This window comes from Actinomyces sp. HMSC065F12 (assembly GCF_001814535.1).
Classification (GTDB): domain Bacteria; phylum Actinomycetota; class Actinomycetes; order Actinomycetales; family Actinomycetaceae; genus Pauljensenia; species Pauljensenia radingae_A.
The window spans coordinates 67056-273083 of record NZ_KV817030.1; the positions used below are offsets into that span (position 1 = coordinate 67056).

The 206028-nt window shown below is 59.3% G+C and carries 181 protein-coding genes, 2 tRNA genes and 1 riboswitch (1 of these 184 cut by a window edge); of the genes, 81 read left to right on the forward strand and 102 right to left on the reverse strand.

The genetic code is table 11. The features are described from left to right. From pgl to tkt, 4 genes are all read right to left on the reverse strand, one after another. Positions 1-342, reverse strand: the 5' end (the start) of a protein-coding gene (gene pgl / locus HMPREF2975_RS08850; protein WP_070727158.1) for a 6-phosphogluconolactonase. Its footprint begins 408 nt before the window's first position; 342 of the gene's 750 nt are visible here — the first part of the coding sequence; the start codon lies at positions 340-342; the stop codon falls past the left edge of the window. After that, positions 339-1289, reverse strand: coding sequence for a glucose-6-phosphate dehydrogenase assembly protein OpcA (locus HMPREF2975_RS08855; protein ID WP_070727161.1), 951 nt, complete (start codon positions 1287-1289; stop codon positions 339-341). The genes pgl and HMPREF2975_RS08855 overlap by 4 nt, the downstream gene beginning before the upstream one ends. Beyond that, a complete protein-coding gene (zwf, locus tag HMPREF2975_RS08860) occupies positions 1286-2824 on the reverse strand; it encodes a glucose-6-phosphate dehydrogenase (RefSeq protein ID WP_082628513.1) in 1539 nt (512 codons plus the stop codon). Before zwf ends, HMPREF2975_RS08855 begins: the two co-directional genes overlap by 4 nt. Before the next feature lie 147 nt (positions 2825-2971). Beyond that, complete coding sequence (tkt, locus tag HMPREF2975_RS08865; protein WP_082628514.1) at positions 2972-5053, reverse strand: transketolase; 2082 nt, start codon at positions 5051-5053, stop codon at positions 2972-2974. A gap of 150 nt (positions 5054-5203) precedes the next feature. Between tkt and xerD the strand changes: the two genes are divergently transcribed. Genes xerD through cmk form a run of 7 tightly spaced genes read left to right on the forward strand, consistent with a single transcriptional unit; the run spans position 5204 to position 11079 of the window. Beyond that, the gene (gene xerD / locus HMPREF2975_RS08870; RefSeq protein ID WP_193600038.1) at positions 5204-6139 is read left to right on the forward strand and encodes a site-specific tyrosine recombinase XerD; all 936 of its coding nucleotides are present in this window, start codon (positions 5204-5206) and stop codon (positions 6137-6139) included. 27 nt (positions 6140-6166) lie between these two features. Then, a complete protein-coding gene (locus HMPREF2975_RS08875; protein WP_193600039.1) occupies positions 6167-7039 on the forward strand; it encodes a ParA family protein in 873 nt (290 codons plus the stop codon). After that, the gene (locus tag HMPREF2975_RS08880) at positions 7023-7844 is read left to right on the forward strand and encodes a segregation and condensation protein A (RefSeq protein WP_257525459.1); all 822 of its coding nucleotides are present in this window, start codon (positions 7023-7025) and stop codon (positions 7842-7844) included. The genes HMPREF2975_RS08875 and HMPREF2975_RS08880 overlap by 17 nt, the downstream gene beginning before the upstream one ends. After that, the gene (gene scpB / locus HMPREF2975_RS08885; protein WP_058236676.1) at positions 7841-8422 is read left to right on the forward strand and encodes an SMC-Scp complex subunit ScpB; all 582 of its coding nucleotides are present in this window, start codon (positions 7841-7843) and stop codon (positions 8420-8422) included. The genes HMPREF2975_RS08880 and scpB overlap by 4 nt, the downstream gene beginning before the upstream one ends. Next, positions 8419-9168, forward strand: coding sequence for a pseudouridine synthase (locus tag HMPREF2975_RS08890; protein WP_058236677.1), 750 nt, complete (start codon positions 8419-8421; stop codon positions 9166-9168). The genes scpB and HMPREF2975_RS08890 overlap by 4 nt, the downstream gene beginning before the upstream one ends. Continuing rightward, positions 9168-10310: a prephenate dehydrogenase gene (locus tag HMPREF2975_RS08895; RefSeq protein ID WP_058236678.1), complete on the forward strand. Its 1143-nt coding sequence runs from the start codon at positions 9168-9170 to the stop codon at positions 10308-10310. The genes HMPREF2975_RS08890 and HMPREF2975_RS08895 overlap by 1 nt, the downstream gene beginning before the upstream one ends. Before the next feature lie 10 nt (positions 10311-10320). Then, positions 10321-11079 (forward strand): (d)CMP kinase, encoded by a 759-nt coding sequence (gene cmk, locus HMPREF2975_RS08900; protein ID WP_058236679.1) that lies wholly within the window; start codon positions 10321-10323, stop codon positions 11077-11079. Here the strand turns inward: cmk and rarD are convergent. After that, positions 11031-12017 carry an EamA family transporter RarD gene (rarD, locus tag HMPREF2975_RS08905; protein ID WP_058236680.1) on the reverse strand — a complete coding sequence of 329 codons (987 nt, stop codon included), beginning with the start codon at positions 12015-12017 and terminating at the stop codon, positions 11031-11033. The genes cmk and rarD overlap by 49 nt on opposite strands. Positions 12018-12144: 127 nt before the next feature. Then, positions 12145-12753, reverse strand: a complete 609-nt coding sequence (locus HMPREF2975_RS08910; RefSeq protein WP_058236681.1) for a sugar O-acetyltransferase — start codon at positions 12751-12753, stop codon at positions 12145-12147. Positions 12754-12881: 128 nt separating this feature from the next. On the opposite strand from HMPREF2975_RS08910, the gene HMPREF2975_RS08915 reads away from it, so the two are divergent. Both HMPREF2975_RS08915 and HMPREF2975_RS12830 read left to right on the forward strand, forming a co-directional pair. Beyond that, a tRNA-Pro gene (locus HMPREF2975_RS08915) sits at positions 12882-12955 on the forward strand. Positions 12956-13086: 131 nt separating this feature from the next. Further along, positions 13087-13449, forward strand: a complete 363-nt coding sequence (locus tag HMPREF2975_RS12830; RefSeq protein ID WP_227469355.1) for an O-methyltransferase — start codon at positions 13087-13089, stop codon at positions 13447-13449. A 257-nt stretch (positions 13450-13706) separates the two neighbouring features. On the opposite strand, the gene HMPREF2975_RS08925 is transcribed toward HMPREF2975_RS12830, so the two are convergent. Beyond that, entirely contained in the window at positions 13707-14744 is a 1038-nt protein-coding gene (locus HMPREF2975_RS08925; protein WP_070727163.1) for a DUF2804 domain-containing protein, read from the reverse strand. Positions 14745-14909: 165 nt separating this feature from the next. Here HMPREF2975_RS08925 and HMPREF2975_RS08930 point away from each other — a divergent pair, with 165 nt between their 5' ends. Both HMPREF2975_RS08930 and HMPREF2975_RS08935 read left to right on the forward strand, forming a co-directional pair. Next, positions 14910-15533 carry a TetR/AcrR family transcriptional regulator gene (locus HMPREF2975_RS08930; RefSeq protein WP_227469356.1) on the forward strand — a complete coding sequence of 208 codons (624 nt, stop codon included), beginning with the start codon at positions 14910-14912 and terminating at the stop codon, positions 15531-15533. Further along, positions 15517-18813 (forward strand): ABC transporter ATP-binding protein/permease, encoded by a 3297-nt coding sequence (locus tag HMPREF2975_RS08935; RefSeq protein WP_070727168.1) that lies wholly within the window; start codon positions 15517-15519, stop codon positions 18811-18813. Before HMPREF2975_RS08930 ends, HMPREF2975_RS08935 begins: the two co-directional genes overlap by 17 nt. On the opposite strand, the gene HMPREF2975_RS08940 is transcribed toward HMPREF2975_RS08935, so the two are convergent. Genes HMPREF2975_RS08940 through HMPREF2975_RS08950 form a run of 3 tightly spaced genes read right to left on the reverse strand, consistent with a single transcriptional unit; the run spans position 18800 to position 21759 of the window. Continuing rightward, a complete protein-coding gene (locus HMPREF2975_RS08940; protein ID WP_070727171.1) occupies positions 18800-19720 on the reverse strand; it encodes a hypothetical protein in 921 nt (306 codons plus the stop codon). The genes HMPREF2975_RS08935 and HMPREF2975_RS08940 overlap by 14 nt on opposite strands. Before the next feature lie 11 nt (positions 19721-19731). Beyond that, the gene (locus HMPREF2975_RS08945) at positions 19732-20784 is read right to left on the reverse strand and encodes a D-2-hydroxyacid dehydrogenase (protein WP_070727381.1); all 1053 of its coding nucleotides are present in this window, start codon (positions 20782-20784) and stop codon (positions 19732-19734) included. A 15-nt stretch (positions 20785-20799) separates the two neighbouring features. Beyond that, positions 20800-21759, reverse strand: coding sequence for an acyl-CoA thioesterase (locus tag HMPREF2975_RS08950; RefSeq protein ID WP_070727172.1), 960 nt, complete (start codon positions 21757-21759; stop codon positions 20800-20802). A gap of 74 nt (positions 21760-21833) precedes the next feature. Here HMPREF2975_RS08950 and HMPREF2975_RS08955 point away from each other — a divergent pair, with 74 nt between their 5' ends. The 3 genes from HMPREF2975_RS08955 (at position 21834) to HMPREF2975_RS08965 (ending at position 24912) form a co-directional block, all read left to right on the forward strand. Continuing rightward, positions 21834-22127 (forward strand): PTS sugar transporter subunit IIB, encoded by a 294-nt coding sequence (locus HMPREF2975_RS08955; protein ID WP_083314502.1) that lies wholly within the window; start codon positions 21834-21836, stop codon positions 22125-22127. A 52-nt stretch (positions 22128-22179) separates the two neighbouring features. After that, positions 22180-24354, forward strand: a complete 2175-nt coding sequence (gene malQ / locus HMPREF2975_RS08960) for a 4-alpha-glucanotransferase (protein ID WP_070727174.1) — start codon at positions 22180-22182, stop codon at positions 24352-24354. Between the two features lie 114 nt (positions 24355-24468). Next, a complete protein-coding gene (locus tag HMPREF2975_RS08965) occupies positions 24469-24912 on the forward strand; it encodes a Dps family protein (RefSeq protein ID WP_058236689.1) in 444 nt (147 codons plus the stop codon). A 26-nt stretch (positions 24913-24938) separates the two neighbouring features. Here the strand turns inward: HMPREF2975_RS08965 and HMPREF2975_RS08970 are convergent, their stop codons facing one another. The 4 genes from HMPREF2975_RS08970 to HMPREF2975_RS08985 all read right to left on the reverse strand — a co-directional run bounded on the left by HMPREF2975_RS08970 (position 24939) and on the right by HMPREF2975_RS08985 (position 30538). After that, the gene (locus HMPREF2975_RS08970; protein ID WP_058236690.1) at positions 24939-25409 is read right to left on the reverse strand and encodes a PTS sugar transporter subunit IIA; all 471 of its coding nucleotides are present in this window, start codon (positions 25407-25409) and stop codon (positions 24939-24941) included. Next, positions 25406-25636, reverse strand: coding sequence for a PTS sugar transporter subunit IIB (locus HMPREF2975_RS08975; RefSeq protein ID WP_058236691.1), 231 nt, complete (start codon positions 25634-25636; stop codon positions 25406-25408). Before HMPREF2975_RS08975 ends, HMPREF2975_RS08970 begins: the two co-directional genes overlap by 4 nt. Positions 25637-25799: 163 nt before the next feature. Next, positions 25800-28382 (reverse strand): aminopeptidase N, encoded by a 2583-nt coding sequence (gene pepN / locus HMPREF2975_RS08980; RefSeq protein ID WP_070727176.1) that lies wholly within the window; start codon positions 28380-28382, stop codon positions 25800-25802. A 143-nt stretch (positions 28383-28525) separates the two neighbouring features. After that, complete coding sequence (locus tag HMPREF2975_RS08985) at positions 28526-30538, reverse strand: M13 family metallopeptidase (RefSeq protein WP_070727177.1); 2013 nt, start codon at positions 30536-30538, stop codon at positions 28526-28528. Between the two features lie 148 nt (positions 30539-30686). Here HMPREF2975_RS08985 and HMPREF2975_RS08990 point away from each other — a divergent pair, with 148 nt between their 5' ends. Genes HMPREF2975_RS08990 through HMPREF2975_RS09005 form a run of 4 tightly spaced genes read left to right on the forward strand, consistent with a single transcriptional unit; the run spans position 30687 to position 35229 of the window. After that, positions 30687-32009 carry a glycoside hydrolase family 125 protein gene (locus HMPREF2975_RS08990; protein ID WP_227469357.1) on the forward strand — a complete coding sequence of 441 codons (1323 nt, stop codon included), beginning with the start codon at positions 30687-30689 and terminating at the stop codon, positions 32007-32009. Next, a complete protein-coding gene (locus tag HMPREF2975_RS08995; RefSeq protein WP_082628517.1) occupies positions 32002-32967 on the forward strand; it encodes a carbohydrate ABC transporter permease in 966 nt (321 codons plus the stop codon). Before HMPREF2975_RS08990 ends, HMPREF2975_RS08995 begins: the two co-directional genes overlap by 8 nt. Next, the gene (locus tag HMPREF2975_RS09000; protein WP_083314503.1) at positions 32954-33871 is read left to right on the forward strand and encodes a carbohydrate ABC transporter permease; all 918 of its coding nucleotides are present in this window, start codon (positions 32954-32956) and stop codon (positions 33869-33871) included. Before HMPREF2975_RS08995 ends, HMPREF2975_RS09000 begins: the two co-directional genes overlap by 14 nt. Positions 33872-33906: 35 nt before the next feature. Further along, positions 33907-35229 (forward strand): ABC transporter substrate-binding protein, encoded by a 1323-nt coding sequence (locus HMPREF2975_RS09005; protein WP_083314504.1) that lies wholly within the window; start codon positions 33907-33909, stop codon positions 35227-35229. A 79-nt stretch (positions 35230-35308) separates the two neighbouring features. On the opposite strand, the gene HMPREF2975_RS09010 is transcribed toward HMPREF2975_RS09005, so the two are convergent. From HMPREF2975_RS09010 to HMPREF2975_RS09025, 4 genes are all read right to left on the reverse strand, one after another. Further along, entirely contained in the window at positions 35309-36394 is a 1086-nt protein-coding gene (locus HMPREF2975_RS09010) for a substrate-binding domain-containing protein (protein WP_083314505.1), read from the reverse strand. A gap of 83 nt (positions 36395-36477) precedes the next feature. After that, a complete protein-coding gene (locus HMPREF2975_RS09015) occupies positions 36478-38016 on the reverse strand; it encodes a glycoside hydrolase family 76 protein (protein WP_070727185.1) in 1539 nt (512 codons plus the stop codon). 121 nt (positions 38017-38137) lie between these two features. Further along, positions 38138-39235, reverse strand: a complete 1098-nt coding sequence (locus HMPREF2975_RS09020) for a GntR family transcriptional regulator (RefSeq protein WP_070727187.1) — start codon at positions 39233-39235, stop codon at positions 38138-38140. A gap of 80 nt (positions 39236-39315) precedes the next feature. Beyond that, positions 39316-39624 carry a hypothetical protein gene (locus HMPREF2975_RS09025; protein WP_141757399.1) on the reverse strand — a complete coding sequence of 103 codons (309 nt, stop codon included), beginning with the start codon at positions 39622-39624 and terminating at the stop codon, positions 39316-39318. 487 nt (positions 39625-40111) lie between these two features. Between HMPREF2975_RS09025 and HMPREF2975_RS09030 the strand changes: the two genes are divergently transcribed. The 12 genes from HMPREF2975_RS09030 to HMPREF2975_RS09085 all read left to right on the forward strand — a co-directional run bounded on the left by HMPREF2975_RS09030 (position 40112) and on the right by HMPREF2975_RS09085 (position 57060). Next, entirely contained in the window at positions 40112-40891 is a 780-nt protein-coding gene (locus tag HMPREF2975_RS09030; RefSeq protein WP_070727192.1) for an SDR family oxidoreductase, read from the forward strand. 289 nt (positions 40892-41180) lie between these two features. Beyond that, the gene (ileS, locus tag HMPREF2975_RS09035; protein ID WP_070727194.1) at positions 41181-44435 is read left to right on the forward strand and encodes an isoleucine--tRNA ligase; all 3255 of its coding nucleotides are present in this window, start codon (positions 41181-41183) and stop codon (positions 44433-44435) included. A gap of 16 nt (positions 44436-44451) precedes the next feature. Continuing rightward, complete coding sequence (locus HMPREF2975_RS09040) at positions 44452-46116, forward strand: glutamate ligase domain-containing protein (RefSeq protein ID WP_070727196.1); 1665 nt, start codon at positions 44452-44454, stop codon at positions 46114-46116. 86 nt (positions 46117-46202) lie between these two features. Further along, the gene (gene dhaK / locus HMPREF2975_RS09045; protein WP_070727389.1) at positions 46203-47195 is read left to right on the forward strand and encodes a dihydroxyacetone kinase subunit DhaK; all 993 of its coding nucleotides are present in this window, start codon (positions 46203-46205) and stop codon (positions 47193-47195) included. 14 nt (positions 47196-47209) lie between these two features. Next, positions 47210-47863: a dihydroxyacetone kinase subunit DhaL gene (gene dhaL, locus HMPREF2975_RS09050; RefSeq protein ID WP_070727197.1), complete on the forward strand. Its 654-nt coding sequence runs from the start codon at positions 47210-47212 to the stop codon at positions 47861-47863. Beyond that, on the forward strand, positions 47860-48570 hold the full coding sequence (gene dhaM / locus HMPREF2975_RS09055; RefSeq protein ID WP_070727199.1) for a dihydroxyacetone kinase phosphoryl donor subunit DhaM: 711 nt from the start codon (positions 47860-47862) through the stop codon (positions 48568-48570). Before dhaL ends, dhaM begins: the two co-directional genes overlap by 4 nt. Before the next feature lie 79 nt (positions 48571-48649). Beyond that, positions 48650-49117 carry a nucleoside-diphosphate kinase gene (gene ndk, locus HMPREF2975_RS09060; RefSeq protein WP_070727201.1) on the forward strand — a complete coding sequence of 156 codons (468 nt, stop codon included), beginning with the start codon at positions 48650-48652 and terminating at the stop codon, positions 49115-49117. Positions 49118-49143: 26 nt separating this feature from the next. Next, complete coding sequence (smc, locus tag HMPREF2975_RS09065) at positions 49144-52665, forward strand: chromosome segregation protein SMC (RefSeq protein WP_070727203.1); 3522 nt, start codon at positions 49144-49146, stop codon at positions 52663-52665. 76 nt (positions 52666-52741) lie between these two features. Next, positions 52742-53110: a hypothetical protein gene (locus HMPREF2975_RS09070; RefSeq protein ID WP_070727205.1), complete on the forward strand. Its 369-nt coding sequence runs from the start codon at positions 52742-52744 to the stop codon at positions 53108-53110. A gap of 18 nt (positions 53111-53128) precedes the next feature. Next, complete coding sequence (ftsY, locus tag HMPREF2975_RS09075) at positions 53129-54283, forward strand: signal recognition particle-docking protein FtsY (RefSeq protein ID WP_070727207.1); 1155 nt, start codon at positions 53129-53131, stop codon at positions 54281-54283. Between the two features lie 66 nt (positions 54284-54349). Then, complete coding sequence (gene ffh / locus HMPREF2975_RS09080) at positions 54350-55942, forward strand: signal recognition particle protein (protein ID WP_058236708.1); 1593 nt, start codon at positions 54350-54352, stop codon at positions 55940-55942. 8 nt (positions 55943-55950) lie between these two features. Then, positions 55951-57060, forward strand: coding sequence for an amidohydrolase family protein (locus HMPREF2975_RS09085; protein ID WP_070727209.1), 1110 nt, complete (start codon positions 55951-55953; stop codon positions 57058-57060). On the opposite strand, the gene HMPREF2975_RS09090 is transcribed toward HMPREF2975_RS09085, so the two are convergent. Then, on the reverse strand, positions 57016-58011 hold the full coding sequence (locus HMPREF2975_RS09090; RefSeq protein ID WP_141757400.1) for an inositol monophosphatase family protein: 996 nt from the start codon (positions 58009-58011) through the stop codon (positions 57016-57018). The genes HMPREF2975_RS09085 and HMPREF2975_RS09090 overlap by 45 nt on opposite strands. Positions 58012-58273: 262 nt before the next feature. On the opposite strand from HMPREF2975_RS09090, the gene rpsP reads away from it, so the two are divergent. From rpsP to HMPREF2975_RS09150, 12 genes are all read left to right on the forward strand, one after another. Next, a complete protein-coding gene (rpsP, locus tag HMPREF2975_RS09095) occupies positions 58274-58801 on the forward strand; it encodes a 30S ribosomal protein S16 (RefSeq protein WP_070727214.1) in 528 nt (175 codons plus the stop codon). Next, positions 58801-59040 carry an RNA-binding protein gene (locus tag HMPREF2975_RS09100; RefSeq protein WP_058236712.1) on the forward strand — a complete coding sequence of 80 codons (240 nt, stop codon included), beginning with the start codon at positions 58801-58803 and terminating at the stop codon, positions 59038-59040. Before rpsP ends, HMPREF2975_RS09100 begins: the two co-directional genes overlap by 1 nt. A gap of 79 nt (positions 59041-59119) precedes the next feature. Beyond that, positions 59120-59629 (forward strand): ribosome maturation factor RimM, encoded by a 510-nt coding sequence (rimM, locus tag HMPREF2975_RS09105; RefSeq protein ID WP_070727216.1) that lies wholly within the window; start codon positions 59120-59122, stop codon positions 59627-59629. A 4-nt stretch (positions 59630-59633) separates the two neighbouring features. Further along, on the forward strand, positions 59634-60998 hold the full coding sequence (gene trmD / locus HMPREF2975_RS09110) for a tRNA (guanosine(37)-N1)-methyltransferase TrmD (RefSeq protein WP_070727218.1): 1365 nt from the start codon (positions 59634-59636) through the stop codon (positions 60996-60998). Positions 60999-61169: 171 nt separating this feature from the next. After that, positions 61170-61523 carry a 50S ribosomal protein L19 gene (gene rplS / locus HMPREF2975_RS09115; RefSeq protein ID WP_058236715.1) on the forward strand — a complete coding sequence of 118 codons (354 nt, stop codon included), beginning with the start codon at positions 61170-61172 and terminating at the stop codon, positions 61521-61523. A gap of 64 nt (positions 61524-61587) precedes the next feature. Further along, positions 61588-62316, forward strand: coding sequence for a signal peptidase I (lepB, locus tag HMPREF2975_RS09120; RefSeq protein ID WP_227469358.1), 729 nt, complete (start codon positions 61588-61590; stop codon positions 62314-62316). Then, the gene (locus tag HMPREF2975_RS09125) at positions 62316-62999 is read left to right on the forward strand and encodes a ribonuclease HII (protein WP_058236716.1); all 684 of its coding nucleotides are present in this window, start codon (positions 62316-62318) and stop codon (positions 62997-62999) included. Before lepB ends, HMPREF2975_RS09125 begins: the two co-directional genes overlap by 1 nt. 7 nt (positions 63000-63006) lie before the next feature. After that, positions 63007-63309 carry a DUF2469 domain-containing protein gene (locus tag HMPREF2975_RS09130; protein WP_058236717.1) on the forward strand — a complete coding sequence of 101 codons (303 nt, stop codon included), beginning with the start codon at positions 63007-63009 and terminating at the stop codon, positions 63307-63309. 144 nt (positions 63310-63453) lie between these two features. Next, the gene (locus tag HMPREF2975_RS09135) at positions 63454-63894 is read left to right on the forward strand and encodes a YraN family protein (protein ID WP_070727221.1); all 441 of its coding nucleotides are present in this window, start codon (positions 63454-63456) and stop codon (positions 63892-63894) included. Beyond that, positions 63891-65468 carry a YifB family Mg chelatase-like AAA ATPase gene (locus HMPREF2975_RS09140; RefSeq protein ID WP_058236718.1) on the forward strand — a complete coding sequence of 526 codons (1578 nt, stop codon included), beginning with the start codon at positions 63891-63893 and terminating at the stop codon, positions 65466-65468. Before HMPREF2975_RS09135 ends, HMPREF2975_RS09140 begins: the two co-directional genes overlap by 4 nt. Then, positions 65443-66615: a DNA-processing protein DprA gene (gene dprA / locus HMPREF2975_RS09145; RefSeq protein WP_070727223.1), complete on the forward strand. Its 1173-nt coding sequence runs from the start codon at positions 65443-65445 to the stop codon at positions 66613-66615. The genes HMPREF2975_RS09140 and dprA overlap by 26 nt, the downstream gene beginning before the upstream one ends. 9 nt (positions 66616-66624) lie before the next feature. Further along, entirely contained in the window at positions 66625-67557 is a 933-nt protein-coding gene (locus tag HMPREF2975_RS09150) for a tyrosine recombinase XerC (protein WP_070727225.1), read from the forward strand. A 9-nt stretch (positions 67558-67566) separates the two neighbouring features. Here HMPREF2975_RS09150 and HMPREF2975_RS09155 read toward each other — a convergent pair whose 3' ends face one another. Continuing rightward, positions 67567-68073 carry a M23 family metallopeptidase gene (locus tag HMPREF2975_RS09155; RefSeq protein ID WP_070727394.1) on the reverse strand — a complete coding sequence of 169 codons (507 nt, stop codon included), beginning with the start codon at positions 68071-68073 and terminating at the stop codon, positions 67567-67569. Positions 68074-68445: 372 nt separating this feature from the next. Here HMPREF2975_RS09155 and rpsB point away from each other — a divergent pair, with 372 nt between their 5' ends. The 13 genes from rpsB (at position 68446) to HMPREF2975_RS09220 (ending at position 81141) form a co-directional block, all read left to right on the forward strand. Continuing rightward, on the forward strand, positions 68446-69351 hold the full coding sequence (rpsB, locus tag HMPREF2975_RS09160; RefSeq protein WP_070727227.1) for a 30S ribosomal protein S2: 906 nt from the start codon (positions 68446-68448) through the stop codon (positions 69349-69351). 45 nt (positions 69352-69396) lie between these two features. Further along, positions 69397-70227: a translation elongation factor Ts gene (tsf, locus tag HMPREF2975_RS09165; protein ID WP_070727228.1), complete on the forward strand. Its 831-nt coding sequence runs from the start codon at positions 69397-69399 to the stop codon at positions 70225-70227. 60 nt (positions 70228-70287) lie between these two features. Continuing rightward, positions 70288-71022: a UMP kinase gene (pyrH, locus tag HMPREF2975_RS09170; RefSeq protein WP_371935789.1), complete on the forward strand. Its 735-nt coding sequence runs from the start codon at positions 70288-70290 to the stop codon at positions 71020-71022. 2 nt (positions 71023-71024) lie between these two features. Then, positions 71025-71582 carry a ribosome recycling factor gene (gene frr, locus HMPREF2975_RS09175; RefSeq protein WP_058236723.1) on the forward strand — a complete coding sequence of 186 codons (558 nt, stop codon included), beginning with the start codon at positions 71025-71027 and terminating at the stop codon, positions 71580-71582. Continuing rightward, complete coding sequence (locus HMPREF2975_RS09180) at positions 71582-72484, forward strand: phosphatidate cytidylyltransferase (protein ID WP_070727230.1); 903 nt, start codon at positions 71582-71584, stop codon at positions 72482-72484. The genes frr and HMPREF2975_RS09180 overlap by 1 nt, the downstream gene beginning before the upstream one ends. Continuing rightward, positions 72481-73713 carry a dual-specificity RNA methyltransferase RlmN gene (rlmN, locus tag HMPREF2975_RS09185; protein WP_070727232.1) on the forward strand — a complete coding sequence of 411 codons (1233 nt, stop codon included), beginning with the start codon at positions 72481-72483 and terminating at the stop codon, positions 73711-73713. The genes HMPREF2975_RS09180 and rlmN overlap by 4 nt, the downstream gene beginning before the upstream one ends. Beyond that, entirely contained in the window at positions 73706-74257 is a 552-nt protein-coding gene (locus HMPREF2975_RS09190; protein WP_058236726.1) for a DivIVA domain-containing protein, read from the forward strand. The genes rlmN and HMPREF2975_RS09190 overlap by 8 nt, the downstream gene beginning before the upstream one ends. Continuing rightward, entirely contained in the window at positions 74257-75489 is a 1233-nt protein-coding gene (gene dxr, locus HMPREF2975_RS09195; protein ID WP_070727234.1) for a 1-deoxy-D-xylulose-5-phosphate reductoisomerase, read from the forward strand. Before HMPREF2975_RS09190 ends, dxr begins: the two co-directional genes overlap by 1 nt. Continuing rightward, positions 75489-76742, forward strand: coding sequence for a M50 family metallopeptidase (locus HMPREF2975_RS09200; protein ID WP_070727235.1), 1254 nt, complete (start codon positions 75489-75491; stop codon positions 76740-76742). The genes dxr and HMPREF2975_RS09200 overlap by 1 nt, the downstream gene beginning before the upstream one ends. Before the next feature lie 50 nt (positions 76743-76792). Continuing rightward, positions 76793-77956, forward strand: a complete 1164-nt coding sequence (ispG, locus tag HMPREF2975_RS09205; RefSeq protein WP_070727237.1) for a flavodoxin-dependent (E)-4-hydroxy-3-methylbut-2-enyl-diphosphate synthase — start codon at positions 76793-76795, stop codon at positions 77954-77956. Positions 77957-78033: 77 nt separating this feature from the next. After that, entirely contained in the window at positions 78034-78906 is an 873-nt protein-coding gene (locus HMPREF2975_RS09210) for a carbohydrate ABC transporter permease (protein WP_070727238.1), read from the forward strand. After that, positions 78893-79747 carry a carbohydrate ABC transporter permease gene (locus HMPREF2975_RS09215; RefSeq protein ID WP_070727240.1) on the forward strand — a complete coding sequence of 285 codons (855 nt, stop codon included), beginning with the start codon at positions 78893-78895 and terminating at the stop codon, positions 79745-79747. Before HMPREF2975_RS09210 ends, HMPREF2975_RS09215 begins: the two co-directional genes overlap by 14 nt. Positions 79748-79776: 29 nt before the next feature. Further along, positions 79777-81141, forward strand: a complete 1365-nt coding sequence (locus tag HMPREF2975_RS09220) for an ABC transporter substrate-binding protein (RefSeq protein WP_070727242.1) — start codon at positions 79777-79779, stop codon at positions 81139-81141. 39 nt (positions 81142-81180) lie between these two features. Here HMPREF2975_RS09220 and HMPREF2975_RS09225 read toward each other — a convergent pair whose 3' ends face one another. Continuing rightward, positions 81181-82251: an aldo/keto reductase gene (locus tag HMPREF2975_RS09225; RefSeq protein WP_070727244.1), complete on the reverse strand. Its 1071-nt coding sequence runs from the start codon at positions 82249-82251 to the stop codon at positions 81181-81183. A gap of 110 nt (positions 82252-82361) precedes the next feature. Between HMPREF2975_RS09225 and HMPREF2975_RS09230 the strand changes: the two genes are divergently transcribed. The 3 genes from HMPREF2975_RS09230 to HMPREF2975_RS09240 are packed head-to-tail and all read left to right on the forward strand — an operon-like array spanning position 82362 to position 85495. Continuing rightward, positions 82362-84137, forward strand: coding sequence for a proline--tRNA ligase (locus HMPREF2975_RS09230; protein ID WP_371935765.1), 1776 nt, complete (start codon positions 82362-82364; stop codon positions 84135-84137). Beyond that, on the forward strand, positions 84137-84628 hold the full coding sequence (def, locus tag HMPREF2975_RS09235) for a peptide deformylase (RefSeq protein ID WP_070727246.1): 492 nt from the start codon (positions 84137-84139) through the stop codon (positions 84626-84628). Before HMPREF2975_RS09230 ends, def begins: the two co-directional genes overlap by 1 nt. Positions 84629-84631: 3 nt before the next feature. Then, positions 84632-85495 (forward strand): class I SAM-dependent methyltransferase, encoded by an 864-nt coding sequence (locus HMPREF2975_RS09240; RefSeq protein ID WP_070727248.1) that lies wholly within the window; start codon positions 84632-84634, stop codon positions 85493-85495. Here HMPREF2975_RS09240 and HMPREF2975_RS09245 read toward each other — a convergent pair. Next, positions 85482-86237 (reverse strand): DUF981 family protein, encoded by a 756-nt coding sequence (locus HMPREF2975_RS09245; protein WP_058236735.1) that lies wholly within the window; start codon positions 86235-86237, stop codon positions 85482-85484. The two genes, HMPREF2975_RS09240 and HMPREF2975_RS09245, sit on opposite strands and share 14 nt — an antisense overlap. A gap of 213 nt (positions 86238-86450) precedes the next feature. Between HMPREF2975_RS09245 and HMPREF2975_RS09250 the strand changes: the two genes are divergently transcribed. From HMPREF2975_RS09250 to aspA, 5 genes are all read left to right on the forward strand, one after another. Continuing rightward, the gene (locus tag HMPREF2975_RS09250; protein WP_058236736.1) at positions 86451-86951 is read left to right on the forward strand and encodes a DUF3145 domain-containing protein; all 501 of its coding nucleotides are present in this window, start codon (positions 86451-86453) and stop codon (positions 86949-86951) included. Between the two features lie 3 nt (positions 86952-86954). Continuing rightward, positions 86955-87272: an acyl carrier protein gene (locus tag HMPREF2975_RS09255; protein WP_058236737.1), complete on the forward strand. Its 318-nt coding sequence runs from the start codon at positions 86955-86957 to the stop codon at positions 87270-87272. A gap of 53 nt (positions 87273-87325) precedes the next feature. Beyond that, positions 87326-90040 carry a fumarate reductase/succinate dehydrogenase flavoprotein subunit gene (locus HMPREF2975_RS09260; protein ID WP_083314508.1) on the forward strand — a complete coding sequence of 905 codons (2715 nt, stop codon included), beginning with the start codon at positions 87326-87328 and terminating at the stop codon, positions 90038-90040. Further along, a complete protein-coding gene (locus HMPREF2975_RS09265; protein ID WP_070727251.1) occupies positions 90037-90792 on the forward strand; it encodes a succinate dehydrogenase/fumarate reductase iron-sulfur subunit in 756 nt (251 codons plus the stop codon). The genes HMPREF2975_RS09260 and HMPREF2975_RS09265 overlap by 4 nt, the downstream gene beginning before the upstream one ends. Before the next feature lie 62 nt (positions 90793-90854). Then, positions 90855-92312 (forward strand): aspartate ammonia-lyase, encoded by a 1458-nt coding sequence (gene aspA, locus HMPREF2975_RS09270; RefSeq protein ID WP_227469364.1) that lies wholly within the window; start codon positions 90855-90857, stop codon positions 92310-92312. A gap of 91 nt (positions 92313-92403) precedes the next feature. Here the strand turns inward: aspA and aceE are convergent, their stop codons facing one another. Then, complete coding sequence (gene aceE, locus HMPREF2975_RS09275) at positions 92404-95154, reverse strand: pyruvate dehydrogenase (acetyl-transferring), homodimeric type (protein ID WP_070727254.1); 2751 nt, start codon at positions 95152-95154, stop codon at positions 92404-92406. Between the two features lie 301 nt (positions 95155-95455). Here aceE and HMPREF2975_RS09280 point away from each other — a divergent pair, with 301 nt between their 5' ends. Continuing rightward, the gene (locus tag HMPREF2975_RS09280; protein ID WP_058236741.1) at positions 95456-95857 is read left to right on the forward strand and encodes a DUF3052 family protein; all 402 of its coding nucleotides are present in this window, start codon (positions 95456-95458) and stop codon (positions 95855-95857) included. Between the two features lie 81 nt (positions 95858-95938). Then, a tRNA-Val gene (locus HMPREF2975_RS09285) sits at positions 95939-96012 on the forward strand. A 3-nt stretch (positions 96013-96015) separates the two neighbouring features. Here the strand turns inward: HMPREF2975_RS09285 and HMPREF2975_RS09290 are convergent. From HMPREF2975_RS09290 to HMPREF2975_RS09300, 3 genes are all read right to left on the reverse strand, one after another. Then, positions 96016-96891 carry a Cof-type HAD-IIB family hydrolase gene (locus HMPREF2975_RS09290; protein WP_227469359.1) on the reverse strand — a complete coding sequence of 292 codons (876 nt, stop codon included), beginning with the start codon at positions 96889-96891 and terminating at the stop codon, positions 96016-96018. Between the two features lie 131 nt (positions 96892-97022). Further along, positions 97023-98483, reverse strand: coding sequence for a ribosome biogenesis GTPase Der (gene der, locus HMPREF2975_RS09295; RefSeq protein ID WP_413772599.1), 1461 nt, complete (start codon positions 98481-98483; stop codon positions 97023-97025). A gap of 5 nt (positions 98484-98488) precedes the next feature. Next, a complete protein-coding gene (locus HMPREF2975_RS09300) occupies positions 98489-100051 on the reverse strand; it encodes a UDP-N-acetylmuramoyl-L-alanyl-D-glutamate--2,6-diaminopimelate ligase (protein WP_070727257.1) in 1563 nt (520 codons plus the stop codon). Between the two features lie 66 nt (positions 100052-100117). On the opposite strand from HMPREF2975_RS09300, the gene pepN (HMPREF2975_RS09305) reads away from it, so the two are divergent. The 7 genes from pepN (HMPREF2975_RS09305) (at position 100118) to HMPREF2975_RS09335 (ending at position 106561) form a co-directional block, all read left to right on the forward strand. Further along, on the forward strand, positions 100118-102682 hold the full coding sequence (gene pepN, locus HMPREF2975_RS09305; protein ID WP_070727258.1) for an aminopeptidase N: 2565 nt from the start codon (positions 100118-100120) through the stop codon (positions 102680-102682). Beyond that, positions 102679-103491 (forward strand): DUF881 domain-containing protein, encoded by an 813-nt coding sequence (locus HMPREF2975_RS09310; protein ID WP_070727261.1) that lies wholly within the window; start codon positions 102679-102681, stop codon positions 103489-103491. The genes pepN (HMPREF2975_RS09305) and HMPREF2975_RS09310 overlap by 4 nt, the downstream gene beginning before the upstream one ends. Positions 103492-103493: 2 nt before the next feature. Continuing rightward, entirely contained in the window at positions 103494-103826 is a 333-nt protein-coding gene (locus HMPREF2975_RS09315) for a small basic family protein (protein ID WP_058236748.1), read from the forward strand. 10 nt (positions 103827-103836) lie between these two features. Further along, the gene (locus tag HMPREF2975_RS09320) at positions 103837-104574 is read left to right on the forward strand and encodes a DUF881 domain-containing protein (RefSeq protein ID WP_070727264.1); all 738 of its coding nucleotides are present in this window, start codon (positions 103837-103839) and stop codon (positions 104572-104574) included. A 106-nt stretch (positions 104575-104680) separates the two neighbouring features. After that, positions 104681-105118 carry an FHA domain-containing protein gene (locus tag HMPREF2975_RS09325; RefSeq protein ID WP_058236910.1) on the forward strand — a complete coding sequence of 146 codons (438 nt, stop codon included), beginning with the start codon at positions 104681-104683 and terminating at the stop codon, positions 105116-105118. Further along, positions 105115-105882 (forward strand): transcriptional regulator FtsR, encoded by a 768-nt coding sequence (locus HMPREF2975_RS09330; protein WP_058236750.1) that lies wholly within the window; start codon positions 105115-105117, stop codon positions 105880-105882. The genes HMPREF2975_RS09325 and HMPREF2975_RS09330 overlap by 4 nt, the downstream gene beginning before the upstream one ends. 154 nt (positions 105883-106036) lie before the next feature. Next, a complete protein-coding gene (locus HMPREF2975_RS09335) occupies positions 106037-106561 on the forward strand; it encodes a MerR family transcriptional regulator (protein ID WP_058236911.1) in 525 nt (174 codons plus the stop codon). Positions 106562-106563: 2 nt separating this feature from the next. On the opposite strand, the gene HMPREF2975_RS09340 is transcribed toward HMPREF2975_RS09335, so the two are convergent. From HMPREF2975_RS09340 to HMPREF2975_RS09355, 4 genes are read right to left on the reverse strand one after another with little or no spacing between them, the layout of a single operon-like run. Beyond that, positions 106564-109065 (reverse strand): YhgE/Pip domain-containing protein, encoded by a 2502-nt coding sequence (locus HMPREF2975_RS09340; protein ID WP_070727267.1) that lies wholly within the window; start codon positions 109063-109065, stop codon positions 106564-106566. After that, positions 109066-111732, reverse strand: coding sequence for an MMPL family transporter (locus tag HMPREF2975_RS09345; RefSeq protein WP_070727269.1), 2667 nt, complete (start codon positions 111730-111732; stop codon positions 109066-109068). It lies immediately after the preceding gene. A gap of 36 nt (positions 111733-111768) precedes the next feature. After that, entirely contained in the window at positions 111769-113289 is a 1521-nt protein-coding gene (locus HMPREF2975_RS09350; RefSeq protein ID WP_070727271.1) for an Hsp70 family protein, read from the reverse strand. Between the two features lie 5 nt (positions 113290-113294). Beyond that, positions 113295-114413 carry a hypothetical protein gene (locus tag HMPREF2975_RS09355; RefSeq protein WP_058236754.1) on the reverse strand — a complete coding sequence of 373 codons (1119 nt, stop codon included), beginning with the start codon at positions 114411-114413 and terminating at the stop codon, positions 113295-113297. A gap of 137 nt (positions 114414-114550) precedes the next feature. Here HMPREF2975_RS09355 and HMPREF2975_RS09360 point away from each other — a divergent pair, with 137 nt between their 5' ends. Next, the gene (locus HMPREF2975_RS09360; RefSeq protein ID WP_058236755.1) at positions 114551-114916 is read left to right on the forward strand and encodes an RNA polymerase-binding protein RbpA; all 366 of its coding nucleotides are present in this window, start codon (positions 114551-114553) and stop codon (positions 114914-114916) included. Here HMPREF2975_RS09360 and lnt read toward each other — a convergent pair. The 28 genes from lnt to HMPREF2975_RS09500 form a co-directional block, all read right to left on the reverse strand. Next, complete coding sequence (lnt, locus tag HMPREF2975_RS09365) at positions 114913-116484, reverse strand: apolipoprotein N-acyltransferase (protein ID WP_058236756.1); 1572 nt, start codon at positions 116482-116484, stop codon at positions 114913-114915. The genes HMPREF2975_RS09360 and lnt overlap by 4 nt on opposite strands. Then, positions 116469-119225 carry a DEAD/DEAH box helicase gene (locus HMPREF2975_RS09370; RefSeq protein ID WP_070727274.1) on the reverse strand — a complete coding sequence of 919 codons (2757 nt, stop codon included), beginning with the start codon at positions 119223-119225 and terminating at the stop codon, positions 116469-116471. Before HMPREF2975_RS09370 ends, lnt begins: the two co-directional genes overlap by 16 nt. Before the next feature lie 14 nt (positions 119226-119239). After that, the gene (locus HMPREF2975_RS09375) at positions 119240-120157 is read right to left on the reverse strand and encodes a helix-turn-helix transcriptional regulator (RefSeq protein ID WP_070727276.1); all 918 of its coding nucleotides are present in this window, start codon (positions 120155-120157) and stop codon (positions 119240-119242) included. Then, a complete protein-coding gene (locus HMPREF2975_RS09380; protein WP_070727279.1) occupies positions 120150-121094 on the reverse strand; it encodes a helix-turn-helix transcriptional regulator in 945 nt (314 codons plus the stop codon). Before HMPREF2975_RS09380 ends, HMPREF2975_RS09375 begins: the two co-directional genes overlap by 8 nt. A 222-nt stretch (positions 121095-121316) precedes the next feature. After that, positions 121317-122162 carry an ATP phosphoribosyltransferase gene (gene hisG / locus HMPREF2975_RS09385; RefSeq protein ID WP_058236760.1) on the reverse strand — a complete coding sequence of 282 codons (846 nt, stop codon included), beginning with the start codon at positions 122160-122162 and terminating at the stop codon, positions 121317-121319. Between the two features lie 32 nt (positions 122163-122194). Next, positions 122195-122458, reverse strand: coding sequence for a phosphoribosyl-ATP diphosphatase (locus HMPREF2975_RS09390; protein ID WP_058236761.1), 264 nt, complete (start codon positions 122456-122458; stop codon positions 122195-122197). A gap of 21 nt (positions 122459-122479) precedes the next feature. Continuing rightward, entirely contained in the window at positions 122480-123523 is a 1044-nt protein-coding gene (locus HMPREF2975_RS09395) for an ABC transporter substrate-binding protein (protein WP_083314517.1), read from the reverse strand. Positions 123524-123545: 22 nt separating this feature from the next. Then, positions 123546-124280: an ABC transporter permease gene (locus tag HMPREF2975_RS09400; protein WP_070727406.1), complete on the reverse strand. Its 735-nt coding sequence runs from the start codon at positions 124278-124280 to the stop codon at positions 123546-123548. A gap of 125 nt (positions 124281-124405) precedes the next feature. Further along, positions 124406-124532: riboswitch (FMN riboswitch) on the reverse strand. Positions 124533-124579: 47 nt separating this feature from the next. Continuing rightward, the gene (gene rpe, locus HMPREF2975_RS09405; RefSeq protein WP_058236763.1) at positions 124580-125242 is read right to left on the reverse strand and encodes a ribulose-phosphate 3-epimerase; all 663 of its coding nucleotides are present in this window, start codon (positions 125240-125242) and stop codon (positions 124580-124582) included. Positions 125243-125246: 4 nt separating this feature from the next. Then, positions 125247-126692: a transcription antitermination factor NusB gene (locus HMPREF2975_RS09410; RefSeq protein WP_070727283.1), complete on the reverse strand. Its 1446-nt coding sequence runs from the start codon at positions 126690-126692 to the stop codon at positions 125247-125249. A 1-nt stretch (position 126693) separates the two neighbouring features. Next, on the reverse strand, positions 126694-127638 hold the full coding sequence (gene fmt, locus HMPREF2975_RS09415; protein ID WP_070727285.1) for a methionyl-tRNA formyltransferase: 945 nt from the start codon (positions 127636-127638) through the stop codon (positions 126694-126696). Between the two features lie 9 nt (positions 127639-127647). Continuing rightward, positions 127648-129243 (reverse strand): GTPase family protein, encoded by a 1596-nt coding sequence (locus tag HMPREF2975_RS09420; protein ID WP_070727287.1) that lies wholly within the window; start codon positions 129241-129243, stop codon positions 127648-127650. Further along, complete coding sequence (locus tag HMPREF2975_RS09425; RefSeq protein WP_070727289.1) at positions 129243-130937, reverse strand: dynamin family protein; 1695 nt, start codon at positions 130935-130937, stop codon at positions 129243-129245. Before HMPREF2975_RS09425 ends, HMPREF2975_RS09420 begins: the two co-directional genes overlap by 1 nt. Positions 130938-130944: 7 nt before the next feature. Then, on the reverse strand, positions 130945-132291 hold the full coding sequence (gene hisS / locus HMPREF2975_RS09430; protein ID WP_070727291.1) for a histidine--tRNA ligase: 1347 nt from the start codon (positions 132289-132291) through the stop codon (positions 130945-130947). Positions 132292-132323: 32 nt separating this feature from the next. Further along, the gene (locus HMPREF2975_RS09435) at positions 132324-133043 is read right to left on the reverse strand and encodes an MBL fold metallo-hydrolase (protein ID WP_058236769.1); all 720 of its coding nucleotides are present in this window, start codon (positions 133041-133043) and stop codon (positions 132324-132326) included. Positions 133044-133046: 3 nt separating this feature from the next. Beyond that, positions 133047-134378 (reverse strand): DUF349 domain-containing protein, encoded by a 1332-nt coding sequence (locus tag HMPREF2975_RS09440; RefSeq protein ID WP_083314510.1) that lies wholly within the window; start codon positions 134376-134378, stop codon positions 133047-133049. 83 nt (positions 134379-134461) lie between these two features. Next, positions 134462-136795 (reverse strand): RelA/SpoT family protein, encoded by a 2334-nt coding sequence (locus tag HMPREF2975_RS09445; protein ID WP_307876260.1) that lies wholly within the window; start codon positions 136793-136795, stop codon positions 134462-134464. Between the two features lie 73 nt (positions 136796-136868). Beyond that, positions 136869-137414 carry an adenine phosphoribosyltransferase gene (locus tag HMPREF2975_RS09450; protein ID WP_070727295.1) on the reverse strand — a complete coding sequence of 182 codons (546 nt, stop codon included), beginning with the start codon at positions 137412-137414 and terminating at the stop codon, positions 136869-136871. Further along, positions 137411-138517 carry a protein translocase subunit SecF gene (gene secF, locus HMPREF2975_RS09455; RefSeq protein WP_070727297.1) on the reverse strand — a complete coding sequence of 369 codons (1107 nt, stop codon included), beginning with the start codon at positions 138515-138517 and terminating at the stop codon, positions 137411-137413. The genes HMPREF2975_RS09450 and secF overlap by 4 nt, the downstream gene beginning before the upstream one ends. Then, positions 138514-140355 (reverse strand): protein translocase subunit SecD, encoded by a 1842-nt coding sequence (gene secD / locus HMPREF2975_RS09460; protein WP_070727299.1) that lies wholly within the window; start codon positions 140353-140355, stop codon positions 138514-138516. The genes secF and secD overlap by 4 nt, the downstream gene beginning before the upstream one ends. Positions 140356-140401: 46 nt before the next feature. Then, positions 140402-140860 (reverse strand): preprotein translocase subunit YajC, encoded by a 459-nt coding sequence (locus HMPREF2975_RS09465; protein WP_070727300.1) that lies wholly within the window; start codon positions 140858-140860, stop codon positions 140402-140404. 152 nt (positions 140861-141012) lie between these two features. Next, a complete protein-coding gene (gene ruvB, locus HMPREF2975_RS09470; RefSeq protein ID WP_058236775.1) occupies positions 141013-142041 on the reverse strand; it encodes a Holliday junction branch migration DNA helicase RuvB in 1029 nt (342 codons plus the stop codon). A 1-nt stretch (position 142042) separates the two neighbouring features. After that, positions 142043-142636, reverse strand: a complete 594-nt coding sequence (gene ruvA, locus HMPREF2975_RS09475) for a Holliday junction branch migration protein RuvA (RefSeq protein ID WP_058236776.1) — start codon at positions 142634-142636, stop codon at positions 142043-142045. A gap of 35 nt (positions 142637-142671) precedes the next feature. Continuing rightward, positions 142672-143301 (reverse strand): crossover junction endodeoxyribonuclease RuvC, encoded by a 630-nt coding sequence (gene ruvC, locus HMPREF2975_RS09480; protein ID WP_058236777.1) that lies wholly within the window; start codon positions 143299-143301, stop codon positions 142672-142674. After that, positions 143292-143885 carry a pyridoxal 5'-phosphate synthase glutaminase subunit PdxT gene (pdxT, locus tag HMPREF2975_RS09485; protein ID WP_058236913.1) on the reverse strand — a complete coding sequence of 198 codons (594 nt, stop codon included), beginning with the start codon at positions 143883-143885 and terminating at the stop codon, positions 143292-143294. The genes ruvC and pdxT overlap by 10 nt, the downstream gene beginning before the upstream one ends. 7 nt (positions 143886-143892) lie before the next feature. Continuing rightward, a complete protein-coding gene (gene pdxS, locus HMPREF2975_RS09490; RefSeq protein WP_058236778.1) occupies positions 143893-144816 on the reverse strand; it encodes a pyridoxal 5'-phosphate synthase lyase subunit PdxS in 924 nt (307 codons plus the stop codon). Next, a complete protein-coding gene (locus HMPREF2975_RS09495; RefSeq protein WP_070727302.1) occupies positions 144813-145577 on the reverse strand; it encodes a YebC/PmpR family DNA-binding transcriptional regulator in 765 nt (254 codons plus the stop codon). Before HMPREF2975_RS09495 ends, pdxS begins: the two co-directional genes overlap by 4 nt. Positions 145578-145690: 113 nt before the next feature. Then, the gene (locus HMPREF2975_RS09500; protein WP_070727411.1) at positions 145691-146185 is read right to left on the reverse strand and encodes a SixA phosphatase family protein; all 495 of its coding nucleotides are present in this window, start codon (positions 146183-146185) and stop codon (positions 145691-145693) included. A 35-nt stretch (positions 146186-146220) separates the two neighbouring features. Between HMPREF2975_RS09500 and HMPREF2975_RS09505 the strand changes: the two genes are divergently transcribed. After that, positions 146221-146436: a hypothetical protein gene (locus HMPREF2975_RS09505; protein WP_070727304.1), complete on the forward strand. Its 216-nt coding sequence runs from the start codon at positions 146221-146223 to the stop codon at positions 146434-146436. A gap of 26 nt (positions 146437-146462) precedes the next feature. On the opposite strand, the gene HMPREF2975_RS09510 is transcribed toward HMPREF2975_RS09505, so the two are convergent. The 28 genes from HMPREF2975_RS09510 to HMPREF2975_RS09645 form a co-directional block, all read right to left on the reverse strand. Next, complete coding sequence (locus HMPREF2975_RS09510) at positions 146463-148073, reverse strand: ABC-F family ATP-binding cassette domain-containing protein (RefSeq protein ID WP_058236782.1); 1611 nt, start codon at positions 148071-148073, stop codon at positions 146463-146465. Positions 148074-148092: 19 nt separating this feature from the next. After that, the gene (locus HMPREF2975_RS09515) at positions 148093-150090 is read right to left on the reverse strand and encodes a primosomal protein N' family DNA-binding protein (protein WP_058236783.1); all 1998 of its coding nucleotides are present in this window, start codon (positions 150088-150090) and stop codon (positions 148093-148095) included. Between the two features lie 6 nt (positions 150091-150096). Further along, the gene (locus tag HMPREF2975_RS09520; protein ID WP_058236784.1) at positions 150097-150714 is read right to left on the reverse strand and encodes a vitamin K epoxide reductase family protein; all 618 of its coding nucleotides are present in this window, start codon (positions 150712-150714) and stop codon (positions 150097-150099) included. A 4-nt stretch (positions 150715-150718) separates the two neighbouring features. After that, complete coding sequence (gene metK, locus HMPREF2975_RS09525; RefSeq protein ID WP_058236785.1) at positions 150719-151921, reverse strand: methionine adenosyltransferase; 1203 nt, start codon at positions 151919-151921, stop codon at positions 150719-150721. Beyond that, positions 151918-153138: a bifunctional phosphopantothenoylcysteine decarboxylase/phosphopantothenate--cysteine ligase CoaBC gene (gene coaBC, locus HMPREF2975_RS09530; RefSeq protein WP_070727307.1), complete on the reverse strand. Its 1221-nt coding sequence runs from the start codon at positions 153136-153138 to the stop codon at positions 151918-151920. Before coaBC ends, metK begins: the two co-directional genes overlap by 4 nt. Positions 153139-153140: 2 nt before the next feature. After that, complete coding sequence (rpoZ, locus tag HMPREF2975_RS09535; RefSeq protein ID WP_058236787.1) at positions 153141-153407, reverse strand: DNA-directed RNA polymerase subunit omega; 267 nt, start codon at positions 153405-153407, stop codon at positions 153141-153143. Between the two features lie 43 nt (positions 153408-153450). Further along, positions 153451-154023, reverse strand: coding sequence for a guanylate kinase (gmk, locus tag HMPREF2975_RS09540; protein ID WP_082628524.1), 573 nt, complete (start codon positions 154021-154023; stop codon positions 153451-153453). Positions 154024-154032: 9 nt separating this feature from the next. Then, a complete protein-coding gene (gene mihF / locus HMPREF2975_RS09545) occupies positions 154033-154344 on the reverse strand; it encodes an integration host factor, actinobacterial type (RefSeq protein WP_058236788.1) in 312 nt (103 codons plus the stop codon). Positions 154345-154445: 101 nt separating this feature from the next. Then, positions 154446-155294 carry an orotidine-5'-phosphate decarboxylase gene (pyrF, locus tag HMPREF2975_RS09550; protein WP_070727309.1) on the reverse strand — a complete coding sequence of 283 codons (849 nt, stop codon included), beginning with the start codon at positions 155292-155294 and terminating at the stop codon, positions 154446-154448. Further along, entirely contained in the window at positions 155291-158605 is a 3315-nt protein-coding gene (gene carB, locus HMPREF2975_RS09555) for a carbamoyl-phosphate synthase large subunit (protein WP_070727312.1), read from the reverse strand. Before carB ends, pyrF begins: the two co-directional genes overlap by 4 nt. After that, entirely contained in the window at positions 158589-159791 is a 1203-nt protein-coding gene (gene carA / locus HMPREF2975_RS09560) for a glutamine-hydrolyzing carbamoyl-phosphate synthase small subunit (protein WP_070727314.1), read from the reverse strand. The genes carB and carA overlap by 17 nt, the downstream gene beginning before the upstream one ends. Beyond that, positions 159788-161110 carry a dihydroorotase gene (locus tag HMPREF2975_RS09565; RefSeq protein WP_070727318.1) on the reverse strand — a complete coding sequence of 441 codons (1323 nt, stop codon included), beginning with the start codon at positions 161108-161110 and terminating at the stop codon, positions 159788-159790. The genes carA and HMPREF2975_RS09565 overlap by 4 nt, the downstream gene beginning before the upstream one ends. Next, positions 161103-162095 carry an aspartate carbamoyltransferase catalytic subunit gene (locus tag HMPREF2975_RS09570; RefSeq protein WP_058236793.1) on the reverse strand — a complete coding sequence of 331 codons (993 nt, stop codon included), beginning with the start codon at positions 162093-162095 and terminating at the stop codon, positions 161103-161105. Before HMPREF2975_RS09570 ends, HMPREF2975_RS09565 begins: the two co-directional genes overlap by 8 nt. Beyond that, the gene (gene pyrR / locus HMPREF2975_RS09575) at positions 162095-162667 is read right to left on the reverse strand and encodes a bifunctional pyr operon transcriptional regulator/uracil phosphoribosyltransferase PyrR (protein ID WP_070727319.1); all 573 of its coding nucleotides are present in this window, start codon (positions 162665-162667) and stop codon (positions 162095-162097) included. Before pyrR ends, HMPREF2975_RS09570 begins: the two co-directional genes overlap by 1 nt. Positions 162668-162820: 153 nt before the next feature. Further along, the gene (gene nusB, locus HMPREF2975_RS09580; RefSeq protein WP_070727321.1) at positions 162821-163444 is read right to left on the reverse strand and encodes a transcription antitermination factor NusB; all 624 of its coding nucleotides are present in this window, start codon (positions 163442-163444) and stop codon (positions 162821-162823) included. A gap of 2 nt (positions 163445-163446) precedes the next feature. Beyond that, entirely contained in the window at positions 163447-164010 is a 564-nt protein-coding gene (gene efp, locus HMPREF2975_RS09585) for an elongation factor P (protein ID WP_058236796.1), read from the reverse strand. Between the two features lie 42 nt (positions 164011-164052). Beyond that, positions 164053-164586 carry a shikimate kinase gene (locus tag HMPREF2975_RS09590; protein ID WP_058236797.1) on the reverse strand — a complete coding sequence of 178 codons (534 nt, stop codon included), beginning with the start codon at positions 164584-164586 and terminating at the stop codon, positions 164053-164055. Next, the gene (gene aroB, locus HMPREF2975_RS09595) at positions 164576-166174 is read right to left on the reverse strand and encodes a 3-dehydroquinate synthase (RefSeq protein WP_070727322.1); all 1599 of its coding nucleotides are present in this window, start codon (positions 166172-166174) and stop codon (positions 164576-164578) included. Before aroB ends, HMPREF2975_RS09590 begins: the two co-directional genes overlap by 11 nt. Continuing rightward, positions 166171-167382 carry a chorismate synthase gene (gene aroC / locus HMPREF2975_RS09600; RefSeq protein ID WP_070727324.1) on the reverse strand — a complete coding sequence of 404 codons (1212 nt, stop codon included), beginning with the start codon at positions 167380-167382 and terminating at the stop codon, positions 166171-166173. The genes aroB and aroC overlap by 4 nt, the downstream gene beginning before the upstream one ends. 57 nt (positions 167383-167439) lie before the next feature. Next, positions 167440-168135, reverse strand: a complete 696-nt coding sequence (locus HMPREF2975_RS09605) for a prepilin peptidase (RefSeq protein WP_157843506.1) — start codon at positions 168133-168135, stop codon at positions 167440-167442. Positions 168136-168137: 2 nt separating this feature from the next. After that, positions 168138-169022: a shikimate dehydrogenase gene (locus tag HMPREF2975_RS09610; RefSeq protein ID WP_058236801.1), complete on the reverse strand. Its 885-nt coding sequence runs from the start codon at positions 169020-169022 to the stop codon at positions 168138-168140. Further along, a complete protein-coding gene (gene mltG, locus HMPREF2975_RS09615; RefSeq protein WP_227469360.1) occupies positions 168988-170136 on the reverse strand; it encodes an endolytic transglycosylase MltG in 1149 nt (382 codons plus the stop codon). The genes HMPREF2975_RS09610 and mltG overlap by 35 nt, the downstream gene beginning before the upstream one ends. 136 nt (positions 170137-170272) lie before the next feature. Beyond that, positions 170273-170770 (reverse strand): Holliday junction resolvase RuvX, encoded by a 498-nt coding sequence (ruvX, locus tag HMPREF2975_RS09620; protein WP_058236802.1) that lies wholly within the window; start codon positions 170768-170770, stop codon positions 170273-170275. 24 nt (positions 170771-170794) lie between these two features. After that, positions 170795-173485 (reverse strand): alanine--tRNA ligase, encoded by a 2691-nt coding sequence (alaS, locus tag HMPREF2975_RS09625; RefSeq protein WP_070727327.1) that lies wholly within the window; start codon positions 173483-173485, stop codon positions 170795-170797. A gap of 124 nt (positions 173486-173609) precedes the next feature. Continuing rightward, positions 173610-174233 carry a 30S ribosomal protein S4 gene (gene rpsD / locus HMPREF2975_RS09630; RefSeq protein WP_058236804.1) on the reverse strand — a complete coding sequence of 208 codons (624 nt, stop codon included), beginning with the start codon at positions 174231-174233 and terminating at the stop codon, positions 173610-173612. Between the two features lie 112 nt (positions 174234-174345). Beyond that, a complete protein-coding gene (locus tag HMPREF2975_RS09635) occupies positions 174346-175686 on the reverse strand; it encodes a replication-associated recombination protein A (RefSeq protein WP_070727330.1) in 1341 nt (446 codons plus the stop codon). 11 nt (positions 175687-175697) lie between these two features. After that, a complete protein-coding gene (locus tag HMPREF2975_RS09640) occupies positions 175698-177143 on the reverse strand; it encodes a L,D-transpeptidase family protein (RefSeq protein WP_070727333.1) in 1446 nt (481 codons plus the stop codon). 140 nt (positions 177144-177283) lie between these two features. After that, on the reverse strand, positions 177284-177901 hold the full coding sequence (locus HMPREF2975_RS09645; protein WP_058236807.1) for an L-threonylcarbamoyladenylate synthase: 618 nt from the start codon (positions 177899-177901) through the stop codon (positions 177284-177286). Positions 177902-178054: 153 nt separating this feature from the next. Here HMPREF2975_RS09645 and HMPREF2975_RS09650 point away from each other — a divergent pair, with 153 nt between their 5' ends. Continuing rightward, complete coding sequence (locus HMPREF2975_RS09650) at positions 178055-179698, forward strand: DUF4091 domain-containing protein (RefSeq protein WP_070727337.1); 1644 nt, start codon at positions 178055-178057, stop codon at positions 179696-179698. 60 nt (positions 179699-179758) lie between these two features. On the opposite strand, the gene aspS is transcribed toward HMPREF2975_RS09650, so the two are convergent. Continuing rightward, complete coding sequence (aspS, locus tag HMPREF2975_RS09655) at positions 179759-181615, reverse strand: aspartate--tRNA ligase (protein WP_070727417.1); 1857 nt, start codon at positions 181613-181615, stop codon at positions 179759-179761. Positions 181616-181704: 89 nt separating this feature from the next. On the opposite strand from aspS, the gene HMPREF2975_RS09660 reads away from it, so the two are divergent. The 6 genes from HMPREF2975_RS09660 to HMPREF2975_RS09685 all read left to right on the forward strand — a co-directional run bounded on the left by HMPREF2975_RS09660 (position 181705) and on the right by HMPREF2975_RS09685 (position 190288). Further along, positions 181705-183096: an MFS transporter gene (locus HMPREF2975_RS09660; protein ID WP_083314513.1), complete on the forward strand. Its 1392-nt coding sequence runs from the start codon at positions 181705-181707 to the stop codon at positions 183094-183096. 228 nt (positions 183097-183324) lie between these two features. Further along, complete coding sequence (locus HMPREF2975_RS09665) at positions 183325-185337, forward strand: DEAD/DEAH box helicase (RefSeq protein WP_083314514.1); 2013 nt, start codon at positions 183325-183327, stop codon at positions 185335-185337. A 33-nt stretch (positions 185338-185370) separates the two neighbouring features. Beyond that, entirely contained in the window at positions 185371-186072 is a 702-nt protein-coding gene (locus HMPREF2975_RS09670) for a queuosine precursor transporter (protein ID WP_058236811.1), read from the forward strand. Beyond that, entirely contained in the window at positions 186065-187411 is a 1347-nt protein-coding gene (gene tgt / locus HMPREF2975_RS09675) for a tRNA guanosine(34) transglycosylase Tgt (RefSeq protein WP_070727340.1), read from the forward strand. Before HMPREF2975_RS09670 ends, tgt begins: the two co-directional genes overlap by 8 nt. A 16-nt stretch (positions 187412-187427) precedes the next feature. Then, on the forward strand, positions 187428-188315 hold the full coding sequence (locus HMPREF2975_RS09680; protein ID WP_058236813.1) for a KPN_02809 family neutral zinc metallopeptidase: 888 nt from the start codon (positions 187428-187430) through the stop codon (positions 188313-188315). 74 nt (positions 188316-188389) lie between these two features. Continuing rightward, positions 188390-190288, forward strand: coding sequence for an AMP-binding protein (locus tag HMPREF2975_RS09685; protein ID WP_083314515.1), 1899 nt, complete (start codon positions 188390-188392; stop codon positions 190286-190288). An 18-nt stretch (positions 190289-190306) separates the two neighbouring features. Here HMPREF2975_RS09685 and HMPREF2975_RS09690 read toward each other — a convergent pair whose 3' ends face one another. The 15 genes from HMPREF2975_RS09690 to HMPREF2975_RS09760 form a co-directional block, all read right to left on the reverse strand. Further along, complete coding sequence (locus HMPREF2975_RS09690; protein ID WP_227469361.1) at positions 190307-190750, reverse strand: metal-sulfur cluster assembly factor; 444 nt, start codon at positions 190748-190750, stop codon at positions 190307-190309. Continuing rightward, positions 190743-191213: a Fe-S cluster assembly sulfur transfer protein SufU gene (sufU, locus tag HMPREF2975_RS09695; RefSeq protein WP_070727343.1), complete on the reverse strand. Its 471-nt coding sequence runs from the start codon at positions 191211-191213 to the stop codon at positions 190743-190745. The genes HMPREF2975_RS09690 and sufU overlap by 8 nt, the downstream gene beginning before the upstream one ends. After that, a complete protein-coding gene (locus tag HMPREF2975_RS09700) occupies positions 191213-192493 on the reverse strand; it encodes an aminotransferase class V-fold PLP-dependent enzyme (protein ID WP_070727345.1) in 1281 nt (426 codons plus the stop codon). The genes sufU and HMPREF2975_RS09700 overlap by 1 nt, the downstream gene beginning before the upstream one ends. Before the next feature lie 16 nt (positions 192494-192509). After that, positions 192510-193259, reverse strand: a complete 750-nt coding sequence (gene sufC / locus HMPREF2975_RS09705; RefSeq protein WP_070727349.1) for a Fe-S cluster assembly ATPase SufC — start codon at positions 193257-193259, stop codon at positions 192510-192512. A 32-nt stretch (positions 193260-193291) separates the two neighbouring features. Further along, entirely contained in the window at positions 193292-194443 is a 1152-nt protein-coding gene (sufD, locus tag HMPREF2975_RS09710) for a Fe-S cluster assembly protein SufD (RefSeq protein ID WP_070727351.1), read from the reverse strand. Between the two features lies 1 nt (position 194444). After that, positions 194445-195893, reverse strand: a complete 1449-nt coding sequence (gene sufB, locus HMPREF2975_RS09715; RefSeq protein WP_070727353.1) for a Fe-S cluster assembly protein SufB — start codon at positions 195891-195893, stop codon at positions 194445-194447. Positions 195894-195963: 70 nt separating this feature from the next. Then, on the reverse strand, positions 195964-196659 hold the full coding sequence (locus tag HMPREF2975_RS09720) for a helix-turn-helix transcriptional regulator (RefSeq protein ID WP_070727355.1): 696 nt from the start codon (positions 196657-196659) through the stop codon (positions 195964-195966). Positions 196660-196785: 126 nt separating this feature from the next. Next, complete coding sequence (locus tag HMPREF2975_RS09725; protein WP_058236918.1) at positions 196786-197415, reverse strand: NUDIX domain-containing protein; 630 nt, start codon at positions 197413-197415, stop codon at positions 196786-196788. 28 nt (positions 197416-197443) lie between these two features. Further along, positions 197444-198448 (reverse strand): copper transporter, encoded by a 1005-nt coding sequence (locus HMPREF2975_RS09730; RefSeq protein ID WP_070727358.1) that lies wholly within the window; start codon positions 198446-198448, stop codon positions 197444-197446. 11 nt (positions 198449-198459) lie between these two features. Further along, complete coding sequence (gene steA, locus HMPREF2975_RS09735; protein WP_070727361.1) at positions 198460-199620, reverse strand: putative cytokinetic ring protein SteA; 1161 nt, start codon at positions 199618-199620, stop codon at positions 198460-198462. Positions 199621-199633: 13 nt separating this feature from the next. Beyond that, the gene (gene recN / locus HMPREF2975_RS09740) at positions 199634-201310 is read right to left on the reverse strand and encodes a DNA repair protein RecN (protein WP_058236822.1); all 1677 of its coding nucleotides are present in this window, start codon (positions 201308-201310) and stop codon (positions 199634-199636) included. 39 nt (positions 201311-201349) lie between these two features. After that, complete coding sequence (locus tag HMPREF2975_RS09745; protein ID WP_058236919.1) at positions 201350-202189, reverse strand: NAD kinase; 840 nt, start codon at positions 202187-202189, stop codon at positions 201350-201352. Further along, on the reverse strand, positions 202189-203025 hold the full coding sequence (locus HMPREF2975_RS09750; protein ID WP_070727363.1) for a TlyA family RNA methyltransferase: 837 nt from the start codon (positions 203023-203025) through the stop codon (positions 202189-202191). Before HMPREF2975_RS09750 ends, HMPREF2975_RS09745 begins: the two co-directional genes overlap by 1 nt. Position 203026: 1 nt before the next feature. Then, positions 203027-203212 (reverse strand): hypothetical protein, encoded by a 186-nt coding sequence (locus HMPREF2975_RS09755; RefSeq protein WP_070727364.1) that lies wholly within the window; start codon positions 203210-203212, stop codon positions 203027-203029. Further along, positions 203205-205829, reverse strand: coding sequence for an HAD-IIA family hydrolase (locus HMPREF2975_RS09760; RefSeq protein ID WP_070727367.1), 2625 nt, complete (start codon positions 205827-205829; stop codon positions 203205-203207). Before HMPREF2975_RS09760 ends, HMPREF2975_RS09755 begins: the two co-directional genes overlap by 8 nt. Between the last annotated feature and the right edge of the window lie 199 nt (positions 205830-206028).

Consider the following 206028-nt stretch of genomic DNA (forward strand, 5'->3'; position numbering starts at 1 on the left):
CATGGGGCGCAGCTGAATGCCGGGCAGTTGCGCGAACAGCGCGGATACGGCCTGCTGGTCATTACGCTCGGAGTGGGTGGCCTGAACGAAGCGTTCATCGACCCACCACACTCGAATATGCGACCAGTCGGCATCGAGGTCGTCCTCGTCAGCGATGATCGAAGCGAGATCGGCGAGAACGTCGTGCACGACGCCGCCTGCGATAGCCCACTGGAAGGGACGGTCAGCGCTGTGTTCACGCGCGTCCTGCACGAGGATTGGCAACAATTCGCGCGCAACAGCGCTGGCCAGATTCTTACGGTCAGAAGCGGTGACGATACGGGGCAGGGGAGAAGAAGTCATGACTGGCCTTTGCACTCGCGATGCACATCGTGCAGGAAATTGCCGATCACGTGCTGATACATGAGGTCAGGATCCAAGCGTCTGAGTTCTTCCATCACGCAGTCCTGAATACTGCGCCGCGGAAGATTAACCGCAACAGGATCAAGACCCGAACGCTTGACATGCGCGACAGACGAGCCGGCAGGGCGCGTTAACGAGGCTTCCTCGGCATCATCAAACGTGAAGTGCACACCCGTAATGGTTTGAGCTGTCGGATCGGTGTCGACGCGCGAGGGAATACCCATCACATCGGCAAGCCACGCTGCCACTAAATACGACGAAGGATGAGTGTGGTGGCCGCGAACGGTCACAGCAGTGGGTACCGACTTGAACCCTTCGACCATTGTGGCGATCAGTGCGCGCCACAACGTGACGCCAGACCACGCCAAGTCAGTGTCCCCCGGGGTGTACACCTCGGACAGGCGCAACAGTGTATCGATGGGCGTATCGGTCTCCCGTGAATCCGAAATGCGACGCACGGCCAGTCGCCCCAGCGGATGCTCGGCAGGATTTTCAGGCGGTATGCTGGGCCAGAACGTCACCACCGGCGTATCGGCCAGTAACAGCGGCATAACCAGGGTATCCAGATCCTGACCAGCGTCGCCGCGAGGCTCCAGGACGATGACTTCAGACGGCCCCTCGTCCTTGCCCATGCGAATCTGTGCATTGACCCGCGGGGAGCTGGAGCGTTCTGCCTGCACCGGCTCCACCACCACGATGACGCGGCAGGGATGCTCGTGAGAAGCAGCTTGCGAAATTTCAATCGCATGGTCGACGTCGATCAGGTCGTCCACCACGACGATCAGCGTTAACACACGGCCCAGCGCCGAAGCCCCCTGTTCCTGGCGAATCTGCAGAAGCTGTGAGGCGATATCGAGGGCAGATGTGTCTTTGAGGGTGATAATCACGGCAACCTCCAAGCGCGGCCGGAGCGGGCGAGCATCTGGTGAGCTGATTCAGGTCCCCATGTTCCGGGACGATACTGGTCGGGAAGGCCCTGTTGCGTCCAGAAATCCAGCACCGGATCGAGGATTCTCCACGAGGCCTCAACCTCATCCTGATCGGGGAACAGTGGCGCGGAACCGACCAGCGCATCAAGAATCAGGCGCTCGTAGGCTTCTGGGGAATCTTCAGTGAACGCGTGACCGTAGCCAAAATCCATCGTCACGTCACGCACCTGCATTTCTGTTGCGGGGACCTTCGCACCGAAACGAATCGTCATTCCCTCATCGGGCTGGATACGGATGACGAGGACATTGTGCCCGGTTTCTCCCATCTCAAAGTGCTGGAACGGGACGTGCGAGGCACGTTTGAAGACAACTGCAATCTCCGTGACGCGTTTGCCCAGGCGCTTGCCCGTTCGCAGATAGAACGGAACACCGGCCCACCGGCGCGTATCCACGTGCAATGTCAATGCGGCATATGTTTCGGTGTGCGAATCGGCGGGAATATTGTCCTCTTCGAGATATCCCTTAACATATTGGCCGGCTTGCCAGCCGGATTGATATTGACCGCGCGCTGTTGAGGTCGCCAGATCCTCGGGAAGACGAATAGCGGACAGGACCTTCTGCTTTTCAGCCCTGAGCGCCTCAGGCGACAAGTTGATGGGCTCCTCCATCGCGGTGAGCGCCACGAGCTGAAGCAGATGGTTCTGGATGACGTCCCGCGCCGCGCCGATACCGTCGTAATAGCCGGCACGAGTACCGATGCCGATATCCTCCGCCATCGTGATCTGCACGTGATCCACATAGTGCGCATTCCACAGCGGTTCGAACATCGTGTTGGCGAAACGCATCGCCAGAATATTCTGAACGGTTTCCTTGCCCAGGTAGTGGTCGATACGGAACACGTCCTGCTCATCGAAGACGCGCGAGACTGCGTCCGACAGTTCGCGGGCAGATTCGAGGTCGTGACCGAATGGCTTTTCGATGATCACCCGGCGCCACTCACTATCCTGACGCTCGTTCAGACCAGTGTTCGCTAGGTGCTGACAGACAACCGGGAACCACTTGGGGGGAATGGACAAGTAGAAGGCGTGATTACCGCCGGTGCCGCGGGATTCATCAAGTTCACGCACCGTCCGCGCCAACTCCTCGTATGCGTCAGTGTCGTCGAATGAGCCGGACACGAAGCGCAAGCCGGATGCAAAATGCTTCCACGTTCCCTCGTCGAACCCTGTTCGAGAGTGCTGCTCAATGGAGGTGCGCACGAAATCTTCAAAATCTTCACGATCCCACTCACGTCTGCCGAATCCGGTCAGCGCGAACGCAGGGTTGAGGAGGCCGCGGTGTGCCAGGTCGTAGATAGCGGGCAGCAACTTCGTGCGCGCCAGATCGCCGGTAATGCCGAAAACGACCAGGCCGCAAGGAGGCGCAATTCGGGGCAGCCTCCGATCCATGGAGCTTCGTATCTGCATCGTCGCGTCATCCGATGAAGGGTCCATGCACACTCCTCAATCGATCATGTGTCAGGTCACCATCGTATCGAGATCGCCGTGATTCAGCTTGTCATGCTCACGACATGATCGACGCGGGGCTTCGGCCATGTGCCGTCACCCCGCGCCGATACCTCATGTCAGCAAAAAGCAGTCTTACTTCGCTGCAGCATCCAGTGATTCGTGAGCAGCGCTCACCACTGCCTCAGCTGTGAAGCCGAACTCCTCGAACAGGCGGGCGCCATCAGCTGACTCACCGAAGTGCTCGATGCACACGGCTCGGCCTGCGTCGCCGATCCAGCGGTGCCACGGCATCGCAATGCCAGCCTCGACGGAGACGCGGGCACGCACACTGCTGGGCAGGACCGATTCCTTGTAATCCTCGTCCTGCTCGTCGAACCATTCCATGCAGGGAACCGACACGACGCGCACGCTGCGACCTTCTTCGCGCAACGTGGCAGCAGCGTCAAGGGCGATTGACACCTCAGAACCCGATGCCAGGAGGATGACATCCGGATCGCCGTCACAGCTCAGCACATAGGCGCCGCGATCCAGGCCCTCCGCAGCGGCCAGGCCGGCCTCGTCGCCGCGGGCAGGGTTTGGCAGACCCTGACGCGACAAGATCAGCGCGGCGGGGTGCTGACGTTCCAGGATCGACTTCCATGCCTGAGCCGTTTCTGCAGCATCCGCCGGGCGTACAACCGCGAGGTTCGGGATCGCGCGGCAGGCTGCCAGATGCTCGATGGGCTGGTGCGTCGGGCCGTCTTCGCCCACACCGATCGAATCGTGGGTCCACACGTAGGTCACGGGCAGATCCATGATGGACGCCAGGCGCACCGCACCGCGCATGAAATCCGAAAAGACGAAGAATGTCGCACCGTACACGCGGGTGAGGTGATCGGCGGCAATACCGTTCATCACGGCACCCATGCCGAACTCGCGTACACCGAAGTGCAGGTTACGGCCAAACGGGTTGCCCGGGAACTTCTCAGAGGAGCGATCCTCGGGAAGGAATGACGGGTAGCCGTCCATGTAGGTGTTGTTCGATCCTGCCAGATCAGCGGAACCGCCCCACAGTTCAGGCAAAACGTCCTTGATGGCATTGAGTACCTGACCGGAGGCTGCGCGGGTGGCCAGTGCTTTGCCTTCTTCGAACACGGGCAGGGCTGATTCCCACCCATCCGGAAGGCCGCCCGCCAAAACACGGTCCAGCATCGCTGCGCGTTCAGGCTGGGCCTCACGCCACGCGTTGAAACGCTCATCCCACTGCTCACGTGCCTCACGTGCGCGCTTCGCGGTGGCTTCCCGCACTGCCTTGACGGCTTCTTCATCGGCGGCAAACATCGCCTCTGGATCAAAGCCGAGCGCTTCCTTCAGGCCGCGCAGCGCTTCATCCCCCAGCTTGGATCCGTGGATCCCGCCGGTGTTCTGCTTCTTCGGAGTCGGCCAGCCGATGATGGTCCGCAGCGCAATGATGGAGGGACGGTCGGTGACCTTCTCAGCTTCATTCAGTGCATGATCCAGGGCCTGGATGTCCTCGACGTAGGAGCCGTCATCCTTGAGCCAGTCAACGCGCTGGACATGCCAGCCGTAGGATTCGTAGCGCGCCAGAACGTCCTCGTTAAACGCGATATTTGTGTCGTCTTCAATCGAGATGTGGTTGTCATCGTAAATAACCGTCAGGTTGCCCAGGCGCTGCGTTCCGGCCAGTGAGGCAGCCTCAGACTGGACGCCTTCCTGCATGCAACCGTCACCGGCAATGACGTACACGTTGTGATCGAAGACGGATTCACCCATCGGTGTTTCCGGATCATACAGGCCGTGGCTGCGGCGAGCCGACATGGCGAAACCGACGGCCGCACCGATGCCGGTACCCAGCGGTCCAGTGGTCACTTCCACGCCCTTGGTGTGCTTGAATTCGGGGTGACCGGGCGTCTTTGACTTGAACGTGCGCAGTGACTTCAGATCCTCCAGTTCCAAGTCCATGCCAGCCAGATACAGCTGCACATACTGTGTCAGCGATGAATGGCCTGCTGACAGGACGAAACGGTCGCGGCCCAGCCAATGCTGGTCAGTTGGGTCAAACTTCATATGGTGCTGGTAGAGCAGATATGCGGCAGGTGCCAGCGAAATAGCGGTGCCTGGGTGGCCATTGCCCACTTTCTCCACGGCATCGGCTGCTAGCACGCGGGCAGTCGCAACTGCTCGATCATCGATTGAGTCCCACTTCAATGTCACAACATCCTCCAGAATTTCTGCGCCCCAACGTTGAGCGACGCAGGTCAGAACAATACTGATATTGGCTGCAGGATTAGTCTACGTGAATACTGCGACCCCTGACGAGGACTTTCAGCCGCGCACCTGGGCCTGATCGTCTAGCATTCACACGTGGACGCTTTGGACAGTATTGCCGAGGATTGGCTGAGCTACCTGCAGGTGGAAAAAGGCGCATCGGTGCACACGGTGACGAATTATCGCCGGGACATCGAGGGCTATATTCGGGCCTTGCACCAGCGTGGGGTCACGGATCTGAAGGCGGTCACCCCCGACAACGTCGCAGATTATCTGTCCGCCCTGTCCCATCCTCACGGTAAAACGGCACCGAAGGCTCCCTCGTCAATTGCGCGCGCACTGGCAGCGATTCGAGGGTTTCATCGTTTCGCGATCCGTGAAAAATACGGTGCGGTCGACCCGACGCAGGATGTGCACTCACCGCAAATGGGGGAGCGCCTGCCCAAAGCCCTCAGTATTGACGAGGTGACACGCCTGCTGGATATGGCGGCGCGCGACGACTCGGCGCGCGGCATTCGAGACCATGCGCTGCTCGAAGTCCTCTACGCCACCGGGGCACGCGTGTCAGAGGCTTTGGCAATGGCTGTCGATGACATCGACCTGGATGAGGAACTACCGGTCGTGCGTCTGTTCGGCAAGGGACGCAAGGAACGCCTGGTACCGGTGGGACACGCTGCACGTCAGGCAGTGGGCAATTATCTGGTGCGTGCTCGCCCGGAGCTTGCCTCCCGAGGACGAGGCGATTCGCATTTGTTCCTGAATTTACGAGGGCGACCCATGTCGCGCCAATCGGCGTGGGAATCGATTCAACGGGTAGCCTGTGAGGCCGGCCTGGAATCGAAAGTATCGCCCCACACTCTGCGTCATTCCTTTGCCACGCATCTGCTGGAGGGTGGAGCGAGCGTGCGTGACGTGCAGGAACTGCTCGGACATGCCAGCGTTCAGACCACGCAGATCTATACCCGGTTGACGGCGACGACGCTGCGTGAAGTGTACCGATCCGCTCATCCACGTGCCCAGCTGCGCAACTGACGCGGCACAATGAACTAGGCTAAGAGCGTGACTCATGATGATCAACCTGCATTGGTAACGGATTTGGGTGGCACCACCAACGAGGAAGAAGATTTCCCTGTTCCTGAGCCGCTCAAAGGGCACGGCCCTGCACGCATTATTGCCATGTGCAACCAGAAGGGCGGCGTCGGCAAGACCACGACGACCATCAACCTGGGTGCCGCGCTTGCTGAATACGGCAGGCGTGTGCTGATCGTCGACTTTGATCCGCAAGGTGCCGCATCGGTGGGTCTGGGCATCAATGCCCTGGAACTGGACCAGACGATTTACACGCTGCTGATGGCGTCCAAACCGGATGCACATACGGCGATCGTGCCCACGGCGGTGGACAATCTTGACGTCCTGCCGGCGAATATCGACCTGTCTGCTGCGGAAGTCCAACTGGTCAACGAAGTGGCGCGCGAATCCGCTCTTGCACGTGTGCTGCGTTCGGTGGCTGATGAATACGACGTCATCCTCATTGACTGCCAGCCGTCACTGGGCCTGCTGACCGTGAACGCGTTGAGCGCTTCCCACGGCGTGATCGTGCCGGTAGAGGCTGAGTTTTTTGCCCTGCGAGGTGTGGCGCTACTGGTCGAGACCATTGAGACGGTGCGTGACCGGATCAACCCGCGGCTGAACATTGACGGAATCGTGGCCACGATGGTCGATACCCGCACGCTGCACACGCGTGAGGTTCTGGAGCGGCTCAGTGAAGCATTCGGTGACCTGGTGTTTTCGACCAGGATCCGTCGCACGGTGAAATTCCCTGACGCGTCGGTGGCGACTGAACCGATCACCACGTATGCACCAACGCATCCTGGAGCGCAAGCGTACCGCCGCCTGGCTCGAGAAGTGGTTGCTCGTGGTGGCGTCGCCTGAGATCATTGACGAAGGGACCATCGATCAATTTCGAGTCACACTGGACGTATTCGAAGGTCCCTTTGATCTGCTGCTGCAGCTGATTTCACGCAAGCGCCTCGACATTACCGAGGTCGCCTTGGCAGAAGTGACCGACGAGTTCATCGCTCACATGAGCGCATTCCCGGACCTGTCACGCACCACGGAATTCCTCGTCGTGGCGGCCACGCTGCTTAACATGAAGGCGGCACACCTTCTCCCGCGTGACGTCGATGAAACAGATGTCGACCTGGAAGATCTGGAAGCACGCGACCTGCTGTTTTCGCGCCTGCTGCAATACCGGGCATTCAAAATGGCCGCCGGTAGCATCGCTTCACGACTGGGAAATTTCGACGGGTCATACGCCCGGGACGTCGCACTGGAACCGCATTTCGCTGCACTGCTGCCTGAACTGGTGTGGACCATTAGTGCCGAAGATCTTGCGCGCCTAGCGGCCGATGCGCTCAGCAACCGCCCACCTGCTGTGCAGATCGCCCACCTGCACGACCCGGTGATCCCGGTCGCCACGCAGGTTCCGATCCTCATGAATAAACTGCGCGCCCAGCCGGTGATGACGTTCCACGCGCTCATCGCAGATGCTGAGAGCACAGCTGTCGTGGTGTCGCGGTTTCTGGCGGTCCTGGAACTTTTCCGCCGCACTATTATTGAGTTTGATCAGGCCGAAGCACTGGGCGAACTGACGGTGAAATGGAACGGAACCACATTGGACGAGGTGCCGATCGATGACTACGAGGGGGAGACGCCCTCGTCAATGGAGGAACAATGAGTGAGCCGTCCGACGCGCTGTACTGCGCACTGGAAGCGATCTTGATGGTCGCCGACGCACCCGTCAGTGCCGCTCAACTCGCTGATGCGTTAGACACTGATGAAGATGATGTGACCACCGCGCTGGAACACCTCGCCCACGAGTATGCGGGCCGAATCCCCGGCACGAGGGCGCGTGGATTCGAACTGCGCCACGCCGCTGGAGGGTGGCGCATCTATTCCTCATCTCAGTGGGCATCCATGGTGGGCCGCTTCATCGTCGGCTCCGAATCATCCAAACTCAGTCAGGCCGCATTGGAAACACTGGCGGTGGTGGCATACCGCCAGCCGGTGACGCGGGCGCGAATCTCACACATTCGAGGCGTGAATGTTGACTCGGTTGTGCGTACGCTGGTGGCACGCGGGTTGATTGAAGAAGTGGGGCTGGCGCCGTCAGGTGCCCGAATGTACGGGACAACTGACATGTTCCTGGAGCGCATGGGGATGAACTCTCTGGACGAGCTGGTGCCCTTGGCACCCTACCTGCCCGAAAGCGACGAGCTTGACGAATTGGCTCATGACATGGAGGAGACACTGTGAGAAACGATCCACACGTACAAGGTGGAATTCGGCTGCAAAAGGTCTTGTCTCAAGCAGGAATCGCCTCGCGGCGCGCTGCCGAAGAGCTGATCCGCGAGGGACGCGTGAGCGTGGACGGCCATGTAGTAACTGCGATGGGCACTCGTGTCGACCCCGGCCATCAGGTCATCCACGTAGACGGCGATCTGGTGATCACAGACGAGTCGAAACACATCGTCATGGCGCTGAACAAGCCGGTCGGCATGGTCTCAACGATGGATGACCCTGAGGGGCGTCCCTGTCTGACCGACATCATTGGAGACTACCCGGAGCGCCTCTATCACGTCGGACGCCTGGACATTGATACGTCAGGACTGTTGCTGTTGACCAATGACGGTGAGTTGGCCAACCGTTTGACACATCCGAGCTATGAGGTGCCCAAGACATACGTGGCGCGCGTCCACGGTGAGGTCAAGCCTCAGGTGCGCAAGCAGCTGCTCAAAGGAATTGAACTCGAAGACGGTCCGATTGCCGTTGACGGTTTCAGGGTTGTTGAAACCTTCGGCGACATCACGGCTGTTGAGATCCGCGTGCACGAGGGGCGCAACCGTCTGGTGCGTCGACTCATGGATGCGGTCGGCTTCCCAGTGCGCGAACTGGTACGCACCGAGTTCGGCCCTATTCGCCTCGAGCGCCTGCAACCAGGCACGACGCGCCGCGTGAAGGGGAACATGCTCGTCGGCCTGTACTCCTGCGTAGGCCTGTAATGGCAGGCGCAGTCGGGACGCATGGCCCAGTTCTGATTATTGGATCTGGTCTGTTGGGCGCCTCCCTCGGCCTCGCGTTGAGCAGGGGAGGGATCGACGTATTTCTCAGCGATGCATCTCCCACCTCTGAGCAGCTTGCCGTTGACATGGGAGCGGGCCGAGCCCTGCAGACGGTGAGGACCGCCGAGCCGCGCCTTGTCGTCGTTGCCACCCCACCTGACGTGGCAGGGGAGTGCGTGGTGCGCGCTTTGCAGGACTACCCTGAAGCCGTTGTCACGGACGTGGCGTCCGTTAAGAGCGCCGTGCAGCAGGAGGTCCTGGAGCTGGCCACATCCACAGGTGATGCCACGTTGGCAGCGCGATACGTTGGTTCGCACCCGATGGCAGGTCGTGAACGCTCCGGCGCGGGGGCGGCAGATCCCGACCTGTTTATCGGCAGGCCCTGGGTGGTGGTCGCGCACGAGGCCTCATCGAACAAGGCGATCGTCGCGGTCCGCACGTTGGCGACAGATGTTGGGGCGGTTGTTGTGCAGCTGGATGCTTCCACCCATGATCATGCAGTTGCTCTGGTGTCTCATGTGCCGCAATTGGTGTCCTCGCTGCTTGCCGCGCGCTTGGCGGACGCGCCCAGTGAAGCATTGTCCCTGGCTGGCCAGGGATTGCGTGATACGACCAGGATTGCAGCGTCGGACCCTCGGTTGTGGACCGTCATCCTGGCTGGCAACGCTGGTCCAATCACGCAGGTTTTGGATGCACTCAGTGACGATTTAAACGCCCTTCGCGAGCATCTGCATCGCGCCGCCCAAGGCGGTCCGCTGACGGGTGGATCGGTCGGTGCGGTAAACCGCGTCATGGAAGCAGGCAACCGTGGAGTCGAACGTATTCCGGGCAAGCACGGTGGCGTTCCTGTCCATTTCGCCGAGGTTGAGGTTCTGGTGCCAGATGAGCCTGGCGAGCTTGGGCACCTGTTTACGGAACTGGGGTCGATCGGCGTGAACATTGAAGACTTCACGGTTGACCATGCTGCCCGCCAGCGGGTTGGTGTGGCTCGCATCATGGTGGATCCGACGCGTGCGCGTGAGGCGGAGGTCGAGTTGGTTAAACGCGGATGGCGCATTATTGCGCATGCGAGTACAGAGTAGGAGCAGTGTGATGGGCGACCAGGACGCACCAGTTGTTACAGATTTCGATGCAGCGTTGCGTGAGGGAATTGAACGTGTCGGCGTCACGGTTGCCATCGACGGCAGCGCAGGGTCTGGAAAATCAACTGTCTCCAGACGCGTGGCGTCGCGCGTGGGCATCGGATACCTCGACACGGGTGCGATGTATCGTGCGCTCACGTGGTTCGCCCTGGAATCTGGGGTGGACCTGGCTGACCGTCACGCAGTCACGGCTGCAGCAGACCAAATGCCGCTTCGTATGGACTCTGATCCACACGATCCCCACTTCTTCATGGGGGAACGGGAGATTACCCTCGATATCCGCACGCCCCGGATCTCTGGCGTGGTGTCCCAGGTGGCAACCAATATGGAAGTGCGTCACTGGATGGCGCGTGAGCAGCGCCGCCGCATGATGGAAGCACGCGCAAACGGTCACGGTATGGTCGCTGAGGGCCGTGACATCACAACGGTGGTGTGCCCGGATGCCGATGTCAGGGTGCTGCTGAGTGCCGACCCCGAAGCACGGCTGCGCAGGCGGACACTGGAACTGTATGGTCGTGTGGATGCGGAGGCTTTGGAAGCAACGCGTGCACAGGTCCAGGGGCGCGACGCCGCGGATTCAACAGTGTCGGAGTTCATGACACCGGCGGCCGGTGTGACGCCGATCGACACCTCTGATCTGACAATTGATCAAGTGGTCGATCAGTTGGTTGAGTTGATCGACCGGGATGTGCGATCGCGCCTGAAGTGACGGGAACGCGGCGACTTTCTGCGGCGACGTTTGATCCATGGACGAGCTGGGAAGGCACGCCAGCGTTCACGGTGCACAATTGCCAACAGGCCGTCCACACCCAACAGGCCAACAGCGGTGTAGATTCCGATATACAAGATGATTTCGCCAGGACTGATGCGCTCTCCAGCTGCCATAGCGAGCAGGGAGACCAGGACGGGTTCGACGTAGGTCATCAACCCGAACACACTGTACGGCAGCATCCGCGCAGACAATGCGTACACGATCATGGCGACCACTGAGACAGCGCCGATCAGCAGAATGATCCAGATCAGTCGGGGATTTTCTCGTGGGACATTGACGCCACCGCGCGCCAGTGCGAACCATAGTGCCAGTGGAGAGGCGAGGATCATTTCCCACGTGAGCGCGGAGACACCCTCGGTATGGAAATACTTATGAACCATGAAGTACAGGGGGTATCCCAGAGCGACGATGAGAGCGACCCACCCGAGCTGCCCTGTCGAGACGACCTGATAGATGACGGCGCATCCGGCCAGTACAGCCGCAAGAGCCGAGAGGGGACTCATGCGTTCCTTGTACACGAAACGCCCCGCCAACACCATAACAACCGGCATGAGGAAGTATCCCAGTGCCAGTTCAAGCGTCCTGCCCATTTGTGGTGCCCACCCAAAAAGCAGCATTTGCACTGCCAGCATGGGCGCGCAAAAGGCGTAGCTGAGCAGTCGAGATGGGTTCTCCCGTACGATCTGTATCTCACGCACGAGGGAGCGTCCGCGACCGCTCACGATGAAAGTGAGGATGATTCCGGGTACCGTCAGCATGATGCGCCAGCCCCACAACTGTGTGCCGCTCAATGGCGGCGTAAATTTGGCGACATACGTGAAAGCGGCGAACGTGACGGATGCCAATAAGGACACACCGATGCCAACCTTATTCATGCCAGTGGACTCCTCAAACCAAGACGCGCGACCATTCCCGCTATGGAGTCTAGGGACAACAGCGGCGAATTGGCAGGGCACGCGTCGACATGTGATGTACAGATCGTTTGTGCTGGAAATATGGGGTCTATTCCAGGCGGGTATCCTCCGGATCGAGGTGTTTCACTACGCGTGCAGGTGTCCCCACTGCGACGACATTCGCCGGCAGATCTCGCGTCACAACCGAACCGGCACCAACAACTGTGTTATCGCCAATTGTCACTCCTGGACACACGATGACACCGCCTCCGAGCCAAACATTGTCGCCCAGTCGGATGGAGCGCGCGGCCTCTAGTTTGTCGCGCCGAGGAATGGGTGCCAGTGGGTGAATGGGCGTCAGGAGTTGAACGTTCGGGCCAATTTGACAGTCATCACCGATGTAGATGGCGGCAACGTCGAGGGCAACCAGATTCATATTGATGAATGTGCGGTCACCGACATGCAGGTTCTCACCATAGTCGACGCTCAGAGGCGGCTTAATGTAGGAACCTGCGCCAAACGAGCCGAGTAATTCGCACAAAATCTCACGTGCCTGTGCGTTACCCGCAATGATCGCGAGGCGATACTGCTCAGATAGCTCAATGGCTTTCTGGGCGATTCGAGCGTTCTCCGGATCGTCGCCAATATAGAAGTCTTCATCAAGCATACGTTGGCGGTTCGTACGCGAATCGTTGGCAAAGTAATCTGGCGATGACATGAGTGGAGCCTATCGAACGGTGCGGGGCTGAACAAGACACCGCGCGATGTGATCGGCATCAAGTCGGTCAACTTGGAAAGGACTGCTTTCGTGAGCTAAAGTAGTCAGGTCGCCGTGACGGCGAACTTCGGGCTGTGGCGCAGCTTGGTAGCGCACTTGACTGGGGGTCAAGGGGTCGTGGGTTCAAATCCCGCCAGCCCGACGGTTTTTCCCGGAAATTGCAGGTTTCCGGGTTTTTTCTTGTCGTGGATTGTGCTCATACATGCGTCAATGGGCTCCGAGCCACTAACGTGGAATAAGAGCCGCGAGCTTGACGTACGAGGAAGTGGCAGCGTGAAGGACTGTCGCAGAGCATTACTGGAACGCCTATGGGAAGAAGGACGTCAGTTTGACGCCCAACAAGAAAACCGGCTCGACCGACGCCGTAACCTTGAGCCTGCCAGTGCCGAACTGCTCAACATCATCGTTCAAACTGTGGCACCGGCATCCGTAGTCGAGATCGGAACCTCCAACGGATTCTCAGCGATGTGGATAGCGGAAGCACTCGAATCCAGTGGCGGCACCCTGCTCACTGTGGACAATGACGCCGGCCGTGCGGTAGAGGTAGCCGCAAACCTTGACGAAGCCGGCCCTGTCGCACCTAGTCGACCAACGCGTTGCAAATGCAGCAGATGTTCTTGCACAACTGCGCGATGAATCGTGCGGGCTGATCTTTCTGGATGCTGAACGCTCTGCAGACGTCGATTACTGGCCCTATCTGGACAGGGTCCTGATGCCGTGAGGACTGCTCGTAGTGGACAACTGTCTGTCTCACACCGATGAGGTCGCGGAGTTTCGAGACCTGGTCGGCACATGCCTGCACTACCGACAGGTACTGGTACCTATTGGTGCGCGAATGCTTTTGATCAGTAAGGATCGGTGAACTGACCGACTGGCCTAGATCGACGAATGAGTCAGTAGCGGTTGTGGACGTCCTCGGCAAAACACACGATATCGCGCAGTTCGAGGTCTGTGCCGTCGTCGAGTACGACGTGTCCGCTCATGCGTCCGAAAACCTGGTGCTGCTCGGTGGCGACAGGGCCAACCGACATGCTCGCGCTGCGATCGATGATCGGCTCAAAGACTGTTTCGAAGCGGTGGTCGCTAGACGTGAATTGCCACGGATCGGTGTAGGAATGAGGTATCTGGAATAACACGTCATCAAGTTTGTGCGCGACGCCATCATAAAATATGACGTTTTCGCTGGCGGCCGAGGTATCGCCGAAACCATAACCGATGTTGAATCCGAAGGGAACGCCGTCGATGCGTGCATTCCCTGAACCCCAGTACCAGCGATTGTCGTAGGTCCACACCCCGCGCCCCCAGTCAAGGGTGCAAAAATCCGTCGCCGCATCGAAGTCGACGCGGCGCGAACCCCATGTTGCGCTTCCACGAACCGGCATACAGTTGACCTTCTGGTTGTAGTAGAAGGCACGGGGATCTTCAGCCCAGGGCGTGGCAATCACCAGTGAATCCATGCCCAGTTGCTCCATGGTCAGCACGCACTTGAAGTCCTCACTCTCGCTGAAGTTCTTCATGTGGCAGCGAATCTTTCGACCTGTAGAAGTCGTCTCGAAGCGTATCCGGACGCGAGAATTGACAAACTGGCTTACCCCTGCAGTGGAGGAGCGGGGAAGTTTGAGCCGTCCCATGGGCAGAGGTATCAGAACGGTTTCAGTGTGTTCACTTGGAGCAGTCAGATCCACCCACGACACCGACACCATACCGAAGTAGCCGCCGTCGCACACAGTGAAGGCAAGGGCGGTGGTATCTGTGAGCGCAATGTAGTAGTCCCATTCCTTGATGCGCCACCGGGGAGCAGTGATTGCCTGCCGGTCGTAGTCCAGCAGAGGGGAGCGTGCCCAGCCAGGTTCCCTCAACGTTCCGCCAGGCACAAGCAGCGGTCCTGGAGCGGTGATTTCATGATTGCGTGTATCGACAGGGGGAGTCATTCGTTCAGTCTATGCAGTGCGCGTCGCGCGTGCGGATAAACGAGCCTGCAAGGAGAGGCTGCCCACATCCGGAACGCTCACAATGCGTGAAGCGCGCGGCACTCATAACATGAACCTAGATTCACGTTCACCGAAATGATCACGACATGGGAGAGAAATGACACCATGCACACGGCAGCGTTAACTATTGACGAGGGCGGCCCGACCCGTTCGGATGCGCGCCTGAATCTGCAGCGCATCTTGTCAACGGCCGGTGAACAGATCAAGAAACACGGTCCAGGTGTTTCCATGAAACAGATCGCGAGGGAAGCCGGAGTGGCAGTTGGAACGCTTTACCGGCATTTCCCGACAAAAGAGGCGCTTGTCCGCGCCGTTGCAGTGCAGGCTCTGACCCATCTATGTGATCTCTTCACTGAGACTGCCAAGCGTGTCGCAGATGGTCAGGTCCGTGGGGGAGACGCCCTGTCCCATCTGCTCTCTGTGATTGTGACTGAGGCGGCCGGCAACGGCGCCAACCGGCAGGCAGTTGCCGAATATCTCCAATCTTTTTCAGATCTACGCGATCGGGAAATCGCCCACACACGTGAAAGAATTGTTCACAACCTCACTGAAATCATTGACGCCGGGCGCCGCGACCACTCGCTGCGTACCGACTTCATGGTCAAGGATTTCGGCATCCTGCTGTGCAGCGCCCCCATCGCTTTCGACCACTCCATCCGCTCGCGCTGGCTCGAATTGGTCAGCACCGGCCTGATGCCCCAGGAGGCAGACAATGCTTCAGCTCAATAACGTCACCAAGTCCTACACGACAGGCGACTTGACGCAACAGGCGCTCGACGATGTCTCAATTGAGTTCCGCGACAACGAATTTGTCGCGATCCTGGGTCCGTCGGGTTCAGGCAAGACGACGCTACTCAACATTGTCGGCGGCCTGGATCATTACGACAGTGGCTCCATCATCGTCGACGACGTTGACACTTCCACCTATTCCGACCACGACTGGGACACGTACCGCAATAACCGGATCGGCTTCGTTTTTCAAAGCTACAACCTCATCACACACCAGAGCGTGCTCGCTAACGTGGAGTTGGCGTTGACCCTGTCCGGTGTCTCCCGTTCCGATCGGCGTCAACGCGCTTTGGCAGCGCTTCGCGATGTCGGCCTCGAGGAGCACGCCCACAAACGCCCCAACCAGCTGTCAGGCGGCCAGATGCAGCGCGTGGCCATCGCCCGTGCATTGGTCAACGACCCGGAGATTGTTCTGGCTGACGAGCCGACAGGCGCCCTGGACTCGGTGACGAGCGAACAGATCATGCATCTGCTCACCGGCATTGCACAAGACCGCCTGGTGATTATGGTGACGCACAATCCCGACCTTGCTGACCGATACGCAACCCGCATCGTGACACTCAAGGACGGCACAGTATCGGACGACTCCAACCCGATTGAGGAGCATACTCGCAGTCAGATCACTCAAAGTAGCGAGAATGCGAAGACCTCGATGGGGTTCCTCACCGCTCTGGGACTGTCCTTCAACAACTTGATGACCAAGAAGGGCCGTACCCTGATGACATCCTTCGCCGGCAGTATCGGCATCATTGGGATTGCATTGATTTTGGCTCTTGCCAACGGCGTGAACAGTTATATCAAGAACGTCGAGGAAGACACGCTCTCCGTCTATCCTCTCCAGATCTTCAACCAGGGACTGAACATGTCGTCCATGCTCGAGGCGTCCGCGGAAATGTCAGAAAAATCAGACAGCGCGGACAGTGTGCAGAGTGGACACGTGGGCGAAATGCCGATGGTGACCAACATGTTCAAAACGGTTGACTCAAATGATCTGACCACGCTCAAGAGATACCTGGATTCCGATCCAGACAACCTCGATCAGTACGCCCGCTCCATCGAGTATCGCTACAACGTCAGGCCTCAGATTTTTGCGGACGATATGGAATCGGGGCCACGCCAGGTCAACCCGGACACAACTTTCGCTTCCCTCGGCATCGGCGCAGGCACCACCTCGAATGCCTTCATGAACCAGGCGATGAACACTGACGTATTCAACGAACTGGGCGACGACCTCTCCCTCATCGAGCAACAGTACGACATGGTTGCCGGTCACTGGCCAACGGAATCGAACGAGGCGCTGGCCGTCCTCACTCCCTCAGGAAAGATGAGCGACTTCGCGCTGTACGCGCTCGGACTGCGCGATCCGGAAGAACTCAAGACAATGGTGGCACAATTCGTCAACCAGGAAGACATTGATGCCCCTGATGACTCAATCGACGTCAGCTACGACGACATCATGGGTGTCGCGTTCAAGGTTGTGAATGCTGCCGACTACTACGTCTATGACGAGACGCACAAGGTGTGGACCGATAAGCGCAAGGATCAGGATTTTGTGTCCGGTCTGGTCGACAAGGGGAAGGATCTGCGAGTTGTCGGCATCGTGCAGCCCGCTGAATCAGTCACGGCCACAGCCCTGCAACCCGGCATCTACTACACGTCGAGCCTGGTCAGGGACCTGATGGACGAGGCGGCCGGCTCCGACGTGGTCGCCGCACAACTGGACCAGCAGTCAGTCAATATTCTCACGGGGCGTACCTTTGCCGATGAACAGAACAATCCGCGCAACAGCGGGGTGGATTTCAAGTCATTGATCAGCGTGGACCAGGACGCCCTGGCCGAGGCGTTCACATTTGACGAATCGCAGCTGGCAATCGATCCGTCGGCACTGAACCTGAACCTGAATATGCCGGGACTGACTATTGACCCGTCGATGCTGCCGACTCTCAGTATCGAGGACATGCTCGGATCAGTGGACATGAGCTCACTGATGGACGGTATTGACATTGAGCGCGCGATGGCCAGCGTGGACTGGCAGAACCTGGGCATGGATGCGGCTAGTGCGATCGAGCCTGAACGCTTGAACTCACTGGTCGAGCAGGTGATGACAGGCTACTTCCAGTACTGCATGGTGCATGGGCTCGACGCCAGCGACGTGGCAACGAACTTCGCCGTCTTCCTCGACTCGGAGGAGGGAAAGGCATTGCTCGCCCAGAACGAGGACAACCTGAACGGAACACAGGCCGATCTGAGCGGCGTGGCGGACTTGGCCATTGGGCAGATCAGCGAGTCGATCGGGCAACAGATGGACGAACAGATGGCAGCTCAAGGCCCGGCTCTCGCTGAGCAGATGAATGCCGCCATGAGTGCCTACATGAACGACGCCATGACGGCTGTGTCGGACCAGATTTCAGCGCAGGTGGGCTCCATCCTCGAGAATTCAATTGGCACTGCCATCTCCAACCAGATGAGCCAGCTCAGTCAGAACATGTCGGCAGCGATGGGAATTGACGAGGACGCTCTAGCTCGCGCCTTTAACTTCACCATGGATGAGAAGGAACTGAGCGAGCTGATCGCTCAAATGATGATGACCGAGCCAACCTCATACGACGCGAATCTGTCGAAGATGGGGTATGCCGATCCGGCCAGTCCCTCACGTATCGACATTTTCCCGGCGGATTTTGAATCCAAGGGTGAAATCATCACCATTCTGGATAGCTACAACGAGCAGCAACGAGCCGACGGGCATGAGGAAAAGGTCATCCACTACAGTGACCTGGTTGGCACGCTTATGTCATCGGTGACCACCATCATCAACGTGGTGAGTTACGTGCTGATCGCATTTGTGGCGATTTCACTGATTGTCTCGTCCATCATGATCGGCGTGATCACCTATATTTCGGTGCTCGAACGCAAGAAAGAGATCGGCATTCTGCGCGCCATCGGCGCATCCAAGCGGGATATTCGTCGCGTATTCAATGCGGAAACCCTGATCGTGGGTCTGGTTGCGGGCCTGCTGGGTATCGGCATCTCCGCGCTGCTGACCATACCGGCCAACCTCATTGTGGGAGCGAACTTCGGGATCTATAATGTGGCGATCCTGCCGGTGGGTGCGGCAGCGATACTGGTGGCGATCTCCATGTTCCTGACCTTCATTGCAGGCTTGATCCCGTCCTCAGCAGCCTCACGTAAGGACCCGGTCGAAGCACTCAGGAGTGAATAGCGGTCAGGACTTCGATGCACTGATCGCACTGGTCAGGCGTCATCACCAGCGGTAGGCACAGCAGGTCGCTCGGCCACTCCAGCCGGCTGCTGGCGGGGCGATCCCAATGAATTGGTCCGACAATGCCGCGCGAATACAGTGCGTCGGCCGCCTTGTCGGCGTGATTGGTGCGCACAACGAGGGGAGCGCACACGCCCTCGTTGACTACTGTGCACCCCGGTGGCAGACCCACTTCCACTCGTGTGCGCGTGCGGCGCACATCTGCACGGAGCCCGGCCATATCGACCGCTTCCAGCGCCGTCATAGCGTCCTGAGACGGCGACACCGGCGTCCACAGCTCATCTGCCAGATCCTCAACGGCTTCAAACGTTGCAACCGACGGAGTGGAAAGAAACTGTTGGCGAGCTCGCGTCAGCGCATTGTCAGCCTCGCTTCGTCGAGAGGGCTGGTCGACCTTGCCATCGACCCACGCGATCTCCGGAATCGACAGGAGCTTGCGGGCAGAAACAACCTCCATGTCAGCGGCGCACACCGAATCGCACAGCACACTGTGGGTTCTGTCTGCAACAACTCGGACACCGCGCCCGCGTGTTTCACCGAGTACATCGCTGAGCGCGCGCGAGGGCTGACAGCCGAAAGTCTCGCAGTAGAACACCACTGTTTCGTCAGCTGAGCACCTGGCAAGGGCTCGTTCAAGGTCTGCGGGATCCATCATCACCGGATCGCACGCCACCTGTTCGATGCGCATGCCTTCCAATTGCCACGGCACGATCATCGTCAGGCAGGCATAGGTCGGAACAATGACAGTACGGCGCCCCTCGCGCACCATCTGGCGTGCTATCAAAGCGATGGCCTGACGGCCCAGAGCCGTGAAAGTCCGGGGCCTACGTGGTGGAGCGGCGTGCATGGGTCGAGGTGCTAGTAAAACTCGATGGTGTTGACAACGTTGCGGAGCGGACGACCATCCAGGAAGCGCACCGCATTGTCCATGAAGAGTTCAACGATACGCTCTCCTTCATGCGCTGAGAGCGCAGCCGTGTGAGGACTGATCAGGACACGGGGATGATCCCACAGGGCAGAGTCATCCTGAAGAGGTTCGGTCTCCGTTACGTCAAGTGCAGCAAAAGCTACGCGCTGCCCATCCAGGGCATCGACGAGGGCGCCCTCGTCAATCACCGTTCCTCGACCCACATTGACCAGGATCATCCCCGGTTTCATTGACGCGAACGCGGCGGCATCAATCATATGGCGGGTGGCTGATGTGCCAGGCAGAGTGATCACCAGGCCATCGCACTGACCCAGAGCATCGTGCAGGTCATCCATCGCGATGAGCCGATCCACACCCTCGACCGGTGTGCCCGAACGCGAGGTTGCCCATACGGTTGCACCGAAAGCGTGAAGGCGGTTCGCGACGACGCGCCCGATGCCACCAGTGCCCATGATCAGAACGGTCATTTCAGATAAGTGGCGCATCGGGTAGCGGTCAGGCCAGTGGTGCGCGCGTTGATCAGAGTGCAGTCGGGGCAGATCTTTCGCGCCGGCGAGCAGGCCAAACAGTGCGAACTCAGCGAGCGTCGTGCCGTGCACACCTGCGCTGGTGGTGAAGGTGACGCGCTGGAGGTCATCTTCAGACAGGCCGGCAGCCTTGACTTGTGCGCCGCCTCCGGCTGCCATTGTGTGCACCCATCGAAGTTTCGGGTTGTGCTCGACAACCTCGCGCAGCAGGCGAGCGGAGGAATCAGGAATACCCAGAAGAATGTCAGCGTGGGTGAGCATCTGGACGTACTCGGCGTGCTCCTGGTCGGTGCGGGTGACGCTCGAGTCACCACCCCAGTCACCGACCCAGCGCTGAGGCAGCAGCAAATGGGGGCGGTAATCCACCAGCAAGCGCGGATCGCACTGCATGAGTGGTTCAACCAGGTCAGAGGGCAGCGGCGTGGCGACCGCAATGGTCAGGGCAGAGATGCTCATATTGGACTCCATTTCTTAAGCAGGTGCGACCGTGGCCGTGTCGCCATCCATGAACTCCCATCGGCCCGAGCCATGCACACCGCCACTTGGCACACGCATCATGCCCTGCTGATTGGCATCGGCAACGAGCCTGCCATCGGAGGAGAAAATCTGCATATGGGTCAGGACTCTGCCGCTGTTGACATTGGTGCACGTGCCGTCAAAAAGCAGCCAGTCGTTGATGTCAACATCGTGATGGAACCACATGGCGTGGTCCAGGGAAGCTGCCGACAGACCTGGAGTCATCCAGCACAATGAGGTGGCGCGCATGGCTGGTTCTAACATGACTTGGTCGACGACGTATGCCAGAAGCGCGCGGTGAATGAGCTGACTGACCTGGGAGGGGATCGGAGAGCGCGGACGCATCCAAAGCTGCTGGCGATTCGTGGGGTGAGGGTCGGGTTTGACATACAAACTGTCCTGGACATGACGAACATCGAATGCAGCAGTCTTGCCGAGGAATCGGCCCACCGGGTGATTCATCATGCGGAAGAGCTCCAATGCTGAGTCGCAGGAGTCGGGGCCGGGCACATCAGGCGCTTCAATGTCGTATGTCAGACCGGATTCAGGGCCCTGGAAGGATGCGGCGAGTGTGAGAATTTCGCGTTCAGACTGCCTGCATGTCACGGAACGCGACGAAAAGGAACGGCCATTGCGCAGACGGTTGACGTGCAGTGTAAACGGAGCTTCCGGGTCACCGCCGCGCAGAAAGTAGGCATGGAAGGAATGGGGAAGCCGATCGTCCTGGTCAATGGTGGCCATTGACGCCAGCAACGACTGTGCGATGACTTGTCCTCCGTATACGCGCCTCACCTGCGGCAGGGAGTGAGCAGTGAAGGTGTCCTCGTGCTCGGCATCTTCAGTCAATCGCAGAATACGCAGGACAGATGCCACGGGCTCATCGGTGGTCAACGGTACGTCGATCGGTGTCGTCATAATTCTATTGTCCGTTCATGCGGCGTTTTGTGCACAGCAGGTGCGCATCGTGGGCAATCTTCTACGATGGACACATGGTGCACAAAAATCGTCAGGCAGGCGTGGATCGCGAATGGACAGCTGAGACATCCTTGCCGCAACGATGCCGGGAAATACTTCAGGGGCTGGGCGGATGCGACAACGTTGTCGATCTTGAACCGTGCGCATTGAGAATCCGCGTGCAGGTCCGCGACCAAGATAGCATCGATGAACACCTACTGAGACAACCGCCGGTTATCGCGGTGGTGCGCTCAGGCGATGTCGTGCAGCTGGTCACTGGAATAGATGCGGAACGTGTGATGGGCGAACTGCGTCAACTGTGTTCATGACGTGTACGATCGGTAGCAGTACCGCTGTGGATGAGATGAGTCGGAGACCTTCATGGATCTAGCTGCACCAGCACACACCGAGATTGACCTGTTGCGCTCGGTGGCCGAAGCCAATGGAGTGGCGACGCACTTTTGGGATTGGTATGGCAACCTTGTTGACGTCGAAGCCGCATCTTTGCTGAAGGTTCTCCACGCACTGGGATTGCCTCTCGATGAGGATTCCACTGTCCATGACCTTCAACGCGCCATTGAATTCACCGAGGATCAACAATGGTCCACGACCCTGCCTGACTGCACCGTTGTGCGCGAGCATTGCGCCCGCGACGTACCCGTCCACGTGCCGCACGGCCGCAGGGTGACAGTCAGCTACGAACTCGAAAGTGGCGAGGGGGGACAGTGCCCCCAGCTCGACCGATGGGTGCCGCCACGTCAGATTGGCGATCAGCTAGTGGGACGTGCAACGTTCGAAATCCCAGCCTCACTGCCATTGGGATGGCACCGCCTTGTCGCAACCGTTGAGGGCGGAACAGTGTTTTCCGCGCCGCTGATCGTCGTTCCCGACCGAATCGATCCACCTGCGCTGACGCAGTCCGATCAGCAGTGGGGCACCTCCGCGCAGTTTTATTCGGTACGTTCTGCCTCCTCGTGGGGTATCGGCGACACCGCGGATCTGCAGGACATCGTGTCGGTCAGTGCTGCGCGCGGTGCGCAGTTTGTGCTGATTAACCCCGTTCACGCGTGTGCGCCCATCTCGCCATTGGAGAACTCGCCCTACCTGCCGGTGACACGCAGGTGGGTGAACCCGCTGTACATTCATCCTGAATCGCTGCCGGAATATGCGCAGTTGTCTGAACGGGACCGCAGCCGAGTTGATGCTCTGCGCGAGGAGTCTTGGGGCGCATCACGCACGGATCTGATTGACCGTGACACTTCCTGGCGGGCGAAGGTTCAGGCACTCGCAATCCTCCATGCGCAACCCATGCGCCCATCGCGCCGCGCACAGTTCCTCCGTTTCACGAACGAAGGAGGCGATGCGCTGGCGGACTTTTCCTTGTGGTGCGCGCTCATCGAAGCGTCCGGGTCGTCTGTGGCAGGCAATCTGGAACGCGACGATCAGCCCTTGATTCCTGAAATGCTCACTGATACTGATCAGATTGAACGCGCACGAGTTGAACTGGCCGATCGCATCGACTTTTATTCATGGTGTCAGTGGGTCGCCCTCGAACAGTTGCGAGATACGCAGGCCCTGGCCACAGAACTGGGCATGAGCATCGGCATTATGGCTGACCTGGCCGTTGGCGTTCACCCGAAAGGCTCCGACGTGTGGGCCACGCCCACGTTGTTTGCACCGGGAATGACGGTGGGAGCACCCCCGGATATGTATTCTCAGCAAGGCCAGAACTGGTCGCAGCCTCCGTGGTCACCACGTGAACTGGCGCGGTGCGGGTACCGGCCTCTGCGCGACATGATTCGAACCGTGCTGTCCCACGCCGGAGCAGTGCGCATTGACCACATCATGGGATTGTTCAGACTGTGGTGGATTCCCGAGGGAGAACCAGCGTCGCATGGAACATACGTGTCCTGCGACCATGAAGCGATGGTTGGTGTGCTGTTGCTTGAAGCCCAGCGCGCCGGAGCAGTGCTGATCGGTGAGGACCTTGGCACGGTTGAACCGTGGGTGCGCGGCTACCTCAATGATCGAGGAATCCTGGGAACATCGGTGCTGTGGTTCGAAAAGGAGGACTCTGGCTGGCCGCTGCATGCGGATCAATACCGGCGCGACGTTCTTGCGACAGTGAACACTCATGATCTGCCACCCACTTCGGGATACCTTGACGGCGTGCAGACCACGCTGCGTGACCAGTTGGGCTTACTGGTCGATCCTGTTGATGTGGTGCGCGCGGGGGAGGAAATCGAGCGCGAACGCATGCTGGTGCGTCTGCGCGAATACGGATTGCTGGACTCGCCAGAGCCCAGCAAGGAAGAAATCGTGACAGCTTTGCATCGCTTCATTACGATGACACCTTCGCGTCTGGTGGGTGTGGCATTGGTGGACGCTGTGGGAGATATCCGCCCTCAGAATCTACCGGGCACCAATACGGAATACCCGAACTGGTGTGTCCCGCTGTGCGATGGTTCGGGCAGGGAAGTCAGTACTGAGCGCCTGGCATCCGACCATCACATGACTGAACTGTTCGATGTGGTCAACGAGGCGTTGCCCAAGTAGGAGCGTTCGCGTTCGTACCGTCTTTGTCTGGCAGCGAACGTGGCAGCGGAAGTCTTTCAAATGAGGGTGCGCCCTTGTATGTTAGAAGAATCACTGAGTAGAAAGGACTCCAAAATGGCAGAACAACTCGTGATCGATGCGCTCCAGCGCGCACTGGTGGACCTGACCGACCTGTCATTGCAGGCAAAGCAGTACCACTGGAATATTCAAGGCGATCGTTTCCGCGCTCTTCACCTGGCGCTCGATGAGATCGTCGATCAGGTACGTGAAGACCTCGACGAGGTTGCCGAACGTATTTCGACCCTGGGTGGTACTCCCGATGGCCGCGCCGCCACGGTTGCCAGGGACTCCGGAATCGGTGACGTGGCTGAAGGCACCATTTCGGTTGCCGACGCCTACAAGCAGATGGAAAGCAAGCTGATGGCTGCATCCGAGCGCATCAAGTCGGATCTTGAAAAGGTCGATGATGCCGATTCACTCAGTGGCGACATCCTGGTCGGTGCTGCACGCGGACTCGAAAAGCAGGCGTGGTTCCTGCGCGCCGCGATCGAGAAGTAACGTAACAGGCGCTCATCACCGCACGTTCAGGCGGGGAGAATTTCAAACAGGAAATCTCCCGCTTGGACGTGCGTTCCATATTCAGCGTGTGACCCGATCATCGCGTCCGAACTGTCCATGACAATGACGGGGGTGGTCAGGTCGAAACCACCGTCGACAAGATGCGCGGGCCTCCATGAAACAACTGGCTGAGCGGTCTCTACAGTGCTGTGGTCACCCTCGACGACCATGAATGACGAGGTGTCGGCCTTGACGGTATCGAGCCCCACGTGAACCAGAACAGCGGGGCCGTCGGCTGACCGGACGACAAATGCGTGGGGGAGAGCCTTAATGATTGTTCCCGCGATCGGACTGACCACGTCTGAGTGCCCATGCGCGGTCAAGGTATCGGGAATAATTGCCAGACCTGAGCCGACGATTTTCTCTGCGAAGACGGGGTCATTCACGTCAGATAAGGGAATCACTTGCCCAGCAAGTGGAGCAAGTACACGGGTCACTTGAGTTTCTCAATCTCCTCAACGATGCTGTCAGCCTGCGGCCCCATGACAACCTGGATGGACGTTCCCACCGACACGACACCAAAGGCGCCCGCATTCTTCAGGGCATCCTCATCCACGAGTTCTTCGTCACCAACCGAAACACGGATGCGGGTAATGCAGGCTTCGAGATCCTTGATATTGTCCCAACCGCCTAATGCTCCCAGTATTTGTTCTGCCTGGCCCATGGGGAACTCCTCTGAACGTCCTGTGTACTGATGCCCTTACTCGAAGATTAACACGCACCAGCTGTTTACGGCCGGGCAACTGGCCGCTATGCAGACAAAATGTCGGTAGGGCTCATGATGGAGCCCTACCGACACTCGGTCGTTCAATCCGGAAGAGGAAGGGTTAAATGTCCGCTTTCTGTGCCGCCATCATGCGCTCAACAACCGCGACGCGTTCACGAATAATACGCGTGAGTGCGGCAGAGACATCAGGATGATCGTTCATCCACTGGCGACCGCGTTCAGCCAAGTCGAGCCCATCAACGTAGCCTGCCAAGGCGGTCGGGAACATCAATGTGACGATGTCTTCGGCCATGTGGAAGGTGAACTCTGACCAGACCTTTTCGATCGAGGCGAAATAATCGTCGACAAAGGCGGTGTAAGTATCCGGTGCAGTGTGTGCCTGAGCCCAGAAACCGGAGACCATTGCCCAGCGCGTATCGTTCGCGATTGACACGTTGTGCATGACTTCGTCCCATACGCGAGCCTTCACTTGCGGATCTGCAACCGCCGCGCGAGCCTGAGCTGCGCGCTGCCGGCCTGTCATCGTGTCATCCGCCTGCTCACGTTCGGCAATATCTGCCTCTGATGCGTGGCCAGCTCGGACCTGAGCGATAAGCAAATCCCACATCACATCGACATCGAGATCAAGGCCAGACAAGGTCTGCTCGCCTGTGTACAGAGCCTTGACAGCACCCACCTGATCGTCGGTCACTGCGTGGCGGGCCGCCGCCTGGATCAGGATCTGCTGCTGGTCACTGCCGGACGCTGCCGAACGGGCCTGCAGGAGCAGGCGGCTGCCGACCATCGCCTGCGCGTCGGCACGATCAGCAGGAGCAACATAGCTCGACACTGCGGTGGCAATGTGTGCCAACGTCAGACGGAGCATCGACATATTGTCCTCAACGGGCAGTGCAGCAAGCGCCAGGTCGATGAAAGCGCGCGCAGGCATCTTGGCATCGCGCGTCATATCCCATGCAGAAGCCAGGATCACATTGCGCAGCAGAGAATCAGCGCAGCGCGTGATATTTTCGGTGGCGAACGCAAGGGAACGATCATCGAGGCGGATCTTCGCATAAGCCAGATCGCCATCATTAATAACAATGAGGTCGGGGCGAGGCTGGCCGACGACACTGCTGACCTCGGTCAGCTCACCGTCGACATCGAGCTCCTCGTGGAAAACCTGCTCAACAGGTGTCGTTCGGTTCGAGCCGGAATCATCCTGTGCGGCAGAACGCGAATAGCCTGCCACTGCCAGGCGGTGAGGACGCAGCGAGGAACCCGGCGTGAACGGCTCTTGGCGGATTGCCAGTCGGGTCATGCGGTCCTCGTCATCTGTTTCGACGACCGTGCTCAACGTGGTGATGCCCGCTTCTTCGAGCCATACGCGGGACCAATGGTCAAGGTCGCGTCCGGATGCTGCTTCGAGTTCGCCCAAAAGGTCATCCAGCGTTGCATTGTCGTAGGAGTGCTTGGTCAAATACTCGTGCAGCCCGGCGAAGAACTCGTCACGGCCGACGTAGGAGACTAGCTGACGAAGAACGGATGCACCCTTGGCGTAAGTGATGCCATCGAAGTTCACTTCCACGTCAGCAAGGTCACGAATCTCAGCCTTGATCGGGTGGGTCGTGGGCATCTGGTCTTGACGCATACCCCAGTCTTTACGGGACATAAAGCCGGTCCAGGCGTCGGTGTATTCGGTTCCTTCTGCCAGGCAGTAGTGAGACATGAACTCAGCGAAAGACTCGTTGAGCCACAGGTCATTCCACCACTTCATGGTGACCAGATCACCGAACCACATATGAGCCAGTTCGTGCAGGATCGTATTGGCACGCTTCTCCAGGTCATCGTGGGTGGGGCGTGCACGGAAGATGTACTGATCGCGGAAGGTAATGCATCCGGCATTTTCCATCGCGCCTGCATTGTATTCGGGAACGAAAATCTGGTCGTACTTGGTGAAGGGGTAGGGGATACCGTAGTTGGCTTCATAGAATGCAAAGCCCTTGCGGGTGACGTCGATGACGCGGTCGGCGTCCAGGAATTCGCGCAACGAGGCGCGGCACCACACACCGAGCGGAATCTCGCGCCCATCACTGCTGGTCAGTGAATCAGTGACACCCTCGTACGGTCCGGCAATGATCGCCGTGATGTAGGTGGAAATACGCTGAGTTTCCTCAAAGTGATAGGTCCATTTTCCATCGCGTTCTTCCGGTGAGGGTGTGACGGAGTTGGAGAACACCTTCCACCCTTGCGGAACTGTCACGGTGAAGGTAAATGTTGCCTTGAGATCGGGCTGCTCGAAGGTTGCGAAAACTCGTCGGGCATCGGGAACTTCAAACTGCGAGTAGCAGTACGCCTTGTTATCAGCGGGGTCAACAAAGCGGTGCAGTCCCTCGCCGGTGTGCATGTACTGGCAGTCCGCGTCGACGATGAGCGTATTGGACTGAGCCAGTTCCTGCAGGTCGATGCGGTTGTCCTGATGTGCTCCGACTGACACGTCGCGTCCATTCAGCGTGATGGAATGGACATTGTTGGAGACCAGATCAACGAACGTTGAGGCGCCTTCAGTGGCATCAAAGGTCAAGGTGGTGCGGGAGCGGAAGTCAGTGTCACCGCACGTCAAATCCAGTTCAACGTCATAGTGGTGAACTGAGATTATGCGTGCCCGCTCAGCCGCTTCATCACGCGTGAGGTTAAGACCCGGCATTGAGTAGCCTTTCTCATGTAACTCAGGGATAGCGCAACAAGCGCATATGACACTTCTTAGTCTTTCACTAATTGGACCCAAACGCCTAAGTGAGAGGCCACAAATGGCGTCGAATGCGTAAGAGGTTACATTTCAGGGGGCTGCTACGACCAGATTTCCACCCTCTGACTCGGATCTAACCACATGCCGTCCGACTCCGTGACATCGAATGTTGTCGCAAATTCCGGAAAATTGCGAAGCACCTGGTTGCATCGAAATTCTGCCGGCGAATGAGGGTCAATAACGAGCATCTGCTGGGCGAACTCGTCGCGCGACTTGGATCGCCAGATTCGAGCCCATGAGTAGAAGAATCGCTGCGGCCCGGTCAAGCCGTCGATTACGGGCGCATCGTGAGGGCGATCGATGCCCTGGTCGCGAAGCGAAGCACACCACGCCCTCCACGCGATTGCCAGACCACCCAGATCTCCGATATTTTCACCGATGGTTAAGGCGCCGTTGACGTGTACCTCGGCGGGAGCTGCTTCTAGCTGACGGGGGACAAGAGCCTCGTATTGTTCGATGAGGTGGTGCGTGCGCGATTCAAATTCGTTGCGATCTTCATCAGTCCACCAGTTACGCAGTGCGCCGTCTGCGTCGTAGCGCGATCCCTGGTCATCGAAACCATGTCCGATTTCGTGGCCAATGACGGCACCGATTGCACCGAAGTTCACTGCGGCATCAGCATCTGGATCAAAGAAGGGAGGCTGCAGGATAGCGGCGGGGAATACGATCTCGTTGAGTGACGGGTTGTAGTAGGCGTTCACCGTTTGAGGCGTCATAAACCATTCGTCGCGGTCCACCGGCCGTGACAGCTTGGCCCATTCATAGTCCAGTTCATATGCGTTTGCCTTGCGCACGTTGTCCACCAGTGACGCATTCTCATCAAGATCGAGACCTGAATAGTCACGCCATGTGTCGGGGTAGGCAATCTTGGGATTGAAGGTATCGAGCTTTGCCAGCGCCTTGGTGCGCGTCTCCTCGCTCATCCAGCTCAGTGTGGAAATAGACGTACGATAGGCCTCCAACAGGCGTTGGACGAGTGCTTCCATCTGTTCCTTATAGTCAGCGGGGAAGTGTCGCTGAATATACAGGCGTCCCAGGGCGTCACCCAGTGTGCCCTCCACCAGGCCCAAACCGCGCTTCCATCGCTGTCGGAGTTCTTCGGTGCCGGCAAGCGTGCGTGAGTAGAAATCGAAATTGGCTTCAACGAACTCGTGTGACAGCAGTGAAGCGTGGGCGCTGATGATCTTGCGGCTCTGCCACAGTTTGAGCGTGCGAAGGTCCTCCGATGCCCACATCGACGCCGCGGTTGCCAGATAATCGGGCTGATTGACGTTCACATTCGCAATTGATTCGAGTTGAAGGCCAACCTGTTGTGCCCAGCTTCGCCAATCGAAACCGGGATTGTCGTCAATGAGCTCCGAGGTGGTGCGATGGTTGGTTGTCTTGTGAGGATCTCGGTTTGTGACGGAATCCCAGTGGTGTGCGGCTAAGCGTGTCTCCCAGTCCATGACGCGCTGAGCGCATGAAGCAGCGTCGCCCTCGTCGTCGCCAATGTGGGCGAGGGTAAACAGGCGCTCAATGTGAGAGCAGTAGGCCTGGCGGATTGGCTCGTACTGGTCTTCGCGATAGAAGGATTCGTCCGGAAGACCCAAACCGGCCTGCTGGAAGTACAGCATGTAGCGTGAGGTGTCATCGGTGTCGGTGTTGACGTAAGGCACAAAAAACGTGGAGATGCCTCCGCGCATGAGCTGGCCGGAGAGTGTGGCGAGCTCGTCGTGGGATGTCGTGGCGGCTACCGCCTCGAGCAGTGGAATGATGGGGGAGGCGCCCTGTTCCTCAATGCTGTCCTCATCCATGAATTGGCGGTACATGATGGCGATCTTGTGAGCTTCCGGATCGTCGATCTGTCCGGCCAGCGCATCCTCAACAATTGCGCGTCCACGTTTTTCCGACAGATCGCGCAGCGTGTAGAAGGCGCCATCGATGGGGCGGTCAGCTGGAATGTTGTGGTCCGCGAGCCAGGCTCCATTCACATGGCCGTAGAAGTCATCCTGCGGGCGAACGCTGGGATCGGTCAGGGACTGGTCGAGGACGTGTGCAAGAAGTTCAGTCATGTCTGACACTGTACGTGCCGACAGTGTGATGATCCAGTGGCAGAAGCGGCGGCGCCCATTAAATAAGTATATGCAATACATAACTTGTGTTCATAATGGTATTAGCTCTATACTGATTGATGTCATCACACAAGTGAGGGAGAGCATAGTGGCTCGAGCAGATTCGACGTGGATGGAACACATCATTGCCACCGTGAAGGAGCGCGTTGATGCGCGCGTTGGCGAGGTTTTTGAGGACTGTTTCGTCAACACCATCAGTTCGACAATTGAGCGTTACGACGACGGCAGCGCATTCGTTCTGACCGGTGACATTCCGGCGATGTGGTTGCGCGATTCCACATGGCAGATGATTCCGTACGTGCATTTCTCCGGTGATTACCCCGAGATTGCCGAGCTGATCGGTGGGGTGCTCCAACGTCAGTTGATGTATATCGATATGGATCCGTACGCAAACGCCTTCAATGCCGAGCCCAACGGCGCCGGCCACCATGACGATCTCACCGAGATGAGCCCGTGGATCTGGGAACGCAAGTACGAGGTTGACTCTTTGAGCGCTCCCTTGTTCCTGGCTGGTCATCTGTGGGACCGAACCCATGAGGACGCGCATCTGGGTGGCCTGGAGAAGGCTCTGGAAACAGTCGTCGATGTCTTTGCACGCGAACAACGTCACGAAACATCTGACTACCGTTTTGAACGCCCCGGCGCTCAGGTAGCGACCGAAACTCTGTCTCACGGTGGAAAAGGCGCTCCGGTGGGATACACCGGAATGACGTGGAGCGGATTCCGTCCCAGTGACGATGCGAACAGCTACGGATATAACGTTCCGGGCAATGCATTTGCTGTGGTTGTTCTGCGAACGGCGGCCAGGGTTCTTGAACAGATGAATGCTGCAACTGGCGCCACTTCAAGCCCGGTTATTTCTCGGGCTCGTGACCTTGCAGACCAGATCAGCGCCGGTATCTACGAGCACGGCGTCATTGATCATCCGCAGTGGGGGAAGGTATTTGCCTATGAAGTAGATGGTCTGGGACAGACTTTGACCATGGATGACGCCAACATGCCCAGCTTGTTGTCGCTTCCGTATATTGGCTTCCTCGAAGCGGATGATCCAATTTACCTCAACACTCGAGCCATGGTGCTCTCCGATACCAACCCGTTCTACTTCAACGGGTCGCGTGCGCAGGGAATTGGCAGCCCTCACACGCCGCACGAGTACATCTGGCCAATCGCATTGGCGGTGCAGGCACTGACAAGTACGTCAGCTCACGAAGTTGACCAGATAATCGACACTCTGATTCACACGACGGGCGGAACTGGCCTGATGCATGAATCTTTCCATAAGGATGACGATGCCCTGTTTACCCGTGAGTGGTTCTCGTGGGCAAACGCCATGTTCTGCGAGTTGGTTCTGGCCTACTGCTCGCTTACCCAGTCGAACGATATTTCGAGAAAGGAGGCAAGCAATGGATGAGGCTCAGACAACGCAGGCAACCGTTTCTGCCAAAGAAGACGCGCCGACGCGCAAGAAGAAGGACAGAGGAGCCAATCGCGATCTCAAAGCTGCTTTGGCGTTCATGGCTCCCGCAATCTGCGGTTTCAGCATTTTTGTTGTCTACCCGCTCATCAGCGCAGCCTATTTATCACTGACACGGTACAACGGAATCACCCCGCCGAAATTTGTGGGTCTGAAGAACTTTATCCGAATGTTCACCGCTGATCCGTCGTTCCTGAAGACGCTGTCGGCAACTGGATATCTGGTTCTTCTCTACGTACCCGCATCGATGGCACTCGGACTTGCGCTGGCTGTCTTTGTCAACGTCAGGCTCCCAGCCGTATCGGTGATCCGAACCATCTTGTACTTGCCGGCAGTTCTTCCCATCGTCGCCACGGTCACGCTGTGGAAATTCATCTTTGACCCGCAGGTCGGTCTGGCTAACCAGGTGCTGGGATTCTTTGGAATTCCACCAATTGCATGGCTGAGTAATGAGCACACAGCGATGCCGTCGATTGTGATCGTCATGCTGTGGGGGGTAGGGTCAACAATGATCATCCTGCTCGCAGCATTGCAGGCAGTGCCCAACGAAATCTACGAGGCAGCCAAAGTTGATGGTGCGGGACCATTCCGCATCTTCTTTTCGATCACTCTGCCGTCGATTGTCCCGATCCTGATTCTCCAGTTCGTCATGCAGATGAACGGTGCTATGCAGACCTTCGTTCAGCCGCAGATCCTCACCGGCGGTGGCCCCAGCTGGGCGACGAATACGCTCATGCTGTCGATCTACAACCACGGTTTCCCGCCGCTGGGACGAGTTCCGGAACTGGGATACGCGACCGCTCAGGTGTGGATTCTGTTCTTCCTGATCATTATCTGCCTGGCTTTCGCAGCTCGATTCACCAAAGCCTGGAGGTACGACGATGTCCAAGTCTGAGCTGGTTGAAGCACCTGAACTCGTGACAAGTGTGGCGAAGAAGCCTCGGCGCACACATTTGAAGAAGCGTCCAGGGCGTGCGGTGATGTGGTATGCATGCGCAATTGTCGCGTGCTCCACGATGCTGCTTCCGCTGTTGTGGATGATCACGATCTCGTTGAAGTCGAATTCCACCGTCTTCGAAGTTCCGCCCTCATTCCTCCCGGATGAATGGGTCTGGTCCAACTTCATCGAAGGCCCACGAATCATCAAGTTCCCACGCCTGTTCGTCAATACGCTGATCATTTCCCTGCTCAGCACCTTCGGCGGCGTTCTGACCTCGATGATGGCTGGCTACGCGCTGGCACGCCTGCGCTTCAAGGGCCGCAGAGTGTTCTTCTACATCTTTGTTGGTTCCATGCTGCTGCCCGGAATTGTTGGCATCATCCCCCTGTTCCAGCTGTTCAGGGATATCGGATGGTATGACACGTGGTTCCCGCTGATCGTACCTGCATTCCTGGGCGGTAACCCACTCTTCATCTTCCTGGCTCGTCAGTACTTCCTAGCGATTCCCATGCAGATTGATGAATCTGCAAAGGTCGATGGAGCAGGACACATTCGAATCTTCTTTTCGATCATGTTGCCCATGACGAAGCCGGCGTGGATCGCAATGGTCATCATGGCCTTCCAGGGAGCATGGAACGATTATCTCAATCCACTCATTTACCTGAACTCCACTGACAAGTGGACACTGGCGCTGGGCATGTCATCATTCGTGTCGGGTTTCGCAAGTGAAGCTCCGGACTGGTCGAAGTACATGGCAACCAACCTGTTGTACATGCTTCCACCTCTTCTGATCTTCCTCTTCGCTCAGCGTTACTTCATTGAAGGCTTGAGCGCCCTCGGAAACACATCTCAAAAGTAGAAGTCCAATCACAGGAAATATGAAAGGAGTCGACGATGACAATCCGACGCACAGGACGGAGGATGGCCGCTGTCGGCACAGCCATCGCTCTTCCACTCACCATGGTTGCCTGCAGCTCAGGAGGCAGTGAATCCGGCGAAAGCGGTGAACCGCCTGCATCAGCTGAAGGCACCGTCAACTACATGACGTGGGAATCCATCGAAACCAACAACTTGTTCGACAAGATCGTGGCAGAAAAGTGGGACAACCCGGACATCACAATCAACCGTGTTGACGCACCTTCCGGCGACTACTCGCAGAAACTTGGTTCACTGGCTCAGGCCCAGAAACTGCCCGATATCTTCTGGTGCGGTAACGATACTGAGCAGCAGTACACCCAGATGGGAATCCTGACAGACTGGACCGACAAGATTGCGTCCGACTTTAAGGAAGGTGAGCTGGGCTTCCTCGATACGTGGAAGACTCCCGAGAACGGTATTGGCGGCCTGCCCTCACTGATTAACGTCACAGGTATCTGGTACAACCAGACGCTGTTTGAAGAAAACAACGTTCCTCTGCCCACGCAGGACTGGACGTGGGATGACCTCTACTCAGCTGCCGCCGCTTTGAAGGGTGCCGGCGGGTCAACCTACCCGCTGCTCCTTGATGGCCTGACCAGCACGAGTGGCCCGGTCGCGATGGGACAGTACGCGATGTCAGCAGGTGGCCAACCGTTTGTTGACGATGTCAACAATCCGACGAAAGCCGTGGCCGATGACAAGTTCATGGAGGGCCTCGACAAGCTGGTGAAGGCCATTGGAGACGGCCTGGTGAATCCTCCGGACTTCAACCTGGACAACTCCACCTCACTGTTTGCTGCAGGCTCGCAGCCGATGATGTCGAGCGGCCAATGGTTGGCTCAGTCATTCGGTAACGATGCGAAGGGCTTTGAGTGGGGATGGGCGCCGCTACCCAGCCAGTCCACTCCTGCCACGTTCTACGATGCAATCGGCATGTGCACACCTCAGAGCACGGCCAACGCTGATGATACCTGGGAAGTTGCCAAGTTCCTCGAAACTGAAGTGATTCCGGAAGTTATGGCACAAACACCCGTTGCACCTCCGGCATACGAGCCCGGACGTCAGGGCTATCTGGATTCGATCAAGGATCTTGCCGGCTCGACGATCTCAGACACCCTGGAATACTCACTGGGCGTTGAGAACACCACAGGCGTTCGCCTGACAACCACGTGGGCATCGCAGGCTGGTGACCTGGCAGTACAGGTGTGGACACCGATCCTCAAGGGTGAAAAGCCAATTGAGGAAGTGTCCGAATACGTTGACGGCGTCAACCAGTTCATCGAAACTGGCGGTCAGTAAACGTCACAAGATAAGAGCCTCCGGAGTTCGCTCCGGAGGCTCTTTCTTTTTCTTTGTTTTGTGCGTGGCGCCGGTTCAATTAGATCGGACGAACAGAGTCGCCCGGTACGAGAGTGGTAGGGAGCACAATCTTGTCAGCAGTTGCCCCGCTATCGATTTGCTGCAACGTCACGTCCAGGGCGCGCGCCCCGATCTCTTCTTGCTGCTGAGCAATGTGTGTCAGCTGTAGCGTGGAGCCCAGAGTTTCGAAAGGCTGCTCGTCAAAGCACACGAGCGACAGGTCGCGGGGAATGGACTTGCCGAGGTTGGCTAACGCTTCTTCAAGGAGCACCGCGATAGCGAATTCACATGCAACCGCAGATGTGACTTCAGGGTGGTTGCGAAGGAACGACCCGATACGCTTGATATCGTCCTTCCGTGTTCCTGCGTTGCCTGGCGTCGTGGACGTGATCTGATCGCATGCGAGCGATTCATCCAAAGCGACATCGTTGATGGCATGGGCAGCCACCCACCCGCGGTGACGGTCGGCATTCGAGGTCAGTGACCTGCTGGCACCAAAGAGAGCTATGTGGCGGTGCCCGGCTTCAATCAGACATGTGGTGGCCTGGATGCCGGCATTCATGTGATCTGATGTGACTGCGGCTACAGGGATCGAGTCGTAGCGTCGGTCGATGATGGTCAGCGGATATTCGGCGCTGACAAGTTTGAGTACCGATGAATCAATCATCTGCGAGCTGGATGGCAGCAGGATCAGGCCACGGGCTCCTGTGCCCAGCGCGCGTTTAATCGCCTCGCGCTCTTTCTTGGTGTCGCCTCCGGTCCGCATCAACATGATGTGCGCACGGTCCTGAGCGCGGTCGAGGACACCCTCGACAATGCGGGTGCCGAACGCATCGTTGAAGCTGGTCATAATGAGAGCCACGACGGGATCTTTGGAGGCGGGTGAGACCTGCTGGGGTGACTGTGCGATGACCGTCGTGCCGACGCGTGGGCGCCGACGAACAAAGCCATCATCTCGAAGCATGCTCAGAGCGCGCCGAATCGTAATGGAGGAAACTTCGTACTTGTCGCGCAGCACCGATTCCCGTGGAAGCGTGGAACCTATGGGAATCTCTCCGCTCTCAATTGCGGCCCGTAGATCGTCATAGACGCGTTGATACAGCACTGCTGCGCGCTCCCTTCACGAAAGGTGACAGGCCAGTGACGTGCGAAGAACGCCGTCACCAGCCTGCCGTAATTTTGCGTTGACTAGCTCTTCTCGATCGTGATCGAGTCGATGTTGGCATAGTTCGTTGCAACGAGCCGATCAAACTTCAGCTCGACAGTATTTGTCCCGGGTACCAGCAGTACGGGGATCGAGACGGTCTGCCAGTCCTGCCATCCGTCGGTGGCAGGCATGTGTGCACTGACCGCGGGGAAACCGTTGACCAGAACAGCTCGTGCAGCATCGCCATTTCCTGCTGCATAGCGAATATTCAGGCGGTGCAGTCCGCCCCACTTCGACTGGAAGGCAACTGTGGCTGATGTGTCGACCGAGTTCCATCCGGCCAGGTAGGCGCGGCCTGTGTATTCACCATTGGCCTCAGTGTCGATGCCATCGTGGGCGCCGTTTTCAATTTCAACTGTGCCGACTTCAGGAAACGGAACGTGAGTGAAACCAGGTTGCGCTTGATGGACGATGGACACTGCAGATGCGGCGCTCACTGACGCGCGTGCTTCCGTGGTAAGCAGGGGAGCCTTGAAGGCCCAGTCTGTCCATCCGATCGAGTTCAGGCCAGTGTTTTGAGCCGCGGCCCTGGCGTTGACACTGAGGAAGTCCTCATAGGAGTCATCGCCGGTGACGTTGATGTAGTCCCGCAGGTGGCGGGTGAAAATCGCCTTGAACGCCTGGCCGTCGCCGCCCCGCTCGCCGGTGAAGATGCCGCCAATGGTCAGATTCTCGATTGCCCAGTCAAATGCTGCGCGAGCCTCGTTGAGGTATTTTTCATCATTGGTGATCTGGTACAGGCGGGTAGCCGCTCCAGCAAAAGCGCCGTTGTTGTAGGTGAAGTCCCAGGAGTTGACGACGCCGTCCTCTTTGATGTTGTCTTTCAGGTGTCCGCCGTTAAAGAAGATTTCTTCAAGGAAAGCGATCAGACGCTGTGCAGTGTCCTTGTACGCGCTGTCACCAGTGGCCATGTACAGTTCAGCTGCAATCCAGGCAGCAGTTCCATTGGTTGCAACGTTCTTCTCATTGCGGTAGGGGTTGCCGACATTGGTGTTCTTCCACCAGATGCCGCCTCCGAAATGGTCATCTTCGAACTGCGAGATGAAGTCGAAGATCGATACGGCTTCTGTCAGATATTTGTCATCACCGGTGAGTTTCCATGCGCGGAGGGCACCCTGTGCCCACCAGCCCATGTCGTCGTTGTAATCGTTGCGTGAAAAGTCAGGGTAGAAGGCTCGCCAGCCGTCAAAGACCTGATCAATCATCTGTCGCGACTGGTCATCGCCCACCCGCTCGTAACGATCCATCACGGTGTTCCACAGCTGAGCTTCCCACCAGTAATCGGTGTACAGACCGTTCCTGGGGCCGGCATGGTGTCCGGCGTGAACGTGGCGGTCTGAATAGGTATAGAAGTATTGGGCTTCTGGATCCCAGTATTTGTCGACAAAGGCGTTCCACATTTTCGTGGCCTTGTCGGGGATTGACGGCGCAGCCTGCGTAGGCGCACTCACGCAGAAAACGGCGAGAAGCGCTGCGATAATCGGTGCGGTCAGGAAGCGGGCGATCTTGCGTATTCTCATTGTTCATCCTCGAATCAATGCGTATTTGGAGATCATGATGATTGATCGAAATATGTACAATATACAGTGACACTGATCCTGCGGCATGTCAAGGGCGTCGGCAAAATTGCCGCGTTGAGAATTAGTCGTTCAAGTGAGCGACTGTCTCGCCTTCCACCAGCGTCAACGGTAAAGATATCTTCTCTGTGGATGCACCTTCGCGAATCTGCTGGATCGTCGTTTCAACAGCCAGTCGGCCCAGTTCCTCCTGCTCCTGCTTCATATGCGTGAAGTGTGACAGCGTGTGGTCGAAACCCGCTGGACGGTGATCAAAGCAGATAATGGACTTATCCTCGGGAATACGCAGACCCATGTCGTCGAGGGTGTCACGCAGGATAAGCGCAATATTGTATTCGCACGCGACGAACGCAGTGACTTCCGGGTGCTGCTCAATAAAGGCGCGCAGCTGGACCTGATCGTCTTCCACCGACACGTTCGTGCCCGGTGTGGTCGAACGAATCTCGTGATAGGACAGTGACTGATCCAAGCTGATATGGCGCAGTGCGTGTGCCTTAACCCAGCCGGAGTGGCGATCGGCATTGGATGTAACTGTTCGCGGCGCACCGATAATGGCAACATGGCGGTGACCTGCATCAAAGAGATACTCCGTTGCAGTAATAGCGCCTGCCTCGTGGTCCGAACTCACCGCAGCTACCGGAATCGTCTGGTAATGGCGGTCAAGGATCGTTAACGGGAAATGCTCTCCGATAAGCTTGAGGACAACCGGATTGATCATCTCGGAAATGAGCGGCATCAGGATAATGCCCTGCACGCCGGCCCGGATCACTGATTGAATCGCTTCGGTTTCGCGGCCAGCTTCGCCTCGCGTCAATTTGACGATCAGATTCGCGGTCCCAAAAGACGCCTCAAATGCTCCGGTCAGAATATGCGCACCGAACGCTTCGTCGAAATTCGTGACAATCAGGCCGATCAGCGGTTCTTTCTGCCCTTCGCGAGGACGGGTTGGAGTATTCGACACGACCGTGGTCCCGATGCGAGGCTGACGCGTGATGAAGCCGTCCTCGCGCAGCATGTCCAGTGCGCGGCGAATGGTGATGGAACTGACGGAATAGTGTTCGCGCAGCTGAGCCTCGCGGGGAAGGCGTGAGCCGATCTTCAGATCACCACGGACGATGCGGTTCCGAATGTCATCGTAGACCCGTTGATATAAAGCACTCACGGAGCGTCCTATCCCGTTGATTCTAAAAAGTATTCTTATTCAGTATAGCGAGCTACAGGAAGACCCTTTGAAGGTTGGCTCTATTCTAGCTCACTGCCGCTATGAACAGGCCAACTACGAGGCGCAACCAGCGGGACGCACAGGGCAAAGACCAGTGGCACGACCGCGCTGATCAATAGGGCAGCACGCAGTCCTGACCCGCCATCGTCAGGTAAAATCCGCGCGACCGGCTCGAAGAAACCGGACGAGGCTAATGTCCCTTTGGGCACACCGACACCTTGCTCGGCAAAGAAAGAAGACCACTGCACCATCGTCAGCTCAGCAGGTCCGCCTATCATCATCAACACCAATGCAATGAGGAAAACGGGCATCCCGAGTAGTGATTTCACGGGTGTGCGATCGTCGTCGGCCACAGTGGGCGGCAAGGGGACACGCAGAAAGAGCAGAAGATTCACGGCAGGAATGACCGCCCACAGCAGTGGCAGCAGTGACTACTACTGCGTGCCGATAAGCGAGATGAGAGCTGTCGTACGGATCGGACGCAACCTGGGGGAGTACCGCCAGTAGCACAAGGCCGACCGTAGCTGCCGCGTGGGCGCATACCTTAGGCGGCCTGTAGCCGACCTTGTCCACGATGAACATCGCGATGAAATCAATGAGCAATTGGATGCAGAAGTTAAACGATGACAGGATTCCCAGTTGTGCGACGGAAATATCGGGCTGCTCGTTGAAGATGACAAAGAGCAGGGGAGCCAGGTTGTTGATGACCTCCTAAACAACGTACCCCGTGTAACAGGCGCGCACAGTGGTCCGCTCACTGAATTGACGCGATGCCATCGGACCTCCTTCCGTGTCCGAAGAGACCATAATGGAGTTATGACAACTTCACCATCTGCAGGCCAGCCCACGCGACGCGCGATCGTGACGGGCGCATCCAGTGGCATCGGACAGGAAACAGTTCGCCAGCTTCGTGACCGTAACTGGGAGATCATTGCTGTTGCCAGACGCGGTGATCGTCTGAAAGATCTTGCACACGAATGCGGATGTATTCCCTTCGCTGCAGACCTGGTGGATGAAGGCCAGGTTGACGCTCTGGCCAGGTTCGCTGACGAGAAAGGTGCGGTGGATGCCCTCGTCAACTGTGCTGGAGGGGCCAGAGGGATTGAAACGATCGCTGACGCCGTTGTGGACAAGTGGCAGCACATGTTCGACATCAATGTGAAGACCACGCTGCAACTGACCCGGGCACTGCTGCCACAGATGCGTGAGCGCGGCGGTGACATCGTCTTCCTGACATCGACAGCCGCCCATGACACCTATCCCGGCGGGGGAGGATATGTGGCCGCCAAACACGCCGAACGTATCATTGCCAATACTCTGCGCATTGAATTAGTAGGCGAGCCGGTACGGATCATTGAGATCGCACCTGGCATGGTCAAAACGGAGGAATTCTCCCTGCGTCGCCTGGAGTCACAGGAAGCCGCCGATTCGGTGTACGAGGGGGTTGCGGAGCCACTGACAGCTGCTGACATTGCAGATGCGATTGTATGGACCCTGACCAGGCCCTCCCATGTCAACATCGATTCGATGATTATTCGTCCGCGCGCCCAAGCCAGCAACACGCTTGTCGCCCGTGAAACAGATGAGTCGAACTAGGGCAAACGCCACATGGACGCGCATGAGCCGTGGGTCTCAAGTCGGCTACTATTGACAGTGACGATGATCCGACCCGGAAGTTCCGGGATATCAGCGGGGAGTCTTCTGGAAGAACGAGGCTTCGGCCTTCAGTAGAACCGGACGGGTGGGCCCGACACAGCCCCAAACGAGTGGTCGCTCGGGGATCCTGATAACGGAGCGCGAGCGTCAAACGGGGTGGTACCGCGGAAGCTGGCGACGCCAGGATCCGTCCCTGTATTGCTACGCAGGAGACGAAACGAGGACCATCATGGCGCAGGGACATTACCCTCTGAACGGGAACACCCATCCAACCGGTAACCCCTCTTTCCCAGATATGGAAGAGGCGACTCTCAAGTACTGGGATGAGCACGATATTTTCGCCAAGTCCGTCAATGAGCGTGCTGCGGGCAATCGCGGCGACAATGAATTCGTCTTCTATGATGGTCCGCCCTTTGCCAACGGCCTGCCACACTACGGCCACCTGTTGACCGGCTACATCAAGGACATCGTCGGCCGCTACCAGACGATGCTGGGGCATCGAGTGGAGCGACGCTTCGGATGGGATACACACGGCCTGCCCGCCGAACTGGAAGCACAGCGCCTGCTCGGTATCGACGACGTCTCCGAAATCACCAAACCAGGCGGACTGGGCATCGAAAAGTTCAACGCTGAATGCCGATCCTCCGTCCTGCGCTACACGGATGAATGGCAGGACTACGTGACGCGCCAGGCACGCTGGGTCGACTTCGACGACGACTACAAGACTCTTGACATCACCTACATGGAATCGGTGCTGTGGGCGTTCAAGACGCTGTATGACAAGGGTCTGGCATATGAGGGATACCGCGTGCTGCCGTACTGCTGGCACGATCGCACCCCGCTGTCGAACCACGAACTGAAGATGGATGACGACGTCTATCAGGACCGCACCGACCAGTCAGTCACCGTCGGCTTACGCATGGAAAGCGGCGAGCTGGCCCTGATCTGGACAACAACCCCGTGGACACTGCCTTCCAATCTCGCCATCACTGTTGGGCCGGACATCGAATACGTTACGGTCGTTCCTCAGGAAGGCGAACTGGCGGGTGAACGCGTCATCATCGCGCATGACTTGCTGGCGTCCTACAGCAAGGAACTGGGCGAAGGTCCGACGATCGAAGCCACCTATCCTGGCTCTGAGCTGGTCGGACGGCGCTATGCACCGATTTTTGACTACTTCGATACCGATGAACGCCGCGCTGAAGGCCAGACGCCCGGACCGAACGCATGGACCATCATCGCTGGCGACTTCGTCACCACTGAGGACGGCACTGGCCTGGTGCACACAGCACCGGCATTTGGTGAAGACGACATGATCGCCTGTCAGGAAGTCGGCATCAGGCCTGTCGTCCCTGTCGATGAGGCAGGATGCTTCACCTCCGAGGTGCCCGACTACGAAGGCGTGCAGGTGTTCGACGCGAACAAACTCGTGCTGGCTCACCTGCGCGAACAATCAGGGCCCATCGCACGTCGCCCTGAAGAGGTGCGTGCGAAGATGGTGCGTCAATCCTCATTCACCCATTCCTACCCACACTGCTGGCGCTGCCGTAAACCGTTGATCTACAAGGCGGTCAGTTCATGGTTCGTCAAGGTCAGTGCTTTCCGTGACCGAATGGAGGAGCTCAACCAGCAGATCACATGGGTACCTGAGCACACCAAGGACGGGATCTTCGGAAACTGGCTGGCCGGCGCCCGCGACTGGTCCATTTCGCGTAACCGCTTCTGGGGTGCGCCGATCCCCGTGTGGGTCTCAGATAATCCGGAATACCCCCGCGTTGACGTCTACGGCTCGATTGCGGACCTCGAAGCTGATTTTGGGGTCGAGGTCACCGATCTGCACCGCCCATTCATCGACACGCTGACGCGACCAAACCCCGACGACCCGACCGGCACATCCACAATGCACCGCATCAGCGATGTGTTCGACTGCTGGTTCGAGTCGGGCTCCATGCCGTACGCCCAGGTGCACTACCCGTTTGAAAACCGCGACTGGTTCGAAAGCCACTACCCGGGCGACTTTATTGTCGAGTACATCGGGCAGACCCGCGGCTGGTTCTACACACTTCATGTTCTTGCCACCGCACTGTTTGACCGGCCCGCATTCACGCACTGCGTCTCCCACGGAATCGTGCTGGGCGACGATGGCCGTAAGATGAGCAAGTCCTTGCGCAACTTCCCAGACGTCAACCGCGTCTTCGATGAGTACGGGTCCGACGCGATGCGGTGGTTCCTCATGAGCTCACCGGTTGTGCGCGGCGGTAACCTCATTGTTCACGAGGGTGGCATCCGCGACACGGTGCGCCAGATCCTGCTTCCCCTGTGGAATGCCTACCACTTCCTCGCCCTGTACGCAGGTGCGTCCGATCATGGCAATGGATATGTGGCTGAGCCGCTGGCCTTGGACGATCCGAAAGTGCTTGACGGCCTCGACGTCATGGATCGCTACCTGCTTGCACGCACCCAGTCACTGGCTGACGCTGTTCGCACCGCTTTGGATTCGTACGATATCGGCACGGCGTGTTCACTGGTTCAGGATCATATGGATGTTCTGACGAACTGGTATGTGCGCACTCAGCGTCAGCGCTTCTGGGATGAAGATGCGCGCGCATGTGACACATTGTCATCAGCCCTGGTAACCCTGTGCGAGGTTACCGCCCCGTTGTTGCCCCTGCTGACCGAGGAAATCTGGCGGGCACTCACAGGTGGAGAATCGGTCCACTTGCAGGACTGGCCGACAATGCCCGAGGCAGTGCGCAACGACGAACTGGTCGCCGTGATGGATGCAGTGCGTCAGGCCGTATCAGGTGCTCACGCATTGCGCAAGACGCATAATCTGCGCGTGCGCCAGCCTCTGCGTCAGCTTTCCGTCGTCTCGGAGGCGGCGCCCTCCCTTGAACCCTTCGCTTCCCTCATCGCCAGTGAAGTGAACGTCAAGAACGTCACTTTAGTGGATCCGGATCACTCCGGTCTGAAAGTGACGACGCAACTGGCATTGAATCCTCGCGAATTCGCCCCCGAGGTCCGTAAGGTCACCTCCCAGCTTTTCGCAGCCCACAAGCAGGGGCAGTGGGAGCTGGACGAATCAGGTCAGACTGTGACGTTCCCCAACGTCGAGGTGGGCGGGCAGCCCGTTCAACTGGGCGAGGGACAGTTCTCTGTGTCGACTACCGTCGAAGCATCAGAAGGTGAGGTTGCATCCGTTCTGGCTGACGGCACAGTGGTCGTCCTCGACACGGACATCACCGCCGAACTTGCTGCCGAGGGATACGCGCGCGACGTCATCCGCATCGTACAGGACGAGCGCAAGCGAGAGGATCTGAATATTTCAGACCGCATCGACCTGGAGCTGACCGTGCCAGAGGAACACGTGGCGGATGCGGAAACGCATCGAGACATGATCGCGCACGAAACACTGTCGCTGTCCGTTTCCATCGTTCCAGGCGATACGCTGGCAGCGCACGTCAGCGTGCACGCAGATAACTGAAGGAGAACCCTGTTCCATGAGTGACCATCCCGCCTTCTTTAGCTCCGACGAGGAACCCAGCGGCATTCCTGCGGATTTGCTGCCCTACCTTGAGGCTGCAGATGAGCCATCTGAGGCAGACCGTCAGGCCGAACAGGCTCGTCAGGAAGCCGAAGAAGCGGCGGATCGGGCAGACCGGGAGCGAGCCGAGGCATTGCGTGCACTGGTAGAGAATTCGCTCCTGCTCGGACCCGATCCGTCGATCCTGGCTGAAATCGAATCAGATGAGGACGAGGACGGGACACCCTCGGACGAAGAAGATCACGAACGCATGCTCGACGACGCGCAGCAGGCTGCCCAGGAACGCGCGGAAGTGGCACGCATCTACGAATCAATTGTGGCGCGCGCCCCGGAACACAAAGTCCAACCCAGCCTGGAGCGCGTGCGGAGCGTGATGGATATTCTGGGCGATCCCCACACGTCTTACCCGAGCGTGCATATCACGGGCACGAACGGCAAAACGACAACTGCACGCATGATGGATGCCCTGCTGGGAGCGCTGGGCCTGCGCACGGGCCGTTTCACGTCGCCGCACCTGCTGGACGTTCGCGAACGCATCTGCCTGGACGGTGAGCCCATCTCGCACCGGGCCTTCATTGATGCCTACCACGATGTGCAGCCCTATATCGACATGGTTGACCACAGCTCGATCGAGCAGGGTGGCCCGACACTGTCGTTCTTCGAAGTTTTCACTGTCATGGCGTTGGCTGCATTCGCAGACTATCCGGTCGACGCGGCTGTGGTGGAAGTCGGTATGGGAGGCACGTGGGATTCCACCAACGTGGTGGACGGTCAGGTCGGTGTCATTATGCCGATCGACGTTGATCACCAAAAGTGGCTGGGCAACACGGTCACGGACATTGCCCATGAAAAGGCCGGCATCATCAAACCCGGCCAGATCACTGTTGTTGCCCACCAGCGTGACGAGGTGCTCGAGATTCTGCGCGAGCGCGCCGACCAGGTGGGTGCGCGCCTCCTGGCGGAGGGCACAGACTTTGAGGTCGTGGCCCGTGAAAGGGCAGTAGGCGGGCAGCTCATGTCACTGCGCACTCCGCATGCGATGTACACCGATATATTCCTTCCCCTTCATGGCGAACACCAGGCCCACAATGCTGCGGCCGCTTTGACAGGTGTGGAAGCGTTCATCGGTGAGCGCGCATTGGACGCGCAGGTGGTCGAGCAGGCATTCGGTGCAGTGACATCACCGGGCAGGCTGCAGGTCGTGCGACGCTCACCCATGATCATCGTGGATGGAGCCCACAACCCGGCAGGTGCGCGTACCGTTCGCGCCGCCATCGAGGATCTTGGTCTGGCTCACGTGGTTGGTGTCTTCGCCGCGATGTCGGATAAGGACGTGGACACAATGCTGGGCGAAGTTGAACCCGTGATGGACGAACTGATCGTCACTCAGATGGATTCTGTGCGGGCAATGGAACTGGACGACGTGCAGGCCATTGCTGAGGATGTCTTTGATGACACGAGGGTGAGCCGGATCCCTGACATCGCCGAAGCAGTAGCGGAAGCTGCCACCCGTGTGGAAACACGCGCCGAGCCGGGTGAAAATGTGGCCGTCATCGTGTTCGGTTCGATTGTACTGGCAGGGCAGGCCACACAGATCATCTCCCAGGCTAACGGCCGCTGACTTCCACGAATGTCGCCATTTCCGTGGTCAGAATCCTTGAAGGATGGCACCATGGATGTGAGACCGATTGGTTCAAGGAGGCACTGGTGAAAAAACTGGTCAACGACGTTCATCAAGTAGTTGAGCAGGCTCTGCAAGGCTTCGGTGGCGTGTACTCCGACCTTGTCACCGTCCATACGAATCCAGCCTATATCATTCGCGCACACGCAAAAGATCAGGGGAAGGTTGCCATCGTCTCCGGTGGTGGGTCGGGCCACGAACCATTGCATGCGGGATACGTTGGGAAAGGCATGCTGGATGCCGCTGTGCCCGGTGCCGTGTTCACGTCACCGACACCTGACCCGATCGCGCAGGCAGCACTGGCTGTCGAACGCGGGGCGGGCGTGCTGTTCATCGTCAAGAACTACACGGGCGATGTGCTCAACTTTGAAACCGCTGCCGAACTGGTGCAGATGGACGACATCGACGTTGCCACTGTTACCGTCAATGATGATGTCGCAGTGGAGGACTCGCTCTATACAGCCGGACGACGGGGCGTGGCAGGCACGGTTTTAGTGGAGAAAATCGCTGGCGCAGCAGCCGAACGCGGAGACGATCTGCATACTGTCACCCGCATCGCTCAGCACGTGATCGACAACGTCCGATCGATGGGATTGGCACTGGGGCCCTGCACCGTGCCACATGCAGGACGCCCGTCCTTTGAACTGGGTGACAACGAGATTGAACTGGGGATCGGAATCCACGGCGAACCCGGATATCGGCGCGGCCAGATGGAAACTGCGGACACGCTGACTGAAGAGCTCTACGAAAAGGTTCGCTTTGAATTGGCCCTCGAAGCAGACGAATCCGTGATCGCGCTGGTCAACGGCATGGGTGGAACCCCACTCAGTGAGCTGTACATTGTGTACCGTCACGTGGCCGAATTGCTGCAGCGTGACGGAATCAAGCTGGCACGCAGCCTGGTGGGTGACTACGTGACGTCACTGGAAATGCCGGGTGTTTCAGTTACCCTATTACGGGCGGACAACGACATCGTGGAGCTTTTCGATGCTCCCGTATGCACGCCGGCCTGGAAATGACATCAGGAGCATAGATGAGTGAGACGCTAAACGAGCAGTGGATCCGCGAATGGATGATGACTGCTGTGCACACGATCGCAGACAACAGAGAATATCTGATTGACCTGGATCGACACATCGGGGATGGCGACCACGGTGAGAATATGGATCGCGGTTTCAGTGCCGTTCGCGACGCGATGGAGTCCGATGACCATGCGCACGAAGCTGCAGCGGCCCTGCTCAAAACAGTTGCGAAGACCCTGATGTCCACGGTTGGCGGAGCTGCCGGCCCACTGTACGGCACAGCGTTCCTGCGCGCATCACAGGCACTGACAGGACAGGAAATCTCCACCCGGGACGTGGTGGCCATGTTCGACGCAGCATTGGAAGGCATCCAGGCCCGAGGCAAGGCAGAAGAAGGCGAAAAGACGATGGTCGATGCGTGGGCACCGGCCGCTCGCGCCGCTCATGAAGCTGCCAAAGCGGAGCGCCCGATCTGCGAGATTCTCGAGGCCGCCGCGCGCGCTGCCGAAGAAGGCGTTGAAGCCACGATCGACATGCAGGCCACGAAGGGGCGCGCATCATATCTGGGGCCGCGCTCAGCAGGCCACCGCGATCCTGGAGCCGCCTCCTCAGCGATGATTATCCGAGCTGCGGCTAAGGGCGCAAAGTCGGTGGATAACCGATGAGCTCAAAAGTCGCCCTCGTAATCGTGTCCCACAGTGACCTCCTGGCGAGGGGCGTGCGGGAAGTAGCAGAGCAGATGGCACCCGACGTGCACATCGAATGCGCGGGGGGAATGCAGGACGGCTCGCTGGGCACCTCCTACGACAAGGTTGCCTCTGCGATTACCCGCGCACTCGGAGCAATCGAGACCGGCCATGACGGTGCAGGCGTCGTGTGTCTGACCGACATGGGCTCAGCAGATCTGACCGTGGAATCCGTCCAGGAAATGGAAGACTTCGAGGCGTTGGAACACGCGCATGCTCCACTCGTTGAAGGCACCATTGCTGCTGCGATCAGTGCGCAATCAGGCAGTAGTCGCAGTGAGGTGCGCGCCGCAGCTGAACGGGCTGGCGCTCCTGACACGCCGCGTTCTGCCGCCTCCCCGGTGGGACGCGTCGTGATTCACGAAAACGAAGACACCGCTGACCACGTTGTGACGGCAACTGCGCGAGTGGCCGACCCGGTAGGGCTCCATGCGCGTCCGGCTGCATTGTTGGCTCGCTTAGCTGGCTCATTCGATGCAGAAGTATTCGTGAACGGAGCCGATGCAGGGTCAGCGTTGGAAGTGATGGCGCTGGGAGTGCGTCAGGGTGACATTGTGCAGCTGCGTGCCACAGGACCGCAGGCACAGGAAGCAATAGATGCACTGGTCGACAAGCTCGAAGAGTGACTGCATAATAATGTAGGTCTTTTGACCTAGTGGCCGAAAGGCTGCATGAAGTGCACGATCATCTACGAGGGGGAATGCTATGTCGGCACACGAACGTACAGACGGCTCCCATGAACGCACACTGGTGCTGGTCAAGCCTGATGGATACAGGCGAGGGTTGACAGGCGAAGTGCTGCGACGGATTGAATCAAAGGGATACAAGCTGGTTGGTCTGAAAGTTCAGCAAGCCTCTGAAGAATTGCTTCAGGAACATTACCATGAACACCGCCATCGCCATTTCTACCCTGCATTGATCGAATTCATGTCGTCTGGACCGCTCGTGGCTGCCGTTGTCGAAGGGACACGCGTTGTCGACGGAGTGCGCCGACTAATCGGCTCAACCGACCCGACTGACGCCGAGCCAGGAACAATTCGTGGCGACTTGGGCCGCGCGTGGGGACGCGCAACCGCGGAAAATATCGTGCACGGATCAGATTCGCCGCACTCTGCCCAACGCGAGATTGCCCTGTGGTTCCCGGAGCTTGCCGAAGATGCAATGCACGCTTAACTGCCTTTTTACGTATTCTTAAAGACGTGCACCTGAAAAATTTAACGTTACGAGGCTTTAAATCCTTTGCTTCGGCGACAACGCTGCGTCTAGAACCCGGCATCACGTGTGTAGTCGGCCCGAACGGGTCGGGCAAATCGAACGTCGTCGATGCTCTTGCCTGGGTCATGGGCGAACAAGGTGCCAAAACGTTGCGCGGTGGACAGATGGCGGACATCATCTTCGCCGGAACATCCTCGCGAGCACCGTTGGGGCGTGCTCAAGTTGATCTGACCATCGACAACACCGATCGGGCTCTGCCCATCGACTACTCAGAAGTGACGATCTCGCGCACATTGTTCCGCGGTGGGGGATCAGAATATGCCATCAACGGCACCCCAGCGCGCCTGCTCGATGTTCAGGAACTCCTGTCCGACACGGGTATGGGCAGACAGATGCATGTCATCGTGGGTCAGGGACAACTCGATCAGATCCTCTCGTCAACACCTGAGGAGCGTCGAGGTTTCATCGAAGAGGCCGCCGGTGTTCTCAAGCATCGCCGACGTAAGGAACGCGCCCTGCGCAAGCTTGAGCAAATGGATCAGAATCTGGTGAGGGTCCTCGACCTCACGCAGGAAATCCACCGCCAGCTTGGCCCACTGGCACGCCAGGCTGCAACGGCCCGCCGTGCACAATCGATACAGGCTCGTGTTCGTGACGCAAAGGCACGCCTGATTGCAGATGAGATCGTTGACCTGCGCGACCGCCTGAATGCGCACGACGAATCCGACCAGATGCGTACCCAGAAAACTCAGGAATTGCGTGTTCAAGCGCGCGAGCTGACAGAAAGTATTCAACTTTGTGAACAGCGCGAACGCGAAGCCGATCCGCGTTTGACTGAGGCGAATACCGGTTGGCGTGACCTTACTGCGATCGGGGAGTCCTTGCGCGCAACAGTTCTGATGACCCGCGACAAGATTGCCTCCCTCGAACGTCCACTTGATGCGCCCTCCGGTGACGATCCTGACGAACTGGACAGGCGTGCCGATGAGGCCAGTGCCGAGGACGCTGAGCTTCTGCGCACAGTAGAAGAGTGCCGACGGCGCCTGCAGGAGGCTATCAGTGCTCGTGAGGAGGCGGAGCAGCGTGATGAAGAAGCCCACGGGAGGCTGTCCGGCATCACGCGCCAGATAGCGGATCGACGTGAGAAGATCGCACGTCTGACAGGCGACGTCGAATCTGCGCGCTCACGCCTCGTAGCTGCCGAAGCTGAGGAAAATCGAGCAGAAGAACTGGTGCGCGCCGCGCGCAAACGTCAGGAGGAAGCCGAGAAAGCCCTCCAAAAGACGCCTGCTCCCGATGGCGAGGGTAGCGAAGACACTGCTGCGCGCAACCACTCGCAGGCTTCCGTCAAACGCGATGAAGCCCGAAGTCAGGTTGACGCTTTGGTGGCGCGTGAGCGGGAAGCACGCGCCGAGCGAGCCAGGTGGGAGTCGCGCCGTGACACGTTGGCTGAGCAGCTCGCACCCGACGACGCAACTTCGACATTGGCAGGCCGCTCCGGTGTCCTCGGAACGGTCCCTGAAGCCTTGACCATTGAGCCGGGCTGGGAAGATGCCATTGCCGCAGCACTGTTCCCGCTGGCTGATGCCGCGATCGTCGACGGAACGGCGAACGGAATAGATTGCCTGCGTCACGCCCGCGAACACCAACAAGGACAGATGCGCATGATGCGCGCCGGTGACGGCGACGGCAATAACGAGGTGGAACAGCAGCCACGTGGCCCCCTTCCGTCTGGAGCGCGCTGGGCGCTGGACGTCATCACCCACGCGCACTCGGTTTCGCGCAGCGTCACGAAGCTGCTCGAAAGCGTCGTCGTGTGCCGGGATCTCGACGAAGTGCAGGACCTGCTGGAGCATCCCGGCGTTCGAACAGTGGTTACGTCCAACGGTGATGTTGTCACGGGGGAGTCACTGATCGGATCTGGCCACTCCACTTCCTCGGTGTTGAGTGTGCGCGCTCAGTACGAACAGGCCGTTGAGGGAGCGCGCCACGCCCTCGATGACGAACAGAAGGCCTCTGAACAGCTGGTTCACGCAAATGAGGTACTCGATCAGGCGATCCGCGCTGCCAACGACGCGCTCAAAGCCTTGCGTGCCCAGGACTCGCAGCGCGCAAAGCTCGCTGAAGCATACGCGCGCGCCCAGTCGGCAGCCAAGGCTGCTCAGGCAGAGACACAAAGGTGCGAGGCGACCGCACGTAAAGTCGCCGAGCATGTTCAATGGGCACGCAGCCAGGTGGATACCGCCGACGAGCGGCTGAGCACCTCCAAAGACATGGAACCGGCTCCCGACGCTGAGCCAGCTCAACAGAGAGCAGGCGAAGCCGCGCGCATAGCCCGCGAAGCTCGCGAACATGAGACGGCCACGCGTCTGGAACTTCGCACCAATGAAGAACGGTCGAGACAAAGCGGAGGAAGGGCTCGAGCTCTCAGGCAGGCAGCAGCGCGCAGCCGTGAGGAGCGCAGCCGATACGCCCAACGTGAGGACCAGCGCCGGCGCAAGCTGCTCATTGCCCAACGCGTTGCCGAACAGGCTCAGTACGGCGTGGACGTTGCCGCTCGAATCGTTGAGCACTGGGAACACCTGCGCGCCGAAGCTGAATCACTGCGTCAGCAGTCAAGCCATGAGCGCATCGAATTGCGCGCCGCGCTCGATGCCGTCAATGCTGAAATTGCCGAGATCACCGGCCTGGCGCACCAGGACGAAATCGCACGTGCACAGACCATGATGCGCTTGGAACAGGCGACCGCCCGGTCGATGGAGGAACTCAGCCTGGAAGCTGACCAGCTCATCGAAGAATTCGGCCCCCATAACCTCGTGCCGGATTTTTCAGGCGAGGGCGACCCGACTGCCTTTTCGCGCCCCGAACAGGAAAAGGCACTGGCGGCTGCTGAACGTGACCTGGCAAAACTTGGCCGCGTGAACCCACTGGCACTGGAGGAACACGAAGCACTGTCCAAGCGCCACGAATTCCTGGTTTCCCAGGTCAATGATCTGAAATCGTCGAAAACCGATTTGCTGCATATCATTGACGACGTCGATCGCCTGGTCGAAGAAGCATTCACCACCGCGTTTAACGACACGCGCGAACAGTTTGCCCACACCTTCGAGGTCCTTTTCCCCAACGGCGAGGGCAACCTGACGCTGACGGATCCAGATTCGATGCTGACAACGGGCATCGAGATCGAAGCCAGGCCGGCGGGCAAGAAGGTCAAGCGCCTGTCACTGCTGTCCGGCGGAGAACGCTCCCTGGCAGCTCTGGCATTCCTCATCGCCATCTTCAAGGCGCGTCCCTCACCGTTCTATGTCATGGACGAGGTTGAGGCCGCCCTCGACGATGTGAACCTGACGCGATTGCTCGAAATCTTCCGGGAGCTGCAGGAAGAAAGCCAGCTGATTGTTATCACCCACCAGAAACGCACGATGGAAATCGCTGATGCGCTCTACGGCGTGACGATGCGTGACGGGGTCACAACCGTCGTCTCGCAGCGCCTGGCAGATGCTTAGGAGATCACAGATAACAAATTGAGCATGTGCGGCGTTTACTGTGGCTCTCGCTGGCGTTACACATGACAATGAAGACATGTTTGGTTCTCTTGTGGTCATCGTGCTGACAACGTTGGTTGTTGTGGCTCTGGCAGGAGGCGTCCTGGCAAGCCTGGCCTTGTCACGCCGAGGCGCCCAATCATGGCAGTCTCTTTGGAAAGACCAGTCGAAACGCTGGGCTGACCCGGCGCGAACAGATGAGGACGCGGATATCGATCCTCAGCTTGTCAGCCTGGACACGATGCTCCGGAGCAATGGGCGAGACGGCTCGGCGTATGTCGATGCGACCGACCTGCCTGGATATGAACGCCTCGAGGATGCAGCAGTACGTGTCGAAGAGGCGGCCACACGCATGGAGGCTGCATCGCGGCGCGGACGCGTGCGTAAAATGCAACTCACGCATTAAATAGGCCATGATAGGACTATGAACACTTTCACCGATTTTGTGACAAGTCCGATCGGTCTGGTATGCCTGTTGGTTCTCGTTGCCCTTGTGGGCGTGGGAATCTGGTGGGGCGTACGAGGACGACAGTCCAGCCCCGAACTTGAAGAACGCCGCACACCCACTATTGAGAGCGGTCAGACCACTGCGGCTCCTGACGTTGAGACGCAACCGCGTACCGAAACCCCTGAATCCGTTCCCTCCCGCATGCAGCGTCTGCGCGGACGCCTCGCGCAGTCTGGCACTATCGGACATGCGCTCCTTTCAGTTCTCTCGCGCGCGCAGCTCAACGCGGCAGACTGGGAAGAGATCGAAGATTCACTTCTGATGGCCGACCTGGGATTGCCGGCCACCGAAGAACTCATGGAGCGGCTGCGCACCCGCGTCAAGGTTGAGGGACATTCAGATGCCGAGTCAGCCCGCACGATTGTACGTGAAGAGCTTCTGGCACTGGTCGACCCGACTATGGATCGTTCCCTGCATTGCGAGCCGCACATTGATGAAAACGGCACCAAGGTCAGTGCGTCTGTGCTGGTGATCGGCGTCAATGGAACAGGTAAGACGACGACGATTGGCAAACTGGCCCGGTTGCTTGTCGCACAGGACAAGACAGTCCTGCTCGGTGCTGCTGATACATTCCGCGCCGCAGCGGCTGACCAGCTGGAGACGTGGGGCAACCGCGTGGGGGTTGACGTGGTCCGATCCGACCGTGAAGGCGCCGATCCCGCATCCGTCGCTTTTGATGCCGTACACCGCGGTGTCGACGACGGCGTTGACGTCGTGATTGTGGACACGGCGGGCCGACTGCAGAACAAGTCAGGTCTGATGGATGAGCTCGGGAAAGTCAAGCGCGTCATGGAACGTGTCAGTCCCGTTGACGAGGTCCTCCTGGTCCTCGATGCGACGACCGGCCAAAACGGTATGCGCCAGGCGGAAATTTTCGCAGAAGTGGCTGGAGTGACAGGAATCGTCCTGACGAAGCTGGATGGCACCGCAAAGGGCGGAATCGTGGTGTCGGTCCAAAGGGAACTCGGAGTTCCTGTCAAGCTGGTGGGGCTGGGAGAGGGCGTCGACGATCTGGCGCCCTTCGATGCCGAGTCATTCATTCAGGCAATTGTGGGACAGCCTGCCACGTAAGCACACGGCGCCGTGGGTGCGCTAGTGTAAGACCATTGCGTCCACATCGGAGAAGGAAGGGATCCAGTGTTCTCCAACCTGTCAGATCGTCTCACTGAGTCGTTCAAACAACTTCGCGGGCACGGTATTCTCAGCGAATCTGACGTTGATGAAACAGTCAGTCAGATCCGACGCGCCCTGATTGACGCTGACGTTGCCCTTCCTGTCGTCCGCGAATTTACCGCCGCGGTGCGTGAACGCGCTTACGGAGCGACCCGCTCACAGGGTCTGAACCCCAGTCAGCAGGTTGTGCGTATCGTGCGCGACCAGCTGGTCGAAACCCTCGGCGGCGAAACGCGTGAACTCCACTTCGCTGACCGGGGGCCGACCGTGTTCATGCTGGCCGGCCTTCAGGGTGCCGGTAAGACAACCCTTGCCGGCAAGCTCGGCAAGTGGCTGACGGAAGAAGGCAAGAAGGTCATGCTGATTGCATCGGACCTTCAGCGCCCAAATGCCGTCCAGCAGCTGCAAGTTCTGGGCGAGCGTGCCGGAGTCAAGGTGTGGGCACCGGAGCCGGGGAACGGAGTCGGTGATCCTGTCTACGTGGCGCGAACCGGCGTCAACTACGCCATCAACAATGGTTTCGACGTGGCAATCGTCGATACCGCTGGGCGCCTCGGTGTTGACCGGGAAATGATGGATCAGGCAATCGCGATTCGTGACGCCGTCAATCCGCACGAAATCATGTTCGTCCTGGACGCAATGGTTGGCCAGGATGCCGTGCAGACATCGACCGCGTTCAGGGATGGCGTCGGCTTTACCGGTGTCGTCTTGTCGAAACTTGACGGCGATGCCCGAGGCGGCGCTGCGCTGTCCGTACGCGGCGTGACCGGTGCGCCGATCCTCTTTGCCTCAACGGGCGAAGGTCTTGACGATTTTGAACGATTCCACGCAGACCGCATGGCCGGCCGAATTCTTGATATGGGTGACGTTCTGACCCTGATCGAGCAGGCCGAAAAGAAGATGGATCAGGAGGAAGCCGAGAAGGTCGCTGAGAAGGCCATGAGTGGCCAGCTCACCCTCGAAGACTTCCTCAACCAGCTCCAGCAGGTCCGCAAACTCGGATCCATGCGCAAGGTTCTGGGAATGATTCCGGGAATGGCGCAGATGAAGGACCAGCTCGCCAACTTCGATGAGTCAGAAGTCAACCGTGTCGAAGCAATCGTCCGTTCCATGACGCCCGCCGAACGCAACGACGTCAAGATTCTCAACGGATCGCGCCGTGCCCGTATTGCCCGCGGTTCAGGTACCACGGTGACGGAAGTCAACGCACTGGTCAAGCGCTTCGAAGCAGCCCGCGAGATGATGGGTCAAATGGGCGCTGCCGGCGGCTTCCCCGGAATGGGGAATATGCCGGGACATGGTGGCCGCGCCAAACAGCGTGAAGATGCACGCCGTGCCAAGGCTCAGCGTGCGCGCGTGAAGAAGAAGGCGCGTTCAGGAAACCCAGCCAAGCGTCGCCAGCAGGAACTCGAAGCAATGCTTCCAGCCAGTGAACGCAGGAACAATGCGTCCTCGTCGGGTAGCGCATTCGGCATTGGTCAGGGCCAGGGCGCTGCCCAACGCCCCTCTATGGACCAACTGCCCGAGGATATTCAGCGCATGCTGAACGGATTCTGACGGATATCATGCGCCTGACAGGAACAGCTCTGTGGCGTCCCTCCTCAGACGGGTCGCAGCCCGCCGCATGGACGCAAGGCTCCTGGTCGATTTGTGACGGCAGAATCTCCACGGCCGCACAGCCTCGGGCCGCGGATGAAGAGGAACTGACCGGGTGGATCATTCCCGGCCTCGTTGACGTGCATTGTCACATTGGCCTGGGTCCTCACGGTCCTGTCGATCAGGAAACACAGATTCGGCAGGCTCAAGCGGACCGCGACAGCGGAGTTCTGCTCATGCGTGACTGCGGCAGTCCTGTCGATACGTCGCATATTCAACACGATCCCACATTGCCGCACTTGATCCGCTGCGGCACACACCTGTCACGCCCTAAACGCTACATTCGTGGCATTTCGCGCGAACTGGCCACGCCCTCGCAACTGCCTGAAGCGGTCGCACAGGAAGCGGCCCGCTCGGATGGATGGGTCAAAATCGTGGGGGACTGGATCGACCGCAGTGAAGGATCAGAATCGGATCTGCGCCCCCTGTGGCCAGGTGAGGTCCTGCGTGACGCAGTTGCCGCCGCGCACGAATCTGGCGCGCGCCTGACCGTTCACACGTTTTCTCACGGAGCAATCGACGATCTGCTGGCAGCCGGCGTCGACGGAATCGAACACGGTTCCGGTATGGACGATGATCAGCTCAGTGAGGCCAGACGGCAAGGTGTTGTCATCACACCCACGCTCTGCCAAATCGAACTCTTCGAATCCTTCGCGCAGGCTGCCGACGGCAAGTTCGCGCGCTACGCGCAGACCATGCGCACGCTTTACGAGGGACGACACGACCATTATGAGCGCCTCTTCGATTCAGGAGTCCACCTGCTTCCCGGAACAGATGCCGGCGGCTACCAGGATCACGGATCCCTTCCAGCAGAACTTGCCCGATGGCACGCGGCAGGCTTGCCGCCAGCCAAGATTCTCGACATCGCGACCTGGCAGGCTCGCGACGCCCTCGGCTATCCCAGTCTGTATGATGGCGCGCCAGCTGACTGCGTGGTCTACGAGGCCGATCCTCGTGCAGACATTACCGAACTGTCACGACCGGTCGCCGTCATCTTGGGCGGGACGCGCGTCGCCTGAGCGCCGGCTGTCAGCCTGGTGAAGAAGCTCCTGGAGGACGGGGGCCTCCATCGAGCCGACCCACGCTGCCACGCCTGGACGCACTCCGTCGGGAAGATCAGTGCCCATCGGGGCATTCACGACGTTCCCGCCTGCCACTTTGACCATGTGGATACCGGCTGCCACATCCCACGGCTTCATCGTCCCGGCCAGCATTGCACCAGCCCTTCCAGACGCGACCATCGCCAGGTCGAGGGCTGCGGCACCTGGCCGACGAACAGCCTGATACGTTGACGCCAGGCGAGCGTATTCTTCAGCTGAACCGGCAGGATCGTCAATGAATGAATGCAGTGACGGGTGATATGACAGCACGACCGCGTCTCGCTCGCTCGTGGGACCCTGGGCGTGAATGTCGATGTCTTCCTCGTCAGTGCGCAGCCACGCATGAGTGAGATCAGCGAGGAACAGGTGATCCATGATCGGAGCATTGATTGCGCCAGCAACGACTGCGCCGTCCAGCTCAGCAGCGATTGACGTGTTGAAATAAGGCATTCCGGCTGCGAAATTCGCCGTCCCGTCGATGGGGTCGACGATCCACCTGACGCGCTCAGCCAGCGACGTACAGCGGCGCCTGGCACCCTGAACTAGGGGGGATGTGGGAAATTCGAAGTGCTCGGTGAACTCCTCGGTCGGCCCGTCGAATTTTCGGGGCAGGGTGCGTTCACCAGTTTCCTCACCCAGTACGCGTGAGCCCGGAACAAAATAGCCCAGGAGAACATGCAGCGCAGATTCCACGCGCTTGTCATGTACAGTGACCGGATCGTGGTGGTCAGCTTTGAAGTCAACGGATTCAACGTGGCTGACAGCGCGCCGCAGATAGCTGGCCACGGCGCGCGCTGCAGCCCCCGCCAGGATCGCCAGGTCGTGAGCAATGCGCTCATCATCATTCGTGACGTCACCATGTGTGCTCATAAGGCTATTGTGGTGTTTCGCCCACTGAATTTCCACTTCTCGTGAGCCCTCGTCGTGATCGATCACACGCCAGGAAACAGAGGATGAGAGGAACAAGATCTGGGAATTGAGACCGATGCGTGGCACAATGGAGTGCTGTACCCGGTCGAGGGTTGGTCCCTCTCACCACTCGAGACTGTGTCCAGGATCTATCGTGACATCGTGTTTCCCACCGATACCATGTGCGATCCAACCCGAGTTAGAAACAGGAGTGACCACACAAGTGGCAGTTCGTATTCGTTTGAAGCGCATTGGTAGGATCCATGCGCCCTTCTACCGCGTCGTTGTCGTTGACCAGCGTAAGAAGCGCGATGGTCAGGTCATTGAAGAGGTCGGCATCTATGATCCGACCCGCGACCCCTCCATCATTAAGATCGACTCCGAGCGCGCGCAGTACTGGCTTTCAGTGGGTGCGCAGCCCTCGAACACGGTGCGTAACCTGCTCGTGCTGACCGGTGACATTGCCAAGTTCAACGGCAAGAAGGACGCCGTCTCGCGCGTCAAGGTCGCTGAGACCGATCAGTCAGCAGAAGCCGAAAAGGCCATTAAGGCCGCTGAGGAAGATGCTGAAAAGCGTAAGGCCAAGGTTGCAGCTGAAAAGGAAAAGGCCGAGGCTGAAGCCAAGGCTCAGGCTGAGGCTGAAGCAGCCGAGGCAGCCGAAGCTGAAACCGACGCCCCAGCCGAAGAATCCGCAGAAGAACCGGCTGCCGAGGCAGCCGAGGCTCCAGCTGAGGAAAAGGACGCTGAGTAATGCTGGCCGATGCCTTGGAACACCTTGTCAGCGGAATTGTTGACAATCCTGACGATGTGCGTGTCACGCGGCGGTCGATCCGGCGCGGGCAGCTGCTGGAAGTTCGGGTTAACCCGGATGATCTGGGTCGCGTGATCGGCCGGTCGGGTCGCACCGCACGCGCACTGCGCGCCGTGATGAACGGCCTGTCGACTCGCGGCTCCGTCAGGGTTGACGTGATTGATACTGACCAGGAGTAACAGCGCCAAGGCTGTATATGGCATAGGTGTGGGGTCCGCTCATCATGAGCCGGACCCCACAACACCGTGAGGAGCAAAGATGCAGCTCAGAGCGGCAGTGGTGGGGACGGCCCACGGCCTGAAGGGCGAAGTGTACGTGACAGTCACGACGGACCGGCCCCAGGCGCTGGCTCCCGGCACCACTGTGCACACCTCTCACAGCGAATACAGCACTTTGACGATGCGATCTTTGCGTGCACACAAAGACCGCGTCCTGGCGGGCTTCGAAGAAATTTCCACCCGCGAACAGGCTGAGGACCTGCGCGGCACGGAATTAATGGTGGATGCCCTCGATGAGGATGACGCGTGGTATCCCCACCAGCTCACCGGACTGGAAGCCGTCACTTTGCTGGGCGAACACCTGGGAACAGTCACCGGTATGCAGCCCGGAGCTGCGCAGGATCTTATCATTGTCGATGCCGATGGCCGGGAAGTACTGGTGCCATTTGTCAGCGCCCTGGTACCGGAAGTCAACGTGGACGAGGGAACCATGACGATTGATCCGATTCCGGGTCTGTTCGACGATAACTACGACTTGGACGGAGAATAGCGGCGTGCGAATTGATCTGCTCACCATCTTCCCGCACTACTTTGACGTCCTGGACCTGTCCCTTCTGGGCAAGGCCCAGGACGCGGGTCTACTCGACATTCACACCCATGATCTGCGTCAATGGACAACGGATCGTCATCGCACTGTCGATGACGCGCCGTACGGCGGGGGAGCAGGAATGGTGATGCGGCCCGACGTGTGGGGCCGCGGCATCGACCAGGTTCTGAGTGTCGACCTGGCTGATTTCCACTCTGACTCCGCCCGAAGAGTCCTCGCGATTCCGACCCCGTCCGGCACGCCGCTGGATCAGCGCCGTGTGGAAAAACTAGCCGAAGTCGACCAGATCATCCTTGCCTGCGGACGATATGAAGGTATCGATCAACGCGTTGCCGACTTCTACCGCGAGCAGGAAGTGGAAGTCCTCGAATACTCCATCGGCGACTACATCCTCAATGGCGGCGAGGCCGCAGCACTCGTCCTGATCGAATCCGTGTCACGACTGCTCGAGGGTGTCCTCGGCAATCCTGAATCTCTTGACGAAGAATCCTATGGGCCCGATGGCCTGATCGAATATCCCGTGTATACCAGGCCCAGATCGTGGCGCGGCATTGACGTGCCCGACGTGCTCACCAGCGGCAACCACGCCGACATTGACCGGTGGCGCCGTGATCGATCACTGGTCAGAACTGCTCACCGTCGGCCCGACCTCATTGATCGGCTCGATGCACAATGCCTGTCAACCCGCGACAAGGAAGTGCTGGCCGGTGCCGGCACGATCATCACCCCCAGGCGACGCGATGTCATGATACGGCTGGCGCGTGAAGGGGAAGCAGAGGCTCTTTCTGAGCTTGCAGCCAACACGTTCCCACTGGCATGTCCGGACTACGTCAGTCAGGACGATATTGCAGCCTTCATTGAGGAAAGCCTGTCTCCCAGCGAATTTGAACGCATGCTCGCGTCCCCGTCCGTCTACCGGATCCTGGTCGCGCAGTTGCGCGGTGCTTCATCGGAGCTGATCGGCTACACCCTGACTATTCTGTCCGGGCCCGACGGAATGCCTACCCAGATGGTGCGGCCTGGGAAGCTTGAGCTAGGGGCGGCATATCTGTCCAAATGCTACGTGAGAGAATTCTGGCAGGGGTCAGGTGTGGCCGGAGCGATGATCGAGCGTGCGGTCGCAGATGTGGAAGCTCAGGGGCGCAACTCACAGATTGCCCTGGGAACCTCGATCGCCAATAAACGCGCTCAGACGTTCTACAAGCGTCATGGTTTCTCAGTGGCCGGCAGGCGCACGTTCATGGTGGGGGAGAAAGCCAATATCGATGACGTATTCGTGCGTAACATCACGCCGCGATCACGCCACGAATAGCTCACAGGACTTGGGAAGCACCCGATTCTTGTGGCACACTAGAACGTCAGATCAGCTGGGCGTAGCCTGCCGCGGGGGGAGCGCCAGAAAGCACGATCTGCTCAAGAATTGCGGACCAAGATCCGCCGTATAAACGGGACTGACCTGCGGCAGAAACGTTGAGGAGTAAAAATGCAGAAACTGGATGCTGTTGATGCACCGTCATTGCGCGATAACATTCCGGTTTTCCGTGCTGGAGACTCGGTGAAGGTTCACGTACGAGTCGTTGAAGGTAACCGTAGCCGTATTCAGGTCTTCCAGGGGATCGTTATTGCACGCCGTGGTCACGGCGTGTCCGAGACGTTCACCGTCCGAAAGATCTCATTCGGTGTCGGCGTTGAGCGTACCTTCCCGATCCACACGCCTACCATTGACCACATTGAGGTCACTTCCCGCGGTAATGTGCGCCGCGCGAAGCTGTACTACCTGCGTGATCGTCATGGCAAGGCGGCGCGTGTGCGCGAGCACCGCGAGTTCACTGAGTGAACGAGACTCACGAGCGCCCGGTACCTCCACGGTACCGGGCCTCAGTTTCAGAGGAAGTCGACGCGTGAACTACCAACCGATCCAGCACAGGAAGCGCTACCACGACTCCGACCAGGATGACTCTTTGCAGAAGAAGCCAAGCGGTTTCTCATGGTTGAAAGAGTGCGCCATCATCGTGGTGGGCGCACTCGTCCTGTCCACCGTCATTCGCGCTTTTATTTTCCAGATGTTCTGGATTCCCTCGCCCTCGATGCGTTCCACGCTCGTCGAAAATGACCGCATCGTCGTCTCACGAATTTCGACCTTCCGAGGCGATATCGAGCGCGGTGACGTGATCGTGTTCAACGATGCAAAGGGATGGCTTCCTCGCGCAGAATCAGAAGGTGCAGGGAGAATCCTGCGTTCGGTGGGAGAATTTATCGGCATCCTCCCAGCCAACGGCGAACAGACGCTGGTCAAGCGCGTCATCGGAGTAGGCGGAGACCGTGTCCAATGCTGCACCGCGAACGGCGCACTCACCGTCAATGGCCAGGAGATCACCGAACCGTACATTCCTGCAGGCGAACCAGCATCGCGTATGGAATTCGACGTCACCGTCCCCGAAGGATCAGTGTGGGTGATGGGGGACAATCGCCCGAATTCCGCTGACTCACGTTTCCATATGGACCCGCTCGAGAATGCATTCATTGACACTGACGAGATCGTCGGCCGCGCAACGATGGTGCTGTGGCCCCTCGGTCACTGGAGCTGGCTAGGCGATCGTGATGTTTTCTCAGCCGTGAAAGATTCGTGATGCGTCAGCTTCGCCGCTTTGCCACACGTGACGTCGAGTGCGAATTGCTGCAGTCATATCCCACCGTTTTAGGTGTGGACGAAGTGGGACGCGGCGCAATTGCTGGTCCCGTTGCCGTGGGAGTCGCCCTCGTGACTGAAAAATCGGGACCTGCTCCTGTTGGACTTGCAGACTCAAAGATGCTCTCTGCACGCGCTCGAGAAGAGCTCGTTGACCCTATTCACCAGTGGGTCGCCGCCTCGGCAGTCGGCATGGCCAGCCCCGCAGAAATTGACGAGGGTGGCATCATCGGCGCTCTAAGATTGGCAGCATCGCGGGCGATTGAAGCGGTGAGAGGGGATGGTGCCACTATCGGGGTGACTTTACTTGATGGTGTTCATAACTGGCTCGCTGCAGATCTTCTGGGTGTTTCTCCCGTCGGCACTGACGTTTCCATCATGACGCGCGTGCATGGAGATGCAGAATGTGCAGTCATTGCCGCTGCGTCCGTTCTGGCGAAGGTGGAGCGAGACAGATTGATGTGCTCGCTGGAGGATCCAGGATACGACTGGATTCACAATAAAGGGTACGCGTCGCGCACCCATATTGACGCCCTGAGCCGCATGGGTGCGTGTGACCAGCATCGGCGTTCGTGGAAACTTCCCGGCGTGGAGCCCAGCACGAATTTGACGAACAGGGCATGATGATACCGTGAGCGCAGATGATCTGGAAGGCTACGAGAATAGCCTCGAACTTGACCTGTTTCGTGAATACCGCGACGTGATCGGTCTGTTTTCGTACGTGGTGGAAACCGAGCGACGCTTCTATCTGTGCAACAAGGTTGATGTGCAGGCCCGACCGATGGGCGGCGACGTTTTCTTCGAGCTGACGTTGACTGATGCATGGGTGTGGGACATTTACCGCTCTTCTCGCTTCGTGAAGTCAGTGCGGGTCATTACGTATAAGGATGTCAACGTCGAAGAGCTGTCGAAGCCTGAGCTTGACATCCCATAGGCCCTGTAACCTGTTCAAATAGCTCTATCCACAGGATACTTCCCGGAAGAGATCCTTCCACAGATGCCGTGTGTACAGGCATCGCATCCACAGATACTGAAGCCGCGATAGCCACTGACTCGACCTCGTTGGCACGGTTGCACTATGACAGCAACCGACGAACGCATCGACTGGCGAGGCACACTGGGCCGCGCCGGAGAAGACTGCGCTTCCCGCGTCGTACAGGAGTGTGGATACGAGGTCCTCGCACGTAACTGGAGAAACGGGACTCGCGGCGAGATTGACCTCATTGCGCGTAGCAGCACAAGGATGACCACCTTTATTGAGGTGAAAACGCGTATTGGTGACAGGTTCGGCAGTGGCCTCGAAGCCGTGACACACGTTAAGTTCACGCGCATCGCGCAGGCAGCGGCCGCATGGTGCGCGGCCAACCGGCCGGAAGCGCCGATCAGATTTGATGTGGTCTCAATCGAGGTCAGCCCCAGCCAGGCAGCATGCTTGAGTCGCGCACTTGAGAGCGGCCACGGCGCTCAATGGCTGCGTCGCAATGCGGATATCACCTGGTGTCAGGGCATTCAGCTATGAGCGGGCAGACGGCCTCGATCCGCACGATTGCGTTGATCGGCATGGATGGTCACATAGTCAATGTGGAGACATCTGTCGCGAACGGTGTGGTCTCATTTACTCTGGTCGGTTTACCGGACGCGTCTTTGCGTGAATCCAAGGACCGTGTGCGCTCCGCACTCAGTGCCTGCGGGCTGGGCCTTCCCAACCAGCGCGTCACCGTCAACCTGTCACCGGCCGGCCTACCCAAGTCAGGATCAGGGTTTGATTTGGCGATCGCACTGTCTGTTCTGCTGGCCAGTGGACAGATCCCGCCCGACGCTGTGGTGGACACGCTTTTCTTGGGCGAACTGGGGCTGGATGGGTCGCTGCGGCCTCCGCCTGGCCTTCTCGCAGCTGTCATAGGTGCTGCACGAGGCGGTACCACGGATATCGTGGTCCCAGCAGCAAGTGTCGCTCAGGCGGCGCTGGTGCCGGGTGTATCCGTCCACGGCTACGAGCATCTGGCGGATTTAGTCGAATCTGTTGGCGGCATTGCCCAGCGCAGCGGAAGCGTAGGCTTCTCCCATCCTTCCGAGGGCGAGTGCGATCACTACAGTTCCAGCGCGCAGTGTCCGTCCTTACTTGATTTGAGCGATGTACGAGGCCAGTCTTATGCCCGGACAGGCCTTGAGATCGCCGCAGCAGGGGGACACCACATCATGCTGATAGGGGAGCCAGGAGCCGGAAAGACCATGCTTGCGCGCGCGTTGCCGACCATCCTGCCACCTTTGGATACTGACACATCACTCACGACGACCGCGCTGCATTGTCTGGCGCAGGCGTGGAGCGCAGAGCACGGACTGATCACTCAGCCTCCGATCGAAGCTCCACACCACTCGGCATCGATGCCGGCCCTCGTGGGTGGGGGACAATCAGTGGGGCGACCAGGCGCCATCTCCCTTGCACATGGGGGAGTGCTGTTTCTTGATGAAGCTGCTGAGTTTGCCCCCTCAGTGATGGATGCCTTACGTGAACCGTTGGAAAACGGTGTGATGACGATTCACCGCTCGCGCGCCACCGTCACGTTCCCGGCATCTTTTCAGCTCGTCTTGGCGACCAACCCGTGCCCCTGTGGTAACCGGAACTCCAAGCATGCTCGATGCACATGTACCTCCATGCAGCAGCGCCGCTACTTGTCGCGCCTGTCTGGACCGCTTCTTGATCGTGTCGACATTCAATTGAATGTGTCCAGACCTACCGCGGGAGACTTCGCGATGGATACGGGGGAGACTTCGGCATGCGTTCGCGAGCGTGTGGAGGAGGCCCGCCAGCGACAACGCCGCCGCTTCGAGGGGACACCCTGGAGACTCAACCGAGAAGTTCCTGGCTCCGTCCTGCGGCGGGATTTCATGCCCGACGAGGCAATCGCATGCGCAATGTCGCGCGCAGTGGATTGCGGCTCACTGTCAATGCGCGGCGCGGACAAAGTCCTGCGAGTGGCATGGACGATCGCTGATCTGGCAGGTCACAACCATCCCACCATGAATGACTTCACGATGGCGTATTCACTTCGAACAGGAGAAGATTATGACGATCCCCCTACTGCCCGATGAGCATCATATTGCTGCCTGGTGGTCCAGTGTGATCGAACCGGGTGACGTGTACGCCCATGCGTTTCGCCTCGCTCTGGACGATGATGAGGCGATCGCCTGGGTGTGTGCAGACACGCCGGGCAGCTTGCCACTTGCACTTGAGCGAACTGCGCAGGGAATTCCTCGGGATTGGGAGACTGTCTGGAAGCGTTGGCATCCACGAGCCGTGGTCGCCAACCCGGCCGGGGACCTTGAATGGATTGAACGCGTCGGTGGTCAGCTGCTGATTCCGAGCGATAGCAAATGGCCTGAGGCTTTGAACGACTTGGAACACGAGCGGCCGGTGTGCCTATGGGTGCGAGGCCACCTGCTCGATCGCCCTACCGTCGCCATTGTCGGATCACGAGCCTGCACCCGGGTTGGTGAGAAGATTGCTGCCGACATGGGATACGAGCTGGCGTCCAAAGGTATGTGCGTGGTGTCCGGAGGCGCGTTCGGCATTGACATCGCAGCACATAGGGGAGCACTCGCCTCGCCTCCGGGCCCCACTATTGCCGTGATGGCTGGCGGACTCGAACGACCGTATCCCGTAGCACACCGTCAACTTTTTGACGAGATAGTCAGCCATGAGGCGGGGGCGCTGATGAGTGAGGTACCGCCACGGTGGCGCCCTGCACGCTGGCGTTTTCTCACGCGTAACCGCGTTATCGCGGCGTTGGCACAAGCGACCATCGTCGTTGAAGCCGATCAGCGATCCGGGGCGCTGGCAACAGCGCGGCGCGCCATGGAGCTGGGACGGCACGTCGGAGCTGTTCCAGGCCCTGTTACATCAGCAATGTCACGAGGCTGCCATCGGTTGATTCGTGAGGGCGGCACGCTGATCCGCGACAGCGCAGATGTTATTGAGATGGTCAGCACCCTTGACCTGAACATCGGAAACACAGAACCGCTCTTCGACCAGCCTCAATCACCCGACCACGGCATCGACGCCCTGCCTTGCCACCAGCGCAGAGTGTGGGAAGCGCTGCCCAGGCGCGCCGCTTCCAGCGTGGATGCCATAACCGTCACGGCAGGGATGAGCATAGAGGATGTGATGAGCGCATTGGGCGCTCTCGAGCTTGCAGGGCTCGCAGCGCACACACACGGTCGGTGGAAGCGCACCGCGTAAAATAGGCGCGTGAGTGATGCTAGGACACAACCGGTACGGGAGCTCATCGACGTGTGGATTGATGAGCTCGCGCACTCGCGTGGCCTGTCAGCCAACACTGCGCGCGCCTATCGAACTGACCTGAATGAGTTTGCAGATTTTCTGGACCAGCGCATCGCAAACGGCACCACACTGGATCACGCAGTGACCACCAGCTCGATTCGTCAGTGGCTCGCCCACATGGCCAATGATGGGATGAGTCGGGCGACCCTGGCTCGGCGCATCGCCTCCATCCGCGGATTCACCAGCTGGGCGCACCATCACGGGCATCTGAGCGCAGACCCCGCCCTCCTCGTCACCGCACCTTCGCGTGACCAGCGCCTACCACATGTCCTCGACATTCAGGCGGCGCGCGCACTCATGGACTATGCACGTCAGGAAGCGCGCGACGGCGATCCGGTCCATATCCGTGACTGGGCAATGGTGGAAACGCTCTATTCAACCGGCATACGCGTCTCCGAGCTATGCGGTTTGGATCTGGGGTCCTTCGCATTCGACCGGCAATGCCTGAGAGTGCTCGGCAAGGGCGACAAGGAACGCGTTGTTCCCCTGGGCGATCCGGCAGCTCAGGCACTGCATATGTGGTTGGATCGTGGTCGCGTCGCCCTCGTCGATGCGCGCGTGACAACGAACGCCGCATTTTTGGGTGAGCACGGCAAACGTATCGACCCGCGTGTTGTTCGAGCTCGCCTGCATCGACTGGCAGCCAGGGCAGGTGTGCGGGACGTTGCGCCGCACGCGTTGCGCCACAGCGCCGCCACGCATCTTCTTGAAGGCGGCGCCGACCTGCGCGTTGTTCAGGAGATCCTGGGGCACTCATCATTGCAGACCACGCAGCGCTACACGCATGTCGATGCTGCGCGTCTGTCGGCGATCTACCGTCAGGCACATCCGCGTGCGTGACCCCTAGCGTCACTCCCACGGCTTCAAGACAATCGGTCCAACGAGGAATCTGAGCGGGTCATGGTAGGTCCGGGGGCCAGACTTCACGCCCCAATGCAAAGCGCCGGGGGAGTGGCCACTGGCAACATGGCCGATCACATCACCCTTGCGAACCTCATCGCCGGGCGTGACCGTGGCTTCAACCGGCTCGAACGTTGAACGCACCGATCCGTGCGACACAGAGACCACCGGCCGATCGACAATGACGCCTGCCACCACAACTGTGCCGTCCGCTGGCGCGTAAACCGGTGAGCCGACCAGCACATCCAGATCGACCCCTCGATGCCCCGGCAGCCAATTGTGCTCAAGGTCGTCGAAAGCGCGTGCGACCGGCACAGGATCTCCACTGGGCCATAACCACGGCTCGCGCGCATCGCGCAGTGGCTGCGCTGCACCCGCCCACGCGGCGACCGATACGGATAGCGCCCCTGCGAGCATGCATAGCACCCGACCCGCGCTTTGACCTCTTACTCTCATGCCGACACTGTCACCTACCTGTGCTTTGTACGCAATCGCTTGCCGCGCTCCTGTGGACACGTCGACGCGACGCATCTACCTGTGGACACGTTCTGAAACGGACGTTTAGGGACGGGCTTCACAGTTCCGGAAGGCGGAGATGCCCACCACGTGGACTACAATGTGGGGAGCGTCCGCATCAGCGGGCGACTTCGCGTGTCATTTCCGCACTCGAGTTTTCACACGAAAATTGACGAGGGCGGGGCACGGATGCCACGGTCCCTACGGGGCGGCATCCGGTCATGGCACCAGGATCGGCATAATGCCGATAACAACCGAGAACCGGTACGCATCTGCGTGCCCCGACCTGCGCATTGCGCAGAAAGGACGATCATGGCAGTCGTCACCATGCGCCAGCTGTTGGAATCTGGCGTTCACTTTGGCCATCAGACCCGTCGCTGGAACCCGAAGATGAAGCGCTTCATCCTCACGGAACGCAACGGCATCTACATCATTGACCTTCAGCAGACAATCGCTGACATCGACATTGCATACGACTTCGTGAAGGAAACCGTTGCTCATGGAGGCAACATTTTGTTCGTCGGCACGAAGAAGCAGGGCCAGGAAGCCATTGCAGAGCAGGCCTCACGTGTTGGCATGCCGTATGTCAACCACCGTTGGCTCGGCGGTATGCTGACCAACTTCTCCACCGTTTCCAAGCGACTGCAGCGTCTGAAGGAACTCGAGCAAATCGATTTCGAAGATGTCGCATCCTCCGGACACACCAAGCGCGAGCTGCTCATGATGAGCCGCGAAAAGGACAAGCTTGCCCGTACCCTTGGTGGTATCCGCGACATGTCCTCCCTGCCGTCAGCGCTGTGGATCGTTGATCCCACGAAGGAGCACCTAGCGGTGGCAGAGGCTCAGAAGCTCAACATCCCGATCGTTGCCATCCTCGACACCAACGCTGATCCTGACGAGGTCGACTACCGCATCCCCGGTAACGATGATGCGATCCGCGCCGTGTCCCTGCTGACCCGCGTAATTGCTGATGCAGCAGCCGAAGGCCTCCTCGCACGCAACTCGCGCCGCCAGAAGGATGCTGAAGCTGACGACAGCACCGAGGGCGAACAGTCCGAACCGCTGGCAGAATGGGAACGCGAGCTGCTTGAGGGCAACAAGCCTGCTGAAGAAGCAACCAAGGACAAGGCTGAAGAAAAGGCCGAAGAAAAGGCTGAAAAAGCCGCACCCGCGTCAGAAGAAGCATCCGAGAAAGAAACCTCAGCTGACGCTCAGTGAGAGCTTCAGCAAACCACTACACTTTTTGCGAAAGGACTGACAGCAATGGCGAATTTCACCGCTGCTGACGTCAAGGCTCTGCGTGAACAGACCGGCGCAGGCATGATGGACGTCAAGAAGGCACTGACCGAAGCTGACGGCGACCAGGCCAAAGCTCTTGAAATCATCCGACTCAAGGGCCTCAAGTCCCTGTCCAAGCGCGAAGACCGTGTTGCCTCGGCTGGACTGCTTGTCGGCACCGTTGTCGATGACAAGGCCGGCATCCTGGTTGAAGTCAACTCTGAGACCGACTTCGTTGCCAAGAACCAGAAGTTCATTGACTTCGCCCATTCGGTTCTCGAATCGGCAGTCAACTCCGGCGCAGCCACCCTCGAGGATCTTTTGGCAGCTTCCCATGAGGAAGGAACCGTGCAGGATGCGCTCAACACGATGGGCGCCGTGATCGGCGAAAAGCTTGAGATTCGCCGTATCGTCCGTCTCGAAGGCGAACTGGTCACCCTGTACCTGCACCAGACCAGCCCTGACCTACCTGCGCAGGTCGGCGTTCTCGTCTCCACTGACGAAGCTGGCCGCGAGATTGCACACGACGTTGCTATGCACATCGCTGCCTACCAGCCGATGTACCTTGACCGCGACCACGTTCCGGCCGATGTACTGGCACAGGAGCGCTCGACTCTCGAGAAGATCACGCTGCAGGAAGGCAAGCCTGAGAACATCGTTCCCAAGATCGTTGAAGGCCGCCTGAACGCATACTTCAAGGACAACTGCCTGGTCGACCAGGAGTACGCTCGTGACCCCTCCAAGACCGTTGGACAGGTTCTCAAGGAAGCCGGCGCAACTCTGACCGACTTCGTTCGTCTCCACGTCGGAGCCTAAACAGTAGCCATGATGGCCCCGCCCACACGGACGGGGCCATCATCACAATAAGGAGAGTGCATGGCGATGTCTCAGCGCCGAGTATTACTGAAACTGTCAGGAGAAGCATTCGGCGGTGGCAAAGTAGGTCTCGATCCTACCGTCGTCAGACAGATTGCCGAACAGGTCGCGCAGGCAGTTCACCAGGGCATCCAGGTCGCCATTGTGGTGGGCGGGGGCAACTTCTTCCGAGGTGCCGAATTGTCACGCTCTGGACTGGACCGTGCACGCGCCGACTATATGGGGATGCTCGGTACTGTCATGAATGCCCTGGCATTGCAGGACTTCATCGAACAGGCTGGCGTCCCCAGTCGTGTGCAGACCGCCATCTCCATGCAACAGGTCGCTGAGCCCTATATTCCGCTGCGCGCCATTCGTCACATGGAAAAGGGCCGCGTGGTCGTCTTCGGTGCTGGTGCCGGAATGCCGTACTTTTCGACCGACACTGTCTCCGCTCAGCGCGCACTGGAAACCCACTGCGACGAACTACTCGTCGCGAAGAATGGGGTCGACGGTGTTTACGATGACGACCCGCGTTCCAATCCGAATGCCCGTCGCTTCGATTTTCTGACATACTCGGATGCATTGGCTCGCGGCTTGAAAGTTGTAGATGCTGCCGCATTTGCTCTGAGTCGTGACAACGGACTGACCATGCGCGTGTTTGGAATGTCCGAACCAGGAAACATCACTAAGGCACTGATGGGCGAATCAATCGGTACGCTAGTGACTGCAACACCTTCAGATGACGAGGAGTAAACGTGATTGATGATGTTCTGCTCGAAGCAGAAGACAAAATGGACAGCGCCATCGAAGTGGCGAAGGAAGACTTCGGCAATATTCGCACTGGACGCGCCAACGTCGGCATGTTCCAGCAGATCATGGTGGACTATTACGGCGCACCCACACCGATGCAACAGCTGGCCTCGTTCCAGATTCCCGAGGCGCGCACCGTCCTGATCTCTCCTTACGATCGCAATTCGACCGCAGAGATCATGCGCGCTATCCGCGAATCTGACCTGGGTGTCAACCCCTCGGACGACGGCAACGTCATCCGTGTGGTGCTGCCATCGCTCACCGAGGAGCGTCGCCGCGACTATGTCAAGCAGGCCAAGACCAAGGCTGAAGAAGCTCGCGTGTCCGTGCGCGCCGTGCGACGCAAAGCCATGGATCAGCTCAACAAGATGAAGAAAGACGGAGACGCTGGGGAAGACGAGATCGAACGCGCGGAAAAGTCTTTGGAAAACACGACCCGCGAACACGTCAGCCAGATCGACGAGCTTCTCGAATCGAAGGAAAGCGAACTGCTGACGATCTGATGGCACACGCCTCGACACGCACCATCATCACACAGGTTTTTCGTCCAGGGCCCACCCAGGATCACAAACCTCTGTCAGTGTCCGGACGCGCCGGACGTAACCTTCCAGCTGCGATCGCGACGGCAATCGTCCTCATCACGATTGTCGGCGTAGCTGTCGCTATTGGCCGGTGGGCCGTCGCCGCAGTCGTATGCGTGATGTCCTTGGTCGCCATCTGGGAACTGGCCGCTGCTGTGCGCCGTGACGGCATTATCGTCCCGACTGCACCCCTTTATGTCGGTGCCGTTGCGATGATCGTCTGCGCCCGCCAGGGCGGGATTGGAGTAAGCGCCGGAATTCTGGCTCTCACTGTTGCCATCGCCAGCGCATGGCGTCTGCTCGACCCCGACGGTGACCGCCCGCACGGACGAGACCTCGTTTACACGGCTTTTATCGCCGTATACGTACCGTTCTTTGCCTCATTCGTTGCCACAATGATCTCGGGTCAGTCGTGGCGCTGGGTTCTGGTGATGTATCTGGCGGTGACCTGCTCAAACGATCTGGGCGGCTGGGCCTGCGGTGTTCTCGTCGGCCGTCACCCGATGGCTCCGCGCATCTCTCCGAAGAAGTCGTGGGAAGGTTTTATTGGTTCGGTGGCCATGTGTATGGCTGTGGCAGCGTGTTTCATTGTGCCTCTCGGCGGACGCTGGTGGTGGGGTCTGGTTGTGGGTCCGCTCATTGCCGTGGCTGCCACCGTGGGTGATCTGACCGAATCCATGCTCAAACGCGACGTGGGACTGAAGGATATGTCGGGTATCCTGCCAGGCCACGGCGGAATGATGGATCGCCTCGATTCAGTGCTGATGTGCGCCCCGGTCTTCACGTTCATTGTCAGCTATGCATTGCCGGGGACACTGCTATGAGCACCCGAGAAGTACGCCCCACCGATCAGGCACCGGAAGGCGCGACGCATCCTGATGCCAAGCCGGTCCTGTCTTTCACCGCGCGCCGTCGCGGCAAGGCGCCGCGTCACCTCGTTGACCTGGACCTTGCTGAACGTAAGGAAGCTGTGGCAGCGGTTGGTATTCCTGCGTTCAGAGCCGATCAGCTGTCGCGCCACTATTTTGAGCACATGCTCGGTGACACTGCGCAGATGACGGATCTTCCTGCATCACTGCGCCCGAAGCTGGGGGAGGAACTCTTCCCGAAGCTCCTGACGGAAGTCACCGCGCAGCACGCTGACAAGGGCCAGACGATTAAGACCCTGTGGGAGCTTTTCGACGGCGCCCGCGTCGAATCGGTTCTCATGCGCTACCCTCACCGCACGACGCTGTGCCTGTCTTCTCAGGCCGGCTGCGGGATGGCGTGCCCGTTCTGCGCGACCGGGCAGATGGGGCTGACACGCAACCTATCCACCGGTGAGATGGTCGAACAGGTGCGCGTCGCCCGCTTGGCATGTGCCCGAGGCGACATTGGTGATGGGCCGACACACCTGACTAACGTCGTTTTCATGGGGATGGGGGAGCCGCTTGCCAACTGGCGTCACCTGGTGGGCACGCTGCACCGACTCGTGCGCGATGTGCCTGAGGGATTCGGCATGTCCGCCCGTAACATCACCGTCTCAACTGTCGGCCTGGTTCCTGCGATCGACAAGCTGTCAGGCTTGGGAATCCCGGTGACACTGGCAGTGTCCCTGCATGCACCCGACGATGACCTGCGCGATGACCTCATTCCGATTAATTCACGCTGGAAGGTCGGTGAACTCCTGGATGCTGCGAGGCGGTATTTCATGGCGACCGGCAGGCGCGTGTCAATCGAATACGCGTTGATTCGCGATATGAACGATCAGCCGTGGCGCGCGCAGCTCCTCGCTGATGAGCTCAATAAACGAGGGCGCACGTGGGCCCATGTCAATCCCATTCCGCTTAACCCCACGCCAGGGTCCATCTGGACGGCATCGACACAATCCGCCCAAGATGAATTTGTTGACACGTTACGTCGTGCAGGGATTTCGACCACGATACGTGATACACGTGGATCCGACATTGATGGGGCGTGTGGTCAACTCGCAACCGCCGTTGAGAAGGTAAGCTCATCTCGTAAGAAGCGGCCCGTCCCGGTTCACATCGAACGCAGGAGTGAGAATGAGTGACTCTTTTCCGAAAGTGAGTGTCTTCAAGCGCGGCTACGACCCGAAGCTCGTTGACGAATTCTTCACCGAAGCGCGCAGTGCTTACGAGGGCGGTGTTCCTGCAGAACAATTCAGCGCCGAGCAAGTCCGCCAGGCGACCTTCCTGCTCAAACGCGGCGGATACGCGTGTGAAGCAGTGGATGCTGCGATGAGCCGTCTGGAAGATGCGTTCATTCAGCGTGACCGTGCCGACCATATTGCCGTCAACGGCGAATCCGCTTGGTATGAACGCGTGGCAGACCGTGCAACGACTCTGTACCCCCGCATGCTTCGCCCACGAGGGGAACGCTTCTCCCATCCTGCATCCGGCCGAGGCTACAACGCACAGGAAGTGGATGATCTTCTGGACCGCTTGGCTGACTACTTCGATGACCGCGGTGAAGTCACTGTCGAGGACGTACGCCTGGCAACGTTCCGTGATGCAAAAGGCACGAAGGCCTATTCTGAAGGGCCTGTGGATGCCTACCTGGGGCGCGCCGTTGAGATCCTCCTCGCTGTCAACTGATGCACACCGATCCTTTTGTGCGCGATGTCGTAATCCTCGGGTCCACCGGGTCGATCGGCACGCAGGCCCTTGATGTCATCGAACGCCACGAAGAGGCGTTCCGGGTGCGCGCGCTGGCAGCAGGTGGCAGCAACATTGACCTGTTCGCCCGTCAAATCAGGTATTTTCGCCCCGAACGCGTCGCCCTCGCCCAGCCCGTAGCACACCAGCTTGCCGCTGCCTTGGACGAGATGGGTACTGCGCGTCCAGACATTGCCGAGGGCGCCGACGCCGTCGCACAGCTTGCCGGAGCTTACCCGAAGGCCACAGTCCTCAACGGGATCACAGGCCAAGCCGGCCTGGAATCCACACTGGCCGCGCTGACCGCCGGATCCACGTTGGCACTGGCTAACAAAGAGTCCCTCGTTGTCGGTGGCTCCCTCGTCCGGAAAGCAATGCAGCGCCCCGGGCAGATCATTCCCGTCGACTCGGAGCATTGCGCGATCGCACAGGCCCTCAGCTCGGGGATCCATGAGAAGGGTCTGACGGCGCCGCGAGTGACCGGCCGAAGCGAAGTTGCCGAACTGGTGCTCACCGCCTCAGGAGGCCCATTCCGCGGGCGCACCCGCGGTGAACTGGCACACGTCACCGCGCAGCAGGCTCTGGCTCACCCGACGTGGGCAATGGGGCCGGTGGTAACGATTAACTCATCAACCTTGATGAACAAGGGGCTGGAGCTGATTGAGGCGCATCTGCTCTTCGATATAGCGCCTGAAAGCATTATTCCCGTCGTTCACCCACAGTCGATCGTGCACTCGATGGTGACGTGGCGTGATGGCGCCACCATTGCTCAGGCCAGTCCGCCTGATATGCGCCTGCCGATCGGCTGGGCACTGTCGTACCCGGAAAGGCTAGGCGACATCGCCCAGCCGCTGACGTGGTCAGCATCGCAGTCGTGGACCTTTGAACCCGTTGATTCTGATACGTTCCCCGCTCTTGACCTGGCTCGCCAGGCCGTGGCCGCTTCACCGACGCACCCGGCCGTATTAAACGCCGCCAATGAAGTCATGGTCGATGCATTCTTGCGCGGCCAGGTGCGGTGGCTCGACATTGTGAACACTGTTGGGGCTGTCCTTGACGCGCACGAGGGCGTCAGCGATCCAACACTGGATGATATCCATGAGGCCGAACGGTGGGCTGCTGACCGTGCCCGTGCCGTAGCGGGTCTGGGATCTGAACGAGGGGACCACTAGTGGCGGGAGCCGTTGGCATTATCGTCGTCATCATTGGGCTTCTGCTCTCGGTTGCCTTGCACGAGATCGGTCACATGGTGCCAGCCAGACGCTTTGGAGCTGCCGTCAGTGAGTATTCCGTTGGTTTCGGACCGGTAATCGCTCAACGCACCTGGCACGGTACGCGCTACGTGATTCGGTGGATTCTGCTGGGAGGCTACGTGCGCATCCTGGGCATGCTGCCTCCCGCGCGGCCTGGCACACGCACGCACCGCGGCTCGAAGCTTACTTTGGCCGAACAGGCACGTCGCCAGTCCGCCGAGGAAATGATTGACGAGGATGCAACCGGCATTCCGTTCTATCAGCTGTCTGTGCAGCAGAAGATCACTGTCATGATGGGCGGACCGGTTATGAACCTGCTGATCAGTGCTGTTCTGACGGCAGTGGCACTGATGGGAATTGGCATTCCGACCGCATCCCTGACACTGGCGGACGCGCCACAGACCATCACGATGCGCGACGGGGAAGAATTCCCCGGCCCTGCCTATCAGGCCGGCATCCGCGCAGGCGACACGGTGCGTTCCTGGGGTGACACGTCGGTTCACCAGTGGGATGATCTGGTCGGCGCGATCACGCACACAGGATCTGAACCCACCGCCGTGACAATTGAACGCGACGGCGTGGAGCAGACGATGACCGTGACGGCCCACCAGGTGTCTGATGGCTCGTATATCACCGGAATTGTTGCCGGGGTGGAGCGACGCTCAGCTCAGGTTTCAACCGTGGGCAGTGTGTGGGCACAGATGGGTATCGGCACAGCGGCAATTGTGGTCAAGCTCCCTGTGGCAGTGTGGAATGTCGTGGAGTCGCTTTTCACGGGCAAGGACCGTGGCGAGGACTCTGTCATGTCTGTTGTGGGGGTGGGTCGCGTCGCGGCTGAAGTCTCCTCCAGCGCAGCGCACGACGCACAATCAGGTGGAACGGATTTTGCCGGTGCTGCCGGAACGCTGCTGATGCTGCTTGCTTCACTGAATATGGCGTTGTTCGTGTTCAATCTGATTCCGCTGCTACCGCTGGACGGCGGCCACATCGCAGGCGCCCTGTTCGAGGGGACCCGTCGCATGTGGGCGCGCCTTCGCAATCGTCCAGATCCCGGACCGGTTGATACGGCGCGTATGTTGCCGGTGACCTACGCTGTGATGCTGATTCTGGTGGTTATGACGATTGTGCTGGTGATTGCCGACATTGTTGTCCCTGTCACGTTGCCCCTGTGAGATCGTCGTTAATCGCTGCCAACTGCCATGCTTCGGGAGATAATGAGCCCATGAGCCAGCCAATTGCATTGGGAATGCCCTCCACTGCGGATGTGGGATTTCCTCGGAAGAAGACTCGTCGCATCCACGTAGGGTCAGTCCCTGTGGGGGGCGGCGCGCCGATTTCTGTTCAGTCCATGACCACCACGAAGACGCATGACATCGGGGCGACACTTCAGCAGATCGCGGAGCTGACTGCAGCTGGGTGCGACATTGTGCGTGTGGCATGTCCGACTGATAAGGACGCTGCTGCACTCAAAGTAATCGCGCAGCAATCCACCATCCCTGTTATTGCGGACATCCATTTCCAGCCCAAGTACGTGTTCGCGGCGATCGAGGCGGGATGTGGGGCAGTACGTGTCAATCCAGGCAATATTCGTCGGTTCGACGATCAGATCGAGGCCATCACTCAGGCTGCTACAGAACACGGGACCTCGATCCGCATCGGTGTCAACGCCGGCTCGCTGGACAAACGTATGTATGAAAAGTTCGGCGGCCCAACCGCTGAAGCTTTGGCTGAATCAGCTGTCTGGGAAGCCTCGCTGTTTGAACAATACGACTTCCACGACTTCAAGATTTCTGTCAAGCACCACGATCCTGTCACGATGATCCGTGCCTATGAGCTCTTGTCCGAACGAGGGGACTGGCCGCTCCACTTGGGTGTCACGGAAGCTGGACCGGCCTTCCAGGGCACCATCAAGTCGGCTACCGCCTTTGGCGCCCTGTTGCGTGAGGGCATCGGTGACACGATCCGCGTGTCCTTGTCGGCACCGCCCGTCGAGGAAGTCAAGGTTGGCATTCAAATTCTGCAGTCAATGGGGCTGCGCGAGCGCACACTGGAAATCGTGTCATGCCCGTCATGCGGCCGCGCGCAGGTCGATGTGTATTCCCTGGCCAACAGTGTGACTGAGGGGCTGAAGGATTTGACGGTTCCCCTGCGCGTCGCCGTCATGGGATGCGTCGTGAACGGACCAGGTGAAGCACGCGAAGCCGACTTGGGTGTGGCATCCGGCAACGGGAAAGGCAAGATCTTCATCAAGGGTGAAGTGGTCGAAACAGTGCCGGAAGATCAGATTGTTGAAACACTGATTCGCCGCGCAAACCTGCTCGCCGAAGAAATGGGCCTTGAAGAAGGCGACGGTCACGTCGAGGTCATCCCTGCCGGAGCACGGTGATCACCGTGAGGTGCGCGTCGAGCGGGGATATTGTGTACCGTTGAAAGATAGCCTGAAAGTGCGGAAGGGAGCGGCTCGTGGGTAGTAATCGCCTGGGTCGAACCGTGACAGGTTATGCGCTCTTGGTGCCCAGTTTGATCGGTGTGCTCGTTTTCCTTCTGGCACCCATCGGCATTGTGATCTGGCTGAGCTTTCAGCGCTGGGATTTGATTGCACCGCGCCAATTCGTCGGATTCGACAACTGGGTATCTGTCCTTACCGGACCTGACCTGGTGAACTCCCTGATCGTCACTGCACTCCTGGTGCTGTTGGTAATTCCCATTCAGACACTCCTCGGCCTGCTGATGGCTGCTCTCATGGTGAAAGGACTACCAGGCTCGGGAGTGTTCCGCGTTATCTACGTCATCCCGTGGGTGTGTGCGCCACTGGCTCTGGGCATCGTGTGGAAGTGGATTTTTGCCCCCACCGGCGGTGCCCTGAACGCACTGATCGGCACCCGGGTCGAATGGCTGACCGATCCGACGTTAGCCCTGCCAGCAGTCGCATTCGTATCCATCTGGTCCCAGGTCGGCTACGTCGCCCTGTTTTTTATGGCCGGTCTGGCAGCGATACCAGAAGACTTCATTGAGGCAGCGCGCGTCGATGGAGCATCCGACACGCGCATCTTCTGGTCAATCAAGGTGCCCCTCATCCGCCCGACGATGTTCTTCGTACTGGTTACGTCCACCATTTCCGTCTTCCAAATGTTCGACCAGATTTTCGCGCTGACCGAGGGCGGCCCGGCCAAGCGGACAGAGGTACTGTCCTACCGGATCTACAACCTGGCGTTCACGAACTTTGATCTGGGCAGAGCGTCGGTGACGGCGTTGGTTCTCTTCGTCATCCTGGTGGCAATCACGCTGATTCAGAATCGCTACTTTTCCCGGAGGATGACCTATGAGTACTCCTAGGAAGCGTGGCGTTGCCGCGGTGTGGACGAACACCCTTGTCTACGCAATCTTGGTCATCGGTGCGCTTCTGGTTCTGGCACCGTTCGCGTTGTCTGTCATGACGTCGTTGAAGACACCAAGGCAGTTCGCTACCTCGTCGCCTCTTGAACCTCCCGCACCGCCGACTCTGGACAACTTCACGAACCTGTTTGCAGGTGGAACGAAGGTCGACTTCAGCCGCGCCTTCGGCGTGACGTTCGCCGTCGTGATAGTCGTCCTTGTGGGCCAACTTCTTTTTTCCATCATGGCCGCCTATGCTTTCGCGCGTATCAGTTTTCCTGGTCGTGACGCCGTCTTCTGGGTGTATCTGGCTACGCTCATGGTGCCGCAGGTCGTCACGATCGTTCCGCTGTATCTGATGATGGCGCAAAGCGGGCTGCGCAATACGTTCTGGGCATTGGTGCTGCCGTATGTCTTCGGCTCCCCGTATGCGATCTTTCTGCTTCGTGAGTATTTCCGCTCCATTCCTCAGGACCTGATCGACGCAGCGCGCCTCGATGGTGCTGGAACTATCCGAGTATTGACTCGGATTGTCGTGCCTATGTCCCGCCCGATTATCGCAACTCTTGCGTTGATCACGGTAGTGACGCACTGGAACAACTTCATGTGGCCGTTGATTGTGACAACCGGCCAGGACTGGGCAGTGATCACCGTGGCGACCTCGAGCCTGCAGTCCCAATACACCAATAACTGGACGCTGGTCATGGCTGCCACCACGATTGCAATGGCACCGTTGATCCTCATATTTGCGCTCTTCAATCGTCGTATTGTCGATTCCATTGCGATCACGAGCTTTAAGTAGACCCCACCACAACACGAAAGGATGAAGCGATGACACATCTGCGAAAGCCGCTTCTTGCAGGAATTCTGGGCATGGCATTGGCTCTGGCTGCCTGCAGCTCAGGAGGATCCGGTCAAAGCGGCGAAAGCGGGGGGACCGCTTCGAATTCAGGAGCTGCCACCACTGTGACCTTGAGGCTGTGGGACGAGGGGGCCGCCGGCGCCTACGAAGAATCACTCGCTGCATTTCACGAACAGAATCCTGACATAGCTGTGGAGATTTCCGTCGTCCCGTGGAGCGACTACTTCACCAAGTTGCGCACGGATATCGCTGCCGGCTCGATGGATGACCTGTTCTGGATTAACAACTCGTCCTACACGTCCTACGCCAAGAGCGGCAACATGGTCAATATCGACGAGGCATTGGGCGCCGAAGCGCGCGACCAGTGGGATGCCAATGTTGTCAAGGCCTTCACCCTCGATGACACATTGTGGGGCGTGCCGCAGCTGTCGGACGCTGGAATTGCGCTGTACTACAACAAGACTCTCCTCGATGAAGCTGGCGTGACACCGGACGACCTCGCCAATGCGAAATGGTCACCGCAGGGCGGCGACGACACGCTGATCAACCTGCTCAAGAAGCTCACGAAGGATGACAGCGGCAATACTGCTGATTCAACCGACTTCAACGCAGATTCGATCAGCCAGTACGGCTACAACGCGGCTCAGGATCTCCAGGCAATCATGCTGCCCTTTATTGGCTCCAACGGCGGCACGTTCCAGAACGGTGACCAATTCACCTTCTCTGACGCCAGGACCACACAGGCCATGCAGTACGTTGTCGACCTGATTACCAAGGAACACGTGGCTCCCTCGGCAGCCGATACGAACATGGACGGAGAATTCACTCGTAACCAATTCCTCCAGGGCAACATGGCGATCTTCCAGTCCGGCCTGTACAACTTGGCCACCATTGCGGAAAGTGCCGATTTTGAGTGGGGGACAGCGCTTCTGCCGGAGGGTCCCGCAGGCCGTGTCTCTGTCACCAACGGCATCGTCGTTGCGGGCAATGCGAAGAGTGAGAACCCCGAGGCTGTTGCCGAGGTTCTGGAGTGGCTCGGTTCCCAGGAAGGCAACGAATATATCGGAAAGAACGGCACGAATCTGCCTGCGGTCACAGCGGCGCAGCAGGTCTACTTCGATTTTTGGAAGGACAAGGGGATCGACATTCAACCGTTCTTCGACGTTGTCGCCGATGGTGCGCCCACCATTGATCCGCCTGTAGGCGACAACTTCACGGCCGCGTCAGCCGCGTACACCGAAGTCCTTAACGAGGTCTTTCAGGGACGCGTTCCCGTCGCTGAGGGTATGAAGACAGCGGACGAGAAGGCGAACGCCGCCATGAACGGCGAATAAGACGTCTACCGCTTGCGCGGCCGTGAGGCAGTCGGTGCCTCACGGCCGCGTTTCAGTTGCGCCCCACCATTGGTTGATGCCTGAATCCACCGCATGCACGTCGATGGCCTGCAGTTCCTCGTCGCTGAAGTCAGTGGCATCGAGTGCTCCGAGAGAATTCGACAATTGCTCCACGCTGGAAGCTCCGACCAATGCGGTGGTCACGGTGCGCGCTCCCTGATCTCGCAGCACCCACGCGATAGCCATTTGAGCCAGATCCTGTCCACGCTCATGAGCTATATCGTTGAGGGCGCGAATGTGATCGAGCGTCTCATCGGTGAAGAATTCGCGCGTAACTTTACCCACGCCGAGCCGTGAATTCTCAGGAATGCCGTCCAGGTACTTGTCGGTGAGCATTCCCTGCGCCAGAGGAGAAAACGCGATGACGCCCATCTTCTGTTCAGCGGCAGTATCCAGCAGCGAGGGCTCGCCTTCTTCAACCCATCTGTTCAGCATCGAATACGACGGCTGATGAATCACGAGGGGAACGCCGAGTTCACGCATGATCGACTGCGCCTGAATGGTTGCGTGCGCGCTGTAGGACGAAATCCCGACGTAGCGTGCTTTGCCCGATGCCACAGCATCACGCAGCGCCATCATCGATTCTTCCAAGCGCGTTTCGCCTTCAGGACGATGGTGGTAGAAGATGTCCACGTAATCGAGCCCCATACGGGTCAATGACTCATCCAGAGATGACAACAAGTAGTTGCGGGAGCCGCCCTGGCCATAGGGACCTTCCCACATCTCCCATCCCGCTTTCGTTGAAATGACGAGCTCGTGGCGATGTGCCCGCAAATCCTTCGCGAAGATCCTCCCGAAGTTCTCTTCCGTGCTCCCCGCTGGCGGACCGTAGTTATTGGCTATGTCGAAGTGGTAAATACCGTGATCGAATGCGAAGCGAATAATGTCACGCTGTGTCTGGAACGGGCGGTCATCACCGAAGTTGTGCCACAGTCCCAGTGCAATGCGAGGGAGCTGCAAACCTGAGTCCGCGCAACGCGCGGTCGGCATGGTCGAATAACGGTCCGTCGAAGGCAGCCAGGGAGTACCGGTTGGAAGAAAATTCATCATGGTTCTATTGTCTCGTGCTGCTGGTCGCCTCGCTTGGATTCCGACATCTCAGGGACAGGATCTGACAGGAAGCGCAGTGGTGAACTAATCTGGAAGACGTGCTGAAAACTATGTCATCTTTCTTTGTCCGCACGTTGCGTGAAGATCCCGCCGACGCGGAAGTCACCTCTCATAAGCTCCTGGTGCGCGCTGGTTACATTCGTCGTGCCGCACCCGGTATCTACACGTGGCTCCCGTTGGGCCTGCGAGTGGTGCGCAAGGTGGAGCAGGTTGTGCGTGAGGAAATGGACAGGATCGGTGCGCAGGAAGTGCTGTTCCCAGCTCTGCTTCCAGCCGACCCGTACAAGCAGTCCCACCGCTGGGAGGAATACGGCCCTACGCTCTTCAAGCTGCGTGACCGCAAAGAGGGGGACTATCTGCTTGCCCCCACTCATGAAGAGATGTTTACCCTGCTGGTCAAGGATATGTACTCCTCGTACAAAGATCTTCCCGTCACGCTGTACCAGATTCAGACCAAGTACCGTGACGAGGCTCGTCCTCGCGCCGGTCTGATCCGCGGACGCGAATTTATCATGAAAGATGCCTACTCTTTCGACCTTGACGATGACGGGCTGGATGCCTCCTACGACCTGGAACGTTCGGCATACGAAGCGATCTTCAAACGTCTGGACCTTGAATACGTCATCTGTTCGGCAATGTCCGGCGCAATGGGCGGATCACGCTCTGAAGAGTTCCTGCATCCGTGCACGATTGGCGAAGATACATTTGTTCGCTCTGCAGGTGGGTATGCGGCCAACGCGGAAGCTGTCAAGACACCGGCACCGGACCCGCTGCCAATCGAAGGTCAGCGCCAGGCAGTTGTCTATCCGACGCCGGATTCCACGACGATCGACGCACTCGTGACGTTCGCGAACGACGAGCATCCGCGTGAGGATCGCCCGTGGGAAGCATCCGACACATTGAAGAACGTGGTAGTGGCGTTGACGCATCCTGACGACACGCGTGAAGTCGTGGTGATTGGTGTGCCAGGTGACCGAGAAGTCGATATGAAGCGCCTAGAGGCCGCTGTTTCACCAGCGCGTGTTGAGATCGCGACCGGCGAGGATCTGGCGCAGCATCCGGAGCTGGTCGCCGGTTACATCGGCCCTGACGTCCTGGGCCCCAATGCGCGGGGCATTGAACACCCTGTGCGCTACCTGCTCGATCCGCGCATCGTGGATGGCACGTCGTGGATCACAGGCGCCAATGAGGTCGAACGGCACGTCTTTGGCCTTGTCAAGGGGCGTGACTTTACTGCAGATGGCTGGATCGAAGCGGCCGAGGTACGCGAGGGCGACCCCGCACCTGACGGCTCCGGTCCGTTGCACCTGGAACGCGGCATCGAAATCGGCCATATTTTCCAGTTGGGACGCAAGTACGCCGAGGCGTTGGGCCTGACCGTTCTGGATGAGAACGGCAAATCCCGCATCGTCACGATGGGCTCCTACGGTATCGGCGTGTCTCGCGTGATGGCGGCCTTGGCTGAATCGACCAGCGATGAGAAGGGCTTGTCATGGCCCGCACACATCGCACCCTTCGATGTTCATGTCCTCGCTACGGGTAAGGGCGAGGAGATCTTCACGACGGCGCGCGATTTGGCCACTCAGTTGGATGCTGCAGGTCTCGATGTGCTCTACGATGACCGTCCGAAGATGTCGGCAGGTGTCAAGTTTGCTGACAGTGAGTTGATCGGCATTCCGATCACCCTCGTCGTTGGGCGTGGCCTGACTGACGGTGTCGTGGAAATCCGTACGAGAGCGACAGGTGAGCGCCATGAAGTTCCCGTGGACGAAGCGCTCATGCGTGTCAGTGAACTTCATCAAGACCTAATGAATCAGGGGCAATAATGGCAATTCGTGACATTCGCATAATCGGAGATCCCATCCTGCGTACGCCGTGCGAGGAGATCACGACGATTGATGACCACGTGAAGATGCTGGTCGAAGATTTGCTTGAGGGCGTTGATATGGAGGGGCGTGCGGGTCTCGCGGCCAACCAGATCGGCGTTGGTCTGCGTGCGTTCTCGTGGAACATCGATGGGGAAGTGGGCTACATCCTGAACCCCCGGATCGTCGAGTTGTCCAAAGACGAATATCAGGATGGCGATGAGGGTTGTCTGTCAGTTCCTGACTTGTTCTTCCCAACTGAGCGTGCCTGGTATGCCCGTGCCGAGGGGATTGACCTGGATGGCAAGCCGGTTGTCGTCGAAGGCGAGGAGCTGATGGGTCGGTGTATTCAACACGAATGCGACCACCTGGACGGCAAGATTTACATTGATCGCCTTGACCGCAAGAACCGTAAGGAAGCGATGCGCGCGATCCGCAAGATGGGTCTGTAGCTGATGCGTGAGCACGGTGACGCACTCTGCCTCAATCACGCCTTCTGGCAGGAGCAGGCATCACGTCACGCTCAGTCACCGTTTTACGACGTAGACGCTCTGGTGAACGATCGCGCGAAGATTCCTGAGGCCATACGCTTGGATCGACCGTACCTGGAGGGCGCTGACATCGAGGGCGGCGACGTCATCCATCTTCAATGCCATATCGGCACCGACACTGTGGGACTGGCACGCTTGGGGGCGCACCGTCTGGTTGGCCTTGATTTTTCCGAAGAATCCCTGGAGATTGCACGCGGCATTGCCGACCGAGCAGGCCTCCACATCGACTACGTGTGCTCGGATGTTTTGTCTGCCTATGAGGCGGTAGAGGGACGCTTCGACATTGTGTACACCTCGGAGGGTGCCCTTGCGTGGGTGCCTGACATACGCCGGTGGGCTCATGTCGTCGCTTCCTTGCTGAAACCAGGCGGCACGCTGGTTGTACGTGACGTGCATCCTCTTGTGGGAACGTTGAAGGACCCGGTGCAATGTGACGCCCTCGAACTTCATTTCCCGTACTTTGAAACCCGTGAGGGAATCACATGGGACGACGACTCAAGCGAATCCGACTACGCAGGCTCTTCTGTGACCCCAGGCAAGAACGCGACGGTGGAGTGGAACCACTCACTTGGGCAGATTGTCAATGCGCTCAGTGACGAGGGCGTCTTTGTTAAACGCCTTGACGAGATTGATGAGTTATTCTTCCCGATGTCGCCCGATATGAAACGGTGCGGACCCAGCAGCTGGAAGCTACCGGAATCCGCACCGACATGTGCCCTTCCTCTGTCATTCAGAATCGTGGCAACTGCAGATCTCACATCGTGTTGACGATCAGACCGATGTGCGTGTAGAAGTTCAGGCATCCGAATAGGCCGATTGCAACGCCGCATGCCAGCCACAGCCACATGACAGCGTTGAGAATGCCGCCTCCACGCGATTCAGATGTGCCTTCTTTATCAGCGCGGAACACGCCGATTGGGAACAGGACGCAGCCCAAACCGATGACAAAGAAGAACAGTGACATGAAGATCGCTTCGAACCACGGCCACTGTGCAAACCAACCGGAAATGGGCTCCTGCGGGGGAGCGGTGAAGAGTCGGTACATCACGCCGGCGAAGGCGATGCCCCACAGTCCCAATCCCAGTCCGCCGGCGAAAATCGACAGCGGCTTTGCGGCGTGGAGCAGTTCGCTCAGAGCCTTCTGTGAACGGGCAATGTGGTCACGCTGCTTCCAGAGATAGAAGCACGCGAACAGCAAGAGTGATCCAAAGCCCAGGCAGGTTTCACCGAAGATCACATTGTCGTAGGCGAAACCGCCAGCGGCCAGCGGCCACGTCGTCGTCATGTGCAAGCCGGTGGTTGTCAAGATCAAGCCAAGAGCACCGAACGCCATGGCGTATCCGTCGACCCGCACGGCAGTCTTGCCGGAGTTCGAGCGAACTTCCCTGAAGAACATCGCAAGCCCGATGAGCGCTGCACCGGCTGCGACTGCCATTAACGTGTTGTAGGTCGGCATGCTCGGCCAATCGATCATGCCGGGGCTTTCAACACCTCTGAAAAAGTCGTCCATCTATTCTTTTCTTTCCTCGACCCATGTCTCCACACAAAATGGAGCCGCGCCGTCTGCGCAGTGGGGACACTACGATGCTAACAGGCTTTCACGGCGTGGCACTGGAATAGTCGGCGTAGACGCGTCATAATGGGTGTAACGCCACGAATCAGCGTGTCTGTTTCCGGTTGAGAACGTAGGGGAAGACGATTCTCACGCGAAATGGAGGTCACGATGAGTAGGTCTTACACCCGTGGTGTACTTTTCGTGCACTCAACTCCGCCAGCGCTGTGTCCACACATCGAGTGGGCCGTTGGAACAGCGCTCGGACAGGAAGTGCACCTGCAGTGGACTGATCAGGATGCTGCACCCGGGATGGTACGCTCCGAATTCTCATGGGTAGGCCAGACCGGGTCTGGCGCCCGACTCGCGTCGGCACTTCGCGGCTGGGAACACCTGCGTTACGAAGTCACCGAGGAAGCCACCGCGATCACTGACGGTGGCCGCTGGTCTCACACGCCGTCACTGGGCATCTTCCACGCCCAAATGGACACGGCAGGCAACGTTGTCGTGCCGGAAGGAAGGATTCGCGCAGCCCTCGACGAATCACATTCCCCGACAGAGATGATCGACAAACTCAATCTTGCGCTCGGACAGGCGTGGGATGATGAGCTCGAACCATTCCGCTATGCCGGTGCCGGAGCTCCGGTGCGCTGGCTCAACCGCGTGGGGTAAGACATGGGATCGATCGGCGACCAGCTTGGCATCGACTTGACCGAACTCCTCGACATGGACGAACCGCCTCAGAGCGATCAGGAGGACAACGATACGGTCGGTGAAGCCGTCATGAACGCACTGCTGGAAGAAACCTCCATCGAACCAGACCGGATGCGCGCAGACCTGACACTCGAAGGTGACCTCGACCTGGACACCCTCGGACGCTACTCTGTGATCAGCCAAATCGAGCACGAACTCGGCATCACCTTGATCGACCGGGACGTGGATGCACTCACAACGGTCGAGGACCTGCTCAACCTAGCTCGCTCGACGTCCTGAACCGCACACGAGCCCTCCCGAACCCGATAGGCTGGATATGAGGAGGATCGGACATGACGATCAACGGCACGTTGACGCCCACCGCGCGGCGCGTCACGATTCCAACATGGGTGTGCAAAGTCGTCATGGCAATCACAGGCCTGATCATGGCGGCGTTCGTCTTCATCCACATGGTCGGCAACGTCAAGATCCTGACCGATCCTGCTCAGATGGATCACTATGCGCAGTGGCTGCGCACGATCGGTGAACCGGCTCTTCCGTATGGGTCCGTTTTGTGGATCCTGCGCGTGATCTTACTGTCGTGTGTTCTGCTGCATATCTGTGGCGCACTCATCTTGTGGCGCCGCGGCGCGTTGACCCACACGCCCGGTGTGCGCAGGCTGAAGCATCGCGGCTGGGCTGCAAAGCTCATGCTTCCGACCGGACTTGTCCTCATTGCCTTTATCGTGATCCATATCCTTGACCTCACCATTGGCACAGTGGTCGAATCGGCCGCTTTCCGCCATCCCGACTCTCGTTTCTACGCCGCTGCCAATGTGGTGGCATCGATGAGCAGGCCTGTCATGTTCGCGGCATATGTCATCGCCCTTATTGCGATAGGCCTTCACCTCAGCCACGGCATTGAGCGAGCCTGGCAGGATCTCGGTGGGCGCTCATCACATATCGGCACCGTTGTGCGCATCGCTGGCTATGCGATCGCTTTGGCAGTTGTGATCGGAGACCTCACCGTCATCGCCGCTTCGCACATGGGAGCGATCAGCGCCGCCCTCGCACTTCCGCTCGCTGCCGGACGCACGCATCTGCGCATTGACGAGGGCGCCCCTGTTGACGCCCATGAACCTGAAGTCGAACCCGAACGCATGTGGGACGAATTTGTCTCCCACGCGCGCCTCGTCTCACCCGGGAACAGGCGTACATTCAGGGTGGTTGTTGTGGGGACCGGTCTGGCGGGCGCCAGTGCCGCAGCGGCTCTGGCTGAACTGGGCTTTGGGGTAGATGCGATCACAACTCTGGATACGCCGCGACGCTCCCATTCAGTGGCAGCTCAAGGCGGTATCAATGCGGCGCGGGCACGACGAGTCGACTCGGACAGCGTGCAGCGGTTCGTCACCGACACGATTAAGGGCGGTGATTTCCGCGCCAGAGAGTCTGAAGTATGGAGACTGGGTATTGAATCGGCGCGCGTCATCGACCACATGAACGCGCTGGGTGTGCCGTTCGCCCGAGAATATGGCGGATCGTTATCCACACGATCATTTGGCGGCGTGCAGGTTTCGCGAACGTACTACTCGCGAGGGCAGACGGGCCAGCAACTTCAGGTGGCAGCGTCCTCGTCCCTCATGCGTCAGGTGGCTGCAGGCCGCGTGACGTTATGGGTGCGCCACGAAATGCTCGACGTCGTCGTTGCTGACGGCCGGGCCGCCGGTGTGATTACGCGTGACATGATCACCGGACGCACCCGCTTCCATCCCGCACACGCAGTTGTGATTGCCACAGGCGGATACGGCAACGTCTACTACTATTCGACGCTGGCAAAGAACTGCTCGACAACAGGCATATGGCGAGCTCACCGTGCCGGCGCCGCTCTCGCTTCACCGAGCATGATCCAATTCCACCCCACCGCATTACCTGTCTCATTTCCGTGGCAATCCAAGACCACGCTCATGAGCGAATCTCTGCGTAACGACGGACGCATCTGGGTGCCACGGAGCCCTGGCGATGACCGAGACCCGAACACCATTCCCGAAGAGGAACGCGACTACTACCTGGAGCGCAAGTACCCCGCGTTTGGAAACCTCACGCCTCGCGACATTGCCTCTCGTGCTGCGCGCGAGCAGATCGAATCGGGGCATGGGGTCGGTCCCGAACGAAACAGCGTGTACCTGGATTTTAGGGACGCACTGGAGCGGGTGGGCCGACGCGTCATCGCTGAGCGCTACGGCAACCTCCTTGACATGTACCTCGATGCAACAGGGGAGGACCCCTACACTCGCCCCATGCGCATCGCTCCCGGCGCGCATTTCACAATGGGTGGCTTGTGGGTCGACTTCCGCCTCATGACCACCATCCCGGGACTGTTTGCAGCCGGCGAGGCGAACGCGGCCTACCACGGGGCCAACCGTCTGGGAGCCAATTCCTTGCTTGCCGCCTGCGTCGATGGTGCTTTCACAATCCCGCGCACAGTACCCGACTATTTGGCAGGCATTTTAGGCCAGGAGTTGCTCTCCGTCGATGATTTCCGCGTGATCGCTGCCCGTGAGAGGGTCGAATCGCGACTGCAGGGCCTGCTCGACATCGATGGAGCTACTCCGACGGACACTTTTGCCCGCAAGTTGGGCGATATCATGTACCAGGGGTGCGGCGTTGTGCGCAGTAAGGAGAGCCTGGAGGCTGCGCTCAGCGACATCGACGCACTCCAACAGCACATGGGTGCCGACCTGCGTGTCAGTGGCGAGACAGGACACTTCAACACCGACTTGGTTGCAGCTGCCAGGCTTCAGGACAGCATTCAGATGGCCACACTCATGTGTGTGGACGCGTGGCATCGCGAGGAATCCTGCGGCGCGCACTTCAGAAGTGAATACCAGACGGAGCAGGGGGAGGCGCAGCGCCGCGACGACCAGTGGATGAACGTATCCGCCTGGACCACTGACGGGTGGCATGACCTGGGGACAGATGGCGCAGCTCCCTTGGCAATTACCTGCACTCACCACGCCGAAGAGCTGACGTTTACTACCGTCCCCCTGGCAACGAGGAACTACCAATGAAACTGATCGTCGACGTGTGGCGGCAGAAAGCCCCGGAAGCTGTCGGAACATTCCACTCCTACGAACTGGACGGGTGCGATGAACGCATGTCGATTCTGGAGCTCCTCGATTACCTCAACCGCAACCTGAGTTCCCGCGGCGTCGAGCCGGTTGCGTTTGATTCGGATTGCCGCGAAGGAATCTGCGGTGCATGCGGCATTCAAGTTGATGGAAGGCCCCACGGATTCAGTGAGAATCTGCCGGCTTGCATGCAGAGGGTCGGCGCTCATGCCGATGGCACGCATGTGTGCCTGGAACCGTTGCGATCGGGCGCCTTTCCAGTGATCCGTGACCTTGTGGTAGATCGCAGTGTCCTCGACCGGATCACGATGGCGGGAGGATTTGCTTCCGTTGATACCGGTCTGGCTCCTGATGCGGACGCGATTCCGATTCGTCATCAAGATGCCGAAGGTGCACTTGACCTGGCCGCGTGTATCGGCTGCGGCGCGTGTGTTGCGGCGTGTCCGAACGGCTCAGCCGCGTTGTATGCGGGTGCACGGATGGGTCACCTGGCAGCGTTGAACATTCCGGGGTTGGAGCGGGCAGAGCGTGCCCGGCGCATGAATGAGGCGATGGATCAGTACTTTGGCTCGTGTTCTGGCTACGGCGAATGCATCAGAGTGTGTCCTGCGAATATTCCTTTCGACGTTGTTGCCGTTGCCTCACATGAACGTCTCAGGGCATTATGGTCGAGGTGGCCTCAGCCTCGCTAAAGCACCACTACTATAGACATTGAGATGAGATGCCCGACGATGGGCTGACATGAACGGAGGATATTGTGGGAAATCGGTCCGAAGAAGATCTTTTGGGAAGTCGCGACGTTCCGCAGGAAGCCTACTGGGGTATCCACTCCTTGCGCGCGCAGGAAAACTACCAGATTTCCGGTAGGACGATCAATGAAGTGCCTGAGCTGATTCGGGCATTCGCTCAGGTCAAGAAAGCTGCCGCGCTGGCGAATAAGGATTTGCGAGTGCTCAAGCCCGCCACGGCAGATGCAATTGTGCAGGCCTGCGATGCCATCATCGACGAGGGCGCGTGCCTCGACCAGTTCCCGATTGACCAGTTCCAGGGTGGTGCGGGCACATCGGTGAATATGAACGCCAACGAGGTGATCGCCAATCTCGCTCTCGAGATGACCGGTCAGGAGCGAGGGCGCTATGATCTGATTAATCCCAACGACGATGTCAACCACTCCCAGTCCACCAACGACACGTATCCCACAGCTTTTCGACTGGCCGCCTACGAGAAGGTCGACCAGCTGCGGCACGCCGTGAATGATCTGGCCGACGCGTTTGAGCGCCTCGGTGCCCGCTATCAGCATGTCCTCACTATGGGGCGCACACAGTTGCAGGATGCCGTCCCCATGACGATTGGTCAGGAAATGACCGCGTTCGGCGTGACTTTGCGTGAAGAGGACCCACGTCTGGTCAACGTAGCCAACCTGCTTCTGGAAACAAACCTGGGCGCCACTGCGATTGGCACTGGGCTCAATACGCCTCCGGGCTACCAGAAGGCAGTGGTCGCTCATCTGCGTGAGATCACGGGCCTGGACGTGACAGCCTCCGAAGACTTGATCGAAGCGACATCGGATGCCGGGGCGTATATCTCCATGCATGCCACGATGAAGCGCACCGCTGGCAAGCTGTCCAAGATCTGCAACGACCTGCGTCTGCTCTCATCGGGTCCGCGAGCCGGCTTGAACGAGATCAACCTTCCGCAAAGGGCTGCCGGATCCTCAATCATGCCCGCGAAGGTCAACCCGGTGATACCCGAGGTGGTCAACCAAGTCTGCTTCAAAGTCATCGGCAACGATGTGACGGTCACGATGGCAGCCGAGGCCGGCCAGCTTCAGCTCAACGTCATGGAACCGGTGATCGCCCAGTGCATGTTTGAATCGGCCACGTTGCTCACCCACGCATGTGACACGCTGCGTGAAAAGTGTGTGGACGGTATCACCGTCAACGAAGAAAACTGCCGAAACATGGTGATGAATTCGATCGGTATCGTCACCTATTTCAACGATGTCATCGGGCATCATGCCGGTGACGTGGTGGGTAAACGAGCTGCGGCAGAAAACAAGAACGTCGGTGATCTGATCGTTGAGATGGGCTTCCTGTCTCAGGAACAGGTCGATGAGATCCTGTCTCCGGAGAACCTGGCGAACCCGCAGTATCGTGGCGCCAAGATCAGCGATGATCCTGAAACCCCCAAGCAGGCGTCAAGTAAGCACTAGCGCGTAATTCTGCCAATTGCAGACACACGAAGACGCCCTCGTCACTCTCACTGAGTAGCGATGAGGGCGTCTCCACGTCTGCGTTCACATCTTATTCGTCTGAAGCTGCAGCCTCATCGGCACCGATGCGCACATTGTGCAGCTGGTACTTCTCGATGGCCTGTTCGACGACTGCGCGGTCAACCTGGTTTTGATCGGCCAGTGCCTGCAGCGTGCGCACCACCATTGATTCTGCATCGATGTGGAAGTAGCGTCGTGCTGCGCGGCGCGTGTCGGAGATGCCGAAGCCGTCTGCGCCCAACGTGTACAGGTAGCCGGGAACCCACGGACGGATCTGATCAATGATCAGGGCATCGTAATCGGACGTGCCAATGAAGGGGCCTTCAGAGCCCGACAACTTGGTTGTCAGGTAGGCGTAGCGCGGATCCTCATTCGGATGCAGGAAGTTGTGCTCGTCAGCTTCCACGCCATCGCGACGCAGTTCGTTCCATGACGTCACCGACCACACGGCGGCGTCCACGCCCCAGTCCTCGGCCAGGAGCTTGCGGGCCTCACGTGCCCACGGCACCGCCACACCTGATGCCAAAAGCTGAGCCTTCGGGCCCTGCCCTGTATGGTCATCAACCTTGTAGATGCCCTTGATAATGCCGTCCACGTCCACATTTTCAGGTTCTGCGGGCTGATGAATCGGCTCGTTGTACACCGTCAGGTAATACATGACATTCGGGTCACGCGTATCCGAGGGATCGTGCTCGCAGAACATGCGCTTAATGCCATCCCACATGATGTAACGGATTTCGTAGGCGTAGGCGGGGTCGTACAGCACGAAACCGTGGTTGGCTGCACCCAGGATCGGGGAATGGCCGTCCAAATGCTGAAGACCCTCGCCGGTCAGGGTGGTACGTCCAGCTGTCGCGCCCACGACGAAGCCACGAGTCAGCTGGTCGGCAGCAGCCCAGAACTGGTCGCCGGTGCGCTGGAAACCGAACATCGAGTAGAAGATGTAGAACGGAATCATCGGCAGGTTGTGCGTCGCATACGAGGTGCCCACGACCTGCAAGGCAGCCGCAGATCCAGCCTCGGTAATACCGGTGTGCATCACCTGCCCCTGTTCGGATTCCTTGTAGGACAGCATCATGTCCGCGTCCACGGCAGTGTAATTCTGACCGTGCGTGTTGAAGATCCTGGCTGACGGGAAGATAGCGTCCAGACCGAACGTGCGTGCCTCATCGGGAATGATCGGCACGATGTGCCGACCAATATTCTTATCACGAAGCAGGTCTTTGAGCAGTCGGACCAGTGCCATTGTCGTGGCCACTTCGAGTTTTCCTGAGCCCTTCGACAAAGCCTCGAACGGCTTCATCGCAGGTTCAGGCAGGTGTGCATCGTCATGGGCACGACGCTCAGGCAGGTATCCGCCCAGCTTCTCCCGACGCTCCTTCATGTACAGCAACGCAGGATCGTCTGCCGGTGGCATGTAATACGGCGGCTTGTACGGATCTTTCTCGAGCTCCTCGTCGCTGATCGGGATCTGCAGACGGTCACGCAGCGCCTTCGCATCCTCCAGAGTCAGCTTCTTCATCTGGTGCGTCGAGTTGCGTCCTGCAAAATGCGTGCCGAGCGCGTATCCCTTAATGGTGTGCGCCAGGATGACGGTAGGCTGTCCGGTGTGCTCCATCGCAGCCTTGTAGGCGGCGTACACCTTGCGGTAGTCATGGCCACCTCGGCCCAGAGCCCAGATCTGCTCATCGGTCCAGTCCTTCACGAGCGCCTTGGTTCGCGGATCACGTCCGAAGAAGTGTTCACGAACGTATGCACCATCTTTGGCCTTGAACGTCTGGTAGTCACCGTCGAGGGTCTCATCCATCAGGTGAACGAGGGCATTGTCCTTATCTGCTGCCAGCAACTGATCCCAGCCGCGTCCCCAGATCACCTTGATGACGTTCCAGCCGGCGCCCTTGAAGAAGGCTTCGAGTTCCTGAATGATCTTGCCATTGCCACGTACAGGCCCGTCGAGGCGCTGCAAGTTGGCGTTGACGACGAAGGTGAGGTTATCCAGGCCCTGCTGTGCGGCGAGCTGCAGCATGCCGCGCGCTTCCGGCTCGTCCATTTCGCCGTCACCCAGGAATGCCCAGGTGTGCTGCTGAGAAGTGTCCTTAATGCCGCGCAACTGCAGGTAGCGGTCAAACCACGCCTGGTAGATTGCCTCGGCCGGTCCAAGTCCCAGTGACACGGTGGGGTATTCCCAAAAGTTGGGCATTTGGCGTGGGTGGGGGTAGGAAGGTAGTCCGCCGTCCACACTGACCTGCTGACGGAATCCGTCCATCTCTTCTTCGGTCAGGCGGCCTTCGAGGAATGCGCGTGCGTAAGGGCCGGGGGAGGCGTGTCCCTGGAAGAAGATGTGGTCGCCGCCGCCCGGGTGGTCTTTGCCGCGGAAAAAGTGGTTGAGACCCACTTCGTACAGGGTAGCGACTGATGCGTAAGAGGAAATGTGGCCGCCTACTCCGACACCGGGGCGCTGAGCGCGCGTGACCTGAACGGCGGCATTCCACCTGATCCAGCGGCGGTACTGACGCTCCATCGCTTCATCGCCGGGGAAGTAGGGTTCCTGGTCAACGGGGATCGTGTTGACGTAGGGCGTGGTGTATTCCTGAGGCAGCTGCACATCGCGTTTGCGAGCCTCGTCCATCATGTGCAGCAGGATGTAGCGTGCGCGAGGTCCGCCTTTTTCATCGATCAGGCTGGTGAGCGAGTCGATCCATTCCTGGGTTTCGTCAGGATCGTTGTCCGGAATTTGACTGAGCAATCCGTTGATGACGGGATGCTTTTGGTTTGTGCTCACAGATACCCCTTTTTATCTCGTGCTGACAGACCTGTAGGTCGCCAATGTCCTGGTGGTTCTATTCTCACCCGAAAGTCCCAGATTTGCGACTTCTTTAGGGCTTAAGACCCATGAGAATCGCCTCAATTTTGATTCATTGACGAGGGTGACGCCTTCCGCCCGTACTCGCAGGTCCCGTCAAGCCACATCGGCGGCGACTTTCGGCGCAAATATTCTTCCCAGGTGCAGATCTGCTCTACTATAGTGCCGTTAGATAGTTCACGAGCCCAGCGGGTTCGCGTGTGGAAGGTGGTTACACAACGTGGCGATCAGCCTCGGATTCACCCAAAATCAGGTTGTCCAGGAATTCTACGTAGACGATGACAGCGATGAAGCTGTTCGCGATGCGGTTGCACGCGAGACTGGTCACGAACTGGTCGATGTCGATTATGGCGACGTTGTCGACGGCGCACTGGTATGGTGGCGCGCTGACGACGCTGAAGAGGAAGACCTCGGTGACGTTCTGGTCGATGTTGCGTCAAACCTTGACGACGGCGGCATGATCTGGGTTCTTTTCCCCAAGCCTTCTGATCCGAACACTGTGCCCGTGGCGGACATTGCCGAAGCAGCCAGTGTGGCAGGTCTGCATTCTACGTCCGCGTTCTCAATGGGGGACACGTGGACCGGAATCTGCGTCACGGCTCGTCCGCGCGCACACCGGTAAGACATCTCACGCACGTCTCAAGTGCGTCTGCGTACCTGTGTGCGTTAAAGTATGCCTCGTGCCACGTCAGTGGCACGTGTCGGGCCTGTAGCTCAGTTGGCCAGAGCGCTGCGTTTACACCGCAGAGGTCGTCGGTTCGAGACCGGCCGGGCCCACCGTTAAAGCGCCAGTAGCGCGCGTACCACAGTCATGACACCGTGATCAATATTTGACGGCGCGCGGTATCGGGCTCGTGCTGTCACATCCGGATGAGCGTTAGCCATCGCGTACGAATAGTCGGCATGGTCGAAGAGCTCCAGGTCGTTCAGGAAGTCGCCAAACACAACCGTGTGCTCCGGACCGATCCCCAGCGATTCCTGCAGGGCAGTCAACCCTCGTCCTTTATTCGCCACAGGATTCATCATATCGACCCAGTGGCGCGAAGATTCTGCCACCTGATGCGATTGACGCAAGTGGGGAACCTGATCATCAACGAAGGCAGAAATATCCGTGAAGTCATACGTTGCGAGTTTCAGGACGTTATCGTGCGCCGCGGCCTGCTTCAAGTCGTCGACGACTTCCAGTTGTGCATAGTATTTGTGGGCTTCAGCGTAAAACTCGGCATCTGTGCGTTCAACGTACGCGCTGTTCTGCCCGCACACGACCAGACCGAGGTTGTAGCTTCCGTCAGAGCTCACACGCCGCGTCACATCGATCATTTCATTGACTGTCGGCATGTCGATGCAAGTGGTCGACACAACCTGCCCGTGGAACGTGACGATGGAGCCATTTTCAGCAATGTAGGAGTGACCGGCGTCTGTGCCGGAAAACATGGTGTCGAGGGTGGCGAGCTGACGGCCTGACGCGGGCACGAACGCAATGTCACGTACAGCCAGTTCATGCATGAGCGGCCAGAACTCGTCCGGTAGATTCGAGTTGCCATCCAGCAGCGTCCCGTCCATGTCGCTGGCGATCAGTCGAATGTCAATTGGCCCATCGGGCAGTGTCATCATGGGCGTATCGTTCACGTCGGCTCTCCGTTCTTGTCCGGTCATGACTGTATCATCGACCGGCCTCCCGCACGGGTCACCCTCGTCAATTCACTCCTTCATGCGCGTTGCGTGACGACGCTGCACATAGCAGATCGACAGATAGATGCCATACATGCCGAAAACAACAGTCAGGACTATTTCCTGCGCCGCTCCCGCACGCGCACAGATATCTGAACGGGGGAGCCGGCGAAACCGAAGTCCTCACGCAGACGCCTCTCAATGAAACGTCGATATCCGGGGTCGAGGAAACCGGTCGTGAAGAGCACGAAGCGTGGGGGAGCGGATGACACCTGCGTTCCGAACAGGATCCTGGGCTGTTTGCCACCGCGCAGCGGATGCGGGTGTGCGGCCACAAGCTGCCCCAGAAAAGCGTTCAGCTTACCTGTCGAAATTCGTGTTTCCCACCCGGCCAGGGCCGTATCCAACGCCTGCACGATTCTGTTCGTATGCCACGTCGTTGCCGCCGAAATATTGATGCGCGGCGCCCACGCGACCTGCACGAGTTCGCGTTCGAGTTCAGATTTGAGTTCCTTTTGGCGTTCCTCGTCCACCAGGTCCCACTTGTTGTTGACGATCACGAGTGCCCGCCCGGCATCAACAACCTGCTGCACGACGCGCACGTCCTGCTCGGTCAATACTTCCGAGGCATCAAAAAGGACGAGGGCGACCTCGGCTTTTTCAATCGCAGCCTGTGTTCTGATCGACGCGTAGAAATCAGCTCCCGTTGTTCGGTGCATTTTGCGGCGCACACCGGCCGTATCCACAAATTGCCACTGGCGGTCGCCCAAAGTGACGATCTCATCGACCGGGTCACGCGTAGTGCCAGCTGTTGAGTCTACGACGACGCGCTCATGTCCAACGAGCGCATTGAGCAGTGAGGACTTGCCGACGTTCGGTCGTCCCACCAGAGCCACGCGGCGAATGTTGGGATCGCGTGGTTGACCGGCTCGTGCCGAGCGCTCAGGGAGAACTGCCAGCACTCGATCCAGCAGGTCACCCGTGCCTCGACCGTGCAAAGCGGAGATGGCGTATGGTTCGCCCATACCCAAACCCCACAGGTAGGCAGCGTCTGCTTCCTGCATGGCGGAATCCACCTTGTTAGCCGCCAGAATGACCGGCTTGCCGCTGCGGCGCAGCAACTCCACGATACGTTCATCAGTGGTGGTAATTCCCACCGTCGCGTCGACCACCAGCAGCACTGCATCTGACAGGTCGATCGCCACCTCGGCCTGGTCGGCCACATTGCGATCCAGTCCGCGCACGTCGACTTCCCAGCCGCCCGTGTCAACGACGAGGAATTCGCGACCAGCCCATTCTGCCTGGTAGGTGACACGGTCACGCGTGACACCCGGCGTATCCTGCACAACCGCTTCGCGGCGCCCCAGGATGCGGTTCACCAGCGTGGACTTGCCGACGTTGGGTCGCCCGATCACAGCAAGGACCGGTAAGCCGTCCATTTCAGTAACGGAGGGCAGGTCGCCCTCGTGATCGTCAAGGATCTGCAAGTCGGATTCACTGAGCTCATAGTTGTCCAGTGACGACCGCATCGAGCGTGCGCGGGCTTCACCTGTGTCAATATCCTGCTCTTCGCTCACGTTTGTCATCCTCGCTTGCGGGGTTCACTGTATTCCAGCACTTCGCGTGCAACCGGCACGTCATTGTATCGGTGATAGACATGATCTATCTCCTGATACCACTCGGCACCCTTCCCGGTGATCAGGACGATGTCATTCGCACTGGCGTCCTGAATCGCGCACCGTACCGCATCCCGGCGGCACGTTGTAACCTCCGTGACGTTGGTCAGGTCGGGACGCACGTTGCGGATTCCCTCCATCAGCTCGGCGCGAATTGCCGCCGCGTCCTCGGTTCGGGGGTTCTCATCTGTCACCCACAACACGTCCGCGTGTCTCGCCGCAACTTCAGCCAGCGGTATGCGTTTGGAGGCATCCCGGTCACCGTCCGTGCCAAAGACCAGGACGACGCGGCCGCCAGCCAGTTCGCGCGCATCCTTGAGAATCCATTCCAGAGCTTCGGGGGTGTGCGCGTAATCAACGATCACGAGCGGCTGATCGTCACAGTCCGGATTGATTTTCTCCATACGCCCAGGAACCTGCGGTGCCCGCTCGAGGGCAGTGACCGCCTGATCTGGATCCGCACCCACTGCCGTCGCCGCTGCGATTGCCACAGCGCAGTTTTGCACGTTCACTTCTCCGAGTACCGGGCTGTGAACCTGGTGGGTGTGCCCCGCCGGATCGGTCAGGGAGAAAACGGTTTGTGCGGTCTGCGGATCCGGATGAATATCACTGACGTGCCAGTCTGCCTGTTGCGAGCTCAAGGCCGCAACAGTCGTGATCGGGATCGTGGCCTCACGTGCCAGTCGCTGGCCCCATTCATCGTCCACGCACACGATTCCACGCAGGGCATGCTCGGGCGTGAACAGGGATGCTTTGGCCTGGAAGTAGTGCTCCATGTCGTGATAGAAGTCCAGGTGATCGTGCTGCAGATTCGTAAAAATGGCGACGTCAAAGACAATGCCGTCAACACGATTCAAGCTCAATGCATGAGAGGACACTTCGATGACCGCATTGTCAGCGCCTTGTTGCTGTGCGCAGGCAAGAAAGCGATGCAGGACCGGTGCCTCGTTCGTGGTGCGCGTCGCCAAGATCGTCATGTCACCGATGCGGGTTTCCACGGTGCCGCACAGCGCAGGAACATCGTGTATGGCGCCCAACGCGGCGCTGACCAGATAGGTTGTGGTGGTCTTTCCGTTTGTGCCGGTCACTGCTGCGGTCGTCAGTGACTGATCGGGGTTTCCGACCACTCGTGCAGATACGAACGCTGCCGCCTGGCGAGGGTCGTCGACAACTGCAATAGGGACGCTCGCGCCACTGTCACGCAGGATCCGCGCACCTTTCTCATCCGTGATGACGCCGGCCGCGCCAGCCTCAAGCGCACCTGCGGCAAATTCGGCGCCGTGGTGGGAGTATCCGGGGATTGCCACGAACACCCATCCGGCATCAATGTCACTGGAAGAGACCGTCACGCCAGTGACGGGACAGTTGGCCTTGTCTTCATTCACCCATTGATGAACATCGAGGTCGCGGACCAGTTCACGAAAAGTAATCGCTGATGTGCGAGGACGCAGTTCATTAATGGTAGTCATGGCGCACACTTTACTACTCGGGCGCGCCCCAATGCCTCAACTCGCGCGCGCTCTTACAATCGAGACATGTTTAACCTCACGCGATCCCAGGCACGTCAGCGTGCTCAGACAGTCTCAGTGTCCCACATTGACGTGACGGTGGATCTGACGCGTGCAGGTGATCTTGACGAGACACATTATCCTGTCACCTCTGTGTTCACAATGACGCTCAACCGTCCCTCAACATTTGTTGACGTGGTGGGAACGGTGGACGAGGTTCTGGTCGATGACGCTCCGCATGCGTTCCACCATGACGGATCTCGCCTTGACCTTGATGACCTTCCAATATCACGTCCGATCACGCTCACCGTGCGCGCCCACTGCAGCTTTTCACGCACAGGGGAGGGGCTCCACCGCTATCTCGATCCTGAAGATCACCGCATCTACCTGTACACACAGTTTGAGCCCACCGATGCGCGCAGGGCCTGGCCGTGTATGGATCAGCCCGATATCAAGCCGCGCTGGACCTTCCACGTCCTCGCGCCGAAAGAATGGACTGTCACGTCCAACGGCATCGACACACCGACGGATGCCGGCACCTTCATTCGGCACGACTTTTCCACCACACCACCTCTGTCCTCCTACATCACCGCAGTTGTTGCAGGCCAGTGGGCCGTAGTTGACGGCGGTACCTGGGAAGGTGGAGCCGGCGACGGCACACATGTCGCGATCCCGCTGCGTCTGATGTGTCGCGCCGCCCTCGCGCCTTTCATGGACGACGACGATATTCTGACTGTCACCCGACAGGGCCTCAACTTTTATCATCAGCACTACGGTGTGACATTTCCGTGGGGATCCTACGATCAGGTGTTCGTGCCTGAATACAACCTTGGCGCAATGGAGAATCCCGGGTGCGTCACGTTCAACGAACATCTCCTGTCGCGCGACACCCCCACATTCGCGCAGCGTCAGCACCGTGCCAACACGATCCTTCACGAAATGTGCCACATGTGGTTCGGTGATCTCGTCACGCCCGCATGGTGGGATGACCTGTGGCTCAAAGAATCCTTTGCTGACCACCAGGGCACCAACACGGCTGCTCACGCCACCGCCTACACAGGGGAGTGGACGTCATTCGCCATTGGCCGCAAAGCCTGGGCCTACGAGCAGGACCAGTATCCAACCACCCACCCCATCGCTGCAGATATCCCGGACGTGGAGGCAGCCAAGAACAATTTCGACGGGATCACCTACGCCAAGGGTGCAGCCGTTCTCAGACAACTGTTCGCCGCCCTTGGTGAGGACGCGTTTTTTGCCGGTGCACGACTCTACTTCACCCGCCACGCCAACGGTGCGACGAAGCTGACCGACCTTCTGGAAGCCCTGGAAGAAACGTCCGGGCAGGATCTGACTGAGTGGAGCAGGCTATGGCTGGAAACCAGCGGCCCATCCAGGCTCTCCGTCGACGTGCAATTCGACCATTCGGGCCGTCTTTCCCGCTTCGACTTGGTCCAGGACCGCCTCGTTCGTCCCCACACACTTGAGGTATCCACGTGGGCGATTGACGAGGGAGCCCTGAGGCGCACCCACACCTATAGCCTGCATACTGAGGCCGCCCGTATCCGCATCACAGACGACACACTTTCACGCGGGGAATGCGATTTGATCGTGTTGAACGACCACGATCTAACGTATGCGATCTGCAGGTTTGATGCGCACAGCGCGGACACGGCATTGGCTTACATCGGAACCTGCCCTGATCCGCTCACGCGCGCCGTTGTGTGGGCGAACCTATGGAATATGGTGCGCGATGGGCTCATGCGCGCAGACCGCTATGTTCGCGCAGTACTCACGCAGGCACTCACCGAAGATCACGACGCGGTTGTGGACAGACTGCTGTCCAGTGTTCAGTACGCCATCGCGCATTACTGCCCGCGCTCACAACGAGCAGCATTGCACGAACAGGTCGTCGCCACTGCACTCGACATCCTCTCACACACCACTACCGTGGACCACCAGCGTCTGTGGCTCGGAGCGTTGCTCAGCTCAGCACCCTGGTGCCCCTTGTCACCTGCAGCGACCAGCACGATCACAGCCGTGGCGGGCCGGCACAGTATTCATGGACTGGAAATCGGTCCCGAACTTGCCTGGCGTGCACGCCGCGCGCTTGCTGCGCGCGGCGATGTCGACCGCGCTCGCCTCGACCAGTGGCTGGACGACGAACGCACAGGGGAGACTACCATTTTCCACGCTCGCGCTGTGGCTGCTCTGCCCACAGCCACTATCCGTGAACAGTCATGGAAACGAGTTCTCACCGGGGACATTTCCAACGAGGAAACCTCAGCGATCCTCTTCGGCCTGGCGGAGTCCACGTGGGAGGGCGATGAGCTCGACCGTGAGTTCTTCGCGCACCTCGCTGATTTTTGGGCCACCCACTCCATCGGCATGGGTATTCGCTTCGTGCGTGCTGGCGCTCCACATCACGTCGACTGCGATGATCCGGATGCGGTAGCCACCCTCGTCAATGAATATGAACAATGGCTGGAGGGCAATACGGATGCACCTGCTGCCCTGCGACGGCTCGTAATCGAGAACTTTGACGACGTTCAGCGTGCTCAACGCGTCCAGGAACTTTGGGAGGAGACGCTATGAGCACTGCCTCGCCCCGAAAGGACCCTGCCGCATCGATGTCGCAGCTCAACCAGCTTCTTCGAAATCCGCTCGATGCTGCCTACCACGCATACGCAGCCGATCCGAATGCCCGCCGATCCGGCCCGGCAATGCGCGTCCTCGTCATCATCATGGCGATCGCGCTGGGGATCGCCTCCGGAATCGCAGTGCGATACTTACGCGCCCCCGCTGATACGACAGTGCGAAACTCATTGACCTCGCGCATCGAAACCGTCCAGACGCAGGTTGACTTGCTCAGCCAGGAAGTGTCCGACCTGTCCTCCACGATGCGCTCAGCTGCCGATATCGCCCCGACATCTGCACCGCAACTGGAGGCAAGCGTGGCGATGGCCAGCGCGGCTCACTCCGTGCACGGACCGGGTCTGACTGTTGCCCTCAGCGACGCCACAGATTCCAAAACTGAACGACCCCAGGCGGTTGTGCGCGATCAGGACTTGCGAATGGTGGTCAATGCCATGTGGGCGGGCGGAGCTGAAGCCATTGACGTCAACGGCATTCGCATCGGGTCGGGCACCTTCATCCGCACCGCAGGTTCAACGATCCTGGTCAACACCACGGCCATCCAGTCTCCCTACGTCATCAATGCCATCGGAGACGGGTCGGATCTGTCGGTGGCACTGGTGCGTGGCGGCACCGGTGATTATCTGTCTACCGCCCAGTCAGCTCGAGGTATACAGATCACGACACGGGCCGCAAACTCCATTGAGATGCAGGGCGTTGATCAGCGCTCGACGCGCTACGCTGAAACTCGAGATGGTGCTGGAGGCTAAACATGATTGCTGTCCTTGGACTGATTGCAGGAATCGTCATCGGATTCATGGTCGATCCCACGATCCCGGTGTGGATTCAGCCATTCCTTCCCGTTGCCGTTGTCGCTGGGCTTGACGCTCTTTTCGGCGCCGGGCGCGCGTGGCTCGAAGGTGTCTTCTCCGACCGTGTCTTCATCATGTCGTTCTTCTGGAATGTCCTCGTAGCCTGTCTGTTGGTATTCCTAGGACAGCAGCTCGGCGTCGGATCCGCCATGACGACCGCTGTCGTCGTCGTTCTCGGTATCCGTATCTTCTCCAACGCCGCGTCCATCCGTCGTCTTATTTTCAAGGCGTAGGTGCACGACAATGGCACGTAATTCTACGAACAAACCCCAGATATCGCGCGGTTCACGGCTGCGAGAGGCTCTTTTGGCCAGTCCGAGGCCGATCCATATTCTTCTTGTCGTCATCTGCATGATGCTCGGTATCGCATTGGTAACTCAGGTGCGCGCCCAGCGTGCCGACCCGCTCGACCAGATGACCGAGCAAGACCTGGTGGTGCTGCTCGATGAGCTGTCTGGACGCGAGGAAACACTGCGCGGCGAGAAGGCTGAGCTCGAGTCTGAGCTGGCTGACCTGGAGAATGCTGTCTCCCAGCAGCAGGCTGCCGACGAAGCGGCCCGCAAGAGTGTCGAGCAGGCACGTATCAATGCCGGAACGGTCCCTGTTGAAGGCGAAGGCCTCACCATGATCGTTACCGATCCGCAGGGAGGTGTCAATGCAGTCCAGTTCGTCATGACCCTTGGGGAACTGCGCAACGCCGGAGCTGAAGCTGTGAGCATCAACGGTATCCGTGCCAACGCGCAGACCTGGTTTTCCATGTCGGATGTGGGCATCATCATGAACGGTCAGGTGATCCACTCGCCCTACCAGTGGAAAGTGATTGGAGATTCGGACACGATTGCCACTGCACTGGAGATTTCTGCAGGTGCGGCTTGGCAGATGCGTTCCAAGAATGCGGACGTGGAGATCATCAAATCCCAGCAAGTCGTGATCGATGAAGTTGCTCCTACTCCGATCCCTCAATATGCGACAGAAAAATAGAGGCGTGACATAATTGTTATCAATGAAACAGCAATGCGCCGGCGTACCTTTTTTGCGTACACTGGGGTGCATCTGAATTCCGGTGTACTCGCGGAAGAGGGAAATGATGGAAGATCACAGTGACTTTGACCCGACGGCAACCTCGGTCTTCGGCCTGCCAGGCTCGGAGGAAGAAGAGGAAACTGCTCAACCGCTGCCGTTGTCTGCTCGCGACCGCGAGGCAGTCGAGGCCCTTCCTGCCGGTTCCGCACTGCTCATCGTTCAGCGTGGCCCGAACTCCGGTGCGCGCTTCCTGCTCGATCCAGGCACAACTAACGCCGGACGCTCACCCAAGTCGGACATTTTTCTTGACGACGTGACTGTGTCCCGCAAACATTGCCAGTTCATCGCACAGGACGGTGGCTACATTGTCCGCGATTCAGGCTCCCTGAACGGCACTTATGTCAATCGTGAACGTGTCGATGAGGCACATCTGCAAGAAGGCGATGAAGTCCAGATCGGCAAGTACCGCATGACCTACCAGCCGTCCCCGCAGCAGGCATGAACACTGCCCACGCATACGCACTCGAGGAGAATCCACAACAGGGACAGTGGCCACGTGGCTTGAGTGCAGAGCCGACAATGGCCATCGGCCAGGTCACAGAAGCTCTGCAAAAAGAGTTCCCCACCGTCTCAGTGTCAAAGATTCGTTTTCTGGAGGATCAGGGACTCATCTGTCCGAGCCGTACGAGTGCGGGTTACCGAAAGTTTTCCGAGTCCGACCGTGAGCGACTGCGCTATATCCTGCGGCGCCAGCGCGATTCCTATTCGCCCCTCAATGCCATTCGCGATGAGCTGCGGGCATTGGACGCCGGCCATGACGTGGATCCTGCTCCGAGCGCACGCATTGTTGCTTCCGATGGGGAAGTAGTTGTCCCTGCGAACCAGTCAACCATTTCCACGCGTGACTTGGCTGATCTGACAGGCGCCACTGTCGAGACTCTTGAACGCTACACTGCACTCGGATTGATCGCTCCAGACATTGCTGGCTATTTTCCATCTCGCACGGTTCACGTCGTGCACCTGCTGGTGGCCCTTGAAGCTGAGGGCATGAATGCGAGGATCTTGCGTTCTGTGCGCACAGGTGCCGAGCGCAGTGCGGATGTGATTGATCAAGTCGTGTCCTCACAGCTGTCACGCCAACGCGCCACCGATCGTGAGCGTGCACACGCACGCTCAATGGAATTTGGTGAAAAGCTCGCTGACCTGCACCGGGAACTATTGCGCATTTCATTGTCGAGGCTCAACGGCGACTCACCTTCAAGTTGAACTTGAGGCTCGCCGTTTGAATTGTTGACCGACGACCGTTCGGGAATTAGCGTTAGAGAGTACACACAGTGAGCCCATCCAGTGGCTAAGAGTCCGAGGAGCATACGTGAGCGCGAATCCGGCTGATTCAGTAGCCCCACAACCACGACAGGCCATGCTCTTCGGCGACCCTCTTGAAGGCCTCAACGAAGACGAAACCGGCTATCGCGGCCCGGTTGCGTGCTCCGCGGCCGGCATCACCTACCGTCAGCTCGACTACTGGGCTCGCACAGGGTTACTGCAGCCTTCGGTGCGCGCTGCGCGTGGATCCGGTTCACAGCGCTTGTACTCATTTCGCGACATCCTCGTCCTGAAAGTCGTCAAGAAGCTCCTTGACGCCGGCGTGTCACTCCAGCAAGTCCGCCAGGCAGTCACGCAGCTCGGTAACCGTGGAATCGATGACCTCGCGTCGATCACGCTGATGAGTGACGGCGCATCCGTGTATGAATGCACGTCATCCGATGAGGTGATTGACTTGCTCCAAGGCGGACAGGGCGTGTTCGGTATCGCAGTGGGGCGCGTGTGGCGCGAAGTTGAAGGCTCCCTGGCTGAACTGCCAGTCGAGCGGCGCGACGAAGATGACACGGTTATTGACGATCTAGCTGAACGCCGTCGCCGCAGGCACCGTTCCGTTTCCTAAGTTCACATCGGAACAACGTTCAACGCTTCGCGAACCTTCTCGGGCGAGAGCGTTCGGCGCTGCGTAACCGCCGCCGCCGAACCAATGAAGCTCACCAGGCCCCATCCGATCAGCGACAGGAGCGGGGGCACCCACGAGGATCCCACACCCAGAACGCTGGTCTGCAGGCCTCCGGCAAGTTCTCCCAACGGCAGCAGCGCGTTCATTGTAGATAAGGCGTCAGGTGAATCCTGGTAGGGCATCAGCCCGATGAGGGCAACGACCTGCAACGTGAAGAACAGGAGCGAGACGACACGCCCGATCCGGGCACCGCACACTGCCAATAGCATCTGGTGGACCAGGACTGCCACAATTGCGCCGACTACGATCAGTGCACCTGTACCAGCGAGACTGACAGGGGAGACCTTGAACAGCAGCGCTACACAGATCACGCCCAGCACGGAGATTGCCACTACGCCGGACGGGGCGCGCAGCGAATCAATGACCGCCCGAACTGCACCGACTGGACGAGCCAAGACGCGACCGCGAAGGCCCGGCATCATCAAGAATGCACCAAACGCACTGATCCAGATCAGGACTGCAGCGGTAAACGGGAAAGCTGTTCCGATGGTGCTCTGCGTCGTGGCATCCTGCTCTGTTTGCACCGGACGCATCGCCATGGACACAATCCGAGTGCGTTCCGCATCTGAATAGACGGGGATTTGCGAGACGCCCTCGTCCAGGCCATCCGCGAGCTGGGACGATCCGTCGCGTAGCTGGTCGATGCCTGTGGAAAGCTGATCGGCTCCGTTTCCGAGCTGTCCGAGTCCGTCTGCCAGTTGGCTGGAGCCGTCAGCCGCTCCCTGGGCTCCCTCGTTGAGCTGGCTAATGCCACCCGAGAAGCGGCCCACTCCAGCCGACAATTGTGCCAAGCCGTCGGCTAGGCGATCGGCTCCCGTGACGAGTCCAGGCTGGCCTTCTGTGCCGTCAAATCCGTCCTGGAGCTGATGCACCCCGTTCTGTAGCTGTGTGACGCCCTGAACGAGGCCTATCGTCGAGTCTGTTCCATTGATGCCATCCGCCATTTGACGCGCTGCACTGGCAAGCTGTTGGGATCCTGTGGCCAGTTGGCTCACCCCTGCGAGTAAACCATCCGGACCGACAATCTGGGCGATGTACTCGTTGTAGTGGTCAACGAAATGTTGCGCGTCGGCAAGGCCGTCCGCGAATTCGTCACTGGAAATCTTCGCCAGGAAATCGTCGAGGGCAGCGAGGGAATCGGTTGCAACCGTGGGCAGGCCATCAATGAAAGGCACAATCAACTGCCCAAACTCCTTCATATCGGCACAGTATTGTGGGAACGTTTCAGCGGGGCATCGATCGATAAGGCCGAGCAGCGAGCTACGTAGCTCGTTAATGACATCCTGATCGGTCATGATTGGTTCAAGCCTGCTGAGCACATCGCGCGCATCCCGAGCCACCTGTTTCATCACATCGACAATTTGCTGAAGATCGATGGTGATCGTTGGCAGGTCAGCAGGATCGAAATCCTCGGGAATGAGGGCACGGATCGTGTCCAACCCGTTGTCAAGTCGCGCGATACCGTCGGCCAGCTGTTCGGTTCCTTCTGCCAGCTGGAGTGAGCCACTGGCCAGCCCCGGCGTCGTACCGTTTCCCAGGATGCCGTCCGCCAGCTGGTCGACGCCGCCGGTCAGACCGGGGGAGGAGGCTGATCCGGCGATTCCGTCGCGCATCTGGTGGATGCCGCCTGACAGTTGTTCCGCACCGGCATGGAGCTGTCCGATACCGCCCGAAAATCCTGCCACACCGCTCTCCAGTGCTGCCGTGCCGTCGGCAAGTTGGGCAAGTCCTCCGGCAAGTTCATAGGTGCCATCCGTGCTCTGGTGGACGCCGTCGGCCAGCTGATGGGCACCCTGTCCCAAGGACCCGATACCGGAATCGAGTTGCCTGGCTCCGTCTGCAGCTGCTCCCAGCTGGTCTTTCAGCTGGTCGAATCCCAGATAGACACCGTTGAGAACCTGCGTGCCCAGCGTCTGGCCCAAGGATCGCGCGGCGGCTTCCGTCACCGCATGGGCCAGTTCGTTCATCATAGGTGCAGTCGCATCAGAGCTGGTCAGTGCGACAATGCCGGGATTTGCGTCAGTTTGCCCGATCGTTGCCACCGCTGTCGAGAAGTTTTCCGGAATGGTCACGATTGCAGCAACGTCACCGTTCTTAATTGCGTCGTGCGCACTGTTGACCTGCATCAGCTCCCATTGGAACGTTGCGGTTCCATCGTGCGGTTTGAGCAGTTCGGCGGACAGTTGGCGTCCGAAAGGGACAAATTGGGTTGAGCCGTCGGGCAGCGTCATTTCCGCGCCCTTGTCCAAGTTTACGATAGCCGCTTTCAGGCGTGTAATGTCCGAGCCTGTACTGTTCCCACCGATTGACCACATGGACAACGCGGCGAGCAAGATCGGTACGATGACGGCGACCAGCAATAGGCGTGCATCTCGTAATCGCATTTATGCGTCGCCTCCAATCTTGACGGTCCGTGTGATCACAAAGCCACTGTTGCCGGCCTGAGGTCCCACAATCAGTGCACCTTCTTGTTCCACTGTCGCACTGATGAGCTGGTCTCGCACCTGTTCGGTTACCGGGCAGTCCACGAGTACCAGGTTCTTGTCCGACTCTTTAGCATCCGACGCAATCATGTGGGCCCATGAGGCTCGCAACATGATCGGAATGTTAGCGCGCATCCAGCTGGATCGATCGCGCGCGTCGTTATCGCGCACCACGATAATTCCCTGGTCAGCGCGGATAAGGCCCGCAGCCGCGCACATGAGTGTGCGCACCTGGCTGGGTGGCCCGTCCAGTTGGATGACCTCACCGGGCCAGACAATCAGCTCATCGCACGAGGCCACGGTCTGGCCACCCTCGTCAATGCGGACATCTTCCATGCGCAAGATTGCCGGTCCGTTGACACGTTTCCACTCCATGTGATCGCTGAGGTGATCCATAGCGACGCCCTCGACGTCGACGTGAGGCACCACCCGGTCCAGTGCGCGCGGAAAACACCAGGCTCGCTTACCAAGCACCATCATGACCGCTGGAATGAGCGTCATGCGCACGATGAATGCGTCAATAGCAACGCCAACCGCCAGCGCCAGTGCGATGGGCTGGACGTAGAACGAACCTGAGGGAATGAATCCGAGGAAAACCGACACCATGATCAGCGCTGCAGCCACCACAACAGGTGCGGAAGAGGCGAATCCCTTCTTGACTGCCTGCCGTGCATCCTCGCCGTGAGTCCAGTATTCGCGCATGCGGGTGACGAGGAAGACCTGGTAGTCCATCGCCAGGCCGAAGAGCACACCCAACGCCATGATCGGCATGAAGCAGATGACCGGCCCGGTATTGGAGATGCGCAGCGGTCCGGTGAACCATCCCCACGAAAAGATCATGGACGTAACGCCGAATGCTGCGCCGATCGACAGGAGGTATCCGATCGTTGCGGTCAGCGGCACCCACAGTGACCTGAAGACTACTGTCAGCACAATCAACGCCAGCCCCACCACCAGTGAGGCAAACGGCACCAGCGCATCCGTCAGGCGAGCGGTCACATCCATTCTGGCGGCAACCATGCCGGTCACATGAATATCCTCGACGCCCAGTTCACGCTCCCACGTGTCGGCAGCTTCGCGCAGGTTCTCCAGTGCTTTTTCGGTTGCAGGATCGTTCGACGCGGCCTCGGGGATCGCAATGACGGCAGCAAGGTCAGCGTTCCTGTTCGGGGTGGCTATCTGAATTGACCTGATGCCATCAACCTGTTCAACCCGGTCGGCAAGTTCATCGACCAGACCGAGCGGGTCCTCAGACTGGATGATGCCACCGATGATCAGCAGGGGAGCGTTGGCTCCGTCTCCGAATTCGTTCGCCACCAGCTCGTATGTGTCCCGTGCGGGAGTGCCCACCGGCTCGGTTCCATTGTCGGGAAGGGACAGGCGCAGATCTTTGGCAGGAATGACGACGGCGGACAGGAAAACCAGGACGACACCGATCGTGATCCACGGGCGGGCAGTGATCACTGATACCCACCATTGGGAAGCACTCTGCTTCGAGTGCTTCGCTGCATGTCTGTGAGTCTCTTCCTGACCGGAGCGCCGCGATGCGCGTGCGTGGCGTGGGCGCAGTCGCTCACCCATCAAACCCATCAGAGCCGGGATGGCCGTCACCGCAATCACAGCGGACACGGCCACAGCGGCCGCGGCACATAGACCCATCACTGCCAGGAAGGGGATGCCGGAGACGATCAGACCGCATAGTGCGATCACAACGGTGATGGCGGCGAAGATTACGGCACCACCTGATGTCGCATTGGCCATCGCAATGGAATCAACGACGTTCCAGCCGTGAGCCAGCTGGGAACGATGGCGGGAGACGATAAAAAGACAGTAGTCAATGCCGACCGCCAGACCGATCATGATCGCCAGCGTGGGAGTAGTGGTGGAAATGTCCACCCACTGCGCAACAATGAGTACACCTGTCATCGCGATGCTCACGCCGAGCAGTCCGGTGATCACGGGCAGGACTGCAGGCAGCAGTGCGCGGAAGGTGATCGCAAGGATGATGAGCGCAATGGCCACACCAACCAGTTCAAGAGGGGAGAGGGGCACTGATGTTATCTGGTAGATCTGGCCTCCGACCGATGCCGGCATCCCGGCCTTTGTGCTGTCGGCAGCGACCGTTTCGATAGTGTCCAGTGCGCCGTCGTCATCTTCCCCGAGCGCCAGGTCAAGTTGGACGTTGATCAGGGCGAATCGTCCGTCCGTACTGATTGTGGGAGTGCGCAGCAATTCTGACCACGGGTCGGCTGCCTGAGTGACGTGAGGAACGGCGCTCAACTGATGGACGACGCGCTGCACCTGGTCGCGGTGTGTCTCGATGGGGTGGTCATCAGGAGATTCCACGATGACCTGTGCGGTCAGTCCGGCCAGTTCGGGGAATCGTTCCGAAATAATGTCGAGGCCGTCTTGGGCCTCTGTGCCGGGAATCTTGAAATCATTGGACAGTTGCGGGCCTGCCTGCCACACCCCGATTCCGCCAATCAGCAGGACGGCAATCCACACGAGGAGCGTGCGGATCCCGTGGCGCGCGCAGGCGGCACCTAACTGACGCAGAAAAGTAGACACATTCCATTGTCTAACGTTTGAGGAGCTCCTGCAGTGTTATTTACTTCCCAGTGATTGCGAGACAGTGTAACCCGTGTCGCAGTCGGTGATGGCAACGTGAACGATACCGTGCCGATCCACCGTGTACTTTTCTTCGATTAAGGGTCCGTCCTCCGTGCGGCGCACACTCACGGCATGGGGGTCGAGGGCGTCGCCCATATCCTGCAGTTCGCGGGCGAAGGGGAAAATCAGCTCGCCATACGGCAAGACGTCGCCTCGCGGCACGCCCTGGTCGTCGGTTGCAGTGTATTCAACGAAGCGGAACCACCCGATATTGTGAGCGGCACGGTAGCGACGCGTGACGCTGACGGAGTCCTGTGTGGAGACTCTGAGGTGAGCATCCAGCAGAGGATCAAACGACACCATCTGCCCTGACTGCATTTCGCGGAATACGCCGACTCCACGTGAAAGCTGTTCACGCAGGGTGAAGCCGGACTCGGGATCAGCTTCGATGGCCAGGCCGATCGCGGTTGATGCTGCGGTGTGAGGGGAGCGGTGGACACGTCGCCCGAAGCGGCGTCGCAGTTCGCGCAGGACGTGCGGCAGTTGGGACCCACCACCCACGACGTACAATCCCGCAACGTGGGGTCCCAGTTCCTCTCCGCCTTCTGAATCAATGGCGAGCAGCGGCTTCATTGTTTCGACGGTGGAATCGATCAGGTCGATGCAGTGAGCATAGAAGTCCGCGACCGGCACTGTGACATCGCGTGCGCCCACCGTCAATGAGATCCGCCTGGTCTGAGGTGTCAGTGCTTCCTTTGCGTCGCGTGCCTGTTCGAGCAGGTCGTCCATATCGGAGTCGCTCAGATCGGCAGAGGTTGCGCCGGCTGCGGCCAGTGCGCACTGGGCGAGTACCTGATCAAAGTCGTCCCCGCCGAGCAGGTTATTGCCGTGTGATCCGAGGATCTCGTGAGAGGTTCCTTCCACGCTGACCAGTGAGGCGTCGAAGGTTCCGCCACCGAGGTCATATACGAGGATCTGTTGCCGGTTGGTCGATAGCGAAGCGCGATGTCGACTGGTGTATTCGAAGCCCGCTGCTGACGGCTCGTTGATCATGGCAAGAGTGGTGAAGCCGGCTGCCCGGAATGCTTCCAGCGTCAGGAAACGTTGTGCCGAGTAGGCGTGGGCGGGAATACCGATGACGGCTTCCAGTGGTTCTTCGTCTGGGATCTGACTCACTGACGAGTTCGTGCGAATTTCGTGGGCCACGTAGGTGAGGAACTCGGTCAGGAGCGTCAGGACGTTGATGTCGCGGCGGTCAACCCGCACCGTTGTTTCGCTTGTGACAGCTGGATCGGAGATCAGGCGTTTGAAGGAGCGCAGATGCGGAGCACCCTGGCGCGCCAGTTCTACCGCGTCGAAGCCGTAGACGCGATGGTCACCGTCAAGCGCCATGAGGGAGGGGATGTATTCACACACGTCGTCGTCGACGTCACTGAAAGCTACAATAGGGTAGTTGCCTCGATCAGCTGCCGCAACAGTGGTGCGTGTCGTACCGAAATCTACTCCGAGTCTCATATTTCCTACTGTAGTAGTTGATCGGCGGAATTCGAGCGACGCCACATGATGATCACCGACATTGACACCGATAGGTAGGCGGCGATCGCCAGGATGAAGAATTGGTTGGTGTAGGAGGCAAGCGAGTTGACCACAACGAGGTCAATGCCTACCGCCGCGAAGGCGATGCCGAATGGAATCTTGATGGAGGAGCGCTTCGGGAGCATCATGACTCCTGCAACCACGGCAAGGGCACCCGCGATAACGCCGCCGATGACAGCTGCGATTGACAATGTGCCCGTCCAGCCGTCTTGTGTCACATCGGGAACGACCTGGTCGAGCATGGCATGTCCCGACGCGTACGACACGAGGGCAGTCACGGCGCGTGCGACGTCTCCGATCGCCTGAATGAAGAGCATAACGGCTGCGACGCTCTGGAAGCGAGACGTGGGAACGTTTCTAACCCAGCGTGTCAGGCGTGTGCCGGCGTCAGATCCATCTCCGGGCAGATCATTTGCCAAGTCACTGAGCGCGTCGATGAGTAGGTGCTGTGAAGGAGAGGGGTTGAGGTTTCGGGCTTTGTCCAGGTGTTGTGCCATCTGAGCGCGGCGCATAGCCGGAAGGGTGCGATCCACACTCTGTTCGGCAATGTCGAGGGCCAGGTGCAGGTGCGCGGCAGCAGTACTGCGGCTTAGTCGTTGGAGAGCAAGCGCCCCACCAGCTAGCAACACCAAGAACACGTAAATAATGGTTGCGGCAAGAGGAAAGAAATAGTCATTATCTTGTGTGATGAATTTACCGACCTCGTCCACGAATAATCCGGCACCGACGCCACCGAGGATCGCACCTGCCCAGGACGCCCAGGAATTCGTCAATATCATCGCGCCGATCAAGCCAATAATGAGCAGCAAGCCGCCCCAGATCGCATGAGCAATGTGAAACACCTCGCCGCCAACTTGGGGATAACCAGTCAGAGCAAGGTATGCGCGTGTCACAGCGATCGTCAGCGCGCACACCACGCCAAAGACCACAACAAGCGCGGGCGCGTCGGATTTAAAGTAGGGACGCAGTGACAGACCGCGCGGCTGGGTTGTCCCTCGCGTGCGCTGACGTTGAGCGTGGACCGAGCTGCTGACCTCGGGCATGAAGATTTCCTTTCGCCAAGTGAGAGGGGATTTCACGATTTCCCACATCTGACATAATGTACATTATCGGATTGTGGTGGAGCGTGCGAACCTCTATCAGTTACAATATTCGAGCTCGCACGCATTTAGGAGGATTCATGGCTGATCGCGCCCTTCGCGGTATGCAAATTGGTGCAAAATCGATGGAATCAGAAGAAGGTGTCATCTTCGCCGACCGAGCGACTGCAACATACCTGTGCTCCAACGGCCATAAATTCCAGATTCCATTTTCCACCGAAGCGAATCCTCCGGCGACGTGGGAATGCAAATGCGGCGCCACCGCTGAAATTATCGGCGAAGAAGGCGAAGAGGAAGAACAGAAACCAGCCAAACCGGTTCGCACGCACTGGGATATGCTGCGCGAGCGCCGATCCCTTGAAGAACTCGACGTTGTCCTGAACGAGCAGCTCGAACTGCTGCGCTCGGGCCGTTTGCGTCCAGAAGGCGCCTACCGAAAGAATTAACGTCGCCGCACGCTGATGAGTGCGCGCACCACGGCGCAGATGGTGACAACTCCCCCTCCACACATTATTCCGACTGACGGAATTATGCCGAGTCTGGCTGCCCACGTCAGTGATGTACGCAACGGCAGCTGCGCCACCATGTGATCTGCAGTCTGTTTCACTGTCTGGCGCACGATCGTGCCATCAGGGCGCACAATCATCGAGACACCATTGGTGGAGGCCTGGATTCCCGATCGGCCGTACTCCATTGCTCGAAAACGCAGCATCTGAGCCTGCTGAGTGGACTCAGCTGAATACCGAAAATGGTAGTTATTCGTTGGAATGGCAATGATCTGACCGCCTCGATCCACACCGTCTCGAATCAGATCCTCATAAGCCACCTCGAAGCAGATTCCCATCACGAAAGGCACCTCGCGCCCATCGTTGAGCGTCACGGACAGCAGGCTCGGATTATCGACCGCAACCATGTCGACGTTGACCTGAGCTGCCTCGGTAGCCAGTTTTGAAATAAAGGAGCGCCACGGAATGTATTCACCAAACGGCACGGGGTGCTGCTTACCGTAAAGCTGATCGCTCAGACCCGAATCCGGGTACCACCAGCCAACCAGATTCGTGCGCGTATTGTCCTGACTGTCATACCCGTTGAAGCCGACCAGAATCGGAACGCCGAGCGCATCGACTGCTTCATCGACCAGGTTCGCTACGCCTGAATTGGCACGAGGATCGCGATCGGCTGCCGTCTCACCCCACACAGCCACATCCACCGCGTCGCCTTCCTCGGCCATTCGCAGCGTTTCGCGCGTGTGATTGCCAGTAACTTTCAGCGGCACGCTGTACGTCGCATTGCCCGGGATTTCAACGTTGCCCTGGACGACACCCACGCGAATCGATCCGGCTTCCTGCGCATTCGGTAGTGTGATCGCCAGCGGCAGGCACGCCAGCGCAGCCGCCAGCACCAGCATCAACGGTCTGTTCCACCAGTGCTCATCCGAGCGCGTTCTCAGGAGCGAAAATGTGCGCCGCAGCAGCACTGCGAGCATCATAGTGACTGCACTGACCAGCACTTCCCCACCCCACGGCGCGAGCTTTCCCCACGGAGCATCGACCATCGCATACGCCGTCTTGCCCCACGGGAAACCGCCAAATGGCACGGTTGAACGCAGCTGTTCGACCGCGACCCACAGAACGGCCCACGACAATGTCTGTCCCCACCAGGTGCGCACCCACACCAGTGCCCTGCTGATCGCAGCGCACCACGCCCAGATGCACAATGCAATGATCTGCGTGGCTGACAGTGTCACCCACGGCAACCAGCCGCCTGTTGCGATGGATGACCAGTGGATGTGCGGTAGCCAGAAAAGCGCGCCGACCAACGTTGCGTACCACATGCCTCGTCCAGTCGACGACCGATCGACGAGGGCGACTAGAAATGCCAGCCCGATGACGAAAAGCGGCCACCATCCCACATCCGGGAATGCCGCCCACAGACATACGCCGCTGATCGCGGCACACGGATAATCCAGCCATCTGCGCCGCGGGGGAAGTTTCAGTTTCAAACGGTCGACCATTCCACCACTCCATGTACGAGCATCCGTCGAGCGTCCCGGGCGCGTGTGGCCAGGCCACCCTGATCAACGTGCGAGAGCTGGTCGAGCAGATCCATCACCTGTCGCACCCAGCGCACAAAATCGCCGCCCGACAGGTCAGCTACTTGCAGTGCAGTGGTCAGCGACGCACCGTGCGCCCACGCATGCATAGCACCGACCAGCGAGATATCCGGCGGAGGAGTGGGTGTAGCTCCCGCAGACGTTTCTGCCTGCTGGATCTCCTGGCTGGCACGCCACGTTGCATCCAGTGCACGAGCGATCGCTGAATTGGCGCCACCAGGAATTGACGTGTCGGGATTGTTTTCCGCACGCGCCTCATACACGCAGGTGGAGACCACCGCTGCCAATTCAGCCGGATCTAGGTCGTCCCACGCCCCACATCGCACGGCGTGAACGACCAACAGATCCCGCTCACCAAACACGCGTCGCAGCTGTTGTCCCGCCGTTGTCACACGGTCGCCGTCAAGGAAGCCGAGGGATTCGAGCACCGCACACACACGGTCAAACTCCTTCGCGACCGTGTCGGTGCGCTCATTGATACGTTCAACCGTTCGCAGGTACTCCTTGCGAGCACGTGCCCATTCATGCCCCATCGCTGCATGCGACTCGCGCTGCGGGCAACGGTGAACCGGATGGTGACGAATTTCGTCTCTCATATATGCAATAGTGGGATCGTCACGGTGGGCTGACCGACGCGGTGCATCCAGTGCGCCTGAGCGTACACGGCGGCGAATTTCGCCGGCCACCTTCTCGCGCACCACACGTTTGCGCAGGTCACGTCCCATCGGGATTTTCATACTTCCAACCACGGCAAAGGCACGCATTTTCTGCGAAATAATCACATCGTGAATCTTCATATCCGTGCCGATTACGTCGATTCGCGGTGCTCGCCCCTCGTCGGCAGGCCGGATCACCACCCCATAGCGGGTCGCTCGCCCGGGCTGGTAGGCGACGATATCTCCGCGGCGCGCCCGGCGCAGATCCTTTTCCATGTCCTGCCGCACTACTGCCGACCGCGCCCTCGCCGAGGATTTCTCCAAACCGGACAGCTCTTCACGCAACTGGAAGTACTCCAGGGCATCGCCGTATTCACACTTGACGTGCGAGGCGACCTCATCCATATGTTTCTTCACCCGCGCAGCTTCGCGCGCAAATTCGACGACTCCGCGGTCGGCCTGGAACTGGGCGAATGAGGACTCGAGCACTTCGCGCGTCGACGCGCGAGAGGACCGTGCCAGCAGGTTCACCACCATGTTGTACGTTGGTCTGAAGGCACTGATCAGCGGGTAGGTTCGTTTCGACGCGAGCGATGCAACCTCTTCAGGCTCAACGCGTCCCTGGTAAAGCACCACTGCGTGGCCCTCACGGTCAATGCTGCGCCTGCCGGCACGTCCCGTCAACTGCGTGTACTCCCCCGCCGACAGTTGAACGTGCGCAACGCCGTTCCACTTCTGCAAGGATTCGATGACAACTGTCCGGGCGGGCATGTTGATTCCCAGCGCCAGCGTCTCGGTGGCATAGACCGCTTTAATTAAACCGCGAGTAAATAACCGTTCCACCGTCTCCTTCATGACGGGAAGCATTCCGGCATGGTGAGCCGCTATCCCTCGCTCCAGAGCACTCGCCCATCGATGCAGCCCCAGCACGACATGGTCAGTGACAGGAATCTGCTCCATTGCCTCATCGACCGCATCCCTGATCTGGCGCGCTTCTTCCGGAGTTGTCAGCACCAACGGTGAGGCAGCTACCTGCTGTACCGCATCGTCACACGCAGCCCGAGAAAAGATGAACACAATTGCCGGCAGCAGGTGGGCCCGCTGCAGTGTCATCAGCACGCCGGCTCGACTTTCGCGGCGCTGCAGCCTGCCTCGTCGATTATGCTGCAAACCTCGGCCACTACCCGGTTGCGAGCTGCGGGCAATTTCATACCTGAGCTGCGGATTCACACCCGCCCGGCGGCTCGACCCCGGCGCGTACAGATCAAACAGGTGCGAATTGGCAATCATGTGCTGGTACAGGGGAACGGGGCGTTTTTCGGAGACAATCACGCGGCACGTACCACGCACCTGCTGCATCCACGCGCCGAACTCTTCGGCATTCGACACTGTGGCCGACAGCGCAATCACACTGACACGCTGCGGCAGGTGGATCATCACTTCTTCCCACACCGGGCCGCGGAAACGGTCAGCCAGGTAGTGAACCTCGTCCATGACTACGTGCGTCAGATCATCGAGCGGCGCGCCCGCATAAATCATGTTCCGTAGAACCTCAGTGGTCATCACGACCACTGGAGCACCCGGATTGATGGACGTATCACCGGTGAGCAGACCCACCGATTCTTCCCCGAACCGCTTTTGGAAATCCATGAACTTCTGGTTGGACAGGGCTTTGATCGGGGTGGTGTAAAACGCGCGGGTTCCACGCCCAACAGCAAGATAGGTGGCGAATTCGCCGACAACGGTCTTTCCTGCTCCGGTCGGCGCGGCCACCAGCACAGACTCGCCACCCTCAACAGCTTCAAGCGCTTCCCACTGAAAATCATCAAGCGAAAACCCAAGCGAGTCGGCGAATGCACTGCGCGCACTCGAATCGACGGCGCGCTGAGCCTTGGCAGCCTCGAAGCGTTCAGCCGGACTCATCTGATCCATTTCGCGGGTTGGTTCGCCTTCCTCGCGGACGCGGCGGCGTCTTTTCGGTGACATGCTCGCTTACTCCCCTACTTCCCCATCGCCCACACGTTGCGGGCCCGGCGCGCCACGCGCGCAGCACGTTCTTTCCATTCGGAGGGCACAACCTGCACAACATGTGGGGCAATGTCGATCAGGAAGTGAGTCACCCATTCCTCGTCCCACACTGGCACATCGACACTGAATTCGCTGCCCGAGTCACTCACGACGCTCAGCGGCACGGCGTCAAGAATCCATCGTGCCTCGCTCGTACACGTCATACGCACCATTGCCGAGGGGGACCCATCCGCTGCTGCAGGGTGTGTCACCGGCTGATCGCTGACCCTGATATCGCGCATACGGTCTATCCGAAATGTCCGCTCAGCTGCAGCGTCGTGATCCCAGCCGGTCACTGTCCAGCCGGTTTCGAAACGCTTGATGTTCCACGGGTCAATGGCGCGCTCGCGGTCATGGTCGTCATGCGGGTAGGTGAATCTCACCGCTACTTGGGCAGACAGCGCGCTCAAAATGTCATCGATTCGGGCCTGGTCGCTTCCGGAGGGCGAATAGACCAGGGATTCTTCAAAGGTCTGCGCGCCACGTGTCACCGCCAGCGCCGTGTGCATGACGTGATCGTGCAGGTCAGGACCCAGGATCGGTGTGAGGGCCTGCAACCCCACAATGATCAGTGCTGCTTCCTCTTCGGTCAGCCTGGGCGGGACGTCTGCGCCGAGCGTCGAATGCATGGCGACGCGTTCTTCACGCGCGTACAGATCCCAGTCAATTTCCAGCGAGGCCCCCGGCAGGGAGTCGCGCACACTGCCCAGCACTTCGATGTCGCGTTGGACCTGCTTGCGTGTGCGACCAAAGTGCTCGGCAATGTCGTTGACCAAGGATCCAGGATGATCACCGATCCAGGCGACCAGTGACAGCAAACGCGCGGCGGCTACTTCTGTGCGTTCAGGCATCGTCACACCCCCAGCCAGCAGCGGCGTCCAGTCGCGTCATGATCGCTTCGCGCAGCCATTCAGGTGAACGCACCACTACGTGTGAAACGTGTGCGAGGATCGCGCTTATCCATTCGCTGCGTTCGGCGGCCTGTCCGCGATACAGCATCCATCCGTCAGCAACACTCACCTCGCCCTCGCAGCTGCGGGCGCCCTCGGCACGGCACATATCTCGCACTGCCTGCGCCTGTCCGTCTTGAATTGCCAGGGTGGGCGAAACCATGAGGCGTTCGAATGGGTCGCCCAAATTGTCCGGGATAGGGCCGGCGTCTCCGGGTTCTCCCAGCAGCGTGACGCCTGACGTTATGCGGGAGGTACGGAAGAGCCGTGGTTCGTCGCAATCCAAATCCAATCCCCACACGTACAGGCCGCGTCCTCGCATGATGATGCGCCACGGTTCGATTGCGCGCTCTGAAACGCGGGTGGATTCGTACATGAATGTGATCGGTTGGCGGTTGCGGATCGCGGTGAGAATATCGACGATCATGTGAGCGCCCGATAATCCGACGCTGAGCGGTGCACACGGTTTTTCTGCACCATCGCTGAGGGCACGCAGTTTCGTGGTCAGCATTGCGCCGCGCTCGGCTCCATCCTGCTCGTTCCACGCGCCCAACGCCATGTTGATCAGCGCGCCGTCCACTGCGTCGAACGTGGCGCGACGGTCAGCAAATGAGTCCGGCGAAATCGCATATCGCTCTCCGTGACGGCCGGGCGTGACGGTCATGATGATGCCAATGTCACGAAGAGCGTCCTTGTCGCGTTGGAAGGCGGAACTGAAGGCTTCTTCTGACAGATTTCGATAGCCTTCCAGCCTCCAGATCTGATCGCGTGTGCGCCCCACATCGGACGTGAGTAACTCAAAGAACGTGTTGAGAACACGGACGTTCGTTGATGACATACTCACTGTTTCAGCCTAGCGGATTGAGTCGCGCCGACATGACGTGGCGGATGGCGTGTGCAGGGTGCGGGGCGCGCGTGAACCGTATGAACGATATCCTCATTCGAACACCCCGCGGGGCGCTGCGATCTGAACCATATGGTTCCCTATCAGATCGGCGGGCTGCCCGGGCACACCAATATGGGCACCCTCGGGCCCCTGCCGTGGCCGGATCGACGCTGTTCAGATACGTGAAGCAGCCAGTTTGGTCACGATGATGGCGCGCGCGCCCTCCGCGTAGAGACGGTCCATCACCGAGTTGATGTTCTCTGCCTTTACCATGACGCGCACGGCGAGCCACTCGGTATTCATCAGGGGCGAAATGGTTGGGGAATTCAGGCCCGGCGTAATCGCAATCGCGGCGTTCAGGTCGCGCTCACGCACGTTGTAGTCGACCAAGACATACGAGCGTGCAACCAGGACGCCTTCCAGGCGTCGGTCGAGCGTCGCAAGCGCTGCGTTATCCCGCATGTCCTCACGGGCAATCAGCAGGGCCTCCGATTGCATCAGAGGGTCACCGAACACTTCCAGGCCGGCTGCGCGAAGCGTACCACCTGTTTCGACGACATCCGCGATCAGGTCGGCAACGCCCAGACGAACTGAGGATTCCACTGCACCGTCAAGGTGGACAACTTCGGCATCGATACCGGCCTCATTCAAGTAGTCTCGCACGAGTTTGTCATAAGAGGTCGCAATGCGGCGCCCGTGTATGTCCTCCAGTGACGTGAACTCACCGGCTGGTCCCGCGAAGCGGAAGGTTGAGCGGGCAAATCCGAGCGCCCGATGCTCCACCGCGCCCGAAGGCGAATCGCGCAGCAAGTCACGCCCGGTGATACCGACGTGAATCGTGCCATGACCAACGTGGACCGCAATATCGCGCGGACGCAAGAAGAAAAACTCGACATCGTTCGCGTGGTCGCTGATCACCAGTTCACGGCCGCGGCGGTGCAGCTGATAGCCCGCCTCGGTGAGCATCGTGATAGCAGGTTCGGACAGTGAGCCCTTGTTGGGCACGGCAATTCGTAGCATGGTGAGTCCTTCGCAGGTGCGGTGCTGTGAGCTTACAGGTGCTTGTAGACGTCTTCGAGCGTCAAGCCCTTCTTGATCATCATGACCTGAGCATGATAGAGCAGCTGAGAGATTTCGAGCGCCAGGTCGTCGTCGGTTTCATATTCGGCTGCCATCCACACTTCAGCCGCTTCCTCGACGACCTTTTTGCCGATGGCGTGGACGCCGCGGTCAAGTTCAGCGACCGTTCCAGATCCCTCAGGACGTGTCTGGGCCTTCTCGGTCAGTTCTGCAAACAGTTCATCAAATGTAGTCACACGATCACATTACTCGAGCAATCAGCGGCTTGCGAACTCGTTCGTCACCGCGGCGTCAACATCGGGAGCCTGCGTGAGCACACCTGCAGTGTCATACAGGAATTGTCCCATCTTGTTCCATCTGTCGAGATCCTGCTTGCCGCTGGCGGCTCCGTTCCCTGTCGTCATCAGCTTGATCGTGGCTTCGAGTACTGCTCGGGCACCCTCGAACGATGCCGGATCGTTCAGCGTGTCATCGTATTTCTTCGTCACCTCCAAAGCGTGCTGAGGATTGTCGGTCGCTCGCTCAATCCCCTGCGTCGTACCGTCCACGATGGCACGCGCCGCATCAGGATGTGCGTCAACCCATTCGCGGGTGCTCACCAGCGTGGCGGACACCAACGGTAAAGCGTCTTGGTCGACGTCAAGGGCGCGCACCTTCATACCATCGAGCCCGAAACGGACCATCTCGTTGTTCGTGAAGACGACGACTGCGTCGACCTGGCCAGCCGCCAGGGCAGCCTGCTGCGTGAAGCCGATCGACACGACGTTGACATCCTGCGTGCTCAACCCAGCGTTGTTCAGGATTGCGAGCAGGCCCAGCCAGTTGGAACCGAATTCGCCGGGGATACCGATACTGTGTCCGCGCAGGTCGTCAATGGAGTCAATGTCGGATTCTTCTGGGACGGCGACAACCACCGGGTAGGTGTGGTAGTAGGAGCCAATGGCAACCACATCCATTCCCTGATCACGAGCCTGCAGTACCTCATCACCCGAGGCAAGCACGACATCTTCTTCACCGGCTGTCAGAGCGGTGAACAGTCCTTCATCGGCGCCGTGATGGCGCAGCGTGACGTTCGCTCCCGCATTCGCGTATACCGCGTCTTCCTCGGCAATGTATGTGGGCGCGAACTGAACGTTGGGAATGTAAGTCAGCCCGAGCGTGACGTCAGTGGGCTCCTGCAAGTCAACTTCGCTTTGGGCATTAGCGGCCGGCAAGGGCGACTCGGAGGAGCTGCAGCCACATAAGGTCAGAGCGCTCGCCGCTACCACTAGTGTTGTCAAAGCGCGTATGCCACGTGCCATCAGTAATCCTTCTTTCATCTTGTCAACTGCGGTTATACCGCTTTTCAATCCGGTAGATAACGATGTAAATGCTCATTGCCAACACGCAGAGCACAATGATGGAGACGAACATTCCGGGCGTGTCCATGTTTTGGCGTTGCTGGACAAGAATGCCGCCCATACCGTTGCCCCCCATGACCATCTCCCCCACCACGGCACCGGTCACCGACAGGGTGAAACCGTTGCGCAGACCGGCCAGGATTGATGGTGCCGCCATTGGCGCTTCAATTTGGCGCAGCATTATCCACCCTGACGCGCCGTCCAGTGAAGCAGCTTCCAGTACGTCCTGGTCAAGGTGACGCAGTCCGACAACGGTGGAAACGAGAATCGGGAAAAAGACCATGATCGCGCACAGGGCAATCACTGGGGCCAGGCCAAAGCCGACCCACAGGACCAGCAGGGGTGCCAGTGCGATCGCGGGGATCGCCTGGGTTGCACCTAGGAACGGCTCGACTGCTGCGCGGAACCAATTCACTTTGTAGATCGCGTACGCCAGTGGCAACGCCACAAGGGCACCTGTCGCACAGCCGAGCACTGCTTCGCCTGCGGTGATCAGCACTCGTTGCCACATCCAGGGCTGTGTGAGCAATACCTGTGCTCGCTGAAGGACTTGTGCGGGGCTGGGCAGTCGCCACGGCTCGAGTGAAAAAACAGTGGTGGCCAACGCCCATACGGTCATGATCAGCAGGAGGAAAATGAGGGGTGCGCACACGTTCATCACGCTGCTGATTCCTCGAGCGCCGCGTCGCTGGCTCTGGCTGGTTGCCACCTGTTCGTGTCCTCCGCGCACCGGGGGCTCACGCAGCACAAATGACGAGCGCGTCCGAACGCGCGGTCACGCTTCCTGTGCTCCTCCCATCCGGACTTTCACCGTCGGTACCGGAGTTTCACCGGTTCAGCCACGCGTATGAACGCGCGGGTCGCGGACTCTCACCGCCGGTTCGGACTTACACCGACCCCGGAGCATGTGGCAATTATGGCACGCCAACTGGGAAAAGGAAAACTAGATTCCTCAGCTCAGTGACAGTGCGAACCGGCAAGTTCGCGCAACGTCGCAATCTCCGTGTATGCATCCTCTGCCTTGAAAATCGCCGACCCGGCAACGAAGTTCGTGGCACCAGCCTGTGCGCACTGTTCAATCGTCTGGCGTGACACGCCACCGTCAACCTGAATCGACACGGGCAGGTCAGCCGACCTAATCGCATCACGAGTGCGGCGAATCTTGGGCAGCATTGACTCAAGGAACTTCTGACCACCGAATCCCGGCTCGACCGTCATGATGAGGATCATGTCGAATTCGGACAAGATATCGACGAATGGTGCAATGTCAGTTGCCGGGCGCAGCCCCAGGCCCACACGCGCACCCTGGTGTCGGATCTCGCGCGCAAGCCGAATCGGTGCCGCTGCAGCTTCGACATGGAATGTCACCGACTCACAGCCAGCCTCAGCGTAGGCCGGCGCCCACCGGTCAGGATCCTCGATCATCAGGTGCGCGTCCACCGGCAGGATGCCGGTCTTCACGCAGGCTTCTACAACCGGAAGGCCCCACGTCAGGTTGGGCACAAAGTGATTGTCCATCACGTCAACGTGAGCAATGTCAGCTGAGGAAATCGATTCGAGCTGGCCATGCAGATCAGCAATATCGCAATTGAGAATCGACGGCGAAATAGTCAGATGCATGCTCTCAGGATACCCGTTTCATCAGAGCCATAAACATCGCATCGGTGTCATCACGATGCGGCCACAACTGCAGGGTCGGTCCGTCAGCGCTCAACGGCTCAGGCGAGATACCCGCAGCAACCGGCACAGCATCGATCAGTTCCACGCGTCCCGACTCGCTCAGGCGTCGGACCTGGTCAACAGTTTCCGCACGATGCGGCGAACAGGTGACATACGCAACCACTCCCCCAACGCGAACCAGATCAACAGCCCGGTCCAATAAGTCACGTTGAAGCGCAACCAGATCCGCCAGGTCCCCCTCGGACCTGTGCCAGCGTGACTCCGGGCGACGGCGAAGTGACCCCAGGCCCGTACATGGCGCGTCGACCAGGACGCGATCGAATGAGCCAAGCTGCCACGGTGTTCCCTGCCCGCCGAGCGTGCGCCCATCAGCGGAAATGACCTCGACGTTGGTCAGGCGGGCGGTTGCGCGCTCAACGAGGCGTGCGCGGTGAGTGTGGACTTCGTTTGCCAACAGGTGTGCCCCTCGCTCGGCTCCCTCAGCCGCCAGCAGCGCGGCCTTCCCGCCCGGACCAGCGCACAGGTCAAGCCATGCGGTGTCCGACCCTTCGATCGGCGCGGCGGCAGTGACGAGGGCGGCCAGCTGGGAACCTTCATCCTGCGCACCGGCCAGTCCGCGTCGAACAGAGCCGATGCGTGCCGGGTCGCCCGACTCCAGGACAACAGCAAGCGGCGAACGCGTGCCGGGAGCTACCCGCGTGTGGCATGCATCAATCGCTTCATCAGCCAGGTCCTCCACGTCAATCAGACCCGGGCGGGCAACTAGAGTCACCAGTGGTGCCTCATTATTGGCAGCCAGTGTTTCTTCCAGCTCATCCTTGGAGCAGCCATGAGCTGTCAGGGCGTCGCCCAGTGCCGAAACAATCCAAGTCGGGTGTGAATAACGCACAGCCAGGCGTTCGACCGGATTCTCGATTGCGTCAATGTCCGCGTCGATCTGATCAGCGCCGGTGCGGATAATGGAGCGCAAAACAGCATTGACCATCTTCGCCGGACCGTCAGTGAGGACTTCGCGAGCAAGGTCAACGGTTGCGGCGACGGCCGCATGGTCCGGCACGCGCATGTTGAGGATCTGGTGGGCTCCCATGCGAAGCACCGTGCGCAACGATGGATCGAGCTGGTCGACCGGACGTGTCGAATGGGCGTTGATGATCCAGTCGAGGCGGCCCTGTGCGCGCGTTGTGCCGTAGACCAGTTCAGCGGTAAATGCCGCATCACGCCCGTCGAAGGATGCGAAGTCCTCTTTCGCAGCGCGCAGAGCTTTAGGTAGTGCAAGGTTCGCGAACGCGCCGTCCTGCTCGATCAAATCAAGGACCTCAAACGCGACGAGCCGGGCAGGGTCAACGTTGCGTTTCGCCCGATAACCATCCGCATATCGTCCTGTTGCCATCTCACTCCTCCGTTGCCATAACGCCGACACGTTCCTCGCCGCTAAGGCGTGCCCCACGCGCCCAGGCCGCTGCGTCCATCCAGCCTTTACCTGCTGGTGCGACCTGGCCCAGTCTGACGCACGCGTCAGCGCACCCGACCATGACCTCATGCTTTGTCACCTGCAGCAGACCCGTGCCGGGTGTGGGCTGATCGATCGGTTCAGCTCCTGCAATCTTGAGGCGCTTCCCGTCAGACAGAACAGTCCATGCGCCTGGGTTCGGAGTGAAGGCGCGGATGTGACGCGACACCTCTGCCGCGCTCTGGGTGAAATCAATGAATCCCTGGGCGGGGGTGAGCATGTGAGCATAGGTGACACCATCTGTATCCTGCACGTGTGCTGATGCGCGTCCGTCAGCCAGTGCATCCACCGTGGCCACCATCTGGTCGGCTCCGAGACGTCCCATTCGTTCCAGCAGTTCCCCGGCAGTTTCAGACGGGTCGATCGTGACCGGCAGGCGCGAAAAAACCGGCCCGGTGTCCAGGCCGTCTTCCAGCTGGAAGATACTCGACGCCGTTCGTGCATCACCCGACCAAATCGCATACTGGACCGGGGCAGCTCCGCGCCAGCGCGGCAAATCCGAGAAGTGCAGGTTAACCCACCCCAACCGCGGCATTGTTAAGACAGCAGGCGGAATGATCGCGCCGAATGCAACAACGACGCCAAGGTCGGCGTCATAAGCATCAATGTCGCGCTGAAGCGACGGATCGGTAAAACGTGACGACTCGATCAGCTCGAGGCCATGGTCAACCGCGTATTGCGCGACAGGTGATGGGAAGGTTTTCTTGCCTCTGCCCCGTCGAGCCGGCGGACGAGTGATGACCGCGACCACGTCATGTTTCGAATCGTTCAACGCCGACAGGGTGGGCACAGCGACGTCAGGAGTTCCAGCAAAAATAATGCGCACAGCTATATTCTAGTGGGTTCGCGAGGCGGCAGCATTCAGGTGCTTCACGATGTCAGCCTGACGTTCGCATTCAGCTACGAGGGGCCCGCTGACACTCTGTTCGATGACTTCGCTGATCGACCGAGTCAAGCGTGAGTGTGCCCGGCGCCGAGCACGGGCTGCTCCTATGCGCACGCCTATCCACGACAGCAGAGCCACGATTACCGTCAGGGCCAGCCCTCCAAGAACGCACCAGGTGGGAATGGGCAGTCCGCGCCACATCGGCACGTCCCACTGGATCATGAGGAACTGGTCGGCCCCACGCACCGCCAGGATCCACAGCACTCCGGCCAGTGCCATCAGCCATCCGATGCCTTGGAGGATCGCGCTCGCACGCCACCAGGTACGTCGTTCTTGCAGGCCAAAATCGGTTCCGGCAACAGCCTGGTCGAGCGGTGTGGTGACGCTTTCGGCACGTTCGCGGGCTAGTTCACGTACGCGGCGCTGCCACACCTGCGGTCTGCCGTGCGCAATCTGCCCGGCAATGGTTCGCACGCCAGAATTCAATTTGGCACGGGCGACGGGTGTTGCTTCGGGCACAGATGACACTGATGATTCCGAGCTTTCCAGATGGAGGCGTGCCAGCGGGTCGGATTTGAATCGGGCAAGCAGACGGAACGGAAGCCAGCCGCACACTTTCTGAGCACGGTGACGATACCCCGCATCAACAGCTGACGTCACGTGTCCCACACCTGCAGCGCCCGCTGCAACATTAACCAACTGTAAGGTCAGGTTCTTCGGCACCTTCGGCAGTTCAGCAGTTTCAATCTCCAGGTCCCGGCGCGCCACATCAACGGCTTCATCCAGGACGGCGCCAACACGTTCAGCCTGCTGACGCACAATACGTGCGCGCTCAGAGATCATCGAGCGAACCGCATCAATGCCCTCCCCTGTCACCGACGAGGCACCCACCAGCTTCATGCCGGCTGCCTGATCAGCTTCCAGGAGACGACGAATGTCCGCTTCGATCTGGCTACGATCAGTCGGCGACAGCTGGTCGACGTGCGTGAGCACCATACACGCCGGCGCACCGTAGGCAGCGAAACGCGCAATCCACTGCGAATGGATAACGTGGTCGGCATACTTTTGCGGATCAACGACCCATACGATCAGGTCAACGCGGGACGCAAGACGCTCGGTGAGCGCCACATTGTCCTGCTGAATAGAGTCGATATCAGGCAGATCAACCAGGGCCACACTTTCCGGAAGGCCGGCGCCCGACGGGATCATGACCTGCTCGCGCACGCCCATCCATTCGACCAGTTCAGGTGCACGCGTGCCCGCGCCGATAGCGGCCAGAGCCTGTGTGGTGGTGGGGCGGCGTACGCCAACCTGCGCGATGTCGTGCCCCAGGATCGCGTTAAAAAGCGACGACTTGCCTGACCCGGTTGCTCCCACGAACGCAACCACGGTCGTGTCAGGATCGAGCCCTGTGCGTTCGTGTGCGCGCAGCAAGCAATCCGCGACGCGGTCCACGCATTCATTGGATACATCCGGTCCGGCAAGCTCCATAGCGGAGGCAATATGATCCACGCGTTCGGCAGGGTTGGAGAGACCACGGGTCATTATTCGGCTCCTACCGACCATTGTTGGCTCGCCTGCGCAATCGCCTCGGCTAGGCGCGCGTAGTCACCTGCTTCGGGCAGAGCGTCGCGCGCCGGCTGCAGGATTTGGGCGATCTCCTGGTCGGCTGCCTCCACGAGGTTACGGTGCGCCTTCTTGGCCATGTCACGCACCGCCTGGTCGCCGAAAATCGCTTCGAGCAGTTTGTGCGCCACGGCCGCGGTTGCACCAGCTACACCCACTTCAGCTCCGGTCAGTCCACCCGTTGACGCAAAAATGACGATCATCAGCGCCACGCCCACCACGTTGACACCAATGGCCATCATCTGGGCTCCGGCGCGCTTGGACTGGCCCTCGCTGCGCACCATCGCAAGCAGTTCGCGCTGCCATTGGTTCGCGACGCGCTGAGCACGCTCGGACGGATCCAACGCCGTCATGATTGACGAGGGCGACGCGCCTACCAGTGCCGGATCAGTGCGCGACAGCTCGGCCACCTGGTCACTCACGTCAGCAAATTCATCTGCCAGCAAGCTGGTCAAGCCAGCTTCAATGGCATCTTCAACAGGTTCGGACGGGGTCGGGCGCCCTCGAAAGAAGGCAGAAATGCGGTCACGCAGACGCGAAATGCCTCGCGACAGTATGCGCGTGAAATCTGCTGCGCCGACAACTTCCTGCCAGCGGGCCAGCACCTCACCACGCAGCAGCGTGCCGTCGGCAGTGCCCTGGCGGACACGACGCCCGGCAGCCTCCCCGATCCGGTCTATGCGCTCCACAAGTGCCTCAACGGCGGCACGTTCCTCGTCGAGAGCCTGGCTGACTGCGCCGGCCGATTCGATCACCTCTCGCACCGATCCGCGAATCGCCTGCTGAGCCAGTTCGCTGCGGCGTTCGGCGTCTGCACCCAGTGCGCGTAGTCGGTCAACAAGCGGCTGGACGGCATCGTGGGGCAGCAAGCCGTCCTCGAGCGCCTGTTCATCGATAGCGAGCACCGGGGCGTTGCCAAGGCCGCGCTCGGACAATAATGCATTCAGGTCGGCCGCGACCTCCTGGGTTGCCCCAGGCGGAATGCGGTTGAGGACGATCACCGTCTCGATGCCGCGACTTCCGGCCTCTTCGAGCACCTGCCACGGCACGGCATCCGCGTAGCGGGCCGCAGTCGTGACGAAAATCCACAGGTCAGCCGCGTCGAGCAGTTGACGAGCCAAGGCACGATTGTCGTCCACGACCGAATCAAGATCAGGTGCATCGATAACGCCGACACCGTGGGGAATGGCTTCGAGGGCGCGCACACGTAGCGAGTGAGGATGTGATTCGCGCTCAGGATCAGCATCCGCCTCTTCACGCCTGCGCGTCAGGGAGGTGAGAATCCGGTTCGAGTCGAACCACATGGCGTCGCTGGGATTGTGCAGCAGGAGCGGGTCGCGTGTCGTGGGACGTACGGCTGACGACGCCGACACTGCGTACCCAACCATCGTGTTGACCAGGGTAGATTTCCCGGCCCCCGTAGATCCGCCGATCACGCACAGAATGGGTGCCTGGGCATGTTCGAGGCGCGGGATCACATGATCGTCGAGGCGCCGCAGGGCTCGAGCCTGTTCACTACGTGCACGGCGGGCTGACGGCGTTTCGACATTGATCGACACGTCCGCCAACGCATCACGCATTTCACGCGCACTGTGCAGTGGTGAACGCTCCATAGTCAGCCTAGTCCTCCTGTGTGGCCGACGCGATGCGCGGATGCATATCCTCTGCCGGAGGCATCCATGTCTCGCAATCGGCTTCGACCTGGTCACCCGATCGAATGTCCTTGACAGTGTCACCTTCCGAGGCGTCCGGGAACCAGACGAATGGTATTCCTAATCGATCAGCGTAGCGGATCTGTTTGCCGAATTTGGCCGCTGTAGGCGCAACATCGGTGGGAATACCGCGTGAACGCAGGGTCGCTGCGATCCGGTTGGAGTGCCCGCGGTCTTCCTCGTTCATGACGGCGACGACCACCGCGGCCGGTGAGGTACGCGTGGCGGTCACCATTGGCTGCGCGATCATGCGGGAGACGAGGCGAGAGACACCAATGGACAGCCCGACGCCCGGGTAGCTACGTTTGCCGTCCGATGCCAGAGAATCGTAGCGCCCACCTGAGCAGATCGATCCCAGTGACGGGTGTTCGGTCAGCACTGTTTCGTAGACCGATCCAGTGTAGTAGTCCAGTCCGCGCGCAATCTTCAAGTCAGCAAAGACAGCGCCGGGCATGCGCTCATGAGCGTCGCTAATCAGCGCACACAGCTCATCCAGCCCCTCGCGCAAAATGTCGTTGGACAGTTCCAACGCGTCAATACCGTCGCGAAGCTCGGCCACATCATCGGTGTGGATCTGCGCCATTGTCAGCAGGGTGCGTGCCTGGTCGCCTGAGATTCCGGCTTCTGCCAGTTCCTCGGTCACACCCTCGGGCCCAATCTTGTCCAGCTTGTCCAAACCGCGCAGCGCTGCGTCAACGTCGCCAACTCCGAGCGCTTCGCATACGCCCTGAACGACCTTGCGGTTGTTGGCCAGGATCTTGAACGGGCCGATGGGCAGTGAGGACAGTGCTTCGGCCATCACGAGCGGCAGGTCGACCTCGAAGTGGAACGGCAATGCACCGTTGCCGACGATGTCGATATCGGCCTGAGTGAATTCGCGGAAACGTCCTTCCTGCGGGCGTTCGCCGCGCCAGACTTTTTGAATCTGGTAGCGCTTGAACGGAAAATGCAGGTCGTTGACGTTATCCAGGACGTATCGGGCCAGCGGAACGGTCAGGTCGAAGTGCAGTCCGATCCTGCGGTCCTTATCGGTGTGTTCGCCTTTCTCGAGTCCCTGGAGACGTTCAAGCAGGTACACCTCTTTGGAGGTTTCCCCTTTGGACAGCAGCGAGTCGAGGGTTTCGACGGCTCGGGTTTCAATGTTGGAAAACCCGTGGAGTTCGAACACATGACGCAGCGAATCGAGCACATGCAGCTCGATCAGCCGGCCCTCAACGCTCCATTCGGGAAATCCAGACAATTTTGTCCGTGCCATCGTATGTGTCCTTCGATTCTTTTACTCTGTGTCTAGCCTTCGCGTCGTGCGCGCGCAACGTACTGATTGGTCTGAAGTTCGTGTGCCCACGTCGTCAGTGGCCCGTGCCCCGGGATCATGACCGTTCGCGGATCAATGGCGTTGGCCATGGTGCGAAGCGTATGTTTCATTTGGCGTTCGTCTCCACCGGGCAGGTCGGTGCGTCCAACCGACCCGGCAAAGATCACGTCAGCACTCAGCGCCCACGGAATTGGATCGTCATGCTGCCACAGGATTGTGCCCTCGTGGTCCGCGATATTGACGTCGCACTCCCCCAGGAACAATGCCGACCCCTCTGTGTGGCCTGGCGCAGGAAGCATCTGCAGCCAGATGCCGGGCTGGATTTCGAACGTGTCAGAAGGCACGTCGCGCAGATCTTCCGGCTTGTGCCACGTCAGGTCCATGCCGCTCGGTTTCATCGGCAGATACGACATCGGGTCATCCATGCGGTATCTGTCAGGACCAGGGATCCACACCGGTGCGGGCGCGTCAGGTGCCCATGAGGCCACCTCGTGAGCATCCCAGACATGATCAGGATGACCGTGAGTGCACAGAACGGCGCCCACCTGAGCATCAGCGCGATCCAGTGCCCCGCGGATCTGGTCGCACACACCTGCCGACGGGTCAACCACTACGACGTTCGCTTCTGCGTCGGGCTGAAGCACGATGCAGTTTGCCCCGAAAAACGGGGTCGGTATGACAGTGATGAGCACGCGTCACTCCATTGACGAGCGGATCTGATCCAACCACGCAGTCTTCGTTGCCAGTGTTTCGCGCAACGACTGTACCTGATCGGAATTTCCGGCGCTTTCGGCCTTCTCGATGTCGGCTTTCAGTCGGTCGAGCTGTTCTTCCAGCTGCCCCAGCATGCCTTCGGCGCGGGCACGTGTCTCCGGGTTCGAGCGCTTCCACTCGCGTTCTTCAGCCTGGCGCACCGCATCCTCCACGGCGCGCATCCGGCCTTCAACCTGGCCGACGTGGGCCGATGGCACGCGGCCAATCTCATCCCACTGGTCCTGGATGGCGCGCAAACGAGGCTTGACAGCGTCCATGTCTTCGATCGGCAAGAGCGCCTCGGCCTGCTCCAGCAGCGCTTCCTTGGCCTTGAGGTTTTCTTCAGATTCGGCATCTGCTGCTTCATCCTTGGCGCGGCGCGCATCGAAGAACACCTGCTGCGCTGTCCTGAAACGTGCCCACAACGCATCGTCTTCCTTGCGAGACGCGCGAGGCGCTGCCTTCCAGCGATCCATCAGGTCCCGGTAGGCCGACGAGGTTGGCCCCCAGTCCGTTGAATTCTGAAGGGCTTCAGCTTCAGCAATCAGCCCTTCCTTCACGCGACGCGCCTCAGTCTGCTTCTGGTCAAGTGCCGAGAAGAACTGGCGACGATGACGGTCAAAAACAGTGCGTGCACTGGAAAAACGCTTCCAGAGCTCATCTTCGGTGGATTTGTCCAGGCGTGGCCCCTTGCGCTGTAAAGTCTTCCACTCTTCAAGCAAGTCACGCAGTGCCTGTCCTGAATGCTTCCAGTGGGTGCGTTCTGGGTCCTGTTGAGAAATTTCTTCGGCCCGCTCGACCACTTTGGTGCGATCTGCAATGGCCTGTTCGCGAGCAGCCTGGCGCTCGGCCTTGGCTTGAACCTTGCGCTCCTCACCAGCCTGAGCGGCCTTGTCGACGCGCTCACGCAACGCGGGCAGGTCACCGATTGCTGCCGGCTCCGCAACGGCCTCACGCAGCGTGGCTACGGTTTGGTCGATGTCGCGTGCCCCCAGGTGAGGCAGACGGTCTTCAAAAAGGCGGATCGTGGCTTCCAAGTCGCTGTAGCGCCGCTCGTACAGTTCGAACGGGTTGTCCGGAGCGCCCTCCGGGTAGGATCCGATGAGGCGTTCGCTCTCACCGTCAGTGACGTAGATATTTCCTTCAGTGTCCATTCGCCCGAACTCGGTACGAGCAGGTTCGGATGCGGTTTCCGGGGAGCCAGTGGATGGCTGCTGTGGATTAGGCGAGATAGTCACGATCTTCCTTCTCGGGACGTGGATGGACCGATCCATCCGTGCGCGGTTATGTGTCTTGACTGACACTTCCTTATCCTACGCAAAATCACGCTCGAGGGGCGAACTGTCGGTCTCCTCGTTCACGATTCGTCTGCACGGGATTCACGCGCACGTTTCCGGGTGCCCGTCACGCGACGCGCCTCAAAAACACCATCAACACGTCTGAGAGCAGATAAAACGGCGTTCAGATGTGCCATGTCCGCAAGTTCGAATGTGAAGCGCGTAGAGGCCACCTGGTCAGCCGACGTCGACATTGATCCGGTCAGAATATTGACCGAATAATCCGACAGGACCTTCGTCAGATCCGACAGCAATCCAGCCCGATCCAGTGAACGCAATTCAATTTGGACGCGGTACTGCGCGTTCGAACGGTTCGTATCCCACGAGACATCAATGAGACGTTCAGGGTGGAGCTCTTCCAGACGGGCTGCGTTCAAACAGTCACTGTGGTGGACGGAAACACCTTGCCCACGTGTGATGAACCCCATAATCGGGTCGCCGGGCACCGGCGAACAGCATCGGGCCAGCTTCACCCAGATGTCATTGGAACTCATTCCAGACACCACGATGCCCACATCCGAGGTCGCCTTGCGTGTGCGCGTATCGCCTGGTGTGATGCCTTCAGCAAGCGTCTCTTCAGTGCCGGCTCCCCCGCCCAGGTTCTCCACCAGTTTGGACACGACATTGTGGGCAGACAGGTGGTTCTCTCCTACTGCCGCGTACAGACCCGACACGTCCTGGTAACCCAGGTCAGTTGCCACCGACAGGATCGATTCATGATTCATCAGGCGCTGCAGAGGCAGGTTCTGTTTGCGCATCGCGCGCGCCAGTGCTTCCTTGCCGGCTTCGATGGCTCCCTCACGGCGTTCGCGCGAGAACCACGATTTGATTTTCGATCGTGCACGAGGGGACGCCACAAATGCCAACCAGTCATGAGACGGGCCGGCCTTTTCTGACTTCGAGGTGATGATTTCACACGTGTCGCCCGATTCCAGCTGCGTATCAAGAGGAACGAGGCGGGCGTTGACGCGTGCACCGACAGTGTGATGGCCGACCTCGGTGTGGACGGCGTAGGCAAAGTCGACGGGTGTGGCGTGTGCAGGCAGCACGACAACTTCGCCTCGCGGGGTGAACACGTAGACTTCTTCGCCGGCAATTTCGTAGCGCAGCGAGTCGAGGAACTCTTCCGGGTCACCTGTTTCCCGTTCCATTTCCACCAGAGCGCGCAACCAATTCATTTGCTCATTGGTGCTCATTGCGTCGGACGTGCCCGATGTTGCGTTCGGGTTCTCCTTGTACTTCCAGTGAGCGGCTACGCCATTTTCGGCACGCTCGTGCATCTCATATGTACGTATCTGGATTTCCACCGGCTTGCCGCCCGGCCCGACCACCGTCGTGTGCAGCGATTCGTAGAAGTTGAACTTCGGCATGGCGATGTAATCCTTGAACCTGCCCGGAATCGGATTCCACCTGCCGTGCATTGCGCCCAAAACGGCGTAACAGTCTTTGACACTGTCAACAAGGACTCGCACCGCCACCAGATCGAAAATCTCATCGAACGCTTTGCCGCGCACAATCATCTTCTGGTAGATCGAATAGTGGTTCTTCGGGCGCCCGCCGACCGTTCCGCGAATTCCGGCGCGCCGCAGATCCTCTTCGATCTGCGCGATCACGTCACGCAGATAGGTTTCGCGGCGCGGTGTGCGCTGTTGAACAAGCCGGTCAATCTCTTCGTAGATTTCCGGCAGCATCGTCTTGAATGACAGCTCTTCAAGCTCCCACTTGATCGTGTTCATGCCCAGGCGGTGGGCAAGCGGCGCATAAATCTCCAGTGTCTCTTTCGCCTTGCGTTTAGCGGATTCAGGCGAGACGTACTTCCACGTGCGCGCATTGTGCAGGCGATCTGCAAGTTTGATCAACAGCACGCGGATATCCCGACTCATCGCCACGATCATCTTGCGCAGTGTTTCCGACTGGGCTGCGGTGCCATAGCGGATTTTATCGAGCTTGGTGACACCGTCGACCAGCAGTGCGATTGACTCACCAAAGTCAGCGGTGAGCTGCTCAACCGTGTAATCCGTGTCCTCAACCGTGTCATGCAGCAGCGCCGCCACCAGCGTTGGCGTCGTCATGCCCATTTCAGCCAGAATCGTCGCCACTGCGACGGGATGAGTGATGTACGGCTCGCCAGATGCGCGTTTTTGCCCTCTGTGATGAACTTCAGCCGTCTCATAGGCGCGCTCAATAACTGAGATATCTGCTTTCGGGTGGTTGGCGCGCAAGGCACGCACCAATGGTTCAATCTCAGGTGCGGTCGTGCGCCCTCGCGAACCAAACCAGACCAGTCCCGACCGCACAAAGGACCCTGCCGACGGCGCTTTCGGCCTGCTCGGTGGTTTAGTTCTCTCACTCACACAGTCATCATAGGCTCAGGCGCGCCCCCACGTGTGAGGAAGCGCGCCTGAGCTGGAAAGTTACCGGGTGATGTCAGACAGACAGTGCCACTGCAGACTGCACATCCAGGCCCTCAAGCTTGTCTCGGCCCTTCAATTCAGTCAACTCGAGGAGGACCGCCACACCTGCAACCTCGGCCTTGCACTGCTCAAGCAGATTCACCGAGGCACGTGCCGTGCCGCCGGTGGCCAGCACGTCGTCAATGATCAGGACGCGTTGTCCCTCTACGACAGAGTCCGGGCGAAGCTCCATGCGAGCGATGCCGTATTCGATGGAGTAATCCTCACCGATCACCGGTCCGGGCAGTTTGCCGGCCTTACGAATCGTGATCATACCGATGCCCATACGTGTCGCCATCGGTGCAGCCAGGACGAAGCCTCGTGACTCCAGGCCTGCGATAGCGTCAATGCGTCCCTCGTAGTGCTCGCAGAGCAAATTGATAGTTTCCTGGAACGCCGGGCCGTTGGCCAGCAGCGGTGTGATGTCGTGGAAGAGGACGCCTTCCTGCGGGAAACCGGGGACGTCACGCATATTGTCGACGACCAGTTTCTTGATGCGCCTTCCGAGTTCTTCTGTCATTTGCGCTTACGCTTCTTTCGTTGAGGTTGAGCATCATTGCCAAGACGGTGCCCCGGGATGACCGGTCGCGCCGCCACAGCTTGTACCTGAACACTGTCAGATGTTGGGGCGTGGTCACCCTCGTCAGTCGAATCGATTGAGCGTTGCCTGGCGACGATGGTGTTGTGTTCACGGGCGCGTGACCGACGCTCCTCCAGCATGACCAACAGCGGCGAGGCGATAAATATCGACGAGTAGGTACCCACAATCATTCCGACGAACAGTGCCAGAGCAATATCCGTCAGCGTGCCCGCCCCCAGAAGAACAGTACCGATCACGAGGATCGCTCCCACCGGCAGAAGTGCAACAACGGAAGTGTTAATGGAACGCACCATCGTCTGGTTGACGGCGAGATTGACCAGTTCGCCATATGTGTAGCGCTTCTGCTCCCACACGTTCTTCGTCAGGCCGCGCACGTTGTCGAAAACGACCACCGTGTCATACAGGGAGTATCCCAAAATGGTCAGGAAGCCAATGACGGTTGCAGGCGAGACTTCGACTCGAGTGATCGCGAAGAACGCGACGGTCAGGGCCACGTCGTGCAGCAGAGCCGTCATAGCAGAGATTGACATGGTCCACGAGCGGAAGTACACCGTCATCAAGGCGGTGATGACCGCCAGGAAGATGACCAGAGACTGCAGTGCCTTCCCGGTAACGTCTTTACCCCATGACGGGCCGATCGACGAGGACTGGACATCATCTGCGGATATATCGTATGCCTCTGCCAGCGCGTCGCGAACTTGCGCTGTCTGGTTGGGGTCCAGTGACGGTGTCTGGACGCGGATACCGTTCTGACCCAGATTCGACACGCGCACGTCGGTCACGCCCGCGGATTTGGCTGCATCATATGCAAGCTGCTGTTCACTTTGGCTAATGCCGATCATGGAGAATTGCGAACCACCGGTGAATTCGATGGATTGACGCAGTCCCAGCACTGACACGAGGAGCGCACAGACAACCAGCGTGATGCCGGCCGCGTACACGAAAATCTTGCGGTTCGGGACGATCCGATAGGATTTCTCGCCCGCATACAGGGCGTTTCCCCACTGGGCGTAACTTCTCATCGTGCTTCCTCCTGCTTAGCCGCAGCGGCTTGTTCTCGGCGCTGCTCAGCAAGCGATTTACGGGTGCCGACCGCTGTGCTCCCCGATGGCGTTGATACTGACTTCGTCTTGCGCACATCAGTGCGTGCACGCGCCGCGTAGATGGCACTGGACTTTGCACCGAGGTGTTCGGGATCCAAACCGGACAGCTTGTGGCCTTCACCGAAAAATGGGATGCGGATGAGCAGCTCCATCATCGGGTGCGTGAAGAAGAAGATCACCGCAAGGTCAACCACCGTCGTCACGCCCAATGTGAAGGCGAATCCCTGCAGGCCACCCACCGCGAGCATGTACAGCACCACGGCGGCCACGAGGTTCACCGCGTCCGAAATCATGATGGTGCGTTTGGCCCGCTCCCATCCTTCGTCGACGGCTGCCACGAGCGGGCGACCGTCACGCACCTCGTCGCGGATGCGTTCGAAGTAGACGATGAACGAGTCAGCGGTGACGCCAACTGCAACGATCAGGCCAACTACGCCAGGCAGTGAGAGGCGATATTCCATCAGCCATGACAGCAACGTGATGACCAGGTAGGTGATCACGCCCGCCATCAGGAGTGAACCGATCGAGATGATCGACAGGCCTCGGTACTGCCAGATCATGAACAGGACAACCAGGATCAGACCGATCAGACCGGCCCACAGACCCTTGGCCAGGTGATCGGATCCGAGCGTTGCAGAGATCTGCTGCTCGGACTGGACGGTGAAGTCCAATGGCAGTGAACCGAAGTTCAGCTGATTGGCCAGTGCCTTGGCACTGGTTGGCGTGAAATTACCGCTGATCTTGGCATGACCGTCAGTGATTGCTGCATTCATCGACGGTGAGGTAATCACCCTATTGTCAAGGACGACTGCGAAGCGGTTACGCGTGGGATCAGAATTCTGGAAGCCGACCAGACGAGTTGACGCTTCCTTGAATGCTTCGGTACCGACTGAGTCGAATTCGAGGCTCACAACCCACTCGCCTGTTGCCTGCCCCGTCTGGTTGTAGTCCATTGCGGCCTGGGCTGAATTCAGGTTCTCACCTTTGACATCGATCGGGCCAAGCAGGAATTTTTGGGTTCCGTCATCCGAGCACGTGGCATAAGGCTTGTCGGGATCACCGGGAGTGGTCTGGGTGCGTGCCTCAGTCGACATGCAGTCCAGGGTCAGGAAGTCGAACACGACCTGCTCGGTCATCCATGCCGAGTCCGAGTTGTTCTCCGGTGTGGTCGCCGGCTCGGTGCTCAGTTTCCCATCCTTATCCTGGTCGGCAGCCTGGCGGGCCTCATCCTCGGACATGGCCGTGGAGACAAGGGTTTGCGACTGCGGCTGGTCGGCTGCATCTCCAGACTGCGCGCTGCCGGCTCCCGACTGGCCGGAATCGCCGCTTTGAGCCGCTTCCAGTTGTTGCCTGGGTGCAACTGCGGCACCGACCTGCAGCACTGGACGGAAGTCCATCTGAGAAGATGAGCGGATCAGATTCAGCGTCTCCTCTGAGGGACGGCCAGGCAGCGAGACCACAATGTTGTTCGAACCCATTGAGGTGATTTCCGATTCGGAGACACCCGAGGCGTCCACGCGGTTACGGATAATGTTGATCGCCTCAGTGATGTCCTCATCAGTAATATTGCGGTCGTCTTCGCCTGTCGTATTCGGCGTCAGAATCAGCTGGGTTCCACCTTCGAGGTCCAGAGCCAGCTTCGGATGGAGTGTTGCACCTTGAGTTGCGCGTCCGATCAGCAGTGCTGCGATGCCGATAGCGACCACAACAAAGAGCGCGACAAGTGTGCGCACCGGGCGACGTTTCTTATTAGCCACAGTGATGGAGTCCTTGGTCAATGAAGTCGATGAATGGATGAATGAATTAGATGACGGGCGGAATATCGTCCTTGTTGCGGTTCTTGTCCCGCTTATCCTCGTCCTCAAGATCCGCTGCGAGCGTGTCGCCCTCGTTCACTGACGAGGGTGTCTCAGGTTCGATGGGATCATACCCAAGTACAGCAGGCTCATCTTCTTCCTCGGAAATGGCTTCTTCGATGTGATCAGCTGATTCCGTGGCGAAAGGTGGCTCGCCGACTTCGCGGATGACGGAACGTTCCCAGTAAGTTTCGGTGCCGTCCGACGTTTCCAGGATGACGATGTCGCCATCCTGATCCACGTAGCGTCCCCAGAACCCTACGGCGGTCTTCACCCATGCACCGGGCACCATCTGTTCGCTGATGATCCGTTGCTGTTCTTCCTGCTGTTTCGCCATTTTCTTGCGAGCGCGTGATGAGAACCAAAACATCACAATCAGCATCAACAACAGCGGCAGCCAAAGCATTAACGAGCCGGTACCTTGCACGGGGAAACCTCTTCATCCTCGACAAATCTACGTATATGACAGCACCGTGACAGTACACGGCGCCCGTTGCAGTCTACCTGTTCGTCTTCTCGATCGCGACGAACGGCGTCACTGTGCGTGCTACCTCACGTTTAAATCAGCGTGTCCTGATCGCTCGGAGGGGTCAGATTCAGGTGTGACCACGCTTTCGGTGTAGCTGCACGGCCGCGTGGGGTGCGAACAATGAACCCCTGCCTCATCAGGTACGGTTCAGTGACAGTTTCAACGGTTTCAGCTTCTTCGCCCACGGTGATAGCCAACGTGGACAGCCCCACCGGCCCTCCGCCAAAGCGCACGCACAGTGCTTCGAGGACGGCGCGATCCAGTCGGTCCAGTCCCGACTGGTCCACTTCAAACAATGCCAGTGCTTCACGCGCCGATTCCAGTGTGGGTGTTCCGTCCCCATGCACCTGCGCGTAGTCAAGTACGCGGCGCAACAGACGGTTTGCGATACGTGGCGTGCCGCGTGAACGGGAGGCGATTTCATGGGCTGCCTCATCGCTGACCGACACTCCCAGTAGCCCTGCCGACCGGTTGATGACCTGAACCAGGTCCTCTGTCTCGTAGAACTCCAGGTGCCCAGTGAAGCCGAAGCGGTCGCGCAGCGGTGCAGGCAGCAGCCCGGCACGCGTGGTCGCGCCCACCACTGTAAACGGTGGCAGCGTCAGCGGAATCGACGTGGCGCCCGGACCTTTGCCAACGACCACGTCGACACGGAAGTCTTCCATCGCCAGGTAGAGCATTTCTTCAGCGGTGCGTGCCAGGCGGTGAATCTCGTCGATAAAGAGGATGTCACCTTCCTGCAGGCCAGACAGGATCGCGGCGAGGTCGCCAGCGTGCTGGATCGCAGGTCCGGAGGTCAGGCGCAGTGAGGATCCCATCTCCTGCGCAATGATCATCGCCAGGGTTGTCTTTCCCAGTCCAGGCGGTCCGGCCAGGAGCACGTGGTCGGGTGTGACAGAGCGACCGATCGCTGCTTTCAACACCAGTTCGAGCTGTGTGCGCACGCGCGGCTGACCCACGAATTCGCTGAGGTGTTTCGGACGGAGAGCAGCTTCAGCTGCGCGCTCCAGTTCCGTCGCATCTGGCGCGACAATGCGCGGAGACAGGTCGTCGTCCATCTCATCCACGGGTGCCTCCCAGCTTGATCAGTGATGCGCGCAGAAGGTCGGATGCCCCCATCCCCTGCCCGGCAAGTGAGTTGACTGCTTTTCGGGCAATCGCCTGTGTCCAGCCGAGCTGTACCAGTGCAGCGGTGACTTCCTCGGTCACTTCATCACTGTCGGGTTCGCTGGGTACATCTTCAGCGTGTGCAGCGGGCCCCAGCTTGTTTCCAATTTCAAGGACGATCCGATCAGCAAGTTTTGGCCCCACTCCGGGGATCTTCCTGATTTGTGCGCTGTCTTTTTGGGCGAGGGCGTCGCGCAGCTGGTCGGGTGTGAGAACTGCCAACGCCGCCAGGGCGATGCGCGGTCCCACTCCGGAGACGGTGCGGATCACGGTGAACACGTCTTTCTCGTCACGCGTCGGGAAGCCGAACAAAGCGATCGCATCTTCCTTGACATCCATGACGATGTGGAGCGTGACCTCATTGCCACGGATCAGGCTGTGCGCCGTTGGTGGAGTGACCTTGACGGCCCATCCAATTCCACCGTTGACCACAGTGACTTCATCCAGGCCGATGTGCTCAACCGTTCCAGTCAGCAGTGCGATCACCGTTATTCCCCCTCGCTACGAACATCTGTTCCATCTTAGCGGCGATGCCAGCGCGGATCGACCGCACCCGTGCGGTGTTGCGTCGCCTGAGCTTCTGCCCAGATCTGCTGAGCCCGTGTCATGGTGCCCTTGGAGGAGACTTTGCCTGACAGGGACACGGTAATCTGAGAATCATCCCCCGCGCCGAGCAAGCCTGAGCCTCGCCAGGCGTGACAGATTGCAATTGCAAGGGCGTCAGCCGCGTCTGCTGGCTTCGGCGGAGTATCGAGGCGGAGGATGCGAGCCACCATGTGCTGCACCTGCGCTTTCCCGGCGGTGCCAGAACCGGTGATCGCTGCTTTGACTTCTGACGGTGTATGGACTGCCATTGGCAGACGTGCCTGCCCGACACATGACATGGCCACGCCCATCACCTGCATTGTGGTGGTTACTGACTGAAGGTTGTCCTGTGCGAAAACCCGTTCAATGGCCACCACTTCAGGCTGAAAGGTCTCAATGGTGTGCCGGATCTCCTGGGCAATGGATGCGAGGCGAAAATGGGTGGCCAGACTGGTTTTGGTTCTGGCCACGCCGACGTGAACCAGCGCCGCTGCGCGTGACGCATCAACATCCACCACTCCGATTCCGCATCGGGTGATGCCCGGGTCAATCCCCATTACGCGCATTGGTCAACCATCTGCACGAAGAGAGAATGGATCCGGTTGTCTCCCCCAATTTCAGGGTGGAATGATGTCGCAAGGCAGTGCTCGTTACGCAGTGCGACAATCGGCCCGTCAGCTTTGTTGTCGGCACGCGCCATGACGCGAACAGATTCTCCGACCGTATCGACCCATGGAGCGCGAATGAACAATGCCCGAAATGGCGTGTCAAATCCATCCACCTCCAGGTCTTCTTCATGGGAGTCGACCTGCCGGCCAAATGCGTTACGTCTGACAGTCATGTCCATTGCGCCCAATGCGATCTGGTCGCTGCGCCCGTCAAGAATAGTGCTGGCCAGCATAATCATGCCGGCACAAGTCCCCCACATCGGCATTTTCTGATCCACAGCCCCATGCAGCCCTTCGTCCATACCTGTGGCATGCATGAGGATAGACATGGCGGTTGACTCCCCACCGGGAATAACCAGGCCGTCGATCTGTGTCAACTGGTCAGGGTGGCGCACATACACAGCGCGGGCGCCGGATTCTTCCAGCGCCCGCACATGTTCTGAGATATCACCTTGAAGCGCGAGTACGCCTATGGTTCTCACGCTGGTGTCACCATCCGCGCTCAGCCAGGCGGTGATCAACCGGCAAATCGTCGACGTTGATGCCGACCATCGCTTCCCCCAGTCCGCGTGAGACTTCCGCAATGGTGTCAGGATCGTTGTAAGCCGCTGTTGCGCGCACAATCGCGCTCGCGCGCTTAGCCGGATCACCGGACTTGAAGATACCGGATCCAACGAAGACACCCTCGGCACCCAGCTGCATCATCATCGCGGCATCCGCAGGAGTGGCGATGCCGCCGGCGGTGAACAGGACGACAGGCAGGCGGCCTTCTCGTGCCACCTCTGCGACCAGTTCATACGGTGCCTGCAGTTCTTTCGCTGCCACATACAGCTCGTCTTCTGGCAGCGACGTCAGGTGCTGAATCTGGTCACGGATCTTGCGCATATGCGTCGTCGCGTTCGACACGTCACCGGTGCCGGCCTCGCCTTTGGAGCGGATCATGGCCGCGCCTTCACTGATGCGGCGCAGAGCCTCACCCAGGTTGGTCGCACCGCACACGAACGGCACGGTGAACTTCCACTTGTCAATGTGGTGCGAGTAGTCAGCCGGGGTCAGCACCTCGGATTCGTCAATGTAATCGACGCCGAGGGACTGGAGCACCTGCGCTTCCACGAAGTGTCCGATGCGGGCTTTGGCCATGACGGGGATGGAGACGGCGTCAATGATGCCGTCGATCAGATCCGGGTCTGACATGCGGGCCACGCCGCCCTGGGCGCGGATATCCGCGGGGACGCGTTCGAGTGCCATGACGGCCACGGCACCGGCGTCTTCAGCAACCTTCGCCTGCTCAGGGGTGACGACGTCCATAATGACGCCGCCTTTGAGCATTTGCGCCATTCCACGCTTGACGCGGTCAGTTCCGACCTGGCGTCCTTCGTCGGTGGGTGTGGCAGCAGAGGGATTTTCGCTCATTCCTCCTCCTGTTCGAGTTGAGCGCGAACTTCATCGCTCAGTGACATGTTGTGGTAGACGTTCTGCACGTCATCAGAATCTTCGAGGGCGTCCACGACACGCATAACCTTGGTGGCACCTTCAACGTCGAGTTCCACCTGTGTCGAGGCAACGAACTGCGCCTCAGCAGAGTTGTAGTCAATTCCTGCATCCTGCAGCGCGGTGCGCACCGCGACCACCTCGGTCGGCTCACAGGAAATGACGAAGACGTCTCCTTGCTGGGCGACATCTTCGGCACCTGCATCGAGTACGGCTTCCATGATGGAATCCTCATCCACACCGTCGGCCTCCGGCACCTCGACGATTCCGCGACGGGAGAAGAGGTAGGACACCGAGCCGGGGTCAGCCAAGTTGCCACCGTAACGGGTAAATGCCAGGCGTACATCTGATGCCGCGCGGTTGCGGTTATCGGTCAGACATTCGACCAGAATCGCAACACCTGCGGGACCGTAGCCTTCGTACATGATGGTTTCGTACTCAGCGCCACCGGCTTCTGCACCGGAGCCACGCTTGACAGCGCGATCAATGTTGTCGGCCGGAACGGAGTTCTTCTTCGCCTTCTGGATGGCGTCATACAGCGTGGGATTACCTGCGGGATCTCCTCCACCTGTGCGGGCTGCCACCTCAATGTTCTTGACGAGCCTGGCGAAGAGTTTTCCACGCTTGGCGTCGATGGCTGCTTTCTTATGCTTTGTGGTTGCCCACTTGGAGTGTCCGGACATGAATTCTCCCCTTGGGTATGGTCTAGTACGCGTATAGTGTAGCGCCCTGATCCCAGTACGGGCGCCTAGTGCACAGTATGAGAACCGTTGAGGTAAGTGTTTTCACACTTTCGTCACGCTGGTTCGCGAAAAACTTCCATTTCGCACGAGTTCTCGGCCAGCTGCGACCAATTGCCCTCGAAAGTGAGGACGACGGCGGTACCCGTGGGAACACCCCAACGGACTTTTTCCTTACAGGATCGGCGTGCCCCCAGCGATGCCGCCATTGCTGAAATAGCTGGCTCGTGGCCGACCATCATGACTGAGGTGACTGACGCGGGCAGGCTCCGCGCCTTGTCGAGCAGACTGTCAGCGCCGGCCAGATACAGTTCGTCATCAACTGAGGTGGTGCGCACCTCGATCGACGTGTGGAGCTGCGCCGCCGTTTCCTGTGTACGCACGGCGGGCGATGTCAGTGACAGATCAACGTGGTCAATCAGGCGTGAGACTCGTCGTCCCAGTCGCCGAGCCTGCTCAACACCTTCTGGAGTCAGCGGCCTTTGACGGTCACCGGAGCTGCTCGAACCGGCAGCAGCGTGACGTACCAGGATAAGCGTTCGTGTCGTCATAGTATCTACAATAGCGAGGATCGAGGAGGGATTGGATGGCACTGGCACCCGGGCCAGAGGATTTGGCGTGTTCAGCACGCGGATGCAGCCGTACGGCTGAGGTTGCGATCATCTGGTCAAATCCGGCCATTCACACTGGCCGATCCAAGACATGGCTGGCGTGTCGTGATCATCGCGACTCGCTCCAGCAATACCTGGCCTACCGCGATTTTCCCATCCGTGTCGTCCCAATTAACGAGGTCGACTCTTAGCGTCCGACCACGTTAACCTGCAGTTTCTAGGTAAGTGTGACTAGGTCCAGGTACGACTCATCCCACAGATCCTCATCGGCGTCAGGCAGCACCAGCACGCGGTCCGGGTTGAGCGCCTCGACCGCGCCGGGATCGTGCGTGACCAGGACGACGGCGCCCTCATAGGTGCGCAGCGCGTTGAGAATCTCCTCGCGAGAGGCTGGATCAAGGTTGTTCGTCGGCTCATCCAACAGCAGCACATTTGCTGCAGAGACGACCAGCGTCGCAAGGGCCAGGCGCGTCTTCTCTCCGCCGGATAGTACGCGCGCCGGCTTATCGATGTCGTCCTCGCCAAACAGGAACTGCCCCAGCACGTTGCGAACGTGCGTGGTGTCCAGGTCAGGAGCTGCGTGCGCCATGTTGTCATACACTGTGGCGTCCATGTCCAGGAAGTCGTGTTCCTGGGCGTAGTAGCCAAGTTTGAGGCCATGCCCACTGATGACTTGCCCCAGATCAGGCTCTTCCACGCCGGCCAGCAGGCGCAGCAGCGTCGTCTTACCAGCACCGTTCAGACCCAGGATCACCACACGCGAGCCGCGGTCAATTGCCAGATCCACACCAGTGAAAACTTCCAACGAGCCGTAGGATTTCGACAGGCCCTCTCCTGACAGTGGCACGCGTCCGCATGGCGCAGGTTCGGGGAAACGCAAACGCGCAACCTTTTCATGCTGGATTTCCTGACCAGCCTGCTCAACCAGTTCATCGGCGCGGCGCAGCATCTGCTGTGCCGCAACAGCCTTCGTTGCCTTCGCGCGCATCTTTTCGCCCTGCGCACGCAGCTGTTCAGCTTTCTTGAGCGCGTTGGCGCGTTCGCGGCGGTGACGGCGTTCATCCTCGTCGCGTTGACGCAGGTAGGCAGACCATCCGAGGTGGTAGACATCCAGTGCCGTGCGGTTCGCGTCCAGATAGAACACGGAGTTGACCGTGTCATCCAGCAATTTGACGTCGTGGCTGATCACCATGAATCCGCCGGAGTATGCGCGCAGCCAATCGCGCAGCCACAGGATTGAATCGTGATCAAGGTGGTTGGTCGGCTCATCCAGCAGCAAAATATCAGCCTCTGAGAAAAGCACCCGAGCCAGTTCGACGCGGCGTCGCTGACCACCGGACAACGTGTCGAGGCTTTGCTCCAACACGCGATCGTCTAATCCCAGTGAATGAGCGATCTGCGATGCCTGAGCATTGGCAGCCCACCCTCCGGCATTCGTGAAACGCTGGTCGAGCTTGACGTAACGCTCCATCGCCCGCTGTTGGCGCTCCCCTTCCAGGGTGGACATTTCATGCTCAGCTTTGCGGATCTTCTCTATGAGGGTGTCGATACCTCGAACGGAGATGATGCGCTCACGCCCCGTCATCTTCTGGTCGCCAATATGGGTGTCCTGTGCCAGGTATCCGATGGTGCCGCTGCGACGCACGTGCCCAGTAAACTCAGCGGCACCGTGATCGCTCTCCCCTGCTAAGAGGCGCATCATAGTGGTCTTGCCGGCACCGTTTCTGCCAACCAAACCGATACGCATCCCGCGGTCAATCCTGAAGGTGGCGTTCGAGATCAGTACGCGTGCACCGATCCGAAGCGAAAAGTCCTGCACAGAAATCACCTATCGAGTCTAAGCGGTGTCAGAACAACTCGGGAGGATTGACTTCCATTCTCACAGGTGCCAGCTTGTGGGCTGAGCGGTGCTGCCGCACCTGTGTCAGCTGGTCAAGCAGCGTATTTGTGTGCGAAATCGGCGTGCGAACAAGAGTGCGGATGTGCTGGTCGGGCTCATGTTCCGGCATAGCGAGGGAGAGCTGGGCACTATCAGCTGCACGACGTGTGGGCGCCTGTTCGATCGGAACTGTGCCGAGCAGCTCCGCATCTGAAAGACTTGCCACAATCGCGTGAACGTCAGGTGCAGGCCCGTCGAGGGCAACGATTGTCGTAAAGGGGAAGAATCCTACAGAACGACGTTCTGCCAGCTGATCGGCAGCAACTCTGACCGGATCCCACCGCACGAGGGCCTGACCCAGTGTCGGATCTGACAGACCGACAACGATGGCAGGGTGTGCGGGCGCTACACGTGACAATGCTCCGAACCAGCGGCGCATGGCTTCCTCGTATGCCCACAGTTCAGGGCGTGCGGCTGTTGTATCGGCATCGAGGATAACGGCTGCCTCATAACCGCCATCGAGGGTAGGTTCTGCGCCGGGTGTTGCCACCACGATTCGTGAATCCGTCGGACGCAGTGTGTCGATCCGATGGTCTGCAGAAGAGACCACTAGTGGCAATCCCGGTAAAGCTCGAGCCAGTTCCTCTGCCGTGCGTTCAGAGCCGATCTGGCGTGCGCGCACCGCGTGCGCTGCGCAATGCGGGCACGTGAACGCCGACGCATCCCACTGACACCATTGGCACACAATCTGGCGATCGCCTCGCATCGCCAATGGGCCGTGGCATCTTTGACATCGCGCCGTCCGATGACACTGTGCGCAAGCAATAACCGGCACATAGCCGCGTCGTGGCACCTGAATCAGGACATGCCCGCTCTGCGCACTTTCCCGGATAAAGCGCTGTACGCTGGTCGGAATATTACCTGCCGATGGGCCTTCCCTGGCCGCGTCAAAGTCATCGAGGACACGTACGCGCGGCGCATGTTCGCGCAGCGCGTGGCGCAGCGGTGTGAGCGGCACTGCCCATGAGGAATTGACCAGCATATGCGATTTCACCGACCGTGCCAGGCTTGCGCTGAGCAGGTCGACCCCTTCCAGGTGGGCGCGCGCGATCGCAACATCGAGCGCGCTTGCGCGTGGAGACCGCTCCTCGGTTAAACGGTCATCACCGTCATCCCACACGATGATTGCTCCCAGATCCTTCACTGGTGTCCACACAGCTGATCGTGTTCCCACCAGGATGGTCAGTTCTCCGGCTAGTGCGCGCAGATGAACGGCAAATCGATGAGCTGCCGAATCATCCGACCCGACCGTCTCAACACAGTCGGTACCGACGATCAGGGCGATCTGCGCAGCGATTCGATCCACCTGTTCACGCGTGGCGGCCACCACGATGACAGGGGCGCGCGCCGAGCGGATTGCCACAACGGTTGCCAGCTGGCGTATCCAGTCATGAGGCACGACCTGCCAGACGATCCGCCCTGGCGCAGTCGGGTCCCCCTCGTACCACGACAGGAATTCCGTATCCATTGAGATTGGCGAGGGCGCCGCGCAGTCTCGGTGTGCAGCGAGGACGTTTTTTTCACTGCGTGCATGCCGCGCCGGGATCGCCAGTGAGAGCACCTGTGAGGTGGTCGCCAGATGTTTATGCGCAATGTAGCGCGCCAGTGTCAGCGTGGATTCGTTGAGCACCGGAGTGCGTGAAACAACGGACTGGATGGGTGACAGGGCGCGGTGCTGCGGTACGGTCTCCCGACCCACAACCCACCCTCGTTGGCGTGTACCGGCCAATGCAACGCGCACGGTGCAACCGACAGTTACTGCAGAGTCAAGTTCGGGTGGGACGGCGTAGTCAAGCGGATGATCGAGGTGCGCCAAGTCGACGTCGACCAGAACGTGCGCGACAGTCAGTGGGTCACGGAAATCCTCACGTGGCGGTGGTTCGAAGCCCGGCAGGTATGACTCCATTGCGTCTCACGCAATGAGCTCCGGGCCGTACTTAAGGACGATCAGTGCGGCGATGATGACAAGGATACCGCCCGTGATCCACCAGTCCGTGCCCGAGGCTATGAGGGAGCGAATGCTGGCACTTGAGGGCAGCGTTTCGCGGACCAGGCAGATACGCGTCATGGTGGCGAAGATCAGCAGTGATGACACGAACACCACCAGGCACCACGGGCACAATACCTGGATGACAACGTAGGACTGGTAGAACAGCCATAGTGCGCTGGCCAGACCGCCGGCGGCGAGGACTTCCGCGCCGATGAGGAACAGACGTGACAGGCGCGAGCCGCTGAGAAGGGCGCATGCGATAGTGAACACAGCTGCGCCAAAGGCGATTCCGAAAAATGCGTTGGGGAATCCCAGGACGCGGGCCTGCGGTGTCAATGCGACTGCCGAGCATGACAGTGCATCGCTGACATCGCATCCGAAGCGGCTGTTCTGGTCACCTGCAAGGATCCAGGCTTCCACGGACAGGACGAATGAGGCGATCAGGGCTAGAGCCGACATAATGGCCAGCACCACGGCGCTTCGCATCATCCACGCACGCGAGGGAGCATGGTCGAGATCGAAATCGTCCTGGTCCGCCATAGTCTTAGCCTTTCAGTGCTGCGCGCAGATCCTCTATGCGGGTCACGTCTTCCCACGGGAATCCCGGTCGCCCGAAGTGGCCGTACACTGAGGTCTCCTTGTAGATCGGGCGCAAGAGATCGAGGTCCTCGATCATACCTGCTGGGCGCAGGTCGAACACGTCGGTGATTGCGCGCGCGATGGTCGCATCGTCTACCTGCCCCGTATCGAAGGTGTCGACGTACAGACCTACCGGGTGTGCGCGGCCGATGGCGTAAGCCACCTGAACTTCGCAGCGTTTCGCGATGCCTGTTGCAACGATGTGCTTGGCAATCCAGCGCAGCGTGTAGGAAGCTGAGCGGTCAACTTTCGATGGATCCTTACCTGAGAACGCGCCACCTCCGTGCCGCGCCATTCCGCCGTAAGTATCGACGATGATCTTGCGTCCAGTCAGGCCTGCGTCGGCAGCTGGTCCGCCGTACACGAACCGTCCCGATGGATTCACGAGGATTTCGGCGTCTTTCCAGGACACGTTGAGACCTGATTCGTCCAGCACTGGTTCGATGACATGGCGGCGCACTTGCCGAGTCAGGTCTGCCAATGTGAGTGCCTCGTCGTGCTGGGTGGACACAACGATCGTCTCGATACTGACGGGCGTGTGGTTCTCGTCGTATCCGAAGGTCACCTGCGTCTTGCCATCAGGGCGCAGACCGTCGATGGTGCCGTCGTGTCGAACCTGTGCGAGGCGATGAGACAGCTTGTGTGCCGTCCAGATCGGGGCAGGCATCAGATCCGGTGTCTCATCGGATGCATATCCGAACATGAGGCCTTGGTCGCCGGCGCCCTGAAGTTCGCGAGGGTCAGCTGTATCAGCCCCTTCACGTGCTTCAAGAGAACGTTCCACTCCCCCGGCAATGTCCGGGCTCTGCTGGCCGATCGACACGGAGACACCGCAAGAGGCGCCGTCGAATCCAATTCGCGACGAGGTGTATCCGATGCGGCAGATTTCCTCGCGAACGATCTGCGGAATTTCCACGTAGGCGCGGTCCGTGGTTACTTCACCCATGACATGCACCTGGCCGGTGGTGGCGAAAACCTCGATCGCGGCACGTGCATGTGGGTCTTGTTCGAGCAATGCATCAAGGATTGAATCCGCGATGCGGTCACAGACTTTGTCTGGATGACCTTCAGTTACTGATTCTGAAGTAAAAAGTCGAAGCGATGTCACCGGGTTATCTTACCTATCCTCTGTGCGACCTCATCGATGATGCCGGCCGCAATTGTTACCTTCGATCCGCTGACTGTTTTCACGGGCTGTCCCTCGCGATCAACCAGCACGACCTGAGATTCCACGTCACCGAATCCCTGTCCGTTCCCTACGGCGTTAATAGCCAGCAGGTCGGCTGCCTTTCGCCGAGCTTTGTCGGCACCACGCTCGAGCACAACCTGAGGCGAGCCGGTTTCGGCGGCAAAGCCGACAAGCACCGGTGGACGCTGGGGCGAGTGGGCAACCGACGCCAGAATGTCGGTGGTGCGTTCAAGCTCGATGGCAGGCGCATCCTGAGTCGACGGATCTTTCTTGATCTTGTCGTCGGCAACGTGGATGGGTCTGAAATCTGCCACCGCAGCTGCCATGATCGCAATGTCCGTTGTCGCGATGCGGTCAGTGACTGCCTGACACATCTCAGCGGCTGTCGGGGCCGGGATGACGGTAATTCCGTGCGGAATCAGGTGATCGTCGATGTTGGCGGCAACCAGGGTCACGTCTGCCCCGCGTCGACGCGCTTCAGCTGCCAATGCGCATCCTTGCCGGCCGGATGAGCGATTGCCAATAAAACGGACGGGATCGATCGGTTCCTGGGTACCGCCAGCCGTAATGAGGACGCTGCGTCCGGCAAGGTCCCCCTCGTGCGGCTCGAGAGCTTCAAGGACGCGTTCCGTGATGATGAGCGGATCAGGCAGACGGCCTGTGCCGCTGTCTCCTGAGCTCAGCGGACCGTCATCCGGTTCGATAATGATCATGCCACGCGTGCGCAGTGTCTGGATGTTGTCCTGAGTTGCGGCGTTAGTCCACATCGCACTGTGCATGGCGGGTGCCAGAATGACAGGCGTATCGCGATGCGCAGCCAGCACAACGGTGGTGAGCAGATCGTTTGCCATGCCCGCTGCCAGGCGTGCAATGAGATCTGCCGTGGCAGGTGCAATCACAATGGCCTGCGCGTGGCGGGCAATCTCGACGTGCTCGGTTGCTCCACCGTCAAATACGCTGGTTGTGACGGCCTGCCCACTGAGCGCATGCCACGTGGTATCACCGACAAAGTGGGTGGCAGCCTGAGTGGGGATGACTCTCACTGCATAATCGTGGTGCTGGAGTTCGCGTACTACGCGGGTCACCTTGTACGCAGCAATGCCGCCGCCAACTCCGACGACGACCAGTGGCTTCACGGTTAGGCCTCAGGCGCAGACTCGAGCGTCAGCTTGCCTTCGTTGATTTCGCGTAGTGCGATTGACAGCGGTTTATCGTCGGGGTCACTTTCCACTACGGGTCCGACGAACTGCACCATGTTCTGCTCGAGTTGGAGCTGGTAGGTGTTGATCTGCCGGGCGCGCTTTGCCGCGAAGATCACCAGCGCATACTTGGAGTCGACGTGGTTCAGAAGGTCGTCGATCGGCGGGTTGGTGATGCCTTCAGGCTGGGCAACAATTCCGGACATGGGACCTCTTCTCATGTAAATCTGGCTAATTAGCTTGTCCAGTCTACTCCAGCCCCATCAAGACGGCTAGGTCCGTCACGGCCTGGTCAAGGTCGTCATTGATCACAATTGCGTCGAATTCGTGAGCTGCGTCAAGTTCGGCTCGCGCGGTGGTCAGGCGCCGCTCCTGCTCCTCGAGCGTTTCGGTGCCGCGTTCAGTGAGGCGTCGTTTCAGTTCGTCCCACGAGGGAGGCGCCAGGAAGATGAAATGCGCTTGAGGCATGGAAGCACGAACCTGTCGTGCGCCTGCCACGTCAATTTCGAGCAGAACGCTTTTTCCTTCTGACAGCCATTGTTCAACCGGCTTGCGAGGAGTGCCATATCGATGTGCGCCGTGTACCAATGCCCATTCGAGCATCTGTCCGTCATTGACCAGGCGATCGAATTCGTCGTCGCTCACAAAGAAGTAGTGCGTGCCATTGATTTCACCTGGGCGCGGTGCACGGGTGGTGGCTGATACGGACAGTGCGATCTCGGGATGGCGGCTCAGGAGGGAGTGCACAACGGTTCCCTTACCGACCGCCGTCGGCCCAACCAGAACAGTAAGACGGGGCTCATGAAGTTTCATGAGCCCCATCTTGCCACGTCATCCGAATTTCTTGAGTAATTCTTCCCGTTGAACAGGTCCGAGACCTCGCACACGCCGAGTGGGCGCAATACCGATGTCTGCCATCAACTTTGCAGCGGTATTGGTTCCAACGCGCGGAAGAGACTCCAGTAGGGACGTCACCTTCATCTTTGCGACTGCCTCATCAGACTCAGCTAAGTCAAAAACTTCACTCAATGTCATGGATCGAGACTTCAGCGCGGTTTTAATTTCAGCACGCCTGCGCCTCGCCTGCGTGGCTTTCTCCAGTGCAGCTGATCGCTGTTCCGGAGTGAGTTTAGGTAGTGCCACGCCGCTCACCTCCCTTAATTGTGACATGTGTTACTCACGCTTTAAGTATGGCCCCAAAGCGCCACTTACGAGGGAATTCGAGGCGTGTCATCGACTCCGTGTCACTGGAACCTCAAAGAGTCACAGATCTCCTTCACGGCACCAACCAAACGGTCTTTTTCCGGACCGCAGCGTAAGATCTGCCTGGACGAAGACGCCAGCACTCGATCGACAGCACGTCCAAAAACATCTCTGACCTGTTCCGATCCGGCACCCTGCGCGCCAACTCCTGGAGACAGGATTGGACCTGTGAAATCCTCAATGTTGATGTGCAGGTCGGTTAACGCCGACTGAATCGTTGCTCCAATCACCAAACCAAACGGACCAATGTGTTGGAAATCACATTTTGTGTTGAGGGTGTTGACCTCGCTGATGATAAGCCCTGCAACGCTGTGAGCATTGTCCACCGTCGCATGCTGAATGCCGTGACCATCGGGATTCGATGTCAGGGCCAGTGTGAACACACCATGTCCGGATTGTTGTGCCTGCTCGTAGGCAGGTGCCAGCGCTCCGACACCCAGATACGGACTGACGGTCAGTGCATCGCCGGCAAGCGGTGACCCCTCCCCCAGATATGCTGCCGCATACGCATCCATCGTGGATCCGATGTCACCACGCTTCGCATCCACAATGCATACCGCATCCGTGTCGCCGCAGCGGGCGATCACTTCTTCCAGGACAGCTACGCCGGCAGAGCCGTACTGCTCGAACAGTGCACTTTGGGGTTTAAAGGCAGCAACATGATCGCCCAGGGCATCAACAACCCGCATCGAAAATTCGCGCATACCCTGCGCGCTGCGTTCCAGCCCCCACTGATCAAGCAGCGCCGGATGGGGATCAATGCCCACACACAGCGGGCCTCGCTGGCGCATCAGATCCCACAGACGATCACCAAAACCTGCTGTGCTCACTTGTCTTCACCGCTCTCGTTTCCATGCGCACGCAACTCATCCCATCGCTGAAGTGAACACACGTCATATGTGCCACCCAAGCGCACGTCGATTGCCTGAACAGCGGCACTGAATGCCTGCAGCGTCGTGATGATCGTGCGGTTGTTTGCGGTTGCCCCTGCTCGAATCATGAAGCCATCCTGGCGATGCGCCGAACGCTGGGGCGTGTTCACCACCATGTCGACAAATCCGTCACGAATCAGGTCAATAATGGTCGGTTCCCCGTCGGGGCCAGGACCGTCAGAACCCTTGCGCACAATGTGCGCATCCACGCCGTTGCGCCTCAGAACTGAGGCAGTGCCTTCCGTTGCCAAGATGTGGAAACCCAATTCAGCCAGACGCACGACCGGCAGAATCATGGCACGCTTATCACCGTCAGCAACCGAAATAAACACTGTGCCATCCGTTGGCAACTCGCCGTACGCGCCAGTTTGAGACTTGGCGTAGGCTGCCGGGAAACGCCAGTCAATTCCCATCACTTCACCGGTCGACCGCATCTCCGGACCCAGAATTGTGTCCACTACCCCGCCGTCAGCGCGGCGGAATCGTGAGAACGGCAATACCGCTTCCTTCACGGCAATGGGAGCATTCATATTGATGATCCGAGAGTCAACAGCGGGCAGGACACCCTCGTCGACGAGCTGCCGGATCGATGCGCCGATCTGGATGCGGGCTGCCGCCTGCGCCAGCGGAACGCCTGTCGCCTTCGATGCAAACGGCACCGTACGCGAGGCACGCGGGTTGGCCTCGATCACGTACAGAACGTTCGACATGAGCGCGAACTGGACGTTGATCAGGCCGCGCACTCCGATCTGGCTGGCGAGTGCTTCCGTCGAAGCTGTAATGCGGGCAACTTCCCGCTCCGACAGTGACATGGGTGGCAGCACACACGCCGAATCGCCCGAGTGGACGCCCGCTTCCTCGATGTGTTCCATCACTGCGCCCATGAACAACTCGGTGCCGTCGTAGAGCGCATCAACGTCAATTTCAATGGCGTCGTCAAGGAACCGATCGATCAGGAGCGGACCTGAGGTGAACAGCTCGTCAATGTCGGGGCGGTCGAGGTAGGCGCGCAGGGCGTCCGCATCGTTAATGACCGCCATTCCGCGCCCGCCAAGCACGAACGAGGGGCGCACCAGGACCGGGTATCCAACCGCCTGCGCCACACCCAAAGCCTGCGCCGGCGTGTGCGCAATATCGTGGGCAGGTGCGGGCAGCTCCACCTCGCTGAGAATATGACCAAAGGCTTCGCGATCCTCCGCCAGCGCAATCGACGAGGGTGTAGTTCCCAGAATCGGCACACCTGCCGCTTCCAAGTCGGAGGCCAGTGACAGTGGCGTTTGTCCACCCAGCTGGACCAACACACCCTTAACGGGACCAGCCTCGCATTCTGCCCGGTAGATTTCAATGACGTCTTCCAGGGTCAGCGGCTCGAAATAGAGACGATCTGAGATGTCATAATCGGTCGACACAGTCTCTGGGTTGCAGTTGACCATAATCGTGTCGTAGGTATCCTGCAGTGCGAATGCTGCGTGCACACACGAGTAATCGAACTCAAGACCCTGACCAATTCGGTTCGGCCCAGCACCCAGAATCATCACTGCTTCGCGACTGCGTGGAGTAACTTCCGTTTCCTCATCGTAGGAGGAGTAATGGTACGGGGTGCGTGCCGCGAATTCGGCTGCGCACGTGTCGACTGTCTTGAACACCGGGTGGATGTTGAAGGCGTGGCGAACCTGGCGCACAGTTTCTTCGGTCAGGCTACGCAATACCGCGATCTGTCGATCCGAAAAGCCGTGCCGCTTGGCCGCGGTGAGCACGTCCGGAGTCAGCGCCGGCGCGTTCCTGACGCTGCGGGCGACCTCGTTGATCAGCATGATCTGGTCGATGAACCACGGGTCAATGCCGGTTGCTTCGCATACCTGTTCCAGGGTTGCACCCCCGCGCAGGGCTTGTTGGACCTGAACGAATCGGTGCTCGGTCGGGGTGGCGATGCGGGTGAGCAGGTCCTCGACATCTGCCGGTGTCGGATCGGCGCCGTCCCAGTGGAACTGTACGCCCGCCTTGTCGAGGGACCGTAGCGCCTTATTGAGGGCTTCGGTGAAGTTGCGCCCAATCGCCATTGCTTCGCCCACGGCCTTCATGGATGTCGTCAGCGTCTCATCGGCTTCAGGGAACTTCTCGAAAGTGAATCGTGGAACCTTCACCACCACGTAGTCCAACGTCGGTTCAAACGAGGCCGGCGTGGAGCCTGTAATGTCGTTGCGAATCTCATCGAGGGTGAAGCCAGTGGCCAAACGTGCCGCGATCTTCGCGATCGGGAAACCGGTTGCCTTGGAGGCCAGAGCTGAAGAGCGTGAGACGCGCGGATTCATCTCGATGACGATGATGCGCCCGCTCTGCGGGTGCACAGCGAACTGAATGTTGCAGCCACCCGTATCCACGCCGACTTCACGGATCACGGCGATCGCAATATCGCGCAGCCGCTGGAGTTCACGGTCGGTCAGGGTCAGAGCCGGAGCAACCGTGATCGAATCGCCGGTATGCACGCCCACAGGGTCAACATTTTCAATCGAACAGACAACCACCACGTTATCGGCGGCGTCGCGCATCAGTTCCAGCTCGTATTCTTTCCATCCCAGGATGGACTCTTCCAGCAGAACTTCGGTGGTCATGGACGCTTCGAGGCCTGCGCCAGCGATGCGGTCAAGGTCGTCGGGTGTGAACGCAATACCCGAACCCAGACCGCCCATGGTGAACGAGGGACGCACTACCAGCGGATAGCCGAGCTCTTCGGCAGCAGCATGGCAATCTTCCAGCGTGTGCGCAATGGTTGAGCGTGCAACTTCAGCTCCGCAGCGCGCCACGATTTCCTTGAACGTCTCACGGTTTTCACCAGCCTGGATCGCCTCGATGGAGGCGCCGATCAGTTCAACGCCGTAATGCTCGAGTACGCCTTTTTCTGCCAGTTCAACGGCGAGGTTGAGGGCGGTCTGGCCACCCAGGGTGGGCAGTAACGCATCGGGTCGTTCCTTTTCAATGATGGAGGTGACCACTTCGCAGGTCAACGGTTCCACATATGTCGCATCCGCCATCGCCGGATCGGTCATGATGGTTGCGGGGTTCGAGTTAACGAGGATGACCCGCAGGCCCTCTTCTTTCAGGACACGGCAGGCCTGCGTCCCGGAGTAGTCAAATTCGCATGCCTGACCGATGACGATCGGGCCTGAACCAATGACGAGGACGGATTTCAGATCAGTGCGCTGAGGCATCGGAAGCATCCTCCTTATCGTGGCTCAGCATGGAAAGAAACTGGTCGAAGAGGTGTTCCCCATCGTGGGGACCGGCCGCCGCCTCGGGGTGGAACTGGACGGAGAATGCTGGAATGTCGAGGGCGCGTAAGCCTTCCACCACTCGATCATTGAGGTCAATGTGGCTGACCTCAACTCGTCCGTACCGTCCCTTGTCGAAGGGAGCAACTACCGGCTCACCGACTGGCACGTCCACGGCGAAACCGTGGTTGTGGGAGGTAATCTCCACTCGTCCGCTGCGCTCATCGCGCACTGGCTGGTTGACCCCCCGGTGACCAAATTCCAGCTTGTAAGTGCCAAATCCCAGAGCTCGGCCGAAAAGCTGATGGCCAAAGCAGATGCCAAAGAAGGGAATCCCCTGGTCCAAGATGGCGCGGAGCACACCAATCTGGTGCTCGGCGGTTGAGGGGTCACCCGGACCGTTGGAGAAGAATACGCCGTCAGGTTCGAGTTCGAGGATCTCACCGGCGGTGATGTCCTGGGGCACGACGTAGACGTCAACACCCCGTGCCGCGAGCTGCTCGGGTGTACGTGATTTGATGCCCAGATCCACTGCCACGACGCGTTTGTGATTGTCGGCTCCGTCTTCTGCTGCCGGCACCACGTACGTGTGCGACGTTGACACCGCCTGTGAAAGCGATGAACCGGCCATGTGAGGCTGGTCCTGCACGATGCGTACCAGTGACTCACACACATACTCGCTCATGTACTCGGCACCTGCAGGCAGCGCGGTGCCGGAGAAGATCCCCCCGCGCATCGCACCGTGAGAGCGGATGTGGCGTGTAATGGCTCGCGTGTCGACATCTGCGATTCCGACGATGTCCTGGCGGATCAGTTCTTCTTCCAACTCTCCTGAGGCACGCCAGTTGGACGCGCGACGGGCCGGGTCACGCACCACGAATCCGGCGACCCAGATCTGTGAGGATTCGGAGTCCTCCGAATTGACGCCGGTATTGCCGATATGTGGGCTGGTCATGACGACAATCTGCTGATGATAGGACGGATCCGTCAATGTTTCCTGGTACCCCGTCATTGACGTGGCGAAGACGACTTCACCCAATGTGCGGCCACGCGCTCCCCACGCACGTCCACGGAAAATGCGCCCATCTTCGAGGACGAGCAAGGCCAGATCATCGTGTGTGGTCATTGTGCGGTCCCTTCTGCCGCCAAAGCACCGTCACGGACGGTGACCTTCCCGTTGAAGATCGTATGAATGATCCGACCTGTGACATCCATTCCGTCATACGGCGTGTTGACGGAGCGTGAATGCAAGTCAGAGCGGTTGACGCGCACACGCACGGTCGGATCGACCAGCGTGATATTCGCGGGGTTACCGACGGTGAGAGACAGCCCCTGATGGTCAACCAAGCCGATGCGCGCCGGGGTGCGTGACAGGACGCGGGCCACGTCGTGCCAGTCCATCAGTCCGGGCTTCACCATCGTTTCGATAATGATGGGCAGCGCCGTTTCCAGTCCAAGCATGCCGAATGCGCCGGCTTGCCATTCGCAGTCTTTTTCTTCCATGTTGTGCGGCGCATGATCCGTTGCGACGATGTCAATCGTGCCGTCGGCCAGGCCTTCACGCACCGCGTCCACATCTTCTCGTGAGCGCAGCGGCGGGTTGACTTTATAGATCGGATCGTAGGTGGCAGCCAGGTCCTCCGTCAGGAATAGGTGGTGCGGGGTCGCTTCGGCTGTCACATTGACACCCATGCGCTTACCCCAGCGGATCAGTTCCACCGATCCTTTGGTCGACACGTGACACACATGCAGGCGAGATCCCACGTGCTGAGCCAGCAGAATATCGCGCGCAATCACGGACTCTTCTGCCACTGCAGGCCAGCCGGTCATGCCCAGCTCACCGGACAGTTCTGACTCATTCATCTGGGAGCCCTCGGTCAGTCCAGGATCCTGCGCGTGCTGGGCGACTACTCCGCCAAAGGACTTGACGTATTCGAGAGCGCGGCGCATGAGCACCGGGTCCGACACGCACTTGCCGTCATCTGAAAAGACACGAACCTGAGCGCGCGAGTTCGCCATCGCGCCCAGTGCGGCCATGTGTTTGCCTTCAAGAGCTTTCGTGACGGCGCCGACGGGGCGTACCTCGGTCAATCCGATTTCCTGGCCCATCCACCAGATCTGTTCAACTGCCGATGCTGTGTCGGCTACGGGTAACGTGTTCGCCATGGCGTGCACGCAGGTGAAGCCGCCTGCCGCCGCAGCGCGGGAGGCTGATTCGACGGTTTCGGCGTCTTGTTTGCCTGGCTGACGCAGGTGCGTGTGGAGGTCTACCAGTCCGGGCAGTGCAATGAGCCCGTCTGCATCCAGCGTGTGTGCGTGGGCGCCATCGACGCGAGCCTGGTCGCCCTCGGCAATGATGACTCCGTCTTCGATGAGCAGGTCGGTCTGACCGTCTCCTTCGATGTTGAGTCCGGTGATGAGCAGTTGAGTGGGGTGATCAGTCACGGTGGGTTCCTTCCGGGGCAAGCAGCATGTACAGAGCCGCCATACGGACGCTCACGCCATTGGCAACTTGTTCAACAACAACGGATCGCGGCGAATCGGCCGCTTCTGCGCAGATTTCGAGGCCGCGGTTCATGGGGCCGGGGTGCATGATGATGCAGTGGTCGCTCAGACGCGCATAGCGGTGCACGTCCAGGCCGTAGGCATCGTGATATTCACCCGGTGACGGGAAGAATCCTCCACCGGCACCGCTCATGCGTTCACGCTGGACGCGCAACATCATGAGCGCATCGGGAGCCTCGTCGATCGCATGATCAAGATCGTAGTCAATGTCGCAGGCCCACTGCTCCACACCCATCGGCAGCAATGTGGGCGGTGCCACCAGGGTCACGTGCGCACCCAGCAGGCTCAGCAGGTCAACGTTGGAACGCGCCACACGCGAATGCAGAACATCGCCCACGATTGTCACGCGTGCGCCCGCCAGATCCGTGCCCGCAGGAACAGGGTTGACGGACGGGTCGCTCACGTCACGCTTGAAGTGGCGACGCAGCGTCATCGCATCGAGCAGCGCCTGGGTGGGATGCTGGTGAGTGCCATCGCCTGCGTTGATGACGGGCAGGTCGATCCAGCCCGCGTGAGCGAGGCGGTGAGCCGCGCCCGATGAGGGGTGCCGGATCACGACGGCATCTGCGCCCATTGCCTGCAGCGTCAAGGCCGTATCTTTGAGGGTTTCACCTTTGGCGACCGATGATCCTTTGGACTGGAAGGTGATGACATCGGCGGACAGGCGTTTCGCAGCCGTCTCAAACGACCAGCGTGTGCGCGTGGAGTCTTCGAAGAACAGGTCAACGACGGTGCGTCCCAACAGTGTCGGCAATTTCTTGACTCGCTGGGACTGCGTGGCCGCCATTGCTTCGGCAGTGTCGAGGATGTCGATGGCATCTTCGCGGGTCAGGTCGCGAATACTGAGCAGGTGCGAGAAAGTCATCAGCTGTGTCCTCCCAGAATGACGGCGTCTTTCCCATCGGTTTCAGTCAGGAGAATCTTGACTGTTTCCTCACGCGAGGTCGGCAGGTTCTTGCCGACAAAGTCGGGGCGGATTGGCAGCTCACGGTGTCCGCGATCGACGAGGATGGCCAGTTGTACAGAATCTGCACGTCCCAGTGATCCAAGGGCATCCAGCGCCGCTTTGATCGTGCGTCCGGTATACAGCACGTCATCGACGAGGACAACCACGCGCGCATCGATCCCGCCGGCAGGGATACTGCTCGGGTGGGGTGTGCGGATGGGATGACGATGGAGGTCATCGCGGAACATGGTGGTGTCAATGATCGCCAGATCGGCTTGCTCGCCAGAGACTTCCTTGATCCGTTCAATGAGGCGGCGGGCGAGGTATTCACCGCGTGTAGGAATTCCCGCAATGACAAGGCCACGTGCACCCTTGTTGCGTTCGATGATCTCGTAGGCGATTCGGGTCAGGGAACGAGCGATGTCATCACCTCCCAGGACTTCTTTGCCCCGGGCATCTCGCTCGGTTGATTGTGGATATGACTGGCCCACAGTGGACCTCCCTTCCCCGCCTCACAGGACGGACCTTAAAGGTTGATCGTTCCGGTTTTTAGAGTACCGCACTCGCGCGTCTGTCGGCGGGCGCGCCGAGGTGACATTACATACGTGAAGGCCGCTCCCGTTTAGTGGAAGCGGCCTCCAGGCTCAGTAGTCCGACAAGAGCTCGTCAAGCTCATCCATATTCATATTTTCAACATCCGCAAGGCTTGGATGCTGCTTTTCAACATCAGCAAAGCTCGGATTCTGCGTGTCAGCTTCGCTGCCGCTGTCCGGGTCAGGCTCGTCAGGACGTGCAGGCTCGTCCATCACGCGCTCACGCGTCCACGATGGCGTCTCGAGGTCACGCCGAATCGCATCGAGCACGGCATTGACAAAAGCAGGCGAATCATCAGTCGAAATGGACTTCACGATCGACACCGCCTCGTCAATGACAACCAGCGGAGGAACGTCGTCCTCGTTCACAAGCAGTTCCCACACTGCAACGCGCAGCACGGCCAGGTCAACGGCCGGCATCCGATCCAGACCGTGCACTTTTGCGTGTTGACGCAGCAATGTATCGATGTCGTGCAGGCGCTCTGCCACGCCCTCGATAATCTGCAGAGAGTATTCCGGTAGCGGTGTCTGCGCTGCGGTAACGACACGCCGCTCACGCAGAAGGTCGCGCAGAACTTCCGGGTTGCGACCCATACCGCGTTGGTCGGCCTCGTAAATGACGTCGGCTGCGCGCTTGCGGGCCTTGGTGCGGGCAGTGAAAGCGAAAGCGGACACGGTCAGTCAGTGACTCGTCCGGAGTATGTGCCGGTGCGGGTGTCAACCTTGATGCGGCTTCCTTCCTCCATGTACAGAGGAACCTGGATTTCATAGCCGGTTTCGAGCGTCGCCGGCTTGGTGCCTGCCGAGGAGCGGTCACCCTGAAGGCCGGGCTCGGTGTGCGTAATAGTCAGTGTCACAGTTGCCGGCAGGTCAATGAAGAGAACCTGGCCGTCGTGCTGGGAGACGATGACATCCTGGTTTTCCACCATGTAGTTCACTGCGTCGCCCACAGTTTCGCGCGGCACCATGATCTGCTCGTAGGTTTCCTGATCCATGAAGACGTAGTCATCGCCATCTTGGTACAGGTAGGTCATGTCGCGGCGATCCACAGTGGCTGTTTCGATCTTGACGCCTGCGTTGAACGTCTTGTCGACGGTCTTGCCGGACATCACGTTGCGGATCTTCGTGCGAACGAATGCAGGGCCTTTACCGGGCTTGACGTGCTGGAATTCGACAACCTGCCACAGCTGGCCGTCAATCACCATCACCAGGCCGTTCTTCAGATCATTTGTAGTAGCCACGTGCATTCCTTCACTCTCGACAAAACCTAATCGCCCGCTATCTTACAACGATTGAGCAATATTCCTCACCACGTCAGCGGGACTGACCCCAACCGTGTTCACACTCACGTCAACCAGTGGCGCATATGATTCCCGCAGTTCTTTCATCATCTGCGTCATCATCGCGCGCGGAGCGCCCAGGGCGACTGACCGAGGGGCACCCATATTCTCTCGGCGTGCGATCTCTGCAGGGGTGGCAGCCAGCTCCACTACGGTTGTGCCGTTGCTGCGTGCTTTGAGCAGTGCGGCACGCACCCCTTCATCTGTCGGCAACGATGCGCTGAGGGTGACGATCTGACCACGTGCCTGGCCGTCTGGGCTGAGCAGACGAAGAGCTGTACGCCGCTGCGCGTCTTCCAGGCGCGGATCGCGGCTCACAATCAGCTGGTGGATGGACAAATCCAGGTCACGTGAGACCACGTCGTCTGTCTCCATGAGACGCAATCCCAGACGGTCAGCCAAGAGCCGTCCCACCGTCGTCTTACCCGATCCTGTCACTCCAATAAGGACGACACTCGGTCCACTCTCAGTCAGCATGAATGCCTACCTTGCTCGCTGGAATGCGCAGCTGCTCAGGATCAACCACCTGCACAACCGGATGGCCACTACCGTCCAAAAGGACGAACCTGAGTTCGCCGTTGCGCACTTTCTTATCCAGCTTCATGATCTGGACAAGGTCGTCGAGGCGCGCACCGCTGTAGGACACAGGCAAGTCAAACGCGCTGAACAGGTCGCGGTGAAGCTGGACATCCTCGTCAGTGAGCATGCCGCGGGCGTGGGCGAGTTCGGCGGCAAAGATGCAGCCGACGGCCACAGCGTCACCATGTCGCCACGTGAAGTTTTCCTGCCGCTCAATGGCATGCGCGAGGGTGTGGCCATAGTTAAGAATTTCGCGCATACCGGATTCCTTGAGGTCGGAACTGACAACACGCACCTTGACGGCAACGGAACGCTCCACCAGTTCTCGCAGGTAGAGTCCGTGCGGATCGATCAGCACAGCAGTGTCTTCGATGTGGTCACGAATCAGGTCAATGATCGCGCGGTCTGCGATGAAACCGCACTTGATGACCTCGCCCATCGCTGAGCGCATCTGCTGGCTCGGCAGCGTGTCCAGCAGCGCGACGTCCTCGATCACAACGCGCGGCGTGTGAAATGATCCCACGAGGTTCTTGCCGGCCGGCGTATTGATACCGGTCTTGCCTCCCACCGCTGCATCGACCATGCCCAGGAGCGTCGTCGGGATCTGGATCACGTCCACTCCGCGCAGCCAGGTGGCGGCGATGAAACCTGCCAGGTCAGTGGTTGCTCCCCCGCCAATCCCAATCACGGTGTCTCGTCTGCCAATGTGAGCTTCAGCTGCTGCCTGCCACCCAACTTCCGCGACCGCAGAGGTTTTTCCGCTTTCGCCATCTGGATGTTCCATGACGGCCACCTCAACACCTTGGCGCGTCAGGTTGTCAGCGATCTGGTCGACGTACTCGGCCACTGCCGGTGGGTGCACAATGAGGGTGCGTGACCCGCCGGGAACGTAGTGGGTCAACACCTGTGGCACAAGCGAGTGTCCGATCAGGACGTCATAGGGAGCAGGTCCGTCCACTGTCAGTGTCGTCACGTCACTGAACGTCATCATGATGTCCTCCACAACACGCTCCACTGGACCTGAATCCGAGGTCACACGTATGGTCGCCACTTCATCGTAGTAGCCTGCGCGTTCACTGCGTAGTCTGCGTAAAGCAGCATCGGCATCACCTGCCAGGAGCGGACGATGATTCTTGCCCGAGGTCCGGCGCACCAGTTCATCGTGGTCCGCGTCGATAAAAACAACGGTCTGACCTTTCAGCAGTTGCCGCACCTGAGGCGAGGTCACAGCTCCCCCGCCCAGTGAGATCACCGAACGGTGGTTCAAGACCAATTCGATCGCCTGACGTTCATATTCACGGAAAGCTGCTTCGCCCTCGTCCCTGAAGATATCAGTGACGGGACGACCCTGGGTGCGCACAACAATCTCATCAGTATCTTCGCACGGCACTCCGAGGCGTTCAGACAACAGCCGTGCGACGCGGGTCTTGCCTGCCCCCGGCAGTCCGACCAGGAAAATCGGCAGATGTGCGGGGATCGCGCTCATGCGCGCGTCTCGATAGCGGCCAAGTAGGCTCGCAGATTGCGCCTGCATTCTTCCAGTGAATTCCCGCCCGCATGTGATTGAAGCGCCCGAGCCATGACGAGGGCGACCATCGCCTGCGCGATGACTGCTCCGGGGACAACCTGACACGTGTCGGAGCGCTGATGCAGTGCCTGCGCATCCTCACCGGTTGCCATATCCACGGTTCGCAACGAGTGCGGCACCGTGGAAATCGGTTTGAAGCCTGCGCGCACAATAATCGGCTGCCCGTTGCTGGTCCCGCCCTCAATGCCGCCCGCATGGTTGGAAGTTCGGGTCAGGTGGCCGTCGTCGGCATGAACTATTTCATCATGTGCGGTTGACCCAGGCATGCGTGCCTGCAGGAAGCCGTCACCGATTTCGACGGCCTTGACGGACTGGATGGACATGAGCGCACCGGCAAGCTGGGTATCCAGGCGTTGGTCAGCACTGACATGCGTGCCGATTCCGATCGGAACGTTGTAGGCGATGACTTCAGCAATACCACCGATCGTGTCACCGTTGCCTTGAGCCTTATCAATCGCCTCCGTGAATTCCTGTTCAGCCTGCGGATCCAGGGTACGTACGGGCGACTTATCAAGGGCCTGGGTTTCGCGCGGAGTCGGAAGCGTGGTGGAGCCAACATAGCGGTCTCCGACAGCAACGACGTGGCTGACCAGTTCAATTCCGGCAACCTGGCGCAAATATTCCTCGGCAATAGCTCCCAAAGCGACCCGAGCGGCAGTTTCGCGCGCAGAAGCGCGCTCGAGGATATTCCGGGCATCCTCGTGGCCGTACGACAGCATTCCTGGCAGATCAGCGTGTCCTGGACGAGGCCGAGTCAGGCGTTTATTGCGGGCAACTTCGCGCTCATCGCCGGTTCCGGCATTGACGAGCAATGCGTCGGGATCCACCGGATCCGCACTCATGACGGTTTCCCACTTGGGCCATTCTGTGTTCTCGATGGTCACGGCGATCGGAGATCCGAGGGTGGTGCCGTGACGAATACCGGACAGAATGTGCACGACGTCTTGTTCGAAGCGTTGACGTGCGCCTCGTCCGTATCCAAGGCGGCGGCGAGCCAATGCCTGCGTGATGGTCTGCGTCGTGCATGTGATGCCGGCGGGTAGTCCATCCAGGGTCGCGACAAGAGCCGGGCCATGTGATTCTCCAGCGGTGATCCATCTGAGCATGCTCCGAGTGTGTCACATTGAGCGACGTCGAAGCATCTCATTCCACTACCGTGTGCCTCACGCAGGTATCTGCCAGGACGGGATGATCTCCCACAGGACCAGTGCCAGCGCTGCTCCGCCAATGAGCCACGGGCCCAGAGCGACGCGGGTGCGGCCATGAGCTCCCAGCGCAATGATCGCCCACACCGCTGCGATGCCCGCTCCCACAAAACAGATGACCAGACCACCCAACGTGCATGCCCATCCGGGGATACCTGTCAGTGCACCCAGCACCGGCGCAAGTTTGACGTCACCGTAGCCTGCTCCGTGCGAAATCTTCGCTGACAGCCACAAGGGCAGAGTCCACATCACCATTCCGCCGATCATGGAGATCCACCACGTGTCGTTGACCTGTTGAGCGTACTCGCTGCAGAAAATGACTGACGCGATGCCGATGATGGCACCCCCAGCAAGAACGAGGGTGTAACGCGTGGGCAACTTATGGGTCTTGGCGTCAACGAACGCGCTCAGAGGCCCGATCATCGCAAGAGTGACGATCGCGGGCGCCATCGGTGAGGCATGCGCGGCAAGCAGGGTGACCATGCCGGTGAGGGCACAGACCCATACCACCGTCATGCGATTCATGGGCCTCATGTTGATGGTGGTGAAGTAGCGACGCTGAACGCGCCATCCTGCGCGGTTCAGCCACATGGCGATCGCGATCCAGACCATAAGCGACAGCGCCAGTGACAGCGCTCCAACATCGTTGCCCATGATCATGATGCTCGAGGTACTTCCGCTGCACGATACACCGCATCCATGACGGGTTCGACTCGGGGTGTTCGACTGGTCATCACGCGCACCTGCGCCAGTCCCTGGAATACCAGCATGTCGAGGCCGTGAGCAATGCGCGCCCCACGGTCACGGTAGGCCTGAACGAGTGGTGTGATAGTCGGTGCATACACCACGTCCAGCAGAGTCTGTTCGGATCGTGGCCGTACACGTGCGGCAATGTTGTCACACACGCCGGCGGGCATAGTGGAGATCACGACATCAGTTTCATCCAGGCTGGCGATGACGCGTTCAGTGTCATCCCACATGATGTGGGTACTGGTCACGCCCAGGCGGCTTTCTGCCATAACAACGGATCCTGGCCCCGAAAAGCGCCGCGCGACGATACGGACATCATCAACGTGCATGCTCTTCAGCGCAGCCAGCGCGGATGAGGCAGTTGCGCGGCCCCCCAGGATCGTTGCGCTGCGAATCGGCTCGAGTCCAGTGCGCGCTCGCCTGACAGCTTCCACGATGCCTTCGACATCCGTGTTCAGACCGGTCAGTACCCCGCCTGCCGGGACGACAGTGTTGATGGATCCCACTGCTTTGGCCAGCGGATCAACTACATCCATGAGCGGGGCAATGACCTGCTTACACGGCATGGTCACTGACAGTCCCAGACAGTTCGGATCCCACTGCTGGATCAGGGATGCAACGCCGTCCCTGTCGCATTCGATGCGTCGGTAGGCCCACCGTGGGTCACACCCCAGATCGTCCCATGCGGTCCTGTGCAGGACGGGTGACAACGAGTGCGCCACGGGCGACCCAATGACCGCCGCCCAGCGGCTCGTGTCAGCACTTTCCGGGATTGGCTTCGCAATATTCATCGAACTTTACCTTGTTCTTTTCCTGTTCCTCGTTCGTCGTCGCGAACAGGGTTTCACCGGTGTCAAGGTCGATGGTGACGAAATAAAGCCAGTCACCGGGTTCAGGATTGAGGACCGCGTTAATTGCTGTGGATGATGGCGAGGCGATGGGCCCCGGAGGCAGTCCCTTGATCAGGTAGGTGTTATACGGGTTGTCGTTGGCCAGGTCATCCTTCGTAGGAACGCCGCCATACTTGCCCACACCGTACAGGACGGTGGAATCCATCTTGAGCTGGCCACGAGTTTCACCTTCAGTGTCCTTCAAGCGGTTTTCAATGACGCGTGCCACCATCGGCATGTACTTTTCCAGGTGCATTTCGCGCTCCACAATGGAAGCTTTAATCAGGACGGTCTGGCGCTGATCCTCGAGCACTCCTGCCTGATCCAGTGCGTCGACTCGCGCCTGAATCATCTCCGAGAGCAGGTCAGCAGGCGTATCGTCCTGAGATACCTCGTACGAACCTGGTTCAAGCCAGCCTTCGAGATTACCCTGAGCCTGCGCAGGCAGTCCCAGTGCTTCAGGGTTGTTGATGGCTTCCTGAATCGCCTCGTCACTGAAGCCGCTCACTTCACGCATTTTATCGAGAGTCTGCTTCAGTACCGAACCTGGGGTGACAGTCACGGTGTTTTCCGTACGGTTGGTTTCATCCAGCAACGCTGCCACGGCACCAGAAGCTGACATCTGTTTCTTCAGCTGGTACGTGCCGGGTTTGATGCCCGATGCCGCCTTATTTGCGTCAAACGCGCGGTTAAAGGCTGCAACTGACTTCACCACGTCGGCCTCGACAAGTTTAGCTCCAATATCGGAACCGATCTCGCCTTTGTTAATGGTGACTTCGACGCTTCCTGAGCCGGGGCCTGGGTAGTCATCGCTTTGGTCCGCCACAACTCCGGTGGACTTCAGTGCAGACACGGCAACATATGCCGCTCCGCCCAGAACAGCCAGCACGGCAATGATGACGATAAAAGTCCGAATTTTGCGTCGAGTTCGACGTTTGCGCTGCTGACGAGCTGCATTGCGGCGCGCCTCGGCACTGAGTTGTGCACGGCGCTGCGCGCGCGTCGGTAGTTCCACACCACCTGCCGGAGTGCCCCCTGACGATGGGCGAGGTACACGCTGTGAGGGCTGAGAGGTCCTGGATTCTTGCGAGGTTTGCCGGTGACGGTGACGATCCCTTCGTGAAGGGAACGGTGGCCGCAATGGGTCTGAATCAGTCACGTTCGGCCTTTCCACTACTCAACGATGGATCTCCCAGAGACACGGTCTGCCCTGGCGGAGTCCCCGATATTCGTTCGCTCTCCAGCGCTAGCTCCAGAATAATCTGAGCCGCGACCTGGTCCACCATCTCCCGATGGCGGTGAGTTTCCACTTTACTGTCCCGGAGCCTGCTGTGAGCCTGATTGGAGGTTAAGCGTTCATCCACCATACAGATGCGTCCGCCACGCCAGCGTGCCGCAATTCGGTTGGCCACGCTACGGGCCATATGGGCACTTTGTCCCTCTGTCCCCTTCAGGTGCCGAGGCAGCCCGACCACGATCTCAATCGGATCGTATTCATCGATGATGTCCAACAGATCATCGATTTCAGAATGATCCCGTTGAACATGAACGGTCTCCACCGGCAGGCACACGATCCCGCGTTCATCGGACCTGGCCACACCGATGCGCACGGTCCCCACGTCCAGTCCCAGACGTACTCCCGTTCGCATGCTCACCAGGTCTACCTTCCCTGTTTACTTCAGCGAGTCGGTGATCGCTGACAGGGCCTGATCCATATTCGTCAGATCACGACCGCCACCTTGGGCAACGTCATCACGGCCACCGCCACCTCCACCGAGAACCTGCGCAGCAGTGCGCACGAGCATTCCAGCCTTGACGCCGCGCTCACGCGCACTCTGGTTGGTTGCGACAACGATACTCGGCTTGGAGTCGATATCTCCGATCAGTGCCACCACCGCGGGCTCACCCTCGCCCATCTTGTCGCGCACGGCGAGCGCCAGGGAACGCACGTTGTCGGCAGAACTCATCTGGCCGGCCGATGCGGCAACGGCGCGAATGCCATTATGCATTGTGGCCTCAGCGATGAGCTGGTCGACATGTGCCAGCGCGCCGCGCGTTTCGGCCTCCTCGAGCGCTTTCTCTGCTTTCTTCACACGCGCCATCAGCTGTTCAACGCGCGAGGGCAGATCTTCGGGGCGCCCTCCGAGCAGCGATGACAGCTGCGAAACAAGGGCATGTTCGCGAGCCTGGAATCCGTAGGCACCAGATCCGACCAGTGCATCGATACGGCGCACACCAGATCCGATGGATGATTCACCCAACAGCGCGATGCGTCCGATATGTCCGGTTGTGGGGACGTGAGTACCTGCGCACAGTTCCTTCGACCAGTCGCCGCCGATCGACACAACACGCACTTCGGAACCGTACTTTTCACCGAACAACGCCATAGCTCCGGTCTGCAGAGCCTGTTCGATTGGCATCACTTCATCCGTCACAGCCAGATCATCAGACAGCCGATCGTTGACCAGGGATTCAATGTCATCAACCTGACTGGCTTCCAGCGCACTGTTGTGGCGGAAGTCGAAGCGCAGACGTGACGGCGAGTTCTCCGATCCTGCCTGCGTAGCGTTGTCCGAGACGATCTGGTGCAAAGCGCGATGAATCATGTGAGTGGCGGTGTGTGCGCGCGCAATGGCGCGCCTGCGTTCAGTGTCGATCTCCGCCCACGCGTCGGCAGCGACAGAAATGGTACCTTCGACCAGTTCACCGCGATGGACCGTCAGCCCCTTGATCGGAGCCTGCACGTCATCAATGCGGACCACTCCTCCGCCTTCTGCCACGCGAATGGTGCCGTGGTCGGGTTGCTGACCGCCCATCTCCGCGTAGAACGGTGTTTGGTCGAGGACGACCTCAACATGTGCGGGAGCTGTTGCTGCGGGCACTGACTGGCCATCCACCAGAATTGCTGCCACATGCGCGTCGGCTGCCATGTCGGTATATCCGAGGAACTGAGACTGCCCGCCCAGCTCGTGTGCAATCTCGTGGAAAACGCGAACATCAACGTGTCCGGTCTTCTTGGCGCGAGCATCCTGGCGAGCACGCTGCTTCTGCTCGTTCATCAGCTCCGTGAAGCGCTGTTCATCCACGCTCACGCCCTGTTCGGCCGCCATCTCGAGGGTCAGATCAATCGGGAAGCCGTAAGTGTCATGCAGCGCAAACGCGTCTTCACCGCTGAGGGTGGCCGTCGAATGCGCCTCCTGGCTCGTTTCCCTGGCCTGCTTGACTGCCGCGTTCAGGATCGTCGTGCCCGAGGTGAGGGTGTGCATGAACGATTCTTCTTCACCGTACGCAACATCTGAGACAAGATCCCAGTTCGTCACCAGATCCGGGTACGACGGCGCCATGGCGTCACGTGAAACCGGCATCAGCGTCGGGAGTGAGGATGTATCGACACCCAGCAGACGCATCGACCGGATGGCTCGGCGCATCAGGCGCCGCAGAACATATCCACGTCCATCGTTTCCGGGTCGCACGCCATCGAGGATCAGCATCATCGCGGAGCGAATATGATCAGCCACCACGCGCATGCGAACGTCGTCATCGGCATCGTCATGGTAGTGGCGCCCGGACATCTCTTCGACGGCCTGGATGACGGGGTAAACCTCGTCAATTTCGTACATATTCGGCTTGTCCTGCAGGACGAATGCGAGGCGTTCGAGACCTGCACCCGTGTCAATGGCCTTGTCATCGAGTTCGCCTAGCAGCGGATAGTCCTTTCCGCTACCTTCGCCACGCATGTACTGGTCAAAGACGAGGTTCCACAGTTCGAGGTAGCGGTCGCCGCCCGGGTCAACGGTGCCGCCAACAGCTTCGGGACCGTATTCGGGGCCGCGATCGTAATGCCATTCACAGCATGGACCGGCCGGTCCGGGCTGGCCTGTATCCCAGAAGTTTTCCTCGCGTGGAAGCTTGACGATGTGGCGCGGATCCATACCGATCTGTTTGGTCAGCACGTCGTAGGACTCGTCATCATTCTCCCACAGCGTCGTCCACAGTCGATCCCCGTCCAGGCCGTACATGCCGTCCTTTTCCGAGCCGGTCAGCAGATCCCACGCCAGGTGGATCGCACCTTCCTTGAAGTAGTCACCGAAGGAGAAGTTTCCGTTCATCTGGAAGAACGTGCCGTGGCGCGTGGTGCGTCCAACGTTGTCAATGTCGTTGGTGCGGATACACTTTTGCACCGATGCGACGCGCGGCCACGGCGGCGGTTCAACGCCGGTGATATACGGAATGAACGGCACCATCCCCGCGATCGTGAACAGAATCGATGGATCGGGAGAAATCAGGGAAACTGATGGACGAATTTCGTGATCGTGTGCGGCGAAGTAGTCGAGCCAGCGGGAACGAATCTCAGAGGTGCGCATGTGTCCTCATCGTATTGGAAAAATAGAGGGAAAGCGAGGTGCACCTGAAGGGTGACCTCGAACGGTGTGTCGATAAAGACCCCGGGGCGCACAGGCACCCGGGGTCCTCATCACACGTTCATACTCAGCGCGAGTAGTGCTCAACGACCATTTGCACGTCACAGGTCACCGGGACTTCAGCGCGCTTGGGGCGACGCACCAGTGTGGCCTTGAGACGTTCCAGCTCAACGTCGAGGTAATCCGGAACTGCCGGCAGCACATCGCGGTGCACGCCGGAGGCGGCTATCTCGAACGGAACAGTGGTCTGCGACTTTGGCTTGACTTGGATCGTCTGTCCGGGCTTCACGCGGAAAGAGGGGCGGTCAACGATCTTGCCGTCCACCATGATGTGACGGTGGACAACCACCTGGCGAGCCTGCTGGATGGTGCGGGCAAATCCTGCACGCAGAACCAGAGCATCAATGCGCATTTCGAGCAGCTCAACCAGGTTTTCACCGGTCAGGCCGTCCTGACGGCGAGCTTCTTCGAAGATGCGGCGAATCTGAGCTTCGCGGATGCCGTACTGTGCGCGCAGACGCTGCTTTTCCTTCAGACGAACGGCGTAGTCGGAATCCTGGCGACGCCGGGTACGGCCGTGCTCGCCGGGGCCGTAGGGGCGCTTCTCAAAGTAACGCACAGCCTTCGGGGTCAGCGCGATTCCGAGTGCGCGTGACTGGCGCACCTGCTTCCGTGAACGATTCGTCGACATAAAACGGTTTCCTTTCCTGTTTCATGGGTCATGTCCGGCTCCCGTTGAACCGAACATGGGGTCAACACAAACGGCTAAGACCCCAGGTGTTGTCGTGGACAACCCTCATAGCTTACCCCATGGACAGCAGCTGCCTTAACACTGTCAGCCGCTTCGTGATCATTGCCTCAGTTCCGTTTTCAGTTGGACGGTAGTACTGAGTGCCTTGCAGATCATCCGGTAAGTACTGTTGTGCGGCCACAGAATGCGGCGCATCGTGGGCATACAGGTAGCCTTCCCCGTGCCCAAGTTTCTTCGCACCTGCGTAATGGGCATCACGCAGATGAGCAGGCACCGGGCCGCCTTTCCCGCTGCGCAGGTCGGCCAGCGCCTTATCGATCGCGAGATAGGACGCATTGGATTTCGGGGCGGTCGCCACCGCGATCACGGCCTGTGCCAGGATAATACGCGCCTCAGGCATGCCGACCATCGCCACTGCCTGAGCAGCTGCCACGCAGATTCCGAGGATTTCCGGCGCCGCCATTCCCACGTCTTCAGAGGCACAGATCATGACGCGCCTGGCTATGAAGCGAGGGTCCTCCCCCGCTTCGATCATCCGAGCCAAATAGTGCACGGCGGCATCGACATCAGATCCGCGCATTGACTTAATAAACGCGGAAGCCACGTCATAGTGCTGGTCCTGATCCCACCGCACGAGCGCCTGGTTTGCGGCGGTTTCCACGTGGTGTTGAGCAATGACCGTATCGTCCGCATCGCGCGCCGCACCTGCTGCAGCTTCAAGCAGTGTCAACGCCTTCCGGCCATCTGCTCCTGCCAGTCGGACGAGGCTAGCCAAAGCGGCCTCGTCGATGGTGAATTCACTCTTCAGTCCGCGAGCATCGTCAAGGGAGCGGGTAATCAATGCGCTAATCCCGTCTTCGTCGAGTGGATGCAGCGTCAACAGCAAAGAACGTGACAGCAGTGGCGAAATGACGGAGAACGACGGGTTCTCGGTTGTCGCCGCCACGAGTGTGACCCACCGGTTTTCAACAGCCGGAAGCAGTGCGTCCTGCTGGGACTTGGAGAATCTGTGGACCTCATCAACGAACAAGATGGTGTCTTCGCCGCTGGCAGCGGTGCGACGGCGTGCCGATGCGATGACATCGCGAATGTCCTTGACTCCCGATGAAACAGCGGACAATTCTTCAAAATGTCGATGTGAGGCGCGTGCCACGAGGTAGGCAAGGGTCGTTTTACCGGTTCCCGGCGGACCCCACAGGATCATGGAGGAGAGCGGTCCAGAATCTGCTGCCGCTGACAGCATGCGTCGCAGGGGCGATCCCGCCGTCAGCAGATGGTTCTGCCCGACAACCTCGTCAATCGAGGTGGGGCGCATCCGCACAGCGAGCGGCGCATGCTCGTCGAACGAGGGTACCCCATTGGTGTCAATGCCTTCACTGTCAAATAAATCCATAGGGATACGGCTTAATAGTGACTCATGACAGGGGTGCCGATTTCGTCGAAATCGTAGATGAGTTTTGCGCCCCACACGGGCATGTTCAGGCATCCGTGCGAACCGCCCGGTCCGGACCATCCGAATTCACTCACCCACGGTGCGCCATGCATGGCGTACGAGCCCGTGAAGTAGGACACCCACGGCACGTCCTTGGCGCAGTATGGCCACTCGGGTGTGCACCCCATGTCCTGCTTCTCATACTTGAGGTAGACGTGATACAGACCGGTGACCGTTTCGTGGCCAGGTGAGCCGGGAACAATGCTGATGGGTTCGTGAGCCTGTTTCGTGCCAATGTACGGGGTGACCGTCAGCCTGGTCAGATCAATATCGATCCACTTTTCGCCCTCAGCAGCCGGATACGGCAGATTCTCCGCACCCGGGGCGATCGGGCGCGTCTTCGTTTCCTGCGGCACGTCGTCATAGGTGATCGTGCCTTCATACGTTTCGCCATTGTCGAGGGCACTCATCAGCGCGTTCGACAGGTCAGCGACATTATTGGCTTTCAGGCCGGGTTTACCTGGCCATGCTTCTACCAGCACGTCGCCTGCAGCATTGACGTTGTTGATCGTAGGGTCGGCTTCCACATTTGAGGCTTGGGCAGTTGCTGATACCCACGAGCCAACAGCTTCAGAGGAGTAGTGGGCGGTGAGCTTGCTGTCCGTGTTCTCGAAGGAAATCCACTGGGCAACGTCGGCGCGCGAGGGTGTGAAGGAATCGATCGTGTCGGTCAGTGAAACGTCTGGCTCCAGCATTTCATCTGCCTGCTGGGCAGCCTGCTGTGCGGCTTCTGTGGTTACGGACGGCTCCGACTGCGTCGAGGACAGGTCAACTTCCGTGTCGCCCAGCGTTGTCGCAGCGTCCATCAGAGCTGTCGTCAGTGCTTGCGCGTCAATCGTTGTGCCATTTTCGGCAGGATCAACCACGAATGCATCACGGTCGGCGTCGTAGTGGGCGGACGCATCGACGGCAGCAGGTCCCGCTTGACGCGCAAGCGTTTCCGCCATCGCGCTGAGTGCCTCTTCATCCGTTGTGGTCACCACCGGGATCTGTCGGGATGTGAACAGTCCCTGCAGGCGGCTTGTCCAGGAACGGCTCGATTCAAGAGCCAGGGTCGCTGTGGCTTCGGCGTCGATCTGGATACCGGCGTCAGCCAGAGCGATCTCAGTTTCTTTGCCGTCAACCCGGGCGGTGACACGAATGTTCTGCGCACGTTCGTTGATAGCGGCAACGACCTCGTCATGCGTCATTCCTGAAACTGGAATAGCGGCAACAGATGTACGGGGAAGCGCCCGCTCATCGTAGTGGGCAGCGTAGGCAGCCCCCGAACCGACCAGCGCAACCAGCACGGCAGTGCATGCCGCGATCAGGATCCACACACGTGTCCTGCGCGGTTCTCGCCTGACGTGTTCGCTCACAACATCGCTCCTTCGAATATAGCTCCATGCCGGATGCTACCTAAGGAACTGAAATTTGGATACTGATTGTGAGCAAAATTCCCAAATTCGTGTACTCTCGCGCTGTGCCATTCCACAGTGCGAGAGCGCACAGGAAACTTCTATTCAAATAGTGACGTGTCGCCAGCGCCCTTACGGGCGATCACTGCCGTACCGTCGGTGTAATCGATGACGGTTGTCGGTTCGGCCAGACCGACCGGGCCAACAATGACAAGATCCACCATGTTGCCGATGCGGTCGTCAACATCGTGTCCGTCCACCAACGGCTCGTCTTCGCCAGGCATGATCAAAGTCGAGCACAGAAGCGGCTCCCCCAGAGCTTCGACAATCGTTTGAGTAATCACATGATCTGGCAGCCGGACGCCCACTGTGTGCTTCTTCTTGTTCAGCGTCATACGAGGCACGACCTTGGTGCCTTGGAGAATGAACGTGTACGGTCCGGGCGTCAGCGCCTTAATCGTGCGGAATTGGTGGTTGTCGACGATGACAAGCTCACCCAGCTGCGCAAAGGAATGACACAGCAACGAGAAGTTGTGCTTCTCGTCGAGTTTTCTGATCTGCCGGATGACATCCATCCCTTCCTTGTTCCCCAGGGTGCAGGCAATCGCATATCCCGAGTCGGTCGGTAATGCGATGGTGCCACCCTCCTTGAGGAGGTCAACGGTCTTAGTGACCAAGCGGGCTTGTGGATTCTCCGGATGCATTTCAATGTGAGCCATGTCTCTAGTGTGCCTCATTTTTGTCCTCTTCGCTGGAACTTGTCGCGTGTCTCTTCCAAAAAGAAAGTGCCCATTGATCAGCGTCGTTAGGCGGCACGGGCGAGAACTTCATGGCACAGTGGAAGGCAACTGACACCGTGCGGAAGGATCTTGATGGCTGCCCCCACTTCACGCGTCGATATCCGATTGGTTGACGACCTGACAAAGGTGCTTCCCAGCGAGGAGCCCGACTCGCTCACGCATCCATTGGTCACGCGCACCGGTCAGTCGATCAATTTCCAGGTGGCCTGGCACGAGCACCAGGACGTGTACTGGTCGCGCTCTGAATTGACGTTGACCATTCGCACGGACGGTGAGCCCGTCCAGGTCTGTCACGTTGACCTGGTTGCGGCCGGCCTGCCAGCACCGGCAGATGCAGATGACGGGTATCTGGCAACCCAACCATCCCTGCTGCCCGATCTGCTGACCCCTCTGGACGCGAGCGTCGACGGTGCTCTGACGACTGTTGTGCTGCAGGCGCACCATATGGGATGGAATGCCGTATGGGTGAGTGTGCCGGCATTTTCGGGCACAATCACCGTAACTGTCACCCACGCCGATTCAAATCTGTTCGAACAAACCGTATCTGTCACAGGCGTTGATCTGACACACCACGACAGCGATTTCATCAACACCCAGTGGCTGCATCCGGATTGCCTCGCCACGTACTTTCACGTTCCCATGTGGTCCGAGCAGCATTGGCACGCCCTCGCCAATCATGTGCGGGCCGCTACACAGATGGGCGTGAACAGCTTGCTGACCCCGATCTGGTCTCCCCCACTCGACACGGCGGTCGGCACCTACAGGCCTGCGACACAGTTACTGGATATCAGCTATGACGGGACGTACCACTTCGCCACGGAGCGTCTCGATCGGTGGGTTGATATGGCATTGGATGCGGGTATCCGCTACCTCGAACTGCCACACCTGTTCACGCAGTGGGGTGCGCACGCGTGTCCGCAGTTCATCGTGAAAACAACTGAGGGGGAACAACGGCGTTTCGGATGGGACACGGAGGCAACCTCGCCCAAGTACCTCGCGTTTGTCGAACAGCTCATCCCATTCCTCATCGGTTATTTCCGTGGACGCAACCTCGGTGATGCGATCTGGTGGCATATTTCAGACGAGCCTGATGAGACCAACCGTTCCAGCTATCAGGCGGCGCGCAAGCAGGTGATCGATCTGCTGGAAGGGCAGATGGTGGGCGATGCACTGTCCGATCCGGATTACATCGACCTGGTTGATCATCCGATCGTGGCCACCACTGCGGTGACGCGTTTCCGTGAGGCTGGCTACGAGCCATCCTGGGTGTACTACTGCGTGGGTCAGGCGAACGCTGTGGCCAACCGTTTCATTGCGCAGCGCCCAATTCGTCACCGCATGCTCGGTCTGCAGCTGTTCTGCGCGAACAGTCGCGGTTTTCTGCACTGGGCGTTTGACTTCTACTACTCGCAGCTGTCGGTGCGTCCCATTAATCCGTTCGCCGATTCCAGCGCCGGCGGAGCGTTCTTCTCAGGCGACCCATTCGTCGTGTATCCGGCGGACGACCTCGGCGTGTATTACTCGCTACGTTACGAAATGCTCCGAGCTGCCTTCGAAGACCTCGTCCTGTTCCACGACGCCGCCAAGCGTATTGGTCGCGAGGAGGTGCTGCGCATCATGGATCCGGATCGCACTGTTGATTTTTCGTCCGGATGGATCAGCGAGGGCGACTATCTTGCGCGGCGTGCCAGACTGTTTGAACGCCTGGCGTCGTAAAAGCCGAGGGCGACCCGACACATGTGTGTCCGAGCCGCCCTGACAAAATGGCACTGACGATCACGACTTGTCAGCCTGGCCAACCTTTTCGGCCTTCTCCGCCTTGTCGGCTTTGTCGGCCTTCTGATCCTGGTCTGTTTCACCGCGCTTGCGCGGTTTCGCATCGACCCCTGCTTCCTTACGCTGACGCGGCGTGATCGGCGCGGGCGCGTCGGTCAGCGGGTCGTATCCGCCACCGGACTTCGGGAAGGCGATGACGTCACGGATCGAGTCGGCATGCGTGAGCAGCGAGACGATGCGGTCCCATCCAAATGCCACGCCGCCGTGTGGCGGTGCGCCGAACTTCAGTGCGCTCATGAGGAATCCGAACTTCGATTCGGCTTCTTCCTCGGAAATTCCCATCACGTTGAAGACGCGCTGCTGAATGTCGTCGCGGTGAATACGGATCGAGCCGCCACCGATTTCGTTGCCGTTGCACACGATGTCGTAGGCGTAGGACAACGCGTGCTCCGGGTCGTCCTCGAAGTTGTCACGCCATTCGTCCTGCGGCATGGTGAACGCGTGGTGGACAGCGGTCCATGAGGAGTGCCCCAGCGCCACGTCACCTTCTGCTTCAGCTTCGCCGGTCGGTTTGAACAGGGGTGCGTCGACGATCCACACGAATGACCATGCGTCCTCGTCAATCAGGTTGCAGCGGCGTCCCACTTCCAGCCGCACAGCGCCAAGCAGTTCGCGGGTTGCTGTGGGCTTTCCGGCGCCGAAGAAGATGCAGTCACCGGGGTTGGCTCCTGTGGCCTCGACCAGGCCTTCGCGTTCCTGATCGGAAATGTTCTTTGCTACGGGACCGCCCAGTGTTCCGTCCTCGGCAATGGTCACGTAGGCCAGTCCCTTGGCTCCACGAGCCTTGGCCCATTCCTGCCACTTGTCGAAGGTGCGGCGAGGCTGTGAAGCACCGCCTGGCATCACGATTGCACCCACATACGGGTTCTGGAAGACGCGGAACGGGGTGTCCTTGAAGTAGTCGGTCAGGTCGATCAGTTCGCATCCGAAACGCAGATCCGGCTTATCGGAGCCGTATTTGGCCATTGCTTCGTTGAACGGCATGCGTGGGATCGGAGTCTTCAAGTCGTAACCGATTTCAGCCCACACTGCTCGCAGCACGTCCTCGGACACGGCAATGACGTCGTCCTGGCTGACGAAGCTCATCTCAATATCAAGCTGAGTGAATTCGGGCTGACGGTCAGCTCGGAAGTCCTCATCTCGGTAGCAGCGCGCAATCTGGAAGTAGCGTTCCATTCCACCGACCATGAGGAGCTGCTTGAACAACTGCGGTGACTGAGGCAAGGCGTACCAGCAGCCTGGAGACAGGCGCGCCGGCACGATGAAGTCGCGGGCACCTTCAGGGGTGGAACGCGTCAATGTCGGTGTTTCAACTTCCACGAAGTCGTGTTCGTACAGGGCTTCGCGAGCCGCCCTCGACACGCGCGAGCGCAAACGCATCGCATGCTGCAACTGGGCGCGACGCAGATCGAGAAAACGGTAGCGCAGACGTGTCTCTTCGCCCACGCTGCCGGATTCTTCGGCATGGGCCGACACCTGGAAAGGCAAAGCCGGCGAGGTGTTCAGAATCTCAATGTCATCGCCCAGAATCTCAACCTGCCCCGTGGACAGTTCCGGATTCTCGTTGCCTTCGGGACGGGCGCTGACTTCGCCGGTTACCCGCAGGCAGTATTCTGAACGCAGCTCATGGGCGACGGATTCATCGCGGACAACAACCTGCACGATTCCGCTGGCATCTCTCAGGTCAATGAACACCACTCCTCCATGATCACGGCGGCGGTCAACCCACCCGGTTAATGTCACTGTCTGACCGACCAGGTCGGTCCCCATCTGAGAGATCGTGTGTGTGCGTAACACCAGTTTTCCTTTCATTGACTTCACTGGTCGCCGCATCTGCGAAACAGGCAGCGCAGCAATCCAGAGTGACACAGGGTAGTCTACGGCTCATGGAGACCAACCGCGAAACGCCTGCTCAGATCACCAAGGGTGACGCCGTCGCGCGGTGGAGTCGCGATGAGAAAGTTCTGCTGGCTGGTTCCATCGTCTTGATCACCCTGGCAGCATTTGAAGCGCTGGCAGCTATGACGATCATGCCGAATGTTGTGGCTGATCTGGGATCGGATACGTGGTTCGCCGTCGCGTCCGGAGCGGCGATCGCCATGCAGCTTGCCTCCACCGTCATCGCCGGACCTCTGTGTGATGCGCGCGGCCCGCGCAAGGTGCTGCTGTGGGGTGCCGCACTGTTTGTGGTGGGGCTGGCGCTGTGCACATTCGCCGGGCATATCGCACTCTTCGTCATCGGACGCATGATTCAGGGCCTGGGCGGTGGCCTCGTCATGGTGCCGATCTATGTTTTCGTCGGCTCCATCGCGTCACCGCGACATCGGCCCACGTTTTTCGCCGCCTTTTCGATGGCGTGGGTGTTTCCCTCTCTGGTCGGTCCTGCGATTGCCGGATGGGTCACGGCCACGTGGGGCTGGCGATGGGTCTTCGGCGTAGTGCCGTTCATCGCTGCCGTCGGCCTGGCGGCAATGGTCCCCGTGCTGCGGCGTTTCCCTTCTCGTCAGGGGGCAGTCGAAGGTTCGATGCGTCATCTGGCCGCGTTGGCGGCCGGAGCGGGTGGCTCCGTTGTGCTGGTGCAATTTGCAGGAACGCTGAGTGGATGGGCGCTCGTTGCGGCGACTGTTCTCGGCCTGGCCGGCTGTGCCATGACATTGAAGCGCCTGGTTCCCGACGGCACGTTTACTCTTCGCCCCGGTATTGCCTCAATCATTGCCACTCGCGCACTGGTCATGGGCGGTCTGTCTGGCGCGGAGGTTTTCCTGCCGCTTGTTCTCCAGCGTGTGCACTTATGGAGTGCAAGTCATGCATCGCTCGCCGTGACGATTGGCTCAATCACGTGGGCGATAGGCTCAGCGATTCCCACGCGCGTCAACACTCAGGCAACGCGTGAAAGACTGCCGCTGGTGGGCGCGAGCCTCATGGTGGTCGGCGTTCTTCCCGTGTGTTTCCTGGTGTTGAAAGGGCTCCCGCCGGTTGTCGCCCTTGTGGGGTGGAGTATTACAGGTCTGGGGATCGGAATGGTGCACTCAACATTGTCTGATCTCACGCTCGGGTCAATTGATCCGTCTGAACACGGACGGGCCTCCTCGTGGCTCCAGATTGCTGACAATGCGGGCGGCGCCGTGGAACTGGCAATCGTTTCGGTCGTGTTGGCCGTCTGGATGCCGGCGTTTGAGGGCGGTATTCAGTATGTTCCAGCCCCCGTAATCGCGCTGGGCGTGTGCCTGCTGGCGGTGTTCGCCTCCTCCAGAATCCGCTCAAAACAGGCGCGGTGAGGCATTTCACCGCCGCTCACGCTAGGAAATGAGCGCGAAACGCAATAGTGTTAAAGCTCGTCAAGGCGCTTCCCACTGTGATAGTGATCGGCCAGGAGCCGATGTGTGTTGTTGGTGTAATGGGTCGCGCCCTGTAGCCCCAGGCGTTCCTGGTGGCATTTTTCGAAACCGCGAGCCCTGTGTTCACAACAGTAAGAGGAAACCGTGCCTTCACAAGATTCTGTCCCTATGTCCACATCCGATGCCCTCGGCCTCGATGACGTTCTGTTTCACGAGGACGACGTTGCACAGGATTCGGATGCTGACAGCGAGGCCCTCGCCGATGGAACTGACGACAATGACCATGCCGACGATGTCGATCAGGACGACATCGACCTCGAAGATGACGAGGATTACGATGGAAATGACGACGAGGATGACGACGCCGACGATCAGGTGAACTTCGCTGACCTCGGTCTGCCCGCTCCCCTGCTGGACACGGTCACAGCGATGGGATTCGAGACGCCCACGCCCATTCAGGCTGAGGCGATTCCCGCACTGCTTGAGGCGCGTGACGTGGTCGGCATCGCGCAGACCGGCACCGGTAAGACGGCGGCATTCGGACTGCCGATGCTGACGCTGATTGATCCGAAAGAAAAGGATGTCCAGGCGGTCGTTCTGGCTCCGACGCGCGAACTGGCGCTGCAGTCAGCCGATGCGATGGAAGAGTTTGCGGCGAGCTACCGCGGCATCAACATTGTCGCCGTCTATGGTGGCTCTGCATACGGCCCGCAGCTTCGCGCGCTGAAGGATGGCGCGCAGATCGTCGTGGGCACACCTGGCCGCATGATCGACCTGATCGAGAAGGGCGCGCTGGATCTGTCCTCGGTGCGTATGCTCGTCCTTGATGAAGCCGATGAAATGCTGCGCATGGGATTCGCCGAGGATGTGGAGACCATCGCCGCCACAGTTCCCACCCAACGCGTCACGGCACTCTTTTCGGCCACAATGCCGGCAGCGATTGAAAAAGTGGCGCAAACCCACTTGCATGATCCGTTGAAGATAGCGGTGTCGGAAGAGTCGTCGACCGTTGACACCATCCACCAGACCTACGCGGTTGTGCCGTTTAAACACAAGAACAATGCGCTGGCCCGCGTCTTGTCGACCCGCTCGGCCGACGCCGTCATCGTCTTTGTGCGCACGCGACTGGATGCTGAAGAGATTTCACTGGATCTGACGGCTCGAGGTTTCCGCGCGGCCGGAATTTCCGGCGATGTGGCACAGCAGGAACGTGAGCGCATGGTGGAGCGTCTGCGGTCCGGTTCTTTGGACGTTCTGGTTGCCACCGATGTGGCGGCCCGAGGCCTGGACGTGGAGCGGATCGGCCTGGTCGTCAATTTTGATGTGCCACGCGAACCTGAAGCCTACGTCCACCGTATCGGTCGCACCGGGCGCGCCGGCCGCGAAGGCGAATCACTGTCGTTCTTCACTCCTCGCGAGCACTACCGTCTGCGTCGTATCGAAAAACTGACGGGCACTGCGATGGAGGAAGTCCACATCCCCACGCCACAGGCTGTCAGCGAGTTCCGTTCGCGCCATTTCCTCGACATGTTGCCCACGCGTATTGAACGCGGGCAACTCGACATGTTCGAGCAGCTCATCCGCGAGTTCGCAGATGAGCACGCGTGCGATCCACTGATCATCGCCTCAGCAATGCTGGCGCGCACTGTCCATGACAATGGCACGCACGATCACAAGGACCGCCGCTCCGACGGCAAGATTCGCCGCGAGGAAGTCCTCGATGAGAACGGTGAGTTCCTGTCTGCGTCTTTTGAAAACGGGCGTGATTCGAAGCCGCTCAAGGGTGGGAAGAACGGTGCCCGCCGGCGCGCCGGCGGCAAGCCACAGCGTGCCCCGATGGGGACGCGCTACCGCATCGAAGTCGGCAAGAAAGATGGCGTCAAACCTGGATCCATTGTTGGAGCAATCACGGGCGAAGCTCATCTGAAAGGCTCTGATGTGGGCCGTATCGATATTTACCCGACATTCTCACTGGTGGACATCGGCCCGAGCCTGTCCGACGATCAGATGGAAAAACTCGGTAAAGCCCAGGTTGCCGGGCGTACGCTGCGTATCCGTGTTGATGGCGGGCCGCGTTCGCGTGCCACCGATGCAGGACATGTGCGTCGTCCCCGCAGCGGATCGGGTGATCATCACTCGGGACACCGTTTCGGTGCACGCGGCCAGCGCAGGCCTCGCTAAAGCGGGCCTTAGACCCAGGTACGGAAACACGTCATGAGTACTTCTTCACAACCACGCGTCCAGCGTCATCGATCCGTCTACGACATCGTCGCAATATGTTTTGTCGCATTCTTGCTGATCTCCAATATCGTGGCAACCAAAGTGATCGGGATCCATATTGGCCCGCTCATGCTGGTTTTCGATGGCGGCGCGGTCTTGTTCCCACTGACCTACATCCTGGGCGATCTACTCTCTGAGATTTATGGCTTTGCGCGGGCCAAGCGCGTCATTCTCACCGGTTTTGCAGTTTCCATCCTGGCCTCCCTGACCTTCCTGGTTGTCGGGGCTGCCCCTGTAGGCCCGGGGTATGAGAATCAGGATGCTTTCGTCGCCGTGCTCGGTTTCGTGCCACGCATCGTGGCTGCATCGGTGTGTGGCTATCTGGTCGGGCAGTTGCTGAACTCCTGGGTCCTGGTGCGCATGCGCCAGCGGTGGGGTGAGCGTAACCTGTGGGTTCGACTCATCGGTTCGACAATGGTGGGCGAGCTGGCTGACACGCTGATTTTCTGCACCATCGCCTTCGCCGGGATTATTCCCGGATGGGACTTCGTCAACTACGTGGTGGTCGGATACCTGTACAAGGTGGGAGTCGAGGTCATTTTCCTGCCCCTGACCTACGCAGTGATCGGTGCGGTGCGCCGCTGGGAACAGCCAGAGCGCAACGCCGCGCATGAACGTGAGGTAACGCATGACTGACGCGCCGCAGTGGATCGCGCTCCCGTCCCGCCCGCACCCAGAAATCACGCCCCAGCCCGGCCAAGCTGGCACAGTGAGCGAGGGAGGAGTCGGTTTCGAGGTCACATACCGTCACGACAGCGGTATGGGACTGTCCCGCACGGGTGTCATTACCACGCCTCACGGTCAGATCCACACCCCCGCATTTGTTCCAGTGGGCACGAAAGCCAACGTCAAGGCACTGGTTCCCGAGATGGTGGCGAATCTGGGCGGCCAGGCGGTCCTCGCGAACGCCTACCACCTGTACCTGCAGCCCGGATCCGACATCGTGGATCGTGCCGGCGGCTTCGGCGCATTCATGAATTGGCACGGCCCGACATTCACCGACTCGGGTGGTTTCCAGGTGCTCTCACTGGGCGCTGGCTTTAAGAAAGTGCTCACGCAGGAGTTTTCGGGAGTCTACAAGGAGGCTTCTGCCGCCGAGCAGGACTGGATGTTCCGCCAGGCCGTGAAATCTTCGCGCGCAGTGGTCGACAGTGACGGCGTGGTGTTCCAAAGCCACATTGACGGTTCCCATCACCGTTTTACTCCGGAAAAGTCGATGCAGATTCAGCATCAGCTGGGTGCAGACATCATGTTCGCATTTGACGAGTTGACCTCGCTGCTGCATCCGCGTTGGTATCAGGAGGAATCCCTGGAGCGTACGCATGAGTGGGCGCGGCGTTGCCTTGCTGAACATGAACGTTTGACCCACGAGCGCGCGGATCATCCTTACCAGCAGCTCTTCGGCGTTGTCCAGGGCGCACAGTATGAGGATCTGCGTCGCTGTGCTGCGCGCACCCTGGCGCAGATGGAAGTCGATGGCCGCACCTTTGACGGGTTCGGAGTGGGAGGCGCCCTCGAGAAAGAGAATCTGGGGCGCATTGTGTCGTGGGTATGCGAGGAGCTGCCCGACGATCGTCCTCGTCACCTGCTGGGAATTTCCGAACCGGATGACCTGTTTGCCGGAGTGGAAGCTGGGGCGGACACGTTCGACTGCGTGAATCCGTCGCGCGTAGCGCGAAATGCCGCGATCTACACCCCGGACGGGCGCTTTAACGTGACGAATGCGCGCTTTGCTGACGACTTCACTCCCCTGGTCGATGGATGCGGGTGCTACACGTGTCAGCACTACACCCGCGCCTACGTGCGTCACCTGTTCAAGGCCAGGGAGATCCTTGCGTCCACGTTGGCGACAATTCACAATGAGTGGTTCACTGTGCACCTGGTCGATGCGATCCGCGGAAGCATCCAGTCAGGTGACTTCGATGCTTTCCGTGATGAAATGCTCGGACGCTATCATCACGCTGACCAACGCTAGGGGCTACTCTTGCGATATGAGTTTTAACGAGGGGGTCCAGTCTAATTCTGGACGAGTGCGTACCAGCCGCGGCGGACGTGGCGTTGCCATCGGTGGTGGATCCGTTGCCGTACTGATCGGCCTGTTCCTGCTGTCACGTCTGACGGGAATCGACCTGACCGGCCTGGCCGGAGGGGCGCAGCCCAGCGTGGAAGAACAGTCCGGATCGTCTCTGGAACACTGCCAAACTGGTGCAGATGCCAATCAGTACGTCGAATGCCGCATGGTGACGACCGCTGATTCACTGGACGTAGTTTGGCAGACTCAGTTGCCCGAGCAGGCCGGAATGGACTACCAGCCGCCCAGCTTCCAGCTCTTCGAGCAGGCGGTGAACACAGCGTGTGGTACGGCCTCTTCACAGGTCGGTCCTTTCTACTGCCCCTCAGATGCGTCAGTGAACCTGGACCTGGGTTTCTTCCAGCAGATGGAATCGCAGCTCGGTGCTGCCAACGCACCTTTGGCTCAGGAGTATGTGGTCGCTCATGAATGGGGCCATCACATCCAGCATCTTCGCGGCATCTTTGCCGAACATCGCAGCCAGGAGACCGGTGAGCAAAGTGATGCAGTGCGTCTTGAACTGCAGGCAGACTGCTACGCCGGCGTGTGGATGCATTGGGCCTCACAGACCAAGGATCCCGAATCAGGCGAGGCATTCCTGAAAGAGCCGACTTCTGAGGAACTGGCGCAGGCATGGCAGACTGCCGAAGCCATTGGTGATGACCGTATTCAGGAGCAGGCGCAGGGCACGACCAATCCTGAAAGCTGGACACATGGGTCAGCTGAACAGCGACAACGCTGGCTTGAAACTGGCGTGCAAAACGGCTCGCTGGAGAAGTGCGATACATTCGCTGCACCGGAAGTGTGACGGCAAGCGCCTCGATTGGGAGGCAGTGTTGGCGGTGCGATAGCATCGAACCGTATCGGTGAGGAGATTGCGCTATGAGTATCGTCGAGCAGGCACACGCCCACTATGAGCCGGGATGTCCGTATGAAATTCCGATCCCGGACACGCCACTGTTCGAACTGCTCAATACGACTGCCCGACTGTACCCGTCGCATGTGGCGTTGGATTACATGGGTGCGACCACGACCTATCGGGAAGTCCTCGCTCAGGTGCTGCGTGCCGCCCAGGTGCTGGTGGATGCTGGCGTGCGAAAGGGCGACGTGGTCGCCATCGCACTGCCGAACTGCCCGCAGGCTTTTGTTGCGTTCTATGCCTGCATGAGGATCGGAGCCGTAGCGGCTGAGCATAATCCGCTCGCACCCGCCCACGAAATTGAAGGCCAGCTCAAGCGTCACCACGCCAAGGTCGCCATTGTGTGGGAAAAATGCGTCGGCTCCTACCCCACTGACGGGTCGATTGACATCGAGAAGGTTTTCACCGTCAATATCGCAGCCGGCCTTCCCACCATTCAGCGCCTCGCACTGAAGTTGCCGGTCGCCAAGGCGAAGCAGATGCATGACAAGATGCGTGGTGAGGTTCCTGATTCGACGCGTTCCTGGGATCATGCAGTGGCCGCTGCTCACAGTATTCGTCGCGATTATCCGCATCCAACTGGCTCAGATCGAGCCGTTATCTTGCACACGGGCGGCACCAACGGTATTCCGAAGTCGGTTCCGCTCACTCACACCAACATCGGCGCCAACGTCAATCAGAACCTGTTCTGGGTGTGGAAGCTGCACGAAGGAGCGGAAACGTTTTTCTCCCTGCTTCCCTACTTCCACGCATTCGGGTTGACGTTCTTCCTGTGTGCTTCCGTCAGGAAGGCGGCGACGCAGGTACTGATGCCGACTTTCGATGCGGCAATGGCTGTTGCTGCGCATCGTCGTCGTGCCGTCACCTTCTTTGTCGGTGTTCCCGCGATGTTTGAGAGGATCCTGAAGGAAGCACAAAAGACGCATACGCCGCTCGACAGCATCCGGTATTCGGTCTCCGGAGCGATGCCGTTGTCCACCGCATTCGCCGACGAATGGGAAGAATATACCGGCGGCATTATCCTGGAGGGCTATGGCTTGTCTGAGACCTCTCCTGTCATCTGCGGATCACCTCTGGGACCAGGCAGGCGACACGGAACTCTAGGCATCCCCTTCGCTTCCACCGAGCTGCGCCTGGTCGACCTTGAGGATCCCACGCGTGATGTCGACGATGGCGAGCCAGGCGAGATCATCGTGCGCGGTCCGCAAGTCTTTGAAGGCTACCTGGATGCTCCCGATGAAACCGCAAAAGTCTTCACACAGGACGGCTGGCTTCGCACAGGCGATATCGGTGTCAACGATGACGGCTTCATCACGCTCGCGGACCGCCGCAAGGAACTCATTTTGTCCGGCGGCTTCAACGTGTATCCCTCGCAGGTCGAGGACGCGATTCGTTCCATGCCGGGGGTGAAGGACGTGGCCGTTGTCGGTCTGCCGAAGGGCGATGAGACCGAGGAAGTGACCGCTGCGCTGATCATGGACGAGGGCGCTCCCCTGATTTCGCTGGATCAGGTCCGCGAATGGGCAGAGCGGTCGATTTCGCACTACGCATTGCCGCGCCAGATCGCGTTCATCTCCACCATGCCGCGTAATCAGCTGGGCAAGGTCATGCGGCGCAAAGTCCGTGAGCAGTTGCTGAATCCGGCAGCAAAGTTGTGGGATTCCACGTCGAAAGCGGTTGAGGACGCCGTCACCCCGGTAGTGAAAGGTGTCAGCGAAGCTGCCACAACGCTCTCCCGCGGAGTATCCGATGCAACCGAGGCAGCGATCCGGTCCTATCAGGAAGAGCAGATCCGCCACGACGCTGCCAAGCGCGCCGCAGATGGACAAACGGATACGGGCAAGAAATCCTCACGCGACTGAGCACAAAACTGCCGATGCTCAGACGTTGAATCCCAGGGCACGGAGTTGATCACGCCCATCAGGGGTAATGCGTTCTGGCCCCCAAGCGGGCATCCACACCCAGTTGACCATCACCAGATCCGTGAACGTCTGCAGCACCATCTGCGCCTGCTGTTCGATCACGTCGGTCAGTGGGCATGCAGCAGATGTCAGCGTCATATCCAGCTGGATACTGTCATCTTCACTGACCGTGATGCCGTAGAGCAGGCCCAGGTCAACGATGTTGATTCCCAGCTCGGGGTCGATGACGTCCTTGAGTGCTTCTTCCACGTCTGCGGCGGGAACTGTGCCGTTTTCCACGTAGTCAACGCCGGTGGGCAGTTGTTGCTGTGGTGCGGGGGCAAAGCGCTGTTCGACAGGTTCCGTCTGAGCCATCGGGTTTGCTGACTGCGCACCTTCGGGCGCATAAGGCGTGTCACTCATGGTCGTCTCCTGCTATGTCGATACCAACTTGTGCCAGCGCGTCACGAAGGGCGTACCATCCCAGCAGTGCGCACTTGATTCTGTTCGGGAACTGGCTGGTTCCTTCAAAGGCCACGGCATCCCCCAGCGCGTCCAGGACTGCATCGTCCACACCCTGACCGCGCGAATGCATCATGGTTTCCATATCGGCGTACAGGTCGCGCACCGTGTCAGTCGGTTGGCCTTCGACCATGTCGGAGAGCATCGACAGGCTGGCCTGCGAAATGGAGCAGCCATCCCCGTCCCACACCAGGTGTTCAATTTTTCCGGCATCGTCGACTCTGATGCCCAGGGTCACCTCGTCACCGCATGTGGGGTTGACCTGGTGTGAGGATGCCTGGATGTTGTCCACCGTGCCGCTGCCTCGGCGTTCGCGCGAGTGATCCAGGATCACTTGCTGATACATCTGTTCAAGACTGCTCATTATGCTCCTGTGAAAAATCCTGCTGTTGCGCTCACTGCGTCGATCAGCTGATCGATCTCGGCGCGTGTCGTGGTCACTGTTGCCGTCGCCCGTGTCGATGCACGCTCGCCGAAAAACTGGTGCAACGGGATGGCGCAGTGGTGTCCTACTCGCACCGCAACGTCACGTGAGTCAAGGAACTGGCCCACATCATGTGGGTGGACTCCGTCCATCGTCCAGGCGACGACTGCCAGACGGTCGTGCGTGGATGTCGGTCCCAGGATCTTCACGCCTTCGATGTCGGACAATCCTTCCAGCATCAGTGTGGCCAGTTCCTCTTCGCGCCTGGCAATGGCATCCATTCCAATGGTGGATATGTACTCCAGTGCGCGTGCCCACCCGACCGCCTGTGCCACTGGTTGCGATCCGGCTTCGAAGCAGTCAGGTGCAGGCAGGAACTCAGTGGAATCCATCGTGACAGATGCGACCGTTGAGCCGCCCGTCAGCACTGGTGGCATCGCTTCAAGCAGGTCGCGACGTGACCACAATGCACCAATTCCAGTCGGCCCACACATCTTGTGTGATGACAGAGCAATGAAGTCTGCGCCCAGTGTTGTCACGTCAATTGGAAGGTGCGCAGATGACTGGCATGTATCCAGAACCACCAGTGCGCCGACGTTATGGGCTGCCTGGATGATCGGCTCAATCGGAGTGATCGCTCCGGTCACGTTGGATGCGTGTGTGACGGCGACGACCTTCGTGTTCGGCGTGATGACGTCCAGTGTATCGAGGTCGATTCGTCCCTCGGGATCCAGATCGAGCCACTTGAGCTCGGCTCCGCTGCGCTGGCAGGCCAGCTGCCACGGCACCAGGTTCGAGTGGTGTTCGGCGCGTGAGATCACGACCCGGTCCCCTGCCTGCAGGCTGAAGCGGACATCGTGGCCTGTCGAGTCACCAGCTGACCCGTTCGTCATCGCGTAGGCGACGATGTTGAGTGCTTCAGTGGCGTTCTTCGTCCACACCACTTCGTCCGGCCGCGCTTTGATGAAGCGTGCGACGGTGGCGCGCGCGTCCTCGTACAGTTGCGTTGAGTCATCTGACAGCACGTGGGTACCGCGATGCACGGCACCGTTGTGGTGCCGGTAAAAGTCAGTAACCGCGTCTATGACGCACGAGGGTTTTTGAGATGTGGCTGACGCGTCAAAGTAGGCGATGGGGCCACCCGCCCTACCGCGCCGCGTCAGGTACGGGAAGTCCTGACGAATCTCATCGACGGTGAACGCGCCGATCGTCTCACTCACAATCTGCTCCTACTGCTTACTGAAGGTATGAGTCGTACCCTGTTTCTTCCAGTTGTTCAGCCAGTTCCGGGCCGCCTTGAGCGGCAACGTGACCGTCAACAAACACGTGGACATGGCTGGGTTGAATGTAACGCAGGATTCGCGTGTAGTGCGTGATCAGCATGATCCCGCAGTTCGTGGACTCGTGGACCCGGTTGACACCCTCGGAGACGATCCTCAGCGCATCCACGTCAAGGCCGGAGTCAGTCTCGTCAAGAATGGCGAACGAGGGGCGCAGCATCTCCATCTGCAAAATCTCGAGGCGCTTCTTTTCACCACCGGAGAAGCCCACGTTGACGTCACGCTCAGCGAAAGCCGGTTCGATGCGCAATTTCTCCATCGCGGCGTTCATGTCCTTGACCCAGGTCCGGATACTCGGCGCCTTCCCGTCGATCGCGGTCTTGGCGGAGCGCAGGAAGTTCGACACTGACACGCCCGCCACTGCCACGGGGTACTGCATCGCCAGGAACAGGCCGCTGCGGGCGCGCTCATCAACGGTCATGTCCACAATGTTGTGACCATCGAGGTAGGCGGCGCCTTCGGTCACCTCGTAGGCTGGATGACCGGCCAGCGCGTAGGCGAGTGTGGATTTGCCTGATCCGTTCGGTCCCATGATGGCGTGGATCTCGCCAGATTCGATGGTGAGGTCGACACCTTTGAGGATCTGTTTCGTGCCCTCAGGTGTTTCTACGTTGACGTGAAGGTTCTGAATTTCCAAAGTCGACATGTCGCGTTCTTTCTCTTACATTCGAGGGCGGCTCAGCGTCCCGTAACTTCAAGTTCTCTTTCAACCGATTCCATCAGATGCTTTTCAATGGCCGGAACACCGATCTGGTCAATCAGTTCCGCGAAGAATCCTCGCACCACGAGGCGACGGGCATCTTCCTCGGTGATTCCGCGGCTCATCAGGTAGAACAATTGTTCATCGTCAAAGCGTCCTGTCGCTGATGCATGTCCTGCTCCGGCGATCTCACCGTTTTCAATCTCAAGGTTGGGAACTGAATCAGCATGAGCGCCTTCGGTCAAAATGAGGTTACGGTTCAGCTCATAGGTGTCTGTTCCGTCAGCAGGTTCCTGGATGAGGCAGTCACCAATCCACACCGAGTGCGCATCCTTACCCTGCAGGGCGCCTTTATACGTCACGCGTGAGTAGCAGTTGGGTGCTGAGTGGTCCACGAACACACGGTGTTCCAGGTGTTGTCCTCCGTCCACGAAGTACACGCCCAGCATAGTCAGTTCAGCGCCCGGCCCTTCAAAGTCGGTATCGGCGCACAGGCGAACCGTATCGCCACCCAGTGTGACCACGATGTGACGCACTTTCGCGTTCTTGCCAATGCGGATGCGGTGGTTCGACGCGTGTACAACACTGTCGTCCCATTCCTGCAGGGACACGAACGTTAACGAGGCGTTCTCACCGGTAGTGATCTCAATGCCCTGGTTGATTCGCGCGTCGGCGCTGTCCGTGTGGTTGAGGATCACTGTGGATTCGCTGTGTGCGCCAGCGTCGACGACCAGGTGCTGGCTGCGTTGGTCAGAGGCCGTATCCACCGTAATAAGAATTGGATCATCGATGCGTTGTCCGGCTGGAACGGACACGACCTGAGCATCATGGAACGTATTCCATTCAACTACCGCGGTCCTGTCACCAGGAGCCAGCACGGTGCCCACGCGTGAATCGTCTCGCGAGACGGTTTCAACGCAGACGCCTTCGGGAGCTTCCACAGTCAGCGGAGCGTCCTCGGTATCGTAGTTGGCCGGGTCGAACAACATCGAGATGCGGCGCATCGGGGTGAATCGCCAGTCTTCTTCCTTGCCTTTGGGCACGGGAATATCCTCGAGGTTGAACGACGTCGGCCGATCTGCGCGCGATGGGTGTGGGCTGACGTGATCTTCGCGATGGTCTTGAGCCAACTCAGCCCACCGATCCTTCCATTTGTAGTTCGATGAGGCGGTTCAGTTCGAGTGCGTACTCCATGGGGAGTTCCTTCGCAATAGGCTCGACGAATCCGCGCACAATCATGGCCATAGCGTCGTTTTCATCCAAGCCGCGACTCATCAGGTAGAACAGCTGATCTTCTGACACTTTCGAAACGGTGGCCTCGTGCCCCATTTCCACGTCGTCGGTGCGCACATCCACATACGGGTATGTGTCGGTGCGGGAGATCTTATCGACCAGCAGCGCGTCGCACAGAACATTCGACTTGGAGTGGCGCGCACGCGCATTGACCTGCACGAGGCCTCGATACGAGGTGCGCCCACCCCCTCGTGACACTGATTTGGAGACAATGGACGAGGACGTGTGCGGCGCCATGTGCACCATCTTCGCACCCGTGTCCTGGTTCTGGCCGGGGCCGGCAAAACCGATTGACAGTGTTTCGCCTCGGGCGTGGTCACCCATGAGGAAGCACGCGGGGTACTTCATCGTGATCGCGGAGCCCATGTTGCCATCGATCCACTCCATCGTTCCACCCTCGTCAACGATGGCACGCTGAGTCACCAGGTTGAGCACGTTGGTCGACCAGTTCTGGATGGTCGTGTATCGCACGCGGGCATCCTTGCGCACGAAGATTTCCACGACTGCGGCGTGCAGCGAGTTGGAGTCGTAAATCGGGGCCGTGCAGCCCTCGACGTAGTGAACGTAGGAACCTTCGTCCGCTACGATCAGCGTGCGCTCAAACTGGCCCATCGCTTCGGTGTTGATGCGGAAGTAGGCCTGCAGAGGGATCTCAACGTGGACGCCCGGTGGCACGTACACGAATGAGCCACCCGACCATGCTGCCGTGTTGAGTGCTGCGAACTTGTTGTCACCTGAAGGTACCGAGTGCCCGAAGTATTCCTTGAAGATCTCGGGGTATTCACGCAGGCCGGTGTCGGTGTCCATGAAGACGACGCCTTGCTTCTCCAGATCAGACTGAATCTGCTGGTAAACAACTTCAGATTCGTACTGCGCGGCCACGCCTGCGACCAGACGCTGTTTTTCCGCTTCGGGAATGCCCAGGCGGTCATAGGTCTGACGAATGTCTTCGGGCAGGTCGTTCCAGTCTTTAACCTGACGGTCGGTGGGACGCACGTAGTACTTGAAGTCACCGAAGTCGATGTCGGACAGGTCGGGACCCCATGCCGGCATGGGTTTGCGCTCGAAGATCTCCAGAGCTTTCAGTCGGCGCTCCAACATCCATTCGGGTTCATTCTTTTCGGCCGAAATGTGGCGCACCACCTGCTCGTTGATGCCTTTGGGAACATCATGTGAGTAGTCGTCCTTGTCGTGCCATCCGAATTCGTATGCACCGATGGATTCGATAATCGCTTCATCACTTCTGCGCTTATCCTCAGATGAAACGATTGGCGGTGACTGGCTCATATTGTCCTTTCCTCAGTGACTTGACTGGCGTCAAGATCGTGACTTTGCCGCTGTGTCAAAAGCACTCACGCTATCGCCTGAGAGCCGCCAACGCAGAGCGCCGGATTGTGGGGGCACCCACGGGAATATGCGTGGTGCATACGTGCTCCCCTCCGGCCAAGGTGGCCAAACGTTGAACATGCACGTCCAGCAGACGCGCAAAGGCTTGGGTTTCCGCTTCGCACAATTGTGGGAAGTCATCGGCTACCTGCTGGATCGGGCAGTGACCCTGACATAGCTGGATTGCGAAGGTGCCATCGCCAATGTCGCGCACTGTCGCTGCGTAACCGTCCTGGGTGAGCGCGTCAGCCAGAGCCTGTGCGCGCACTTTCGGGTCGTTCCCTGCTTCACGCACGATCGGCGCGTATCGACGTTCGATTTCGCGTGAGCGGGCAGCGGCAAATGAGTCAATGGCCGGGCCACCTCCGACCTGTCCCAGGTAGCCCAGAGCCTTGACAGCCAACTCGGAGTATCCCTCTGGGAGCCTGTCGTGTGCTCGCTCGGTTGCCACGTAGTGACGCGCTGGTCGCCCTCGTCCACGCTTTTCAGTCGAGTAGTCCTGATACTGAACGATTTCTCCAGCGTCCTGCAAAATGGTGATGTGCCGTCTGACCGCCGCCGTGGTCAGATCCAGGATCTTCGCGATGACCGTAGCGGTCACGGGACCTTTTTCGACGATTAGGTCGAGCACCTGCTCGCGGGTGCCGATTTCAGTCGGCTCTCCCATGACTGTCCTCCTTATCGCCGTCAGTAACTACCCCACCAGTGTACGGCTTTTAGCAACACGATGCTTTCTAAATTACGGCGATTGAGATCACTTGCACGCTATAAGGAGGATTCGAGTCTGGAGCAGTCAGTTCTGACGCGCAGAACGCATCCACGGCGCGTCGCTGGCACGCAGGGTCTGCCACCCGTGGGCGCGCGCAGCGAAGGTGGCGAGGATTCCCACGCAGGCTGAAGGGTTATGCAGATTTCCCGCAGCAACGAGGCGAACAGCTTCATCCAGGTTGACCCAGCGGGTCACCATCGCCGCTTCCTCATCCTCACGCTCGAAGGTGGTGCCAGTCGGAGAAACATCGCGGGCAAGGAAGATCCGCAGAGATTCTTCGGATCCTCCAGGTGAGGTGAAGTAATCGACGAGGACATCCCAGCGCTCGGCCTTCTGATCCGTTTCTTCAGCAAGTTCGCGTTTGGCCGCTGTCAGGGGGTCTTCACCCTCGATATCGAGAAGGCCGGCCGGTATCTCCCACAGGTGCGCGCCTACTGGATGGCGGTACTGGTATTCCAGCAGTACTTCCTCATTACCGTCCTCACCGCGCAATGCGACGATGCCGACTGCGCCTGGATGCGACAGGTACTGGCGAATCACTGAGTGAGAGTCGTCAAGGATAACCTCGTCTTCAGCCATGTCAAAGACTTTGCCGCGCCATACGATGTCGTGACTGGCGACGGGTGCGCTTCCGCTGCGATCAGCGATGGGCATCTGTTCATCTTCGTGTGCCGTCACGGTGTTACTCTCCTCCGCTTTGTGACTGGGCTCCGTCTGCCGGTTCGTTGTGTGGCGCGGGTGGAGCCGCTTGCCGGCCTGAGAGCTGAAGATCTGGGAACACGCTGGTGGCGCTGTCCTCGCCGCCCAGTGCGCGTGGCTGAGCCTGGGCGCTCGGAAGTGCGAGAACTGTTGCCAGCGTGGCGATCGCTGTTCCTACGGAATCAACGGTGGTGATTGGAGCGTTCTGTGCACGCAGCTGGGCAATCATCGCGTCCGCATCACCGGCATCACCCACGATCACGCCGGGATTGGGCGCACTTGCCAATGCGCGAGCCATTCCGACCCATGCGCTCGAAGAGGCCGGGCCTCCTGTGCCGCTCTGGGCGTCCTGCGCGGTTGCCATTCCAGCCTTCATCGTGCGTGGCCCGACCAGAATCAGGGTGTCAGCCTGACCGCCCTCGGATTCATCGAAGGTGACAATGGGACGCGAATCATCGGTCAGGATGTCACGGAGCAGATCCTGGTTGGCGCCAGAGGAGGTCATAATAGTCACGATGGCCTGCCCGATCACTCCGTCACTGGTCAGATCTGCCGGAACGTCACCGGCGAGGTTGGTCTCAACTGGCGTGGCCAGCGTATTGCGATACTCGGTCATGGACTGAGAATCCCAGTTGTCTGTCAGTGTTGCGACGCTGACAACTGTTGCACCGGCTTTGCTCAGCATAGTCTTGAGTTGCTCGATATCAGCAGGATCGGTGGCCGCCATTTTCAGCAGACCAATATTGCGTCCTTCGAGGGTTCCCGGCACAATCTCGTCGCCCATTTGCGCAACGGCTGCTTCTGACAGCTTGAGGCTGTGTTCGGCTTCTTCGAGTTGTTCCTGAGCGGTTCGCTGCGCCTGTGCGCGCGATGAGCTCAGTGCGTCATCGAGCCGTACCTGCAGGGGGCCGGCACCGAGGATCACGCCCACGCACAGCGCGATGAAGATCGCGATGATGGAGACTAGGTGATAGCGAAAATTAACCATGATGACCTCTTTTAACTGCTCCCTGCGCTGAAGGGCCACCAGCTTGCGACCCAATGGGCTACGACTTCCATAGCACCCTGCCCCCACGGTGTGGACCACAGTGCCGCACCGGCCAGCAGGACGGCGACGATAATGAATACGATCAGCCAGAACGCTGAAATGCGTGGACGGTAGGTTTCGCGAATGGCACGCGATGAGATAAGCGCGTCGCCTGCCTTGAGACGCGTGAAGAAGGTTGACGCCATTCCGGCGCGTCCGCGATCGAGGAAATCCTGGAGTGTCAGGTGAATACCGATCGTGGCGATCACGGAGGCACGTTGCGTGGCAGCCAGAATGATCGCTGCATCCTCACTGGTCCCAGATGCGGTCATTACTTCGTAGGAGCGTCCCTGTCGGTTGAGGCGTTCGCGTCCTGGAGCGGTGCCGTCACGGTTCTCCCGCACCACTAGTTCAGCCCCGCATCCCAACGCCTTTTCTGAGACCGCATCCATGTCGGCCACGATGATGTGGGGCTTCATGCGTTCGCGAAGCAGCAGGTCCGCTCCCCCGTCAACGCCGACCAGGATGGGGTTGGTATCGCGAATCCAGCGACGCAGCCCTTTGAGTTCCTTGACAGAATCTTCAGCCTTATTCACCAGGAGAACCGGGCGACCCTGCATCTTGGTGCGCAGGGTCGGAATACCTTTTTCGTGGTAGAGCAGGTCAGATTCGCGCTCAAAATAGTCATCTGTGAATTCATCGAACGCTTCGATCTGAGTGCTCAGACCCAGGCGTGCTTCCTCGCGTGCGCGCAGGTCGTCCTCGTCAGTCATCACGTGGCCGGATGCGATCAGTCGACCATCTTGCGTCACCTCTGTGCCGCTGATCGTGATGGTGTCTCCCTCACGCAGGGTCATAATGTCAGAACCCAGGTCATCGAGCAACAAAATGCCTGCTTTGAGGACGAGGGCTGGACCGAGGTTCGGGTAGCGGCCGGTAGAGGACGCTGACGCGTTCAAAATTGCTGTGGGTTGTGCGTCAATGAGCAGTCGGGCGGTGGCCCGGTCCAGGTCAGGCCTGTCGATAACCGCAATTTCACCGGCTTCGAGGCGCCGGGCGAGCCGCACGGGATTCTCGTCGATGCGAATCCGTGCCCTCACATCCGCATCGCTGGGAGCCTGCGATGGTGGCATACCTGTCTCATTGTCACTCACAGGGCGATTGTGGCACGGTTGCGGCCAGAATCAATTCTTTCGCGTGACGGCGTGCCGTTTCTGAGGTGGTCGGCGAGCCGGTCATTCGCACGATCTCGTCGATGCGTTCTTCCCCGTCAACGCATGTCACACGCGCAGTTCCACCCTCTTTGTGCACTACCAGGTGGGTGTCTCCATAGGCTGCCACCTGAGCCAGGTGGGTGACCACGATCACCTGGTGTACGCGTGCCAGCCGTGCCAGTCGCGCGCCCACCTCTGTGGCTGTGCGCCCACCGATTCCGGCGTCAACCTCGTCAAAGACGAAGGTGCGGGGCGTCGCACGATGCGAGAGCGCCACTTCCAGTGCCAGCATGACGCGTGAAAGCTCGCCACCTGATGCTCCGCGAGACACTGGCCGGGCGGGCGCGTCAGGATGAGGCTGCAGCATGAATGTGATGTCTTCACACCCCGTGGAGTTGGGTTTACGGTGCATCAGTTCGACGTTCAGGTGTGCCCCTTTCATCGCCAGTGCTGCCAGCTCGGCATCGACGTGCTCGCTGAGTTCGTCTGCGAGGTGCCGGCGGGAGGTGCTCAGGCGCTCCCCTAGTTCCAGTACGCGCTGCTGAGCCTGCGCAAGTTCAGCGGCGAGGGAGTCTTCGTTGACATCCGGATCTGTCAGTTCTTCAAGTTCAGCGCGCGCCTGAGCTTCCCATTCAAGCAGCTGAGTGGCATCTGCGGCCCGCCCCTGCAGCAGGCGATTCAGGTCGGCGCGCCGTTGGTGCAACGCGTTAAGACGCTCCGGGTCGGCGTTCAGTGTGGACAGGTAGGCCTCGGCATCATCTGCCAGCGAGTCGGCATCAAGACGCAGAGTGTGGGCACGCTGGGCGAACGAATCGAGCGTGGAATCAAAACGCGAGGCATCTGCGAATGCAGCCTGGACGCGGTGCAGCAGATCGATCAGGTGGGTCTCGTCAGATTCACCGCGCAGACATGCGTAGGCCAGAGCCACCTGGGCGCGCAGATCCTCAACGTTGGTCAGTCTTTCAGTCTGAGTGCGCAGATCGTCGTCTTCACCCGGATACGGGTCCAGCTGGCGGATCTGGTCAGTGATGCGGGTCAGTTCCTCAATGCGTGTCGCACGTTCGTCGGCGTGCGAGCGCGCCATGTCCAGGCGTTTTTTCGCATTGACTGCTGCTTTCCAGGCTTGCGCGTAGTCGCGGAGAAGCTCCTGGTGCTGATCGTCGCCTGTCTCATCGAGAGTGGCGCGCTGGACGGATGTCTGACGTAGACGCATCTGGTCGGCCTGGCCGTGAATCGTGACGAGACTATCGCCAATATCAGCAAGAATGGATACCGGGATGGGGCGTCCTGCAAGGTGGGCGCGTGATCGACCCTTGGTACTAACCGTTCTGGACACGATGAGCTCACCGTCTTCGACGCTGGCTCCAAGCTCCTGGGCGCGTGCGGCAACCATGTCATCGACTTCGAAAATGCCGTCTACTTCGGCCTGCTCACACCCCTGACGCACGGTCTGAGAATCGGCCCGAGTGCCGAGCAAAAGTGACAGTGAGGTCAACACCATCGTCTTACCGGCTCCGGTTTCACCGGTGACGACAGTCAGGCCAGGTGAAAATTGCACGTCGGCTTCGTCAATGACGCCCAGGGACTTTATGCGGAGCGCATCGATCACGTTGGCCTCCTCTCGCCTCTCCAGCTCTCACGTGACAGATTAACGCTCGGATGGGCGTTTCCTCCAACCATCCACAGGCAGCTGGAATCGTTTGACCAGTCGCGTAGAAAATGGAGTGTCATCGAGGCGCAGCAGGTGGACGGGGCGACATCCTCGTGTGGCAGTGATGGTTGTTCCGCTGGGGACGGTGCGCTGACGCAGACCGTCGCACCACACTTCTGGCGCACTCCACGCATCTTCGAGGATATTGACGCTGAGCACTGACGAAGGGCTGACAACAAGTGGCCGCGTGAACAGGCCATGCGCGGCCAGCGGAGCCATGATGATTGCCTCCGTGTCGGGCCATACCACTGGCCCGCCAGCAGAGAACGAATATGCAGTTGAGCCGGTGGGTGTGGAGAAGATGATGCCGTCCGCCCCGTAGGTGGATACAGCCTGTCCGTCCACTCCGAATCCCAAGTGGACCGGGTGCGCCACGTCCGTGTGCATGACGACTGCTTCGTTCAGCGCCCAGTCGTGCCATTCGGTGCCATCGGGGAAGTGCGCATGGATGTCGAGCGTCATGCGCGTGTCCATGGTGTAACGCCCATCTGCAATCATGTCAACAACTGACAGGATGCCGTCCGCAGACACTTCCGCAAGGAAGCCCATGTGCCCCATGTTGATGCCGAGCAACGGTGCGTCGAATTTCCGGGCGTATTCTGCTGCGGCAAGAATCGTGCCGTCGCCTCCTGTGGCCAGCACCAGGTCGATATCGCCGGTGCAGTCTCCTTCAGGCACCACGTCAATGTCGCGTACCGAAAGTTCACGTGCTGCTGCCTGGGCGGCTGCCTGTGCTTCTGGGCGGTTGATGTGGCGCACCAGCATGACGCGCTGAATCACGAATGTTTCCTTCCCTTCACTGCCGGCCCTTCCTGTACTGCTCTGACAATCCGATTGTGCAGGTTTTGCTCCAAGATCGCATCCGGATGACCTGAGCGCATCGCCAGGAAATACTCGACATTACCGGCAGGACCCGGCAACGGTGAAGCCTGAACGGCGTAGATATCCAACCCATTGCTACGCGCACATTGCGCGACTTTTTCCACCGTTTCCACGTGCTGATCGGGGTCACGCACCACGCCTCCGTGGCCGAGCCTGTCTTTGCCGATCTCAAATTGAGGCTTGACCATCAGCAGGTAGTCCGCGTCGGGTGTTGCCACGGAAATCAGCGGCGGGATCACCAGTGTCAGTGAAATGAACGATAAGTCGGACACCACCAGGTCAACGGGTGGCGTGATATCAGCGGGCGTGAGCGTGCGAATATTGGTGCGATCACGCACCTCGACGCGAGGGTCCGACTGCAGCTTCCAGGCAAGCTGCCCATATCCCACGTCAACAGCGATCACCTGCTGTGCGCCTCGCCGCAACAGGACGTCAGTAAACCCGCCCGTCGATGCTCCCGCATCCAGACACCGTCGCCCCTGTATGCGCGGTGCTGATTTTCCGAGGGCGTCCAGCGCGCCGGCAAGTTTGTAGGCACCGCGTGAAGCGTAGTCGACGGCGTCCCCCTCGGTAATGACGATTGCCTGTGCAGGATCCATTTGTCGAGCCGGCTTGAGCACCACCTGCCCGTCGAGTTTGACGCGCCCGTCGTGGATAAGTTCCTGAGCGTGGGTGCGTGAGCGTGCCAAATGGCGGCGCACCAGTTCGGAGTCGATTCTCCTGAGTTTCATCTCAGCGGCTCACGTGCTCGAGGGCAGCACGAAGCTGCGCATCGAATCCTGCCAGCGTGCGTACCTGAATCTGTGCGCTTGCCTCGTTCAATCCGTCGAGTTCGACTTCTGCGTTGGGAATTGTGACCGCGTCCTCACGATCATGCGGATCATGAGGGCGCGGTGTCACGGGGTCGTTCTCACTCACTGGCACTGTCCTGCGACACGTCCTGCACGCTGTCCGCTGCGGCAGCGTCATCCTCGCTTTCAGCGGTCTTCACGCCGGTCTCGTCATCTGCGCCCTCGCGCAGCAGAGCTTCGAGTTCTTCTTCATCAGGAAGGAACGCCGGGATCGGATTGTCTGTGCTGAGGGCTTCCTCTTCGACTTCGGAATCCGGGCGCGTATCTTCAGCCAATTCCGCGTCAATGGCGTCTGAGACCTCGGGATTTTCCGCTTCGTCTTCCGGTTCGTCCTGAGGTTCAGGCGGGGTCACAATCCCTGCCGGATCGTCGTTGGGCACAACCGTCAATTCCGGGCACCGCACGGGCTCATCTGATTCGACAGCCCACGCTGCGGCTGCCAGCGCACGATACGAATCCAGGGTGACCGTGGTCGGTTCAGTCAACTCGATACCGTCCAGGCGCAGCGTGCCCCACTTGGTCACCGATGCTACCTGGGAGTACCCACAGGTCCACGTGTTGTCCTTGTGATGTTTGGGATGAGGATGAGCCTCGTTCAACCCTCGCATGTCAAGGGCGAGGTAGGTGGGTCGCTGACCCTTTCGTGCCCGAATCACATCTGCTGCCTGATGGACACCGGTAAGCACGTGAAGGGCAGGGTAGCCAGCTGAGACAGCGCCGGCAATATCGGTTTCGAGTCGGTCTCCCACGCTCAGTGGATTGTGTGCTTCGACCAGGTTCGCACCGCGTTGGTAGATTCCGGGCGTCGGCTTACCTGCCGCGGTTGCACGCTGTTTGGTGGCATGTTCTACGGCGGTCACCAGAGAGCCGTTTCCGAGGGCAAAGCCTTCTTCTGTCGGCAGTGTGGAGTCCATATTGGAGGCAAAGAATCGGGCGCCGGCCTGAATCGCGTAGGCAGCCTGCGACATCTGTTCCCAGCCGACAGTTCGGTCCAGTCCCATGACGACTGCATCTGGCTGGTCACTTGCACGTTCAACGAGGGTGAATCCAGCTTTTTCGAGAGCTTCGCGCAGTCCGGGACCACCAACCATAAAGACCTTGGCGCCGTCATCGAGCTCGTCGCTCATAATAGCCGCCACGTCCATCGCGGATGTCATGATCATGGATTCGTCCGCTTCGAATCCCATCGAATTCAGCTTTTCAGCGACTGCCTGAGGCGGACGTGAGGCATTATTGGTCACGAACACCGTCTTGATGCCGTTCTCACGCGCGGCGACGACGGACGGGGCCGCATGCTCAATGGGGTCTGACCCCATCCATGCCACGCCGTCCAGGTCAAGCAACGCTGTGTCAAAGAGACTGGACAGTGGTTCGTCGGTTCCGTGCAACGTGCTGCCACGCTTGGTGACATCCGCATCAGCAATCATTTCGATGTCCACGATGTCGGGATCTTCGATTTCTGGCGGCATCGATTCTTCGACTTGAGTGGCTTCTTCGTCGCGCCCCAGTTCGCGCAGACGATCGGCTTTGACGCTCATTAGGCGGCGCACATATTCGGTGTCGGCATCTTCAGGCAAGGCTGCCAGCGCATCCTCGACCAGCACCAGGCCGACTTCGTTTTGTCCTAGATCCGCACGCGCACCAGACGAAACGAGGACGAGTTCGACCTGTTCACCCAGGTCAAGAGCGGCGGTGTCGGTCTTGTCAATAATGTCAACTGCTCGTTCTGGATGGCCCAGTCCGCGTTCACAGTCCGCTTCCACGGCGCGCAGAGACTGGTCTCCACGCATGCGTCGCACGGCTCGCACCTCACGCAATGCTTCTTCATAGCGTCCCGATGCGTAGGCAGTCAATGCGGCTGCTTCGCGTACTGTATCGACACGACCGGCTCGCTTGGCTGCGGCGCGGGCATGCTCGTAGGCCTGCTCGGGATCCAGATCAATGAGTTGACCGGCCATGACGAGGTGGCGTGCCACGATGTCATGGTTAGCTCCCGATAGCGTCTTGAGTGAACGCAGGGCTTCAGAGTCGAGTTCACTGGCTGATACGCCGGCTGGAATTGTCGGCTCATCACCATGAGGTGACACGTATTCTTCGGTGCTCGCGTAGTTGGCATCGCCGCGCTGATTGTTTCCTCGGTCGTGACGTGAACGGGAGCGATCATCGCGCCTGCGGTCTCCACGATCGTTTCGGTCGAAACGGCTGCCACGTTCGGAGTGGTCATGACGGTCATTCCGATCGCCTCGGTCTGACCAATTCCTGCCTTTACCGTCACCTCGTCTGTTGAAGCGCTTTCTGCCATCGCGGTCGAAACGGTCAGAACGTCCGCCGCGACGATCGTCACGTTCTCTCAAGCCGCGCCCCTCGCCATGACGGTCGCGGTCACTGTCTGAGCGGTTGAAGCTGCCGCGCTTGAAATCACGGTCATTGTCGCGCTGCTGCCATTGTCCGCTTCCGCGTCGTGACTCACCGTCGCGTCGGAAACCACCGTCACGCTGAAAACCACCGTCTCGCCGTGATTCGCCGTCATCGAAGCGACGATTGCGTGAGTGGTAGCCATCGGAAGAGCGCCGGCCTCCCTGCTCATCTCGACGGCCGAAGCCTCGGCGGTCTGAAGAGCCCCTCCATGAACGCTCGCCTCGTGAGCGGAAGTCGTTCGATCGATCGTGTCGTTCGTCTGCCATGAATGGTCTCCCCTATTCGTCTGTGTCCCGCCCTATCTACGGAGCTGCTTCACACGTTAATACTGCTGTTAATGCTACCTGATAAGCGCTGACATACCTGTCAGCTCATGAATATCGTGCGCAGATACACGTCTGAGGCGAGCAGTTGCCCGTGCACTACTATGTTGGTTGACTGGGTATCCGGTCGGTCAGCCCCGCT

What these genes read in the sequence shown, in the direction of transcription:
- HMPREF2975_RS08985 (WP_070727177.1), bottom strand. Translation starts at nt 30,538, where the DNA reads ATGACTGAACTTCTTGCACACGTCCTCGACCAGTCCCTGACCGATCCC.
- HMPREF2975_RS09380 (WP_070727279.1), bottom strand. Translation starts at nt 121,094, where the DNA reads ATGTCATCAACGAACGTCCGTGTTCTCAACACGTTCTTTGAGTTACTC.
- HMPREF2975_RS09685 (WP_083314515.1), top strand. Translation starts at nt 188,390, where the DNA reads ATGAGTATCGTCGAGCAGGCACACGCCCACTATGAGCCGGGATGTCCG.
- HMPREF2975_RS08950 (WP_070727172.1), bottom strand. Translation starts at nt 21,759, where the DNA reads ATGACGACACCGATCGACGTACCGTTGACCACCGATGAGCCCGTGGCA.
- HMPREF2975_RS08895 (WP_058236678.1), top strand. Translation starts at nt 9,168, where the DNA reads ATGGCAGGCGCAGTCGGGACGCATGGCCCAGTTCTGATTATTGGATCT.
- carA (WP_070727314.1), bottom strand. Translation starts at nt 159,791, where the DNA reads ATGACCACACACGATGATCTGGCCTTGCTCGTCCTCGAAGATGGGCGC.
- zwf (WP_082628513.1), bottom strand. Translation starts at nt 2,824, where the DNA reads ATGGACCCTTCATCGGATGACGCGACGATGCAGATACGAAGCTCCATG.
- HMPREF2975_RS09070 (WP_070727205.1), top strand. Translation starts at nt 52,742, where the DNA reads ATGTTTGGTTCTCTTGTGGTCATCGTGCTGACAACGTTGGTTGTTGTG.
- HMPREF2975_RS09660 (WP_083314513.1), top strand. Translation starts at nt 181,705, where the DNA reads ATGGAGACCAACCGCGAAACGCCTGCTCAGATCACCAAGGGTGACGCC.
- HMPREF2975_RS09515 (WP_058236783.1), bottom strand. Translation starts at nt 150,090, where the DNA reads ATGGAGTCATACCTGCCGGGCTTCGAACCACCGCCACGTGAGGATTTC.
- HMPREF2975_RS09350 (WP_070727271.1), bottom strand. Translation starts at nt 113,289, where the DNA reads ATGAGACTCGGAGTAGATTTCGGTACGACACGCACCACTGTTGCGGCA.
- dhaM (WP_070727199.1), top strand. Translation starts at nt 47,860, where the DNA reads ATGAGCTCAAAAGTCGCCCTCGTAATCGTGTCCCACAGTGACCTCCTG.
- ruvB (WP_058236775.1), bottom strand. Translation starts at nt 142,041, where the DNA reads ATGGACGACGACCTGTCTCCGCGCATTGTCGCGCCAGATGCGACGGAA.
- HMPREF2975_RS08910 (WP_058236681.1), bottom strand. Translation starts at nt 12,753, where the DNA reads ATGTCATCGCCAGATTACTTTGCCAACGATTCGCGTACGAACCGCCAA.
- secF (WP_070727297.1), bottom strand. Translation starts at nt 138,517, where the DNA reads ATGAGAAGTTACGCCCAGTGGGGAAACGCCCTGTATGCGGGCGAGAAA.
- HMPREF2975_RS09245 (WP_058236735.1), bottom strand. Translation starts at nt 86,237, where the DNA reads ATGGACGACTTTTTCAGAGGTGTTGAAAGCCCCGGCATGATCGATTGG.
- HMPREF2975_RS09360 (WP_058236755.1), top strand. Translation starts at nt 114,551, where the DNA reads ATGGCTGATCGCGCCCTTCGCGGTATGCAAATTGGTGCAAAATCGATG.
- sufB (WP_070727353.1), bottom strand. Translation starts at nt 195,893, where the DNA reads ATGAGCCAGTCACCGCCAATCGTTTCATCTGAGGATAAGCGCAGAAGT.
- pepN (WP_070727258.1), top strand. Translation starts at nt 100,118, where the DNA reads ATGTTTAACCTCACGCGATCCCAGGCACGTCAGCGTGCTCAGACAGTC.
- steA (WP_070727361.1), bottom strand. Translation starts at nt 199,620, where the DNA reads ATGCCACCATCGCAGGCTCCCAGCGATGCGGATGTGAGGGCACGGATT.
- HMPREF2975_RS09330 (WP_058236750.1), top strand. Translation starts at nt 105,115, where the DNA reads ATGAACACTGCCCACGCATACGCACTCGAGGAGAATCCACAACAGGGA.
- HMPREF2975_RS09290 (WP_227469359.1), bottom strand. Translation starts at nt 96,891, where the DNA reads ATGACCGGACAAGAACGGAGAGCCGACGTGAACGATACGCCCATGATG.
- HMPREF2975_RS09410 (WP_070727283.1), bottom strand. Translation starts at nt 126,692, where the DNA reads ATGGCAACAGGACGATATGCGGATGGTTATCGGGCGAAACGCAACGTT.
- HMPREF2975_RS09440 (WP_083314510.1), bottom strand. Translation starts at nt 134,378, where the DNA reads ATGGATCGGTCCATCCACGTCCCGAGAAGGAAGATCGTGACTATCTCG.
- HMPREF2975_RS09030 (WP_070727192.1), top strand. Translation starts at nt 40,112, where the DNA reads ATGACAACTTCACCATCTGCAGGCCAGCCCACGCGACGCGCGATCGTG.
- HMPREF2975_RS09650 (WP_070727337.1), top strand. Translation starts at nt 178,055, where the DNA reads ATGGCTGCCCCCACTTCACGCGTCGATATCCGATTGGTTGACGACCTG.
- HMPREF2975_RS09315 (WP_058236748.1), top strand. Translation starts at nt 103,494, where the DNA reads ATGATTGCTGTCCTTGGACTGATTGCAGGAATCGTCATCGGATTCATG.
- hisG (WP_058236760.1), bottom strand. Translation starts at nt 122,162, where the DNA reads ATGCTACGAATTGCCGTGCCCAACAAGGGCTCACTGTCCGAACCTGCT.
- HMPREF2975_RS09155 (WP_070727394.1), bottom strand. Translation starts at nt 68,073, where the DNA reads ATGAGAGTAAGAGGTCAAAGCGCGGGTCGGGTGCTATGCATGCTCGCA.
- HMPREF2975_RS08930 (WP_227469356.1), top strand. Translation starts at nt 14,910, where the DNA reads ATGCACACGGCAGCGTTAACTATTGACGAGGGCGGCCCGACCCGTTCG.
- cmk (WP_058236679.1), top strand. Translation starts at nt 10,321, where the DNA reads ATGGGCGACCAGGACGCACCAGTTGTTACAGATTTCGATGCAGCGTTG.
- HMPREF2975_RS08945 (WP_070727381.1), bottom strand. Translation starts at nt 20,784, where the DNA reads ATGAGCATCTCTGCCCTGACCATTGCGGTCGCCACGCCGCTGCCCTCT.
- HMPREF2975_RS09000 (WP_083314503.1), top strand. Translation starts at nt 32,954, where the DNA reads ATGTCCAAGTCTGAGCTGGTTGAAGCACCTGAACTCGTGACAAGTGTG.
- HMPREF2975_RS08940 (WP_070727171.1), bottom strand. Translation starts at nt 19,720, where the DNA reads ATGCACGCCGCTCCACCACGTAGGCCCCGGACTTTCACGGCTCTGGGC.
- HMPREF2975_RS08995 (WP_082628517.1), top strand. Translation starts at nt 32,002, where the DNA reads ATGGATGAGGCTCAGACAACGCAGGCAACCGTTTCTGCCAAAGAAGAC.
- HMPREF2975_RS09690 (WP_227469361.1), bottom strand. Translation starts at nt 190,750, where the DNA reads ATGAGTGACACGCCTTATGCGCCCGAAGGTGCGCAGTCAGCAAACCCG.
- HMPREF2975_RS09180 (WP_070727230.1), top strand. Translation starts at nt 71,582, where the DNA reads ATGGCACACGCCTCGACACGCACCATCATCACACAGGTTTTTCGTCCA.
- HMPREF2975_RS09570 (WP_058236793.1), bottom strand. Translation starts at nt 162,095, where the DNA reads ATGACTTTCTCGCACCTGCTCAGTATTCGCGACCTGACCCGCGAAGAT.
- HMPREF2975_RS09225 (WP_070727244.1), bottom strand. Translation starts at nt 82,251, where the DNA reads ATGATGAATTTTCTTCCAACCGGTACTCCCTGGCTGCCTTCGACGGAC.
- dxr (WP_070727234.1), top strand. Translation starts at nt 74,257, where the DNA reads ATGCACACCGATCCTTTTGTGCGCGATGTCGTAATCCTCGGGTCCACC.
- HMPREF2975_RS09250 (WP_058236736.1), top strand. Translation starts at nt 86,451, where the DNA reads ATGAGTAGGTCTTACACCCGTGGTGTACTTTTCGTGCACTCAACTCCG.
- ftsY (WP_070727207.1), top strand. Translation starts at nt 53,129, where the DNA reads ATGAACACTTTCACCGATTTTGTGACAAGTCCGATCGGTCTGGTATGC.
- HMPREF2975_RS09100 (WP_058236712.1), top strand. Translation starts at nt 58,801, where the DNA reads ATGCTGGCCGATGCCTTGGAACACCTTGTCAGCGGAATTGTTGACAAT.
- ndk (WP_070727201.1), top strand. Translation starts at nt 48,650, where the DNA reads ATGTCGGCACACGAACGTACAGACGGCTCCCATGAACGCACACTGGTG.
- HMPREF2975_RS09310 (WP_070727261.1), top strand. Translation starts at nt 102,679, where the DNA reads ATGAGCACTGCCTCGCCCCGAAAGGACCCTGCCGCATCGATGTCGCAG.
- HMPREF2975_RS09260 (WP_083314508.1), top strand. Translation starts at nt 87,326, where the DNA reads ATGACGATCAACGGCACGTTGACGCCCACCGCGCGGCGCGTCACGATT.
- pdxS (WP_058236778.1), bottom strand. Translation starts at nt 144,816, where the DNA reads ATGAGCGAAAATCCCTCTGCTGCCACACCCACCGACGAAGGACGCCAG.
- HMPREF2975_RS08975 (WP_058236691.1), bottom strand. Translation starts at nt 25,636, where the DNA reads ATGGGCCAGGCAGAACAAATACTGGGAGCATTAGGCGGTTGGGACAAT.
- rplS (WP_058236715.1), top strand. Translation starts at nt 61,170, where the DNA reads ATGCAGAAACTGGATGCTGTTGATGCACCGTCATTGCGCGATAACATT.
- HMPREF2975_RS09500 (WP_070727411.1), bottom strand. Translation starts at nt 146,185, where the DNA reads ATGACGACACGAACGCTTATCCTGGTACGTCACGCTGCTGCCGGTTCG.
- rpe (WP_058236763.1), bottom strand. Translation starts at nt 125,242, where the DNA reads ATGCATCTGACTATTTCGCCGTCGATTCTCAATTGCGATATTGCTGAT.
- HMPREF2975_RS09255 (WP_058236737.1), top strand. Translation starts at nt 86,955, where the DNA reads ATGGGATCGATCGGCGACCAGCTTGGCATCGACTTGACCGAACTCCTC.
- HMPREF2975_RS09375 (WP_070727276.1), bottom strand. Translation starts at nt 120,157, where the DNA reads ATGCCTGAACGCACAGAAGTAGCCGCCGCGCGTTTGCTGTCACTGGTC.
- ruvC (WP_058236777.1), bottom strand. Translation starts at nt 143,301, where the DNA reads ATGCGCGTAATGGGGATTGACCCGGGCATCACCCGATGCGGAATCGGA.
- ileS (WP_070727194.1), top strand. Translation starts at nt 41,181, where the DNA reads ATGGCGCAGGGACATTACCCTCTGAACGGGAACACCCATCCAACCGGT.
- dprA (WP_070727223.1), top strand. Translation starts at nt 65,443, where the DNA reads ATGACGATCCCCCTACTGCCCGATGAGCATCATATTGCTGCCTGGTGG.
- HMPREF2975_RS09240 (WP_070727248.1), top strand. Translation starts at nt 84,632, where the DNA reads ATGCGTGAGCACGGTGACGCACTCTGCCTCAATCACGCCTTCTGGCAG.
- HMPREF2975_RS09730 (WP_070727358.1), bottom strand. Translation starts at nt 198,448, where the DNA reads ATGGTTAATTTTCGCTATCACCTAGTCTCCATCATCGCGATCTTCATC.
- HMPREF2975_RS09220 (WP_070727242.1), top strand. Translation starts at nt 79,777, where the DNA reads ATGACACATCTGCGAAAGCCGCTTCTTGCAGGAATTCTGGGCATGGCA.
- HMPREF2975_RS08955 (WP_083314502.1), top strand. Translation starts at nt 21,834, where the DNA reads ATGGTGCACAAAAATCGTCAGGCAGGCGTGGATCGCGAATGGACAGCT.
- rpoZ (WP_058236787.1), bottom strand. Translation starts at nt 153,407, where the DNA reads ATGTCCGGAATTGTTGCCCAGCCTGAAGGCATCACCAACCCGCCGATC.
- tsf (WP_070727228.1), top strand. Translation starts at nt 69,397, where the DNA reads ATGGCGAATTTCACCGCTGCTGACGTCAAGGCTCTGCGTGAACAGACC.
- HMPREF2975_RS09190 (WP_058236726.1), top strand. Translation starts at nt 73,706, where the DNA reads ATGAGTGACTCTTTTCCGAAAGTGAGTGTCTTCAAGCGCGGCTACGAC.
- HMPREF2975_RS09370 (WP_070727274.1), bottom strand. Translation starts at nt 119,225, where the DNA reads ATGTCACCGAAAAGACGCCGCCGCGTCCGCGAGGAAGGCGAACCAACC.
- HMPREF2975_RS09300 (WP_070727257.1), bottom strand. Translation starts at nt 100,051, where the DNA reads ATGACTACCATTAATGAACTGCGTCCTCGCACATCAGCGATTACTTTT.
- gmk (WP_082628524.1), bottom strand. Translation starts at nt 154,023, where the DNA reads ATGGGGCTCATGAAACTTCATGAGCCCCGTCTTACTGTTCTGGTTGGG.
- aroC (WP_070727324.1), bottom strand. Translation starts at nt 167,382, where the DNA reads ATGCTCAGATGGATCACCGCTGGAGAATCACATGGCCCGGCTCTTGTC.
- HMPREF2975_RS09140 (WP_058236718.1), top strand. Translation starts at nt 63,891, where the DNA reads ATGAGCGGGCAGACGGCCTCGATCCGCACGATTGCGTTGATCGGCATG.
- HMPREF2975_RS09495 (WP_070727302.1), bottom strand. Translation starts at nt 145,577, where the DNA reads ATGTCCGGACACTCCAAGTGGGCAACCACAAAGCATAAGAAAGCAGCC.
- HMPREF2975_RS09670 (WP_058236811.1), top strand. Translation starts at nt 185,371, where the DNA reads ATGAGTACTTCTTCACAACCACGCGTCCAGCGTCATCGATCCGTCTAC.
- rpsB (WP_070727227.1), top strand. Translation starts at nt 68,446, where the DNA reads ATGGCAGTCGTCACCATGCGCCAGCTGTTGGAATCTGGCGTTCACTTT.
- tgt (WP_070727340.1), top strand. Translation starts at nt 186,065, where the DNA reads ATGACTGACGCGCCGCAGTGGATCGCGCTCCCGTCCCGCCCGCACCCA.
- lnt (WP_058236756.1), bottom strand. Translation starts at nt 116,484, where the DNA reads ATGGTCGACCGTTTGAAACTGAAACTTCCCCCGCGGCGCAGATGGCTG.
- sufU (WP_070727343.1), bottom strand. Translation starts at nt 191,213, where the DNA reads ATGAGCAGTCTTGAACAGATGTATCAGCAAGTGATCCTGGATCACTCG.
- HMPREF2975_RS09395 (WP_083314517.1), bottom strand. Translation starts at nt 123,523, where the DNA reads ATGGCACGTGGCATACGCGCTTTGACAACACTAGTGGTAGCGGCGAGC.
- HMPREF2975_RS09520 (WP_058236784.1), bottom strand. Translation starts at nt 150,714, where the DNA reads ATGGCGGACCAGGACGATTTCGATCTCGACCATGCTCCCTCGCGTGCG.
- HMPREF2975_RS09230 (WP_371935765.1), top strand. Translation starts at nt 82,362, where the DNA reads ATGTCATCTTTCTTTGTCCGCACGTTGCGTGAAGATCCCGCCGACGCG.
- HMPREF2975_RS09015 (WP_070727185.1), bottom strand. Translation starts at nt 38,016, where the DNA reads ATGAGAATACGCAAGATCGCCCGCTTCCTGACCGCACCGATTATCGCA.
- pyrH (WP_371935789.1), top strand. Translation starts at nt 70,288, where the DNA reads ATGGCGATGTCTCAGCGCCGAGTATTACTGAAACTGTCAGGAGAAGCA.
- rlmN (WP_070727232.1), top strand. Translation starts at nt 72,481, where the DNA reads ATGAGCACCCGAGAAGTACGCCCCACCGATCAGGCACCGGAAGGCGCG.
- scpB (WP_058236676.1), top strand. Translation starts at nt 7,841, where the DNA reads ATGAGTGAGCCGTCCGACGCGCTGTACTGCGCACTGGAAGCGATCTTG.
- rpsD (WP_058236804.1), bottom strand. Translation starts at nt 174,233, where the DNA reads ATGTCGACGAATCGTTCACGGAAGCAGGTGCGCCAGTCACGCGCACTC.
- HMPREF2975_RS09450 (WP_070727295.1), bottom strand. Translation starts at nt 137,414, where the DNA reads ATGACAGAAGAACTCGGAAGGCGCATCAAGAAACTGGTCGTCGACAAT.
- ruvX (WP_058236802.1), bottom strand. Translation starts at nt 170,770, where the DNA reads ATGCGAACGGGAGTACGTCTGGGACTGGACGTGGGGACCGTGCGCATC.
- HMPREF2975_RS09040 (WP_070727196.1), top strand. Translation starts at nt 44,452, where the DNA reads ATGAGTGACCATCCCGCCTTCTTTAGCTCCGACGAGGAACCCAGCGGC.
- malQ (WP_070727174.1), top strand. Translation starts at nt 22,180, where the DNA reads ATGGATCTAGCTGCACCAGCACACACCGAGATTGACCTGTTGCGCTCG.
- HMPREF2975_RS09680 (WP_058236813.1), top strand. Translation starts at nt 187,428, where the DNA reads ATGAGTTTTAACGAGGGGGTCCAGTCTAATTCTGGACGAGTGCGTACC.
- HMPREF2975_RS09005 (WP_083314504.1), top strand. Translation starts at nt 33,907, where the DNA reads ATGACAATCCGACGCACAGGACGGAGGATGGCCGCTGTCGGCACAGCC.
- HMPREF2975_RS09215 (WP_070727240.1), top strand. Translation starts at nt 78,893, where the DNA reads ATGAGTACTCCTAGGAAGCGTGGCGTTGCCGCGGTGTGGACGAACACC.
- HMPREF2975_RS09720 (WP_070727355.1), bottom strand. Translation starts at nt 196,659, where the DNA reads ATGGGAGAGCCGACTGAAATCGGCACCCGCGAGCAGGTGCTCGACCTA.
- HMPREF2975_RS09760 (WP_070727367.1), bottom strand. Translation starts at nt 205,829, where the DNA reads ATGGCAGACGAACGACACGATCGATCGAACGACTTCCGCTCACGAGGC.
- HMPREF2975_RS09465 (WP_070727300.1), bottom strand. Translation starts at nt 140,860, where the DNA reads ATGCTTTGGCTGCCGCTGTTGTTGATGCTGATTGTGATGTTTTGGTTC.
- HMPREF2975_RS09135 (WP_070727221.1), top strand. Translation starts at nt 63,454, where the DNA reads ATGACAGCAACCGACGAACGCATCGACTGGCGAGGCACACTGGGCCGC.
- HMPREF2975_RS09645 (WP_058236807.1), bottom strand. Translation starts at nt 177,901, where the DNA reads ATGGCTCACATTGAAATGCATCCGGAGAATCCACAAGCCCGCTTGGTC.
- HMPREF2975_RS09425 (WP_070727289.1), bottom strand. Translation starts at nt 130,937, where the DNA reads ATGGAGCGTTCACCACTGCACAGTGCGCGTGAAATGCGTGATGCGTTG.
- carB (WP_070727312.1), bottom strand. Translation starts at nt 158,605, where the DNA reads ATGCCTCAGCGCACTGATCTGAAATCCGTCCTCGTCATTGGTTCAGGC.
- HMPREF2975_RS09610 (WP_058236801.1), bottom strand. Translation starts at nt 169,022, where the DNA reads ATGAATATTGCGAAGCCAATCCCGGAAAGTGCTGACACGAGCCGCTGG.
- HMPREF2975_RS09355 (WP_058236754.1), bottom strand. Translation starts at nt 114,413, where the DNA reads ATGCCCGAGGTCAGCAGCTCGGTCCACGCTCAACGTCAGCGCACGCGA.
- HMPREF2975_RS08965 (WP_058236689.1), top strand. Translation starts at nt 24,469, where the DNA reads ATGGCAGAACAACTCGTGATCGATGCGCTCCAGCGCGCACTGGTGGAC.
- HMPREF2975_RS09505 (WP_070727304.1), top strand. Translation starts at nt 146,221, where the DNA reads ATGGCACTGGCACCCGGGCCAGAGGATTTGGCGTGTTCAGCACGCGGA.
- HMPREF2975_RS09335 (WP_058236911.1), top strand. Translation starts at nt 106,037, where the DNA reads ATGCTCTTCGGCGACCCTCTTGAAGGCCTCAACGAAGACGAAACCGGC.
- HMPREF2975_RS09265 (WP_070727251.1), top strand. Translation starts at nt 90,037, where the DNA reads ATGAAACTGATCGTCGACGTGTGGCGGCAGAAAGCCCCGGAAGCTGTC.
- aroB (WP_070727322.1), bottom strand. Translation starts at nt 166,174, where the DNA reads ATGAGCGCGATCCCCGCACATCTGCCGATTTTCCTGGTCGGACTGCCG.
- HMPREF2975_RS09400 (WP_070727406.1), bottom strand. Translation starts at nt 124,280, where the DNA reads ATGAACGTGTGCGCACCCCTCATTTTCCTCCTGCTGATCATGACCGTA.
- HMPREF2975_RS09605 (WP_157843506.1), bottom strand. Translation starts at nt 168,135, where the DNA reads ATGGGCAACGATGTTGGAGCGCTGTCACTGGCGCTGTCGCTTATGGTC.
- HMPREF2975_RS09665 (WP_083314514.1), top strand. Translation starts at nt 183,325, where the DNA reads ATGTCCACATCCGATGCCCTCGGCCTCGATGACGTTCTGTTTCACGAG.
- hisS (WP_070727291.1), bottom strand. Translation starts at nt 132,291, where the DNA reads ATGGCACGGACAAAATTGTCTGGATTTCCCGAATGGAGCGTTGAGGGC.
- ispG (WP_070727237.1), top strand. Translation starts at nt 76,793, where the DNA reads ATGAGCCAGCCAATTGCATTGGGAATGCCCTCCACTGCGGATGTGGGA.
- HMPREF2975_RS09750 (WP_070727363.1), bottom strand. Translation starts at nt 203,025, where the DNA reads ATGAAACTCAGGAGAATCGACTCCGAACTGGTGCGCCGCCATTTGGCA.
- HMPREF2975_RS09420 (WP_070727287.1), bottom strand. Translation starts at nt 129,243, where the DNA reads ATGACCCGTGGTCTCTCCAACCCTGCCGAACGCGTGGATCATATTGCC.
- HMPREF2975_RS09125 (WP_058236716.1), top strand. Translation starts at nt 62,316, where the DNA reads ATGCGTCAGCTTCGCCGCTTTGCCACACGTGACGTCGAGTGCGAATTG.
- sufC (WP_070727349.1), bottom strand. Translation starts at nt 193,259, where the DNA reads ATGTCGACTTTGGAAATTCAGAACCTTCACGTCAACGTAGAAACACCT.
- HMPREF2975_RS09325 (WP_058236910.1), top strand. Translation starts at nt 104,681, where the DNA reads ATGGAAGATCACAGTGACTTTGACCCGACGGCAACCTCGGTCTTCGGC.
- def (WP_070727246.1), top strand. Translation starts at nt 84,137, where the DNA reads ATGGCAATTCGTGACATTCGCATAATCGGAGATCCCATCCTGCGTACG.
- alaS (WP_070727327.1), bottom strand. Translation starts at nt 173,485, where the DNA reads ATGCGCACCTCTGAGATTCGTTCCCGCTGGCTCGACTACTTCGCCGCA.
- HMPREF2975_RS09090 (WP_141757400.1), bottom strand. Translation starts at nt 58,011, where the DNA reads ATGAGCACACATGGTGACGTCACGAATGATGATGAGCGCATTGCTCAC.
- rarD (WP_058236680.1), bottom strand. Translation starts at nt 12,017, where the DNA reads ATGAATAAGGTTGGCATCGGTGTGTCCTTATTGGCATCCGTCACGTTC.
- HMPREF2975_RS09340 (WP_070727267.1), bottom strand. Translation starts at nt 109,065, where the DNA reads ATGCGATTACGAGATGCACGCCTATTGCTGGTCGCCGTCATCGTACCG.
- rimM (WP_070727216.1), top strand. Translation starts at nt 59,120, where the DNA reads ATGCAGCTCAGAGCGGCAGTGGTGGGGACGGCCCACGGCCTGAAGGGC.
- HMPREF2975_RS08935 (WP_070727168.1), top strand. Translation starts at nt 15,517, where the DNA reads ATGCTTCAGCTCAATAACGTCACCAAGTCCTACACGACAGGCGACTTG.
- HMPREF2975_RS09320 (WP_070727264.1), top strand. Translation starts at nt 103,837, where the DNA reads ATGGCACGTAATTCTACGAACAAACCCCAGATATCGCGCGGTTCACGG.
- dhaL (WP_070727197.1), top strand. Translation starts at nt 47,210, where the DNA reads ATGAGTGAGACGCTAAACGAGCAGTGGATCCGCGAATGGATGATGACT.
- HMPREF2975_RS09085 (WP_070727209.1), top strand. Translation starts at nt 55,951, where the DNA reads ATGCGCCTGACAGGAACAGCTCTGTGGCGTCCCTCCTCAGACGGGTCG.
- HMPREF2975_RS08925 (WP_070727163.1), bottom strand. Translation starts at nt 14,744, where the DNA reads ATGACTCCCCCTGTCGATACACGCAATCATGAAATCACCGCTCCAGGA.
- pepN (WP_070727176.1), bottom strand. Translation starts at nt 28,382, where the DNA reads ATGCCGGGTCTTAACCTCACGCGTGATGAAGCGGCTGAGCGGGCACGC.
- HMPREF2975_RS09590 (WP_058236797.1), bottom strand. Translation starts at nt 164,586, where the DNA reads ATGCTGACTGAGAGTGGACCGAGTGTCGTCCTTATTGGAGTGACAGGA.
- HMPREF2975_RS09635 (WP_070727330.1), bottom strand. Translation starts at nt 175,686, where the DNA reads ATGGATTTATTTGACAGTGAAGGCATTGACACCAATGGGGTACCCTCG.
- HMPREF2975_RS09725 (WP_058236918.1), bottom strand. Translation starts at nt 197,415, where the DNA reads ATGCCCATCGCTGATCGCAGCGGAAGCGCACCCGTCGCCAGTCACGAC.